This window comes from Humibacillus sp. DSM 29435 (genome assembly GCF_001758225.1).
Lineage (GTDB): Bacteria > Actinomycetota > Actinomycetes > Actinomycetales > Dermatophilaceae > DSM-29435.
On the sequence record NZ_MAST01000052.1, the window covers coordinates 1 to 197,634 of the forward strand.

General features: G+C 69.3%; 171 protein-coding genes, 1 tRNA gene, 3 rRNA genes and 1 riboswitch. Of the genes, 109 read left to right on the top strand and 66 right to left on the bottom strand.

From position 1 onward, the window contains the following. Positions 1-202, bottom strand: a 202-nt coding sequence (locus BA895_RS24255; protein ID WP_217493957.1) for a hypothetical protein, incomplete at its 3' end; no start/stop codon positions are given. Here BA895_RS24255 and BA895_RS20230 point away from each other — a divergent pair. From BA895_RS20230 to BA895_RS20250, 5 genes are all read left to right on the top strand, one after another. After that, a 16S ribosomal RNA gene (locus BA895_RS20230) occupies positions 202-1,732 on the top strand. The two genes, BA895_RS24255 and BA895_RS20230, sit on opposite strands and share 1 nt — an antisense overlap. Before the next feature lie 410 nt (positions 1,733-2,142). Then, positions 2,143-5,295: ribosomal RNA gene (locus BA895_RS20235) — 23S ribosomal RNA — on the top strand. 94 nt (positions 5,296-5,389) lie between these two features. Further along, a 5S ribosomal RNA gene (gene rrf / locus BA895_RS20240) occupies positions 5,390-5,506 on the top strand. Together the 16S, 23S and 5S rRNA genes form the textbook arrangement of a ribosomal RNA operon. Positions 5,507-5,600: 94 nt before the next feature. Next, positions 5,601-5,972, top strand: coding sequence for a cupin domain-containing protein (locus tag BA895_RS20245; protein ID WP_070193705.1), 372 nt, complete (start codon positions 5,601-5,603; stop codon positions 5,970-5,972). After that, complete coding sequence (locus tag BA895_RS20250; RefSeq protein ID WP_070193706.1) at positions 5,972-7,129, top strand: adenosine deaminase; 1,158 nt, start codon at positions 5,972-5,974, stop codon at positions 7,127-7,129. Before BA895_RS20245 ends, BA895_RS20250 begins: the two co-directional genes overlap by 1 nt. An 18-nt stretch (positions 7,130-7,147) precedes the next feature. Here BA895_RS20250 and BA895_RS20255 read toward each other — a convergent pair whose 3' ends face one another. From BA895_RS20255 to deoC, 6 genes are all read right to left on the bottom strand, one after another. Further along, the gene (locus BA895_RS20255) at positions 7,148-7,498 is read right to left on the bottom strand and encodes a hypothetical protein (RefSeq protein ID WP_070193707.1); all 351 of its coding nucleotides are present in this window, start codon (positions 7,496-7,498) and stop codon (positions 7,148-7,150) included. Continuing rightward, entirely contained in the window at positions 7,495-7,944 is a 450-nt protein-coding gene (locus tag BA895_RS20260; RefSeq protein ID WP_070193708.1) for a helix-turn-helix domain-containing protein, read from the bottom strand. The genes BA895_RS20255 and BA895_RS20260 overlap by 4 nt, the downstream gene beginning before the upstream one ends. A 67-nt stretch (positions 7,945-8,011) precedes the next feature. After that, entirely contained in the window at positions 8,012-8,713 is a 702-nt protein-coding gene (locus tag BA895_RS20265) for a uridine kinase (RefSeq protein ID WP_254666585.1), read from the bottom strand. After that, positions 8,714-9,601 carry an aldehyde dehydrogenase family protein gene (locus BA895_RS20270; protein ID WP_070193709.1) on the bottom strand — a complete coding sequence of 296 codons (888 nt, stop codon included), beginning with the start codon at positions 9,599-9,601 and terminating at the stop codon, positions 8,714-8,716. It lies immediately after the preceding gene. After that, positions 9,598-11,079, bottom strand: a complete 1,482-nt coding sequence (locus BA895_RS20275) for an aldehyde dehydrogenase family protein (protein WP_070193710.1) — start codon at positions 11,077-11,079, stop codon at positions 9,598-9,600. Before BA895_RS20275 ends, BA895_RS20270 begins: the two co-directional genes overlap by 4 nt. A gap of 11 nt (positions 11,080-11,090) precedes the next feature. After that, positions 11,091-12,110, bottom strand: coding sequence for a deoxyribose-phosphate aldolase (gene deoC / locus BA895_RS20280; protein ID WP_070193711.1), 1,020 nt, complete (start codon positions 12,108-12,110; stop codon positions 11,091-11,093). Positions 12,111-12,417: 307 nt separating this feature from the next. On the opposite strand from deoC, the gene BA895_RS20285 reads away from it, so the two are divergent. Beyond that, entirely contained in the window at positions 12,418-12,993 is a 576-nt protein-coding gene (locus tag BA895_RS20285; protein ID WP_254666586.1) for a PH domain-containing protein, read from the top strand. 55 nt (positions 12,994-13,048) lie between these two features. Here the strand turns inward: BA895_RS20285 and BA895_RS20290 are convergent, their stop codons facing one another. Both BA895_RS20290 and BA895_RS20295 read right to left on the bottom strand, forming a co-directional pair. After that, positions 13,049-14,779, bottom strand: coding sequence for a phospho-sugar mutase (locus tag BA895_RS20290; RefSeq protein ID WP_070193712.1), 1,731 nt, complete (start codon positions 14,777-14,779; stop codon positions 13,049-13,051). Next, positions 14,776-15,621 carry a purine-nucleoside phosphorylase gene (locus BA895_RS20295; RefSeq protein WP_070193713.1) on the bottom strand — a complete coding sequence of 282 codons (846 nt, stop codon included), beginning with the start codon at positions 15,619-15,621 and terminating at the stop codon, positions 14,776-14,778. Before BA895_RS20295 ends, BA895_RS20290 begins: the two co-directional genes overlap by 4 nt. Before the next feature lie 74 nt (positions 15,622-15,695). Here BA895_RS20295 and BA895_RS20300 point away from each other — a divergent pair, with 74 nt between their 5' ends. Further along, positions 15,696-17,099, top strand: a complete 1,404-nt coding sequence (locus tag BA895_RS20300) for an NAD(P)H-quinone dehydrogenase (protein ID WP_070193714.1) — start codon at positions 15,696-15,698, stop codon at positions 17,097-17,099. Between the two features lie 4 nt (positions 17,100-17,103). Here BA895_RS20300 and BA895_RS20305 read toward each other — a convergent pair whose 3' ends face one another. Together BA895_RS20305 and BA895_RS20310 are read right to left on the bottom strand one after the other, a co-directional pair. Continuing rightward, a complete protein-coding gene (locus BA895_RS20305; protein WP_070193715.1) occupies positions 17,104-17,391 on the bottom strand; it encodes a hypothetical protein in 288 nt (95 codons plus the stop codon). 12 nt (positions 17,392-17,403) lie between these two features. Continuing rightward, positions 17,404-19,209 carry a biotin carboxylase N-terminal domain-containing protein gene (locus BA895_RS20310; protein WP_070193716.1) on the bottom strand — a complete coding sequence of 602 codons (1,806 nt, stop codon included), beginning with the start codon at positions 19,207-19,209 and terminating at the stop codon, positions 17,404-17,406. A 37-nt stretch (positions 19,210-19,246) separates the two neighbouring features. Here BA895_RS20310 and BA895_RS20315 point away from each other — a divergent pair, with 37 nt between their 5' ends. Genes BA895_RS20315 through BA895_RS20325 form a run of 3 tightly spaced genes read left to right on the top strand, consistent with a single transcriptional unit; the run spans position 19,247 to position 21,523 of the window. Then, complete coding sequence (locus BA895_RS20315; protein ID WP_070193717.1) at positions 19,247-20,098, top strand: aldo/keto reductase; 852 nt, start codon at positions 19,247-19,249, stop codon at positions 20,096-20,098. A gap of 18 nt (positions 20,099-20,116) precedes the next feature. Beyond that, positions 20,117-20,620, top strand: a complete 504-nt coding sequence (locus BA895_RS20320) for a DUF3806 domain-containing protein (protein WP_070193718.1) — start codon at positions 20,117-20,119, stop codon at positions 20,618-20,620. 45 nt (positions 20,621-20,665) lie between these two features. Then, positions 20,666-21,523, top strand: a complete 858-nt coding sequence (locus BA895_RS20325) for a tryptophan 2,3-dioxygenase (protein ID WP_070193719.1) — start codon at positions 20,666-20,668, stop codon at positions 21,521-21,523. A gap of 7 nt (positions 21,524-21,530) precedes the next feature. On the opposite strand, the gene BA895_RS20330 is transcribed toward BA895_RS20325, so the two are convergent. The 4 genes from BA895_RS20330 to BA895_RS20345 all read right to left on the bottom strand — a co-directional run bounded on the left by BA895_RS20330 (position 21,531) and on the right by BA895_RS20345 (position 24,218). After that, positions 21,531-22,208, bottom strand: a complete 678-nt coding sequence (locus BA895_RS20330) for a helix-turn-helix domain-containing protein (RefSeq protein WP_070193720.1) — start codon at positions 22,206-22,208, stop codon at positions 21,531-21,533. Between the two features lie 181 nt (positions 22,209-22,389). After that, the gene (locus BA895_RS20335) at positions 22,390-22,866 is read right to left on the bottom strand and encodes a SufE family protein (protein WP_070193721.1); all 477 of its coding nucleotides are present in this window, start codon (positions 22,864-22,866) and stop codon (positions 22,390-22,392) included. Between the two features lies 1 nt (position 22,867). Then, complete coding sequence (locus tag BA895_RS20340; RefSeq protein ID WP_070193722.1) at positions 22,868-23,746, bottom strand: sulfurtransferase; 879 nt, start codon at positions 23,744-23,746, stop codon at positions 22,868-22,870. Positions 23,747-23,780: 34 nt separating this feature from the next. Then, positions 23,781-24,218, bottom strand: a complete 438-nt coding sequence (locus BA895_RS20345; protein WP_070193723.1) for a MerR family DNA-binding transcriptional regulator — start codon at positions 24,216-24,218, stop codon at positions 23,781-23,783. A gap of 76 nt (positions 24,219-24,294) precedes the next feature. Here BA895_RS20345 and BA895_RS20350 point away from each other — a divergent pair, with 76 nt between their 5' ends. Genes BA895_RS20350 through BA895_RS20360 form a run of 3 tightly spaced genes read left to right on the top strand, consistent with a single transcriptional unit; the run spans position 24,295 to position 28,317 of the window. Continuing rightward, positions 24,295-25,479, top strand: coding sequence for an acyl-CoA dehydrogenase family protein (locus BA895_RS20350; protein ID WP_070193724.1), 1,185 nt, complete (start codon positions 24,295-24,297; stop codon positions 25,477-25,479). Then, positions 25,476-27,056 (top strand): acyl-CoA carboxylase subunit beta, encoded by a 1,581-nt coding sequence (locus BA895_RS20355; RefSeq protein ID WP_070193725.1) that lies wholly within the window; start codon positions 25,476-25,478, stop codon positions 27,054-27,056. Before BA895_RS20350 ends, BA895_RS20355 begins: the two co-directional genes overlap by 4 nt. After that, on the top strand, positions 27,010-28,317 hold the full coding sequence (locus BA895_RS20360; RefSeq protein ID WP_254666587.1) for a hypothetical protein: 1,308 nt from the start codon (positions 27,010-27,012) through the stop codon (positions 28,315-28,317). The genes BA895_RS20355 and BA895_RS20360 overlap by 47 nt, the downstream gene beginning before the upstream one ends. Here BA895_RS20360 and BA895_RS20365 read toward each other — a convergent pair. The 4 genes from BA895_RS20365 to BA895_RS20380 are packed head-to-tail and all read right to left on the bottom strand — an operon-like array spanning position 28,308 to position 32,622. Then, positions 28,308-28,976, bottom strand: a complete 669-nt coding sequence (locus BA895_RS20365) for a nucleoside triphosphate pyrophosphatase (RefSeq protein ID WP_371327742.1) — start codon at positions 28,974-28,976, stop codon at positions 28,308-28,310. The two genes, BA895_RS20360 and BA895_RS20365, sit on opposite strands and share 10 nt — an antisense overlap. A 2-nt stretch (positions 28,977-28,978) precedes the next feature. Beyond that, entirely contained in the window at positions 28,979-30,676 is a 1,698-nt protein-coding gene (locus BA895_RS20370; protein WP_070193728.1) for a DUF885 domain-containing protein, read from the bottom strand. Positions 30,677-30,730: 54 nt separating this feature from the next. Then, a complete protein-coding gene (locus BA895_RS20375; RefSeq protein ID WP_070193729.1) occupies positions 30,731-30,964 on the bottom strand; it encodes an acyl-CoA carboxylase epsilon subunit in 234 nt (77 codons plus the stop codon). Then, complete coding sequence (locus BA895_RS20380; protein ID WP_070193730.1) at positions 30,961-32,622, bottom strand: acyl-CoA carboxylase subunit beta; 1,662 nt, start codon at positions 32,620-32,622, stop codon at positions 30,961-30,963. The genes BA895_RS20375 and BA895_RS20380 overlap by 4 nt, the downstream gene beginning before the upstream one ends. A 50-nt stretch (positions 32,623-32,672) precedes the next feature. On the opposite strand from BA895_RS20380, the gene BA895_RS20385 reads away from it, so the two are divergent. The 8 genes from BA895_RS20385 (at position 32,673) to purE (ending at position 40,172) form a co-directional block, all read left to right on the top strand. After that, positions 32,673-33,584, top strand: coding sequence for a biotin--[acetyl-CoA-carboxylase] ligase (locus BA895_RS20385; RefSeq protein ID WP_070193849.1), 912 nt, complete (start codon positions 32,673-32,675; stop codon positions 33,582-33,584). Between the two features lie 7 nt (positions 33,585-33,591). Beyond that, positions 33,592-34,713, top strand: a complete 1,122-nt coding sequence (locus BA895_RS20390) for an adenylate/guanylate cyclase domain-containing protein (RefSeq protein WP_083283606.1) — start codon at positions 33,592-33,594, stop codon at positions 34,711-34,713. Between the two features lie 68 nt (positions 34,714-34,781). Further along, positions 34,782-35,585: an enoyl-CoA hydratase/isomerase family protein gene (locus BA895_RS20395; protein ID WP_070193731.1), complete on the top strand. Its 804-nt coding sequence runs from the start codon at positions 34,782-34,784 to the stop codon at positions 35,583-35,585. A 241-nt stretch (positions 35,586-35,826) separates the two neighbouring features. Next, positions 35,827-36,504, top strand: a complete 678-nt coding sequence (locus BA895_RS20400) for a response regulator transcription factor (RefSeq protein WP_070193732.1) — start codon at positions 35,827-35,829, stop codon at positions 36,502-36,504. A gap of 2 nt (positions 36,505-36,506) precedes the next feature. Further along, a complete protein-coding gene (locus BA895_RS20405) occupies positions 36,507-37,535 on the top strand; it encodes a sensor histidine kinase KdpD (RefSeq protein ID WP_070193733.1) in 1,029 nt (342 codons plus the stop codon). An 87-nt stretch (positions 37,536-37,622) separates the two neighbouring features. Continuing rightward, a complete protein-coding gene (locus BA895_RS20410) occupies positions 37,623-38,276 on the top strand; it encodes a GtrA family protein (RefSeq protein ID WP_083283607.1) in 654 nt (217 codons plus the stop codon). Positions 38,277-38,400: 124 nt separating this feature from the next. Next, positions 38,401-39,597: a 5-(carboxyamino)imidazole ribonucleotide synthase gene (locus tag BA895_RS20415; RefSeq protein ID WP_254666588.1), complete on the top strand. Its 1,197-nt coding sequence runs from the start codon at positions 38,401-38,403 to the stop codon at positions 39,595-39,597. Continuing rightward, entirely contained in the window at positions 39,594-40,172 is a 579-nt protein-coding gene (purE, locus tag BA895_RS20420; RefSeq protein WP_070193735.1) for a 5-(carboxyamino)imidazole ribonucleotide mutase, read from the top strand. Before BA895_RS20415 ends, purE begins: the two co-directional genes overlap by 4 nt. Here purE and BA895_RS20425 read toward each other — a convergent pair. Beyond that, on the bottom strand, positions 40,136-40,615 hold the full coding sequence (locus BA895_RS20425; protein ID WP_070193851.1) for a CoA-binding protein: 480 nt from the start codon (positions 40,613-40,615) through the stop codon (positions 40,136-40,138). The genes purE and BA895_RS20425 overlap by 37 nt on opposite strands. Before the next feature lie 117 nt (positions 40,616-40,732). Between BA895_RS20425 and BA895_RS20430 the strand changes: the two genes are divergently transcribed. The 5 genes from BA895_RS20430 (at position 40,733) to BA895_RS20450 (ending at position 48,170) form a co-directional block, all read left to right on the top strand. Continuing rightward, a complete protein-coding gene (locus tag BA895_RS20430) occupies positions 40,733-41,752 on the top strand; it encodes an LLM class F420-dependent oxidoreductase (protein WP_070193736.1) in 1,020 nt (339 codons plus the stop codon). A 35-nt stretch (positions 41,753-41,787) separates the two neighbouring features. Next, positions 41,788-43,260 (top strand): glycosyltransferase family 39 protein, encoded by a 1,473-nt coding sequence (locus BA895_RS20435; RefSeq protein ID WP_070193737.1) that lies wholly within the window; start codon positions 41,788-41,790, stop codon positions 43,258-43,260. 54 nt (positions 43,261-43,314) lie between these two features. Beyond that, entirely contained in the window at positions 43,315-44,721 is a 1,407-nt protein-coding gene (locus BA895_RS20440; protein WP_070193738.1) for a lipopolysaccharide biosynthesis protein, read from the top strand. Positions 44,722-44,778: 57 nt separating this feature from the next. Then, positions 44,779-46,203, top strand: coding sequence for a hypothetical protein (locus BA895_RS20445; RefSeq protein ID WP_070193739.1), 1,425 nt, complete (start codon positions 44,779-44,781; stop codon positions 46,201-46,203). Between the two features lie 77 nt (positions 46,204-46,280). Next, a complete protein-coding gene (locus BA895_RS20450; RefSeq protein ID WP_070193740.1) occupies positions 46,281-48,170 on the top strand; it encodes a Na+/H+ antiporter in 1,890 nt (629 codons plus the stop codon). 154 nt (positions 48,171-48,324) lie between these two features. Here BA895_RS20450 and BA895_RS20455 read toward each other — a convergent pair whose 3' ends face one another. Then, positions 48,325-49,647: a bifunctional o-acetylhomoserine/o-acetylserine sulfhydrylase gene (locus BA895_RS20455; RefSeq protein ID WP_070193852.1), complete on the bottom strand. Its 1,323-nt coding sequence runs from the start codon at positions 49,645-49,647 to the stop codon at positions 48,325-48,327. Positions 49,648-49,729: 82 nt separating this feature from the next. Then, positions 49,730-49,844: riboswitch (SAM riboswitch) on the bottom strand. A 150-nt stretch (positions 49,845-49,994) separates the two neighbouring features. On the opposite strand from BA895_RS20455, the gene BA895_RS20460 reads away from it, so the two are divergent. The 4 genes from BA895_RS20460 to BA895_RS20475 all read left to right on the top strand — a co-directional run bounded on the left by BA895_RS20460 (position 49,995) and on the right by BA895_RS20475 (position 56,204). After that, positions 49,995-51,254, top strand: coding sequence for an acyltransferase (locus tag BA895_RS20460; RefSeq protein ID WP_083283609.1), 1,260 nt, complete (start codon positions 49,995-49,997; stop codon positions 51,252-51,254). Positions 51,255-51,263: 9 nt separating this feature from the next. Then, the gene (locus tag BA895_RS20465) at positions 51,264-52,430 is read left to right on the top strand and encodes an acyl-CoA dehydrogenase family protein (protein WP_070193742.1); all 1,167 of its coding nucleotides are present in this window, start codon (positions 51,264-51,266) and stop codon (positions 52,428-52,430) included. Positions 52,431-52,575: 145 nt separating this feature from the next. Continuing rightward, entirely contained in the window at positions 52,576-53,562 is a 987-nt protein-coding gene (locus BA895_RS20470) for a glycosyltransferase family 2 protein (RefSeq protein WP_070193743.1), read from the top strand. 74 nt (positions 53,563-53,636) lie between these two features. Next, positions 53,637-56,204, top strand: coding sequence for a glycosyltransferase (locus tag BA895_RS20475; protein ID WP_070193744.1), 2,568 nt, complete (start codon positions 53,637-53,639; stop codon positions 56,202-56,204). A gap of 43 nt (positions 56,205-56,247) precedes the next feature. Here the strand turns inward: BA895_RS20475 and BA895_RS20480 are convergent, their stop codons facing one another. Both BA895_RS20480 and BA895_RS20485 read right to left on the bottom strand, forming a co-directional pair. Beyond that, positions 56,248-57,501: a glycosyltransferase gene (locus BA895_RS20480; protein ID WP_070193745.1), complete on the bottom strand. Its 1,254-nt coding sequence runs from the start codon at positions 57,499-57,501 to the stop codon at positions 56,248-56,250. Next, a complete protein-coding gene (locus tag BA895_RS20485; protein ID WP_070193746.1) occupies positions 57,498-60,317 on the bottom strand; it encodes a CDP-glycerol glycerophosphotransferase family protein in 2,820 nt (939 codons plus the stop codon). Before BA895_RS20485 ends, BA895_RS20480 begins: the two co-directional genes overlap by 4 nt. A gap of 308 nt (positions 60,318-60,625) precedes the next feature. Here BA895_RS20485 and BA895_RS20490 point away from each other — a divergent pair, with 308 nt between their 5' ends. The 5 genes from BA895_RS20490 (at position 60,626) to BA895_RS20510 (ending at position 65,635) form a co-directional block, all read left to right on the top strand. Then, positions 60,626-61,426, top strand: a complete 801-nt coding sequence (locus BA895_RS20490; RefSeq protein ID WP_070193747.1) for an ABC transporter permease — start codon at positions 60,626-60,628, stop codon at positions 61,424-61,426. Further along, positions 61,426-62,169 carry an ABC transporter ATP-binding protein gene (locus BA895_RS20495; protein ID WP_070193748.1) on the top strand — a complete coding sequence of 248 codons (744 nt, stop codon included), beginning with the start codon at positions 61,426-61,428 and terminating at the stop codon, positions 62,167-62,169. Before BA895_RS20490 ends, BA895_RS20495 begins: the two co-directional genes overlap by 1 nt. After that, positions 62,166-64,295, top strand: a complete 2,130-nt coding sequence (locus BA895_RS20500) for a DUF5941 domain-containing protein (RefSeq protein ID WP_070193749.1) — start codon at positions 62,166-62,168, stop codon at positions 64,293-64,295. Before BA895_RS20495 ends, BA895_RS20500 begins: the two co-directional genes overlap by 4 nt. Positions 64,296-64,320: 25 nt before the next feature. Continuing rightward, positions 64,321-65,133, top strand: a complete 813-nt coding sequence (locus tag BA895_RS20505; protein WP_070193750.1) for a CDP-alcohol phosphatidyltransferase family protein — start codon at positions 64,321-64,323, stop codon at positions 65,131-65,133. 100 nt (positions 65,134-65,233) lie between these two features. Then, positions 65,234-65,635, top strand: a complete 402-nt coding sequence (locus BA895_RS20510; protein ID WP_070193853.1) for an adenylyltransferase/cytidyltransferase family protein — start codon at positions 65,234-65,236, stop codon at positions 65,633-65,635. A gap of 42 nt (positions 65,636-65,677) precedes the next feature. Here BA895_RS20510 and BA895_RS20515 read toward each other — a convergent pair whose 3' ends face one another. Further along, positions 65,678-67,126 carry a cytidylyltransferase domain-containing protein gene (locus BA895_RS20515; RefSeq protein WP_070193751.1) on the bottom strand — a complete coding sequence of 483 codons (1,449 nt, stop codon included), beginning with the start codon at positions 67,124-67,126 and terminating at the stop codon, positions 65,678-65,680. Beyond that, positions 67,123-68,199 carry a PseG/SpsG family protein gene (locus BA895_RS20520; protein ID WP_070193752.1) on the bottom strand — a complete coding sequence of 359 codons (1,077 nt, stop codon included), beginning with the start codon at positions 68,197-68,199 and terminating at the stop codon, positions 67,123-67,125. The genes BA895_RS20515 and BA895_RS20520 overlap by 4 nt, the downstream gene beginning before the upstream one ends. 156 nt (positions 68,200-68,355) lie before the next feature. Here BA895_RS20520 and pseB point away from each other — a divergent pair, with 156 nt between their 5' ends. From pseB to BA895_RS20535, 3 genes are read left to right on the top strand one after another with little or no spacing between them, the layout of a single operon-like run. Further along, positions 68,356-69,342: a UDP-N-acetylglucosamine 4,6-dehydratase (inverting) gene (pseB, locus tag BA895_RS20525; protein WP_070193753.1), complete on the top strand. Its 987-nt coding sequence runs from the start codon at positions 68,356-68,358 to the stop codon at positions 69,340-69,342. 20 nt (positions 69,343-69,362) lie between these two features. Further along, complete coding sequence (locus tag BA895_RS20530; protein ID WP_254666589.1) at positions 69,363-70,466, top strand: DegT/DnrJ/EryC1/StrS aminotransferase family protein; 1,104 nt, start codon at positions 69,363-69,365, stop codon at positions 70,464-70,466. A gap of 4 nt (positions 70,467-70,470) precedes the next feature. Next, on the top strand, positions 70,471-71,583 hold the full coding sequence (locus BA895_RS20535; protein ID WP_070193755.1) for a hypothetical protein: 1,113 nt from the start codon (positions 70,471-70,473) through the stop codon (positions 71,581-71,583). Between the two features lie 30 nt (positions 71,584-71,613). On the opposite strand, the gene pseI is transcribed toward BA895_RS20535, so the two are convergent. After that, entirely contained in the window at positions 71,614-72,702 is a 1,089-nt protein-coding gene (pseI, locus tag BA895_RS20540) for a pseudaminic acid synthase (RefSeq protein WP_070193756.1), read from the bottom strand. Continuing rightward, entirely contained in the window at positions 72,699-73,208 is a 510-nt protein-coding gene (gene pseH, locus BA895_RS20545; RefSeq protein WP_070193757.1) for a UDP-4-amino-4,6-dideoxy-N-acetyl-beta-L-altrosamine N-acetyltransferase, read from the bottom strand. The genes pseI and pseH overlap by 4 nt, the downstream gene beginning before the upstream one ends. A 105-nt stretch (positions 73,209-73,313) precedes the next feature. Between pseH and BA895_RS20550 the strand changes: the two genes are divergently transcribed. From BA895_RS20550 to BA895_RS20565, 4 genes are read left to right on the top strand one after another with little or no spacing between them, the layout of a single operon-like run. Next, positions 73,314-73,565 carry an acyl carrier protein gene (locus tag BA895_RS20550; RefSeq protein WP_070193758.1) on the top strand — a complete coding sequence of 84 codons (252 nt, stop codon included), beginning with the start codon at positions 73,314-73,316 and terminating at the stop codon, positions 73,563-73,565. Then, the gene (locus tag BA895_RS20555) at positions 73,562-74,872 is read left to right on the top strand and encodes a class I adenylate-forming enzyme family protein (protein WP_070193759.1); all 1,311 of its coding nucleotides are present in this window, start codon (positions 73,562-73,564) and stop codon (positions 74,870-74,872) included. The genes BA895_RS20550 and BA895_RS20555 overlap by 4 nt, the downstream gene beginning before the upstream one ends. Further along, on the top strand, positions 74,865-75,614 hold the full coding sequence (locus tag BA895_RS20560; protein ID WP_070193760.1) for an SDR family NAD(P)-dependent oxidoreductase: 750 nt from the start codon (positions 74,865-74,867) through the stop codon (positions 75,612-75,614). Before BA895_RS20555 ends, BA895_RS20560 begins: the two co-directional genes overlap by 8 nt. Positions 75,615-75,617: 3 nt before the next feature. Next, a complete protein-coding gene (locus BA895_RS20565; RefSeq protein WP_070193761.1) occupies positions 75,618-76,061 on the top strand; it encodes a hypothetical protein in 444 nt (147 codons plus the stop codon). On the opposite strand, the gene BA895_RS20570 is transcribed toward BA895_RS20565, so the two are convergent. Continuing rightward, complete coding sequence (locus BA895_RS20570; RefSeq protein WP_070193762.1) at positions 76,054-77,913, bottom strand: hypothetical protein; 1,860 nt, start codon at positions 77,911-77,913, stop codon at positions 76,054-76,056. The genes BA895_RS20565 and BA895_RS20570 overlap by 8 nt on opposite strands. A 179-nt stretch (positions 77,914-78,092) precedes the next feature. On the opposite strand from BA895_RS20570, the gene BA895_RS20575 reads away from it, so the two are divergent. The 6 genes from BA895_RS20575 (at position 78,093) to BA895_RS20600 (ending at position 83,558) form a co-directional block, all read left to right on the top strand. Continuing rightward, entirely contained in the window at positions 78,093-78,962 is an 870-nt protein-coding gene (locus BA895_RS20575; RefSeq protein ID WP_070193763.1) for a glycosyltransferase family 2 protein, read from the top strand. A 14-nt stretch (positions 78,963-78,976) separates the two neighbouring features. Next, positions 78,977-79,972 (top strand): hypothetical protein, encoded by a 996-nt coding sequence (locus tag BA895_RS20580; protein WP_139142809.1) that lies wholly within the window; start codon positions 78,977-78,979, stop codon positions 79,970-79,972. 4 nt (positions 79,973-79,976) lie between these two features. Next, positions 79,977-80,609 carry a GtrA family protein gene (locus BA895_RS20585; RefSeq protein WP_254666590.1) on the top strand — a complete coding sequence of 211 codons (633 nt, stop codon included), beginning with the start codon at positions 79,977-79,979 and terminating at the stop codon, positions 80,607-80,609. Between the two features lie 2 nt (positions 80,610-80,611). After that, positions 80,612-81,475 carry a glycosyltransferase family 2 protein gene (locus tag BA895_RS20590; RefSeq protein WP_139142810.1) on the top strand — a complete coding sequence of 288 codons (864 nt, stop codon included), beginning with the start codon at positions 80,612-80,614 and terminating at the stop codon, positions 81,473-81,475. A gap of 77 nt (positions 81,476-81,552) precedes the next feature. Then, the gene (locus tag BA895_RS20595) at positions 81,553-82,557 is read left to right on the top strand and encodes a glycosyltransferase (RefSeq protein WP_217493958.1); all 1,005 of its coding nucleotides are present in this window, start codon (positions 81,553-81,555) and stop codon (positions 82,555-82,557) included. Beyond that, positions 82,554-83,558, top strand: a complete 1,005-nt coding sequence (locus BA895_RS20600; RefSeq protein WP_070193767.1) for an NAD-dependent epimerase/dehydratase family protein — start codon at positions 82,554-82,556, stop codon at positions 83,556-83,558. Before BA895_RS20595 ends, BA895_RS20600 begins: the two co-directional genes overlap by 4 nt. Positions 83,559-83,624: 66 nt before the next feature. Here the strand turns inward: BA895_RS20600 and BA895_RS20605 are convergent, their stop codons facing one another. Next, positions 83,625-85,934 carry a hypothetical protein gene (locus BA895_RS20605; RefSeq protein WP_139142811.1) on the bottom strand — a complete coding sequence of 770 codons (2,310 nt, stop codon included), beginning with the start codon at positions 85,932-85,934 and terminating at the stop codon, positions 83,625-83,627. A gap of 191 nt (positions 85,935-86,125) precedes the next feature. Here BA895_RS20605 and BA895_RS20610 point away from each other — a divergent pair, with 191 nt between their 5' ends. Then, positions 86,126-88,480, top strand: coding sequence for a peptidoglycan recognition protein (locus BA895_RS20610; protein ID WP_070193769.1), 2,355 nt, complete (start codon positions 86,126-86,128; stop codon positions 88,478-88,480). A gap of 84 nt (positions 88,481-88,564) precedes the next feature. Here BA895_RS20610 and lhgO read toward each other — a convergent pair whose 3' ends face one another. Further along, the gene (lhgO, locus tag BA895_RS20615) at positions 88,565-89,764 is read right to left on the bottom strand and encodes an L-2-hydroxyglutarate oxidase (RefSeq protein WP_070193770.1); all 1,200 of its coding nucleotides are present in this window, start codon (positions 89,762-89,764) and stop codon (positions 88,565-88,567) included. Between the two features lie 45 nt (positions 89,765-89,809). Here lhgO and BA895_RS20620 point away from each other — a divergent pair, with 45 nt between their 5' ends. The 4 genes from BA895_RS20620 to BA895_RS20635 are packed head-to-tail and all read left to right on the top strand — an operon-like array spanning position 89,810 to position 93,629. Continuing rightward, positions 89,810-90,952: a DegT/DnrJ/EryC1/StrS aminotransferase family protein gene (locus tag BA895_RS20620; RefSeq protein ID WP_070193771.1), complete on the top strand. Its 1,143-nt coding sequence runs from the start codon at positions 89,810-89,812 to the stop codon at positions 90,950-90,952. Between the two features lie 31 nt (positions 90,953-90,983). After that, positions 90,984-91,925, top strand: coding sequence for an NAD-dependent epimerase/dehydratase family protein (locus BA895_RS20625; RefSeq protein ID WP_070193772.1), 942 nt, complete (start codon positions 90,984-90,986; stop codon positions 91,923-91,925). Beyond that, the gene (locus tag BA895_RS24830) at positions 91,922-92,437 is read left to right on the top strand and encodes a DapH/DapD/GlmU-related protein (protein ID WP_070193773.1); all 516 of its coding nucleotides are present in this window, start codon (positions 91,922-91,924) and stop codon (positions 92,435-92,437) included. The genes BA895_RS20625 and BA895_RS24830 overlap by 4 nt, the downstream gene beginning before the upstream one ends. 4 nt (positions 92,438-92,441) lie before the next feature. Continuing rightward, entirely contained in the window at positions 92,442-93,629 is a 1,188-nt protein-coding gene (locus tag BA895_RS20635) for a glycosyltransferase family 4 protein (protein ID WP_070193774.1), read from the top strand. Between the two features lie 3 nt (positions 93,630-93,632). Here BA895_RS20635 and BA895_RS20640 read toward each other — a convergent pair whose 3' ends face one another. Beyond that, entirely contained in the window at positions 93,633-95,747 is a 2,115-nt protein-coding gene (locus BA895_RS20640) for a DUF6541 family protein (RefSeq protein WP_070193775.1), read from the bottom strand. 7 nt (positions 95,748-95,754) lie between these two features. Continuing rightward, positions 95,755-96,726, bottom strand: a complete 972-nt coding sequence (locus BA895_RS20645; RefSeq protein WP_070193776.1) for a Gfo/Idh/MocA family protein — start codon at positions 96,724-96,726, stop codon at positions 95,755-95,757. 123 nt (positions 96,727-96,849) lie between these two features. On the opposite strand from BA895_RS20645, the gene BA895_RS20650 reads away from it, so the two are divergent. Both BA895_RS20650 and BA895_RS20655 read left to right on the top strand, forming a co-directional pair. Continuing rightward, positions 96,850-97,539 (top strand): hypothetical protein, encoded by a 690-nt coding sequence (locus BA895_RS20650; protein ID WP_070193777.1) that lies wholly within the window; start codon positions 96,850-96,852, stop codon positions 97,537-97,539. Beyond that, complete coding sequence (locus BA895_RS20655; protein WP_175442402.1) at positions 97,536-98,585, top strand: lysylphosphatidylglycerol synthase transmembrane domain-containing protein; 1,050 nt, start codon at positions 97,536-97,538, stop codon at positions 98,583-98,585. Before BA895_RS20650 ends, BA895_RS20655 begins: the two co-directional genes overlap by 4 nt. Here the strand turns inward: BA895_RS20655 and BA895_RS20660 are convergent. Beyond that, a complete protein-coding gene (locus tag BA895_RS20660; protein ID WP_070193779.1) occupies positions 98,573-100,672 on the bottom strand; it encodes a DUF6077 domain-containing protein in 2,100 nt (699 codons plus the stop codon). The genes BA895_RS20655 and BA895_RS20660 overlap by 13 nt on opposite strands. 401 nt (positions 100,673-101,073) lie before the next feature. Here BA895_RS20660 and BA895_RS20665 point away from each other — a divergent pair, with 401 nt between their 5' ends. Beyond that, on the top strand, positions 101,074-102,162 hold the full coding sequence (locus BA895_RS20665; protein ID WP_070193780.1) for a DegT/DnrJ/EryC1/StrS aminotransferase family protein: 1,089 nt from the start codon (positions 101,074-101,076) through the stop codon (positions 102,160-102,162). 39 nt (positions 102,163-102,201) lie between these two features. Here the strand turns inward: BA895_RS20665 and BA895_RS20670 are convergent, their stop codons facing one another. Together BA895_RS20670 and BA895_RS20675 are read right to left on the bottom strand one after the other, a co-directional pair. Next, complete coding sequence (locus tag BA895_RS20670; RefSeq protein ID WP_070193855.1) at positions 102,202-102,840, bottom strand: CoA transferase subunit B; 639 nt, start codon at positions 102,838-102,840, stop codon at positions 102,202-102,204. Between the two features lie 2 nt (positions 102,841-102,842). After that, positions 102,843-103,622, bottom strand: a complete 780-nt coding sequence (locus BA895_RS20675; RefSeq protein ID WP_070193781.1) for a CoA transferase subunit A — start codon at positions 103,620-103,622, stop codon at positions 102,843-102,845. Positions 103,623-103,769: 147 nt separating this feature from the next. Between BA895_RS20675 and BA895_RS20680 the strand changes: the two genes are divergently transcribed. After that, entirely contained in the window at positions 103,770-104,267 is a 498-nt protein-coding gene (locus BA895_RS20680; protein ID WP_083283625.1) for a peptidoglycan-binding protein, read from the top strand. A 55-nt stretch (positions 104,268-104,322) separates the two neighbouring features. Here the strand turns inward: BA895_RS20680 and BA895_RS20685 are convergent, their stop codons facing one another. The 5 genes from BA895_RS20685 to BA895_RS20705 all read right to left on the bottom strand — a co-directional run bounded on the left by BA895_RS20685 (position 104,323) and on the right by BA895_RS20705 (position 107,929). Then, positions 104,323-105,051 (bottom strand): TIGR03089 family protein, encoded by a 729-nt coding sequence (locus BA895_RS20685; RefSeq protein ID WP_070193783.1) that lies wholly within the window; start codon positions 105,049-105,051, stop codon positions 104,323-104,325. After that, positions 105,051-106,361: an LCP family protein gene (locus BA895_RS20690; RefSeq protein ID WP_254666591.1), complete on the bottom strand. Its 1,311-nt coding sequence runs from the start codon at positions 106,359-106,361 to the stop codon at positions 105,051-105,053. Before BA895_RS20690 ends, BA895_RS20685 begins: the two co-directional genes overlap by 1 nt. Continuing rightward, positions 106,351-106,878, bottom strand: coding sequence for a DUF2304 domain-containing protein (locus tag BA895_RS23300; protein WP_083283611.1), 528 nt, complete (start codon positions 106,876-106,878; stop codon positions 106,351-106,353). The genes BA895_RS20690 and BA895_RS23300 overlap by 11 nt, the downstream gene beginning before the upstream one ends. Next, entirely contained in the window at positions 106,875-107,576 is a 702-nt protein-coding gene (locus BA895_RS20700) for a glycosyltransferase family 2 protein (RefSeq protein WP_070193784.1), read from the bottom strand. The genes BA895_RS23300 and BA895_RS20700 overlap by 4 nt, the downstream gene beginning before the upstream one ends. 125 nt (positions 107,577-107,701) lie before the next feature. After that, the gene (locus BA895_RS20705; protein ID WP_070193785.1) at positions 107,702-107,929 is read right to left on the bottom strand and encodes a helix-turn-helix domain-containing protein; all 228 of its coding nucleotides are present in this window, start codon (positions 107,927-107,929) and stop codon (positions 107,702-107,704) included. 170 nt (positions 107,930-108,099) lie between these two features. On the opposite strand from BA895_RS20705, the gene BA895_RS20710 reads away from it, so the two are divergent. The 8 genes from BA895_RS20710 to pruA all read left to right on the top strand — a co-directional run bounded on the left by BA895_RS20710 (position 108,100) and on the right by pruA (position 116,621). Next, on the top strand, positions 108,100-108,795 hold the full coding sequence (locus tag BA895_RS20710; RefSeq protein ID WP_070193786.1) for a hypothetical protein: 696 nt from the start codon (positions 108,100-108,102) through the stop codon (positions 108,793-108,795). Then, positions 108,792-110,321 (top strand): P-loop NTPase, encoded by a 1,530-nt coding sequence (locus tag BA895_RS20715; RefSeq protein ID WP_070193787.1) that lies wholly within the window; start codon positions 108,792-108,794, stop codon positions 110,319-110,321. The genes BA895_RS20710 and BA895_RS20715 overlap by 4 nt, the downstream gene beginning before the upstream one ends. A gap of 29 nt (positions 110,322-110,350) precedes the next feature. Further along, positions 110,351-111,784, top strand: a complete 1,434-nt coding sequence (locus BA895_RS20720) for a wax ester/triacylglycerol synthase family O-acyltransferase (RefSeq protein ID WP_070193788.1) — start codon at positions 110,351-110,353, stop codon at positions 111,782-111,784. Beyond that, complete coding sequence (locus BA895_RS20725) at positions 111,784-112,302, top strand: hypothetical protein (protein ID WP_070193789.1); 519 nt, start codon at positions 111,784-111,786, stop codon at positions 112,300-112,302. The genes BA895_RS20720 and BA895_RS20725 overlap by 1 nt, the downstream gene beginning before the upstream one ends. A 23-nt stretch (positions 112,303-112,325) precedes the next feature. Then, positions 112,326-113,621 carry a phosphotransferase gene (locus tag BA895_RS24060; RefSeq protein WP_175442403.1) on the top strand — a complete coding sequence of 432 codons (1,296 nt, stop codon included), beginning with the start codon at positions 112,326-112,328 and terminating at the stop codon, positions 113,619-113,621. Positions 113,622-113,682: 61 nt separating this feature from the next. After that, complete coding sequence (locus tag BA895_RS20735) at positions 113,683-114,393, top strand: GDSL-type esterase/lipase family protein (protein WP_070193790.1); 711 nt, start codon at positions 113,683-113,685, stop codon at positions 114,391-114,393. Between the two features lie 115 nt (positions 114,394-114,508). Then, the gene (locus BA895_RS20740; protein ID WP_070193791.1) at positions 114,509-114,910 is read left to right on the top strand and encodes a DUF4870 domain-containing protein; all 402 of its coding nucleotides are present in this window, start codon (positions 114,509-114,511) and stop codon (positions 114,908-114,910) included. An 82-nt stretch (positions 114,911-114,992) separates the two neighbouring features. Beyond that, positions 114,993-116,621, top strand: a complete 1,629-nt coding sequence (gene pruA, locus BA895_RS20745) for an L-glutamate gamma-semialdehyde dehydrogenase (protein ID WP_070193858.1) — start codon at positions 114,993-114,995, stop codon at positions 116,619-116,621. Positions 116,622-116,696: 75 nt separating this feature from the next. Here pruA and BA895_RS20750 read toward each other — a convergent pair whose 3' ends face one another. From BA895_RS20750 to BA895_RS20760, 3 genes are all read right to left on the bottom strand, one after another. Beyond that, on the bottom strand, positions 116,697-117,194 hold the full coding sequence (locus tag BA895_RS20750; RefSeq protein ID WP_070193792.1) for a DUF2505 domain-containing protein: 498 nt from the start codon (positions 117,192-117,194) through the stop codon (positions 116,697-116,699). 109 nt (positions 117,195-117,303) lie between these two features. Then, positions 117,304-117,786 carry a hypothetical protein gene (locus BA895_RS20755; RefSeq protein WP_070193793.1) on the bottom strand — a complete coding sequence of 161 codons (483 nt, stop codon included), beginning with the start codon at positions 117,784-117,786 and terminating at the stop codon, positions 117,304-117,306. 7 nt (positions 117,787-117,793) lie between these two features. Continuing rightward, a complete protein-coding gene (locus tag BA895_RS20760; RefSeq protein WP_070193794.1) occupies positions 117,794-118,081 on the bottom strand; it encodes a hypothetical protein in 288 nt (95 codons plus the stop codon). A gap of 200 nt (positions 118,082-118,281) precedes the next feature. Between BA895_RS20760 and BA895_RS20765 the strand changes: the two genes are divergently transcribed. Both BA895_RS20765 and BA895_RS20770 read left to right on the top strand, forming a co-directional pair. Further along, positions 118,282-123,558 carry an NAD-glutamate dehydrogenase gene (locus BA895_RS20765; protein ID WP_083283612.1) on the top strand — a complete coding sequence of 1,759 codons (5,277 nt, stop codon included), beginning with the start codon at positions 118,282-118,284 and terminating at the stop codon, positions 123,556-123,558. Positions 123,559-123,632: 74 nt separating this feature from the next. Next, positions 123,633-125,120 (top strand): sensor histidine kinase, encoded by a 1,488-nt coding sequence (locus BA895_RS20770; protein ID WP_070193795.1) that lies wholly within the window; start codon positions 123,633-123,635, stop codon positions 125,118-125,120. A 97-nt stretch (positions 125,121-125,217) separates the two neighbouring features. On the opposite strand, the gene BA895_RS20775 is transcribed toward BA895_RS20770, so the two are convergent. Next, positions 125,218-125,466: a WhiB family transcriptional regulator gene (locus tag BA895_RS20775; protein ID WP_070193796.1), complete on the bottom strand. Its 249-nt coding sequence runs from the start codon at positions 125,464-125,466 to the stop codon at positions 125,218-125,220. A gap of 340 nt (positions 125,467-125,806) precedes the next feature. Between BA895_RS20775 and BA895_RS20780 the strand changes: the two genes are divergently transcribed. Beyond that, the gene (locus BA895_RS20780) at positions 125,807-126,295 is read left to right on the top strand and encodes a hypothetical protein (RefSeq protein ID WP_070193797.1); all 489 of its coding nucleotides are present in this window, start codon (positions 125,807-125,809) and stop codon (positions 126,293-126,295) included. On the opposite strand, the gene BA895_RS20785 is transcribed toward BA895_RS20780, so the two are convergent. From BA895_RS20785 to BA895_RS20800, 5 genes are all read right to left on the bottom strand, one after another. After that, positions 126,288-127,106: a GDSL-type esterase/lipase family protein gene (locus tag BA895_RS20785; protein ID WP_070193798.1), complete on the bottom strand. Its 819-nt coding sequence runs from the start codon at positions 127,104-127,106 to the stop codon at positions 126,288-126,290. The genes BA895_RS20780 and BA895_RS20785 overlap by 8 nt on opposite strands. 28 nt (positions 127,107-127,134) lie before the next feature. Further along, positions 127,135-127,311: a DUF6104 family protein gene (locus BA895_RS24065; RefSeq protein ID WP_175442404.1), complete on the bottom strand. Its 177-nt coding sequence runs from the start codon at positions 127,309-127,311 to the stop codon at positions 127,135-127,137. 101 nt (positions 127,312-127,412) lie between these two features. Continuing rightward, complete coding sequence (locus BA895_RS20790; protein ID WP_070193799.1) at positions 127,413-131,354, bottom strand: multifunctional oxoglutarate decarboxylase/oxoglutarate dehydrogenase thiamine pyrophosphate-binding subunit/dihydrolipoyllysine-residue succinyltransferase subunit; 3,942 nt, start codon at positions 131,352-131,354, stop codon at positions 127,413-127,415. A 140-nt stretch (positions 131,355-131,494) separates the two neighbouring features. After that, a complete protein-coding gene (locus tag BA895_RS20795; protein ID WP_070193800.1) occupies positions 131,495-132,301 on the bottom strand; it encodes an ABC transporter permease in 807 nt (268 codons plus the stop codon). Next, the gene (locus BA895_RS20800; RefSeq protein ID WP_070193859.1) at positions 132,298-133,335 is read right to left on the bottom strand and encodes an ABC transporter ATP-binding protein; all 1,038 of its coding nucleotides are present in this window, start codon (positions 133,333-133,335) and stop codon (positions 132,298-132,300) included. The genes BA895_RS20795 and BA895_RS20800 overlap by 4 nt, the downstream gene beginning before the upstream one ends. A gap of 236 nt (positions 133,336-133,571) precedes the next feature. On the opposite strand from BA895_RS20800, the gene BA895_RS20805 reads away from it, so the two are divergent. Then, a complete protein-coding gene (locus BA895_RS20805; protein WP_083283613.1) occupies positions 133,572-135,011 on the top strand; it encodes a hemolysin family protein in 1,440 nt (479 codons plus the stop codon). Next, positions 135,008-136,045 (top strand): hemolysin family protein, encoded by a 1,038-nt coding sequence (locus BA895_RS20810; protein ID WP_070193801.1) that lies wholly within the window; start codon positions 135,008-135,010, stop codon positions 136,043-136,045. Before BA895_RS20805 ends, BA895_RS20810 begins: the two co-directional genes overlap by 4 nt. 115 nt (positions 136,046-136,160) lie before the next feature. On the opposite strand, the gene BA895_RS20815 is transcribed toward BA895_RS20810, so the two are convergent. Then, the gene (locus tag BA895_RS20815) at positions 136,161-136,769 is read right to left on the bottom strand and encodes a hypothetical protein (RefSeq protein WP_070193802.1); all 609 of its coding nucleotides are present in this window, start codon (positions 136,767-136,769) and stop codon (positions 136,161-136,163) included. 133 nt (positions 136,770-136,902) lie between these two features. Next, a tRNA-Arg gene (locus tag BA895_RS20820) sits at positions 136,903-136,974 on the bottom strand. A 119-nt stretch (positions 136,975-137,093) separates the two neighbouring features. On the opposite strand from BA895_RS20820, the gene BA895_RS20825 reads away from it, so the two are divergent. The 24 genes from BA895_RS20825 to BA895_RS20940 all read left to right on the top strand — a co-directional run bounded on the left by BA895_RS20825 (position 137,094) and on the right by BA895_RS20940 (position 162,324). Continuing rightward, positions 137,094-137,900 carry a DALR anticodon-binding domain-containing protein gene (locus BA895_RS20825; RefSeq protein ID WP_070193803.1) on the top strand — a complete coding sequence of 269 codons (807 nt, stop codon included), beginning with the start codon at positions 137,094-137,096 and terminating at the stop codon, positions 137,898-137,900. A 2-nt stretch (positions 137,901-137,902) separates the two neighbouring features. Continuing rightward, a complete protein-coding gene (gene lysA, locus BA895_RS20830) occupies positions 137,903-139,318 on the top strand; it encodes a diaminopimelate decarboxylase (protein ID WP_070193804.1) in 1,416 nt (471 codons plus the stop codon). A gap of 78 nt (positions 139,319-139,396) precedes the next feature. Next, positions 139,397-140,713: a homoserine dehydrogenase gene (locus BA895_RS20835; RefSeq protein ID WP_070193805.1), complete on the top strand. Its 1,317-nt coding sequence runs from the start codon at positions 139,397-139,399 to the stop codon at positions 140,711-140,713. Then, the gene (gene thrC, locus BA895_RS20840; protein ID WP_070193806.1) at positions 140,713-141,807 is read left to right on the top strand and encodes a threonine synthase; all 1,095 of its coding nucleotides are present in this window, start codon (positions 140,713-140,715) and stop codon (positions 141,805-141,807) included. Before BA895_RS20835 ends, thrC begins: the two co-directional genes overlap by 1 nt. Before the next feature lie 5 nt (positions 141,808-141,812). Beyond that, positions 141,813-142,784, top strand: coding sequence for a homoserine kinase (gene thrB / locus BA895_RS20845; RefSeq protein WP_254666593.1), 972 nt, complete (start codon positions 141,813-141,815; stop codon positions 142,782-142,784). A gap of 255 nt (positions 142,785-143,039) precedes the next feature. Beyond that, a complete protein-coding gene (rho, locus tag BA895_RS20850; protein WP_256388467.1) occupies positions 143,040-145,391 on the top strand; it encodes a transcription termination factor Rho in 2,352 nt (783 codons plus the stop codon). 257 nt (positions 145,392-145,648) lie between these two features. After that, positions 145,649-145,864: a 50S ribosomal protein L31 gene (rpmE, locus tag BA895_RS20855; protein ID WP_070193808.1), complete on the top strand. Its 216-nt coding sequence runs from the start codon at positions 145,649-145,651 to the stop codon at positions 145,862-145,864. 198 nt (positions 145,865-146,062) lie between these two features. After that, positions 146,063-147,145 (top strand): peptide chain release factor 1, encoded by a 1,083-nt coding sequence (gene prfA, locus BA895_RS20860; protein WP_070193809.1) that lies wholly within the window; start codon positions 146,063-146,065, stop codon positions 147,143-147,145. Beyond that, positions 147,142-148,104, top strand: coding sequence for a peptide chain release factor N(5)-glutamine methyltransferase (prmC, locus tag BA895_RS20865; protein WP_070193810.1), 963 nt, complete (start codon positions 147,142-147,144; stop codon positions 148,102-148,104). The genes prfA and prmC overlap by 4 nt, the downstream gene beginning before the upstream one ends. A gap of 63 nt (positions 148,105-148,167) precedes the next feature. Continuing rightward, positions 148,168-149,220 (top strand): L-threonylcarbamoyladenylate synthase, encoded by a 1,053-nt coding sequence (locus BA895_RS24650; RefSeq protein ID WP_083283614.1) that lies wholly within the window; start codon positions 148,168-148,170, stop codon positions 149,218-149,220. Positions 149,221-149,287: 67 nt separating this feature from the next. Then, positions 149,288-150,568, top strand: coding sequence for a serine hydroxymethyltransferase (gene glyA / locus BA895_RS20875; RefSeq protein ID WP_070193811.1), 1,281 nt, complete (start codon positions 149,288-149,290; stop codon positions 150,566-150,568). Between the two features lie 127 nt (positions 150,569-150,695). Then, positions 150,696-151,796, top strand: a complete 1,101-nt coding sequence (locus BA895_RS20880) for an MraY family glycosyltransferase (RefSeq protein ID WP_070193812.1) — start codon at positions 150,696-150,698, stop codon at positions 151,794-151,796. Positions 151,797-151,917: 121 nt separating this feature from the next. Further along, complete coding sequence (locus BA895_RS20885; RefSeq protein WP_070193813.1) at positions 151,918-152,445, top strand: hypothetical protein; 528 nt, start codon at positions 151,918-151,920, stop codon at positions 152,443-152,445. 14 nt (positions 152,446-152,459) lie between these two features. After that, on the top strand, positions 152,460-152,720 hold the full coding sequence (locus BA895_RS20890; RefSeq protein WP_070193814.1) for an AtpZ/AtpI family protein: 261 nt from the start codon (positions 152,460-152,462) through the stop codon (positions 152,718-152,720). A gap of 148 nt (positions 152,721-152,868) precedes the next feature. Next, positions 152,869-153,663, top strand: coding sequence for a F0F1 ATP synthase subunit A (gene atpB / locus BA895_RS20895; RefSeq protein ID WP_070193815.1), 795 nt, complete (start codon positions 152,869-152,871; stop codon positions 153,661-153,663). 138 nt (positions 153,664-153,801) lie between these two features. Next, positions 153,802-154,014: an ATP synthase F0 subunit C gene (gene atpE / locus BA895_RS20900; RefSeq protein WP_070193816.1), complete on the top strand. Its 213-nt coding sequence runs from the start codon at positions 153,802-153,804 to the stop codon at positions 154,012-154,014. A gap of 50 nt (positions 154,015-154,064) precedes the next feature. Next, a complete protein-coding gene (locus BA895_RS20905) occupies positions 154,065-154,670 on the top strand; it encodes a F0F1 ATP synthase subunit B (RefSeq protein ID WP_070193817.1) in 606 nt (201 codons plus the stop codon). Further along, positions 154,670-155,482, top strand: coding sequence for a F0F1 ATP synthase subunit delta (locus BA895_RS20910; RefSeq protein ID WP_070193818.1), 813 nt, complete (start codon positions 154,670-154,672; stop codon positions 155,480-155,482). The genes BA895_RS20905 and BA895_RS20910 overlap by 1 nt, the downstream gene beginning before the upstream one ends. Before the next feature lie 69 nt (positions 155,483-155,551). Continuing rightward, complete coding sequence (gene atpA / locus BA895_RS20915; protein WP_070193819.1) at positions 155,552-157,183, top strand: F0F1 ATP synthase subunit alpha; 1,632 nt, start codon at positions 155,552-155,554, stop codon at positions 157,181-157,183. A 166-nt stretch (positions 157,184-157,349) separates the two neighbouring features. After that, positions 157,350-158,285 (top strand): F0F1 ATP synthase subunit gamma, encoded by a 936-nt coding sequence (locus BA895_RS20920; protein ID WP_070193820.1) that lies wholly within the window; start codon positions 157,350-157,352, stop codon positions 158,283-158,285. A 30-nt stretch (positions 158,286-158,315) separates the two neighbouring features. After that, positions 158,316-159,773, top strand: coding sequence for a F0F1 ATP synthase subunit beta (gene atpD / locus BA895_RS20925; RefSeq protein WP_070193821.1), 1,458 nt, complete (start codon positions 158,316-158,318; stop codon positions 159,771-159,773). A gap of 253 nt (positions 159,774-160,026) precedes the next feature. Next, a complete protein-coding gene (locus BA895_RS20930) occupies positions 160,027-161,424 on the top strand; it encodes an NAD(P)/FAD-dependent oxidoreductase (protein ID WP_070193822.1) in 1,398 nt (465 codons plus the stop codon). Positions 161,425-161,594: 170 nt separating this feature from the next. Next, complete coding sequence (locus tag BA895_RS20935; RefSeq protein WP_070193823.1) at positions 161,595-161,876, top strand: F0F1 ATP synthase subunit epsilon; 282 nt, start codon at positions 161,595-161,597, stop codon at positions 161,874-161,876. A 10-nt stretch (positions 161,877-161,886) separates the two neighbouring features. Then, positions 161,887-162,324 carry a DUF2550 domain-containing protein gene (locus tag BA895_RS20940; RefSeq protein WP_070193824.1) on the top strand — a complete coding sequence of 146 codons (438 nt, stop codon included), beginning with the start codon at positions 161,887-161,889 and terminating at the stop codon, positions 162,322-162,324. Here BA895_RS20940 and BA895_RS20945 read toward each other — a convergent pair. The 3 genes from BA895_RS20945 to BA895_RS20955 all read right to left on the bottom strand — a co-directional run bounded on the left by BA895_RS20945 (position 162,303) and on the right by BA895_RS20955 (position 164,445). Beyond that, complete coding sequence (locus tag BA895_RS20945; RefSeq protein WP_070193825.1) at positions 162,303-162,623, bottom strand: hypothetical protein; 321 nt, start codon at positions 162,621-162,623, stop codon at positions 162,303-162,305. The genes BA895_RS20940 and BA895_RS20945 overlap by 22 nt on opposite strands. Continuing rightward, on the bottom strand, positions 162,565-163,548 hold the full coding sequence (locus tag BA895_RS20950; RefSeq protein ID WP_070193826.1) for a hypothetical protein: 984 nt from the start codon (positions 163,546-163,548) through the stop codon (positions 162,565-162,567). Before BA895_RS20950 ends, BA895_RS20945 begins: the two co-directional genes overlap by 59 nt. 264 nt (positions 163,549-163,812) lie before the next feature. After that, positions 163,813-164,445 carry a cob(I)yrinic acid a,c-diamide adenosyltransferase gene (locus tag BA895_RS20955; protein ID WP_070193827.1) on the bottom strand — a complete coding sequence of 211 codons (633 nt, stop codon included), beginning with the start codon at positions 164,443-164,445 and terminating at the stop codon, positions 163,813-163,815. Positions 164,446-164,570: 125 nt separating this feature from the next. Here BA895_RS20955 and murA point away from each other — a divergent pair, with 125 nt between their 5' ends. The 4 genes from murA (at position 164,571) to BA895_RS20975 (ending at position 168,909) form a co-directional block, all read left to right on the top strand. Next, positions 164,571-165,854, top strand: coding sequence for a UDP-N-acetylglucosamine 1-carboxyvinyltransferase (murA, locus tag BA895_RS20960; protein WP_070193828.1), 1,284 nt, complete (start codon positions 164,571-164,573; stop codon positions 165,852-165,854). Between the two features lie 200 nt (positions 165,855-166,054). Continuing rightward, positions 166,055-166,423: an STAS domain-containing protein gene (locus BA895_RS20965; RefSeq protein ID WP_083283616.1), complete on the top strand. Its 369-nt coding sequence runs from the start codon at positions 166,055-166,057 to the stop codon at positions 166,421-166,423. A gap of 97 nt (positions 166,424-166,520) precedes the next feature. Then, complete coding sequence (locus BA895_RS20970; protein WP_070193829.1) at positions 166,521-168,539, top strand: protein meaA; 2,019 nt, start codon at positions 166,521-166,523, stop codon at positions 168,537-168,539. 31 nt (positions 168,540-168,570) lie between these two features. Continuing rightward, positions 168,571-168,909 (top strand): hypothetical protein, encoded by a 339-nt coding sequence (locus BA895_RS20975; protein WP_070193830.1) that lies wholly within the window; start codon positions 168,571-168,573, stop codon positions 168,907-168,909. A gap of 90 nt (positions 168,910-168,999) precedes the next feature. Here the strand turns inward: BA895_RS20975 and BA895_RS20980 are convergent, their stop codons facing one another. Together BA895_RS20980 and nucS are read right to left on the bottom strand one after the other, a co-directional pair. Further along, positions 169,000-169,563 (bottom strand): hypothetical protein, encoded by a 564-nt coding sequence (locus BA895_RS20980; RefSeq protein WP_070193831.1) that lies wholly within the window; start codon positions 169,561-169,563, stop codon positions 169,000-169,002. Continuing rightward, positions 169,563-170,258 (bottom strand): endonuclease NucS, encoded by a 696-nt coding sequence (nucS, locus tag BA895_RS20985; protein WP_070193832.1) that lies wholly within the window; start codon positions 170,256-170,258, stop codon positions 169,563-169,565. Before nucS ends, BA895_RS20980 begins: the two co-directional genes overlap by 1 nt. Positions 170,259-170,451: 193 nt before the next feature. Between nucS and BA895_RS20990 the strand changes: the two genes are divergently transcribed. Both BA895_RS20990 and BA895_RS20995 read left to right on the top strand, forming a co-directional pair. After that, positions 170,452-172,230, top strand: a complete 1,779-nt coding sequence (locus BA895_RS20990; RefSeq protein WP_070193862.1) for a 3-hydroxyacyl-CoA dehydrogenase family protein — start codon at positions 170,452-170,454, stop codon at positions 172,228-172,230. Positions 172,231-172,373: 143 nt separating this feature from the next. Further along, entirely contained in the window at positions 172,374-172,682 is a 309-nt protein-coding gene (locus BA895_RS20995; RefSeq protein WP_070193833.1) for a hypothetical protein, read from the top strand. Positions 172,683-172,760: 78 nt separating this feature from the next. Here the strand turns inward: BA895_RS20995 and BA895_RS21000 are convergent, their stop codons facing one another. The 3 genes from BA895_RS21000 to mce form a co-directional block, all read right to left on the bottom strand. Then, positions 172,761-174,086 (bottom strand): AI-2E family transporter, encoded by a 1,326-nt coding sequence (locus tag BA895_RS21000; RefSeq protein WP_254666594.1) that lies wholly within the window; start codon positions 174,084-174,086, stop codon positions 172,761-172,763. 98 nt (positions 174,087-174,184) lie between these two features. Further along, positions 174,185-175,525, bottom strand: a complete 1,341-nt coding sequence (ccrA, locus tag BA895_RS21005; protein ID WP_070193834.1) for a crotonyl-CoA carboxylase/reductase — start codon at positions 175,523-175,525, stop codon at positions 174,185-174,187. A gap of 143 nt (positions 175,526-175,668) precedes the next feature. Continuing rightward, complete coding sequence (mce, locus tag BA895_RS21010; RefSeq protein ID WP_070193835.1) at positions 175,669-176,118, bottom strand: methylmalonyl-CoA epimerase; 450 nt, start codon at positions 176,116-176,118, stop codon at positions 175,669-175,671. Positions 176,119-176,265: 147 nt separating this feature from the next. Here mce and BA895_RS21015 point away from each other — a divergent pair, with 147 nt between their 5' ends. The 7 genes from BA895_RS21015 to BA895_RS21045 all read left to right on the top strand — a co-directional run bounded on the left by BA895_RS21015 (position 176,266) and on the right by BA895_RS21045 (position 182,624). Continuing rightward, complete coding sequence (locus BA895_RS21015) at positions 176,266-177,474, top strand: acetyl-CoA C-acetyltransferase (RefSeq protein WP_070193836.1); 1,209 nt, start codon at positions 176,266-176,268, stop codon at positions 177,472-177,474. Positions 177,475-177,488: 14 nt separating this feature from the next. Further along, positions 177,489-178,538 carry a methylmalonyl Co-A mutase-associated GTPase MeaB gene (gene meaB, locus BA895_RS21020; protein ID WP_083283618.1) on the top strand — a complete coding sequence of 350 codons (1,050 nt, stop codon included), beginning with the start codon at positions 177,489-177,491 and terminating at the stop codon, positions 178,536-178,538. 96 nt (positions 178,539-178,634) lie between these two features. After that, complete coding sequence (locus tag BA895_RS21025; RefSeq protein WP_070193837.1) at positions 178,635-179,639, top strand: GNAT family N-acetyltransferase; 1,005 nt, start codon at positions 178,635-178,637, stop codon at positions 179,637-179,639. Positions 179,640-179,684: 45 nt separating this feature from the next. Continuing rightward, positions 179,685-179,999: a thiamine-binding protein gene (locus BA895_RS21030; protein WP_070193838.1), complete on the top strand. Its 315-nt coding sequence runs from the start codon at positions 179,685-179,687 to the stop codon at positions 179,997-179,999. Next, on the top strand, positions 179,992-180,507 hold the full coding sequence (locus tag BA895_RS21035; RefSeq protein WP_083283619.1) for a GNAT family N-acetyltransferase: 516 nt from the start codon (positions 179,992-179,994) through the stop codon (positions 180,505-180,507). Before BA895_RS21030 ends, BA895_RS21035 begins: the two co-directional genes overlap by 8 nt. A 164-nt stretch (positions 180,508-180,671) precedes the next feature. Beyond that, the gene (locus BA895_RS21040; protein ID WP_070193839.1) at positions 180,672-181,658 is read left to right on the top strand and encodes a hypothetical protein; all 987 of its coding nucleotides are present in this window, start codon (positions 180,672-180,674) and stop codon (positions 181,656-181,658) included. A gap of 15 nt (positions 181,659-181,673) precedes the next feature. Next, complete coding sequence (locus tag BA895_RS21045; protein ID WP_070193840.1) at positions 181,674-182,624, top strand: tetratricopeptide repeat protein; 951 nt, start codon at positions 181,674-181,676, stop codon at positions 182,622-182,624. A 73-nt stretch (positions 182,625-182,697) separates the two neighbouring features. Here BA895_RS21045 and BA895_RS21050 read toward each other — a convergent pair whose 3' ends face one another. The 6 genes from BA895_RS21050 to BA895_RS21075 all read right to left on the bottom strand — a co-directional run bounded on the left by BA895_RS21050 (position 182,698) and on the right by BA895_RS21075 (position 192,426). Next, complete coding sequence (locus BA895_RS21050; RefSeq protein WP_070193841.1) at positions 182,698-183,195, bottom strand: hypothetical protein; 498 nt, start codon at positions 183,193-183,195, stop codon at positions 182,698-182,700. A gap of 8 nt (positions 183,196-183,203) precedes the next feature. Beyond that, positions 183,204-184,850 carry a phosphoglucomutase (alpha-D-glucose-1,6-bisphosphate-dependent) gene (gene pgm / locus BA895_RS21055; protein WP_070193842.1) on the bottom strand — a complete coding sequence of 549 codons (1,647 nt, stop codon included), beginning with the start codon at positions 184,848-184,850 and terminating at the stop codon, positions 183,204-183,206. Continuing rightward, the gene (gene glgB, locus BA895_RS21060; protein WP_254666595.1) at positions 184,847-187,183 is read right to left on the bottom strand and encodes a 1,4-alpha-glucan branching protein GlgB; all 2,337 of its coding nucleotides are present in this window, start codon (positions 187,181-187,183) and stop codon (positions 184,847-184,849) included. The genes pgm and glgB overlap by 4 nt, the downstream gene beginning before the upstream one ends. A gap of 92 nt (positions 187,184-187,275) precedes the next feature. Then, positions 187,276-188,703 (bottom strand): aminoglycoside phosphotransferase, encoded by a 1,428-nt coding sequence (locus BA895_RS21065; RefSeq protein WP_070193843.1) that lies wholly within the window; start codon positions 188,701-188,703, stop codon positions 187,276-187,278. After that, the gene (gene treS, locus BA895_RS21070) at positions 188,703-190,409 is read right to left on the bottom strand and encodes a maltose alpha-D-glucosyltransferase (protein ID WP_070193844.1); all 1,707 of its coding nucleotides are present in this window, start codon (positions 190,407-190,409) and stop codon (positions 188,703-188,705) included. Before treS ends, BA895_RS21065 begins: the two co-directional genes overlap by 1 nt. Positions 190,410-190,413: 4 nt before the next feature. Further along, complete coding sequence (locus BA895_RS21075; protein WP_070193866.1) at positions 190,414-192,426, bottom strand: alpha-1,4-glucan--maltose-1-phosphate maltosyltransferase; 2,013 nt, start codon at positions 192,424-192,426, stop codon at positions 190,414-190,416. Positions 192,427-192,834: 408 nt separating this feature from the next. Between BA895_RS21075 and glgP the strand changes: the two genes are divergently transcribed. Further along, complete coding sequence (gene glgP / locus BA895_RS21080; protein ID WP_070193845.1) at positions 192,835-195,423, top strand: alpha-glucan family phosphorylase; 2,589 nt, start codon at positions 192,835-192,837, stop codon at positions 195,421-195,423. Positions 195,424-195,532: 109 nt separating this feature from the next. Beyond that, a complete protein-coding gene (locus BA895_RS21085; protein ID WP_070193846.1) occupies positions 195,533-195,787 on the top strand; it encodes a hypothetical protein in 255 nt (84 codons plus the stop codon). 210 nt (positions 195,788-195,997) lie between these two features. On the opposite strand, the gene BA895_RS21090 is transcribed toward BA895_RS21085, so the two are convergent. Further along, positions 195,998-197,634: HNH endonuclease signature motif containing protein (locus BA895_RS21090; protein ID WP_070193847.1), on the bottom strand; the 1,637-nt coding region annotated here is incomplete at its 5' end.

A 197,634-nucleotide genomic window follows, 5' to 3' on the forward strand; every position in this document is an offset into this window, starting at 1 on the left:
TGTCCGATTTTTGAGAACTCAACAGCGTGTCAGATAATCGATGCCAATTTTTTGTAATCCTTTGGTTGATTCGGATGATTGACCTGTTTTTGGTCAGTTGTTTGGCTTCTGCTGGGTTTCGGGCCCTTTTTTGGGGTTCAAGTTTTGTCTGCTGGCTGGTTTCGCCTTTTGGGGTGGGGTTGGTTGGTGGGTGTTTGAACATCAACGGAGAGTTTGATCCTGGCTCAGGACGAACGCTGGCGGCGTGCTTAACACATGCAAGTCGAACGGTGATCGAGGGCTTGCTCTTGTGATCAGTGGCGAACGGGTGAGTAACACGTGAGTAACCTGCCCCAGACTCTGGGATAACTCCGGGAAACCGGTGCTAATACTGGATATGACATCAAGCCGCATGGTTATGGTGTGGAAAGTTTTTCGGTCTGGGATGGGCTCGCGGCCTATCAGCTTGTTGGTGAGGTAGTGGCTCACCAAGGCGACGACGGGTAGCCGGCCTGAGAGGGCGATCGGCCACACTGGGACTGAGACACGGCCCAGACTCCTACGGGAGGCAGCAGTGGGGAATATTGCACAATGGGCGCAAGCCTGATGCAGCGACGCCGCGTGAGGGATGACGGCCTTCGGGTTGTAAACCTCTTTCAGCAGGGGAGAAGCCTTTCGGGGTGACGGTACCTGCAGAAGAAGCACCGGCTAACTACGTGCCAGCAGCCGCGGTAATACGTAGGGTGCGAGCGTTGTCCGGAATTATTGGGCGTAAAGAGCTTGTAGGCGGTTTGTCGCGTCTGCTGTGAAAATCCGGGGCTCAACCCCGGACTTGCAGTGGGTACGGGCAGACTAGAGTGTGGTAGGGGAGACTGGAATTCCTGGTGTAGCGGTGGAATGCGCAGATATCAGGAGGAACACCGATGGCGAAGGCAGGTCTCTGGGCCATTACTGACGCTGAGAAGCGAAAGCATGGGGAGCAAACAGGATTAGATACCCTGGTAGTCCATGCCGTAAACGGTGGGAACTAGGTGTGGGTCTCATTCCACGAGATCCGTGCCGCAGCTAACGCATTAAGTTCCCCGCCTGGGGAGTACGGCCGCAAGGCTAAAACTCAAAGGAATTGACGGGGGCCCGCACAAGCGGCGGAGCATGCGGATTAATTCGATGCAACGCGAAGAACCTTACCAAGGCTTGACATACACCGGAATCATTCAGAGATGGGTGAGTCTTCGGACTGGTGTACAGGTGGTGCATGGTTGTCGTCAGCTCGTGTCGTGAGATGTTGGGTTAAGTCCCGCAACGAGCGCAACCCTCGTTCCATGTTGCCAGCAGCGCTTTCGGGTGGCTGGGGACTCATGGGAGACTGCCGGGGTCAACTCGGAGGAAGGTGGGGATGACGTCAAATCATCATGCCCCTTATGTCTTGGGCTTCACGCATGCTACAATGGCCGGTACAAAGGGCTGCGATACCGTAAGGTGGAGCGAATCCCAAAAAACCGGTCTCAGTTCGGATTGGGGTCTGCAACTCGACCCCATGAAGTCGGAGTCGCTAGTAATCGCAGATCAGCATTGCTGCGGTGAATACGTTCCCGGGCCTTGTACACACCGCCCGTCAAGTCACGAAAGTCGGTAACACCCGAAGCCGGTGGCCCAACCCTTGTGGGGGGAGCCGTCGAAGGTGGGACTGGCGATTGGGACTAAGTCGTAACAAGGTAGCCGTACCGGAAGGTGCGGCTGGATCACCTCCTTTCTAAGGAGCTTCTGGCCGGCTCACTGCTTTTGGTGGTGGTTGGTTCAGAGACCCGTTTGTCAGGGCGTATGTTCCTGCGCGGGTGCTCAAGGGTGGAACATCGATTATTGGTTCGTGCATCTTCTGGTGTGCGCTTTAGTACTGGCTGTTGTGCTCCTCTTTTTGGGGGGTGTGGTGGTTGTGGAACGGGGGCTGCTGGTGGGTGTCGGGTCGTGACACGTTGTTGGGTCCTGAGGAATCGGGCTCCTGGTTGGGGTTGGGTGCACTTTTGGTGTGTCTGGCTCTGGGTGGGGGTTGGGTTTTTCTGGTTGGTTGGGCCGTGTTCTGGTTCTGGCGTTTGCTGGGGTTGGGGTGTGGTGCCGGTTGTATTTTGAGAACTTCACAGTGGACGCGAGCATCTTTTTTTGTTGTGTCAAGTTTTTAAGGGCACACGGTGGATGCCTTGGTACCAGGAACCGAAGAAGGACGTAGGAATCTGCGATAAGCCTCGGGTAGTCGATAACCAGACTGTGATCCGAGGATTTCCGAATGGGGAAACCCGGCTGGAGGCAAGTCCAGTCACCCGCACCTGAATATATAGGGTGTGTGGAGGGAACGTGGGGAAGTGAAACATCTCAGTACCCACAGGAAGAGAAAACAACCGTGATTCCGTGAGTAGTGGCGAGCGAAAGCGGAAGAGGCTAAACCGGGCGTGTGTGATAGCTGTCAGGCGTTGCACGTTCGGGGTCGTGGGACCCGCCAACCGGTGCTGACATGCTGGTAGGGAGTAAAAAATCCGTGTCATAGTCGAAGGTTCTTGAATGGGCCGGCGTAGAGGGTGCGACCCCCGTAGACGAAATGGTGCGGACTCCCGGTGGGGATCCCAAGTAGCACGGGGCCCGAGAAATCCCGTGTGAATCTGGCAGGACCACCTGCTAAGCCTAAATATTCCCTGGTGACCGATAGCGGACAAGTACCGTGAGGGAAAGGTGAAAAGTACCCCGGGAGGGGAGTGAAATAGATCCTGAAACCGTGTGCCTACAATCCGTTGGAGCCTCCCGCCGTTGGGCGTGTGGGGTGACAGCGTGCCTTTTGAAGAATGAGCCTGCGAGTTAGTGCTCAGTGGCGAGGTTAACCCGTGTGGGGAAGCCGTAGCGAAAGCGAGTCCGAATAGGGCGTTTGAGTCGCTGGGTCTAGACCCGAAGCGGAGTGATCTACCCATGGCCAGGTTGAAGCGCAGGTAAGACTGCGTGGAGGACCGAACCCACTTAGGTTGAAAACTGAGGGGATGAGCTGTGGGTAGGGGTGAAAGGCCAATCAAACTCCGTGATAGCTGGTTCTCCCCGAAATGCATTTAGGTGCAGCGTCACGTGTTTCTTGCCGGAGGTAGAGCTACTGGATAGCTAATGGGCCTCACCAGGTTACTGACGTTAGCCAAACTCCGAATGCCGGTAAGTTTAAGCGTGGCAGTGAGACTGCGGGGGATAAGCTCCGTAGTCGAGAGGGAAACAGCCCAGATCACCAGCTAAGGTCCCTAAGCGTGTGCTAAGTGGGAAAGGATGTGGAGTTGCTGTGACAACCAGGAGGTTGGCTTAGAAGCAGCCACCCTTTAAAGAGTGCGTAATAGCTCACTGGTCAAGTGATTCCGCGCCGACAATGTAGCGGGGCTCAAGCACACCACCGAAGCTGTGGCATTGACACTTTGCTCGGCATCGATACCTGCGGGTTCGGTGTCCAGGCGTGTTGATGGGTAGGGGAGCGTCGTGTGGCCAGGGAAGCGGCGGTGTGAACCAGCCGTGGAGGCCACACGAGTGAGAATGCAGGCATGAGTAGCGAATGACGGGCGAGAAACCCGTCCGCCGAATAACCAAGGGTTCCAGGGTCAAGCTAATCTGCCCTGGGTAAGTCGGGACCTAAGGCGAGGCCGACAGGCGTAGTCGATGGACATCCGGTTGATATTCCGGAACCGGCGAAGGACCGCCCATGATGAACCTTGTGATGCTAAGTGCCCGAAGCGCCACGTAAGGCGGCTTACCCCTTCGGGGGTGGTTGCTGGTGGCGGTGAGCGCGTGACCCGAACTGGTAGTAGTCAAGCGATGGAGTGACGCAGGAAGGTAGCCTCCGCGTGGCGATGGTTGTCCACGTCCAAGGGTGTAGGGCGCGACCTAGGCAAATCCGGGTCGTAGCATTTGTTTGCAAGCCTGAGACCTGATAGTGACCGCGAATGCGGGAAGAGGGTGATCCTATGCTGCCGAGAAAAACTTCTAGCGAGGTCCGAGCCGCCCGTACCCCAAACCGACTCAGGTGGTTAGGTAGAGAATACCAAGGCGATCGAGTGAATCGTGGTTAAGGAATTCGGCAAAATACCCCCGTAACTTCGGGAGAAGGGGGGCCCTGATCGTGATCCCACTTGCTGGGTGAGCGTGATCGGCCGCAGAGACCAGGGAGAAGCGACTGTTTACTAAAAACACAGGTCCGTGCGAAGTCGCAAGACGATGTATACGGACTGACGCCTGCCCGGTGCTGGAACGTTAAGGGGACCGGTTAGTACGTAAGTGCGAAGCTGAGAACTTAAGCGCCAGTAAACGGCGGTGGTAACTATAACCATCCTAAGGTAGCGAAATTCCTTGTCGGGTAAGTTCCGACCTGCACGAATGGCGTAACGACTTCTCCACTGTCTCAACCACGAACTCGGCGAAATTGCACTACGAGTAAAGATGCTCGTTACGCGCAGCAGGACGGAAAGACCCCGGGACCTTTACTACAGCTTGGTATTGGTGTTCGGTACGGCTTGTGTAGGATAGGTGGGAGACTGTGAAGCGCTCACGTCAGTGGGTGTGGAGTCAACGTTGAAATACCACTCTGGTCGTTCTGGATATCTAACTTCGGTCCGTGATCCGGACCAGGGACAGTGCCTGGTGGGTAGTTTAACTGGGGCGGTTGCCTCCTAAAAAGTAACGGAGGCGCCCAAAGGTTCCCTCAGCCTGGTTGGTAATCAGGTTTTGAGTGTAAGTGCACAAGGGAGCTTGACTGTGAGACAGGCATGTCGAGCAGGGACGAAAGTCGGGACTAGTGATCCGGCGGTGGCTTGTGGAAGCGCCGTCGCTCAACGGATAAAAGGTACCCCGGGGATAACAGGCTGATCTTGCCCAAGAGTCCATATCGACGGCATGGTTTGGCACCTCGATGTCGGCTCGTCGCATCCTGGGGCTGGAGTAGGTCCCAAGGGTTGGGCTGTTCGCCCATTAAAGCGGTACGCGAGCTGGGTTTAGAACGTCGTGAGACAGTTCGGTCCCTATCCGCTGTGCGCGTAGGAAACTTGAGAAAGGCTGTCCCTAGTACGAGAGGACCGGGATGGACGAACCTCTGGTGTGTCAGTTGTTCTGCCAAGGGCACCGCTGATTAGCTACGTTCGGAAGTGATAACCGCTGAAAGCATCTAAGCGGGAAGCACGTTTCAAGATGAGGTTTCCATGCCCGCGAGGGCGAGAGGCTCCCAGCTAGACCACTGGGTTGATAGGCCGGACGTGGAAGCACAGTAATGTGTGGAGCTGACCGGTACTAATAAGCCGATAACTTGACTAACAATCTCAACGAGTTTTGCTCGCGTCCACTGTGTAGTTCCCGGAATACAAACGGGAACCCAACAAAGTTTCTTTGTTTGATATTTCTATAGAGTTACGGCTGTCATAGCGAAGGGGAAACGCCCGGTCCCATTCCGAACCCGGAAGCTAAGCCCTTCAGCGCCGATGGTACTGCACTGGTGACGGTGTGGGAGAGTAGGACGCAGCCGGACATCATTTGAAGAGAACGCCCCGCCCGGGTCAAACCGGGTGGGGCGTTCTTGCGTGCCCGAATGGGAACGGCCCCCGGGGCGTAGGGTTGGGGTCGTGCCTGAACTCATTCCCACGCCCACCACAATCCCGGTGCCCGGCGGCAAGGTCATCAACGAACATGTCGGCGCGGTCACGACCCCGCAGGCCAACCTCTCCGCCTCCGTCTCGGTAGCCCACATGGTGGCTCCTGGCGGGTGGGCGGAGCCCTACCAGACGCCGGAGTTCGACGAGGTCACCCTGGTGTTGTCCGGATCGGTGCTCGTCGACCATGACGGTGGCACGCTAGAGGTTGGTGCCGGGCAGAGTGTCATCACCAGAAGTGGTGAGCGCATCCGCTACTCGTGCGGGTCTGACGGCGCCTCGTACGTCGCTGTGTGTCTGCCGGCCTTCAGCCCCGAGCGGGTTCACCGTGAGGAGGAGTCGTGATGACCCCGGACGAGGTTCGGCAGGCTCCCAAAGTACTGCTGCACGACCACCTCGACGGAGGGTTGCGTCCAGCGACGGTGGTCGAGCTGGCCACCGAGGTCGGGTATCGAGACCTGCCGGTCGGCGACGCCGAAGGGTTGGGTCGGTGGTTTCGCGACAGTGCCGACTCGGGATCTCTGCCTCGCTATCTGGAGACGTTCGACCACACCATCGCGGTCATGCAAACGGTGAACGGTCTGTTCCGGGTGGCCAGTGAGTGCGTGCAGGACCTCGCCTCCGATGGTGTCGTCTACGCCGAGAGCCGGTACGCACCGGAACAGCACCTGGTCGACGGACTGACACTCGAGGACGTGGTGGAGGCGGTCAACGCCGGCTTCCGTGACGGTGAGGCCAAGGCCAGCCGGGCCGGCCACCCGATTCGGGTTACTGCGCTCTTGACGGCGATGCGCCATGCCGCCAAGTCGACCGAGATCGCGCAGCTCGTGGTGCGCTACCGCGATGAAGGAGTCAGTGGCTTCGACATCGCCGGCGCAGAGGCGGGCTTCCCTCCCACGAGGCACCTCGACGCCTTCGAGTATCTGCGGAGGGAGAATGCCCACTTCACCATTCACGCCGGGGAGGCGTTCGGGCTGCCCTCGATCTGGGAGGCCATCCAGTGGTGTGGGGCTGACCGCCTGGGCCACGGTGTGCGCATCGTTGACGACATCACCATCGACGGTCAGGCCTTCGCGCCGTGGCTCGAGGAGCACCGTGACGATCCGCGCGCCCTGGAACAGGTCGAGCTGGAACGGGTGTCGCTCGGCCGGCTGGCGGCCTACGTCAGAGACATGCGCATTCCTCTCGAGATGTGTCCCAGCAGCAACCTGCAGACCTCGGCGGCCTTGTCGATCGCGTTGCACCCGATCACGCTGCTCGGTCGGTTGCGGTTCCGGGTAACCCTGAACACCGACAACCGGCTGATGAGTGGTACCACCATGTCGAACGAGGCCATGCTGCTGATGGATCAGGCCGGTTGGACGGCCGAGAACCTGCGTTGGGTGACCATCAACGCCATGAAGTCAGCCTTCCTCCCGTTCGACGAGCGGCTGGCCCTCATCGACGACGTGATCAAGCCGGGGTACGCCGTGTTGGGTGAGTGGGCGCAACCGGCGGGCTGATCACCAGTCGCCGGCTGCTCAGGAGTCGACGGCGGCGTTGATGTGGTCGACGAGCTGCCGGGGGTCAGGAGCGGTCAGGTAGAGCCGGGTGAAATGCTCGTCGACCAGTTCGATCACGACGGTGTCGGGAGCGTTGCTCACGTTCCAGAAGTGCTTGTCGCCGCCTTGGGTGTAGGTGCCCGACCACTTGCCGGGGAGACCGAGACCGGGTCCCCGTAGGCCCTTGCTGCCATGGTTGGCGCCCGGGTCCCAGGTGGCTCCGCGGACGTGGGCCAGGGGAATCTCGAGTCGCTTCGTGAACGACCACATCTTGTCGAGCCCCTGAGGCTCGATGGTGAGGGTGGTCTCGGAGAGCGTGACGGTGTTCACTGTGACTCCTTGTCGGGTGGACCGCTGTCTGCGGGTGGTGAGACGCCGGCCGGTCGGTCGGTGTCGAGCCCTGCTCGCGTGACCAGGCGTCGCCCGAGCGCGCCGGTGACGTCGGCCACGGGGGCACGGCGCAGCGTCTCGTCGACGAGGTCAGCCACGACTCGGTCGCGCGGCGCCAGCTCGAGCAGAGCGATGAGCAGCAGGTCGAGACGGGCTGACGCCGTCGGTCCCGTCCATGGCTGCAAGTTCAGGTCAGTGCTGACGCGACGGAGGGCGAGCAGGAAGAGCCCCCGCTTGCTGCCGAAGGCCTGGTACAGGCTGCCCCTGTGCAGGCCGGTGCAGCGGACGAGATCATCGATGGACGTGGCTTCGTAGCCTCCCGTGCTGAAGGCCGCGGCGGCCGCAGCCACCACCGCGTCCTCGTCGAAACCCCGGTTCCTGCCCATCCCCTCACGATGGCAGATTTATGACCAGTTAGTCAAGAACGATCGGTCAAGAAAATTGTCGGACCGCTCAACCTGATGCTGCGAGCAGCGGTGCGAGGTCTCGTTCGGCCTGGCGCGGGGTCGTGGGGCGCGCGCCCTGCGCGGAAGCGGCTGCTACCACGGCCGGCTCCTCTCGCAGCAGCGACCAGCCCCGGCGCACGAGGATGTGCGGAGGCTTTCGGCGTTCGGCCAGGTCGCGAACCAGGCGACGGACGGCGGTGACGTAGCGGTTCTGACGGACGCACAGGGCATCGGCCAGCAGTCCTTCCGCCTGCAACGGTGAGGCGAGGCGACCGGCGAAGAGCCCCTCCGCGAGCACGTGGTCACCGGGCCGGGCGGTGAGCCGCTGCCGACCAGTGACCCGGGACGTGGCGATGTCGTACACCGGAACCTCCACCTCTCCGGTCTCGGTGAGGGTCCGCAGGGCCAGCAGAGCGGCGTCGGTGTTCCAGGACTGCAGATGGTCCCAGTCAGGGATGCCGAGACCAGACCGGGGGAGCCGGGGGTCGTCGACCTCTCGGTAGAAGTCGTCCAGTCGCAGGACCGGCCACCCGGTGCGAGCGGCCAGCCGTGCGGCGAGCCGGCTCTTGCCCGCCCCACTCGGCCCGGTGAGCAGCACCACGCGGCGGCGGGCACCGACCACAGCCGCGCCGCCGCAGCCGTCTCCAACCCGGTCGGCGGTCTGGCCGGGACCCGCGGCGTTGGCCGGCTCGTCGGTGCCGGCCGTCACTCAGATGCCCTTGGGGTGCCAGACCGTCTTGGTCTCGAGAAAGGCGCGGAGGCGCCCGAGACCGGGGTCGGCCGACCAGTCGGGCTCGACGGCGACGTTCCCCGCGACGGTCGGGCGCAGCACCCGCTTGAGGTTGTCGGCGGCGGCCGCCTCGAGCTCGCCCCAGACGAGATCGTCGACCCCTGCGGCGCCGGTGAGGTCGATGGCGTTGACGTCACGGTGCGAGGCCAGCCACGGTGCGACCTCGGCGGTGCGTGCGGTGATGATGTTCACGACACCCCCGGGCAGGTCGGAGGTCGCGAAGACCTCGCCGAGGGTGACTGCGGGCAACGGCCGGTCTGCCGACGAGAGCACGACTGCGGTGTTGCCCGTCGCGATCACCGGGGCCACGACCGAGACCAGTCCCAGCAGCGAGGAGCCTTGCGGCGCCAGCACGCCCACCACGCCGGTCGGCTCGGGGACCGAGACGTTGAAGAACGGGCCGGCCACCGGGTTGAGGTTGCCCAGCACCTGCGCCACCTTGTCGGTCCATCCCGCGTACCAGACGAGCCGGTCGATGGCGGCCTCCACCGATGCCGCCGCACCCCGTGGGGTCAGGCCCTCCGCGGCGGCGACCTCGTCGACGAACTGGCCGCGCCGGCCCTCGAGAATCTCGGCCACCCGGTAGAGCACCTGCCCGCGGTTGTAGGCCGTGGCCGCAGCCCAGCCGCGTTGGGCGGACCGTGCCGCCCCGACGGCATCCCGGACGTCCTTGCGCGAGCCCATCGAGACGTTGGCCAGAAACTCGCCTGACGCGGACACCACCTCGTACGAGCGGCCCGACTCACTACGAGGGAAGGCGCCCCCGATGTAGAGCTTGTACGTCTTGCGAACGTCGAGGCGGCTCATCGGGTGTCTCCCGTCGTCGAGGAGGGCGTGCGAGGGCTGGTGGTCACGTAGGCCGCGAGGCCCTGCCGGCCGCCTTCGCGGCCGTAGCCGGACTCCTTGTAGCCGCCGAAGGGCGAGGTCGGGTCGAAGCGGTTGAAGGTGTTGGCCCAGACGACGCCCGCCTTGAGCTGGTCGGCCATCCAGAGGATGCGTGAGCCCTTCTCGGTCCAGACACCGGCCGACAGCCCGTAGGGCGTGTTGTTGGCCTTGGCGACCGCTTCGGCGGGTGTGCGGAAGGTCAGCACCGACAGCACCGGACCGAAGATCTCCTCGGTCGCGACCCGGTGCGTCTGGGCGACGCCGGTGAGCACGGTCGGGGGGAACCAGAAGCCGGTGGCCGGCAGGGAGCACTCGGGGCTCCACCGTTGCGCACCCTGGGCCACCCCGATGTCAACGAGCCTGGTGATGCGCTCGAGCTGAGCCCGGGAGTTGATGGCACCGAGATCGCTGTTCTTGTCGAGCGGGTCACCGACCCGCAGGGTCTCGAGTCGGCGTTTGAGCTTGGCCACGACCTGGTCGTGAACGTTCTCCTGCACCAGCAGCCGCGACCCGGCGCAGCACACCTGGCCCTGGTTGAAGAAGATGCCGTTGACGATGCCCTCGATGGCCTGGTCGATGGGAGCGTCGTCGAACACGACGTTCGCCGCCTTGCCGCCCAGCTCGAGCGTGGCCTTCTTCGTCGTGCCGGCGATGGACCGGGCGATCGCCTTGCCGACCTCGGTGGAGCCGGTGAAGGCGATCTTGTCGACGTCGGGGTGCTCGACGAGGGCCTGGCCGGTGCGGCCGTCTCCGGTGAGGATGTTGACCACCCCGGCCGGTAACCCGGCCTGCTGGCACACCTGCGCGAAGAGCAACGCCGACAGTGGGGTGGTCTCGGCCGGCTTGAGCACCACGGTGTTACCTGTCGCCAGAGCCGGGGCGATCTTCCAGGCGAGCATCAGCAGCGGGAAGTTCCACGGGATCACCTGGGCCACGACACCGTGGGGTCGGGGGAGCGGCCCGCCCGAAGGCGTGAGGCCGGCGTGCTCGAGCTTGTCGGCCCAGCCCGCGTGGTAGAAGAAGTGGGCCGCCGCCACGGGAACGTCGACGTCGCGGGTCTCCTTGATCGGCTTGCCGTTGTCGAGCGTCTCGAGCACCGCGAACTCGCGGGCCCGTTCCTGCAGGATGCGCGCGATGCGGAAGAGGTACTTCCCGCGCTCGGCGCCGCTGAGCGCTCCCCACTCGCCGTCGAACGCGCGACGGGCCGCCGCCACCGCCTTGTCGACGTCACGAGGCCCAGCCTGGGTCACCTGAGCCAGCACGCTCTCGTCGGCGGGGTTGATTGTGTCGAAGAGCGCCTTGGGCCGGGTGAACGTGCCGTCGATGAAGAGCCCGTACGACTTCTCGATCGTGACGACGGCCCGGGACTCGGGGGCCGGGGCGTACTCGAAGGTGGGCATCTGCTCTGCTCTCAGTCGATCGTGACGTAGTCGGGCCCGGAGTAGGCGCCGGTGACGAGCTTCTGTCGTTGCAGCAGAAGGTCGTTCAGCAGGCCGGAGGCTCCGAAGCGGAACCAGTCGGGGGAGAGCCAGGGTTCACCGGCCACCTCGCTGACCATGACGAGGTACTTGATGGCGTCTTTGGTGGTGCGGATGCCGCCGGCCGGTTTGACCCCGACCTGCACCCCGGTGAGCTCGCGCCAGTCACGCACGGCCTCGAGCATCACGAGGGTCACGGGCAGGGTGGCGGCGGGTGCCACCTTTCCGGTGGAGGTCTTGATGAAGTCGCCGCCCGCCAGCATGGCCAGGTGCGCAGCTCGGCGCACGTTGTCGTAGGTGACCAGCTCGCCGGTCTCGAGGATCACCTTGAGGTGGGTGTCGCCGCAGGCTGCCTTGACGTCGGCGATCTGGTTGAAGACCGTCAGATACTCGCCCGACAGGAACGCGCCACGGTCGATGACCATGTCGATCTCGTCGGCGCCGGCCCGCACCGCGTCGCGGGTGTCGGCCAGCTTCACCGCGAGGCTGGCGCGCCCCGAAGGGAAGGCGGTCGCCACGGCCGCGACCCGAACCCCGCTGTCACCCAGCGCTTCCTTGGCCGTGGCCACCATGTCGCCGTACACGCAGACCGCCGCCGGTCGAGGGGTGCTCGGGTCGAGCGGGTCTGGCACGAGGGCCTTGGCGCAGAGGGAGCGCACCTTGCCCACGGTGTCGGCGCCCTCGAGCGTCGTCAGGTCGATCATCCCGATCGCGAGGTCGATGGCCCAGGCCTTGCTCGTCGTCTTGACCGAGCGCGTGCCGAGTGACGCCGCCCGTGCTTCGCAGCCCACCTGGTCGACGCCGGGTAGACCGTGCAACCAACCGGTGAGGGCGTGGTTGGTCAGCCGCGACACCCCGAGCACGTCGCGCGCGTGGGCGACGGTGCCGGCGGTCGTGGCCACAGAGGGGGCGGCCGGGCTGGGCAGGCTGGGTGAGGTGGTGCGGACGGTCACGCCGCGAGTGTATCCACCTCGGCTACGCGGATCCTCCGGTGAGCCGTCCGCCCGATGCTCCGGACCACGGCTTCGTCTGAGACAGTCAGGGCATGGGCAGCACGCGAAACGAGGAGTCGGCGCGGTGAGCGGGGGCGACGAACGACGGCGCGACGAACGACAGGGTCACGAACGACAAGGTCACGAACGACAAGGTCACGAACCAGAGAGCGCTGATCCGCAGCCCGCCCGGGCAAGGGCCGACCGCGAAGGGGCCGGCCTGCGTGGAGCCCGGTCGCTGCGGCCTACCTCGTCGGTGGTCGTGGGCGTGGCCGGAGCCCTCGCCGGGCTGTCGCTGCTTGTGCCCTCCCTGCTGTCGAACGACCGCAGCCCCACACTGATCGCCTCGGTCGTGCTGGCTCTCGTGCTGCTCTGGCTCTTCGTCGCCCGACCCCGTGCCCTCATCCACGCCGAGGGAATCCGGCTCGTCAACCCGCTTCGGGTGGTCGACCTCACCTGGCCGGTCATCACCGAGGTGCGCTCGAAGTGGGCCCTGGAGCTGTTCGTCGGAACCACGCGGTACACCGCTTGGGGCATCCCGGCCGACCCGAAACGGCCACGGCACGGTCGCGGCCTGCTGACCCTCGGGGCCAACAAGGTCGGGAGCGCCCAAGGCTCTCGGGGCTCTCGGGGCGCCCGTGGGTCGGCGGTGCCGCAGGCTGAGCCCAAGGTCAAGGTCGAGGCGCAGACCGTGGCCGTCGAGGTGGAGCAGCGTATCGCCGCCGACCGCCGACGCAAGGACGGGCGCACTCCGCGCATCGCCAGCCAGAGCTGGGACCCGGCGGCGGTCGGGATGCTGCTGGCGGCCCTCGCCCTGTTCGCGCTCGCTCTGCTGTTCGGCTGAGCACAGTCAGCCCCAGCCGGCCGGCTCCCCGGGGCCGGTCGGGGAGAGCGCGCGGTCAGCGCTGGGGTGGCTGGGGGAGCCGGGGGAGCTCAGTCAGACGTTCGAACTCGGAACGGATCGACGTGAGGCGCTGCGTGGCCGCCTCCTGAGCGTGCGCCAACCGCTGCTTGGGACTTTGCTCTGGCGTCTCGATGGTCCCCACGGTCTCGATGACTTCGAGATACACCTTGACCTTCGGCTCGGTGCCGCTCGGGCGGACGATGACGCGCGACCGGTCAGCGAAGCGGTAGCGCAGCCCATCGGTAGGGGGCAGGCCACCGTCACCGCGCGCGAGGTCGTCGATCCCCTCGATGGCGACTCCGGCCAGGCTGCTCGGCTGCTGCGCGCGAAGCCTGCCCATGAGCACCTCGATCTGAGCCAGCTCGGACACCCGCACCGAGAACGAGTCGGTGAGGTGCACGCCGTGCGTGACCGACAGGTCGTCGAGCAGGTCGAGCAGCGTGGCGCCCTCGGCCTTGAGGCCGGCCGCCAGCTCGGCGAGCAGCAGGGCGGCGCTGACGCCGTCCTTGTCGCGCACGATCTCGGGAGCCACGCAGTAGCCGAGCGCCTCCTCGTAGCCGTAGCGCAGCCCGTCGACCCGGGCGATCCACTTGAAGCCGGTAAGGGTCTCCTCGTGCCGGATGCCGGCCGCCCGGGCGATCCCGGCCAGCATTCGGGAGCTGACGATCGAGCAGGCGAAGACGTCGTGCTCGCTCACGCCGCGCGACACGAGGTGAGCCCCCAGCAGGGTGCCCACCTCGTCACCTCGCAGCATCCGCCAGCCGTTCACTGCCGGGTCACGCACCGCCGCAGCGCACCGGTCTGCGTCGGGGTCGTTGGCGATGACGAGGTCGCAACCGACCTCGACGGCCTTGGCGAGCGCCAGGTCGATGGCGCCCGGTTCCTCGGGGTTGGGGAAGGCCACCGTGGGGAAGTCGGGGTCGGGCACCGCCTGCTCGTCGACGACCACCGGCGCGGCAAACCCCGCGCGGACGAAGGCGTCGTGCACGGTCGCGTGGCCCACCCCGTGCAGGCTCGTGTGCACCACCGACAGGTCGCGGGGTGAGTCGGGGTCGACGACGGAGACGACCGCGTCGAGGTAGGCGTCCTGCAGACCCTCGCCGAAGGTCTCCGCGCCATCGGCCGCTCGCGGCACGTCGGCCACCCGGTCGACCGCCGTGATGTGAGCGGCGATCAGGGCGTCGGCGGGAGGAACGATCTGGCTGCCGTCACCGAGGTACACCTTGTAGCCGTTGTCCTGCGGCGGGTTGTGGCTCGCGGTCACCATCACCCCGGCGTCGGCTCCGACGTGACGGATTGCGAAGGCGAGCACGGGCGTCGGCAGCGGCTGGGGCAGCAGCAGTGCCCGACCACCGGCGGCCACGACGACGGCAGCGGTGTCGCGCGCGAAGACGTCGGAGTTGTAGCGGGCGTCGTAGCCGATGACGACGACCGGGTGGGTGACCGCCACCTCGCGCTGCAGGTAGGCGGTCAGCCCGGCCGCCGCGCGGATCACCACGCTTCGGTTCATCCGGTTCGGGCCGGCGCCGATGGCACCACGCAGGCCGGCCGTGCCGAACTCCAGCGTTCCGCAGAACCGGTCGGCCAGGTCGTCGAGGGCCGCGGCGTCGCCCGCTTCCACACGAGCGAGCAGGTCGTCGATCTCGGTGCGCGTCGTCGGGTCGGGGTCGTCGTCACGCCACGCCAGCGCCGCGGCCTTCAGCTCGCCCCCTGCTGCAGTGCTCACCCGATCCTCCGTACGACGTCGGCGAGCAGGCGGCCGCACCGGTCGGCCGCGGCCCGGCCGGCCTCCAGCACCTCCGCGTGGCTGAGTGGCACGTCGGAGATGCCGGCCGCCAGGTTGGTGACGAGCGAGATGCCGAGCACGTCGAGCCCGCACTGCCGGGCGGCGATGGCCTCGAGCGTGGTCGACATGCCGACCAGGTCGCCGCCGAGCACCTTGGCCATGGCGACCTCGGCCGGGGTCTCGTAGTGGGGCCCGCGGAACTGCACGTAGACGCCTTCGTCGAGGTCGGGGTCGACCTCGCGAGCGATGGCGCGCAGGCGGGGGGTGTAGAGGTCGGTGAGGTCGACGAAGTTGGCCCCCTCGATCGGTGAGGTGGCGGTGAGGTTGAGGTGGTCACGGATGAGCACTGGCGTGCCTGGCGCCCACTCGGGGTTGAGGCCGCCGCAACCGTTGGTGAGCACGACCGTCGACACGCCTGCGGCCTTGGCCGTGCGGATGCCGTGCACGACCGCGCGCACGCCGCGACCCTCGTAGAAGTGGGTGCGGGTGCCGAAGACCAGCGCTCGTCGGCCGGTGTCGCCGATCTCGACCGAGCGCATCGTGCCGGAGTGTCCTTCGACCGCGGCCCGGTGGAAGCCGGGCACCTCGTCGTTGTCGATCGTCGCGACGGTCTCACCGATGAGGTCAGCGGCGCTGCCCCAGCCGGAGCCGAGCACGAGCGCGATGTCGTGGCGTTCGGCGCCGGTGCGCTCGGCGATCACGGCGGCGGCCGCGTCGGCCACGGCGAACGGGTCGGTGGACGGGTCGCTGAGGTCGCTGAGGTCACGGGGTGCGGTGGTCACCTCCTGACCCTATCGAGCGGGCGAGGGACCGACCGGAGCGCTACCGGCGGCTCGGTCGGTGGTTGGATGGATCGGTGATCACCCGTGAGACCTCTGTCGTCATCGTCGGTGGCGGCCCGGCCGGCTACGAGGCCGCGCTCGTCGCTGCCCAGCTGGGAGCGCACGTGACGGTCGTCGAGAAGGACGGCCTGGGCGGTGCTGCGGTGCTCACCGACTGCGTCCCGAGCAAGGCCCTCATCGCGACGGCCGACCACATGTCCGACATCGGCGTCGCCGAGCGGCTCGGGGTGCGGCTGCACGACCGTGCGGGCGGCCCGGTCTCGGGGGCCATCGCTTCGCCGCACACCGTGAACGGCCGCATCCTGGCGCTGGCCGCCGCGCAGAGCGCCGACATCCAGGTCGGTCTCGAACGCGCCGGCGTCACCTTCCTCAAGGGTGTCGCACACGTCGTCGACGGACACTGCGTGCGGGCCACGACCGCTGACGGGCAGGCGCACGACCTGCGGGCCGACGTCATGCTCATCGCGACGGGCGCCAGCCCCAGGGTGATGCCCAGCGCGGTGCCCGACGGTGAGCGGATCCTCACCTGGCAGCAGATCTACGACCTCGACGAGCTGCCCGAGCGGATGATCGTGATCGGCTCCGGGGTCACCGGTGCCGAGCTCGCCCAGGCGTTCCTCGGGCTGGGGTCGGAGGTCGTGCTCGTCTCCTCCCGTGACCGGGTGCTGCCGGGGGAGGACGCCGATGCGGCCACCGTGATCGAGGACGTCTTCCGCAAGCGGGGGATGGAGGTGCTCGGCCGGTCGAGGGCCGCAGGGGTGGAGCGCACCGACACCGGGGTGCTGGTCACTCTGGTCGACGGGCGAACCGTCGAGGGCACGCATGCGCTGCTCGCCGTCGGCTCGGTGCCCAACACGTCGGGTCTGGGCCTTGAAGAGGTCGGGGTCGAGCTCTCGGAGTCGGGTCACGTGCAGGTCGACCGGGTTTCGCGCACGAGTGTGACCGGCATCTACGCGGCCGGTGACTGCACCGGCGTGCTGCCGTTGGCCTCGGTGGCCGCGATGCAGGGCCGTATCGCGATGTGGCACGCCCTCGGCGACGCCGTGGCGCCCCTCAACGTCACCGGCGTGGCGGCCAACATCTTCACCGAGCCGGAGATCGCCACGGTCGGGCTCGGGCAGATCGCGGCCGACGAGTCGCCCGAGGTGGAGTCGATCATGCTTCCCCTGGCCCGCAACCCGCGCGCCAAGATGCAGGGCATCACCGACGGCTTCGTCAAGCTCTTCTGCCGCCGGGACTTCGGCACGGTGCTGGGCGGCGTCGTGGTCGCGCCCAAGGCCTCTGAGCTGATCTTTCCGGTGGCGCTGGCGGTGCAGCACCGGCTGAGCGTCGACCAGGTGGCGAGCACCATCACGGTGTATCCGTCGCTCTCGGGCTCTATCGCCGAGGCGGCTCGTCAGCTGCACCAGTCCGAGTAGCCGATCAGGCCGGCCGGTCCTCACCCGGGGGCGCCGGCGGCGGCTGGGTCGGGTTGGCGACGGGGGGAGAGTCTTGCTCCGGCCCACCTGGGCTGAGCTCGTCGTCGCCGTGCAGCTCCTCCTGAGTCAGCAGCCCCTCCTGCGCCCAGCGTTCGCGGCGGCGGCGCCGGGCCACCTCGCGGACCTTCTTCTGCACCGGGTAGAAGATGACCGCCACCACGAGCAGGGTGATCAGCCCCTGAACGGGGAAACCACGTCCTGGCCCGGTCTCGGTGATGAGAGTGATGAACACCGCTGAAGTGTGTCAGAGCCCCGGCTGGCCCGGCTCGTCCGACGCGTCGCTGATCTCGGCGAGCACGGTTCCCGAGGTGACCGTGGCTCCCACGGTCGCGGAGAGCGCAGTGACGACCCCGGCCTTGTGGGCGTTGATCGGCTGCTCCATCTTCATGGCCTCGAGCACGACGACGAGATCGCCGGCAGCCACGGTGGCGCCCTCCTCGACGGCCACCTTGACGATGGTGCCCTGCATCGGGGCCGTGAGGGAGTCGCCGGATGCCGCCGCCCCCCCTCTGCTGCCCGAGCCTCGCTTGGGTGCCTTCTTCCGAGCGCCGTGGCCGGCGGCGGGACCACCCAGGGCCAGGTCGTCGGGGAGGCTGACCTCCATGCGCTTGCCGTCGACCTCCACGACCACCACCCGCCGGGCCGCGCCGTGCTCATCGTCGGACCCGGTCTGGCCGGCGTACGGCTCGATGGTGTTGTCGAACTCGGTCTCGATCCACCGGGTGTGAATCGTGAAGGGGGCATCGCCGTCAGGCGCGAACGCCGGGTCGTTGACGACCGCCCGGTGGAACGGCAGCACCGTCGGCATGCCGTCGACCTCGAACTCGGACAGTGCCCGCCGCGACCGTTCGATGGCCTCCTGGCGGGTGCGGCCGGTGACGATGAGCTTGGCCAGCATCGAGTCGAAGGCCCCGGCGATGACGTCACCCTCGACGACGCCGGAGTCGACACGCACGCCCGGACCCGAGGGTGGGCGGTAGGTCGTGACCGTGCCCGGCGCCGGGAGGAAGCCGCGGCCGGCATCCTCACCGTTGATGCGGAACTCGATGGAGTGGGCGTGCGGCGTCGGGTCGTCGAAGTCGAGGGCCTCGCCGTTCGCGATGCGGAACTGCTCTCGCACGAGGTCGATGCCCGTGACCTCCTCGCTCACCGGGTGCTCCACCTGGAGTCGGGTGTTGACCTCGAGGAAGCTGATGTCGCCGGCCGGGCCGATGAGGAACTCGCAGGTGCCGGCGCTGACGTAGCCGGCCTCCTTCAGGATGGCCTTGCTGGCTCGGAGCAGCTCGGTGTGCTGTTCGTCGGTGAGGAACGGCGCCGGGGCCTCTTCGACGAGCTTCTGGTTGCGGCGCTGCAGCGAGCAGTCGCGGGTCGAGACGACCACGACGTTGCCGTGCTCGTCGGCCAGGCACTGGGTCTCGACGTGGCGCGGGTGGTCGAGAAACCGTTCGACGAAACACTCGCCGCGGCCGAAGGCGGAGACCGCCTCTCGCACGGCCGACTCGAACAGCTCGGGGATCTCCTCCATCGAGCGGGCGACCTTGAGGCCGCGGCCGCCACCTCCGTAGGCCGCCTTGATCGCCACCGGCAGCCCGTGCTCCTCGGCGAAGGCGATGACCTCGTCAGGGCCCTCGACCGGGTTGGCCGTTCCGGGCACCAGCGGTGCGCCCGCCTTGAGGGCGATGTGGCGCGCCTTGACCTTGTCGCCGAGGGTGTCGATGGCGACCGGGCCGGGCCCGATCCAGGTGAGGCCGGCGTCGATGACGGCCTGGGCGAACGCGGCGTTCTCGGCGAGGAAGCCGTAGCCGGGGTGTACCGCGTCGGCGCCTGCCCTGACCGCCACCTCGATGAGCTTGTCGGCGAGCAGGTAGCTGTCGCCCGGAGTGGAACCGCCCAGGGCGTAGGCCTCGTCGGCGACCTTGACGTGCAGGGCGTCACGGTCGGGTTCGGCGTAGACGGCGACCGAGGCGATGGCGCTGTCGCGGCAGGCGCGAGCGATGCGCACCGCGATCTCGCCGCGGTTGGCGATCAGAACCTTGCTGATGGGTGCCATGGATCGGAGCCTAGCGTCAGGTCGATAGCGTTGGAGCATGACCTCGACCACGCCCGACCATCTCCCGTCCGTCTCGCTCGGGCACGCCTCCGAGCCTGGCCTTCGCGTGCCCCAGCTGGGCTTCGGGGTGTGGGAGGTTCCGGACTCCGAGGTCGGAGCGGCGCTGGCCCGTGCCCTCGAGGTGGGGTACCGACACGTCGACACCGCCCGGATCTACGGCAACGAGGCTGGTGTCGGGCGCGTGCTGGCCACCACCGACGTGGCCCGCGACGACCTGTTCGTGACCACCAAGCTGTGGAACGACGACCACGCGAACGCCCGGGAGGCTTTCGACTCGTCGGTCGCGCGGCTCGGCGTCGACGTGCTCGACCTCTATCTCATTCACTGGCCGGCGCCGGGGCAGGACACCTTCGTGCAGGCCTGGACGACCATGCTCGAGCTGCACCGGGAGGGGCGGGTGCGTTCGGTCGGAGTCTGCAACTTCCAGCCGGCACATCTGCAGAGACTTCTCGACGAGACCGGCGTGCTGCCATCGATCAACCAGATCGAGCTGAGCCCCTATCTGCAGCAGCGCGAGCTGCGCGCCTTCCACGCCGAGCACGACATCGTCACCGAGGCCTGGAGCCCGCTCGCCGTTCGCGCCGGCCTGCTCGATGACCCGGTGCTGGCCCAGATCGCTGCCTCGCACGGGGTGAGCCCGGCTCAGGTGGTGCTGCGATGGCACCTCGAGCTGGGCAACGTGGTGCTGACCCGGTCGGTGACGCCGTCGAGGATCAGCGACAACTTCGACATCTTCGGCTTTCAGCTGGCCGCCGGCGACCACGAGGCGCTCGGGTCTCTGGATCGAGGCCGGCGCACCGGGCCCGACCCCGACCGGTTCTGGGCCTGAGCCGATAACCTCTCGGTCATGGCCTGGTTCTCGAAGAAGGGCAAGGACGACGGCGAGCCATCCTCAGACGTCGTGGCGCTGGAGGGCGATGACTCGCTCGTCGCCGAGGGGCACACCGGTCGGCCGGTGTCGAGGCCCCTCGAACCAGCCGAGCGGGCCCGCATCGAGGCGGCATCCGGTCGGCTGGCTGCGCTGGCCGTCGACGTCGACGACCTCCATTCCATCGGCGCCGCCTACGACACTGCGTTCCAGGGCTGGCAGAACGACCCGGGCTCGGTCGACTCTGGTGAGCTCGTAGAGCTGTACGGCGTGGCCATCGGAGAGCACCTGGCGCGTCACAGCGCCCGCCAGTGGGCCGTGGTGACCGATGTGTTCGGCACCGACCTCGGACTGGTGGCGGCGCGAGCAGAGACGGTGATCGTGCCGCACAACATCGTCAGCGCCCGGTGGATGCGTGGTGAACGCGGCTGGATTCCCGGCGTCGTGTCGCACCTGGTGGCGCTGCAGACTCGGGATCGATGACCGAAGCAGCCGAAGGGCGGAGCAACCCGCGCCTAGGATCGCGGGATGGACAGTGACGAGCACCGTAGCCGCCGCGATCTCGAGGAGGGAATCGAGCGCGACTTCACGCGCAAGATGTCCTACGGAGACTACCTTCAGCTCGACCGACTGCTGAGCGCCCAACACCCCCGCAGCAACCCGCCGCAGCACGACGAGCTGCTTTTCATCATCCAGCACCAGACGTCCGAGCTCTGGCTGAAGCTGCTGATCCATGAGCTCCGTTCGGCCCGGAGCCTGCTGGCCAACGACGAGCTGGGCCCGGCGTTGAAGCGGCTGGCCCGCATCAAGCACATCCAGCACAGCCTCACCGACCAGTGGTCGGTGCTGGCCACCCTGACGCCGAGCGAGTACGCGCAGATCCGGCCCTTCCTCGCCGCGAGCTCGGGGTTTCAGTCCGCGCAGTACCGCGAGGTCGAGTTTCTGCTCGGGAACAAGAACGCCGACATGGTCGACGTCTTCACCCACGACGAACAGGCTCGAGGTGAGCTGCAGCAGCTGCTGGTCGAACGCAGCCTCTACGACGAGTTCATCGCCTATCTCTCGCGGCGCGGGTACGCCGTGCCCGCACCGGCTCTCGAGCGTGACTGGAGCCAGCCCTACCGAGCTGTCGACGGCCTCGTCGACGTTTTCGCGGGTGTGTACGCGCAGCCCGCCCAGCACTGGGGCGTCTACGAGGCCTGCGAGGAGCTCGTCGACGTGGAGGACAACTTCCAGCAGTGGCGCTTCCGGCACCTTCAGGTCGTGCAGCGCACCATCGGCCATAAGGTGGGAACGGGCGGGTCGAGCGGCGTCGACTTCCTGCGGCGCGCGCTCGACCTGACGTTCTTCCCCGAGCTGTACGAGGTGCGCACCCGCATCGGATGACGCCCCGTCAGCCGGCTCCGGGCAGGTTGACCGGCCGCCGCTGCCAGCGCAGCGGCTCGCACTGGCACGGGCACGGTCCGAGGCACGGACCGACCTCGTGGCACTCCAGGAGGCACGCGCAGTCGACGAGCAACACCGGCATCGGGTCGACCCGCGGTTGACGGCCGCGCATGAGACGTCGTCGCTGCTGCAGGTCGGCGGTCGTGGGGTGGTCTGTGGTCGCGTCCGGACGTCCGATGGCCAGGGCCTCGCGCTTGGCATCCGGCGCGAGCGCACGGATGCGGTTACGGTGACCACGCAGGTGGTAGGCGGCGGTCGGCTGCTCTCGGTCGTAGCGCGGGCTGTGGAGCCTTTCCTGGGTGAGCACGTCAGGAGGGCCGACGTCGAGGTGGGCCGGAAAGCGGCGCCCCGCGTTGTCGCGCACGGTGTCGACGGAGACCGGTGCCACCATGGCTCCGGACGAGTCGGTCACCGCCAGGCACAGCCCTGCCGCCGCCAGGATCTTCACGAAGGTCGACGCGGTGACCTGCGCCGTGCCGGCCTCGACGCGGCAGACCGTCGACTGGGACAGCCCGACGAGCTGCGCGAGCTCGCGTTGGCTCAGGTCGGCTCGTCGTCGGGCGCGAACGACATACCGCGCCACGAGGGCGGCGGGGTCGGCCTCACTCCCGGGGTGCTTCTTCATGAGGGCACTGTGACAGCAGGGTCTGACAGCCTGGGCGGCCAGAGGTGGCGCGGCCGCTACGTCGCTGATGCGTGAGGCGGGTCAGTGACGTAGCGGGCTGGGGGGTCGGGCTCGGGACCCCCTACGTCACTGATGCGTGGGGCGGGTCAGTGACGTCGCGGGCTGGGGGTGCCCGGTGGCATCAGACGGCGGTCTTGGCCCGCACCTGACGCTTGATGCGCGAGAGCATCGCCACCATGCCGCGCAGGCGCAGGGGGGACACCGCGGCCGCGAGCCCGAACCGCATCGGGGCGTCGTCGGGCACGGCCAGCACCTCAGCGGCCGAGAGCCCGTCGAGACCTTCGTGCAGGATGCCGGCGAACCCGCGCGTGGTGGGCGCCTCAGGCGGGGCGTCGAAAAAGAGGTTGACGACGCGGGCATCGAGCGACGCACCCTCGCCGACCTCGACCGTGAGGAAGAGCGGTGACTGACACTCGTCGACCCGCTCGAGCCGGCTCAGGTCGCCGGCGTACCGCTCGGGCATGGGCGGCAGTCCGTCGCTGAACTCGAGCAGCAGCTGCAGCTTCAGGTCGTTGTTCGCGGAGGTGAAGTCGTCGGCGATCTCGGCCAGGGCGGAGGGCAGCGGAACAGGGGAGGCGGAGGAGTCGCTCACGCGCACCTCACTTCTCGATCGGCACGCGCACGGCGTTGCCCCACTCGGTCCACGATCCGTCGTAGTTGCGTACCTTCTCGAAGCCGAGCAGGTGCGTCAGCACGAACCAGGTGTGCGACGAGCGCTCCCCGATGCGGCAGTAGGCCACCACGTCGTCGTCGGGGCTGAGCCCCTGCTCGGTCAGGTAGATGGCTTCGAGCTCGGCCCGCGACCTGAAGGTGCCGTCGTCGTTCGCCGCCCGTGCCCAGGGCACCGACGCCGCGCCGGGGATGTGCCCTCCCCGCATGGCCCCTTCCTGCGGGTAGTCGGGCATGTGCAGCAGCTCGCCGGAGAACTCTCCCGGGGAGCGGACGTCGACCAGCGGGCTGCCCAGGTGAGCGAGGACATCGTCCTTGAACGCCCGGATGGGTGCGTCGTCGCGCTCCACGACGGGGTAGTCGACCGGCGTCGGAGTGGGCACGTCGCGGGTCAGCTCTCTCCCATCGGCGATCCACTTCGCCCGGCCACCGTCGAGCAGCCTGACGTCCTCGTGACCAAAGAGGCTGAAGACCCAGAGCGCATAGGCCGCCCACCAGTTGCTCTTGTCGCCGTAGATCACGACGGTCGTGTCGCGGGAGATGCCGCGGGCACCGAGGACCGCGGCGAAACCGGCGCCGTCGACGTAGTCGCGCGACACGGGGTCGTTGAGGTCGACGTGCCAGTCGACCTTGAGCGCCCCGGGAATGTGCCCGGTGGAGTAGAGCAGCACGTCCTCGTCAGACTCGAGCAGCGCGATCCCGTCGGGTCCGCCGACGTGACCGGCCTCGATCTGCTCCGCGAGCCAGTCGGTCGTCACGAGCCGGTTCGGGTGGGCGTAGGCCTCGATCTTGGGGTCGGTTTCGCTCATGCGCCCATCGTGTCACGCGGGCCGCTCTGCCCGTTCAGGTGTTCGCGCTCGACGACGTCGATGCCAGTGAGACCCGGGTGAGGTCGGCCCGACAGCGCCGCTCGAACTCACCGAGCTCCTCGATCGTGTCCTGCACGTCGCGCAGTCGCTGCTCGAGGTCGTGACGGCGTTGCTCCACCTGCCCGAGCACGTACTCGAGCTGGGTGCGACGCCCGCGCGGTGCGTCGAAGAGGTCGATGATCGTGCGGATCTCCTCGAGCGGGAAGCCGAGTCGCTTGCCGCGCAGGATCAGTGCGAGCCGGGTGCGGTCGCGGCGATGGTAGAGCCGGTGGGTGCCCCGACGTTCCGGGGCGATCAGGCCCAGGTCCTCGTAGTGGCGCACGGTGCGGTGGGTCACCCCGAACGCGTCGGCCACCTGGGCGATGGTCCACGCACCCTCTCGGTCAGCGGCATCCGACGGCGAACTTGTCATGCCCCCGATCGTGCTTTACCTTTACGTAAACGTCAAGTACGCGCCACAAGCGCAGCGACACGAATTCGAGGACACCATGTTCGAGCTCAGCCAAGACCACGAAGACCTCCGAGCGCTGGTGCGCGACTTCGCCGAGCGGGAGGTGGCTCCGAACATCGCGAAGTGGGACGCGGCCGCGTACTTCCCCACCGACCTCGTGCCCAAGATGGGCGACCTGGGGCTCTTCGGCCTCGTCGTGCCCGAGGAGCTCGGTGGAACCGCGGGGGAGGGCGGCTCCGACTTCACCAGTCTCTGCGTGGCCATCGAGGAGCTGGGCCGGGTCGACCAGTCGATCGGGATCACCCTGTCGGCCGGAGTCGGCCTCGGCATCAACCCGATCCTCACCTACGGCAACGACGAGCAGAAGCAGCGCTTCCTTCCCGACCTGGTCGCCGGCCGCGCGTTGGCCGGTTTCGGCCTCACCGAGCCCGACGGTGGGTCGGATGCCGCTGCCTCGCGCACCCGAGCCACCCTCGAGGGGGATGAGTGGGTCATCAACGGCTCCAAGGCCTTCATCACCAACTCGGGCACCGAGATCACCTCGGTCGTGACCGTCACCGCCCGAACGGGCACGAACGCCGACGGCTCGCCGCAGCTGTCCGCCATCCTCATTCCGGCCGGCACACCGGGGCTCACCGTCGAGCCCGCCTATCACAAGCTCGGTTGGCACGTCTCCGACACCCATGGCCTCTCGTTCGACAACTGTCGTGTCCCCGCCGCAAACCTGCTCGGGGAGCCCGGTCAGGGCTTCAAGCAGTTCCTCAAGACGCTCGACGACGGACGGATCGCTATCTCCGCCCTCGCGCTGGGCTGCGCTCGCGCATGTCTCGAGCTGGCAACCGACCACGCCAAGACCCGGGTGGCGTTCGGGCGACCCATCGGCGCCAACCAGGGAGTCTCGTTCCAGCTCGCCGACGTCGAGGTGATGGTCGAGGCGTCGCGGGCCCTGACCTACAAGGCGGCCTGGCTCAAGGATGAGCACCAGGCGGGCCGGCGCTCCGTCGGTGAGGTCAAGCAGGCCGCCGCGGTGGCCAAGCTGTACTCGACCGAGGCCGCGGTCGCGGCGACCCGCATCGCGACCCAGGTGTTCGGGGGCAACGGCTTCATGGAGGAGTATCCCGTGGCCCGGTTCTACCGCGACGCGAAGATCCTCGAGATCGGGGAGGGCACCTCTGAGATCCAGCGCATGGTCATCGCCCGCGGGCTGGGACTCCCGGCATGAACGAGGCCGACCCGCGAACGGGCCAGAACGGTGATCCCCGGGTCGCCGACGTGCGTGAACGCCTCGAGATGGCACACCGGGCGTCGGGCAGCGCACCCGAGAAGGCCCAGGCCAAGCTCGACCGCCAGGGCAAGATCTACGTGCGCGAGCGCATCGCCCTGCTCTTCGACGAAGGCTCCTTCGTCGAGGACGGCCGCTACGCCAACGCGCTGGCGACCGGTCTGCCCGCCGACGGGGTCGTCACCGGCCGAGGCACGGTCGAGGGGCGACCGGCCATCGTGATCGCGAACGACCCGACCGTCAAAGCGGGCTCATGGGGCGCCCGCACCGTCGAGAAGATCGTGCGAGCCACCGAGATGGCGCTGCGTGAGGAGCTGCCCGTCTTCTGGTTCGTCGACTCGGCCGGGGCCCGGATCACCGACCAGGTGGAGATGTTCCCCGGCCGGCGCGGGGCCGGGCGGATCTTCCACAACCAGGTCGCCTTGTCGGGCAAGGTGCCGCAGATCTGTGCCCTCTTCGGCCCGAGCGCCGCGGGCGGCGCCTACATCCCCAGCTTCTGTGACCTCATCATCATGGTCGAGGGCAACGCCTCGATGTATCTCGGTAGCCCGCGGATGGCCGAGATGGTCGTCGGCGAGAAGGTGTCGCTCGAGGAGATGGGCGGTGCCCGAATGCACTGCACCGTCTCGGGGGTGGGTGACCTGCTGGCGCACGACGACGCCGAGGCGATCGAGCTGGCCAAGCTCTACTTCTCCTACGTGCCGGGCTGCTGGCGAGACCACCCGCCCGTCTACGGCGCCGAGGAGCCGTCCGCGGCACTCACCCGCTTCACGGTGCCCGAGCGTGAGTCGGTGCCGTTCGACGTGCACGAGGTCATCGACGGGCTGGTCGACGACGACTCGTTCTTCGAGCTGAAGCCGCTGTGGGCCGGCGAGCTCGTCATCGGGTTCGGCCGGATGAGCGGCGAGACCGTCGGCATCGTGGCCAACAACTCGATGGTCAAGGGCGGCGTGCTGTTCACCGACAGCGCCGACAAGGCGGCCCGTTTCATCTGGCTCTGCGACGCCTTCAACATCCCGCTCGTCTACCTGGCCGACGTGCCCGGGTTCATGATCGGCTCCGAAGTGGAGCGGGGTGGGATCATCCGGCACGGCGCCAAGATGGTCAGCGCCGTGGCGTCGGCCACCGTGCCGCAGTTCTGCGTCATCGTGCGCAAGGCCTACGGTGCCGGCCTCTACGCCATGGGTGGCCCGGGCTTCGGCCCCGACGCCACCATCGCGCTGCCCACGGCCCGGATCGCCGTGATGGGTCCCGAGGCGGCCGTCAACGCCGTGTACGCCAACAAGATCGCCGAGATCGAGCAGGCCGACGGGCCCGCCGCCCGCGACCGGTTCGTCGCCGAACGACGAGCCGAGTACGAGCAGGACGTCGACATCGAGCGCCTGGCCGCCGACCTGGTGCTCGACTCCATCATCGAGGCCGACGAACTGCGTTCTGACCTGCTCCGCCGTCTGGCCTATGCTTCCCGGCGTGACCGTCACTTCAGCGACCGACGCCGGGCCGTCCCGCCGGTCTGACTCGCGACTCGGTCACCGACTGGAGCATGCCGACCGGGCGGCAGAGACCCGTGCCCCGTTCTACCGGCAGTTCGCGTTCTGGTTCCCGGTAGGCATGTATGCCGTCTCGCGCCTCTACGTGTTCGTGGCCGTGGTCGTGCTGGCGAAGAACCAGATCGCGCTGAGCCCGGGGCTCGAGTCCATCCGCATCGCCTACCCGACCCCAGCCGACCCGGGCTACCTCACCGCGATGACCAACTGGGACGGCCAGTGGTACCGCATCATCGCCGAGAACGGCTACCCGGCCGTGCTGCCGACGCTGCCGTCGGGGCAGATCGACATGAACCCCTGGGCCTTCTTCCCGGTGTTCCCGCTCAGCGTCGGCGCGATCATGTCGCTGACCGGTCTGCCCTTCGTCGTGGTCGCGCCGGTGCTCTCGACGGTCATCGGCTTCCCCGCCGTGTACCTGCTCTTTCGCCTCGTCGACCGGGCGGTGGGCCGTTGGGAAGCCATCGTCGCGGTCACCGCGACGTGCTTCTTCATCGCCTCCTCGATCTTCAACGCCTCGTACACCGAGTCGACCGCCCTGCTGCTCGTCGTCACGGTGCTGCTGCTGCTGCGGGCCCGCCACTACTGGTGGGTGGCGGTGGCTCTCGTGGTGCTGTCGTTGACCCGTAACGTCGTGATGGTCATGGCGCCGGTCATCGTGACGCACGCCATCGTGCGCTGGCGTCAGGGCGATGAGGGACCGCAGCCGGTGCGTTGGCGGTGGGGGATGGCAGCGCTTGCCAGCTTCGCCGCCGCCCTGACGTTCTTGTGGCCGACCATCGTGTCGATGGCCACGAACACCCCCGACGCCTACAACCGCACCATGCAGGCGTGGAACATCCAGACCGAGATCAAGCTCGGGCTCTGGTGGCAGCTGCTCGACGAGTACGCCGGGGTGAGCGCGCAGGTGCTGGGCGTGGCCGGAGTGGCGGCCTTCGCCTGGTGGATGCTCTCGAAGCACTCGTGGCGGTGGGGGCCGGAGATCTGGGCCTGGGCCGGCGCCTACCCCGCCTACATCCTGCTGGTGACCAGCCCGACGGCGAGCCGGGTGCGTTATGCCCTGCTCGCGTTCCCGATGACGCTCATCATCGCCTGGGTGCTGCGGCTGCGGTGGTGGGACCGCTACCGCTACTGGCTGCTCGGCGGCATCCTCGTGCTGGGAGCGGCGCAGATGTGGTGGTGGACCCAGCACTACCTGATCATCGAGACGCTCGGCGACGACCTCTACCCCTGAGAGCTCGACCCGGATACGGTCCCGACCACGTCGAACCAGGCCACCTCCACCTGCCCCAGCAGGTCGCGAAGCAGGGGGAGCGACAGGCCCACGACGTTGTGGTGGTCACCCTCGATCGCGGTGACGAACGGCCCGCCGAAGCCGTCGATGGTGAACCCACCCGCCACCAGCAGAGGCTCGCCGGTGGCGACGTAGGCGTCGATCTCGGCGTCGCTGACCTGCGCGAAGTGCACGGTCGTCGAGGCCGTCGCGCCGAGGGTGGCGCCGGTGCCGTTCGGCCGGTCGTCGACGAGCCAGTGCCCGGTGTGCAGCACACCGGACCGGCCCCGCATCCGCCGCCAACGTCGGGTGGCCTCGCTGACGCTGCCCGGCTTGCCGTGCACCTCACCGTCGATCTCGAGCACCGAGTCGCAGCCGAGCACCAGGGCGGCTCGCTCACCGCGGCCGGCCACGTTCTCGGCCTTGGCGCGGGCCAGCAGCAGGGCGACATCGACCGGCTCGACCTCGCCGTAGCGACTTCTCGCCTCGGCAACCGCCAGATCCTCATCGACGGTGCTGACGACGACCGTCGGCTCGACCCCCGCCCGACGCAACGTCTCCAGGCGAGCCGGTGACGCGGAGGCGAGCACGAGCCGAACGGATGCCGGCTGGTCGGCCACGGTCAGATCTCGCCCAGCACGGCGGCGCGCAGGGTGTCGAGGCCGACCCCACCGATGTCGAGGGCTCGACGGTGGAAGGCCTTGAGGTCGAAGGCGTCGCCCTCGCGCTGCTTGACCTCGTCACGCAGTGAGAGCCAGAGGCGCTCGCCGATCTTGTAGCTGGGGGCCTGACCCGGCCAGCCGAGGTAGCGGTCGAGCTCGAAGTGCAGCACCTTCTCGTCCATGAACCCGTAGCGCGTCAGGTAGGTCCAGGCCTTGTCGTAGGTCCAGGCGCCCCCGCCGACCTCGTCGGGCGCATCGAAGCCGCAGTGCACGCCGATGTCGATGACGACGCGGGCCGCACGCAGCGACTGGCCGCCCAACCAGCCCATCCGGTTGCCGGGGTCGTCCATATAGCCGAGCTCAGCCATCAGCCGCTCGGCGTAGAGGGCCCAGCCCTCACCGTGCCCGGAGGTCCACGCCTCGAGCCGGCGCCACTTGTTCAGCAGACCAGAGCGGTAGACGGTCTGCGCGACCTGGAGGTGATGGCCCGGGACCCCTTCGTGGTAGACGGTCGTCAGCTCGTTCCAGGTGCCGAACTCGGTGTTGCCCTTGGGCACCGACCACCACATCCGCCCGGGGCGGCTGAAGTCGTCGCTGGGGCCGGTGTAGTAGATGCCGCCCGTCTGGGTCGGGGCGATCCTGCACTCGATGGTGCGCACCGGCTCCGGGATGTCGAAGTGCACGTCGGCGAGGTTGCTGATGACCTCGTCGGCGCGCTGCTGCATCCACGCCTTGAGGGCATCGGTGCCGTGCAGCTGGTAGGTCTCGTCGGCGTTGAGGATCTCGACGCCGCGCTCGACCGAGGCTCCGGCCTCCAGGCCGTCGGCGATCTGCTCCATCTGCGCCCGCAGGTCGGCCACCTCCTGCTGACCCCAGCTGTAGGTCTCCTCGAGGTCGACCGCAGCACCGAGGAAGTAGCGCGACTCCAGCTCGTAGCGGCTGCGGCCGCAGGCGTCTTCGGCGGGAGCATGGGGCAACAGGTCGCTCTCGAGGAAGTCGGCGATCTCCCGGTAGGCCGCTGACGCCTCCTCAGCGGAGCGAGCCAGCCGATCGCGCAGCTCACCATCGATGGGCGCGCCGCCGACCGTAGCGTCGGCGACGACCTTCGCGAAGTAGCCGTCGTCGTCGGTGAGCGCACGCGACTGCTCGGCGCAGGCGGTCACCTGCCTGCTCGACGAGACCTGCCCACGCTCTCGCGCCAGCGCCAGCGACTCCTGGTAGCCCTGTAGGGCGGCCGGGATCCTCGAGAGCCGAGCCGCGAAGACGCGCCAGTTCTCCTCGGTCTGCTGCGGCATGAGGTCGAACACGTCGCGGACGCTCTGCAGGGGGGAGGCGATCACGTTGAGCGCCATCTCGTCGAGCCCGGCGGCATACCGCTCCTGCGCGAGCCCGAGCCTCTCGGACATCGCCGCGATGGTCACCCGGTCGACGTCGTCGACCGCGGTCGCGGTCGCCAGCTCGGCCAGGGTCGCCTGTCGCAGCGCGGCCACGGCGGCGTTACCGGCCGGGGAGAGGTCATCGAGCTCGTCGTCGCGACCAGGCACCCCGAGGGAGGTGGCGTTGATCGGGCTGAGATCGACCGCTGCGTCGAAGTAGCGCTCCGCGATGCGGTCGACATCGGTCTGCGGACGTTCGGTCTGAGCGGGAGTCGCGGTCACAGGGCGAAGGTATCCCACAGCCTGGCTGGGGTCAGCGGGTGCGGCGGGCTGGGGTCAGCGGGGCAGGGCTGAGCCGCGCCACCCGGACGGGCCCACCAGTCGCCGCGCCGGGTCGGACCACGGCGAGCGCACCGACAGAGGCGCCGCTGCGTCGGGGGCCTGGCGGGCAGCCAGCACCACCACCAGGGCCGCGAGCTCCTCCGGCGTCGGATGGCCCGCAAGGATGCGAAGCGCCGGGGCCTGCGGATCGGGCTCTGCGGCATCCGACGGGGTGGGTGTGGTGCTCATAGCGGGATGTTCCCGTGCTTCTTCGGGGGCAGGGAGTCGCGCTTGTTCTTCAGCGCGCGTAGGGCGCGCGTGACGTTCATCCGGGTGTTCGACGGGCTGATCACGGTGTCGATGTAGCCACGTTCGGCGGCGATGTACGGGTTGGCCAGGGTCTGCTCGTAGTGGGCGACGAAGTCGGTGCGGATCGCCTCGACGTCACGGCCCTCCGCCACCGCCGCTGCGAGCTCCTTGCGGTAGAGGATGTTGACGGCCCCCTGGGCGCCCATGACCGCGATCTGGGCGGTCGGCCAGGCGAGGTTGATGTCGGCGCCGAGGTGCTTGGAGCCCATCACGTCGTAGGCCCCGCCGTAGGCCTTGCGGGTGATGACGGTGATCTTGGGCACGGTGGCCTCGCCGTAGGCGAAGATGAGCTTCGCGCCGCGCCGGATGATGCCGTCCCACTCCTGGTCGGTGCCGGGCAGGAAGCCCGGCACGTCGACGAGGGTGAGCACCGGCACGTTGAAGCAGTCACAGGTGCGCACGAAGCGGGCGGCCTTCTCGGACGCGTCGATGTCGAGGCAGCCGGCGTACTGCATCGGCTGGTTGGCGACGATGCCGACCGACATGCCGTCGATGCGGGCGAAGCCGGTGAGGATGTTCGGGGCGAAGAGTGGTGACACCTCGAGGAAGTCGGCGCCGTCGATGCCATCACCATCCTCGTCGGCCACGTCGACGAGGTGCGCGATCACCTCACGCATGTCGTAGGGCACGTTGGGCGAGTCCGGGATGCACGTGTCGAGCCACCGGTCGTCGTCGGTCACGGACAGATCGGCCGCGCCTTCGTCGTAGCCCGGTGGGCTCTCGAGGTTGTTGCTCGGCAGGTAGGAGAGCAGCGCCTTGACGTAGTCGATGGCGTCCTGCTCGTCGGAGCCCATGTAGTGCGCGACGCCCGACTTGGTGGTGTGCGTGAGAGCGCCACCGAGCTCTTCGAAGCCGACGTCCTCACCGGTGACGGTCTTGATGACGTCGGGGCCGGTGATGAACATGTGCGAGGTCTGGTCGACCATCACGGTGAAGTCGGTGATGGCGGGGGAGTAGACCGCCCCGCCCGCGCACGGCCCCATGATCAGCGAGACCTGCGGGATGACGCCCGACGCGCGAACGTTGCGCATGAAGATCTCTCCGTAGAGCCCGAGCGAGACCACGCCCTCCTGGATGCGGGCTCCCCCGGAGTCGTTGAGGCCGACCACGGGGCAGCCGATCTTCATCGCGAAGTCGAGCACCTTGACGATCTTCTCGCCGTACACCTCGCCCAGCGAGCCACCGAAGACGGTGAAGTCCTGGGCGAAGAGGGCCACCGTTCGCCCGTCGACCTGCCCGTAGCCGGTGACGACCCCGTCGCCGTAGGGCCGGTTCTTGGTTTGGCCGAAGGCGTTGCTGCGGTGCCGGGCGTACTTGTCCATCTCGATGAAGGTGCCCTCGTCGAGCAGCATGGCGATGCGCTCACGTGCCGTCTTCTTGCCTCGGTCGTGCTGCTTCTCGACCGCGCGGGCCGACCCGGCCTGGGCCACCTCGGCCACCCGTCGCTTGAGGTCGGCGAGCTTGCCGGCCGTCGTGCTGAGGTCGGGGCCCTGCCCTGCGGGCTGTGCCGGCCCGTCCACGCCCTGATCGGATGCCATGGCCGCACTCTAGCCTTGGGGGCGTGCGCCTACCGTTCGAGCCGAGCCTCGTGGATGAGGGTTTGGTCACTCCCGGTCAGCCGTGGCGCGCCGTGCGCTTCCACGCCCAGACGCGTTCGACCAACGATGTGGCCCGCGACCTCGTGACCGCCTACGCCGCCGATCCCGGCCACGCCCCCGATCCCCGCTGGTACGTCGTGGTCACCGACCACCAGACGGGCGGCCGCGGACGGCTGGGGCGGGCCTGGGAGGTGCCTGCCGGTGCCGCGGTCGCCGTGTCGGCGGTCGTGCCCCTCCACGGCGCCGCTCAGGTCGCGTCGGCGGCCTGGTTGCCGCTCTGCGCCGGCCTCGCCCTCGCACGCGCGATCCGCCGGGTGACCCGGGCGGCCGGGCGCGAGCTGACTCCGACCTTGAAGTGGCCCAACGACGTGCTGCTCGTCGACGACGACGACCGCAAGGTCAGCGGCATCCTGTGTGAGCTCGTGTCGTTGGGGTCGCCTCTCGGCAGCACCAGCGGCTCGGAGAGGGAGCCGGCCGCCGCCGTGGTCGTGGGCGTGGGCGTCAACGTCGACCAGATTCGCGCCGAGCTACCCGTCGACACCGCAACCTCTCTCGCCCTCGCGGGGGTGTCGGTGCGGCGCGAGACCCTCGTGGTGGCCTACCTGCGCGAGCTCGGTGCCCTGCTGGGAGCGGCCTCCGGCGAAGCCCCGGTCGAAGAGGGGAGGTGCCGGTACACCGCGTCTTCCGACCTCGAACGGGTCGTGCGAGGGGCCTACGAGGCCGCGTGCTCGACCATCGGGTCGAGGGTGCGGGTACACCTGCCCGGCGGGGCCACGGTCGAAGGGGACGCGGTCGGTCTCGACGGGTCCGGAGCCCTCGTCGTGATGACCTCGACGGGTCGACGCGCGTTCTCGGCCGGCGACGTCGTTCACGTGCGCCGCCCCGACGGAGGGCTGGCATGATCGGCCCATGACGGATTCGGCGTCGCCGCAGTCTCCGACCTCCTCGCAGTCCTCGCAGTCCGCACTGACCGCGCAGTCCTCGCAGTCCGCGCAGACCGCGGCTGGGGAGGACTTCACCGCGCGCCTGCTCGGTCGTCCACTCGCCCTGCGACGCCGCGAGGTCAGTGTGGGCGCGGAGGTCTCGCTCTCCTCGGCACGACGCTTCTGGCACGCTCTCGGCTTTCCCGTGGTCGACACCGACGACGAGCTGTTCACCGCTGCCGACGTCGAGGCGTTGCGGACGGTGGCGGAGATCGTGCGCGAGGGACTGCTCGATGAGACCACGGCGCTGTCGCTCACCCGGGCCTTCGCGCGCTCTGCCGACCGGCTCGCCGGGTGGCAGTCGCAGCTGATCGCTGAGGCCGTCGAGGCCGACATGACCTCGGCCCTCGCGGCAGAGGGTGAGGGCGATTTGTCCGAGTCGAGGGGGGTGCCCAGCCACGAGACGGCGGTCGAGACGGCAAACCGTCTTGCGGTGCTGACCGACCGGCTCGAACCGCTGCTCGTCTACGCCTGGCGTCGACATCTCAGTGCCACGGTGTCCCGCATGCTCGCTGACGCCGATCCCGAGTCGTATGGCCTGACGAAGATGCGCTCTGTCGGCTTCGCCGACCTCGTCAACTTCACCGCCCTCGTGCGCAAGATGTCAGAGCGCGACCTCGCCCGCCTCGTGTCCCGGTTCGAGGCCCTGTCGGCCGACGTCATCACGGCACACGGGGGACGCCTCATCAAGACCGTGGGAGACGAGGTGCTCTTCACGACCGTGACCGCCGCGCCGGCCGCCGCCGTCGCCCTCGACCTGCTCGATGCCATGAGCGACGACGACGTGCTGCCCGAGGCGAGGGTCGGGATGGCCCGTGGCCCGATCCTCTCGAGGCTCGGTGACGTCTTCGGCACCACGGTGAACCGCGCCTCACGCCTGACCGCGGTGGCGCAGGCCGGCACGGTGATGGTCGACGCCACGATGGCCCGTGAGCTCGCCACCCTGTCAGGGTTCGAGCTGACCGGCCAGCGACGCCGCATCCTGCGGGGGGTCGGGCCGGTCTCCCCCTCGGTGCTGCGCCGCGCCCCGACCACGGGTCGTCGGTAGACCAACCCGTTCAGACCACCCCGGTAGACGAATTCACGACGAACACCAACGCCCAAGGAGACCCTCGAATGCCGTCATCGACGCACCTGGTTCGCATCGAGCGATTCGATGAGCCAGGGCTCGAACACGTGGCCGAGATCGTGCTCGACCGACCGGAGGCGCTCAACGCGGTGTCGACCGAGATGGCCCGTTCGATAGCCGAGGCCACCTCGTCGGTCGCGTCGGACGACACCGTGCGTTGTGTCGTGCTGAGCTCGAGCAACGAGCGTGCCTTCTGCGTCGGCGCCGACCTCAAGGAGCGCAGCTCGATGAGCGATGCCGACCTCGTTGCCCAGCGGCCGACGGCGCGCGCGGCGTACGGGGGAGTGTTGCGGCTGCCCATGCCCGCCATCGCGGCCGTCGACGGTCACGCGCTGGGCGGCGGCTTCGAGCTGGCGCTCTCGTGCGACGTGGTCATCGCGGGGGAGGGAGCGCTCGTGGGTCTGCCCGAGGTGGGCGTCGGAGTGATCCCCGGTGGTGGGGGCACGCAGCTGCTCGTGCGCCGAGTGGGGTGGTCACGGGCCTCTCGCGCCATCTTCTCGGCGGCGAGGATGACGACCGCGGAGGCGTTCGCCCTCGGGGCCGTCGACGAGCTGGTGGCCCAGGGCTTCGCCCGCGCTCGCGCCCTCGAGCTGGCCCGCACCATCGCCGCGAACTCGCCGGTCGGGCTGCGCAACGCCAAGCGGGCCATGCGGCTGGGGGCCGACGTGGGCCTGGAGGCCGGGCTCGAGATCGAGGACGCCTGCTGGCGGGCGACGGCGTTCTCGGCCGACCGACGCGAGGGCGTGGCCGCGTTCGCCGAGAAGCGCCGGCCGAACTGGCCCGGGCACTGACCACCACGCCGCCTGACACCCTTTCGGCGCGTCGCGCGGCGCGTCGCGCAGGTGGTGTTGTCAATCCGACACTTTTGGCGCGTCGCGCGGCGCGTCGCGCAGGGTGGGGGGCGCGGTTGGGGGCGAGAGTGGGCCGAATCCGGTGGCGGCTTTGCCCGGAGGGGGCTGGCGGGCATCCGGGAGTCGGTAGGCTGGCGAGGGTCGGCATTGAGCCGGTTCGTGAACAACCAGAACGGATGACATGACCCGCGTGCTCCTCGCCGAGGACGATCCCGCCATCTCCGAGCCACTGGCCCGGGCGCTGCGCCGTGAGGGCTACGACGTTGACGTGCGCGAGGACGGCGTGGCGGCGCTCGAGGGCGCCAAGCAGAGCCCCGACCTGGTGCTGCTCGACCTGGGACTGCCCCGCATCGACGGCCTCGAGGTCTGTCGGCGCATCCGGGCCGAGGGGCTGACCATCCCCGTGCTGATCCTCACGGCTCGCGCCGACGAGGTCGACACCGTCGTCGGCCTTGACGCGGGCGCCGACGACTACGTGACCAAGCCCTTCCGGCTGGCCGAGCTGCTCGCGCGGGTGCGCGCCCTGCTGCGGCGCAAGCCGACCGAGATCGCCGCGGTCGTCGACCTGGTGAGGATCGACTCCGACGGTCGACGAGCCTGGTTCAAGGGCATCGAGCTGCAGCTCACCGCGAAGGAGTTCGACCTGCTCAGGGTCCTCGTGCGCGAACAGGGCAAGGTCGTCTCGCGTGAGCAGCTCATGCGCGAGATCTGGGACACCGCCTGGTTCGGGTCAACCAAGACTCTCGACATGCACATCTCCGTGCTGCGCCGCAAGCTCGGCGACGATGCGACCTCGCCGCAGTACATCGCCACGGTGCGCGGGGTCGGCTTCCGGTTCGAACGTCCTGAGGCTGACTGACCGTGCGGCGCCAGCTCGATCGTCTCGTCCTGGTCGCCGCAGGGGTCACGGCGGCACTGACCGCGGTCGTGGTTGCTGGGGTTGTCTGGTGGATCGTGACCCAGAGGCCCGAGCTCGTCGATGAAGCGGTGACGACCGACCTCCGGCAGGCGGCGGCCCTGCTCGTGGCCCTCGTGCTCGTGTCCGCGCTGGTCGGAGTGCTGGCCGCCGTGGTCAGCACGCTCGGCATGCGCCGTCGAGCCGCTCGCGCGGCAGCCGACCTCGTCGACCTCGCGTCGCGGTTCTCTGCTGGAGAGGCCCGTCTGGCGCCGGTGCGGTCGGGGGTGCGCGAGATCGACCACGTCTCCGACATCATCGCGCGCCGAGCCCACGACATGACCAAGACCCTCGCCGCCGAGCGTGACTTCGCCGCCGATGCCTCCCACCAGCTGCGCACCCCGCTGACGGCACTGCTGATGCGGCTCGAGGAGATCTCGTTCATGGCCGACAAGTCGGCGGTCAAGGAGGAGGCCTCGATCGCCATCGCCCAGGTGGAGCGCCTGACCCGTGTCGTCGACGACCTTCTCGGCCGCGGCCGAGGGGCGGGTGGGCCGACCCCGGTTGTGTCGCTCGACACCACCATCGCCGCCCTGCAGCGCGAGTGGCAACCCGCCTTCGAGCAGGCCCGTCGCTCGGTTCGCGTGCGCGGTGAGCGCGGCCTGTTCGTCCGCTCCACGCCGGTTGCCCTCTCACAGGTGCTCTCGACGCTGCTCGAGAACTCCCTCGTTCACGGTCGCGGCACCGTCGACGTGCACGCTCGGCGCTCCGGCCCCTCCGTCGTGGTCGAGGTCAGTGACGAGGGTGACGGTGTGCCATCCGCGATGGCTCCGCACATCTTCGAACGGTCGGTCAGCAGTGGAACGGCTGGCAGCACCGGGCTCGGCCTGGCCCTCGCCCGCGACCTCGCCGAGTCGAACGGGGGCCGCCTCGACCTCGTGCAGGCCCAACCTGCCCGTTTCGCCCTGTTCCTGTCGGAGTCCGACGACGGCTGAGCCGCTCCGTGCGGTGACCGGCCACGAGCGCGCCGGACGACCGGGTTCGGATGCACCGAATCGACACGCCGCAGGTATCGTCGGCCTGTGAAGCGGTTCGGCACGTTCCTGTTCGTGCGCCACCGGCACAACTGGATGCTATTCCTCCGGTTCGGGCTGGTCGGCGCCTCGGGCGTGCTCGTGAACCTGATGGCCCTCGTGATCGTCAAGCGGCTCGGTCCGCTGCCCGAGGAGGCCATCGTCGGGGTGCCGCTCACGGCCTTCAACGTGCGCTGGTACCACGTGTACTCGACCATCGCCTTCTTCGCGGCGAACCTCTGGAACTTCCAGCTCAACCGCTCCTGGACCTTCCACAGCTCCCGACACGCCGGCTGGTGGCGCGAGTACGGGCCCTTCGTGGCGGTGGGTCTCGTGGGTCAGGCCATCGGGCTGGTGCTGCTGACCGCCCTGATGCACCGAGGCTCCCCGATCGCCCTCTCGCTGTCGGCGCTCGACGACTCGACCGGCCTGCGCACCCGGCTCTACTGGGCGCAGCTGATCGTCATCTGTGTCGTCACCCCGCTCTCGTTCGTGCTGAACAAGATGTGGACGTTCGCCGCCGTTCGCAGCCGGCACCCGGGCCTCGTCGACCCGAGCCGCGCCGCTGCCGCGCTCGGCGTCGCCGACCCTGCCGAACGGGTGGTTCAGGAGCAGCCTGTGCCGACGCCCGATGTGCCCGGACCCGTCGACCGCGCCCGCTGACCCGCCGCTGCCCTTACCGACGCACCCTGCAGACCCCCCTGCCGAACCCCATGCCCTCACCGCCGCACGCTGTCGTCAGGAGCCGCGGTCCGGATGCCGCAGCCGCATCGGTAGGTTGGTCGCCGTGACCGAACAGCCGAAGCGCGCCCCCGGAGGTTTCCCCGTCGTCGGTGTCGTCGGTGGTGGTCAGCTGGCCCGGATGATGCAGGGCCCGGCCATCGAGCTCGGCATCACGCTCTCAGTACTGGCCGAGGCCGATACCGCGTCGGCGGCTCTCGTGGTGCCCAGCGCGCCCGTGGGTGACCACACCGATCTCGAGGCCGTGCGCGCCTTCGCCGCGACCTGTGATGTGGTCACGTTCGACCACGAGCAGGTGCCGCAGGAGGTGTTGGCCGCCCTCGAGGCCGATGGTGTCGTGACCCATCCCAGCCGGTCGGCGCTGGTGTTCGCCCAGGACAAGCTCGCCATGCGCGAACGGCTGACCGAGCTCGGCATCGCGTGCCCGAGGTGGTACCGGGCGCGCACCGTCGATGATGTCGAGCGATGCGGCGAGCAGTGGGGGTGGCCGATCGTGGCGAAGACGCCCACCGGAGGCTACGACGGCAAGGGCGTTGCCGTGGTGGGCTCGAGTGCCGACCTCGGCGAGTGGCTGGCTGCCGTCGGCGAGCCCGGACCGTTCGAACACGGCATCCTGCTCGAGGAGAAGGTCGACTTCGCTCGTGAGCTGGCAGTGCTCGTGGCTCGCAGCCCATCGGGGCAGGCCGCGACGTGGCCGGTGGTCGAGACGGTGCAGGTCGACAGCATCTGCACCGAGGTGCTCGCGCCCGCCCCCAACCTCGACCCCGACCTCGCCTCGGTGGCGACCGAGGCCGCGCTTCGCATCGCGGGCGCTCTCGAGGTGACGGGAGTTCTGGCCGTCGAGATGTTCGAGGTGGCCGACGACACGGGGGCCACCACCTACGTGGTCAACGAGCTGGCGATGCGGCCGCACAACAGTGGGCACTGGTCGATGGACGGCGCCGTGACCGGTCAGTTCGAGCAGCACCTCAGGGCGGTGCTCGACCTGCCCCTGGGCGACCCTCGACCGCGGGCCGCATGGACGGTGATGGCCAACGTTCTCGGCGGCGAGCACGAGGAGCTCTACAGCGCCTACCGTCACGTCATGGCCCGCGATCCCGGCGCCAAGGTGCACCTCTACGGCAAGGGGGTTCGCCCCTCCCGCAAGATCGGGCACGTCAACGTCAGCGGCGACGACCTCGACGACGCCCGGGACCGGGCCGGCCACGCGGCCGACTACCTGAGCGGAGTCGTGACGCAATGACCGCGCAGCACCAGCGCCCGGACCTCTCGCCGGAGCCACCGGTCGTCGGGATCGTGATGGGCAGCGACAGCGACTGGCCGGTCATGAAGGCAGCGGCCACCGCCCTTGACGGGCTCGGGATCGCCTACGAGGTCGACGTCGTGTCGGCTCACCGGATGCCGACGGAGATGATCGAGTACGGCCGGACGGCATCCGAGCGGGGCCTTCGCGTCATCATCGCCGGGGCCGGGGGTGCGGCCCACCTGCCCGGCATGCTGGCGGCTGTGACCCCGCTGCCCGTGGTGGGGGTGCCGGTGCCGCTGAAGTTTCTGGACGGCATGGACTCGCTGCTCTCGATCGTGCAGATGCCCGCCGGTGTGCCCGTGGCGACGGTCTCGATCGGCGGTGCACGCAACGCCGGTCTGCTGGCGGCCCGGATCGTCGGCACGGGAAGCGACGAGCTGTCGATCCGGGTGCGTACGGCGATGGTGGCCTTCCAGGAGGCGTTGCGCGAGGAGGCGCACGCGAAGGGGGCCGCGCTGCGAGCGCAGGTCGGGGGTCAGTCGGTGACGGCCGACGCGCCGTCACCCGGCTGAAGACGCGGGTACTCGATCTTCGGGCAGGTGTCCATCACCACCGACAGACCGGCCTCCTCGGCTCGGGCGGCGGCCGCCTCGTCGACCACTCCCAGCTGCAGCCACAGGGCCTGCACCCCGAGTCGGTCGCGTTGCGCGATGGCCTCGTCGACGAGCCCGCCCACCCGGTCGCTGCGTACGAAGAAGTCGACGACCTTGACGACAACGCCGTCGGGCACATCGGCGAGCGAGGGGTATCCCACGCTCCCGTGCACCCTGGCCGCGCTCGGGTGCACGGGGACCAGGCGCATCCCGAGCTCGCGCTGCAGCCACAGCGAGACGCCCCACGCGGTGCGGTCGGGGTTGTCGCCGAGCCCGACCACCGCCCACGTGGCCGGCGTGACCAGCAGGTCACGGATGACGTTCGGGTCGTTGCGGTGGCGGGTGGGGCTCGCGGGCGTCATGAAGATCATCCTCACACGGCGGCGCGGATGCCGGACAGCGCAACGTCGCTGTGCCGCGCGAGTCCGGGCCGGCCGCGGCGGCGCAGTGGCAGAACGTCGCAGTGACATGATGAGCGCATGAGATTCGGAGTCTTCATTCCCCAGGGCTGGCGCATGGACCTCGTCGGCATCGACCCGAGCCAGCAGTGGGAAGCGATGTCGGACGTGGTCAGCCACGTCGACCAGGGTGAGACCTTCGAGTCGGTCTGGGTGTACGACCACTTCCACACCGTGCCGGAGCCGAGCGGTGAGGCGACCCACGAGGCGTGGACCCTCATGGCGGCGTTCGCGGCCTCCACCTCGCGCGTGCGGCTCGGGCAGATGTGCACGTGCATGAGCTACCGCAACCCGGCCTACCTCGCGAAGGTCGCCGCCACCGTCGATGTCATCTCCGGTGGGCGGGTCGAGATGGGGATCGGGGCCGGGTGGTACGAGCACGAGTGGCGGGCCTTCGGCTACGGTTTTCCGCGAGCCGGTGAACGGCTGGGTGCCCTGCGCGAGGGGGTCGCGGTCTTCCGCGACATGTGGACGAAGGGATCGGCCACGCTCGATGGCGAGCACTACCAGGTCGACGGGGCCATCTGTGCACCCCGACCCCTGCAGGGCACGAGCTCGCCCGGCAGCGCGGCGAACGGCATCCCGATGTGGATCGCCGGCGGTGGTGAGAAGGTCACCCTCAAGATCGCCGCCGAGTACGCCGACTACACGAACTTCGACGGCAGTGCTGACGAGTTCGACCACAAGAGTGAGGTGCTGCGCGGCCACTGCGCGGATGCCGGCCGCGACTTCGACTCCATCGTGCGGTCGGCCAACTACAACGTCGTCATCGGCGAGACCGAAGCCGAGGTCGAGGACCGGCTGGCGTTCTACGGCGACCTGCTGCGCCGTGGTGGAGTGGCGGAGGCGAAGGTCGCCGAGCAGGTCGCGGGCCTGCGTACCCAGCCCGCCGTCGGCACCCCGGAGCAGATCGTCACGACGCTGAAGGGCATGGAGGCGAAGGGAATGACCTACGCCATCACCTACTTCGCCGAGGCGGCCTACGACCGGTCGGGCATCGAGCTCTTCGAGAGCTCCGTCGCGCCGGAGCTGCGTCGTTGACGGACCAACCCGGCCGCCCGGACCGAGCGGCTCCCTTGACGAAGCCTGAGCCGAAGCGAACCACGGCGCGTTCGATCGTGCCGTTCGTGGTGGTCTTCACGCTCACCGTGCTGCTCCCCAGACTCATGATCTTCCCGGTCGTCGGACTGGGCGCCGATGAGGCCGCCTACGGGATCATCGGGCGCGAGGTGCTGGCGGGGCACTGGCCCTACACCACCGCCTTCGACCACAAGCCGGCCGCCCTCTACTACCCCTATGCGCTGTCGCAGGCGGTCTTCGGCGCCTCCACGGCATCGCTCCGGTGTCTGTCGCTGGTCGTGGCCGTGCTCTCGTTCGTACTCGCCTACCTGATCTGCAGACGGCTGGGGCTCGGCGGATGGGGTGCTGCGCTGCTGTCGGGGGTGTACGCCCTCATGTGTGTGGGGAGCGACGGTCTGGCCGCGCTCAGCGAGCCGACTCTCAACCTCTACGTGCTGGGCCTGCTCCTGGTCCTCACGTACCGACCGACCTTCTGGCGCGGAGCCGTGTTCGGCCTGTTGATGGCGGTCGCGATCAACACGAACTACCTGATCGGCCCGGTACTCGTCATTCCGGGCCTCTACTTCCTCGTTGCCGGACGGAAGGCGAAGATGGCGTGGGCCGGCGGGTTCATCGCCTTCCTGGTCGGCTGCCTCGTCATCCTGCTCCCGGTGTTCCTCTTCTCCAACATCACGAACTACTTCGAGCTGCAGCGAACGTTCCTCAGCGTCTACGACAAGGCCCCCGTGTGGTGGCCCAAGACGCTCCGTCGAGTGGAAGGGTTCCTGGCCCCCACGCTGGCCGTCCTGCTCGTGCCGATTACGGCGTTGGTGCTGGGTGCGCCTCGCAGCCGGCAGGTCAAGGTCACCGCCTGGTCAGTGGTGTTTCTCGTCGTCTCGATCGCCACGGCCTGTTACAACCAGTTCTTCTACGCGCACTACGCGATCATCATCGCACCGGCCGCTCTGGTGATCGCCGTGATCGCGGTGCGGCGCTATGACGGAGCGGCTCGCAGTATCACGCTGCCCTCGGTCGTGCTGGCCGTGGCAGTCTGGGCGATGGTGGTTCCGGAGCTGCCCAGGCTGCTGAAGGGGGCGGAGGTCGCAAGGGCGCAGCTCAGTCTGGGCCCCGACCGCAGTGCCCCGGAGATTGAGGTGGCTCAGGCCGTCAGACGAGTGGTCGAACCGGGCGATGTGATCTACACCATGGACGTTCACGACTACTTCCTGACCGGCGCAGGGCTGCCGACGAAGTTCTTCTTCCCCTCCCAACACCTGAAGGAGTCGAACGCAGCGGCCATGAACAGCACGCCTGCGGCCGAGGTGCGAGCCATCCTGGCTCAGCGTCCGCGAGCGATCGTCATGCGGGTGTCACCGGCCTGGCCAGAGTCAGTTTCAGGGCTGGTCGACGAGTACGTTCGGGACCGCTGTCGGCTGTCGGCCCAGGTTCAGGATCAGGAGATCTCCGTCTACGCCTGTCCGTCCCCATGAGCGACGGCCGGCCGGCAGATCACCGCCTCACCGTCTCGAGCCCTACCCCTCGTCGTGGGTGACAGCCGGCTCGGTTCCCAGGGCACCCGCCTTGGGTCGCACTCGGTGGTCTACCTGGTCGGCACGGCGCTGCAGGGTCTCGCAGTGCTGCTCATCCTGCCCTTCGCCACCCGGCTGCTGGGGCTGGTGGAGTTCGGCAAGGTGGCCACCGCCCTGGTGGTGGTGCAGATGGTCGGCACCATTGCGGGAGCCGGCCTGCCACAGGTGATCCTGCGTGAGCATCACCGCGGCGACGACGGCCCCAGGGTGTCCCGAGCCCTCGCCGGCGCCATGATCGCCCTGGCCCTGGGTCTGGGTGTCGTGGGCACGCTGCTCGGACTGGTGCTGTCGAAGCTCGGCTGGGCCGACCTCGACGAGTGGCTGCCCATCGTCGTGGCCTCCGCGAGCCTGACCACCGTGGTGGCGAGCCAGACCCTGATGCGAGCCCGACTTCGCCCCGGCGGCTTTCTGACCCTGGCCGTCGCGGCCACCGTGGTGGCCCAGCTCGCGGGGCTCCTCGCCGCCCGCGCCGAGCCCACGGCCCAGCGCTACCTGCTGGCCTACGCCGCGGTTCTGGCCGTGGTGGCCATCGGCGGCATCGTCCTCACGCGGCCCCTGCCGCCCACCCGGGAGCGAACCAGGGTGCGGGCCGGAGCCCGCCTCGCTGCGCCGCTGCTGCCGCAGGCGGTCGCGATGCTCGGCCTGCTCATGGGCGACGTGCTGTTGACGCGGGCCCTGCTCGGTGAGGCGGCCGCCGGTAGCTACCAGGTGGCCCTCCAGCTCGGGTACGTGCCGTTCGTGCTCGCGGTCGCCTTCTTCAACGCGTGGGCCCCGCTCGTGCTCTCGCACCCGATCGAGCGGCGGTGGCAGTGGACGGCGCGCACGGGCACGGCCCTGACCACCGTGGTGGCGATCGGCGCCGTCGGTGTCGCGCTCCTGGGGCCCTGGTTGGTGACGGTGATGACCCGGCCGGACTTCGACACGGTGGCGATCGTGGCGGCCCTGGGCCTGATCTCGAGCGTGTCGGTGGCCTACATGATCTACCAGGGCAGCTCGCTGGCCGTGCTCGACGCCGAACGAACCGGCCGTCTCGCCTGGGCGTCCGCGGCGGCCCTGGCCGTGCTGGTGCTGATGGCCTGGTGGCTCGCGCCGGCCCACGGCATCGTGGGCATCGCCGTGGCCAAGGCGGTCGCCTACGTCGTGCTGATGGCGCTCACGGTTGCGTTCGCACGTGCTCATTCGCCGCTGCGCTGGCCGCCGCGGCTCGTGGTGGTCTGGCTGGCCTCGGCCGCGCTCGCCGTCGGGGCGTCGCTGCTGCCGATCACCGGAGGGGGGGCAGTCGTACGTCTGCTCACGGCAGCCGTGGTCGCAACGGTCGCGCTGGTGCTCGCGCCACGGGTGCTGCGGGTGCTGCGGGGCTAGGATCGTCGGGCCCGCCTCGAGCACCTCATCTTCCGTGCGATCCCCAGGAGAACGACCGTGGTGACCCCCCTGCTGCACCTGGGCCTCGGGTTCGACGACCTGCTCGTGCCGGCGCTGGTCGAGGCCGGGTTCGCCACGCGCGACATGGTGCTCATCGCGCGCACCGACGCGAACCTCTCGTGGGTGCGTAAGCATGCCCCCGGCGCCACGGTGGTCAGGCTGCCGTACGCCGCCGCCCGCAGGGCCAACGTCGTCAGCGGGCTCGCCCCCCACGCCGCCCTCAAGCGGGCCTGCGGTGGGGTGGGCCTCGACATTCTCGACCTGCTCGTCTCGGAGCGGGCCCTGCGCCGCAACCGGGTCGACACGGCGATGAACTTTCTCAACCTGGCGGCCGAGGAGATCGAGGCCGCAGTCGCCGGCCGTGGCCCGGTGTTCGCCCTCGTCGAGTTCACGGTGACCTCCGAGCTGCTCACCGCCGGCCTCGTCACCCACCACGGCGGCCTCGCGACCTGGCCGCGGGGCCTGCGGCTGCCGTCCGACCGGTTCGGCCTGTTCGGGGCCCCGAAGGGCATCACCCACTGGCAGCGACAGGTCGAGGACCCCGCCGCAGTCACGGCCGGGGAGGCCTTCCTCGAGGCGCGCCGGGCCGGGCCCAGCGGGCGCCCGCCGGGTTACGAACACAACCTCAAGGTCGAGTCGGGCTCCGAGATCCTGCGGCTGGCCACCGACCGCGTGAAGGAGTTCGTGGCCGACCGGGGAGCCAACCTGCAGCTGCCGAAGCCCTCCGACTACGCGCGCCTCCCGTGGCTCAACCCGGCGAAGGCCCGCCTCAACCTCCGCGAGTACCGCGAGCGTCGCTGGGACCCACTGCCCGAGCGCTACGTCTTCCTGCCGCTGCACGTGCAGCCCGAGTCGAGCGCTGACGTGATGGGTCAGGAGTGGCGTGACCAGGCCTACACCGCAAGGGTGCTCGCCGACGCGCTCGCTCCGCTGGACATCGCCGTCGCCGTCAAGGAGCACGCGAACTTCATCTGGCGCCGCGACCCCGACTACTGGCCGCCCTTCGACGCGCACCCCAACATCGCCGCCATCGACCCGCACTCCGACTCCCGCGAGCTGATGCAGCACGCCGTGTTCACCGTCACCGCCACCGGCACCGTCGGTCTGGAGGCGGGGCTGGCTGGGTTGCCCGTCGTCACCGGCGCGCGGATGCCGTGGAGCAGCCTCGCCAACGTCGCCCACCTCTCGGTGCCCGACGACCTCACCGCCTTCGTGGCCGACCGCGGCTGGGAGTCGCTGCGGGCGGACCGCTCTGCGATCGAGGAGTGGTTCGTGCACGACTACGTGCGCCACTCCTGGGAGGGCGTCGTGATCGACCCGCCCCGCGCCCCGCACGTGCTCGAACCGGCCAACATCGCCCGGGTCGGAGCGGCCCTGGCGGAGGCAGCGGCGTCGCTCGAACCGCCGAGCTCGCACCACTGAGCCACGGGCGCCCCCACCCGGCCTGTTGCCGCGGGCGGCGGACGCGATGCTCACCTCGCTTACGGCAGGATGGGCAGGTGGAGATTGCCGTAGTGCTGCTCGCCGTCGCTGCGACCGTTCTCGCCGGTTCATGGTTGGCCGGCCGTCTCGGGCTACCGGCCCCGCTCGTGCTCATCGTGGTCGGTATCGCCGGCTCGTACCTGCCGTTCGTTCCCGAGATCGCGCTGAGCCCCGATCTCGTGCTCTACGGCATCCTGCCCCCGTTGCTCTACGCGGCAGCCATCTCGACCTCGCTCGTCGACTTCCGCACCAACCGGGGCGCCATCCTCAGCCTGTCGGTCGGTCTCGTGCTGTTCACCGCGCTCGGGGTGGGCCTCTTCCTCTGGATGCTGCTCGGCATCCCGTTCGCCGTGGCCTTCGCCCTCGGCGCCGTCGTGGGGCCACCGGATGCCGTGGCGGCCACGGCGATCGGGCGGGCGATCGGGCTGCCGCGCCGGCTCACCACCATCCTCGAGGGGGAGTCGCTGCTCAACGACGCGACGGCGCTGGTGTCGTTGCGCACCGCGCTCGCCGTGGCCGGCCTGGCGGGGGCGGCTGCCTCCCACGTGACCGTGGGCGAGGTGGCGCTCGACTTCGGCTGGGCGCTGGTCGGCGGGGCGGCCATCGGTTACGTGCTGGCTCGGCTCATCGAGGTCGTGCGGCGCAAGCTGAGCAGTGACCCGACCTTCGACACCGTGATCTCGTTCATGATCCCCTTCGCCGCCTACGTGCCGGCCGAGAAGGTCGGGTCGTCGGGGGTCATCGCCGTGGTCACCGCCGGCCTGGTGCTCGGCCACCGCTCACCGCGCTACCAGCCCGGTGCGTCGCGGCTCAGCGAGCGGATCAACTGGAGCTCGATCCAGTTCCTGCTCGAGAACTCGGTGTTCCTGCTCATCGGGCTGCAGGTGTTCTACGTCGTCGACCGGGTCCGGGCCTCCCACCTCGGCGTCGGCACGATCATGCTGGCGGCGGGCGGCACACTCGTGGTCGTGCTGGTGCTGCGACCGCTGTGGGTCTTCCCGTACCGCTGGGTCATGACGACCGTGCTGCGCAAGGAGAGCAAGAAGCCGTGGACCTACCAGGCCGTCGTGTCGTGGGCCGGTATGCGGGGCGTGGTGACGTTGGCGGCCGCTCTGTTGCTCCCGGCCGACACCGAGGAGCGCGACGTGCTCGTGCTCATCGCGGTGACTGTGACCGTCGGCACCCTGCTCATCCAGGGCACCACCCTGCCCTGGCTGGCGAGACGTCTGGGCGTGCGCGGACCCGACGCCCGCGAGGACGCCCTGCAGGCGGCATCCGTCATGCAGCTGGCGTCGCGGGCCGGGCTCGAGCGGCTCGAGCAGCTGGCTGACGAGGAGGGGCTCGCTCAGTCGACCGTCGAGCTGCTGCGCACCCGCTCCGCTGACCGCGTCAACCAGATGTGGGAGCGTCTCGGTCCGAACGAGGGCGGCAACGAGACCCCCAGCGACCAGTACCGGCGCGGCCGTCTCCAGATGCTCGACGCGGAGCGGGAGGTCGTGCTGAAGGTGCGCGACGAGGGCCGGGCCGAGCACGAGGTGCTTCGGGTCGTGCTCAACGCCCTTGATGTGGAGGAGATGGTGCTCGAGCGCATCGAGTACGAGGCGAACCGGCTGGGAGAGGACGACCTGCTGCCCACCGAGACCGTCGAAGAGGAATGCGAGCATCTGAGCGCTGCACCGGGCTTCGTTGCGCCCAACACGCCCGAGGGCTGTGAGGGCTGTCTCCAGGAGGGCCTGGACTGGGTGCACCTTCGACTCTGCCTGACGTGCGGGCACGTCGGCTGCTGCGACTCATCGGTTGGGCTGCACGCCCAGAAGCACTACGAGCAGACCCGCCACCCGGTGATGCGCTCGTTCGAGCCGGGGGAGGCGTGGCGCTGGTGCTATGTCGACGAGGTTCTCGGCTGACGTAGGCCGTGAGGACACGAGCGAGGAACGAGCGAGGCCCGGAGGGGTCGTTGGGTCAGCCGTAGGGGGTGGCTGACGTAGGCCGTGAGGACGTCGAGAGGGCGTGGCGTGCAGCACGAGACGCCCTCTCGACGTCTTCTTTCGGTGGCGAAGGTTAGACCTTGGCGGCGGCGAAGCCCTGTTCGAGGTCGGCGATGATGTCATCGACGTGCTCGATCCCCACCGAGAGCCGCACCAGCCCGGGCGTCACGCCGGCAGCGAGCCGGTCGGCATCCGGGCCCTGGGAGTGCGTGGTCGACGCGGGGTGGATCACGAGCGAGCGCACGTCGCCGATGTTGGCCACGTGGCTGTGCAGCGTCAGCCCCTCGACGAACTTCTTCCCGGCCTCGAGGCCGCCGACGATCTCGAACGACAGCACAGCTCCGGCGCCGCGCGGCACGTACTTCTGGGCCAGCTCGTAGTTGGGGTCGCCGGGCAGCGACGCCCAGACGACCTTCTCGACCTGGGCGTGCCCCTGGAGAAACGCGGCGACTGCGTGCGCGTTCTGCAGGTGGCGTTCGACGCGCAGGCTGAGCGTCTCGATGCCCTGCCCGATGAGAAAGGCGTTGAACGGCGAGATGGCCGGTCCGAGGTCACGCAGCAGCTGCACGCGGGCCTTGAGGATGAACGACAGGTTCACCCCGAAGGCGCCGTCCTTGCCGAGGTCGCGCGCGTAGACCAGGCCGTGATAGCTCGGGTCGGGCTCGTTGAAGCCGGGGAAACGCTCGGGGTCGGCCCCGAAGTCGAAGCGGCCGGAGTCGACGATCACGCCGGCGATGGAGTTGCCGTGGCCGCCGAGGTACTTCGTCGCCGCGTGCACGACGATGTCAGCGCCGTGCTCGAACGGTCGGAGCACGAACGGCGTGGCGACCGTGTTGTCGACGACGAGCGGCACGCCCACGTCGTGCGCCACAGCCGCGACCGTCTCGATGTCGAGGATGTCGGACTTCGGGTTGGCGATGGTCTCGCCGAAGAACAGCTTGGTGTTGGGGCGGGCGGCGGCGCGCCACGACTCGGCATCCGCCGGGGTCTCGACGAAGCTCACGTCGATGCCGAGCTTGGGCAGGGTGTTCTGAAAGAGGTTGTACGTGCCGCCGTAGAGGGCGGGGCTCGCCACGACGTGGTCGCCGGCCTGGGCGATGTTGATGATCGCGAGGAAGGTGGCCGACATGCCCGAGCTGACGAGCAGCGCACCGACCCCACCCTCGAGCGACGCGACGCGCTTCTCGACGGCATCCTGGGTGGGGTTCATGATGCGGGTGTAGATGTTGCCCATCTCCGAGAGCGCGAAGAGGTTCTTCGCGTGGTCGGTGTCGTTGAAGACGTAGGACGTGGTCTGGTAGATGGGCAGCGCGCGGGCTCCGGTGGCGGAGTCGGCCTGCTCCTGCCCGGCGTGGACCTGTCGGGTCTCGAAGGACCAGGTGGGGGAGTCGCTCATGGTGGGTTCCTCGTCTGCTTCGTCGGCAGGTCGGGCACCGAGCGAACCCGGCACGCCGACTACTGGTCGGTGCGGAGATGACTCTCCGCGCTTGCCCGTCGGCGGCGCCCACGGGCCAGGTCTTCACCCGGGGCACCCCACCGCGGGTGGAGGGTTGCCGGCCAGCGAGCCGGGGCTTGTCGCTGACGCTCATGACCTGTTCACAGACTAGATCGACCTGTCCACGGAGTGGGAACCAGTGTTCTCATCGTGGACGTCGGTGCACGGCTGCGCGTTCTCGGTCGGCCTGTCGGGGTGCGGCTTCTCCGCTTTGAGCGGATTCGCCCGTGACTCATTACGATCGGGCTATGCCTCTCGACCAGACGCGCCGGGATGCCCCCTCCAGCTCGCCCGGCCCACCGCCGCCTCGTCCTTCCCGGTTGTCCCTTCTGGACCTGTTGCGGTTCCTCGCCGCCTTTGCGGTGTTGCTCTACCACTTCACGGCACGCGCGAGCCCGGCGTGGTCCGAAGGGGTCACCACGGTCTTCCCGAACGTGCACCAGTTCACCAAGTACGGCTATCTCGGTGTCGAGCTGTTCTTCTTCGTATCGGGTTTCGTCATCCTGATGACGGCATGGGGGCGCGATGTGCCCGGTTACGTGGCCTCGCGCGTGGCCCGGCTCTTTCCGGCGTACTGGGTGGGGGTCGTGCTCACCGGGCTGCTGCTGGTGCTGCTGCCGGCGCCGTGGAAGGACGTGAGCCCTCGCGAGGTCCTGGTGAACCTCACCATGCTGCAGGTGCCCTTCGGGGTGCGCAACGTGGACGGGGTCTACTGGACGCTCTGGGTCGAGCTGCGTTTCTACGCGCTCATCGCCCTCTTCATGGTCGTCGGGATCACCCGCGCGCGAGTGCTGGCCTTCGCCATGGCCTGGCCGGTGGTGGCCGCCATCGCCGCGCGCACCCAGAGCGGGTTCCTCGAGCTGCTGCTCATCTCGGAGTGGGCCCCGTTCTTCAGCGCCGGCATGCTGCTCTACGTCGTGCACCGTGAGGGCTGGAGCCTGCTGCTGGCGGGGATGTGCGCTGTTCAGGTGATCTTCGCGATGACCACGGCCGGCGATGCCTCCACCGAGATCGTGAAGTACGCGGCTGAGGTCGATCCCACGATCGTCTCGCTCGTCGTTGTCGTGAGCTTTCTGGCGGTGGCAGCGGTGACGACCACCAGGCTTCGCCTGGTCAGCTGGCGGGCGGCTGTCTGGTTCGGGGCGCTGACCTACCCGCTCTACCTGGTTCACGAGTACTGGGGATGGTGGGCCATCTCGGTGCTTCGTTCACGTGTCCCAGACCGGCTGGCCCTCGTCATGGCCATGCTGTTCGTGCTGCTGCTGGCCTGGTTGATCCACCGGTTGGTGGAGCGGCCCCTGTCGGGGCCGCTTCGACGGGCTGTCCGTGCCGGCCTGGCATCGAGTCGGGCGGCGACCGAGACGTCAGCGACCGAGACGTCAGCGACCGAGACGTCAGCGACCGAGACGTCAGCGACCGAGGAGCCGGCAACCGGTCGGCCCACGCCCGCTGCAGTCGCGGCGGTGGGCAGTCGTGAGGACGTCCTAGCAACGGCTACCAGCGAGTAGACTCGGTGCGTGAGCACGAATTCCGAGTTCGACCTGTTCCGGATCAACGAAGACCATGAGGCCCTGCGCGAGGCGGTCCGGGCGGTCTCCGAAGACAAGATCGCCCCCTACGCGGCGTCCGTCGACGAAGAGGCCCGCTACCCGCAGGAGGCGCACGACGCACTCGTGGCCTCCGACTTCTTCGCCCCGCACGTGGCAGAGGAGTACGACGGTGTCGGTGCCGATGCCCTCGCGACCTGCATCGTCATCGAGGAGGTCGCCCGGGTCTGCGCCAGCAGCTCCTTGATCCCGGCGGTCAACAAGCTCGGCTCGATGCCGCTCATCCTGGCCGGTTCGGAGCAGATCAAGGCGAAGTACCTGCCGCCGCTCGCCCGCGGCGAGTCGACGTTCTCCTACGGCCTCTCCGAGCGTGAGGCCGGCTCAGACACGGGGGCGATGAAGTGTCGCGCCCGCCGCGAGGGCGACGACTGGGTGCTGAACGGCCAGAAGTCGTGGATCACCAACGCCGGCGTCTCCGAGTTCTACACGGTGCTCGCCGTGACCGACCCCGACGGACAGCGCGGGAGCAACGTCAGCGCGTTCGTCGTCGAGAAGAGCGACGCGGGCTTCACCTTCGGCGAGAAGGAGCGCAAGCTCGGCATCAAGGGCTCGCCGACCCGCGAGCTGATCTTCGAGAACGTGCGCATCCCCGAGGACCGCCTCGTGGGCGCCGAGGGTGAGGGCCTCAAGATCGCCTTGCGCACGCTCGACCACACCCGCGTGACCATCGGCGCGCAGGCGGTCGGCATCGCCCAGGGGGCCCTCGACCAGGCGCTCGCGTACGTGCGGGAGCGCAGGCAGTTCGGCTCGGTGGTGGCCGACTTCCAGGGCATCCAGTTCATGCTCGCCGACATGGCGATGGAGCTCGAGGCCGCCCGGCAGCTGGTCTACGTCGCGGCCGCGAAGTCGGAGCGCAACGACAGCGACCTGACCTTCTTCGGAGCCGCGGCCAAGTGCTACGCCTCCGACGTCGCCATGAAGATCACGACGGATGCCGTGCAGCTGCTGGGGGGCGCCGGCTACACCCGTGACTTCCCGCTCGAGCGGATGATGCGCGACGCGAAGATCACCCAGATCTACGAGGGCACCAACCAGGTACAGCGCATCGTCATGGCCCGCCAGCTGCTCAAGCGCTGATCGCGTGCGGCGCAGCCGCGTCGGCCGGTCGACAGCGGCCATGGCCACGGGCATGGCCAGGGGCATGGCCACGGCCAGCCGATTTTGCGATCACCACGGGGTGCCGCAGGACTCAGCCGTGGATCTACGCAATGATGCGGTCACCATGAGCGAATCCGTCGACCCTGCCGCGCTGCCGGCCGTCAGCGTCATCGTGCCGGTCCTCAACGAGGAGCGGCACCTGCGTGAGGCGGTGCGGATGATCCTGGGGCAGGACTATCGCGGTCACCTCGAGATCGTCCTCGCGATCGGGCCCTCCACCGACCGCACGGCCGAGGTGGCCGCTGACCTCGTGGCCCACGATGCTCGGGTGCACACCGTGCCCAACCCGTCCGGTAGAACGCCCGAGGCACTGAACGCGGCCATCGCGGCCTCGACGGGAGAGATCGTCGTTCGGGTCGATGGCCACGCGGAGATACCGAGCGACTACGTGACGGTGGCGGTCCGTGAGCTGTTACGGGTCGGCGCCGACAACGTGGGCGGCATCATGGACGCCCAGGGCGCCGACGACTTCGGCCGCGCCGTGGCCAGCGCCATGCGCAGCCGGCTTGGTGTCGGTAGCTCTGCCTTCCACGTCGGCGGTGAGGCGGGGGAGGCCGAGACGGTGTATCTGGGGGTGTTCCGCCGTGACGCGCTCGAGCGGGTCGGTGGCTACGACATCCACTTCACGCGGGCTCAGGACTGGGAGATGAACCACCGGATCCGCGAGAGCGGGGGGCGGGTCTGGTTCACTCCCGACCTGCGCGTCACCTACCGACCTCGTGGCTCGTTCAAAGCGCTGGCCAAGCAGTACTTCCAGTACGGCAGGTGGCGACGGGTCGTGGCTCGCCACCACGAGGGCACCATCAACCTGCGCTATCTGGCGCCGCCGGCGATGGTGCTCGGAACGACGGCGGCGGCCCTGGTCGGCTTTGTCTGGCCACCGGCCTGGCTCGTCCCGGTCGCCTACGGCACGAGTGTCGTCGTCGGCGGGGTCGCGATCACGTCGGGGGAGTCCGTGCGCACCCGCCTGGTCGCGCCCCTGGTGCTGGCGACGATGCACTGGTGCTGGGGGTTCGGCTTCCTCACCAGCCCGAGGAGCCTCGCCCGTTGAGTCGCCGCCACCAAGGTGCGCAGTCGTCATAACATGTGAGCCGACATCCGTCCGTCCACACTGATCGGGAGCTCATGCCTGGTGCCGCGGCGCTGATCGCGTCAGTGCGTCGCCTCGCGACCCCGGATCTGCCCCGGTTTCTGGTTCGGAAGATCTCGGAGACCCCGCTCAGCGAATACCGGGCGTGGGTGCGGACGCTGCCGATCGAGCCCGACGACGTGCTCTACGAGTCGTTCGCCGGCAACGGGATGCTCGACAGTCCCGAAGCGCTCTTCCGGGCTCTCCTTGCTGATCCCGAGCAGCAGCACCGCAAGCACGTCTGGGTGCTCGATGAGCCGCGGCGCCACCGAGGCACCACGGATGAGTTCTCCGCAGACCGGCGGGTGCGGTTCGTCAGACGGGGCTCGCGCGCCTACCACCGGGCGTTGGCGACGGCAGGGCTGCTCATCAACAACGCGACGTTCCCGGCCGAGTTCGGCAAACGGCCCGGGCAGACCTACCTCAACACGTGGCACGGCACGCCGCTCAAGCGGATGGGCTACGACGAACGGCAGGGGGCGTCGGGCGCCGGCAACGTGCTGCGCAACTTCATGATGGCCGACTACCTGCTGTCGTCGTCTTCGTTCATGTCGAGAACGATGTACGAGCAGGCCTACCGCCTGGCCAACGTCGCCCCGGGGAAGATCATCGAGGGGGGGTTCCCGCGAACCGACCGCCAGGTGCTCGACGAGGCCGGTCGAGGCGAGGTCACGAGGCGGTTGCAGGCCCGTGGGGTGTCGGTGGAACCGGGGGAACGGGTCGTGCTCTACGCGCCGACCTGGAAGGGCGAGTCCTTCCATCGACCGCTCGATGAGACGAGGGAGCTGGCCGACCGGGTGCGCCGCCTCACGGCGCACCTGCCGGCCGGCCACCGGGTGCTCCTCAAGGTGCACCAGCAGGTGTCAGACCTGGCCGCGACGCAGCCGTCGCTCCTGGGTCTGCTCGTGCCGAACGACGTACCGACCAACGAGGTGCTCGCGATCACCGACGTACTGGTCACCGACTACTCGAGCATCTTCTTCGACTTCCTCGCCACGGGCCGGCCCATCGTGTTCTTCACCCCTGACGCGGCCCGGTACGACGATCACCGTGGTCTGTATCTCGACCAGAAAGAGCTGCCCGGCCCCCAGGTGGTCGACGTCGAAGACCTGTCTGTGGTCATCAACGCCGTGGGTACCGGGCAGCTGCCTGACCCCCAGGTGAGCCACCTAGGGGCGTACGCAGCAGCCCGAAGTCGTTTTGCGGCACACGAGGACGGTGCAGTGACCCAGCGCGTTCTCGATGTCGTGGTGCGGGGACGGTCCGACAGCGTGGAGGTCCGGGCCATCGCCGGCGACGGCCGACCGACCATGCTGATCTACCTCGGGGGCATGATGTCGAACGGCATCACCACCTCAGCCCTCAACCTGCTGCGCAACCTCGACCATGAGGCCTTCGACGTCTCCGTGGTCTACGACGCGAGCATCGTGCCGGAGCGGGTCGCCAACGCTGCGCTCATCGACTCCCGGGTACGGCAGTTCGTGCGAACCAGCGGCTTCAACCCGGCCAAGGTCAACTGGTTGACCCGGCGACGGCTCTTCGCCGGGGAGGCAGACCGCATCCGGCCCTCGCACCGCCTGGCTTTCGAGGGGCTGCTGGCGTCGGAGTGGCAACGAACGGTGGGCGCGGCTCACTTCGACCAGGTCATCGACTTCAGCGGCTACTCCCCGCTCTGGGCGAACCTGGTCGTGGGCGCACCCGCTGGCTCGCGAGCCATCTGGCTGCACAACGACCTGCTGGCCGACCAGCTGCGTGAAGTGGGGGGCCGCCACCCGCATCGGCGCAACCTGGCGGGAGTCTTCGCCACCTATCGACGTTTCGACCGGCTCGTGTCGGTCTCCGCCGCGTTGCGGGACATCAACGCCCGCCACCTCGGGCAGTGGGCTCCCGCAGAGTGTTTCGTCGCCGCTCGCAACACCGTGGACGCCGACCGGGTCCTGACGAGTGCGGCCGCGCCACTACCCGACGAACCCGCTCGGCTGAGGCGGATGCTGCCCACCGCGCCGCCCGACGGGCGGCATGAGCGACGCGGGGAAGGCGAGCAACACGGCTGCGCCCACGGGTTCACGTTCGTCAGCGTGGGGCGGTTGTCACCGGAGAAGAACCACGCGAGGCTCATCGACGCGTTCGCGCCCGTGCATGCCGAACACCCTGAGACCCAGCTCGTGATCATCGGCGACGGCCCGCTGCGCGATGCCCTGCAGCACCAGATCGCCGAACGCGGGCTGGGCGAGTCGGTGCTGCTCGCCGGGATGGTGTCGAACCCGTGGTCGATCATGGCCCGATGTGACTGTTTCGTGCTCTCGAGCGACTACGAAGGGCAACCGATGGTGATCCTGGAAGCACGCACCCTCGGACTACCCGTGCTCACGACGGCGTTCGAGTCGGTGTCCTCGGCGGTCAGCCCGCAGGACGGCCTCATCGTCAGTCGTTCCGTTGCTGCGCTCGCTGACGGGCTTCGTGCGGCTCTCGCGGGTCAAGTGCCCACCCCGCCGTTCGACGCCAACCGCTACAACGCCGAAACCATCGAGGAGCTGGTCGAGGCCCTCGGCTCTCGGGTCTGAGCTGTTGCTCGCGACCGCGGCCGGGCCAGCTGCACGGTCAGCGTCAGCTCAGCGGATCACGCACGGCCGCAGCGTCGCTCGTGCCGGCCAGCAACCGGAACTCGTGCTCCCAGAGATCGAGGATCGTGTCCAGCTTGAAGCGCGCAGACCGTTCCTTGGCCCGGGCGCCCATGCTCGACCTCAGGTCGTCGTCTGACATCAGCGCCCGCAGACCCTTGACCAGGCCCCCCAGCTGGTTTCGCGCGACGACGATCCCGTCGGCCCCGTCGTCGATGAGCGCCCGGATGCCGGGGGAGCAGTCGAAGGCCACGGATGGCACTCCGGCCTGGGCCGCCTCAGCGATGGTCAGGGGCAGGCCCTCGTGCTGACTGGTGAGCGCGTAGACCTTGCTGCCCAGCAGGGCCGTCTCGGGGTCGGAGGTGGTCCCTTCCAGAAAAGCCGTCTCCTCCAGCCCGAGTGACGTGATGAGCGCGGCCAGGTCCTGACGCAGCGGGCCGTCTCCGTAGAGGCGCAGTCTCCAGTCGGGAAACTCTGGAGACAGCACCCCCCAGGCGCGGATCAGCCAGTCCAAGGACTTCTCGGGTGAGTACCGGTTCAGGGAGATGACCTCGTTGCGCCGCTGCGGTGACGTCGTGACGCGAGGCGGGGCGATCGGGTTGGGAACCCAGCCGGTGTTGTTCATCCCGTCGAGCTGCTGGAACTGATGAGCGTCCTTCTCCGTCAGTGCGAGGAGGCGGTCAGCATCCCGGTACCACGTTCGCAGGCGACGGATCGACTTCTGTCTGACCGAGCCATCCCGGGACCCGTGGTACTGCGCGATCACGAAGGGACCGCCCGGTCGCCCCGTCTCGAGGCCCGCCGGCACAAGGTGTTCCATCGCGTAGATCTGGGTGCAGATGACCAGCGTCTCGGGACCCCACTGCGACACGATGGGGCGCAGTCTCTCGATGGCTTGATCATGAGACCGTTGCCACGCCGTGAACGCGGCCACCTTCCTCCGGTTGAGCCGGTCACGTCGGCGCAGCGACACCCAGGCAGGGGGCTCCGTCTCGTAGACGGTGCGCATCGTGATGCGGGGGTCACGTTCGAAGGTGATCTCTTCTTCCGGTGGGGTGGGCTTCATCCCGATGATTCCCACGGTGTAGCCGCGACCCAGGAAGCCGTGCGCCATCGTGTTCATGAAGCCCGCGACGCCGCCCAGGCGCGAGTGTTCGATCCCGGCCAGGATGACCCGGGTGATCGGCGTGGGCAGGGGCCGGTGTGCGGAGGCCACCGCGTCGTCGACTGCGCTGCTCATTGCGACTCCGCCATGACCTCGAGCAGGTAGTCGACCGCCCGCGCCGATGCCTGGCCGTCTTCGGTTCCGCAGTATTTCGCGCGGAACCGATGAAGGTCGTCAAGGTGTGCGGTCGGTTGGTCGGCAATTCTGGCGATGGCCTCGTGCAGGCCGGCCTGTTTCTCGCAGAACGGCCCGGGAGACTCGGCGCGAAGGTCGAAGTAGGTTCCCCTCGTGTCCTGTGCGTACTTCTGGTAGTCGGGGGCGTAGATGACGATCGGCTTGTCGAGCCAGGAGTAGTCGAACATGGCTGAGGAGTAGTCGGTGATCATGACGTCGGCTATCCGGTAGAGGTCGCTGATCTCTTCGACGTGTGAGACGTCCATGACGTGGGGGGCGTACTCCCGCTTGATGTCGAACCGGTTGAGGTAGTGCGGTCGGAGCAGTAGGTAGTGGGAGTGGCCGAACTGCTCGACCCACCGATCGAGGTCCAGCAGCACCGTGGCCGCCTGAGACCGGTTGCGGAGGTTCTCGCGGAACGTCGGCGCGTAGAACACGACGGTCCGGTCGGTCGGCAGGTCGAGACGCGCGGCGAAAGCCGGGTCTGCTGCGGGCTGTTTGATGAGGATGTCGTTGCGAGGTGAGCCCCCACGGATCAGGTGCCCGGTGTAGCGGTAGGCGTCGACGAAGGTTGCTTCGAAGTAGTCGGACGGGCAGACGAGAGCATCCCAGGCTGCCTCTCCCGTGATCCGCGCCACCGTTTCAGGCGTGGGATGCATGTTCTCTAGCTTGTGCAGGGCCATTCTCTTCAGGGGTGTGCCGTGCCAGGTCTGCAGGTGGATCTGCTCGGGGCGCTTGGTCACCCACGAGGGCAGTCCCTGGTTGTCGACGATGTACTTTGAGCGCGCCACCGCGATCGCGTAGGCCAGGGTGTGACGCCGGATGACGGCCAGGTCTCCGGTCTCATGCCGTTGGGGCGAAAGAAAGTCCCAGGTGAGCCTCAGGCCGGTTCCTCGGCGGGCCAGCTCGTCGGAGATGGCCCGTGGGTTGTCGGAGAACTGCTTGCCCATGTGCGAGTCGAACAAGATGGCCTTGGCGTCGACCGGCAGCCGCCGCGCTGCCTTGTAGGCGGCCATCCGGGCGCGAGCCTGGCGCTTCTTGTTGCCGGCGCGGCGCGATGACCTCAGCCGGTCGGCCAGGTGCAGGGCATGGGCGGGTTTGGCGCCCCGCCCGGGCACGCGTGCCCGCCTCAGGGCGGCGTCGCCCTCGCCGGTGGCGTACAGCCGGATCCTGGCCCGCAGCAGCCTCGTGGCGCCGTTGGGCTCCGCGAAGAAGACGGGCGGGAGCTCGTCGTCGAGGCAGAGCAGCGAGTCGTTGACCCTGCCCTGCTGAACCGTTCGCACGGACAACCACCAGCGCGTCCCGTGCTGGTTGTTGCGCTCCGAGAAGTCGAGCAGGTCCAGGGTCCAGCGAATGACCTCCGCGTCGACCGAGGTGACCGTCACCGGGACGACCTGGGTCGTTGTTCCGCCGCGCAGGGCGATGCGCAGATCCATCGTCGGATGCGCCGGCCCCTGGGCGAACTTGCCGAAGGTGTCGTGGGTCTCACCGCAGATGCGGACCCCCTTGGGCAGGGGAGTGGCTGCGGTGATGTTGTGGTAGAGGCGAATCGATGCTGCGGGGGTCTCCAGGATGGGGTTGTCGGTGAGGTCGGTCAAGGACTCCTCGAGCGACCCGGTGGGCGGCGGCGTCCAGTCGCCGACGGGCGACCACAGCACCCGGTCGCCGGACGAGACCAGCCGGCCCGCCTGAGCGCCCTTGTGCCGTGCGAACTTCTTGGCCTGTCGGATCCCTTCGGCGCTGCGGCACAGAGCCATTCCGAGGGCCACCCGCTCCATCGCCTCGAGCCCGTCGAAGTAGTGACGCGGAACGGCGCGCAGCGCCGGGTCCAACAGAGCCAGGATCTGTGCCTGGAACTCCGGTTCGACGCTGTCGCCGACATCTTCGATGCTGATCCGTGCGTCATGGCGCAGAAACTTCACATACAGCTCATGACGCAGCTTCGGCTTGTCGTTCTGGTCGAACACCTTCGCCGCCACCTCGATGGCCTTGAGGCGGTCGCGCAGGTTGTTGACCTCACTGCGCTGGTGAGTGATGGTGGTGCGCATCACGGTGGTGTAGATGCGCCAGTGGTAGACGGTCTCCGGGATCACTGCCAGACGTTCTGCCTTGGCGTAGACGTTGGCCGTGAACTGGAGGTCCTCGTACTTGACGCCCACGGGGAAGCGCAGTTCGTGACGGTCGAGGAACTCACGGCGGTAGAGCTTGTTCGTCGAGATGGAGTCGAAGACGATGCCCGGCATCTCCTCGGCCGAGCCGAGCAGTCTGCGCTCCCGATAGAGGGGCGCGTACCAGGTCGTCCATTTGTCGGTCGCGACATAGTGGCGCTTGCACTTGCCCGACACGACCTCGCTGTCGTGGGCCCGAGCGGTGGTGACCAGGTTGTAGCAGGCGTGCCGCTCCAGCTCGTCGTCGCTGTCGAGGAACATGACGTAGGGCGCCGAGCTCAGACTGATGCCTTCGTTGCGGGGGGCCCCGCAACCTCCCGAGTTCTGAGCCAGCCGGTGATACCTCACCCGGGGGTCGGAGTCGACCAGGGCCTTGGCCACCTCTTGAGTCTCGTCGGTGGAACAGTCGTCAGAGATGATGACTTCGACGTTGCGCAACGACTGCCGCAGCACCGAGGCCACCGCCGTCGGAAGGTTGGCCGCGTCGTTGTAGCAGATGACGATGACGGAGACGTCAGGGAGCTTGACGGTCGGGGAGGTGGTCGTCATTGTCAGGGAAGACTCTTCTGGTGGCGTGGACGTCGATTGTCGATGACCTGGCCACTGGCCTCGGGCAGTGACAAGACACCTCGACGGCCAGTAAGTACCCAGGTACCACAGCGCCGTCAGGGCGAATATAGCCCACGGCACCGGCTGGAGGAGCGCGCGCTCGGCCGACCGACGACACGTCTGGTCGGCTCTCGTGGGCGTGCTTGAGCCGCTGCGGATCAGTGCGTCCTACACTGTCGCTCGGCGTGGGTCTCTTGCGCCCTCGAGCCGCGCCGCGGCTGCGGCACAACCAGAGGTGGGCCCGAAGGATGATCCTGTTACCGCAGGTACGAGGTGTCGTCAGGCATCGACAGGTGCTCGACACGCTGGTGCGTCGTGATCTGCGCGTCCGCTACGCGCGCAGTGCCATCGGCTATCTCTGGACGATCATCGACCCACTGGCCATGGCGCTGATCTACTTCGTCGTCTTCAGCTACATCTTCAAGCGGGGCAGTGTCGGCTACCAGCCTTACGTGCTGTTCATCACGATCGGTGTCCTCGCCTGGCAGTGGTTCAGCTCGTCGGTGAACGAGACCTCGAGGTCCTTGCTCGCCGAGGCGCGGCTGGTGCGGTCGACGAACCTGCCCCGTCCGCTATGGGTGGTGCGGGTGGTCATCGCCAAGGGCATCGAGTTCGTGCTGTCGCTCCCCGTGCTGGCGGCCTTCGCCCTCGTCTTCATCCTGCGTGGTGAGACCACGATCCACTACCGCATCGTGCTGGTGCCCGTAGCCATCATCATGCAGGCCCTGCTGCTGGTGGGTCTCGGGCTGCTCCTCGCGCCGATCACGGTGATCTTCAGCGACATGCCCCGCATCGTCCGGATCCTGCTGCGTATGGGCTTCTACGCCACTCCGATCATCTACGGGGCCCATGCGGCTCCTCCGGTGCTGCAGAAGGTGCTGCTGCTCAACCCCATGGCGGGGATTCTGGAGATGTACAGGGGGGGCTTCTTCCCGCAGGAGCTCAACATCCCCTCCATCGTGTCTGCGGGCATCATCACCGTGATCACCCTCATCTCGGGAACGATCGTCTTCAAGCGCCTCGAACCTGCTGTTCTCAAGGAGATCTGATGCAGCCGGTCATCGAGGCCAAGGGTCTGGGCATCGAGTTCTATCGCAGCCGACGTCGGCAGCTCTCCCTTCGGGAGATCGTCTTCAAGGGCCGCAACACCGCCCCTCGCGACACCTTCTGGGCCCTCAAGGACGTGTCCTTCACGGTCAACAAGGGTGAGGCGGTCGGGCTGGTCGGAGGCAACGGGGGCGGTAAGAGCACCCTGCTGAAGATGATCGCGGGCACGCTCATTCCTGACGAGGGCTCGGTCAAGGTTCGCGGTGGTGTCGCCCCCCTGATCGAGCTGACCGGCGGCTTCCTCAGCGAGCTCTCCGGGCGCGACAACGTCTACCTCGCCGCCGGCCTGCACGGACTGAACAACGAGCAGATCGACGAGCGGTACGACGAGATCGTCGACTTCGCGGGCCCCCAGGTGAGGTCCGCGATGGACCAGTCCTTCCGGCACTACTCGTCGGGTATGAAGGTACGGCTCGCCTTCGGCCTCATCACCACCCTCGACCAGCCGGTGGTGCTCGTCGACGAGGTGCTCGCCGTGGGCGACCGCTCCTTCCGCGAACGCTGCTACGAGCGCATGGAGAACATGCTCGCCGGCGGCAAGACCCTCTTCCTCGTGTCGCACAGCGAGGGTGACCTCAAGCGCTTCGCTGACCGTGGCCTCTACCTCAAGTCGGGTCGGCTGGTCGGTGACGGACCGATCACCGAGGTGCTCGACCAGTACCGGGCCGAAACGGAAGGTCCGTGAGGCTCGACGAGCCACCGGTTGTCGGGAGCGCGCGAGCCCGTGCGCTGCACGATGCCCACCCCGGCTTCGAGGCGGTACTGGTCGGCTCGCGTGATGGCGACGGCCGACTGGCCGCCTCGACGGGGCACCTCGGCTCGTCGTTGCGCGAGCTCGGCGTGGTGGTGCGGGTCGGGCCGAGCAGTGATGGCCCTGAGCCACCTGACCCGCGCACAGCCGTACCGAGCCTCCCGGTCTCCGGGCCGTCGGTTACCGCGGACGCGTTGGCCGACCTGGCGCGCTTGGCGACAGTGGCCGCTGACAACGACGTCGTGCCCTTGCTCGTCGGCGCCGCCGACCTGAGCCTCAGCCCGGTGGCATTGATCGATGTCGTCGACGGGCCGGGAGCCCAGACCGCTGCGGTCACCCTCGAGCCGTCCCAGGTAATGAGCGCCGCGCGCCACGGCACCCTCGCCCCCGTGCGGGTCTCGCGGACCAGGCGCATCGAGTCATCGGCCACCGCTTGCCATTCGGTGAGCCACCCGAGCGGTTACGCGCTGGGGTTGCTTCGTGTCTCCGGGGCCGATCGAGCCCGCGCTGCAGTGCTGTGGGGCGACGCTGCTCGTACGCTGGCGGGCCGTGAGCTGGGTGAGGTGGCACCGATGGACCTCGCCCTGCTGGCCCTGGTTCGCGGGGGCCTGCCCGTCGTCGCCCTCCCTCTCGGGCTGTATGCGGTCGAGAAGGGCGGGCTGGAGGTCACCGCCGCGTCGGGTTCCGGATGGCAGCAGCGGCTGCGCAGCTCGTCTCGAGGCGACGATGGGGCCTTCTCCAGGGCGGTCGTGCGTCCGGTGTCACGTCGGGTGACGGCAGTGGGCCTGCGCCTCGACTGGCGCCCCAACGTCGTCACCTTCGTGAGCTTCGCTCTGGGCCTGATCGCTGCCCTCCTCGTGCTCTTCGACACCCGGTGGGCCTTCGCTGCGGCGGCCGTGCTGCTGCAGCTGTCACTGGTGGTCGACTGCGTCGACGGGGAGGTCGCCCGCTTCACCCGGTCGTACAGCAAGCTGGGAGCCTGGCTCGACGGGGTGAGCGACCGCATCAAGGAGTTCGCGGTCATCGCCACGGTCACGGTGGTCGGTGTGCGTCAGGGCCATGACCTGTGGGGCCTGGCGATCGCCCTCATCACGGTGTTGACGATCCGTCAGGTCGAGGATCACGCCTACCACGCGCGGTTGCGAGCCGCCGCTGCCCGACCGGGTCGCACGACGCCACTCACGCAACGTGACGACGGCGGCCCCGCTGGGGCGTCCGACTCGGTCGCCGAGCCCGTGACGGGCCGGGCGCGCGTGGTGCGCACGGTCAAGCAGGTACTGCACGTGCCGATCGCCGAGCGCTATCTCATCATGTCGGTGGGGTTGCTCACCGGCAGCGCGGTGGTGCTCCTGGTGGCCCTGGCGGTAGCGGTGGGGGTGGCCTTCCTCTGGACGCACATCGGTCGCATCGTGCGCGCACTGGCCGGGTGCGACGGCTTCGACCCGGATCGCCCCGATGCCACGCTGGTCCTCCTGATGGATCTCGGTCCCTTGTCGCAGGGCGTGGCCGCCGCCGTACGGGCTCCGGTGGTGGTGGCCTGGGTCGGGGTGCTGCTCGTGGGGTTCGCGTCCGTCGTCGCAGGCCTGAACGTCGACCCGGTGAGCCTCGCCGCACCCCTTGGCCCCTTCGCCGCGGTGGCGGCAGTGGCGGTGGCCGCGTTTCTGCTCGGCCCGGGGTGCGTGAAGGCTGCCCGCTCCCGACTCGGTTGGCAGCTGCCCGGATGGATCGTGGCCGGCGAAGGCGCCCTGGTGCTGGGCGTCACTGCGGGTCTGCCGCCGGCGCAGCAGTGGGTCGGCTACGCGTGGTTCGGAGCGATCGCCTGGCACCACTACGACGTCACCTACCGAGTGCGCGAGACGGGGCGAGGGCCTGCTGACTGGGTGGCGCGACTGACCCTCGGGGTGGAGGGGCGGATGCTGCTCGTCGTGCTCTGGTGGGCGCTCGGGTGGAACCCGGCGATCCTGTTCGGCGTCGCCACGCCGCTCCTACTGCTCGGCTGGTTCGGGGAGTCACGCTACTCTTGGCGGTCGATGGTGGGACCTCAGGCTGACTCCCATTGATCCGCTACCGGGGGAGAGGGGCACGATGAGCATCACCCACGACCCCACCGACAACCGCCCGTCGATCAGCGAGCTCCGGGCCGTCGCCCAGCCTCCCGAGCACATCGCCCGCTACAACGCCGAGCACTGGGCCGGCTCGCTCTACCTGCGACACCTCTCGATCTACGTGACGAGGTTGTTGCTGCCCACGGGCATCACGGCCAACGGCGTCACCGGGCTGATGATCGCCTGCGGCCTCCTCGGCTCGGTGGCCCTGCTCATACCGGGCCTCACCGGCGCCTTCCTCGCCATGGTCGCGATGCAGCTGCAGATCCTCTTCGACTGCTCCGACGGGGAGGTGGCCCGGTGGCGGCAGCGTTTCTCTCCGGCCGGCATCTGGCTCGACCGGGTGGGGCACTACGTGACCGAGTCGGCGATCCCGATCGCCCTCGGGCTGCGCGCCGGCTCATGGACCTGGTCGGAGCCGTTGGCCGTCGACGGCTGGAGCGTGCTCGGGTTCGTCGTCGCGGTGCTCGTGCTGCTCACCAAGTCGTTCACCGACCTTGTTCATGTGGCCCGGGCGAAGTCGGGGCGCGAGGTGCTGGCCGACGTGAAGGAGACGACTCGGCCCAAGTCCTCGGGCCTGGCCAGCGCCCGTCAGCTGATGTCCTGGGTGCCGTTCTATCGTGCCTTCATCGCCATCGAGGCCAGCATCCTGATCTTTCTCGCGGCGGTCGTCGACACGTGGCGAGATGACCTCGTGGGCACCCAGTGGCTGCTGCTGCTCATGGTTCCCGCGGCTCTGGCGACGGCAGGCGGCCACTTCGTCGGCGTGGTGACGAGCTCACGGCTCGACTGACCGACACGCCCGTTCGAGTCTTCCTCGGGGTGGCTCGGCCGGTAACGTCTGGCACAAACGAGGCCCTGTGTCGTGCGGGGCCCTCCACCGAGGAGCCATCTTGCCCAACCGGACCGTCATCACCTTCGGCACCTTCGACGTGTTCCACGTCGGGCACGTTCGGGTGCTGGCCCGGGCCGCCGAGCTCGGCGACCGTCTCGTCGTCGGGGTCTCGGCTGACGCCCTCAACGTGGCCAAGAAAGGGCGAGCCCCCGTGTTCAACCAGGACGAACGCCTCGAGATCATCTCGAGCCTGGCCGTCGTCGACGAGGTCTTCATCGAGGAGTCGCTCGAGAGGAAGAAGGAGTACATCGTCGACCACGGCGCCGACGTGCTCGTCATGGGTGACGACTGGGCCGGCAAGTTCGACTGGGTCTCAGACGTGTGCGAGGTCGTCTACCTGCCACGGACTCCCTCGGTGTCGACGACGGGACTGATCGAACACATCTCGAGCCTCGGCTGAGGCTCCCCGCGGCGAGTGCGTTCCAGCACGCCGTGGCCACGCTCACCGGCCGAAGAGGGCCATCGCCTGCTCGACGGCATCCGCCTCGGCCTCGGTGACCAGCACGCAGGTCACCCACGCCGCCGGTGGCGGGTCGGTGCGTTGCCAGGGGGTTGCCACCACGACGCCACGCGAGCTCAGGTCGGCCATCTTCTGCTCGTGACGGGCGCTGAGCGGCCCGGCTGCCGGGTCGAGCTCCACCCAACGAACATCGCGGTCGAACAGGTCGCGGTCGAGGTCATCGAGGTCATCGAGGTCACTGCGGCGGGTCACGAGCACGCCCAGGCAGGAGGCCACCCCCTCGCCCAGGTAGGCGCGTGCGCGCTGCCACGTTGCGGGCGTGGAGTCGGCGGGGATCACCAGCACGACCGGGCCGCGACGACCCAGCCCAGCCAACGTGCGTTCCACGACAGCCTCGAGCGCCTGCTGTGCATCGCAGGCGTCACCTGAGCCGGCCGCTGCAGGCACGACGCGACACACCACCGCGAACCGTCTGTTCAGAGCCGGGTCGGTGATGGCGCGCAGCAGGTCGACCGGCTGCCGAACGATGGCGGTGCGAGCGATGGCGGTGGGACTGATGTCGGATGCCGGGCTCAGCCCGGTGTCGACGTGCGTGACCCCCCGGTCGATCGCACCGGCGAGCAGCGCGCGCAGGTGCTCGGCCCAGGCCGCAGACCCCGTGCCCTGGGGCGGGTTCGCGAAGTGACGTGACGACAGCACGACGCGCGACACCAGACCGATCTCGCTGTCGATGAGCGGCACCCGCGGCCCGAGCGCGTCGACCTGCAGGGACAGCTCGCCCATCAGCTGCTGCCACGGAACGGCGACCGGGTCCGCTACGCCGTCGAACAGGGCGGAGACGCGAACGTAGTCGCTGAGGGTGTCGACGGTCGCGCGGTACGCACTCACGTCGGTGGGCGACCCCGGCGGCACGTGCAGCAGCTCGCCCAGGGTCCGGCGCAGCCACGGCGTGACGTGCTCTCGGTCGTAGGCCTCGGTGGCCTCTCGGGTCGCACGGCGCAGGTCGGACACGAGGAAGACCTCGGCGCCGAGCCCCTCCGGCACCTGATCGATGTCGATGCGGCCGTAACGGTGCCCTGACGCCGCCACCGCCGTCAGGAGGTCGTCGACGAGGTCGGCGTCGGCGACCGGGTTGTCGCCGGTCAGCCGCACCACGCGGTCGCTGTCGTCGAGGTCGGCGGTCGCCTGCCCGAAGCGAGCCAGCACGTCGTCGAGTGAACCGCGAACGACGGCGATGCCGACGGAGGCCAGGTGCGCCGCGATGCGGTCGTCGTAACGCTCGGCGCTCGTGGCCACGACGACCTCGTGACCGCTGCGGGCCGCCCGCCGGGCGACCAGCTCGACGAGCGGCATCCCGCCCATCGTCAGCAACGCCTTGCCCGGCAGCCGCGAGCTGTTCAGCCGTGACTGGATGACGACTCGGGTTCTCATCGCACCTCGTTCGTCACAACGTCAGCCGAGTGTCGACGGGCGGCGACCTGGAGCAGGGCGTCGACCACGCGCACCCGCCCGCGCCCGTCGACGAGGCGGCTGCCGTGCAGCGACCGTCGCCGGCCACCGTCAGGATCATCGAGCGCCCGTCGTAGCGCGGTGACCGCGCCGCGCCGGGCTGACGGGTCAGAGCGCAGCCGGTCGAGGTGACCGACCGCCAGGGCGACGTTCCCGCCGACGACGGCGTCGTAGCCCACGCGCTGGTTGTCCGTGACGCACACGAGGGCGGCGGGTACCCCGAGACAGAGCAGCTCCCAGACCGAGGTTCCCGCCGCGGTGACGGCGAGGTCGCAGGTGGCTGCGAGCTCGGCGATCGCAGGCGTGGGGGAGAGAACCTCGATGCGCTGTTGTTCACCGGTGGCAACGGCGGCGAGAGCCTCGGCGATCGCTGGCCGCGCGGCCACCGCGAGCACGTGGACCGGTCGCCCGGTCTCGACGATGAGCGGCACCACGACCGGCGCGGCGCCGGTCGCGTCGGTTCCCCCGAACAGCGCGAGCACGCGCGGCGGGTCGGCCCGCACGACCTCAGCGAAACGGCGGTGTTCCAGGATCTGGTCGCGGAACAAGACGTGGTCGAGGCCGAGCAGGTGGAGGGCATCGCGCGGCACCGCGGGACCCGACACCTGCGAGGCGCCGAGGTTCTGGTCGAGGTAGAGATCGGCTGACTGTGCGGCTCCGAACGGCCCGTCGACGATGGCGAGCACGGTGAGGCCCGCCTGTTGCAGGGTTACGCCGGTGCCCGGGTCGAGGTGGTAGCCGTCGAGCACGGCGGCATCGGCCCCGAGCTCACGGGCCAACGCGGCGAGTCCGTCGGGGCCGGGCGGCGGGACAACCGGCGTCAGGCCGCGCCCGACGAGCTGCTCCTGCACCCAGGGCACTCCGACGACATCACCGACCAGGGTGACTCCGGCCCCCCGCATCAGCAGCTCGTCGGCTAGGGCAAGGCAGCGGATCAGGTGACCCACCCCGAGATCGGGCCGACCGTCACAGCGCAGCACGACGTGGAACGGCATGGGGCCCAGTGTGCCTCACGGGCAGGCCATCTGCCGTCCACGTTCAGGCCACTCACCGGGTGTTGCTCCGGTGTTAATCTCGCGTTGGCGTCGAACCGTCGTCTCATGACTGCTGCCGTCGGCGGCTACCGGCTTGGCTGACCAGGAAGATCTTCAATGAGCATTCTCGAGGGGTCCTCGATCCTCGTGACGGGCGGTACCGGCTCGTTCGGCAAGGCGTTCATCGGCGAGATCCTCGCCCGTCATCAGCCGTCGCGGGTCGTGGTCTTCAGCCGCGACGAGCTCAAGCAGTACGAGGTTCGCCAGCATTTCGACGACGACCCCCGTCTGCGGTGGTTCATCGGCGACATCCGCGACCAGCACCGGCTCGACAGGGCGATGCACGGTGTGGACTATGTCGTGCACGCCGCGGCCCTCAAGCAGGTCGACACGGCCGAGTACAACCCGTGGGAGTTCGTCAAGACGAACATCGTCGGTTCGCAGAACGTGATCGAGGCCGCGATCGACGCCGGCGTGAAGAAGGTCGTCGCGCTGTCCACCGACAAGGCCAGCTCCCCGATCAACCTCTACGGCGCGACCAAGCTGACGGCCGACAAGCTGTTCATCACGGGAAACCACTACGCCGCCGCCTACCCCACCCGCTTCTGCGTCGTGCGGTACGGCAACGTCATGGGTTCACGCGGCTCGGTCATTCCCTTCTTTCGCAAGCTGGCCAAGAAGGGGAAGTCGCTGCCGATCACCGACCTGCGCATGACCCGCTTCTTCATCACCCTGCCCCAGGCCGTGGCCTTCGTCATCGACTCGTTCGAGACTATGCAAGGTGGTGAGCTCTACGTTCCCCGCATCCCTTCCATGAAGATCACCGACCTGGCCCAGGCCGTGGCGCCGGGGGCGGAGATGCACGAGATCGGCCTTCGCCCGGGCGAGAAGCTCCATGAGGAGATGATCTCGGCGGAGGAGGGCCGGCGAGCCCTGCGGCTCGGTAGCCGGTACGTGCTCCAGCCCGACCTGGCCTCGTGGGGCTACCAGCCGCCCGAGGGCGGGGTGCCCGTGCCTTCGGGGTTCCACTACACCTCCGACACGAACGACCAGTGGTTCAGTGGCGAGGAGATGGTCGCGATCCTCGAGAGCGAGAAACAGTGATCCCGTACGGTCGGCAGTCGGTGAACGACGACGACGTCGAGGCGGTGGCCACGGTGCTGCGCGGCGACTGGCTGACCACCGGGCCGACGGTCGCGGCGTTCGAGAGGGCTCTCGAGCAGCTCACCGGCGCCGACCGCTGTGTGACCGTCACGAGCGGTACCGCCGCACTGCACGTCGCCTACGCAGCGGCCGGGGTCGGGCCGGGCGACGAGGTCGTCACCACCCCGATGACGTTCGTCGCCACGGCATCGAGCGCGTTGGCGCTCGGCGCGACCGTGCGGTTCGTCGACGTGGAGGAGGACACGGCGAACATCGACCCCGAGGCCGTGGCGGCCGCGGTCACCGACCGCACGACCGTGATCGCCGGGGTCGACTATGCCGGTCACCCGATCGAGATCGACGCCATCAACGAGATCGCTTCTCGCGCAGGTGCACTGGTCGTCGAAGACGCGGCGCACTCGATCGGCTCGACCTACCGGGGGCGTCCGGTCGGCTCCCTCGCCGACCTGACGACGTTCTCGTTCTTCCCGACCAAGAACCTCACGACGGCGGAGGGCGGGGCGGTCGCGACCCTCGACCCCGACCTGGGTGCTCGCGCCCATCGTTTCCACAACATCGGGCTGGTTCGCGACCCTGACCTGCTGCGTCACCCCGACGAAGGCCCCTGGCACCAGGAGGTGCACGAGTGGGGCCTGAACTACCGGCTCCCCGACGTGCTCGCCGCTCTCGGCCACAGCCAGCTCCGGCGTCTCTCCGCCTTCAAGGCACGGCGGGCCGAGGTGTTCGCCCGGTACCAGCAGGGTCTGGCCGGCGTCGACGGCATCCGGCTGCCGACCCGGCGAGCGCACGTCGACCCGATCTGGCACCTCTACCCCCTGCGGGTGCTCGAGGGCAGACGACGCACGGTGTTCGAGGCGATGCGCGCCGACGGCGTCGGGGTGCAGGTCAACTACCTGCCGGTCTACTGGCACCCCGTTTTCGAGGACCTCGGGATGCGGCGCGGGATGTGCCCCAACGCCGAGGCCTTCTACGCCGAGGAGCTCTCACTGCCCATGCACGTCGAGCTCACCGACGACGACATCGACCGGGTCATCGACTCGGTGACGACCGCCCTGCGAGGCTGAGACCATGCACCACGCGAACCATTTCTACGGCCACGCCCACATCATGGCCAGGTATGTCGGCCTGGCCGAGCCACCCCGCATCTGGGGGTACCTCCAGCACGGGTGGAACATGCACGACGGCTTCGCAGTCGGAACGGTCTTCGCCGAGGGCTATCCGAAGTTCGTCTGGTCGCAGGCCTGCTCACGTCGGGGATGGGCAGCTGGCCTGCGTGACTACATGGTTGTCGGGTCGCCGTGGCTCTATCTGCTCGAGCTCGAGCGGCAGCGGGAGTGGCTGGCTGCCGCGCCTCCGCGACTCGGCACGATCGTCTACCCGTTCCACGGGTGGGAGGGCCAGCAGGTGGTCGGCAGCCATGCGGCCTACGTCGAGCAGGTGCGGGCGACCGAGGGGGACGTGCCCATCACCGTCTGTCTGCACTGGAACGAGTACGACAACCCCAAGGTGCGCCGCGAGTACGAGGACGCCGGGGTTCGGGTGATCACCCACGGTCAGCGCGGCTACCTCTGGCAGGACACCGACGTCGCCTTTCTCTACCGCCAGCTGCACGAGATCCGTTCCCACCGAAGGGTGGTGAGCAACCGGATGAGCAGCGCGATCCTCTACGCGGCGTCGGCGGGCGCCGACGTCGGGATCTACGGCGACCCGATGGAGCTCGAGGCCGACCACGCCGTGCTGGGGGGAGTCGGCAAACCCCGCCGACTGTGGCCCCGACTGCATCAGGTCGAGGCCCCCCGAGACCACGCGAGCGACGTCGCGCTCACCGAGCTCGGTGCGGGCACAGTGCTGCTTCCGGAGGAGGTCATCGACGCCTTCGGGTGGGGCCCCGAGATCGCGGTGCCCGGCCCGCCGCCGCCTGCGCCCTCGCTCGAGCAGCCCTCAGGCCGCGGCCGGCATCCGTCTCGCCCACAGGCCGGGAGTCACCGAGGCCCGGCCGACGCAGAGCCCACCATCGACCTCGGCGTGGTCGTCACGTCAGCGGGTGACGTGGCCCCGCTGGATGCCGCCTCCAGCGACGAACCAGACCGAGCGAGCCGATCGTCCCACGAGCCTTCTCCGGGGAGGGCTCGAGGCGGCTCCAGCGACCCGGCCATGACGGATGCCGTGACGGCCGACTGAACCCACGGATCGCGGCGGCGTGACGTGCGGTCAGACCAGCTCCCACTGCAGGGGGGTGCCTCGGCGGACGTCACGGGTGAAGGCCCGGCCCACCACGAGGTCGAACAGGTCTGGGGCCAGCCCCGTGGAGGGTCGGACGGACCGCACGTTGCGCGAGGTGACCGGCTCGCCCGCTCGGACGTCTTCGACCACGAACAGGGACCGGCGGAACCGGAGCCCTTCGCGTTCGGACTCACGGGCGCCGATGAGGGGTTGGCCCAGCGCCTGCCAGGCCACCTTCGTCTCGGCCACGAGCGAGGCCAGCTCGGGGGGCTCGAGCGAGAAGTCGCTGTCGACCCCGCCGCTCTCGCGCGAGAGGGTCACGTGCTTCTCGACCAACACGGCACCGAAGGCGATCGAGGCCACTGCGGCGCCGATACCCATGGTGTGGTCGGAGAGCCCGATCGGAGCGTCGAAGGCGGCAGCCATCACAGGGATGCCGCGCAGGTTGGAAGCGGACGGGTCGGCCGGGTACGCGGCGGTGCAGGAGAGCACGATGACCTGGTCGTTGCCGGTGCCACGGGCCGCCTGCACGGCCGCGTGGATCTCTCCCACGGACGCCATCCCCGTGGAGATGATGATGGGTTTGCCGGTGCCGGCCGCCAACCGTACGAGCGGGAGGTCGACGATCTCGGACGAGGCGATCTTGTAGGCCGGGACGTCGAGGCCCTCGAGGAACTCGACGGCGGTCGGGTCGAAGGGGCTGGAGAACGCGAGCAACCCGAGCTCTCGGGCCAGCTCGAAGATCGGGGCATGCCACTCCCAGGGGGTATGCGCCTCCTCGTAGAGGTCGTACAGGCGGCGACCGGCCCAGAGCGGGTGGTCGTCACTCAACCGGAACTCGGGGGCGTCGACGTCGAGGGTGATGGTGTCGGCCGTATAGGTCTGCAGCTTGATCGCGTGGGCGCCGGCGGCAGCGGCTGCGCGCACGATCGCGAGGGCGGTGTCTAGGGACCCGTCGTGGTTGCCCGACATCTCGGCGATGATGAACGGTTCGACGTCGGCGCCTACCGGCACACCGCCGATGTGGATGGTGGCCTGCGGGCCGCGGCCCGTCTGGGTGGGTGCCGTCGCGGTCATGTCCTCTTCCTTTCGTTGCCCCTGGTCGCCCGCACGTGCCACACCGCCACCTCACGCCCCCCGACGTCGCGGACCTCCCGGGACATCTCCTCGAAGCCGTTGCGACGGTTGAAGCGTCGCACGGCCTCGTTCTCTTCGAGCACCTCACCCTCGAGGGTCTCGAGGCCCAGCTCGTTGAAGGCGAAACGCTTGGCCTGACGCTGGATCTCGATCCAGGCCGGCAGCAGCTCTCCCCGGGCGCGTAGGCCGTCGTTGTCGAGGTAGTAGCCCCACCACGCCGACCGGGTCGTGGGCTCGATGTCGAAGAAGGTGACCACTCCGGAGGGCACGTCGTGACGCTCGTACACGTAGACCCGTCGGCTGGGGTCGGCCAGGGTGCGCTGCCACCAGGCGTCATGCTCGTCGGCGCCGATCTCGTGCTGGGTGAGCGACACCTCGCGCACCTGTGGGTGGTTGCGCCACAGGCGCAGGCGGTCGCGGTCGTCGTCGGTAGCGGGGCGAAGCATGGGCGGTGGCCTCCGAGGCGGCCGGGAACCCTGACGGCCGAGAGTCGATGGGGCGTTCGCTTGCTAAACTACCCGACGGCACCACCCCCACGACACGAGGGAACGATGAGCACCCTGAGCCGCGACCAGATCCGGGCCATGATGGCGGAAGTCCTTGTGGCGCAAGGAAAGCAGATGCCAGGTGACGACCAGGCAAACCTCGAGGAAATCGGGTTCCGGTCGCTTGACTTCTCTGAGCTCGCCCTGCGCGTCGAAGACGAGATCGACGAGGAGCTGAACTTCGACGCCCCGCAGCTGCGGCAGATCGCCACTGTCTCCGACGTGCTGGACTTTCTCGAGCAGCTGCAGGCCGCGTGACGCCTGCCACTGCCCGGGTCGGTGGCGGGCGAGGCGCCGGTCAGGGATCCAGCCGCGTGGTGGCCCGCGGCTTCGACGGCGCCTGGGAGCAGCTCGCTGACCTGCCGCTTCCGGCCGCGGCAGCGGTAGCGGTGCTCGACAACCTCCAGGCGGTTCGCGCGGTCTGGTCGGCGGCCCGTGACGGCGGTGAGCTGCTCGTCGCGTCGCGCACCCGACTCACCTCAGACCTGCGCGACGAGCTCCGCGCCGCTGGGTTGGCGGTGGTCGACCTCGGGCCTGACGACGATCCGAGCGGCGGGTTGGGCGACAGGGTGGACGAGCGGCTGGGCGACAGGGTGGGCGAGCGGGTCTCCGTGGCGGAGGCGACCGCCCCGCGGCCGCCCTCGTCCGGGCGCGTCTGGCTGCTGACGAGTGGAAGCACGGGTCGGCCCAAGCGGGTGGCCCACACGCTCGACTCCCTGACGACCGTGACCGGTTCCCAGCCGCCCCGTACCTGGCTGTGCCCCTACGCCCACGGTGCCTACGCCTGGTGGCAGGTCGTGACGCTCTCGCTGCGCCACCCCGGCCAGGACGTGCTGTTCATCGAGCCCGACGAGCTCGACAGCTGGCCGGCTCGGGCGCTCGAGGTGGGAGTGACCGCAGTGTCGGGAACCCCGACCTTCTGGCGCCAGGCGCTCTACCGCGACCCCGACGCCGTGGCTGCCCTTCCGCTGGCCCAGATCACTCTCGGCGGTGAGCCCGTCGACCAGGCCATCCTCACGAGGCTCTCCGAGCTGTTCCCCTCCGCCCGGGTCAGCTGGATCTACGCCTCGAGCGAGGCAGGTGCCTCGATCGCCGTCCACGACGGGCGGGCGGGCTTTCCGCAGGAGTGGCTGGGTCGCACCGGGGCGGGCCACGCGACGCTGTCGGTCGTCGACGGCGAGCTGCTCATCGAGTCGGCCCGACGCGGGCAGGGCGTCGACGCGGTGCTGCACACGGGCGACCGTGTCGAGGTGGTCGGCGGGCGAGTGCTCATCACCGGCCGCATCGCCTCCGACGAGATCAACGTCGGCGGGGCCAAGGCGTCCGCTGCCGCGGTTCGCGACGTGCTCCTGGCCCATCCGTCCGTCGTCTGGGCCGCCGTTCGGGGCCGCCGAGCCCCCATCGTCGGCCGCATCGTCACCGCCGACGTCGTGCTCTCGGATGAGACCACGGTTGCCGAGCTCACCGCCTGGTGTTCCGAGCGGCTACCGGAGTACGCCGTGCCGCGTCGCCTCCGCGTTCTCGACCAGATCCCGATCAAGGAGAGCCTGAAGAGCGATGTCTGACACCAACGAACCCATCGGCGCTGCCACCGTCGTCGTCGTCTCCGGAGGCTCTCGCGGTCTGGGGCTGGCCATCGTCAGCGACATCCTCGCGTCGGGGGCGAGCGTGGCCGCCTTCGCGCGAACCCTCACGCCAGAGCTGACAGCCCTCGCGAGCGCCCACCCCGACCGGGTGCACGTGGCCTCCGTCGACGCCACCGACCGACACGCCGTCGCCGCCTTCCTCAAGGCGGCCGAGGCACGGCTGGGCCCGATCGACGCCCTGGTCAACAACGCTGCCGTAGGCCAGGACAGCCTGCACGTGCACACCTCGCCCGATGACATCGCCCGCATCATCGAGACCAACCTCACCGCGCCCCTGCTGTTGGCTCGAGCCGTGCTGCGCCGCATCCTGGCCAAGGGCAACCGGGGCCGCATCGTGATGGTCACCTCCGTGTGTGCCCAGCGCGGCTACTCGGGTCTGGTGGCCTACTCCGCCACCAAGGGCGGGCTCGACAGCGCGATGCGCACGCTGGCCCGCGAGATGCACGGGCGCGCCCTCGTCAACAGTGTCGCCCCCGGCTTCTTCGCCTCGGAGATGAGCTCGGTGCTGGGCCAGACCCAGCTCGACACGATCACGCGCCGCACCCCGTCGGGCCGCCTCGTGGAGCCGGAGAACATCGTTCCGATCGTGCACACGTTGCTCTTCGACGACACCAACCTCAACGGGCAGGTCATCACAGTCGACGGCGGCGCGAGCATCTGACTCGTGACCACCGACCCGCAGAGGCCCGAGCCCTGGCTACCGCGGGAGGTGCGGCGAGCGCCCGCCCACGTCGTGGCGTCGGCCGCACCGCACTCCTGTGCCGAGCGGACCCACAGCCGGCTCGCCGACGGGCGGCTGCTGTGTTGGCGCCCCGTCAGGCCGGCGGGCCTCGTGCTGGCGATCGACGCGGAGCTCGACGGCCAAGCCGTGCCGCGGGCGTTGGCGCGCAGAGCCACGACCGATGATCCCGCCGTGTTCTGGCCGCTGTGGACCCGCGCCGAGGTGCGGGCCAAGCTGCACGGCATCCCGATCGCGGCATGGCTCGCGATGGTCGACTGGCCCGCAGACGCCGACCTCGAAGCAGAGCTCGAGGTCGTCACGCGGGTGAGGGCGGGCGTGGTGGCGTCTTACGGGGTGCGGGCAGAGCTCGAGCCGCCGGTCACTTGAGCATCCGCGCCGCGAGCCGCCTGGCCCGCGTCATGGCCTCGGGAGGGAGAACGTCGCCGGCTGTCGTCTTCGCCACCGACACAGCCTTGGCGGTGGCCGCCCGGCGAGGCAGCCGGATCGCCTGCACGGTGCGGTAGGTCAGCGTGCCCTCGTACGACTCGATGATGCGCTCGAGCCGGCGGATGTAGCGGTCTCGGTGCCGGAGGGTGCCCTCGAGCCACTCGACCTGGCCCTCCTTCTCGCGCAGGCTTCGCGCCTGTGACCGGTCGTGCGCCAACAGCTCGCGGTAGCCGACCGCGTCACGCACCGGCAGGTCACGGGCGAAGCGACCACGATCGTGGTTGAGCTCGGCCAGCTCGTCGGCCTGGTCGGGCCGGCCTCGCAGCAACGCCTCGATCTCACCTTCGATGCGAGCGATCCGACCCACCATCGTGGGAGTGACGCTCACCCCCACCATGGCCGCCAGTGTCACGGTCATCTCGTCGGGAGTGGTGGCCGCGCGCCACGGATGCACGGAGGCGCTCGCCAGGAGCCGCCCCGCGAAGTCGCGAAGGCCGCGCACCAGTGCCTCCTGGCTCGTGATCGTCGACGCCAGCTGCCACGAGGCGTCGGCGAGGTGCAGCTCGCCGACGGAGTCGACGAGCACGTTGGCGGGGGTGGCGAACACGCGGGCGCCCACCGGAGCCTTCCAGTGCGCTTCGCTGCGGATCCAGGAGGCGTAGCGGCTCACCTCGGTGCGGATGGCAGCGTGGTTGCGGGCCGCACAGGCCTCGCGCATGATTCCCTCGAGCGACCGGCCGGGCGAGGCGGCGGGTTCGAGGCGGCGCACCAAGGGCCCCTCGCTGCGCTCGTCATCTTCAGACCCGTCGGCCCACACCCGCTTGCGGCCGCCGTCAGCGTCGACGACACAGAGCCGTTGCCATCGGCTGGCCGGCTCGAGGTCGACCAGGAGCGGAAAGCGGTCGTCGGCGTCGGTCTCGGGTGGGCCCTCGCGGCGGGCGATGACCAGCCAGGCCGGTGCCAGCTCGTCGAGCAGCCCCGCTTCGACGACCCGGCGCACCGTGGTTCGTGGGTCACGCAGCACGGGACCGTCGTCGAGGAGGTGCTCGAGCGCGCTGCCACCCGCGCTGACCGCCAGCTCACGCAGGTCATCGCTCGCGAAGGCAGCCTCGCGCACGAGCACGCGGTGGGTGGCGAGGCCGGGGAGGGCGGCGTAGGTCACCATGGGCACGAGACCGTGCTCAGAAAGAAGGGCTGCTCGTTCGCGCGCGAACAGGTGGCGCCGGTCGAAGCCGTCGGCACCGACGAACCATCCGTGGTCTGAGGCCAGTAGCGGGTCGGGGCGGCCGGAGACGAGGTCGTCGAGCCCGAGCTCGTTCGCGAGGTCGAACGCGAGCACCCCCCCTTCGCGCACCCACCCCGCCAGGCGTCCTACCACCTCGCGGGTGCGCAGCCCCTGCGAGTCGGGCCCGAGCAGGCTCTGCGGCCCGCCGAGGGCGAGCACGAGGTCGTACTCGTGCTCGGCCGGGAAGGCATCCACCCCGCCGCAGTAGAGGCGGACCCCGTCGCGCAGGCCGGCGAGGTCGCCGATGCGCCGCACGTCGGGCAGGGCCCGCACGAGCACGTCGACCCTGGCCGCCGACGGTATCGAGGCGACGAGCAGCGCGGCCCGTGGGCCGGCGAGCAGCACGCGCGCGGGGGAGCGGGCGAGCAGCGGCAGCAGCACCTCGAGCGTCGCGAGGGGTACGGGCGCGTCGTCGAGGTCGGAACCCCCGATCTGGTGCCCCCGGAGAACCCGCGCTCCGGACACCTCATCGTGCGTCTGCTCGTCGCTGGCCTGGTCGGTGCTCACCTGACGTCCTCCCGGGTGTCATCGTGGGTCCACCCGGCCATCGGAACCCGGCCGGTCTCGCAGCAATACAATCATCATGGCCCGCTGGTCCCGGTGGCGCCACGACGGACCGCTCAGGCGCTGATGGCGCTCGCAGTGCTCACAGAGCTCCCAGAGCTCACGGCAAAGAGGAGCAGACCATGTCGCCTCGACCCCAGGTCGCCGCGGTCGTGCTCTCCATGGGCAACCGTCCGGTCGAGCTGGCCCGCGCTATCGACACGTTGCTCGCCCAGGAGGGGGTCGACCTCGACATCGTGGTGGTCGGCAACGGCTGGGAGCCGACCGGCCTGCCGCACGTCGTGCGAACCGTCCATCTGCCCGAGAACGTGGGGATCCCCGAGGGGCGCAACGTCGGTGCGCGTGAGAGCCGGGGCGAGCTGGTCTTCTTCTACGACGACGACGCGGCCCTGCCGACGAGCGACGTGCTGGCTCGCCTGGCGACCGAGTTCGACCGCGACCCCCGCGTCGCTCTGGTCCAGCCCCGCGGCGTCGACCCGACCGGTCTGCCGAGCCCGCGACGCTGGGTGCCGAGGCTGCGCACGGGAGACGGTGGCCGAGACGGCGACGTGGTCGTCTTCTGGGAGGCCGTGTGCGTCATCCGTCGCTCCGCCTTCGACGCGGTCGGCGGCTGGCCCGGCCACTTCTGGTACGGGCACGAGGGGATCGACCTGGCCTTCCGGCTCGTCGACGCGGGCTGGCGCCTGCTCTACCGGCCCGACGTCGTCGTCAACCACCCCGCCACCTCGCCCGCCCGACACGCCGTCTTCTACCGGATGAACGCCCGCAACCGGGTATGGGTGGCCAAGCGCAACCTGCCGCACCCCGTGGCCGAGCTCTATGTCGCCGTGTGGTCCGGTGTCACGCTCGTGCGCGAGCGTGACCGCGAGAACCTCGCGACCTGGTTCCGCGGTCTCGTCGAGGGCGTGCGCACGGATGCCGGAGAGCGACGTCCCATGTCGTGGTCGACCGTCGCACGTCTCACCCGCGCCGGCCGTCCTCCCATCATCTGAGGGCCGCAGCGATCATGCGCAGATACGTCGACGTGGTACTCACCGGGGTCAAGTCTCTGACGCATCTGGTCTACGCGAGCTCCTACCTGCGCCACCGACTGGTCAACGACGGGTCCATCGACGGCGTCCGGCTGCTCGTGATCCCCGGGGCCGAGCTGCTGGTGAAGTTCACGGAGGAGCAGGTGCGCGAGCTGCTTCCCACTGACGAACGACTGACGACGCAGATCGTGACGCCCGGAACGCCCTGGTGGCGAGACGTCGGCCCCGACTGCGTGCTGCTGTCGATCGGAGCGCCCGGCACCCGCGCCCTGGCGAGGCTCCTGCGGACCCGGCGGGGAAGCAAACCGCTCGTCGTGGTGGTCGATGAGGGGATCGGTTCGTACGGCAACTGGCGTAGCCGTCGGGCGGCCTACGTGCGCAAGGGGGGCCGAGAGCCCGAGGTGTCGCTGCGGGCGGCAGCGGTCGCCGGCGCCAACGCCGTCGTTCCCGACGTGCGGTGGTCGCTCTACCAGAAGCTGAACGGCACCTGGCACATCGACCCCGTGGTCGCGGCCGAGTTCCGGCGCCATCTCGACGACCAGCAGCTCGAACGGCCCACTGTCGTCTACCTGACGCAGCCCTGGGTGAAGCTCGGCGCCATGACCGTCGACGAGCATGCACAGCACCTGGCCCTGCTCAGAGACGAGTGCGAGCGGCACGGTCTCGGGTTCGGGGTGCGGCCCCACCCGCTCGACGACGAGCTGCTCTACCCGGACGTGTGGGTCATGACCAACCGCTCAGCGGCGGAGTTCGACCGCCGCATCGCGCAGGCGCATCTGGTGATCGGGGGCAGCAGCACGGCCCTGGTCAACATCCGGGCCATCCACGGCAGCCGCGTCATGCGCATCAGCACTCCAGGCCTGGCGGGCCTCGACCGCACCCTGAGCGGGCGTCAGCGGTCGTTGCTCGACGCCGTGCTGCCGCCCCCTGTCGACGTCGCCGAGGTGCGCTCCGTGCTGACCGTAGACTGAGGTGGTGTCCCGACCCGACGAGCAGCGCGAGCCGGGCAGTGGACGGCTGCGCCTGCCGGTCGGGTCAGACAGCAGTGGAGCGCCGGTGGGCCGGCCGGAGGCCCCGACTCCGACTCCGACGCTGCCGGCCGGTCTCGAGGGGCCGCCCGGGCTGCTCCTGAGGGTCGTGCACGACCGCAGGGTCGCCTTCCTCCTCGTCGGCGGCCTCAACACCGTCATCGGTGCCCTGTGGTTCCTGCTCTTCGACCACCTCATCGGCGCACGCTGGGGCGGTCACGGGCACTACCCGGCCCTGGTGCTCACCTACGTCGCAGCCATCCTCTGCGCGTTCGTGCTGTACCGGCGGCTGGTGTTCCGCGTGCACGGGCACGTGCTGCGCGACCTGGCCCGGTTCAGCACCGTCTACGTCTCTGCCTTCGCCGTCAACATCGTGTTGCTGGGGCTGCTCGTCGACGGACTGGGCTGGCGGCCGTTCCCGTCGCAGTGCCTGATCACCTTCGTGACCACCGTGTTCAGCTGGGTGGGTCACCACCGCTTCTCGTTCAGGCGTCCGGGCGTCAGGTCGGTCGACGGTGAGGCTCGGGGCGCCGCTTCGGACGCGGGCGATCCCATCATCCATGACCATCAGAGAGGATGAGCGTGTCTGCGCGCGTCTCCGTCGTCGTTCCCGCCTACAACAACGCCGAGTTCATCGAGGAGACCATCGACTCGATCCTGGCCCAGACCTACCGAGACTTCGAGCTGGTCGTCGCCGACCACTCGAGCACCGACGAGACCTGGTCGCTGCTCCAGCCCTACGCGACCGACCCACGGGTCACCCTGCTGCAGACCCCCGCCGGAGGGGGCGCCCCGGCGAACTGGTCCCGGGTGACGGCCGCCGCGAGCGGCACCTACCTCAAGCTCGTCTGCGGTGACGACCTCATCGACCCAGAGTGTCTCGCGGCGCAGGTCGCGGTCATGGAGGCGCACCCGGGGGTCGTGCTCTCGTCGTGCCAACGTGACCTCATCGACGCGCACGGCAAGAAGGTGACGAGCGCTCGCGGACTGGCCGGCCTCCAGGGGGTGGTGCCGGGTGGCGCCGCGGCGCGTCGGGCCGTGACCGTCGGGTCGAACATCTTCGGCGAGCCGGCCTGCAACCTGATGCGCCGAGAGGCGCTGGCGAGCATCGGCGGTTGGGCCGACAGCCAGCCGTATGTCATCGACCAGCAGACCTTCTGCAACCTGCTGATGACGGGAGACTTCTACGCTCTGCCGCGGTCGCTGGCGAGCTTTCGTCTCAGCTCGTCCCAGTGGAGCGTCGACCTGGCCAAGCAGCAGTCCGACCAGGTCGTCGCCTTCCACCACCGGCTGGCCGCCGACCACCCCGGACTGCTGTCGAGGCTCGACCTGGTGCGCGGCGACACGCTCGCCCGGGCGATGGCCTACGTGCGCCGAGCGGCCTACCTGTGGTTGGGCCGCAAGATGACCCCGCCCGAGGCGGCATCCGAGACTGCTTCGCGCTGAGGTGGGCACGGGGCCGACAGGTGGCTCCCCGCGACAGCCCGCACGGCCCTCGGTGCGGGAGCGATTAGTCTCATCCCGTGACTGAACCCCAAGCTCTCGTCACCCATCGCATCTCGGTGGTGACCCCCGTCTACCAGGGGGAGCGCACCTTGCCGGCGCTGGCCGCCGAGCTGGACGCCCTGATGGGGGTGCAGCTGACCCCGGAGGGCCATCGCTGGGAGATCGGTGAGTGGTTGCTCGTGCACGACAACGGGCCCGACCGATCGGCCGACACGATCGCCGAGCTCGCCCAGGCCCACGCCTTCGTGCGGCCCATCTGGTTGAGCCGCAACTACGGGCAGCACCCGGCCACGCTGGCCGGGATGGCCTCCAGCAACGGGGACTGGATCGTCACGCTCGACGAGGACGGCCAGCACGACCCGGCCCACATCGGGTTGTTCCTCGACGTCGCCCTGCGCGACAACGCCCAGCTCGTCTACGCCGAGCCCACCAACGAGGCGCCGCACGGTCTGGTTCGCAACGTGCTGTCCAAGAGCGCCAAGTGGATGTTCGCCACCTTTCTCGCGGGCGGCGCCGTGCAGACCTTCCAGAGCTACCGGCTCGTGCTCGGCGAGCTCGGTCGCAGCGTGGCGGCCTACGCCGGCGCCGGCGTGTACCTCGACGTCGCCCTCGGGTGGGTCGTCGGCCGCATCAGCCACGTCGACGTGGCGCTGCGCGACGAGGGCGACCGGGCCTCCGGTTACAACCTGCGCCGCCTCCTCTCGCACTTCTGGCGCCTCGTGCTCTCGAGCGGGACGCGCGGACTGCGCATCGTCAGCGCGCTCGGAGCCGTCTTCGGTGTCGCCGGTGTCGCCTTCGCCGCCTACATCGTGATCTCGAACGTGCTCGGCAGCCGGACCCCCGAGGGGTGGACCTCGAACATGGTGGTCATCCTGCTCAGCACCGGCGCCATCCTCTTCTCGCTCGGGGTGATCGCCGAGTACATCGGGGTCGCCGTGGGCATGGCGATGGGCAAGCCGCCCTATCTCATCATCAGCGACCCGGGTCAGGGGCCACTCGGGCGGCGACCGGGCCACCGGTGACACCCGAGCCGCACAGGCCGCCCCTCACCTGGGTCGTCGGGGGCGGCGGCCTACTCGGGCAGCACGTCGTGACCGGTCTCACCGGCCGGGCCCCGCTCCACCTCGCTCCCACGGTGGCGTGGGGGAGACCCGAGGAGGCGAGACGAGTGCTGGCCGATACGGCCCGCGCCCTCGTCGACGCGGCCGGTGACCGGCCGTGGCAGGTCATCTGGTGCGCCGGGGCGGGGGTGACGGGAACGTCCGAGGCGGCGCTCGAGGCCGAGCACTCGATGATGGAGGCCACCCTGGAGGGGCTGGCGTCGCCGCGGCCTCGTGGCGCCTCCGAGCGCGGAGCCTTCTTCCTCGCCTCGTCGGCCGGAGCGGTCTACGCGGGCGCACGCCCTTCGCCCTTCCACGAGCGGTCACCCGTGGCGCCGCTGGGCGCCTACGGCGTCGCGAAGCTGCGGGCGGAGGCGACCGTTTCGCACTGGTCCCGACAGACCGGCACCCCGGTCGCGATCGGCCGCATCGCCAACCTCTACGGGCCGGGACAGAACCTGAGCAAGGCCCAGGGCCTGATCTCGACCCTCTGCGCCGCGCACCTCGACCGTCGTCCGGCGATGATCTGGGTCTCCCTGGACACCTTGCGCGACTACCTCTTCGCCCCCGACTGCGCCGCCCTGGTGCTCGACCTGATGGACCGGCTTCGCGCCGAGGCGAGCCGGCCCGCCCACGGACCGACGACGGCGCCGATCGTCACGAAGGTCATCGCGACCCAGCGGGCCATCACGATCGGTGCGGTGATCGCCGAGCTGCGCCGCATCTTCCGCCGGCGACCGACGATCGTGCTCGGTGCGTCACCCACCTCGTCGCTCCAGTCCAGAGACCTCAGCCTGGTCTCGCGCGTGTGGCCCGAGCTCGATCGTCGAACGCTGACGACCCTCCCGGCCGGGGTCGCGGCCACCCTGGCTGACCTGCAACGCCGCCAGCAGCGCGGCGAGGCGGCCCCGGCCTCTCGCTGACCGGCGCCGCCGGTGAAGGGTGGTCGGCCTGTTCCGACCGTTCCGGAGCAGGGGCGGGGGGGTGAGTCAGTGCAGCTGCCACACCGTCACGAGGTCGTTGGACCAGCGCCGTGTGGCCAGAACGTCGAGTCGGCCAGAGACCACCTCGCCGGGCAGCCGTTCAGCCACCAGCCACGAGACACCCAGGGCACGCATCCGCGCCAGCACCGCGGGTGAGGGGGCCGCGAAGGCTGACTGGTTGAGCGCATAGAGGGCGGAGTCGTAGTAGCCGACGTGAGCCGCGGCGGGCACGTAGCTCCACGACTCGAGCAGTACGCGGCGGCCGGACAGCCCGGACAGCCACCATCGTCGTGAGTCGCACTCGGGGCCGAGCCCGGTGCCGGCGAGGCAGTGGGTGTTGGTCGCCGTCAGGGCATCGAGGGGCACGTGTGCCCGCACCCAGAGGGCGGCCTCTCCCTGCGCGCGCGTCGCCGGGTCAGAGGCGCCGGCCGTCGGCGCGGCCGACCGCCCGGTGACCGTCGTGGCCACCGCCGACCCGGCCAGTGCCGCGATGAGAGCCACCGAGGCAAGGGGCAACAGCAGCGCATGAGACCGCAGGCCGGCGGGTGCTCCCGGTGGAGGCTGTCCAGACCTCACTCGCCCAGCGGGCGGATGCCGCCTGCGCGACGCCGCGACCACGGCCGCCATCACCAGGCCGGCGACGAGCACCTGAAGCAGGAACGCGCGCACGGTCGACGCCATCGCAGCCGGTGTGTCGGGCAGCGGGCGGGAGAGCGTGACGAGCGCGATGACGGTCGTCGCGGCCCCTGAGGCCGCAGCCGTGATGGCCACCGCTCGGGAACCCACTCGCCGTCCGTCGAGCGAGGTGGCACACGACCAGGCCAGCAGCGCGCTGCCGATCGGGACGGTCGTGTAGACGAAGTAGTACTCGCTGTAGCCCTGGTGCCCCAGCGCGAAGAAGGGGACGAGGGCCGACGCGCACACCCCCGCGAGGAGCCAGGCCGCAAGATCGCCCCGCAGCGGTCGCTGCACCACGACGACGAAGGCGATCGTGCGCAGCGCACCGATGGCCGTTGCGGCGAGCAGCGCGAGCAACAACAACGGCCCGACCGTGCCGTCGACCAGTCCGGCCGGCAGCAGGGTGGCGAAGTCGGGCGCCGCTCGGGCCAGCAGACGGTAGGGCGCCAGTACGGTCAGGCTGGAGAGCAGCTGGATGCCGGTGCCACTGTCGCCACCCGAGACGAGCACGAGGGCGGCCGACGTCATGACCAGGCCGACCAGCGTGAGCAGGAGCACCCGCAGCCGAACGCGGCGCAGCACCAGTGCGGCGAGCAGAGCGAGCGCGAGGCCACCGAGCACCACCGGTAGCGCCGATGCCTTCGCCCCCGAGCAGCCCAGTGCGCCGATGGCCGCCACGGCGAGGGTGCCCCAGTGGAGGCGACGTTCGCGCACGGCGTCGACGAGCGCGTGCAGGGTCAACGCCACCAGGGGATAGGCGAACAGCTGCGACGGGGAGTAGGCGCTCAGGTGGGCGAGGTCGGGCACGACTGCGGGCCAGAAGGGCAGGGTGGTCGTCGGCAGAGCGATCCAGGCGGCGGCCGCCGCGGCCCAGGGCTTGCCCGAGACCCGCTCGGCGAGAGCGGCGGTCAGCACGACGAAGAGCAGCGCCATCGGCAGCACCCAGAGCCGCAGCATGATGGTCTGTACGTCGATGCCGGTCATGAGCGAGGAAGCGGCCACATGCGCGTTGGAGAACCAGTGGTAGTGCAGTGCCCCGGCATCGGCAACCTGTGGTGTCTGGAGCGGGAAGGCGCTCGTCGCCTCTGCCGCCAACCCGAGATGCCAGAGCAGGTCGGGGTAGACGGCCCGGTCGCTGGGCGGCAGGTCTACCTCACCGATGTAGGCGGTGGTCTGCTGCCAGATGACCACGAGCGCGGCGAGCGCGAGCACGACGGTCGGCCAGGGTGGCCAACGCTGCAGGGGCCGCTGCCGTAGACGCCTTCGAGCCGTGGGCGAGAGCAGCACGAGGAGGGTGAGCAACGGCCACGCCCAGAGCAGCCCACGCAGGTCGAGGAGGCTGCTGCCGGCCCAGGCGACGAGCCCGAGCACGAGGCCGGTGGCGGCTCCCAGTCCGAGGTCGGCCAGCCAGCTGTTCTGCGCCCCGCGCAGGCCCTTGTGGACGAGGGTGCCGGGAACGAGTACGCCGAACACCAGGTAGAACCCGTAGCCGACCAGCGCACCGAGGGGAGTCTGTCGCGCGAGCAGCACCGCGACGACCGCCAGCGAGACGGCGGCGGTCGACCACCAGGCCACCGCCCGTGCGCCCGTGGCCCCTCGGAGGGGGGGCCGACCGACCGGCGAGGGGCGTGTGGCCATGTCGCTCAGGGTAGGTGATCTCGGGGGCCGGCTCGGTCGTGGTGGTGCTCCTCGAGCAGGCGACAACCAGGGGGAGGGACGGAAGGTGAGTCAGGTGGATGTGGTCACGAAACGATAACGGGGGTTATGTGACTGATGGGGCGCATGCGAGCCTTGCGACGGTTGCTGCCCCAACGGTCCCAGGAGTTCTTTTGCGCAAGCCCACCACCGCCATCTCCATCCTCGCTGTCGCCCTGGCGACGGTTGGGCCCCTCGCGCCCAGCGCGGTGGCGATGCCGTCGCCCGCCGCGTCGGGCAGGGCGGTCTCCGCGGTCTCGGCGGTCTCCCCTCATCCGGTGGCTCCGACCATCGTGTCGCTGCCGGTGCCCGAGGTCTTGGGGGCGAGCCGCTCGGCAGGTTCGTCCTTGACGGCCCGCGACGGTCGGCTCGTCGGTGCCGCGCTGTCTCGAAGCGCCGTCCACTTCGATGTCGCGGGGGTGGCGTTCACCGGCAAGCCCCCTCCCGGCCTGTTGATCGAGGCACGGACGCACACAGCCGCCGGCTGGGGTGCCTGGCACGAGCTGGACGTCGACGGGGACGGGCCCGACCCGGGCTCGGCGGAGGCCCGACGGTCCACCACCGGCACGGCGCCCCTGCTCGCCGCCGGCTCCGATGCCATCGACGTGCGGGTGTCGTCACCGTCAGGTGCAGTCCCGGCCGGCCTGTCGGCCAGCCTGGTCGACGGCGGCACGTCGAGCGCCGACGGTGGCCTTCCCGCGCCGGGCCCCCTCGCTGCAGCGCCCGTGACCGCAGGCTCGCCGAATGCGGCACCGGGTTCCGCAGCAGCTGCTGCGGCCGCCTCGACCTCGGTCTCGATGCCGACCATCATCACCAGGGCGCAGTGGGGAGCCGACGAGAGCATGCGGCCGTGCACCCCCAACACCCTGAGTGGGTTCAAGGCCGCCGTCGTGCACCACACCGTCAACTCCAACAGCTACACCTCGACGCAGGCCGCGTCGCTCATGCGCGGGATCTACGCGTACCACACCCAGAGCCTGGGGTGGTGCGACATCGGCTACAACTTCGTGGTCGACCGGTTCGGTCGCACCTACGAGGGTCGCAAGGGCGGCATCACCGGGTTCATCCAGGGCGCCCAGGCAGGGGGTTTCAACGCCGAGACCTTCGGGGTCTCGGTCATCGGCGACTACAGCAGCATCCCGTTCGGTGCCGCCACCGTCGAGGCGGTCACCCGCGTCATCGCCTGGCAGGCGGCCAGGTCGAACTTCGACCCGGCGAGCTCGGTGACGTTGACGTCGGAGGGCAGCACCCGTTACCAACCCGGGGTGAAAGTGGTGAAGCCGCGCGTCATCGGACACCGTGACACCAGCCTCACCGAGTGCCCCGGCAACACCGCCTACCCGCAGGTGGCGTCGATCCGATCTCGGGCCGCCTCCTACTGGGCCATCGGACGACCCACGGCCGCGGCGTCGCTCTTCACGGCCGCGAGCCCCCGCAGGGTGCTCGACACCCGAGCCGGAGTGGGAGCGCCACGGCGTGCCGTCGGAGCTCGAGGTGCGGTGACCCTCACCGTGCCCGGACTGCCGGCCGGTACCACCGCCGTGGTTCTCAACGTGACCGCGACATCACCGACCGCCGACACGTACGTCAGCGTCTATCCCAACGGTCGCAGCAGCGGAGGCACCTCCAGCCTCAACCTGAGACGCGGGCAGACCTCGGCCGGCCTCGTCTCCGTGGGAGTGGGCAGCGGCAACACGGTGCGCCTCTACAACTCCGCGGGCAGCGTGCAGCTCATCGCCGACCTCGCGGGCTACTACGCGGCGAGCGGTTCCGGATACTCGAGCGTGACGCCGCGGCGGGTGTTCGACACCCGTTCGGGCACCGGCGGCGTCAAGGGCCGGGTCGGTGCGGGCCGCACCGTGACCATGAAGGTGCCGGGGCTGCCGACGGGCACGCGCGCCGTGACGGTGAACCTGACCGCGACGAACGCGTCCGGCAACGGGTTCGTGACGGCCTACCCCGGCGGAAGCAGCCGGCCGAGCATCTCGAGCGTCAACGCTGTGCGCGGTAGCACGGTGGCCAACCTGGTGACCGTGGCCGTCGGAGCCGGCGGCACCGTGAGCCTCTACTCCGACTCGGCCTCGGTCGACCTGATCGCCGACCTGGCCGGCTACTACGCACCCGGCTCCGGCACCAGGTTCGTTCCCATCAGCCCGCAGCGGATGCTCGACACGAGAACGGGGCGTGGGCCGGTGCTACGGCGGGTCGGCGCCAAGGAGGCACTGGCCGTTCAGGTTCCCGGCCTGCCGACGAGCGCGTCGGCAGTGAGCGTCACGATGACGGCCGTCGGCGCGAGCGCCGCCTCGTACGTCTCCGCCTACCCGAGAGGGGTGTCGCGACCGAACTCCTCCGTGCTGAACGTCGTGCCGGGGGTGACCGTGACCAACTCCGCGACCGTGGGCGTCGACCCGGCGAACTGGATGTGGGTCTACAACAACGCCGGCGCGGTCGACCTCATCGCCGACGTCACCGGGTTCTTCACCGGCTGAACCGAGCCGCGCAGACCGGTTGCCTTTGCCGACCCGCGAGGCGACCGGTCTGCGGGCCGGGCCCATCCTGAGCCCAGAGGCGACTCAGCGCCCTGAGGTGACGAGCGCAGCGATGTGCCTGGCGATCTCCAGCGCCGCGGTCGCGGCGGGCGATGGGGCGTTGAGGACGTGCACGATCGCACCCGTTCGCTCGATGAGGAAGTCGTCGACGAGTGACCCGTCGGGCTTCATGGCCTGGGCTCGCACACCGGCGGTGGCCTTGGTCAGATGTTCGTCACGGATCTCGGGAACGAGCCGCCGAAGGCTGTCACCGAAGAGTCTCCTGGAGGCCGAGCGCGCCATCTCCTTCGAGCCGGCGCGGTAGTTCCTGCGGGCCAGCTTCCAGAAGCCGGGGAAGGTCAGGGCGTCGTAGACCTCGCGTGGCTTGATGGTGCCCCAGGTGTAACCCTCACGCGCGAAGGCCAGCACCGCGTTGGGGCCGGCGTGCACATGACCATCGACCCCGCGAGTGAGGTGGACGCCGAGGAAGGGGAAGTCGGGGTTCGGAACGGGGTAGATCAGCCCCTGGACGAGTGGTGTCGCCTCCGGCGTGAGCTCGTAGTACTCACCGCGGAAGGGGATGATGCGGGCCGAGGGGGAGTGCCCGAGCCGCCGGGCGACGAGGTCGCTGTGCAGCCCGGCGCACGCGACCACGACGTCGGCGGCGATGGTGCCGGTCGAGGTCTGCACGAGCGTCTCGGCGCCCCTGGTCGTCGCACCGAGAACCTCGGTGCCGAGGCGCAGAAGGACACCTCGGCGTTCGAGGCGCCGCACCAGGGCAGCACACACGGCGCCGTAGTCGATGATGCCCGTCGCGGCGACGTGCAACGCGCCCACCGCGCTGATGTGGGGCTCGTACTCCCTGGCCTGCTCGGCGTTCAGCCGGCGCACCTCGAGCCCGTTGGCAAGGCCTCGGTCGTGCAGGCGCTGGAGGCCCGGCAGCTCAGCTCGGTCGGTCGCCACAACGAGCTTGCCGCAGACCTCGTGAGCGATGCCTTCCTCCTCGGCGAAGCGGACCATCGAGGTTGCGCCGGCCTTGCACATCGACGCCTTCTGGGAACCTGGCGGGTAGTACAGCCCGGAGTGGATCACGCCGCTGTTGCGCCCGGTCTGGTGCGACGCCCAGGTCTGCTCCTTCTCCAGCACGCTGACGTGGGCGGTCGGATCATCGACCGAGAGGCGGTCGGCGACGGCCAGACCGACGATGCCACCGCCGATCACCACGTACCGAGGGCCGGAAACCATGGGCCTAGACTAGGACGGCACTCGCCGACCCCGTGAAGGAGCTCGATGACCACCAGTCCGATCGCCCTCGGTGAGCCGACCGTCGGGGCGAGCGAGCTGGCGCAGGTGCAGCGGGTGTTCGAGTCGGGGTGGCTTTCTGGCGCTGGACCCACCTGTGCGAGGTTCGAGAAAGCCTTCTCCCTCATCTCCGGGGTGGCCCACACCGTGGCCACCACCAACTGCGGCTCATCCCTGCACCTGGCCCAACGCGTGTTGGGCACCGAGCCGGGCGATGAGGTCATCGTCGCCGACTACACCTTCCCGGCAACCGGGCACTCGGTGATGTGGTCGGGCGCTCAGCCGGTCTTCGCCGACGTGCGCGCCGACATCTGGAGCATCGACGTCGAGCACGCCGCGTCGCTGGTCACCGACCGCACGGTCGGCATCATCGCGGTCGACCCCTTCGGTCAGCCGGCTGACTACGACGAGCTGCGACAGCTGACCGACCGACACGGGCTGTGGCTCGTCGAGGACGCTGCCTGTGCGGCGGGCGCCAGCTACAAGGGTCGGCCCACCGGCAGCCTCGCCGACATCGCCTCCTTCAGCTTTCACGGGCGCAAAGGCATCACGGCCGGCGAAGGCGGGGCCCTGAGCACCGACGATCCCGAGCTGGCCGGTCATGCCCGCAAGCTGCACACGTACGGCATCGCGCCCGCCCTTAGCCGGGAGGGTGCCGCCACCCTGCCCGTCCCTGCGTTCGACGAGCTCGGCTACAACTACCGCATGTCCGACGTGCAGGCCGGCATCATGCTGGCCCAGCTCGACCGACTGCCGACGCTCGTGGCCCGTCGTCGCGCCGTAGCTGAGCGCTATCGCGAGCTCATGGATGACATCGAGGCGATCTCGCTGCCCGTCGAGCTCGATGACCGCGTGCACCCCTACCAGTCCTACGTCATCACGATCGGCCCTGAGCTCGACCGGGGCGCAGTGGCCCTCGAGCTGCGTGCCCGCGGCATCGGCTGCAACTTCGGCACCTATGCCTCGCACCTGCAGCCCCTCTACGGCGACCAGCCGGCCCTGCCCGTCTCCGCCGGGCTGTTCGCCTCACACCTGGCCATCCCCATGCATGCCAACCTCACCGATGACGAGGTCGCGCGAGTGTCTGCCGTCGTGCGCGAGGTCGTCGGTCTCCCCTCGACCCGCGCCTGAAACCCCCACCCACAAGGAGAGCTGCACCACGATGTCTGAGAACAAGACGGTCTTCTTCACCGGCGGCGCTGGCTGGATCGGCATGAAGACGATCCCGCGCCTGCTCGACCAGGGCTACAAGGTGCGCATCTTCGACAACATGTTCCGAGGTGACCGCGACGCCGTGGCCCAGCTCGTCGAGCGTGGCGACGTCGAGCTCATCGACCAGGACGTGCGCTATGGCGGGTCGGTCCACGCAGCCATGAAGGGCTGCTCGCACGTCATGCACTACGCAGCGGTCTCGATCAACAAGAGCCAGGCCGACCCGTCCGAGTCGATGGACATCAACATGATCGGCAACCACAACGTGTTCGCGGCGGCGGCAGACCACGGCGTCAAGCGCCTCGTGTTCGCTTCGAGCGCGTCGGTCTACGGCCCGCCGCAGCAGCTGCCGATGTACGAGACCGACCGGCTCGACCCGCAGACGCCGTACTGCATCAGCAAGCGAGCCGGTGAGGACCTGCTGGCCTTCTACCAGCGCCGCAGTGGGCTGTCGTGGGTCGCGCTGCGCTTCTTCAACGTCTACGGGCCCGGTCAGAAGACCACGGCGTACTACACGTCGGTCATCAACCATTTCGTCAACCGTCTGCGCAACGGCGAGCCGCCGGTCATCGACGGCCGGGGCGAGCAGTCGATGGACTTCATCCACGTGGAGGACATCGCCCGGGCCGGTGTGCTCGCGCTCGAGTCGGAGACGGCCAACCTCGCCGTCAACATCGGCAGCGGTGTCGACACCACGATCGCCCGGCTCGCCGAGATTCTCATCGAAGCGGTCGGTGTCGACGTCAAGCCGCAGTTCAACCCTCGCGACGTGCTCGTCGACCGCCGGGCGGCTGCGACCGAGCTCGCGAAGCAGAGCATCGGCTTCGAGACGACGATCGACGTCGTTTCAGGAATGACCGATCTCGTCAACGCGTCGCTACCGAGCCGATGAGCGACCCGCAGCCGTCCTCGGCGCGCCCGCCGACGCCGGCTGCGCCGGGGCTGCCGCTCAACCCGTACAACCAGCACGCCTGGGTGGTGGGGGAGCCCGTCATCGGTGAGGGAACCTGGATCGGTGCCTTCACCGTGATCGATGGCAGTGGTGGACTGACCGTGGGGCGCGGCTGCGACATCTCCTCCGGTGTGCACGTCTACACGCACTCCAGCGCGAGGCGCTGCGTCAGCGGTCGCCGGTATCCGACGGTCGACCGCGCACCGGTGAGCATCGGTGACTTCGTGTTCATCGGTGCCAACGCGACGATCAACATGGGTGTCACGATCGGTGACCACGCCATCGTCGGCGCTGGGGCGGTGGTCACCCGTGACGTGCCGTCCCACACGGTCGTCCAGGGTGTGCCGGCACGAGCCACCGCGAGAGTGGTGCTGACGGGCGAAGACGTCACCTTCGCGCCCCTGGCGTCTCAGCCCTCTGACTCCGTCCATCCGAGCACCCGCGAGCCCTGAGAAGATGCGCATCGCGGTCGTCAACAACTTCTTCCCGCCGAGAGTCGGTGGCAGCTCGCACCTGTCCGAGGCGTTGGCCAAGGGGTATGCGGCGGCCGGCCATGAGGTGCTCGTGCTCACCGCTGCGTACGCCGACGCGCCAGATGAGGAAGAGCGCGACGGCCTGCGCATCGTGCGACTGCCGGCCGCGATGATCCCCAAGAGCCGCCTCTCGGTGAGCTTCGACATCGCCTTCACGATGCGCACCGGCGCCTACCGCCAGGTCTCGAAGCTGCTGGGCGGGTTCGGCCCGGATGCGATCCATCAGCACGGCCAGTTCTTCGACCTGACCTGGCTGAGCGGCATCTGGGCCAAGCGGCATCGCGTCCCTGCCCTGCTCTCGATCCATACTCGGCTGGAGAACCCCGCAGCGACCTACCACGGCGTCTTCCGCAGCCTCGACGCGGTCGTCGTCAGGCCGATCCTCAAGCGCTACCGGCCGCGTCTGGTCGTCATGGATGTGCAGATGCAGCAGTACATCGTCGATCGCTACACCGGCGCCTACACGTCACTCGAGAACATCCCCGTCGGCGTCGACACCGGATGGGTCGTTGGCGGTGATGGTGCACGGGTGCGCGAGAAGCACGATCTCGGCGACGCGCCGCTGATCGTCAGCCTCGGCCACGTCATCCCGCTGCGCGACCGCCTCCTGCTGGTGCAGGCCCTGCCGCGGGTGATCGACCGGCACCCGCACGTGCGGCTCCTGGTCGTCGGCAGCGTCTACTTCGACCAGTTTCTCGAGCTGGCCCGTGAGCTCGGCGTGAGTCACGCGGTCCTGGCCGTCGGGCCGGTGCCCAAGTCAGAGGTGCCCGACTACCTGGCGGCCGCCGACGTCGAGACTCACGACCTGCAGGGCTACGGACTCGGTACGGCCAGCCTCGAGAGCATGGCCGCCGGCGTGCCGATGGTCGTTGCGGTGCGACCCGACAACTTTCCCGGCGTCGAGCTGCGCAGTGGTGAGAACGTCATGCTGACGCCCACCGGCGATGCCGCTGCTCTGGGCGCAACGCTCGCCGACCTGCTCGACGACCCACAGTGGCGCAAGCGCATCGGGTCAGCCGAACAGCAGCTCGTTCGCGAACGGTTCTCCATGGAGACGGTGCTGCGCCAGCACCTCGACGTGCTCGAGGACATGGTGGCCCAGGGCCGCTGACGGTCAGCGGCTCGCGCACGGGTCGTGCACGGCGTAGACCCGCACCGGCCCGTCGACCCTTACCAACCTCAGGAACGGGCTTCTGGTGAGCTTGTTGATGTTCCATGTCCGGCGGCCGCCCGGCATCGCCGGCCGGCCCACGACCACCCAGCTGACGTCGTAGTCGTTCACCAGGCACGCGGTGGGGCTCTTCCGGGCGCCGATGAGAGTCTTCCAGAGCTGCACGCGCCGTTGCCACTCTGCTTCTTCGGGACCGCTGAGTGGCTCGATGCCCCGCAGCAGGGGCAACCCGGCATCCACCGTCATCCACGGAACGAAGTCGCGATGGAAGTCCTCGGCGACCGACCCACTACGCCCTCGCAGCCATTCGGTCGTGCGTGCGTAGGCCGGATCGTCCGGCATCGCCCGTGCCGCGAAGCGCTCATGCGCCATGGCGGTCTCGGGCACAGCGAGGACCAGCGCCGAGAGACAGACGGCCGCCGCGACTCCCACCCGGCTCTGCCGACGCCCCTGCGCCCGACTCGCGGCCGCGACGTCGAGCGGCTCAGCCGTCTCAGGGCCAGGTGGCTCCCGCCCAGGGATACGAGGCGGGTTCCCGGTGTCAGGCCTTCGGCCCATCCTGCGCCGGCGCGCCGGGGCGCGAGCCACGAGCAGTGCCATCTGCACGGCCGCCACGGCTCCGGCGAGGGTCAACGCCCCCGGAGCCAGCGCCGACGACCAGAGCACTCGACGGGGATCGTCGTAGAAGAGGCTGGCGACCACCGTATGAACAGGGCCCAGGTCGACGGCGACGAAGACGGCCACCACGAGCATGCCGAGGTGCAATATGGCGAACGGCCGGGCCCAGCGGAAGGCTGGGAGCAGACTCGCGGTCATGCCGACCAGCAGGAGGGCGGTGAGCACCGCGCTGACCGCGACGCCCATGCCACTGAGCTGGATGGGGATGCCGCCAGGCCGCGGAACGGGGTCGAACAGGGTGCCGATGGGGCCACCCTGGGGGAAGGTGGCCTGCGCAACGACCTCCCAGAACGACCGGCCGGGCGCGCCCGTCCGGTCGGCCAACCGCTCGCTCCTGGCGACGAGCAGCAACACCAGGTTCGGAATCATCAGAACCAGGCTGAGCCCACCCGCGACGACGAGCCGGGCCCACCCGCGCCAGGAACGCCAGGACAAGCTCGTCACGAGCAGGCCGAGGAGCAGAAGGGCAGCGCCCAGAGCGTCGTAGGTGTGGGTCACGAACATGCCCGCGAGTGCGATGGCGGCCAGGGCCAGCACCGCCGGGGCCCGGGGGATCCGGGCCGCGAGCCAGAACAGGAGCGCCACCGAGGGGACGAGCGCGGCACCGAGCAGCACCGTGAGCCGACCGGTCGCGAGGCTCGGCCAGAGCGGACCGATGAGCATCGGCAGGAAAGCGGCGGCCCCGGCCACCGCCGGCCGAGCCCCCAGGACTCGCGTGATCCCGAACACCCCCGTCACCGCGGTCAGGGGAGTCACCAGCCAGGTCGAGGCGAGAATCACGGCGGTGGGGCCGGCCCCGGTCAGCTGGCTGGCCTGCGCCCAGAGAACGTGGGGCGCCAGGGGGTAGAAGCCGCACGAGGATGTGAAGGCGATGTCTCCTGTGACACAGACCTGCGAAGCCAGCCCGCTGCCGGAGCTGAGCACCCGGCTCATGAGGAACGCATGGTTCATCGCATCCCAGCCCGGAGCCGATGGCAGCCTTCCGACGAGGAACCACGCGACGACCAGGGCCGCGGCGGCGGCCAGACCCAGCGCGGCGAGGTCTGCGGCGTGAACGCGCAGTCGGTGAACGAGGCGACTCCGGCTTGCGCCCCAGCCCGGTCGGCGTCGCCGATGCCGGAGAACCAGGTTCACCGTCAACGCGGCGGCAGCCACGGACAGCTCGAACCAGAGCACGGTCAAGGGCGACCAGGTCGCACCGGCGTAACCGCTCCAGGCGACGGCGATGCCGATGAGGCCGTAGGTGATGCTCGGCGACGCGATGAGCGCGACCCGACGCAGCCGAGAGTGCCTGGGCGTGACGGCGAAGGCCAGCGCCGCCCCGGGGAGGAAGGCGAGGGCGACGAGGGTGGCCCACTCGAGCAGGAGGCTGATGGTCAAGCTCCGGTCAGCTCACCGCGGTCTGGGCGACACTCTGGCGAACGGCCTCGACCACCCGATGCCCGGGGAGGATCGTGGACCTCTCCTCCTCGAGATCGACGCTGCCGTCGACGAGGTCGACGAACCGGTCGAGCTGGGCAGCCAACGGCTCGCGACTGGTGACGAGCTGGGGGATCTCGATGATGGTCTGTTGCTTGTACGACAGCCCGTCTTCGGTGTTCTCACCCAGCACGTGACGGTAGAGCGTGACAGCGTTGCGCAGCATGTCGACCTCGATGAGCCGGTCGATCTCGTGGATGACGAACCCGCGGACCTTGCGCTGGCTCATGCGGCTGGCCGAGACGTTGGCGACCCCGCCACCCGGGAAGGTCAGCAGGGCTTCGGCCACGTCCTCGGCGGTGGGTTCCGAATCGGGGTGCAGATACCCCATTGACCCCACGACGTGGCTCGGCTCGCCTCCCATCATGCGCACCACGATGTCGGCATCGTGGATCAACAGGTCGGAGGCGACCCCGGTGCGGATGCGGGCGACGTAGGGGGAGTGGCGCTGGGCCGTGATCTGCAGCGGGGTTCTGAGCAGGCTCATCGCCGTGAGGATCCCGGGGTTGTAACGCTCCAGCAGACCGCACATGAGCGGTACGTCGTCGCGGCGGCTGCGCGCCACGAGATCCTCGGCATCGGCCAGGGTGTCGGCCAGCGGCTTCTCCATCAGGAGCGGAAGACGGTGCTCGAGCACGCGCTGCCCGATGGCATGGTGGTGCTGGGTCGCGGCCGCCACGATCACCGCGTCGATGTTCCGGACGTCCTCGAGGGCGGCTGCCCAGGTCGCGCCGAAGCGCTGAGCCGTTGCCTGACCGATCGTGCGGTCCGGGTCGATGACCGCCGCCAGCCGGGTGCGATCGTGCCCCACGACGACCCGCGCGTGAAGAGAGCCCATCGTCCCCGAGCCGACGAGGGCGATGCGGATCCGTGCGGTCATGGGCAGTGCTCCTTGAAGGCTGCTCGAGGGTGAGGTGTGCAGCGCGGCCGATGCTACCTGCCGCGTCCAGGAGACAACCACACCAACGCGTTACCCTGAGCCGCTGCCACAGAAAGGACGGCGATGAACTCGATCCACCCCAGCGCGCTCGTCTCTGCCGAGGTCACGATGGGCTCCGGCAACATCGTCGGTCCCGGAGTCGTGCTGCTCGGGCCGATGACCATCGGCGACGGCAACTGGTTCGGTGTCAACAGCGTGCTGGGAGCGCCGGCGGAGATTCGCGGTGCCGACCACGGCGAGGCTTGGAACGGTAGCCCCGTCGGGGCCGGTGTGGTGATCGGCAGTCGCAACGTGTTCCGCGAGCTCCTCACCATCCACCAGGGGCACGATGACCTCACCTCGGTCGGTGACGACTGCTACCTCATGAACAAGGTGTACATCGGCCACGACGGCCGTATCGAGTCCGGGGTGACCATGGCCTCCTCGGTGACGCTGGGAGGCCATGTCCGCGTGGGGCGCGGTGCCAACCTCGGCATGAACAGCGTGGTGCACCAGCGACGGGTGATCGGTCCGGGCGTCATGCTCGGTATGGGCTCGGTCGTCACGCGAGATATCCCGCCGTACGCCATGGCCTTCGGCAACCCGAGCCGGTTGAGGGGAGCCAACGCGGTGGGCATGCAGCGTGAGGGCCTCTCGCCGGCCGCCATCGAGTTCGTGTCCTGGGCCTACCGCCAGTCAACGGTGCCCCGAAGTGGCGTGCCGGCGGAGCTCGAGCGGGCGTGGGCATGGTGGCTGCAGGAGGTGGGCCGGTGAGAGGGGTGCTGGCTCGGCTGATGCCCGTGGTGCGACCCGTCATCGGGGTGCTGATCGTCGCAGCCGTCGGCTACGCGGTGGCGTCCCAGTGGGCGGAGGTCACCGAGGCCATCGGTGAGATGCACTGGTTGAGCATCGCCCTCGCCTTTCTCATGGTGCTGCTGGGCAGCGCCGCCGCGCTGATGTCGTGGCGCATCCTGCTCGCCGAGGAGGGGCATCCGCTCGGGTTCGTCGACGCTGCCCGCATCTTCTTCGTCGGCCAGCTCGGAAAGTACCTCCCCGGTAGCGTCTGGTCGATCGTGGTTCAGATGGAGCTGGCCACTCGGCTGAAGGTTCCTCGCGCGCGCACGTTCACCGCCACCTTGTGCTGGACCGGGCTCTCCCTGGCCAGCGCCTTGACGGTCGGTGTCATCGGCCTTCCGTTCCTGGGCGCCGACACGGCGATCATCTGGGTCTTGCTGCCGCTGCTGCCGGTCGCGCTCGTGTGCTCGCACCCGGCGGTGCTGACCAAGATCGTCGACCGGCTGCTCGGTCTCATCCGAAAGCCTCCACTGCCGCACGTGTTCACTTGGCGGGGCGTGCGGGGAGCCTTCGGCTGGCTGCTGGTCACCTGGCTCTGCTACGGCACACACCTCTGGCTGCTCGCCAACTCGCTGGGAACGCCCGGTCTGCTCGGCTTCGTGCGATGTCTCAGCGGCTTCGCCCTCGCACTCGGTGCCGGCATCGTCTTCATCGTGGCCCCGAGCGGGGCCGGTGCCCGCGAGGCGCTGATCGTGGGTGCCCTGGCCGGTGTCATGAGCCGTGGCGAGGCGCTCGGTGTCGCCGTCGTCTCACGGATGCTCTTCACGGTGGCCGACATCGCGCTCGCCGGTGTGGCCGCACTCTCGGCCCTTCGTGTGCTGCGCCACGGCGCGTCGCCCACCACCGGTGAGGTGACCGACGATGCGCCGGCCACCCACGCCACCATCACCGGTCCCGGTGACATCCCGGGTGGGCCGACGGCCCCGTCAGAGCACCGTGCGCCGGGTCCGACTCACGGCGTGTAGCAGCTCAGCTCGCGCACCGGCTGAGGTTTCCAGCCGGCCTCGCGCAGCCAGCGAGACAGCTTCTGCTGCGACGGGTAGACGCACGTCATGCTCACCTCGAGAGTGCTCAAGGCCGCCGTGAACTGCTGCTGCGAGTGGGTCCGCCGCGGGCTGGTGACCGTTCCCCCGAATACCTCGGTCAGCGTGATGCGAGCTTCGTGCTCTCGTGGCGGCTCGGTGAGGATCGAGATGTAGGAGGGAAGTGCCGCCACCGCGTGCACCTCACTGGAGACGAGCGAGAGGGCCCGCATGGTGCGCAGTGGTGCGAGCACCGGGCCCGGGCCGGGGTCGAGGCGCCGGATGGCCAGCGCCTGCTGGACCTGCAGCGACGGGTACTTCCACGTGGGTACAGACTTCACTTCGACATCGCGCACCGGTGACCAGAACGGCGTACCCGTCACGACCAGAGCGGCCACCAGTGCGGCCGCGACCGCGAAGGCCGGCATCCGCCTGGCCATCGACCAAGCGCCCGCGACCGGTTCGGCCCTCGCGAGCGGGACCGTCGCCAGCAGGCCCACCATCACGGTGACCGGTGCCACCCACATCAGGCGCCACGCGACGGCACCCGCGCCCGTCGCCGAGCTGAACAGCCCTGCCACCCCGGGGGCGAGCACCACCAGCAGCGACAGGGCCGCCGCGGTGGCCACCACCCGGGTCGCGCCCGAGACGCTCAGCCAGCCGGCCAGCAGGATGCCGGCCCACCCGATCGCGGCCAGCAGCCCGGTGCCCAGCACGAAGTGGAAGGCCACATCGCCCGCTCGGAAGCGGCCGCCGGGGTCACCGGGTACTCCGGCCAGGGCGACCACACCGCCGGTGATCACCGGGTACGCGGCGAGCGCCAGCACGCCCACCCAGCGTCGTCGAGTGACCAGCAGGGCCGTCGCACAGCTGACCGCGATGATCGGCACGATGAAGGTCGCCGACGAGGTGAGCCCGACGGCTGCGATACCGGCCGAGGCCAGCATGAGCTGCTGCCAGCGCGAACCGTTGTGCGCCCAGCGGGTGATGTAGAGATAGATGAGCGGGATCAGGGCGGCGACGAACACGACCTTGCCCTGCCAGATGCGGGCCAGGAAGAAGACGCCCACCCCGGCCGGGGTGTTGGCTGCCATGGCGAGATACACCATCGACACGGCGAAGGCGAGCGTGGCCCGCGCGCGGGACCACTCGCGAACCAGGCGCCAGATCGACCAGGTGGCGAGGAAGGTGAGCAGCGGCGGAAAACCGAGGTAGACCAGGGCCGTCGGGTCCAGCGACAGGAAGCGGGCCAAGGCTCCCTGGAGCACCTCGATCGACTGGAGCGGTGCCGTACCGGCGCCGGGCAGCGCGGGAAGGGTCTGGTCACCGAAGATCGTGTCGCGACCGGGGATCAGCCCGTGTTCGGCGACGAACACCGCCTTGTTGACGTAGAAGACGTCGTCGGGGTCGCGGCGCAGCGTGAACAGCGAGAAGGCGGCCCAGCCGAGGCCTACCACCAGGGCGAGCACATGCGACCGGAGGCGCACCGGCTGCCGCTCCGAGCCCGCCGCCGCCGAGGGTGGGGCCGAGGATGGGGCCGAGGATGGGGCACTGTGCGGGTGAGGGCGGTCGCTGGGTGAGGGGTGACTCGCCCGCACGAGGTGCACGACCGCGATGAGCCCTGAGACGGCCGCGAGCACCCAACCGAGGCGCCAGCTGACGCCGGTCGCGTCACGCACCACCACGGCGGACCCCAGCGCCAGCACAACCGAGATGGCCAACCACGGGCTGCGCCACGACAGCGTGGGAGCGTCGACCGCGGAGGGGGCCGATGGCCTGTTCCGGAACTGGCGCACGACCGCTGCCCCCAGGGCGACGAGCAGCACTGCCCAGGTGATGACGATCGGGTCGGTCGGCCAGCCCAGCAGCTGAGCGGCCTGGTAGAGCAGGGTCCACGCGGCGAAGGCCAGCACCGCCAGGTCGGTGGCTCCGTCGAGCCATCGGGCGAGGGCGCTCTCATGGCGGGGGGAGGGGGTCTGCGCGGTCGAGGCGTTCCGCACAGCGTCCTGGTGAGACGGTCCGGGGTTCATCCTGTTCCTTGGGAGGGTTGGTCACTCGAGTTCGAGCACGACGGGTTCGGCAGCGGCATCCGACCATGCACCTCTTCGGTACCGAGGCGGAACGTCACGGCCGGCCTGCCATCACCGCATCGCAGCGTCAGCTCGCGCCGAGCCGGCGACGACGCCACCGGGCACGGCCAATCCTCATGCTGTCACGACCGAGGGCCGTGACCCAAGGCCGGATGCTCGCGGGGGAGAGATGACGGGTCGGACGTCGCGCGCCTGACGGTGAGCGGGTGCCTGGCCCGTCGGATAAGGTCTGGGTCGAGCGAGAGTGCCTCTGGAGGGGCGGGCAGCGAGAGCCTGCCTGCACGCGAACCGGTGCAACCCACCCCGAGAAGGACGACGCACCGACGGAGGGCACCTGCGACATGGACGACTTCATCCCCCCTGCCAAGCCGTTGATCGGCGCCGAGGAGCGCGCTGCCGTCGACCGGGTGATGCGCAGCGGCATGCTGGCCCAGGGCCCGGAGGTGAAAGCGTTCGAGGAGGAGTTCTCGGAGCATTTCCGGCTCGGCCGGGCTTGCGTAGCCGTCAACTCCGGTACCTCGGGGCTGCACCTTGGGCTCCTGTCGTGCGGGGTCAAAGCCGGTGATGAGGTGATCGTGCCCTCGTTCACGTTCGCCGCTACCGCGAACTCGGTTGCGTTAACCGGTGCCACCCCGGTCTTCGCCGACATCGACGCTGGCGACTTCTGCCTGTCGCCCGCGGCCGTCGAGGCATCGATCACCGAGCGGACGGTGGGGGTGATGCCCGTGCATCTGTACGGACACCCGGCTCAGATGGGCCCCATCATGCAGATCGCCCACGAGCACGGGCTCTCGGTGTTCGAGGACGCCGCCCAGGCGCACGGAGCCGCCCTGAACGGGACCCCGGTCGGCGGGTTCGGCGCGTTCGGGATGTTCTCGCTGTATCCGACGAAGAACATGACCGCGGGCGAGGGTGGGATGGTGTCGGCCGGCACCGCGGAGGTCGAGCGCCTGCTGCGGCTCTATCGCAACCAGGGCATGCAGCAGCAGTACCACAACGAGGTCATCGGGTTCAACGCCAGAATGACCGACATCCACGCAGCCATCGGCCGGGTCCAGCTGACCAAGGTCGACGAGTGGACCACGGCGCGTCAGCGCAATGCCGCGTTCCTGTCGGCCAACCTGCAGGGCGTCACCACACCCCCGGTCGCTGAGGGCGCGGTGCACGTCTTTCACCAGTACACGGTGCGGGTGCCGCAGGACCGCGACGGGCTGGCTGCCGCGCTGCGGGCCGAGTACAACGTCGGCTCGGGACTGTTCTACCCGGTGCCGAACCACCGCCTGGCCCCGTTCCAGGTCGAGGTCGACCTGCCCGAGACCGAGCGGGCCGCGCGCGAGTGCCTCTCCCTCCCGGTGCACCCATCGCTGTCGCAGGGTGACCTGGAGCGGATCGTCACGGCAGTCAACGCCTTGGCCAGGGCCGGCGCCTGAGGGCGGCCCTCTGCGTCGGCACCGGCTTGCCGCCGGGGCTCAGGCCAGGTCGACCGATAGGTCGGGCTCGGTCTTGTCGCGCACCTCGGCCTCGGTGACCCCGGGGGAGAGCTCGCGAAGCACCAGCCCGGATGCCGTGACGTCGAGCACCGCAAGATCGGTGATGATGCGCTGCACCACGCCGCGACCGGTGTAGGGCAGTGAGCACTCCCTGACGATCTTGAACGAGCCGTCCTTGGCGGTGTGCTCCATGAGCACGATCACCCGTTTCGCTCCGTGCACGAGATCCATCGCGCCGCCCATCCCCTTGACCATCTTGCCGGGGATCATCCAGTTGGCGATGTCGCCGCCCTCCGAGACCTGCATGGCGCCGAGGATCGCGGCGTCGACCTTGCCCCCGCGGATCATCCCGAAGCTCATGGCCGAGTCGAAGAACGCCGCCCCCCGGCGCAGCGTCACCGTCTCCTTGCCGGCGTTGATGAGGTCGGGATCCTCCTGCCCCTCGAACGGGTAGGCGCCCACCCCCAGAATGCCGTTCTCGGACTGAAGCACGATCTCGACATCGTCGGGAACGTAGTTGGGCACGAGGGTGGGCAGGCCGATGCCGAGGTTGACGTAGGCGCCGTCGGTCAGCTCGGAGGCCGCCCGGGCGGCCATCTGCTCACGGGTGAGCGCCATGCTCACGCCTCCTGCTTCTGGCGCACGGTGCGCCGCTCGATGTGTTTGTCGGCTGCCTGCTCGGGGGTGAGCGGTAGCACCCGCTGCACGAAGATGCCGGGCAGGTGGATCTCGTCGGGATGCAGCTCACCGGGCTCGACGAGCTGCTCGACCTCCGCCACGGTGACCCGGCCGGCCATGGCGCAGAGGGGGTTGAAGTTGCGCGCCGACTGGTTGAACACGAGGTTTCCGTGCCGGTCGCCCTTGGCGGCGCGAACCAGACCGAAGTCGGTGGTGATGGCCCGCTCGAGCACGAAGGTCTGGTTCTCGCCGTTCACCTCGAACTGCTGGGTCTGCTTGGGCGGCGACTGCAGAACCACTGCGCCGGCGGCGTCGTAGCGCCACGGCAGCCCGCCGTCGGCGATCTGCGTGCCGACCCCGGTTCGGGTGAAGAAGGCGGCGATGCCGGAACCGCCGGCGCGCAGCCGCTCGGCCAGCGTGCCCTGCGGCGTCAGCTCGACCTCCAGCTCGCCGGAGAGGTACTGGCGTTCGAACTCCTTGTTCTCGCCGACGTACGAGCTGATCATGCGGCGGATCCGCTTGTCCTTGAGCAGGATGCCCAAGCCCCAGCCGTCGACCCCACAGTTGTTCGACACCGCCTCGAGGTCTTTCAGGCCGGTTTCGTGGATCGTGGCGATGAGCACGCTCGGGATGCCGCAGAGCCCGAAGCCACCGACCGAGAGCGACATGCCGTCGGTGATGCCGGCGATGGCCTCGACGGGGGAGGAGACGACTTTGTCCATGGGGCCGACTCTAGCCTCGACCGCTCCGACCCTGAATTACAGGCTGGTAGTTCGCCCGGGGGCCTTGTGAAGGGTGTGACAGGAGTGCCTCAATGGTCATGGTGAAGTTCGAGCAACCCGCTGGAGGAGGCAGGAACCGTGACGGTCATGGCGACGAGGTCAGCTCTGGGCGGCGTCGGTCCGACCGGTGCCGGCGTGTCGACGGTCTCCTTCTCGACCTCCTACACCGAGCACAAGCACACCGTCGTCGGCATGGGCGCCCGTGGTTTTGTGGTGCGGCTGCTGCAGCTCGCGCTGGGCGCGGTCGCGGTCGACGGCGTGTTCGGCACGGTGACCCGCGACCGGGTCATGGCGTTGCAGCGGTCGATGGCGCAGCCCGCGACCGGCATCGTCACCCCCGAGCTCTGGGATGTGCTCGAGGCTCGGGACTTCCCGTTCGTGCACCAGCGGGCGTCGGTGCTTCGTGTCGGTGACTCCGGCCCGGAGGTGATCGCGGTGCAGCGTGTGCTGGGAGTGGCGACCACCGGTGTGTACGACCTGGACACTCGAGAGGCGGTCAAGGCCGCTCAGTCCCAGGCCGGACTGGCCAGCACAGGGGTGGTGGCGTCGCGCACCTGGTCGTTGTTCGACCGGCTCTCGGCCTGATCCCGGCTCGGGTCAGGCAGGTCAGGCAGGGTCAGGCAGGGTCAGGCCGGCAGGGTCAGCCGACCTCACCCGGTGTGACCGTGACGCCCTCTGACTCGAGCCGGCGAGCCGCGTTCGGCGCCACCCCCCGCGACAGCACGACCGAGCCCCGGCCCGCCCAGGCGCTGAGCGACTGACGGAGCACCTCGCCGAGCGACCCGTTCAGAGCCACTCGTGGGGCCGCGCCCCACTCCTGCTGCGTCGTGACCAGCGAGCCGTAGGCCGTGTCGTGACCGCTGTCGCTGAGGGCGAGGTCGGCCGCCTCGGGGTCGGCCAGGGAGACGAACTGGTCACCGTGGGTCGACAGCTCGCGGGCCTCGTCGATGGCCCCACCGGCGTCGGCGGCGTCTGGATGCGACCGAGCCAGAGCCGGTAGCGACACGAGCACGGCGTCGCCGGCGTGGGCCCTCGCACGCCCCGGGTCGGCGGTGACGAGCACATCGGCGTCGAGCACATCGCCCCCGATGACCACGCTGGCGCCCACCCCCCACGCCGCGAGCGCCCAGTAGCAGGCGCGCCAGTGGGTGGGCAGGTCGAGACCGACGGTGGTGCCCGGCCCGGCGGCGAGGTCGTCCTGAAGCAGGTTGCCCGCCTTGTTCACCCAGTTGCCGAGCACCTTCGCGCTCAGCTCGATGCGCTCGCCGACCGTGGGGCCGGGCTCGTCGTCGTACCACGTCAGGCGCGGCCGACCGGGGTCGTCGGCGAGCATGGCGGCGAGCAGGTCGGCCGGGTACTGGCGTGCCATCAGCTGTTCCCGACCTCTTTGACGGTGCTCCCGGCGGGCGCGGTGTCGAGTGGGTCGTCGTTCTTGATAGCGCTGAACAGGGCCTTGGCCCGCTCGGTGTCCCACTTGACGGCCAGGCCGTTCGAGGTGCGGTAGGCGAGGTCAGAGGTCGGCACCGAGAGCGAGAGGCCCTGGTCGTTGCTGACCGAACGCATCGCCTGGAGCACCCGGACGGCATCCATGAGCCCCGTCTCGGTGCCCACGGTGAGGCCACCGGCAGCGGCATCCGCGAAGCTCTTGTAGCGCCACGGCAGCAGCACGGTCGAGGGGGTGGCGGCCTGCTTCATCAGGGCGCCGAGGAACTGACGCTGGCGGGCAGCGCGCCCGATGTCGCCGAGCGGGTCCTCGTAGCGCGAGCGCACATAGCCGAGGGCGTCGGGCCCGTCGAGAGTCTGGCAGCCCTTCTGGAGGTCGATGCCGGCCTTCTTGTCGACCATGTGTCGCGGCACGCACAGGTGCACGCCGCCGACACTGTCGACCACGGAGGCGAACCCGCCCAGCCCGATCTCCACGTAGCCGTCGAGGTGGATGCCGGTCACGTTCTCGACCGTCTCGGTGAGCAGCTTCGGGCCCCCGAAGGAGTAGGCGGCGTTGATCTTGTTCGAACGATGGCCGGGGATCGGCACGTAGGAGTCGCGCGGGATCGAGACCATGACCGGCTTGCCGCCGCTCTCGGAGACGTGCACGAGCATGATCGTGTCGGTGCGTTTGCCCTCGGCGGATCCGGTCGCCAGCGCCTTCTTCTGCTCGGCCGTCAGGCCCTCGCGACTGTCTGAACCGACGAGGAGGTAGTTGTGGCCGGTCGTGTCGGCCGGCCGCTCACCCGCGGGGATGTTGTCGACCCGCCCGACCGAGTTCCAGGCGTTGAAGGGCACCCAGACCAGAAAGACGATCCAGCTGAGCAGCACGAGGCCCACCACGAGGGCGATGAGGCGGCCCTTGCGGAGGCGGCGTCTCGGCGCTCCGGCCTCCGTTTCTGCGTCGTTCGAGTGGGGCCGCTGTGCCGGGGCGGGCTGTCGGGGCGGTTGCTTGGGCCGACCTGGCAGCCCTGCGGTCGGCCCGTTGGAGCCGCGGCTGCGAGTGTCGACCGTGTAGGCGTCGTCGGAGGCCGGTTCCGCGCTTCCCTGGCCGGCCCGTCGAGCGGCCGGAGGGGTGGCGCGTGGGGCCGGACTGCCCGAGCGAGACGCAGGGGCTCGACCACGCCGGCGACGGGTGTCGACGGTGTACGCGTCGTCGGGGCGCTCACGAGGGTTCTCTGGTTCAGTCGGCATCTGCTGCCTTCACGATCGGGGTGACGGGCACGGCGCCCTGGCCTCTCGCCGGTGGGCGTGCGTCGCGGGCGGTCGGGGGAGGGCTTGGTGGCAGGCTGGAGGGCAGGTGAGGCGGCGGCTGGGGCGCCCGGGAAGCAGAGGGCGCGGGCCGTGGAGCCGCAGGGTCAACGTCTCGGGGGCCGGTGGGGGTTCCCGCTTCGTCGAGCGCGAGCCGCCTGGCCAGCCGGGTGTAGCGGTTCTCGAGCTCACGGAAGCGACGGAAGGTCGTGACCACGAAGCCGAAGAAGGCCACCACGAGACCGTAGAGGATCAGGTCGGCGCCGCGACCGATTCCTACCAGCTGGGCCAACCGGGTCCATATGCCGGGGTCGAGGATCGACCAGACCGCGAAGGCGGCGAACACGAGCAGGCCCATGCGACGCACCGCCTGGGCTTTCTGGCCGTAGCTCATCAGCAGGCGCCAGGCGATGGCGAGGGTGCCCGCGATGAGCAGGAGCTGGATGGTGAGCTGCCTCATCGCCAGATCAGCTCCGCGAGGATGTTGACCGCGTTCCAGAGCGACTGTCCCTTGGCCCGGGAGTAGTCGGTGTAGAGGATGTGCACCGGCTCCTCGGCGATGGCCACAGCCCGCCCGTCGATGCGCATGGCGCCGATCTGCGAGACGAGCTCGGAGGCGTGCGCCATGCGGTTCTGGGTGATCTGCACCCGGGCGACCACGCTGCGGTCCAGCACCCGCAGGCCGTTGTGGGCGTCGGTGAGGCGGGTGCCGGTGGTGAGGTTGGTGTAGGCCACGGCCGACCGGAGTACGAGCTTCTTCAGGACCCCCGCAGCGCTCGCCTGGCCGGATCGGTCGAGGAAACGGGAGCCGAAGACAACCTGAACGTCACCGCGGCGGATGCGGGTGAGCATCGCCTCCACGTCGGACACCTGGTGCTGCCCGTCGGCGTCGAACGTGACCACATAGCGCATCCCCGGGTCGGAGAGTGCGTAGTCGAAGCCCGTCTGCAGGGCCGCGCCCTGTCCGAGGTTGACCGGATGCCGCACGACGACGGCTCCTGACCGCTCGGCGGTGGCGGCCGACTCGTCGCTCGAGCCGTCATCGACACAGACCACCTGGGGGAACACGGACCGGGACTCGCGCACGACGCCACCGATGACGCTCGCCTCATTGTAGAGCGGCACGACGAGCCACACGTCCGCGTTGTTCATGCCCATCAGGGTAAGGCGCCGACCGGCATCCGCCGTCTTCTGCCACGCAGGAGGCCCGTTCGGGTCGACCGGCATCCGTCACACCTGTCGCCGGCGGGGGGGCTGCGGGAGTCGCGGGGACGGCGGGCAGCTCAGTCGTCGCTGCCGGCGCCGAACGGATGGGACTCGACGAACGACTTCGTCTCGGCGTACATGCGCTGGATGTAGAGCTCGAGCTCGGTCGCCTCGACCCGCCACTGGCCGCGCCCGCCCACCTTGATGGCGGGCAGCTCGCCGGAACGCACGAGAGCGTAGGCCTGAGCCGCGGAGATGTTGAGCACCTCCGACACTTCGGTCAGCTGCAGGAAGCGTTGGGCCACGTCGGCTCCTTCCAGGGGTCGACGACATCCTAGGCAGGCCGGCGGTGGAGGACGACGGCTTGTCCACAGGGGTGGGCAGCTGGCGCGGCGGTGGTCCTCCGTGAGGCAAAATGGCCCACGAAGGTGGCGCCCCGCGTGGCGCGACGAAGAATGTAGACCAGGGGACAACGATGACCGAACTGGCGCAGCCGGTCGCGAAACGACTGCAACGACCCTCGTGGCGCGACAGCCGCCTGCTCGTCGGCGTGCTGCTCGTGCTCGTGGCGGCCACCCTCGGCGCGAAGGCTGTCGCCAGCACCGACGACCGGGTGCCGATGTGGGTGGCGACGGGCGACCTCGTCGCCGGAGACATGGTCACCGCCGACTCGGTGCGCCGGGCCGACGTGCGGCTCGACGACGACATGGTGTCCTACCTCAGCGCGGCGACGCCCCCGGCCGCAGGAACCTATGTGGTGCGCGACGTCCGGGCCGGAGAGCTCGTGCCGCGGTCGGCCTTCGCGGCGGCGAGCCAGGTCGGCCTGCAGCGGGTCACCGTGCGGGCCGACGCGGTGTCGGCGACCGGCCTGGCTCGCGGCAGCAGGGTCGACCTGTTCGTCACCCCGAAGACCTCCCTGGCCTCGACCGAGAAGGCGACGACCACCAAGGTGCTCACGGCCGCAGGGGTCGCCTCGGTTCAGAGCTCGGGTGGCGGCCTCGGGTCGAACGCCACCACCTCGGTTCAGCTCTACGTACCGACCGACCGCGTACAGACCGTGGTCGAGGCGGTCGACGGCGAGGCGAAGCTGACGCTGGTGCCTGTCGTGGGGGGCGGGACCGACCCCCTGACCGAACCGGACGGGTCGACCTCGTCGGCTCCCGGCTCATGACCGACGTCGTCACGGCCCTCGGCCACCGCTGGGAGGCTTCGGTCGCGACGCTGCTCGAGAGAGTTCCCGGTGTCACGATCGCGCGGCGTTGTGCCGACCTGGCCGAGCTGCTGTCGGTCGTGGAGGCCGGGGTCGGTCAGGTGGCCGTCATCGGATCCGACCTGCGCGGGCTCGACCTCGCGACCGTGCGCCGCCTGCGCGCTCGGGGGGTGCAGGTTGTCGGGCTCTTTCCTCCCGACGACGAGCCCAGCGAGCGTCGCCTGAGACAGCTCTCGATCAGCCACGTGCTCTCGGTGGAGACCACCGGCCCCGAGCTCGCGAACGTCATCGCCGATCTCGATCGCGTGCCGGGTGACGATGAGGCGGCAAGCAGCGAGCCAGGCTTCTTCGGCGACGACGGTGCCGACAGTGCCGACAGTGCCGACGGTGCCGACGGTCGGGGGCGAACCGAACGTGGTGCTGACGGTGAACCCGCCACTCCCGACGTCGGCCGGGCGGGCGGCTCGCGGGTCCGTGCCGGTATGGCGGCCCGGCCCGGCCTCGCCTCGTCGGCGCCGCCCGGGTGGAGCCCAGCCGGCTCGGCAGCTGCGGCTGACGTCGGGCCCGATGGGAGCGACCACGACGACCGGTCGGCCGGTTCGCAGGAGCCCGCGCCGGCCCGCGCCCGGGTCATCGCCGTCTGGGGCCCGACCGGCGCACCCGGTCGCACCACTCTCGCCACAGCGCTCGCCGCCGAGCTGGCGGGGCGGGGCGCCGACGTGCTGCTCGTCGACGCCGACACCTACGGCGGGTCGATCGCCCAGACCCTGGGGCTGCTCGACGAGGCGCCGGGCATCGCGGCAGCCTGCCGGGCGGCCGACCACGGCACCCTCGACGTGCCGTCCCTGGCGCGGCTGGCCCCCACCGTCACTCCTCGGCTTCGGGTGTTGACCGGTCTGCCGAAGGCGGAACGCTGGCCGGAGGTTCGCGCTGCCGCCCTCGAGCGGGTCATCGAGCTGAGCCGTGAGCTCGTCAGTGTCGTCGTCGTCGACTGCGGTTTCTGTCTCGAGAACGACGAAGAGCTGAGCTACGACACGGCTGCTCCGCGACGCAACGAGGCGACCCTGACCTCACTGGCCGGCGCCGACATCGTCGTGGCCGTGAGCGGAGCCGACCCGATCGCCTTGCAGCGCTTCGTGCGCGGGCTGCAAGAGCTGGGATCGGTGCCCTCGCCACCCCCGGTCGCGGTGGTCAACCGGGTTCGAGGTGCGGCGGTCGGCTCGAAGCCCGAGGCGCGCATCGCAGAGTCGTTGCTGCGGTTTGCCGGCCTGGACTCGGTGCGGTTCGTTCCCGACGACCCCGCCACGGTCGATGCCGCCGTGCTGGCCGGGCGCTCAGTGGTCGAGCTCGCCCCCGACTCGGCGGTGAGCCGCGCGGTCGCCGATCTCGCCACCGCCCTAGCACCATGGACCCGTTCACGCCAGGTGCAACGCCGTCGCCGCTGGGCCCCCGGTGCGAGGCGGACGACGCGCCCCGCGGAGGCGTGAGCGGTCGGACGGTCTGACAGAGTGGGGTCATGTCTGACCGTCTGACCTCGCTCGACGCCTCCTTCCTGTACCTCGAGCAGGCGACGACCTCGATGCACGTCGGTTCGGTCATGGTCTTCGAGCCGCCCGACCGCAAGGGCGGCAACAGCTTCGACTACGAACGCCTCGTGCGCATCGTCGAGAGCCGCATCGGCGCCATCCCGCGGTTCCGCCAGAAGGTGGTCGACGTGCCGGGCCGTATCGCCAACCCCGTGTGGGTCGACGACGAGAACTTCGACATGGGCTACCACGTGCGTCGAGCCGGGTTGCCCCGCCCGGGGTCGGACGAGCAGCTGCAGGACTTCGTCTCGCGCGTTCAGCCGCGCAAGCTCGACCGCACCCGACCACTCTGGGAGGTGTATCTGGTCGAGGGGCTGAAGGGTGGGCGCTTCGCCGTCGTCACCAAGACGCACTACGCCCTCATCGACGGCGTGAACGCGCTCGACATCGCGCACGTCATCGTCGACTCGATCAAGGGTGACGAGGATCTCGAGGTGGCCCCGCCGTGGGAGCCGCACCGCTCACCCTCTCCTGCCGAGCTCGTCACCGGCGCCGTCGTCGACGCCGTTCGTCGACCGACCCAGGTGGTCGATCTCGTGCGGGGTGGGCTCAACGACGCCGTGAAGCTGGGCCTCGGGGCCCTCGAGTCGGCCGGCGCCGTGATCGGCGCCGTGGCCCGCACGGCCGCCCGCCCGGCTCCGGACTCACCCCTCAACGCCGAGATCGGCTCCGCCCGGAGGTGGGTGATGATCGGCACCGACCTCGATGACTACCGCGCGGTCCGCAAGCGGCTCGCGCGCGGCGCCTACGCCGAGGACGTCACCATCAACGACGTCGTGCTCGCCACCATCGCCGGTGGCTTTCGCACCTGGCTGCTCGGCCGGGGCGAGGCGGTCGGCACGAAGAGCGTGGTCCGGGCCATGGTGCCGGTCAGCATCTACGGCGACGACCCGGCCGGCATGTACGCCAACCAGGTGATGGCCTGCGTGGTGAACCTGCCGGTCGGTGAGCCGGGGGCCTCGATGAGGCTGCACCAGATCGCCTTCTCCATGCGCCAGCAGATGGAGGGTGGGCAGGCCGTGGGGGCGACGTCACTGGCCAACCTCGCAGGCTTCGCGCCGCCGACGCTGCACGCCCTCGGGGCCCGGTTGGGCTCGGCCATGTCACGCCGGGTCTACAACGTCATGATCACCAATGTCCCGGGTCCCCAGTCGCCGCTCTACGCCGGCGACGCGAGGATGCTCTCGACCTACCCCGTCATGCCGCTCGCCAGGGGCCAGGCGCTCGCCATCGGCATCACCTCCTACAACGGCGGGGTCTACTTCGGGCTCAACGCCGACCGCGAGGCCATGCCCGACGTCGACGACCTCGGCAACTCGATCGTCGAGTCGCTCGCCGAGCTGAAGAGCGGACGAGAAGGCTGATGGGGGTTGTTCGCGTCTACCTGCCCGTCGGCCCCGCTGACCTCACCGGGCTCGCCGAGCGCGGCTCGCTCTCGGCCACTCCAGCCACGTCGGCCACGTCGGCCGACCCGGCCGACCTTCGAGTGGCCTACGCCGTCACCCCCGAGCTCGAGCGGTCCATGGGAGGTCACGACGTCGAAGACCTCGAGTACGCGGCCTTCAGCGCCGCGGTGGCCGCGGCCGGCGCAGCCTCCGGTGGCTCCGGTGGCTCCGGTGGCTCCGGTGGTTCGGCCGGGCGCCGGGTGGTGATCGCGGCCGATGTCGACCCCGAGTGGCTGGCGGCGGGCGAGCCGAGGAGCCGGCCCGACTCGATCTGCGCGGTCGAGCTGACGGAGCCCGTGCCGCTGGCCCGGGTGGCCTCCTTCCACGTCGACGAACGGGCCGGCTCGGCGCACGGTGCGGCGGCAGCGGCGGCAGCCGACGCACTGCTCTGGTACGACGCCACCGAGCTCGACGAGGTGCGCGGCTTCTTCGTGTGAGCCGACGTCTGGAGGTGATGAGGATGGCCGCCGAGGAGCAGGTCGGGGTCTACGACGACGCCGGTCGCGAGGTCGCGGCGGTGCCACGATCGCGGATGCGGGCCGAGAACCTGCGCCACGGCGCCACCGCCGTCGTGGTGCGCGACCGTCTCGGCCGGGTCTACGTGCACCGGCGAACCACCACCAAGGACGTCTACCCGGGTCTGCTCGACTTCGCTGCCGGTGGCGTGCTGCAAGCGGGGGAGGACGCGCACGACGGGGCCGTGCGAGAGGCCGCGGAGGAGCTCGGGGTGCACGGGGTGCCCCTCGTGGCCGCGGGTGAGGCCGACTACGCCGATCGGTCCAGCCGGTACCGGGCGTTCTGCTACACCACCACCTACGACGGCCCGATCTGCTGGCAGCCGGAGGAGGTCAGCTGGGGCGACTGGTTCACCGTCGGTGCCCTCTGCAGGTTGCTGGAGCAGGCCCCCGACGACGTCGTGCCCGACTCGCGCGAGCTGTGGGCGGCCCAGCTGACGGCGTGGAACGAGCAGCGGGTCGAGCTCGAGGGCGGATCCGACAACCACACCTGGCTGGTGGAGGGGCGGTGGGTCGACCGCAGCCCACGCCACGACGACCTCGCCCCGGGGCTGCTGGCGCAGACGCGGTTGCTGCCGGCGATCGTCGGCCGGCTTCCCATCGAGGTACCGGTGCCCGTCGTCGTCGAAGCCGATCCGCTCGTGGTTCGCCACCGCTGGGTCGAGGGCGCCGCCTGCGACCCGTCCGCACTGGCGGGTGAAGACGGGCGCGAGGTCGGGCACTTCCTGCGCGCGCTCCACGACGTACCTGGTTCGGTCGTGCGCGCTGCGGCGGTGCGCTCAGCCGTCGACGATCACCGCACCCGAGAAGAGCTCGTGTCCAGGTTGCGTTCGTCGGCGTTGCCGCTGGTGCCCCCCTCGTTGCTCTCGGTGGCCGAACGGCTGCTGGGCGCGGTGGCTGCGGTCGGCGAGCAGACGCTCTGCCACGGAGATCTGACCGGTGACCATCTGCTGGTGCAGGCCGGGAGGGTGAGCGGCGTCATCGACTGGGGCGACGCGCGAGTGACCGACCCGGCGCTCGATCTCGCGTGGCTGCTGCACGACACGAACGAGAGCTTCTCGCGTCAGGTCAGAAGCAGCTATCGCGTGACTCCGGAGCAGTCCACCCGGGCTGCGCAGTGGTTCGCCCTCATGCCGTGGCACGCTCTGGCCCGCGCGGTGGACCAGGGCGACGGTGAGGCCGGGCGCCGCAGCCTGCGCGAGGTGACGAGCGCCCTCGCGCGATGGAACGCCGCGACCTGACCCGTCCCACGGGCTGGGCCGGGGGAGTCAAGAGGGGTCCTGCGCTTGTTACCTTGCGCGTATGGACTTCAGCGCAGCCGAGTACGCCGATCGCGACGCCAGACGGCTCGCAGAGGTGCTGGTGGGTCCACCCGTGACCTGGGTCTTCCTCGGAGACAGCATCACCCAGGCCGTGGTCCACACTCACGGTGCTCGTGGTTTCGTCGAGCACTTCGCCGAGCGGGTGCGGGGGGAGCTCGGCCGACTTCCCGACGCCGTGGTCAACTCCGGCGTCTCAGGCGCCCGGGCCGAAGACGTTCTCGCCGAGTTCGACTGGCGGGCAGGCAGATTCGCCCCGGATGTTGTGCTCGTGATGTTCGGCACGAACGACCGGCAGGCGGGCCCCGACGGCGTGCGTGCGTACCGGTACCGGCTCGACCAGATCGTCCAGCGCACCCGAGACCTCGGAGCCACGGTGGTGTTGCAGACCCCGCCGCCGGTCATGGAGGAGGGCGAGAACCACCACGCCGGTCTCGCGGCCTACGTCGAGGCGGTGCGATCGGTATCGGCCGACCTCGGTGTCGTGCTCGTCGACCACGCCGCACACTGGGCAACGGTGTCAGCGACGGGCGGGGGCGGACCGGCCCCGGCCGGCTGGCTCGACGACCCCTCCCACCCGGGTGCGCGAGGCCATCTGGAGATGGCCCGCACCATCTTCCGGACCCTCGGTATCGACGACGACGACAGTGCGGTGTGCGCGACCCAGGTCGAGGGCGTCTCCGCTCCCGTGTGACTGCGCCCGCGTGTGACTGCGCCCGGCGCCCGGCAAGCTGGTCAGGGTCGGCTCAGGGTCAGGTCAGGGGGAACCTCCATCGCGCGAAGGGCGGCCCAGGCCCGACAATGAAGACATGACCCAACCGATTCCGAACCCCTTTGGCAACAGCCTCTCCCCGGCCTCGAGCGAAGAGCGCACCTGGGCCGTGCTCGGCCATCTGGCGGCCATCATCGCCGCCGTCATCTCGGTCGGCTGGCTCAGCTTCGTCGGCCCACTGGTCATCTGGGTGATCTTCAAGGACAAGAGCGCCTTCGTGCGTCGTGCCGCGGCCGGGGCCTTCAACTTCAACCTGGCCATCTGGGCCCTCATCGTCGTCGGTTGGGTGCTGTTCATCACCGTGATCGGCATCCCGTTCGCGATCATCCTCTGGATCGTGGCCGGCATCGGCGGGCTCTTCTTCCACATCCGGGCGGCGTTGCGAGCCAATCGCGGTGAGTCGTACTCCTACCCCTGGCAGATCCGCGTTCTCAGCTGAACCGGCGCGCCGGGGTGCGCCCGCACCGGTGAGGCTGCTCGAGGCCGCCGTCCGCGCGCCCACCCGTGCGAGGATGACGTCCATGGATGCCGTGACCCACGTTCCCGCCCCGACCAACGAGCCTGTGCTCGACTACGCGCCCGGCTCGCCGGAGCGAGCCGCCCTCGAGGTGGCGCTGTCCGAGCTGGGGGGTGCACCGGTCGAGCTGCCGCACACCATCGCCGGCCGGCGCGTCACTGGCACGGGCCGCAAGCTCGCCGTACGACAGCCGCATGCGCACCGCAAGGTGCTCGGCACGTTGCGCAACGCGACGGTCAAGGAGGGGCAGGCGGCCGTCGACGCGGCGAAGGCCGCCGCCCCCGGCTGGCGCGAGCTGAGCTTCGACGACCGGGCCTCGGTGCTGCTCAAGGCCGCCGACCTGCTCGCCGGCCCGTGGCGCGCACGGCTCAACGCGGCCACCATGCTCGGCCAGAGCAAGACCGCGATCCAGGCCGAGATCGACGCGGCCTGCGAGCTGATCGACTTCTGGCGCCTCAACGTCCACTTCGCCCGCGAGATCCTCGAGCAGCAGCCCCCGCTCAACAGCAAGGGAATCTGGAACCGCTCCGACTACCGCTCGCTTGAAGGCTTCGTCTACGCGATCACCCCCTTCAACTTCACCGCCATCGCCGGCAACCTCCCCACCGCGCCGGCCCTGATGGGCAACACCGTGGTGTGGAAGCCCTCACCGACCCAGCAGTTCGCCGCCCAGCTGATCATGGAGCTGCTTGAAGAGGCCGGGATGCCGCCCGGAGTGGTGAACATGGTGACCGGTGACGGCCTCAACGTCAGCAAGGCGGCTCTGGCCGACCCCGACCTGGCCGGCATCCACTTCACCGGCTCGACGCCGACCTTTCAGCACCTCTGGGCCGAGGTCGGCAAGAACGTCGCTCGCTACCGCACCTACCCACGGCTCGTCGGCGAGACCGGCGGCAAGGACTTCATCCTCGCCCACCCCAGCGCCGATCCCGACGTGCTGCGCACAGCGATGATCCGCGGCGCGTTCGAGTACCAGGGGCAGAAGTGCTCGGCGGCATCGCGCGCCTACGTGCCCGCCTCGATCTGGAAGAAGATCAAGGGCGACCTCGTCGAGCTGACCAACTCGCTCTCGCAGGGTGATGTCACCGACCTGTCCAACTTCATGGGCGCGGTCATCGACGACCGCGCCTTCGCGAAGCACTCCGACGCGATCGACCGGGCGCACGCAAAGCCGGGCATCGACGTCGTTGCCGGTGGCACCTACGACGACTCCGTCGGCTATTTCGTGCGGCCGACCGTGCTCGAGATCAAGGATGCCGCTGACGAGTCGTTCCGCACCGAGTACTTCGGCCCGATCCTCTCGGTGCACGTCTACCCCGACGGGCAGTACGACAAGGTGCTCGACCAGATGGAGAGCTTCTCTCCGTACGCGCTCACCGGCTCCATCATCTCTCAGGACCGGATGGTGATCGCCGACGCGATGAAGCGGCTGCGTTTCGCGGCCGGCAACTTCTACATCAACGACAAGCCGACCGGTGCCGTCGTGGGTCAGCAGCCGTTCGGCGGCGGTCGCGGCTCGGGCACCAACGACAAGGCCGGCGCCGCCCAGAACCTGCTGCGCTGGACCAGCGTGCGCTCCATCAAGGAGACGTTCGTTCCACCGAAGGCGCACGCCTACCCGCACCAGGGCTGAGCACGCAGACCTGATCGGCGAGAGGGGGCTTCGCGTCACGCGAAACCCCCTCTCGCCGGTGAGGGCGAGAAGCGCTCAGGCCCGCGAGCGGATCCAGTGCGAGCCGGTGCGCTGCTCGCTGCGCAGGGCCCCGATGACGGCGGGGGCAGACGCCTTCTCGATCTTCCCTCCGAAGAGCGGGATGGAGGCCTTGAGGTCGCCGTCGATGGTGACGACAGAGCCGGCTCCGTTGCCGGCGAGAACAACGGTCGAGCGCATGGCGATAGGGGTCCCCTTGACCTCGACGGTCAGGGTGGCATGGCGCTCACCGCCGGCCGACGCGTCAGACCACTCCCACGTCTCCGTCGTCGAGAGGGTCTGGCCCACGAGTGACTTCGCGAAGTCAGGCAGCCGGTCGGTCGGCAGGTCGCGGTTCACGACCACGCGGGCGTGGCCGCCGGTGGCAGACACTTCGACGTGGTGGCTCAGGGCGCCGGCGTCGGCGCACTTCTGGGTTTGGAACTCCTCGCTCGTCATCATGGCGAAGACCGCCTCGGGGGCGGCGGCGTAGTCCATCGTCTGCGTGATCCTCATGGCACAACGCTATCCAAGGCCGGACGTCGCTGCTCAGCCGGCGGCGTCGGGGGCGGGTCCGGTCGGTCAGCGCGAACGCTCGCCGACCGCACGAAGCGAACGCGGCTCGCTACCGCCCGGAGCGGGCCACGTCAGACAGGCGCGCCAAGGTGGTGCGAGAGGCGTCGAGCTCGCGCGCCAGCCGGGCCAGCTGCTTGGCCCGGGCCGAGGTCACCCGGTTGAGCAGCTCCTGGAGCAGCTCGCGCGAGCGGAGCCGTTCGTCGGGGTCGACCCGGCTGGGGCCGAGCGACTCGACCACCTTGTTGCCCGACACCTCGAGCCCTGCGGCCGCGAGCTGGTGGTCGAGCTGACGCAGCCGGGCGAGCGAGTCGACGGTCGTTGCGGTCCACTGCTGCAGCAGGGCCCCCACCCGGTCGAGCTCGTCGGCAGTGGAGACGAGCAGGTCGCGCTCGGCGACGGCGTGGTCGACGCGCCCGGCGTGGACGGCGTGCGCGGTCGGGGTCAGCTCGTCGACGAGGTCGGCGAGACGCAGCGCGTGACCGCGCAGCGCACCCCCCAGGGCGCTGGTCGAACCCGGGTCTCCACCGTTCACCGGTCGATCACCGTGGCGCCTCACGCGATGACCGACCCGGCGCGACGACAGGGGCCACCGCCGTGTCGAGGAGGCGCTCCTCGATGGCCTCCGACAGGGCGCGCAAGGTGTCGGCGGCCTGCTCGACCCACGCATCGAGGACCCGACCGGTGGCGAGGTCGCCCAGGTCGGGTACGTGCGTCAGGAGATCGTCGGAGAGGGCTGCCGTCACCGATCGGGCCCGGGCCAGGGCGCGCAGCGTGCGCTGCTCGGCGGCGCCGGTGGAAGGCCGCACAGGGGAGGGCCCGGTGGTCATGCCCCAACTCTAGGCAGGAGTGCCGCGGCACCCGCGAAGTTCTCCACGTCTGCCGCTGACAGTGCTGACTTCTCCAACAGGTCGGAGCGTCGTGGGCGACCCGGCGGTCGATGAGGCGGGGAGGGCGATAGGGTCGTGCGAGAGATGTGCGGCACACCGCCGTGTCGCACTTGGGCCGTACGGTGAGGAAGTCGCTACGCATGTCTGCGTCACTGGAGAAGTCTCGAACCGATGCCCTGTTGTCTGCCGTGGCAACAGCCTCGCCTGTCGCCCCGAAGGGCCGACGGCGCGCTCGTGCCACTGGTGGTGACGACATCAAGGGACTGCTCGAGGCCTACTTCAGACTCGTCGCCACCGAAGACCTCATTGTTCGTGAGCCGGCCGAGCTGGCCGCGATAGCGCTGGGGCACAAGGCGTTCGCGCAACTTCGCCCGGTCGGCACGACCAGTGTGCGCGCCTTCAACCCGAGCGCCGACGTCGATGGCTGGGAGTCGCTCTACACCGTCGTGCAGATCGTCATCGACGACATGCCCTTCCTCGTCGACTCGGTCGTGTCGGCCCTCGGCGGGTTCGACAGCGGCGTACACCTGATCATCCACCCCCAGCTCAACGTGGCGCGGTCGATGACGGGCGACCTCGACTCCGTGCTGACCGACGGTGAGACCACCGTCGACAACGGCGCGGTCGGGTTGGCGCGTGAGTCGTGGATGCACCTCGAGATCGACCGGCTCCCCGACGCCTCCCTGACGGAGGTCGAGTCGCGGCTGCGCCAGGTGCTGGGCGACGTGCGGGCCGCCGTCGAGGACTGGCCGAAGATGCGGGCCCACGCCCTCACCATCGCGAGCGAGCTGAAGTCGGCCACCCCTCCGGGCACCGACCCGCACCAGGCGCGTGAGGTGAGCCGCTTCCTCGAGTGGCTCGCCCACAACAACTTCACCTTCCTCGGCTACCGCGAGTACGCGCTGAAGCACGAGTCGGGGCGTGACATCTCGCGCCAGGTGCCGGGCACCGGTCTCGGTCTGCTGCGAGCCGACCGCAAGGGCGATGCCGCCGGCCTCGTGCTCAGTCCCGCGGCCAGCCGGGCGGCCCGCGACGAGAACATCCTCATCGTCACCAAGGCCAACTCGCGCGCCACGGTGCACCGCGACGTCTACCTCGACTACATCTCCATCAAGCGTTTCGACGCGCGCGGAGAGTGTGTCGGAGAGCAGCGCTTCCTCGGCCTCTACGCCTCCGCTGCGTACAACGACACGATCCACGACATTCCCCTGCTCGACCGGCGCGCCCAGCAGGTGCTGCGCAAGACGGGTCTCGCGCCCGAGAGCCACTCGGGCAAGGACGTCCTCCAGATCCTGGAGACCTACCCCCGCGACGAGCTGTTGCAGACCAATGCAGACCAGCTGGCCGAGGTGGCCACCAGTGTGCTGCACCTGCAGGAGCGCCGGAAGACCAAGCTGTTCCTGCGTCGTGACGAGTTCGGCCGGTTCATGTCGTGCCTCGTCTACCTCCCTCGCGACCGTTACAACACGACGGTCCGGCTGCGCATCGAGGCCATCCTGCTCGAGGCGTTCGGGGGGGCCTCGATCGACAACACGGCCCGGGTCAGCGAGTCGGTGCTGGCCCGGCTGCACTTCGTCGTGCGGATGCCGGCGGGCGTCGACATCCCCGACTTCGACGAAGAGGCCCTGGAGCGCCGTGTCGTCGACGCCACCCGCACGTGGGACGAGGACCTCGCCGAGGTACTGGCAGACGCGCGGGGGGCTGAGGGCGCGGCGCGCGCCATGGCCACCTACGCCAAGGCGCTGCCGGAGGCGTTCAAGGAGGACTTCGACGTCGAACGGGCGGCCGCCGACCTCGAACGCATCGACGCGCTCGACGAAGCGGCGTCGGCGACGTCCCTGCACCTCTATCTCGACCCGAACAGCGAGGATGCCGGCGAGCGCCGGTTCAAGCTGTACCGACGGTCCGAGCTGTCGCTGACCCAGGTGCTGCCGCTCTTCACCCACCTCGGCGTCGAGGTCGCCGACGAACGCCCGTACGAGGTGCCCCAGGTCGACGGCAGCCTGCACATCTACGACTTCGGCCTGCGGGCCCCGGTCGAACGGTGGGGTTCCGGCAACGCCGTCGAGCAGGTGCGAACCCGCTTCGAGGACGCCTTCTCTGCGGTGTGGGAAGGCCGTGCCGAGTCTGACGGCTTCAACGCCCTCGTGCTGGGCGCAGGCCTCAGGTGGCGCCAGGTCGTCATCCTGCGGACCGTCGCCAAGTACCTGCGTCAGACGCGTTCGACCTTCTCGCAGGACTACGTCGAGTCAGCCCTGGTGACCCATTCCGAGATCGCGCGGCGCCTCGTCGAGCTGTTCGAGGTGCGCTTCGACCCCGAGGCGTTCGACGACACCGAAGCCGGCCGGGGCAAGCGGGCCGCCCGACAGAAGACCATCGTCGGTCACATCAAGAGCGACCTCGAGGAGGTGGCCAGCCTCGACCACGACCGCATCGTGCGCGCCCTGCTCGGGGTGATCCTGGCGTGCCTGCGTACAAACTTCTACCAGCGCGACGCCGACGGCAACGACAAGTCGTACGTCTCGCTCAAGCTCAACCCGAAGAAGGTGCTCGACCTGCCGGCTCCCCGGCCGATGTTCGAGGTCTGGGTGTACAGCCCCCGCGTCGAGGGCGTCCACCTGCGCTTCGGCAAGGTGGCGCGCGGCGGGCTGCGCTGGAGCGACCGCCGTGAGGACTTCCGCACCGAGGTGCTGGGCCTGGTCAAGGCTCAGATGGTCAAGAACGCCGTGATCGTGCCGACGGGTAGCAAGGGCGGGTTCTACGCCAAGGCGCTCCCCGACCCGACCGGCGACCGGGGTGCCTGGCTTGAGGAGGGCATCGCCAGCTACCGCACGTTCATCTCCGGAATGCTCGACCTGACCGACAACCTCGTCGAGGGAGCCGTCGTGGCGCCTCCCCGGGTGGTGCGTCACGACGAGGACGACACCTACCTCGTCGTCGCGGCTGACAAGGGCACCGCCAAGTTCTCCGACATCGCCAACGGGATCTCGGCCGACTACGGCTACTGGCTCGATGACGCGTTCGCCTCGGGCGGGTCGGCCGGCTACGACCACAAGGGCATGGGCATCACGGCCCGCGGTGCCTGGGAGTCGGTGAAGCGACACTTCCGAGAGCTCGGGCTCGACACCCAGACGCAGGAGTTCACCACGGTCGGCGTCGGCGACATGAGCGGCGACGTGTTCGGCAACGGGATGCTGCTCTCTGAGCACATCCGGCTCGTGGCCGCCTTCGACCACCGCCACATCTTCATCGACCCCGAGCCGGAAGCCGCCACGTCCTACGCCGAGAGGAAGCGGCTCTTCGAGATGCCCGGGTCGTCGTGGGGAGACTACGACGCCTCACTGCTGTCGACCGGAGGCATGGTCATCGACCGGGCGGCGAAGTCGGTCACGCTCACCCCGGCGATGGTCTCGGCCCTCGGGATGCGGGCCGGCACGAAGACCATGACCCCGGCCGAGCTGATGAAGGCGATCCTGCTCGCGCCGGTCGACCTGCTCTGGAACGGCGGCATCGGCACCTACGTGAAAGCGAAGGCCGAGTCGAACGGCGAGATCGGTGACCGGGCCAACGACGCCATCCGGGTCAACGGCTCCGACCTTCGCTGCCGGGTGATCGGCGAGGGCGGCAACCTCGGCATGAGCCAGCTCGGCCGCATCGAGGCCGCGCTCGCGGGGGTGCGGGTCAACACCGATGCCATCGACAACAGCGCCGGGGTCGACACCTCCGACCACGAGGTGAACATCAAGATCCTGCTGACGCAGCTGACGCGGTCGGGCGAGATGACGATGAAGCGGCGCAACACGCTGCTGGCGTCGATGACCGACGATGTGGCAGACCAGGTGCTGCGTGACAACTATGAGCAGAACGTGCTGCTCGGCAACGCGCGAGCTCAGGAGCACAGCATGCTCGCCGTCCATGAGCGGCTCATCCACTTCCTCGAAGAGCGCGGCGATCTCAACCGCGATCTCGAGTTCCTGCCCTCCGACGCCGAGATCAACCGGCGGCAGAAGGACGGGCTCGGCCTGATGTCTCCCGAGTTCTCGGTGCTGGTGGCCTACGCCAAGCTCTTCCTGAAGAACCAGCTCATCGACACCAGCGTGCCCGACGACCCGTGGTTCGACGCGACCTTGGCCGAGTACTTCCCCCAGGCCCTGCGTACCAAGTTCCCCGAGCAGATCGGGGCCCACCCCCTGCGCCGCGAGATCATCACGAACTCGGTCGTCAACTCGATGATCAACCGTGGCGGCATCACGTTCGCCTTCCGTTCCGGGGAGGAGACCGGAGCCTCACCCGAACAGGTGGCCCGCGCCTACGTCGTGTGTCGGGAGGTGTTCGACCTCTCCGGGTTCGTGCGCCGGGTCGAGGCCACCGACAACGTCATCAGCACCGACGCCCAGACCGTGCTCTACCTCGAGTTCCGCCGACTGCTCGACCGTGCGGTTCGCTGGTTCCTCACCTCCCGGCCCCCGGTGCTCGACATCGCGGCCGAGGTCGCCCGGTTCCGGCCGGGTATCTCCGTCTACGCCGAGCGGATGCCGGAGGTGCTTGTCGGTAGCGAACAGACCCGTCTGACCCGACGCGCGCGAGAGCTGCAGGGTAAGGGCATCCCGGAGGACCTCGCCCTGACGGCCGCCTCACTGCTCGACGCCTACTCGGTGCTCGACTGCATCGAGATCGCCGAGGACACCGGCGAGCGGCTCGCCGACGTGGTGGGTGTCTACTTCAGCACCTCGGAGACGTTCTCGATCGATGCCATGTTGACCCGCGTCTCGGCGTTGCCCCGCGACGACCGGTGGGACGCCCTGGCGCGCGGTGCGCTGCGCGATGACCTCTATGCGGTGCTGGACAACCTCGCCCGGTCGGTGCTGGAGGTCAGTGAGCCCCGACAGTCGCCGCCGGACCGACTGGCGCAGTGGTCGCAACACAACGCGGACGCCCTCAGCCGTGCGCGCAGCGCACTCGGCGGCATCGAGCGTCTGAGCCACGCCGGGATCGCGGCGCTCTCGGTGGCCCTGCGCACCCTACGCACCGTCACCAAGGCCGGTTCCTCTGGAGCCCCCGCGTCGGTGGAGTCGTCGCAGGCCCCTCGCACGTCGGAGTCGCGCACCGCGACCGCGGCGACCAAGAAGATGGCGGCCGCGAAGCGGGCGGCACCGGCCAAGGAGACGACGCCCCCGAAGACGACAGCTCCGAAGACGACGGCTCCGCAGAAGACAACCTCGAAGAAGACCACCACGGCGAAGGCAACCACACGGAAGGCGACCGCCCAGAAGGCGGCGCCGACCAAGAAGGCGGCGCCGGCCAAGAAGGCGGCACCCGCCAAGCAGGCGGCGCCGGCCAAGCAGGCGGCGCCGGCCAAGCAGGCGGCGCCGGCCAAGAAGGCCACCTCCAGGAAGCGCACGACCAAGAGCGTCTGACGCGGTCGAGCGGCCACCCCGCACGGTCGAGTGGCCGCTCGGTGGTGACCGAGCGCGCCGTCTAGGCTCAGGTCGTGGCAACCCTGAGCGAGCTCTTGCGGGCACGAACCAACGTCTCTGCCCACGATGCCGAGTGGCTGCACCTGCTCGTCGGAGACTGGCAGCTGATCGCCGACCTCAGTTTTGCCGACCTCGTGCTCTGGGTGCGTTCGGTGAGCGACCGGTGGGAGGCACTGGCTCACGTGCGCCCGACGACCGGCCAGCTCGTGTTCGTCGAGGACCAGGTGGGCCGCACCGCTCAGGCGGGGCGCATGGGTGACCTGTTGAGCGAGGCCGCCGACGAGCAGCGCATCCTGCGCGTGCGGCAGGTGGTGGTGCACCAGGAGCAGGTCCCGGAGCAGTCGGTGCGCGAGGAGTACATCCCCGTCGTGCGTCAGGGTCGGGTTGTCGCCGTCATGACCAGGCACACCAACCTCTGGACCACTCGTACCCCGAGCCGACTCGAGCTGACCTACCTCGCGACCGCCGACGCACTGTGCCGCATGGTCACCGGCGGCGAGTTCCCCAACACGAGCGCACCTACTGGTCTGCGGCGCGGTGCCCCGCGGGTCGGCGACGGCGTCATCCGGCTCGATGTCGACGGCGTCGTGACCTACGCCAGCCCGAACGCGGTGTCGGCGCTGCACCGCCTGGGGCACCTCGGCGAGGTCGTGGGAGCGAGTCTGGCGCAGATCGTCACCGACAACGTGCGAGAGTTCGACCCGGTCGATGAAGGTCTGGCGCTCGTGGTCACGGGCCGCCAACCGTGGCGCACCGAGATCGTCGCCGGTGGCACCACGGTGTCGATGCGCGCGATCCCCCTCACCGAGGCTGGTCAGCGGTTCGGGGCCATCGTGCTGCTTCGTGACGTGGGCGAGCTGCGCCGTCGTGAGCGGGAGCTGATGACCAAGGACGCGACGATCCGTGAGATCCACCACCGTGTGAAGAACAACCTGCAGTCGGTCGCAGCCCTGCTGCGCCTGCAGGCCCGGCGCGTGCCGGAGGGGGAGGCCCGGGCGGCGCTGGCGGAGGCGGAGCGACGGGTCGGAACGATCGCCCTCGTGCACGACCAGCTGAGTGCGGGGTTCGACGAGACCGTCGACTTCGACGCGATCGCCCAACGAGGGCTCAATGCCGTCGTCGAGGTGTCGGCCAACGGTGCTCCGGTGCGGACGACCACCGAGGGCTCTTTCGGTCGGCTCCGGGCCGAAGACGCTACTTCGCTCGCGATGGTGATGAGCGAGCTGGTGCAGAATGCGATCGAGCACGGACTCGGCGAGAACGGGGGCCAGGTGCACATCACGATCGACCGTCAGGCCGACGAGCGGGGCAACCCGATGGTCGTGGTGTCGGTGGAGGACGACGGCAAGGGCATCGACCCGGCGCGACGACCCGGGTCAGGGCTCGGCACCCAGATCGTGCAGTCTCTGGTGGCAGACCTCTCCGGCCGCATCAGCTGGGAACCGGTGGTGCCCCACGGCACGCGGGCGCGGTTCACCGCCAGCCTGCGCCCCGTCACCTAGGACGGTGCCCGCCTCGAGATCTCACAACGAGACGGGGCGCCTCACAACAGCAATGCCCGGCGACCGGGAGGTCACCGGGCACAGACAGTTCCGGGGCTCAGCTGGCTCGGCGTGCTCTGGCGTTTCGCCGCTTGAGGGCGCGGCGCTCGTCTTCGGAGAGACCGCCCCACACGCCGGCATCCTGCCCGCTCTCCAGGGCCCACTTCAGACACGTCTCGATCACGGGGCAGGTGCGGCACACTGCCTTGGCCTCTTCTATCTGCAAGATGGCCGGCCCGGTGTTCCCGATCGGGAAGAACAGCTCTGGGTCGACCTCTAAGCAGGCAGCGCGGTCGCGCCAATCCATGTGGATCGTGCTCCTTCATCATCTGTCGTACGCACCAAAGGGGCGCCCAAGGGGCACAGTTCGGTACTGGGTTCGGGCACCAGCGTCTTTGTCGGAGCCATACGGGTCGTGCTGGTTCAGCGTCATCAGCGACCTGAGGATCTCCTAAAGGTCGCAACGGAATCGGTATCGAATATGTTCCGAGCGAGTTCCGTCGGTGTTTCGGCGAGGTGGCTGCAGGATCGAGGTGCCCGAAAGGACAGACCGCACCGAAAGGTGACTCTATCGGCTGGGAGGCGATCCGGCTAGGTTAGATAAGTCACGTCCGAGCGTGTCGCACTCGACTGGCTACCCTTGGGCGGTGACCGACCCGAAAGCCCACCTGCCTCGTGACCTGCGCTCCCACCGTGTGTCTGCCGCGCTGGCGGCCTTCGAAGGGGTCGCGCTCCTCGGCTTTGCCGGCTTCTACGGTTACGAGATCGCCTCCGGCGCCACCGACGACGCGACCCGAGGGGTGAGCTCTGGCGTGCTGATCCTGGTCTTCGCCCTCTTCCTGCTCGCGATGGCCCGCGGATGGGCGCGCCTGGCCGACTGGCCGCGCACCCCCACCCTGTTGTGGAACCTGCTGCTGCTGCCCGTGGCCTGGTCGCTGTTCCAGTCCGGTCGCACGCTGGTCGCCCTGGGAGTGGCCGTCGTTGCGGTGGTGAGCGTGGTGGCTGCGCTGGGGGCCCGGCCGAACGACCCGATCCGACGCGGTAATCCCGGTAATCCCGAAAATCCCGGTGACGCCGGTGACGATGATGACGTCGGTGGCCCCGACGATGGTTCGCACCGACGTCGGATCAGCTGATCGAGAGCCAGTCGTTCCAGCCGTTGTGCAGCACCAGCCAGGCGATCAGGCCGTAGCCGGCCTGGCCCGGGTGCACCCGGTCTGGGCTGGCGGCGACGTCGGCCATCCACTGGTCGTGGCTGACCAGCGGCCGGTAGCAGTCGACGTAGGTGATTCCGCGCCGCGCGCACACGTCGGCCTGAGCCTCGGCCAGGCTCTCGATGCGTCGGTTGGTCTCGGGGTCGAGGGTGGGGGTCAGGCCCACGACGAACACTCCGATGCCGGAGTTGGCGGCCTCGTCGAGCACGTTCGCAAGGTTGAGTCGCGAGCGGGCCATCGTCATGCCCGTCATGATGTCGTGGCTGCCCACCGAGAGCACGAGCCGCCGCTCGGCCCGGCCCTGCCAGCGCGGGTGGCACTCGGCGCTCCACCGGGCCACGACGTCGCCCGAGGTGTTGCCTCGCACCCCCAGGTTGTAGGCCGTCAGGTCGAGGTCGGGATGCTGCGTGCGGGCCACGACCCGGCCCACCCAACCCAGCCCCTTCGGGTCGCCGTAGCCGGCCGTGGTGGACGCTCCCATGAAAACCATGCCGACGTCGCGAACACCGTCGGCGATCGAGAAGTCCGGGGTCGGCGAGAAGACCGGCTCCTCGGAGGCGACCGGGCGCGACGCCGCTGACGGGCCGGCCTCCGCCGTGCGCGAGACGGACTGCGGTTGGGGCCCTGCTGAGGACCGGTCATCGGTGAAGCTGATGTGTGAGGTCGGGTAGGCAGGGCCCACACCGAACTCGAGCGGTGCGTCGTCGGTGCCGGCGGGGGTGGGGTCGGTCATGGTGAGTCCTCGTCGTCAGCCCTGGGTGTCAGTCTTCGTCATCATCGAGTCGTGCCAGCCAGGTCGCGAGCCGTTCGACTGCCACCTCGAACTCGGGGTGAACATCAACGAATGCTCGCAGCTGGTCGGCGAGCCAGTCGAGGCTCACCTCTTCCTCGCCCCGGCGGGCCGCCAACTCCTCGATGCCCCGGTCGGTGAAGTACACGTTCGGAGGCTATCGCGTCGGGCCGCCGGTCCAGGGGAGGCACGCGTCGCGGGCTCCCCTGGACTGTGAACAGCAGGCTCGACATCGAGACGCCCGGTCGGTCAGCGCGCGAACGCCCGCTCGATCAGCTCGGCCTGCTGGGCGGCGTGCTTCTTCGAGCTGCCCGTGGCCGGCGACGCCGATGCCTTGCGGGAGACAACCCGGATCGAACGCAGTTCACCCCGCTCGGACAGGTCGTCGTGCAGCCACTGCGCCATCAGCGGCCAGGCCCCCTGGTTTCGCGGCTCGTCCTGGACCCAGACGATCTCGGCTCCGGGGTGCTTGGCCACGGCTGCCGCGATCTCCTGGTCGGGAATCGGGTACAGCCTTTCGACCCTGATGATCGCCGTCTCGCGGTCGCCACGCTTCTCACGTTCGGCGTCGAGCTCGTGAACCACCTTGCCCGACGCGAGCAGCACCCTGGTGACGGTGTCGGTAACGCCGTCATGGTCGGCGAGCACCGGCTGGAAGCCTCCGGTCGTGAACGCCTCGACGGCACTGGCAGCAGCCTTGCTGCGCAGCATCGACTTCGGGGTGAAGACGATCAGCGGGGTGCGCGGGCGCGCGTAGGCCTGTCGACGCAGCAGGTGGAAGTACGACGCGGCGGTCGACGGGTAGGCGACGGTCATGTTGTTCTCGGCGCAGAGCTGCAGGTAGCGCTCGATACGCGCCGAGCTGTGGTCAGGGCCCTGGCCCTCGTAGCCGTGGGGCAGGAGCAGCACGACCGAGCTACGTTGCCCCCACTTCTGCTCCGAGCTGCTGATGAACTCGTCGACGATCGTCTGGGCCCCGTTGCCGAAGTCTCCGAACTGCGCCTCCCACAGCACCAGCGCGTCGGGCCGCTCGACCGAGTAGCCGTACTCGAAGCCCATCGCGGCGTACTCGGAGAGCAGCGAGTCGTAGATCCAGAACCGGGCCTGACCCTCGCCGAGGTAGAGCAGGGGGGTCCATTCCTCCCCGTCGTTCTTGTCGATGAGCACTGCGTGGCGCTGCACGAAGGTGCCGCGACGGGTGTCCTGGCCGGCGATACGAACCGGGGTGCCCTCCTTGAGCAGCGTGCCGAAGGCAAGCAGCTCGGCCATCGGCCAGTCGATGCCGCCGTCGCGCACCATCTGCGCCCGACGCTCCATCAGCTGTCCCAGCTTCGGGTGAATGGTGAAGCCCTCGGGTGGGCTGGTGAAGGTCTCGCCGATGTGCACGAGCTCGCTGAGCTCGACGCCCGTCCTGGTGGCCGAGCGGGTCGGGGCGGAGTCGTCGTCGATCTGGGCCTGGGGCTTCTCGAGACCGCGGTTGTCGGGCGCGTCGGAGTCGGTCGCCGCGTCGCTGCGGGTGGTGTCGGCCTTCTTGGCCGCCTTCGTCTCGATGAAGACCCGCTCGAGCTGCTGCTGGTAGTCGCGCAGCGCCGCCTCGGCGTCCTCCTGAGCCATGTCGCCACGACCGATGAGCGACTCGGTGTAGAGCTTGCGCACCGAGCGCTTGGCCTCGATGAGGTTGTACATCATCGGCTGGGTCATCGAGGGGTCGTCTCCCTCGTTGTGGCCACGCCGGCGGTAGCACACCATGTCGACCACGACGTCCTTGTTGAACTCCTGACGGAACTCGTAGGCCAGCTCGGCGACGCGTACGCAGGCCTCCGGGTCGTCGCCGTTCACGTGGAAGATCGGCGCCTGGATCATCCGGGCCACGTCGGTCGAGTAGACCGACGAGCGCGAGCTGCTCGGCGAGGTGGTGAAGCCGACCTGGTTGTTGACGACGACATGGATGGTGCCGCCGGTGCGGTAGCCGCGCAGCTGCGAGAGGTTGAGGGTCTCGGCCACCACGCCCTGTCCGGCGAAGGCCGCGTCACCGTGCATGAGCAGCGGCAGCACGGTGAAGCTCTCGCCACCGAGGTTGAGCCGGTCCTGCTTCGCGCGCACGATACCTTCGAGCACGGGGTTGACCGCCTCCAGGTGTGAGGGGTTGGCCGCCAGGTAGACCTTCGTCTTCGCGCCGTCCTCGGCCACGAACTCACCCTCGGTACCGAGGTGGTACTTCACGTCACCCGAGCCCTGCACGGAGTTGGGGTCGGACTTGCCCTCGAACTCGCGGAAGATCTGGCCGTAGCTCTTGCCGGCGATGTTGGCCAGCACGTTGAGGCGGCCACGGTGCGGCATCCCGATGCACACCTCGTCGAGCCCGTCGCTGGCGGCCCGGCAGAGGATCCGGTCGAGCAACGCGATGGCCGACTCGCCGCCTTCGAGGGAGAACCGCTTCTGGCCGACGAACTTCGTCTGCAGGAACGTCTCGAACGCCTCGGCGGAGTTGAGCCGGCGCATGATGCGCATCTGCTCGTCCTTCGAGGTCTTGGCGTAGGGCCGCTCGACCTTGTGCTGGATCCAGGCGCGCTGCTCGGGGTCTTGGATGTGCATGTACTCGATGCCGACGGTACGACAGTACGAGTCACGCAGGATGCCGAGGATCTTGCGCAGCTTGAGGAAGGGCACCCCGCCGAAACCGCCGGTGGCGAAGCTGCGGTCGAGGTCCCAGAGGCTGAGGCCGTGGGTCGTGACGTCGAGGTCGGCGTGGCGCCGCTGCTTGTACTCCAGCGGGTCGGTGTCGGCCATCAGGTGGCCGCGCACGCGATAGGCGCGGATCAGCTTCTGCACCCGAGCGACCTTGTTGATGTCGTCGTCGTGCGAGGAGTCGAGGTCCTGGCTCCAGCGGATCGGCTCGTACGGGATGCGAAGCGACTCGAAGAGCTCGTCGTAGAAGCGGTTGTCGCCGAGAAGCAGCTGGTGGATGACCCGGAGGTAGTCGCCGCTCTGCGCACCCTGGATGATGCGGTGGTCGTAGGTCGAGGTCAGCGTGAGGATCTTGCTCACCGCGTTGCGGTTGAGGGTCTCGGTGCTCGCCCCCTGCCACTGCGCCGGGTACTCGAGAGCGCCCACGCCGATGATGGCTCCCTGACCGGCCATGAGGCGCGGCACGGAGTGGACCGTGCCGATGCCGCCCGGGTTGGTCAGCGAGATCGTGGTGCCCTGGAAGTCCTCGACCGTGAGCTTGTTCGTGCGAGCCTTGCGCACCATGTCTTCGTAGGCGGTCCAGAAGTGCACGAAGTCCATCGACTCGGCCGACTTGATCGACGGCACCACGAGGGTGCGGCTGCCGTCAGGCTTCTGCAGGTCGATGGCGAGACCGAAGTTGACGTGGGCGGGCTGCAGGAGCGCCGGCTTGCCGTTCTGCTCGATGAAGCCGTTGTTCATCTCGGGCATCAGCTCGAGGGCCTTGACCATCGCGTAGCCGACGATGTGGGTGAAGCTGACCTTGCCACCTCGTGAGCGGGCCAGGTGGTTGTTGATCACGACCCGGTTGTCGATCAGCAGCTTGGCCGGGACGGCGCGCACGCTCGTGGCGGTGGGTACTCCGAGCGAGCTCTCCATGTTGGTCACGACGCGAGCCGTGGCGCCGCGAAGGGGTTTGACGACGGCGTCGTTCACCGGGCCCGACTCCTTGGGCTGGGGGATGTCGCGCGGCGTCCGAGCCGACTGCTCTGCGCGCGCGGCCGACGTCTCGGCCTTCTCGGCTGTGGCGGTGGTGGCGGCGGTGGGGCTCTTGGCGGCAGGTTCGGCCTTGGGCTGCGGGGCGGGTTCGGGCCGGTTTGCGGGAGGCGAGGACGGTTGGGCGCGCTGGCCGTTGCTCGCCGGCGCCGACGCCTGTCCGTTGGACGAACCGTGGTCGGCGCTCTTCTCGGCAGGGGCCGCGGCCGGCTTCACCACGCTGCCCTTGTCACGCGTGCTGTCCTTGTCGACCGTGCTGTCCTTGTCGACCGTGCTGCCCTTGCCAACCTTGCTCTGGTCGCCGTTCGACTCGCCGCCGTCCTGCGGCTGGTAGTCCTCGAAGAAGGCCCACCAGGCCTTGTCGACCGAGGACTTGTCGGTGAGGAATCGCTGGTAGAGCTCGTCGACGAGCCATTCGTTCGGCCCGAAGGATGCCATCGGGTCGCCGGTGGTGGACTGATCGGACACGGCGAATGCGCCTCTTTCGCTACAGGTGTGAGTTCTTGGCTATCCGAGCAGCCTAGCCCCGAATGCGCGTGTACCCGAGGAGGCCCGCGATGTCGAGTGCTTCTGCTCGTCGAAGGGTGCCGGTCGAGCTCGGACGGCCGTCAGCTGATGTCGGCGCGAAGGGTGCGCCAGGTGCCGAAACCGGCCATCACGGCCGCGTACGCCGTCAGCACGAGAGCGGCGGCCCACCACGAGAGCGTCGACGTGGTCGGTCCGCCGAAACCGCCACCGGACTCGAGCATGGCGCTGGTCGCCTGGCTCGGCAGGTAGGGCGTGATCTTGGCTCCCGTCTCCGTCAGGGAGATCAGGGTCCCGACGATCGGCTCGACGATCCAGGCCACGCCCACGGCGATCAGCAGCGCCGCCACCTGGTTGGGGATGAGGATCGCGACGCCGAGGCCGATGAGGGCCCACAGACCCAGTGCGAGCAACGAGAGCGCCAACGCGCGCCAGATCGAGCTGTCCGCGAACGGGGCGTGGCCCTTGGCGACGAGGATGGCGGTGCCACTGGACACCGACCCCGCCAGCGACAGCACTCCGTAGAAGGCTCCGATGACGAGCAACGCCAACACCTTGGCTCCCATGACGACACCGCGCCGTGGCTGCGCCAGGAAGGTCGACGTGATGGTCTTGTGTCGGTACTCGGAGCCGATCGTCAACACCCCGATCGAGAGGGTGAGCAGATAGCCGATCTGGATCGCACCGGTGAACACCGATTTCGCCAGCTGGGCGTCGTTGAGTGGGGCGCTCGGTGCTCCGCCCGGGCCGCCACGAACTGCGTCGCTGGTGAGCAGGAAGGCGAAGACGGCGGCGAAGGCCGCTCCCACGACGAACACGGCGATGGCCATGCCCCACCAGAGTCGGGTGGTGAAGAACTTGCGCAGCTCGGCGCGGATCGCGGCGGTCATCGCCGGTCCTCCTCGGGGTCGGGCGCGTTCAGCAGGGCCGGGTCGATCGGTGACCCGACGGGGGGTGGGAGGTTCGACGGCGCGCTCGACCCGTTGCCGTCCGCCGCCCCCCGGCCGTGCCCGAGGTCGTCGCCGAGGTTGCGGTTTCGGTTCTCGTCGCTCTCGGTGAGGTTGAAGAACAGCTCCTCGAGGTGGGTCTGCTCCGAGCGCAGCTCGTGGATCGACACGTCACTCGCGTGGGCGATGTCGCCGACCACGGCAAGGTCATCGACCGTCACCCGCAGACCGCCGTCCTTCGGGCGCACCGCGATGCCGCGACCCTCGAGCGCCGCCACGAGACGTTCCGGGTCGGAGGTCCGCACGAACGCGGTCGGCTCGCCGCGCAGCTCGGCCACGGTGCCCTGAGCCACCGCCTTGCCGTTGGCGATGATGACGACGTCGTCGACGGTCTGTTCGACCTCGGAGAGCATGTGGCTGGAGATGAGCAGGGTGCGACCCTCGTCGGCGAGGTGGCGCAGGAACCCGCGTAGCCAGCGGATGCCCTCCGGGTCGAGACCGTTCGCCGGCTCGTCGAGGATGATCACCCTGGGGTCGCCGAGCAGGGCGGCGGCCAGGCCCAGGCGCTGCCGCATACCCATCGAGTAGCCACCGGCTCGCTTGCGGGCTGCAGCCGGGATGCCGACCAGCTCGAGCAGCTCGTCGACGCGCCGGTCGGAGACTCCCGCCACGGCAGCCTGCACCCGGAGGTGGTCGCGTCCGGTACGGCCGGGGTGGAAGTTGGTGGCCTCCAGCGCCGAGCCGACGACCGTGAGCGGGTTGGGGATGTCGGCATAGCGGCGGCCGTCGATGGTGCCGGTTCCGGAGGTGGGTCGAACCAGGCCGAGCAGCATCCGAAGCGTCGTGGTCTTACCGCTGCCGTTCGGGCCGAGGAAGCCGGTCACCCGTCCCGGCTCGACGTCGAAGTTGAGGGCGTCGACGGCTGTGAACGAGCCGAACCTCTTGGTCAGCGCGCGCACCTGGATGAGACCGCTCATCGCCGACGTCGCCGACCCGCTGTCGGATCGCGCACTGGTCACCGTGGCTCCTCTCGACCCTCTCGCAGGGCCCGACTCGCCGACGGACCGCGGTCAACTCAACCACACGTGCCCCGGCAGACCGTGACACCGGCCACCGGTGAGCGACGGCGGCGCCGCTGCGACGTCGCGAGGCTGCCACCCACCGCGGGCACCGGTGCTCGAGGTGGCCGACCCTTGCCTATAGTTGGCGAACTATGACCGAATGGTTGCTGCTGCTCGGAGCGGTGCTCCTGACCGCCGGCACCACTGTCTTCGTGGCCGCCGAGTTCTCACTCGTCGCGCTCGACCGCCCGACCGTGCAGCGGGCCATCGACGAGGGTGACTCCAGGGCTCGAGTGGTGCTCCAGTCGCTGAAGCAGCTCTCCACCCAGCTCTCCGCCGCCCAGGTCGGCATCACGTTGACGACCCTCGTCGTCGGCTACCTGGCCCAACCGTCGATCGGGGCCCTGCTGAAGGCACCGCTGACCTCGCTCGGTCTGGGGGAGGGAGCGGTCGAGGCGGTGGCCAGCACGACCGCTCTGGTGCTCGCCACGATCTTCTCCATGGTGTTCGGCGAGCTGCTCCCGCAGTTCCTGGGCATCTCTGCCCCGCTCGCGACCGCGAAGGTGGTGGCGCTGCCCGTGCGGGTGTTCGCGACGATCGCGAAGCCGCTCATCATCGTGCTGAACGGCTCGGCCAACGCCTTCCTGCGGGCCCTCGGGATCGAGCCCCAGGAGGAGCTGTCCGGCGCCCGCACGCCGCAGGAGCTCGCCAGCCTCGTGCAGCGCTCGGCCGAGGCCGGCACCCTCGACGTGACGACCGCCCGGATGCTGACTCGCTCGCTCGGCTTCGGCGAACGCACCGCCGATGATGTGATGACCCCGCGGGTGCGCTGCACCGGCATCCACCGGGAGGAGTCGGCCGACGACGTGCTCCGCCTCGCGCGGCGCACCGGCCACTCGCGTTTTCCGGTGCTCGGTGACGACTGGGACGACATCGACGGTGTGGTGCACGTCAAGAAGGCCATGGCCGTGCCGCACGAGCGTCGCCGCGACGTGCCGGTGTCGGCGCTGATGTCTGACCGCCTCGTCGTGCCGGAGACGATCCGGCTCGACCCGCTGCTGCGGCAGCTGCGGGAGGGCGGTTTCCAGATGGCGGTCGTCGTCGACGAGTACGGCGGCACCTCCGGCATCGTCACGCTCGAGGACGTCGTCGAGGAGATCGTGGGCGAGGTGGCCGACGAGCACGACCGCACCCGACCGAGCGGCCGGGCCCTCGTCGACGGTTCGTGGACCGTGCCGGGGTTGTGGCGCCCCGACGAGGTGCGCGACGCCTTCGACGCCGACGTGCCCGACGGGTCGCGCTACGAGACGATGGGTGGCTTCGTGATGGAGCACCTCGGTCGGCTCCCGGTCGTGGGCGACGAGGTGAGCGTGCCCGGCTGGAGCATCACCGTGGCGGGGATGGACGGCCGCCGGGTCGAGCGGCTGCGGTTCACGCCGGCCTCCCCACCGCAGCCGCAGACCATCCGACCCGACGGCGGGGCCGACGCTGCTGCCGCGGAGGTCGCCCTCATCGAGGGTGAACCGACGGAACCGGATGCCGCGAAGGGCCCTCCGCGGGCGCGGCGAAGGCGACCTGAGGGCCGGTCATGAGCGGGTCATGGGTCTACTTCGTGTCCATCGTGCTGCTCTTCGGCAACGCGTTCTTCGTCGGCAGCGAGTTCGCCGCCATGGCTGTGCGGCGCTCAGCCCTCGAGCCGCTCGCCGATGCCGGGAGCAAGCGGGCCGGCATCTGTCTCGAGGCTCTTGAGCGGCTGGGTTCGATGCTCGCCACGGCCCAGCTCGGCATCACCGTCTGCTCGGTCGGTCTCGGCGCCCTGGCGGAAGAGGCTCTGCACCACCTGCTCGAGCCGGTCTTCCACTCGGCAGGCCTGCCCGACGCCGCCGCTGGGGCAGTCGCTCTCGTGCTGGCGCTGCTCATCGTCAGCTACCTGCACGTCGTCGTCGGCGAGATGATCCCGAAGAACCTGGCACTGGCGGGGCCCGAACGGGTCGCCCTGTTGCTCGTGCCCGCGCTCTACATGACCTCGCGGGCCCTGCGCCCGATCGTGCACGCGATGGAGGTGATCGCCAAGGGCCTGGTGCGCCGCTTCGGCATCGAACCCAAAGACGAGATCACCTCGGCCTTCACCGCCGAGGAGGTCGCCCAGATCGTGGGGGAGTCGCGCCGGGAAGGTCTCATCGAGGAGGAGCGTCACGGCCTGGTGGCCAAGACTCTGGAGTTCAGTGACAAGCTCGCGAGCGACGTGGCGGTGCCGACCTCCGCTCTGACGACCGTCGCCTTCGGGGCCACGCCGAACGACATCGAGAGGCTCGTGGCCAAGCAGGGCTTCTCGCGGTTCCCCGTGCGAGACGACTCGGGTGAGATCGCCGGCTACCTGCACCTGAAGGACATCCTCTACGCCGACGACGACCGGCACGAGCTACCCGTGCCGGCCAAGCGGATCCGGCGGTTGGCCACGGTTCGCGAGGAGGACGAGGTCGAGGACGTGCTCGCCACGATGCAGCTGACCGGTGCCCACCTCGCCCGGGTCATCGACCGTGCGGCCGTCGTGACCGGTGTCGTCTTTCTCGAGGACGTGCTCGAGGAGCTGGTGGGCGAGGTCACCGACACCACCCAGCGCTGAGCGTTGCCCCTGCGGGTCAGCGGCGCCGGTGCGGGTCAGCGGCGCCGGTGCGGGTCAGCGGGGGCGGAGCGCTGCACCGCCCGTGGCCCGGATGCCGTTCGGTGAGCAGGAGGGATCACATCGGGAGGCTGTCGAGGTAGGCCTGCCCGCGAGGAGCGAGCTCGTAGCCGACCTCGTGGCTGATGGTCAGGCCGAGCGCCTTGAGCTTGCGGATGTCGACCTTCATCGGCAGCAGGTCCACGTCGCGCACGGCGGCGAGCTCCTTCGACACGACGTGGGGGTGGTCGCGGATCCACTCGAGGGTCTGGCGGGTCCAGGGGCCGGTCGGCCGGGCGTCGAGGCGCGCGAGCCGGCTGGTGATGTCGGCCAGCTCGACGGCATCCGGCAGACGTTCTCGCAACGCGAGCCGAGGGTCCTCGCCCACCCAGCGCAGCCGGATGCGGTACACCCGCGTTCCGCCGCGGCCACCTCGTGCCGACGGCTTGCGGTCGGTGGGCGCCAAGAGCTTCTGCAGGGCCGACAGGTTCTTCAGCCCGGCCCGGTGGGCGTCGCGCTCGGTCAGCTTCGAGGGGTCCCGAACCTGGGTGACGGCATCGAAGCGTACGACCCCGGCGGGGGTGAGCTGCTCGCCACCCACCTTGACCCGAGGAGCGTCCCACCGGCGGAACGCCTGGCTCACGGCTCCGGTGCGGATGCCCTCGGCGACCGGTTTCGAGATGAGCACCCGCCCATGGTGGCAGAACGGGGCTCAACGGGCGCAGGCCGCTGGTTCACCGACGCCGCCTGCCGGCCAAGCCGCCTGGTGACCCTCGGTGACCCTCGGGCCAAGACCATTGGTGACCAGCGGTGGAAAACGGTGCCCCCGGCAGGATTCGAACCTGCGCTTCCGCCTCCGGAGGGCGGCGCTCTATCCCCTGAGCTACGGGGGCGGCAGCGCACTTTCGTGCGCCCGGTGAGGTTAGCAGCACTGCGTCGTGTTCGCGGAATGCGCCCGGCGAGAGGTCTGCGGCGCCCGTGCGTCTCCAGCGGCTCGCCGTAGACTCGGCGCATGGGGCCCGACCAGCTACGTCAGATCTTCTCTGACGTGGCCGCCCGTGCCGTCCGCGACGGGCTGCTGCCCGACGGGGCGCAGGCAGGCCCACCGGCCGGCCCCCTCTTTCGACCCGTCGACGCGCGCTCGGCCGGCGTCGTGGCCGACTGGGTCTCGCCGGTGGCCCAGCGGTGGGCTCCGCTGCTCGGGCTGGAGCCTCGACGCCTCGCCCGGGTGCTGGCGCAGGGGCTGACCGAGCAGGGCCCGATCGGGGCCGTCGAGGTGACACCGGCAGGCCTGCTGGCCATCACGCTCACCGATCTGAGCCGGGCCGAGGTCATCGACACCGTTCTCGCCGACGACGGATACGGCCTGGGCGCTGACGCGGCGGTCAGCGCTGCCCAGCTGCCGACCAGCACGGGCGATGACGCTCCGCTGCAGCAGGGCGACCCGCTGCGCTTCGTGCAGGAGGCCCACGCCCGGCTGTGCCGGGTGGTGCGCAACGCACAGGCGCTCGGCGTCAGCGCGCGAGCCGTGGGCCCTCGCGACTCGCTGACCCACGTCTCCGAGCGGCGGCTGCAGGTGGCCCTCGCCGACCTGCCCCAGCGGCTCGCGACCGGCGAGGGCAACCGTGCTCAACAGGTACGCGCCCTCACCGACCTCGCGGAGCTGTGCGACGCCAACCGCCATGCCGTGCGCCCGATGCTCGCCGACGCCGACGTCGAGCCTGTGCACGGCGTGCGTCTGGCCCTCGCGCAGGCCGCGGCCCGCGTCTTGCGCAATGGACTCGCCCGTCTGGGCGCCGCGGCCCCGGAGAGGATGTAGCCATGCACGCACACGAGGCCGGCGCGCTTCACGCGGAGGGCTACCGGGGGCCCGCCTGGCTGGCGTCGCCGGTCGATGTCAACGAGCTGGTGCCGTCGCTGTGGGCCACGTCGGTGCGTCGCAGCAGCGACGGAGTCCTCTCGGTGGGAGGGGTGGCCGCCGACACCATCGCTCGCGACTTCGGCACGCCCTGCTACGTCATCGACGAAGACGACTTCCGTTCTCGGGCAAGGGAGTTCAAGCAGACCTACGCCGAGGTCTTCGAGCCCCTGGGTGGCGCCGACGTGTTCTACGCGGGCAAGGCCTTTCTCTGCACCGAGGTGGCCCGCTGGGTGCACCAGGAGGGTCTGCACCTCGACGTCTGCTCGGGCGGCGAGCTCGCCGTCGCGATCAGGGCCGGGCTGCCCGGTGACCGCATCGGCATGCACGGCAACAACAAGAGCGTCGATGAGATCGAGGCGGCGCTACGTCACGGGGTGGCGCGCGTCGTGGTCGACTCGTTCGACGAGATCGAGCGGGTGTCGACCGTGGCCGCTCGGCTCGGGGTGGTCGCCCCCGTGCTGGTGCGTGTGACCGTCGGGGTGGAAGCGCACACCCACGAGTTCATCGCCACGGCGCACGAGGACCAGAAGTTCGGCTTCTCGCTGTCGAGCGGCGACGCCTTCGAGGCGGTTCGCCGCATCGCGGGCCACGAAGGCACCCTGCGGCTGCTCGGGCTGCACAGCCACATCGGCTCCCAGATCTTCGACGTCGCCGGCTTCGAGGTGTCGGCGCGGCGGGTCATCGGTCTGCACACACGAGTCGCGAACGAGCTGGGTCTCGAGCTGCCTGAGCTCGACCTCGGTGGCGGGTTCGGCATCGCCTACACGACCGAGCACGACCCCCTACCGCCGCGGCGGCTCGCGGCGGGGATGGCCGAGATCGTCGAGCGGGAGTGCCGCGCCGAGAACGTGCGGGTGCCGCGCATCTCGGTCGAGCCCGGCCGGGCCATCGCCGGCCCGAGCACGTTCACGCTCTACGAGGTCGGCACGGTCAAGATGGTCGCCCTCGACGGCGGCGCCTCCCGTGCGTACGTCTCGGTCGACGGCGGCATGAGCGACAACGTGCGCACGGCGCTCTACGACGCCAACTACTCGTGCACCGTCGCCGGCCGCGCCTCGCAGGCGCCTCCGATGCTGGCCCGCGTCGTCGGCAAGCACTGCGAGAGCGGAGACATCGTCGTCAAGGACGAGTTCGTGCCCAGCGACGTGCGGCCCGGCGACCTCATTGCCGTACCCGGAACGGGCGCCTACTGCCGCGCCCTGTCGAGCCAGTACAACCACACCCCCCGCCCGCCGGTGGTGGCGGTTCGAGGTGGCGCGGCGCGGGTCATCGTGCGGCGTGAGACCATCGACGACATCATCGCGCTCGACGTCTGACGACGACTTTTTCGTCGACGCTGTCCGGATCGCGGAACAATCACTGTCCACCACCCGGACACACGTCAGGATTCGTTCGTGGTAACTGAAGTCAGCACGCCCCAACCGCTGCGTGTCGCCCTGCTCGGCGCCGGTGTCGTCGGAGGAGCGGTGGCGCGACTTCTCACCGATCACGCCGACGACATGGCCGCTCGCATCGGGGGCCCGCTCGAGATCGTCGGCATCGCGGTTCGCCGCGACGGGCGTGACCGCAGCGGGCTCGGCGTCGACCCCGCACTGTTCACCACCGATGCCGACGAGCTCGTGACGCGGGCCGATGTCGTGGTCGAGGTGATCGGGGGCATCGAACCCGCCCGGTCGCTCATCCTGCGCGCGATGGCGCACGGTGCCTCGGTCGTGACGGCCAACAAGGCGCTGCTCGCCGACGACGGACCCACTCTGTACGCCGCGGCCGCCGAGCACGGCGTCGACCTCTACTACGAGGCGGCCGTGGCCGGCGCCATTCCGCTGCTCCGTCCCCTTCGCGAGTCCCTCGCGGGCGACGAGGTGCGCAAGGTGCTCGGCATCGTCAACGGCACGACGAACTACGTGCTCGACAAGATGGACACCACCGGGGCCGGTTTCGACGACGCGGTGGAGCAGGCGCAGGCCCTGGGCTACGCCGAGGCCGACCCGACGGCCGACGTCGAGGGGTTCGACGCAGCCGCGAAGGCCGCGATCCTGGCGTCGCTCGCGTTCCACACCCGGGTGTCCGGTACCGATGTCTACCGCGAGGGCATCACCGAGGTGACCGCGGCCGACGTCGCGGCCGCCCGCGAGATGAACTGTGTGGTCAAGCTGCTCGCGATCTGTGAGCACACCGACAAGGGTGTGTCGGTGCGGGTGCACCCGGCGATGATCCCCCGGTCACACCCCCTCGCCGGGGTGCGCGAGGCCTTCAACGCCGTCTTCGTCGAGGCGGATGCCGCCGGCCAGCTGATGTTCTACGGCCGCGGCGCCGGTGGCGACCCCACGGCATCCGCAGTGCTCGGCGACGTCGTCGCGGTTGCGCGGCACCGGGTGGGAGGTGGTCTCGGGCCGGGGGAGTCGACCTATGCCGACCTGCCGGTGCTGCCCATGGGTGAGGCGCTGACGCGCTACCACATCAGCCTCGACGTGGAAGACCGCTCCGGGGTGCTGGCGCAGGTCGCGCTCGCCTTCGCCGACCACGACGTCTCGATCGAGACGGTGCGCCAGCAGCTGGTGGCCCAGACTCGTGACTCGAGCGCCCGGGCCAACCTCATCATCGTCACGCACACGGCCAGCGACGCCGCCCTGTCCGGCACCGTGGATCGCCTGCGCACGCTCGACGTCGTGCGCGGGGTCAACTCGGTCATGCGCGTGGAAGGTTCGTGATGGCCCACCAGTGGCGTGGCGTCATCGCCGAGTACGCCGAGCGTCTGCCGATGCTGGTCGGAGCGCCCGTTGTGACGTTGCATGAGGGGGGCACGCCCCTCATCCTCGCCGAGAAGCTGTCGGCGCTCGTCGGCGCAGAGGTCCATCTCAAGTACGAGGGGCTCAACCCCACGTGCTCGTTCAAGGACCGCGGTATGACCGCGGCCATCAGCCTCGCCGCCAAGCGCGGAGCGAAGGCCGTGATCTGCGCGAGCACCGGTAACACGAGCGCGTCTGCGGCGGCCTACGCGACCAAGGCAGGCATGACGTGCGGCGTGCTCGTGCCCGAGGGAAAGATCGCCATGGGCAAGCTGAGCCAGGCGATCGCCCACGGCGCGACCCTGCTGCAGGTCGACGGCAACTTCGACGACTGCCTGACCCTGGCCCGCAAGCTCGCCGAGGCCTACCCGGTCGAGCTCGTCAACTCGGTCAACCCGGCGCGCATCGAGGGCCAGAAGACGGCGAGCTTCGAGGTGGTCGACGCGCTGGGCGACGCCCCCGACATCCACTGTCTCCCCGTCGGCAACGCCGGCAACATCACGGCCTACTGGCGGGGCTACCGCGAGTACTCGAGCGACCCTCACGTCAGCAACCAGCCCGGCCCGGCCACGCAGCTGCCGGTCATGTGGGGTTTCCAGGCGGCAGGGGCCGCGCCCCTGGTGAAGGGCCACCCGATCGACGACCCCGAGACCATCGCGACGGCGATCCGCATCGGCAACCCCGCTTCGTGGGACCAGGCGATCGCCGCCCGCGACGAGTCGGGCGGACGCATCGACGCCGTCACCGACGAGCAGATCCTGGCGGCTCATCGCTACCTCTCGTCGCAGGAGGGGGTGTTCGTCGAGCCCGGCTCGGCGGCCTCTGTGGCGGGGCTGCTCGCGAGTCACGCCGCCGGTCTGGTGCCCGAGGGTGCCCGCATCGTCTGCACCGTCACGGGTCACGGGCTCAAGGACCCCCAGTGGGCGCTGCGCACGGCCGACGGCTCCGAGATCGTGCCCACCCGCGTCTCGGTCGACGCAGTCTCGACCGCTCACGCGCTCGGGCTCGAAGGCTGAGGCGCGTGCAGCACGCCGCGGTGGTGGGTCGTTCGGTGCACGTTCGAGTACCGGCGAGCACGGCCAACCTGGGCCCCGGGTTCGACTCCATCGGGCTGGCCCTCGGGCTGTGGGACGAGTATGTCGCCACGACCTCCGAGGTCCCTGGGCTGCAGATCGAGGTGACGGGGGAGGGCCGCGCTGACGTGCCGACCGACGAGCGTCATCTTGTGGTCGCCACGATGCGGCACACGTGGTCGGCGCTCGGGGTGGCGCCACCTGCCGGGCTTCGGCTCGAGGCCGTCAACGGGGTTCCGCACGGCCGGGGGCTTGGTTCTTCGGCCACGGCCATCGTGGCCGGGGTCATGGCGGCACAAGCGCTTTCGAGCGATCTTGACACGATGGCGGGTGAGCCCGTGGTGGTCGAGCGCGAGGTCACCAACCACCTCGCCAGCGCTCAGGAAGGACACCCCGACAACGCATCGGCAAGCGTCTACGGCGGTCTGACCGTCAGCTGGATGCCGGACGGTACCGGCCTCGACCTCGGGGAGCGCACCGTCACAGCCCGACCTCAGCTGCTAGCGCAGGTCGACGTCGTGGGGTTCGTGCCCGACCGGCAGCTGGCCACCCGCACGGCCCGTGCCGTGCTGCCCGACACCGTGCCGCTGCGGTCGGCAGCGAGCGGAGCCGGTCGCGCCGCGCTGCTCGTGCACGCCCTGACCGCCGACCTGTCCCACCTGCACGCCGCCACACGCGACTGGTTGCATCAGGAGCCGCGCCGCGCCTCCTATCCCGACTCGATGGCGCTCGTCGACGCGCTCCGAGCGCAGGGGTGGGCAGCCTTCGTCTCCGGCGCCGGCCCCACCGTGCTGGTTCTGACCACCACCTCGCAGGCCCACGAGGTGGTGCTTCCCGAGCGGCTCGGCTTCGAGAGCGCAGGTTGGCACCGCATCACACCGGGTGTGGCCCACGTCGGGGCCACGGTCACAGCGCGCTGAGCCGTGGACGGGTCGCGGATGCCGAGTGACCGGTCTGACCGCTGCCGTCGGCTGCCATGCGACGCAGCCGGTGATAGCGTGGGAGCCGCACCGCAGACCGCGTCAGCGCAGGCGGGTGCACCACCCCCACATCGTGACGGCGCTCGCCGTCGCTTGGCGCGTTCCGCCGACGTGGTTCTCACTCGGCCAGAGTCACTGGCCCCAGTCCGGCATCAGGGAGCATCCCGGGCCGCAAACGAGGGGGAAGGATCCTTCGTGTCAGAAACAACTTCGCGCCCGGTCTCCGGCCTGTCGGCCATGAGGCTGGACGAGCTCAAGGGCGTTGCCACGTCGATGGGCATCACCGGTACGGCCAAGATGCGCAAGAGCGACCTCGTCGCGGCCATCAAGGCCCGGCAGTCGGGTGGCGCCACCGCGGCAGTCGCAGCCCCCACCTCTGCCCCCACAGGGTCCTCGACCCCTGCGGTGGCGTCGACGCCTACCGTGACCGCCGCCCCTGCTGTTGAAGCGGCCTCGGGCTCGACCGATGCGCCGTCGGCCCGCGGCAGTCGCCGGGTCAGCCGTGCGGCGGGTGCGGCGGCCACCGCCGCACCGGTGACCGAACGAACATCCACCGGCACGCGTCCGCGCCGGGTCGACGACGCACCAGGCGCCCCCGGCGCCCCCGAAGCCGGCTCCGATCGGACGGCGACCACGTCGGTCACGTCGGCCACCAGCGCGGCCGGCCGGGACAGGAACGGTGCCCGCAGCGACCAGAGCAGGCAGTCGCCCGGGGCCGACCGGCAGACCGGCGGCGACCGCACCAGCGAGACCGGCGACGAGCGCAGAGCACCGACCGGCTCCCAGACCCCCGTTGTCGACGAGCAGGCACCTTCGGTCGACCAGGGTGACGCGGCCGGCGAGGCGCGTCGTCAGCGTCGGCGGGATCGACAGGACGGTGCCGGTCAGCGCGACGAGGGCCAGACGGGTCGGGCCGATCGTCGAGACCGCCAGGAGCGCCAGGCGGAAGCACTACGGGCAGTGCGTGAGACGGCCGGTCGCCAGAGCGACCGTGACGAGGAGCCCGAGGGTTCCGGCGCCGGCGATGTCTCCGACCGTCAGACCAGGTCGGGCCGCCAGGATCGCAGCGACCAGCAGGACCGCACGGACCGGCAGGACCGGCAGGACCGGCAGGACCGGCAGGCGGGCACAGACCGGCAGGACCGCCAGGCGGGCACAGACCGACCAGACGAGGCGGGTCAGCCTGACGACCACCAGCAGGGTCGAGGCAGCCAAGGCAGCCAAGGCGGGCAGCAGAGCCAGCAGGGTCAGCAGGGACAGCAGGGGCGCTACGACGACGACGAGCGCGGCAGCCGCCGCAGCCGCAACCGCCAGCGCAGCCGCGACCGCAAGCGTGGTCGCGGCACGGGCAGCGGCCAGGAGTGGAACGACTCGGAGGAACAGGTCAACGACGACGACGTGCTCGTGCCCGTCGGCGGCATCCTCGACGTGCTCGACAACTACGCGTTCGTGCGCACCTCCGGCTACCTGCCCGGGGCGAACGACGTCTACCTCCCGCTGGGAATGGTCAAGAAGCACAGCCTGCGCAAGGGCGATGCCGTCACCGGCGCCGTCAAGGCGCTGCGCGAGGGTGAGCAGCCGTCCGGCAACGTGGGGCGGCAGAAGTTCAACGCTCTCGTGCGTCTCGACTCGGTTAACGGCGCGACGCCCGAGGAGTCGACCAAACGGGTCGAGTTCCAGACGCTCACTCCGATCTACCCGCAGCAGCGGCTCCGCCTCGAGACCGAGTCGAGCCTCATGACGACCAGGATCATCGACCTGGTCGCCCCGATCGGCAAGGGGCAGCGCGGCCTCATCGTCGCCCCGGCGAAGGCCGGCAAGACGATGATCCTGCAGGCCCTGGCCAACGCGATCACGACCAACAACCCCGAGTGCCACCTCATGGTGGTGCTCATCGACGAGCGGCCCGAAGAGGTCACCGACATGCAGCGCGCGGTCAAGGGCGAGGTCATCTCCTCGACCTTCGACCGTCCTGCCGAAGACCACACGACGGTTGCCGAGCTGGCCATCGAACGCGCCAAGCGGCTCGTCGAGCTCGGTCACGACGTCGTCGTGCTGCTCGACTCGATCACCAAGCTCGGGCGCGCCTACAACCTGGCGGCGCCGGCCAGCGGACGCATCCTCTCCGGCGGCGTCGACTCGGCCGCGCTGTACCCGCCGAAGAAGTTCTTCGGCGCGGCGCGCAACATCGAGAACGGCGGATCGCTCACCATCGTGGCCACGGCCCTGGTGGAGACCGGCTCGAAGATGGACGAGGTGATCTTCGAGGAGTTCAAGGGCACCGGCAACATGGAGCTGCGTCTCAGTCGTGACCTGGCCAACCGTCGGATCTTCCCGGCCGTCGACATCAACAGCTCGGGCACCCGCCGCGAGGAGATCCTGCTCGCGAGCGAGGAGCTGAAGATCATGTGGAAGCTGCGTCGTGTTCTCGCCGCCCTCGACAACCAGCAGGGCATGGAGCTGCTCGTCGACCGGCTGCGCAAGACCCGGACGAACTACGAGTTCCTCACCCAGGTGCAGGCGACCACCAGCAACCGTCTCGACTAGCCGGTCAAGCGCCACGTCCTGCTGAACGCGGTGTTCGTTCTCGAACTCGTTGTTCCAACAGCGCATTCGTCCACGAACGCTGCGTTCAGCCGGCTGGGGAGGCCTGCGAGGGCGGGAATTCGCGGGCGGGATCCCGTGTTTTGATCATCGTGCGCCACCTCTGGCACACTCTTCCTCTGGACCGGTTCACGGACGAGCAGCAGGCGATACGCCGCTGCACCGACTCCGACCCGGCCGAACCACTCTAGGAGACCGCTGTGAAGAACGACCTGCACCCCGCCTACGCGGAGACCATCGTGACCTGCACCTGTGGCAGCACGTTCACCACCCGCAGCACCGAGACGTCGGGCAAGATCTCGGCCGACGTCTGCTCGCAGTGTCACCCCTTCTACACCGGCAAGCAGAAGATCCTCGACACCGGTGGCCGCGTGGCCCGGTTCAACGCCCGCTACGGCAAGAAGGACGCCAAGTAGGTCTCCCGCACGCCGGCTCCCACGACTTCGGTCGTCGGGGGCCGGCGTTGCTCGTTCCCGGGCCGAACCAGCCCGATCCCGTCCGTCAGCGGCCTGCGCCGAAGCGCGCAGACCAGACCTCGACCCAGACCTCGAACAGACCGCGACCAGACCGCGACCAGACCGCGACCAGACCTCGACCCAGGAGTAGGAGAGCTCATGCTCGATTCCGTGCAGTCGATCCTCGATGAGTACGCCGACCTCGAGCTGCGCCTGGCCGACCCCGAGATCCACACCGACCAGAACGCCGTGCGCACCCTCAACAAGCGGTACGCCGCCCTGGCCCCGACGGTGGCAGCGGCCCGGGCCTGGCGATCGGCCAGTGACGACCTCGACACGGCCCGCGAGCTGGCTGCCGACGACGACGGGTTTGCGGCCGAGGTGCCCGGCCTCGAGGCGGCCCACGCGGAGGCGGAGGAACATCTTCGCCGGATGCTGATCCCGCGCGACCCCGACGACGACCGCGACATCATCCTCGAGGTCAAGGCGGGGGAGGGCGGCGAGGAGTCGGCCCTGTTCGCCGGAGACCTGCTGCGGATGTACCTGCGCTACGCCGAGAGCCGCGGCTGGAGGACGGTCGTCGAGGAGGCCACCGAGAGCGACCTCGGCGGCTACAAGGACGTGCGTGTCTCGGTGCGGGCCAAGGGCACGCCCGGGCCGGGGGAGGGCCCGTGGGCGCGCCTCAAGTACGAGGGCGGGGTGCACCGGGTGCAGCGGGTTCCGGTCACCGAGAGCCAGGGTCGCATCCACACCTCTGCTGCCGGGGTGCTGGTCATGCCCGAGGCCGAAGAGGTCGAGGTGACGATCGACCCACACGACCTGCGTATTGACGTCTACCGCAGCTCGGGCCCCGGCGGGCAGAGCGTCAACACCACCGACTCCGCGGTGCGCATCACCCACGTGCCGTCGGGGCTCGTGGTCTCGTGTCAGAACGAGAAGTCGCAGCTGCAGAACAAGGAGGCGGCGATGCGGGTGCTGCGAGCCCGCCTGCACCAGCTCGCGCAGGACGAGGCGAACGCCGAGGCCTCGGCCGTGCGACGGTCGCAGGTGCGCACCGTCGACCGCAGCGAACGGATCCGCACCTACAACTTCGCCGAGAACCGCATCAGCGACCACCGAACGGGTTTCAAGGCCTACAACCTCGACACGGTGCTCGGTGGTGAGCTCGACGCCGTGGTGCAGTCGGCGATCGACGCCGACGAGGCCGCGCAGCTCGCCGCCCTCGCCGACGGGCCGGCGTGACCGGAGCGACCGACCTGGCCACCGGCGTCCGGGCCGCGGTCGAGCGGTTGACGCGGGCCGGCATCCGATCGGCTGAGGTCGACGCGGTCGAGCTCGCTGCCCACACCCTGGGGGTCGAGGCCGCCGAGCTGCGCCGCCTGATGGTGCTCGGCGGCCGCACGCTGCCCGAGTCGTTCGCTGCGCTCGTCGACGACCGTGCCAGGCGGATCCCTCTGCAGCACCTCACCGGCCGGGCCTACTTCCGCTACCTCACGCTCGCGGTGGGCCCCGGTGTGTTCGTCCCGCGGCCCGAGACCGAGGTGCTCGTCGACCTCGCCCTCGCCGAGATCGACCACCTGATCTCGGCGAACGACGCGTTCGAGGTTGAACGCGGTGGTCTACCCCGTCGTTCGACCTCGAACGAGTCGTTCGCGGGTAAGGGTGGGGCGTCGGTGCGGGTGGTCGACCTGTGCTCGGGCTCGGGAGCCATCGCGCTCGCGATCAAGGCGGAGCGGCCGGATGCCGTCGTGCGCGGTGTCGAAGTCTCCGCGGAGGCGTGTGCGTGGGCGGTGTCGAACCGCGACCGGCTCGGCCTCGACGTCGAGATCGTGCACGGCGACGCGACGAAGCCGTGCCTGCTCGACTGGGCCGGGATGGTCGACGTCGTGACCGTCAACCCGCCCTACATCCCGCTCGGCGCGGTGCCGAACGACCCCGAGGTGCGCGACCACGACCCGCAGATCGCCCTCTACGGCGGCAGCGACGACGGGCTGGCCATCCCGCTGCAGACCGTCGCGGTGGCGGTCGGGCTGTTGCGGGCGGGTGGCCTGCTGCTCGTCGAGCACGCCGACGTGCAGGGCGAGAGCCTGCCCCGGCGAATGCGCCAGTCGGGCGCCTGGTCTGCGGTCGCCGACCACGACGACCTCACCGGACGGCCACGGGTGACCTCGGCCCGTCGGGCAGACACCCCAACGCCCTGACGGCAGCCGGCGAGAAGTGGCCTTTCGCCGGTGCTACCGCAGCGTCGAAGTAGGCTCGCCCCCGTGACCGAACGCTACGACTGCTCCGACCCCGACGAGCGAGTGAAGGGCGTCGATGCCGCAGCGTCGGCCGTTCGCCGCGGAGACCTCGTCGTGCTGCCCACCGACACGGTCTACGGGATCGGCTGCGATGCCTTCGACGCGGGGGCGGTCGCTTCGGTACTCGCCGCGAAGGGCCGTGGCCGCGACATGCCGCCTCCGGTGCTCATCCCGACGGCGCGCACGGCACAGGGCCTGGCCACCCAGGTGCCCGACTACGCGCAGACCCTGATGGAGCGGTTCTGGCCCGGGCCGCTGACCCTCGTGCTCAGGGCGCAGACCTCCCTGCACTGGGACCTCGGCGACACCAACGGCACCGTGGCGCTTCGGGTACCGGCCAACGAGGTGGCGCTCGAGCTGCTCGGCGAGATCGGGCCGATGGCGGTGACAAGCGCCAACACGACCGGCGACCCCGCATCGCGCACGGTCGACGACGCCCTCGCGATGCTGGGGGAGTCGGTGGCGGTCTACCTCGACGCCGGGCCGTCCTCCGACGGCGAGGCCTCCACGATCATCGACTGCACCGGGGAGTCGCCGGTCACCTTGCGCCTCGGTGCCATCGCGCAGGAGGTCATCGAGGCTGCGCTCCTCGAGGCAGAAGAGGCCCGCGAGGCCGAAGCGGCGGCGGCGGCGGCCGACGACGAGGACCACGCCGACACCGACGACGCCGACACCGACACCGGCGACGGCGACACCGGCGACGGCGACACCGGCGACGGCGACCAGACCGACGACGAGAACCACGCCGACCCCGACGAGGTCATCGACGATGCTGCTCACGATGCCCCTGATGATGCCCCTGAGGCCGCCCACGAGGGTGTCGCACAGGCTGGGCCGGAGGCGGCCGAGGCCGAGCCTGACGATGCGCAGCCACCGCTCGACGACCCCGTCGAGAACGCTGAGCCGGTGGTGGCTGAGGTCGGGTCTGATGACGCCGCGCCAGCGCGGCCGAGCGGGGCGGCATCCGGGCCGGCGCAGGTCAGCGAGCCTGAACGACCACCGAGCCAGTCGGACTAGAGTTGGCCTGCTCCCGGCCCACCCCTCGAGGTTCCCCCACCCTTCCGCGACCACCCGGAGATCTCTCATGGTGCACGACCAGACCTTCTACGGCTCAGACTTCGACGCCCTGAACGCGTTCGACCCAGACATCGCCGACGTGCTGCTCTCCGAGCTGGGGCGCATCCGCAGCGGGCTGCAGCTGATCGCGAGCGAGAACCTCAGCAGCCCGGCCGTGCTCACGGCGCTCGGCTCGACGCTGTCGAACAAGTACGCCGAGGGCTACCCCGGCCGGCGCTACTACGGCGGCTGCAGCGAGGTCGACAAGGCCGAGACCCTGGCGATCGACCGGGCCAAGGAGCTCTTCGGCGCCGAGCACGCCAACGTGCAGGCACACTCGGGAGCGAGCGCCAACCAGGCGGTCTACGGCGCCTTCATGAAGCCGGGCGAGAAGATCCTCGCGATGAGCCTGCCGATGGGCGGCCACCTGACGCACGGCACCAAGGTCTCCTTCTCGGGCAAGTGGTTCGACGCCGTGCACTACGGCGTGGTCAAGGAGACCGAGAACATCGACTACGACGAGGTCGAGGCCCTGGCGCGGGAGCACCGGCCCAAGGTGATCTGTGCGGGTGGCTCGGCCATCCCGCGGCTCATCGACTTCGAGCGCTTCCGCGCCATCGCCGACGAGGTGGGCGCCATCTTCTGGGTCGACGCGGCGCACTTCATCGGGTTGGTGGCCGGCAAGGCGATCCCCTCGCCCGTGCCCCACGCCGATGTGGTCACCTTCACCACCCACAAGGTGCTGCGGGGCCCGCGCTCCGGCGCGCTGGTCTGCAAGCAGGAGCACGCCGCGGCACTCGACAAGGCGATCTTCCCGATGATGCAGGGCGGTCCGCAGATGCACACGATCGCGGCCAAGGCGGTCAACTTCAAGGAGGCGATGACCCCCGAGTACGCCCAGTACGCCAAGGACGTCATCGCCAACAGCCAGCAGCTCGCGGCCAGCCTGCTCGAGCTGGGTATCCGGCCGACCACCGGGGGCACCGACACCCACCTCGCGCTGCTCGACCTGCAGGGCATCGGCGTGACCGGCCGCGACGCCGAGGCCCGCGCCGACGCCGCCGGCATCGTGCTCAACAAGAACGCCATCCCGTTCGACCCGCAGAAGGCCAACATCGCCTCCGGCATCCGGGTCGGTACCCCGTCGGTGACGACGCAGGGGATGGGCATCGAGCAGATGAAGACGATCGCCTCCCTCATCCACCGCGCCGTCACCGAGGGCGACGCCGACCCTGACCACCCGGTCAGCCAGGAGGTCCGGGCCGGTGTGACCGAGCTGGTTGACCGCTTCCCGGCCTACCCCCGCTGATCGCCCGCCCGTGCCCATCTCCGCGTCGAGGCCGGATGCCGCTGGGCCGGCCCGGCGGCATCCGGCCAGCAGCGCCCGTGCGACCGTGCGCGCGACGCTGGCTGCGGGTGTTCGGGTCGGGGCCTGAGTGCACGAGTACGTACTGGTTCTCATCGTGGCGGCTGTGGTCACCTACATCGTCACGCCGTTGGTGCGCAGCTTTGCCGTGGCGACCGGAGCCTTCACGGCGGTTCGCGAGCGCGACGTGCACACCACCCCCATCCCGCGCCTGGGGGGAGTGGGCATCTACCTCGGCTTCGTCGCCGCCGCGCTGGTGGCCCGCTCGCTGCCCTACCTCGGCACGCTGTTCTCCACCAAGCAGATCCTCGGGGTGGTGGCGGCCGGCGGGGTCGTCTGCCTCGTCGGGGCCTTCGACGACATCCGCGAGCTCGACTGGCTGACCAAGCTGGCCGGGCAGATGCTGGCTGCCGGGCTGATGGCCTACACCGGGGTGCAGCTGCTGTCGTTGCCGATCTTCGGCACCACGTTTCTCCCGACGCCGCTGCTCGTGCTGCTCACGGTGCTCGTAGTGATCGCCTCGACCAACGCCGTCAACTTCATCGACGGCCTTGACGGGCTCGCCGCCGGGGTCGTCGGCATCGCCGCGCTCGCTTTCTTCATCTACGGCTACATCGTCTCGCGATCGTTCGTGCCGGCGAACGTGTTCTCGACGGCGACCTTCATCTCGGCGGCGCTGGTCGGATGCTGCGCGGGGTTTCTGCCGCACAACTTCCACCCCGCCCGCCTGTTCATGGGTGACTCGGGGGCGCTGACGCTCGGGCTGTTGCTCTCGGCCGCGACGATCACGCTGACGGGCAACGTCAACCCCGGTTCTGACGTCAGCGCCAACCAGGTGACCGCCGCGTTCCTGCCCGTCATCGTGCCGTTGGCGGTGATGCTGCTGCCATTGGTCGACATGGCCCTGGCCGTGGTGCGTCGTACCCTCAAGGGGCAGAAACCGTGGCAGCCCGACGCCTTGCACCTGCACCACCGCATGCTGAAGTTCGGCCATACCCACCGGCGGGCGGTGCTCATCCTCTACCTGTGGGCGGCCATCGTGGCCCTGGGCTCGGTCTCGTTCGTGATCTGGGACGGCTGGTGGCCGCTCGTGGTGGTGCTCGCTGCGGCGGTCGTCGGTGCCGGCCTGACCGTCCTGCTGCCGAGGTGGAGGGCCTCCGAACGCTTGTGATAGGATTCACAAGCACCTGAAGGGAGTCTGGGAACCGGAGTCCACCGGCAGCCGATCCTTTTGCACCGCAAGCACATCCAGCCCGAGCACAACGCCGACCGACGCAGCCAGGCAGGTTTTCTTGAGCGACATCACGGCCCCGAAGGCATCATCTGCTGACGCCTTCGCGCAGCTGCTGCGCGGCTCGCTGGTGCCAACCACCGCGGCAGCCCTCGTCTGCGTCGTGGTCGCTCTCTTCTCGAGCGGGAAGGCCGCCTACTCTGCCGCCTTCGGAGCCGCACTGGTCATCTTCTTCTTCAGCGCCACCCTGATCGTGATGAAGCGCACCGCCGACCTGGCCCCCACGACGGTCATGATGATCGTGATGGCCACCTACACCTTCAAGGTGGTCGTCCTCGGTGTCGCCATGTTCGCCCTGCGAGACGCGAGCTGGGTGTCGGGATACGCCGTCGGTGTGTCGATCACGGTGTGTGCGCTCGTGTGGCTCTTCTTCGAGATGCGGGCCTACAAGCGGCTACGCATCTTCGTCTACGACGTCGATACTGCCAACAGTGGCAACACCGCCGACAGCGGTATCGCCGGTATCGCCGGCACTGACGCCGCTGCCCTCACGACCGACCCCTCGAAGGAGCCGCGCCGTGATCCCTGAGACCGGAGAGCACCATGGCCGAGGCCACCGAACCGACACCGTCCCCTCGTCCCGACGAGCCGTCGGAGGCAGAGAAGCTGCGGCGGTTCAACACCAGCGAGCAGGACTCCGCCTGGCGGGCCATCGCCTACCTGCTGAGCGGTCCGCTGATCTACGGCGGCCTCGGAGCCCTCGCCGACCACTGGCTCGGAACGTCCTGGCTGGTGGGGGTGGGCATCGTCGGAGGCATGGCGTTGTCGCTCTACCTGATCTGGTTCCGGTACGGTACGCACTGAACTCGGTGGTCGCCGGGGTGCCGCTTCGCCTCTGCGTCATCTCGACCGTCGGCAGCGTCGAGCCACTGCCGCACACGTTGCCCACCGACAGCAGCAACAGCACGCCCCGTGACACCAGTACTGCCCAGCGCCTTCGAAGGAGTTACCTGTGAGCATCGTGGCCACTGCGGTCGGTGCCGTGAGCGCCGACTTCACCCCCCCGGGCGTGGAGGAGTTCTGGCAGCCGCTCTTCGGCACCGACGGGGCCTGGGCCATCACCCGGCCGATTCTGCTCAGCGTGCTCTCGGTCGCCCTGATCAGCTGGTGGCTGCTCGCCACCACGAAGAAGAAGGCCGTCGTGCCGAGCAAGGGCCAGATGGGCACCGAGGCGGTCTACGGCCTCGTGCGCAACGGGGTCGCGAAAGACCTGATCGGCAGCAAGGAGTTCATGCGGTTCGTACCGCTGCTCTTCACGATGTTCGTGCTGATCCTCACGAACAACCTGTTCGGTGTCGTGCCGCCGATGAGCTACCCGACGATGGGGCGCATCGGCTTCCCGGTGGCGCTGGCCCTGATCGTCTGGATCGTCTTCCACGTCGTCGGCATGCGCAAGCACGGCTTCTTCGGCTACTGGGCCTCGCTCGTGCCGAGCGGTCTGCCCAAGGCCATGGTGCCGTTCATCTTCGTCCTCGAGCTGATCACCGACCTGTTCACGCGGCCGGTCACCTTGGCCCTGCGACTCTTCGGCAACATGTTCGCCGGCCACATCCTGCTCGTGCTGTTCGTCACCGGTGGCTGGTACATGCTAACCAACGGCGGCATCCTCGTGGTCGCCGGTGGCGTCACCTGGGTCTTCGCCATCATCATGTTCCTCTTCGAGATCCTCGTGGAGTTCCTCCAGGCCTACGTCTTCACGCTCCTGGCGGCTCTCTACATCGCCGGTGCGGTGGCCGACGAGCACTGAACCGACCCACTGCGTCCGTCAGCAGCACCCGGGCGCACCCGACGTTCCACCAGCAGCACTCACGTTGAACCCATCGCTTGAACCCCAGCCCCGCTGACAACCCGTCTGCGGGACCGACCAGAAGGAAATGGACACATCATGACTGGCAACATCGCCATCCTCGGTTACGGCCTGTCCGCCATCGGCCCCGGCATCGGTGTCGGCCTCATCTTCGCCGCCTACATCAACGGCGTCGCCCGTCAGCCCGAGGCCCGCGGCATGCTCCAGCCGATCGCCTTCCTCGGCATGGCCATCACCGAGGCGCTCGCCATCTTCGGTATCGCGCTCGCCTTCGTCTTCAAGGCCGGCTGAAGCCCGCTCGGGCGATCGACCTCCACCCGCATCTCTTTCAGGAGACCCGCATGCACGCAGTGCTCGTGACCGCCGAGGGCGGCGACGAAGGATTCTGGGCCACCGCGGCCCCGATCATTCCGCACCCGCTCGAGTTCTTCTTCGGGCTGGCGACCTTTGCGATCCTCTACTACGTCGTGGCCAAGAAGGTCGTGCCGCGGCTGGAGCAGATCTACGCTGACCGCACCGCGGCCATCGAGGGCGGCATGAACAAGGCCGAGGAGGCCCAGGCCCAGGCCCAGGCCGCCCTCGAGCAGTACCAGGCCCAGCTCAGCGACGCCCGAGCGGAGGCGTCGCGCATCCGCGAGGACGCCAAGGCCCAGGGCAGCGCGATCATCGCCGAGATGCGAGAGCAAGCCGCCTCCGAAGCCAGCCGGATCACCGAGACCGCCAAGAAGCAGATCGATGCCGAGCGCCAGCAGGCGGTCGTGTCGCTGCGTCATGACGTCGGGCGCATCTCCACCGAGCTGGCCAGCCGCATCGTCGGCGAGTCGCTCGAGGACGAGACCCGCCAGAAGGGCATCGTCGAGCGGTTCCTGGCCGAGCTCGAGGCGGGCGAGGTCGTGCGCGAGAAGGTGGGCACCGCGCCCACCACGGGTGAGGGCGGCGACGCCTGATGCAGGGTTCCTCACGGGCCGCGGCGACTCAGAGCCGCGAGGCCTTCACGGCCGCTCTGACCGCGGGCGTCGACCTGCCCCGGCTGGCCGGCGAGCTGTTCTCGGTGGTGACGCTGCTCGACTCGAACTCTCACCTGCGTCGCGCCGTGGCCGACCCGGCCCGCGAGGAGAGCGACAAGGTGGCGCTGACGCAACGGCTCTTCGCGGGCAAGGTCAGCGACGCCGCGCTCACCGTGCTCGGGGGTGTCATCGGTCAGCGCTGGAGCACCGACCGTGACCTCACCGACAGCCTCGAGTCGTACGCCGTCGAGACCGTCGTCGCAGCGGCCGAGAGCAACGAGCGGGTCGACCGGGTCGAGGACGAGCTCTTCCGGTTCGAGCGCATCGTCGCGGCCGACCCTGGCCTGTCCGCCGCTCTCGGAGACACGGCGGTGCCCGCCGACAAGCGGCTGGCCCTCGTCGACGACCTGCTGCGCGACAAGGTGGCCGACGAGACCGCGCTGCTGGTCCGCCAGGCCGTGTCGGCTCCTCGCGGTCGGCGGTTCGGCCGCGTCGTCGAGGGGTTCCTCGACGCCGCTTCGCGTCGCCGTGACCAGCAGACCGCGACGGTCACCTCCGCCGTCACCCTCACCGACGGAGACCGGGAGCGTCTCGTCTCGGGTCTCTCCGCTCTCTACGGCGGCAAGGTCCACCTCAACACCCTCATCGACCCCCGAGTTCTCGGCGGGGTGAAGGTCGAGATCGGTGACGAGGTCATCGACGGCACCGTGATCCGCAAGCTCGACGGCGCCCGCCGTGCCATGGGCGCCTGAGCACCACTCCATCAGCTGTGAACAACCACCGACCCGCCAAGCCGGGTCATACCGAGGAGAAGATCTGACATGACGGAGCTTTCGATCCGTCCGGAGGAGATCCGCGACGCCCTGGACTCGTTCGTCCAGTCCTACGAGCCCGGTGCGGCCTCGCGCGAAGAGGTCGGCCACGTCATCGACGCCGGTGACGGCATCGCTCACGTCGAGGGCCTTCCTTCGGCCATGACCAACGAGCTGCTGCAGTTCGAGGACGGCACGCTGGGACTCGCGCTCAACCTCGACGTGCACGACATCGGCGTCGTCGTGCTCGGCGACTTCTCCGGTATCGAGGAGGGCCAGCCGGTCAAGCGCACCGGCGAGGTGCTCTCGGTGCCCGTCGGCGACGCGTTCCTCGGCCGAGTGGTCGACCCGCTCGGCAACCCGATCGACGGACTCGGCGAGATCAAGACCACCGAGCGACGTGCGCTCGAGCTGCAGGCCCCGAACGTCATGCAGCGCAAGTCGGTGCACGAGCCGCTCCAGACCGGAATCAAGGCCGTCGACGCCATGACCCCGATCGGGCGCGGTCAGCGTCAGCTCATCATCGGTGACCGTCAGACCGGCAAGACCACGGTCGCGATCGACACGATCATCAACCAGAAGCGCAACTGGGAGTCGGGCGACGAGGACCAGCAGGTGCGCTGCATCTACGTCGCCATCGGCCAGAAGGGCTCGACCATCGCGTCGGTGCGCGGCACGCTGGAGGAGTCGGGCGCGCTCGAGTACACGACGATCGTCGCCGCCCCGGCCTCTGACTCCGCCGGCTTCAAGTACCTCGCCCCCTACACCGGCTCGGCCATCGGCCAGCACTGGATGTACCAGGGCAAGCACGTGCTCATCGTGTTCGACGACCTGAGCAAGCAGGCCGAGGCCTATCGCGCTGTGTCGCTGCTGCTGCGTCGCCCGCCGGGCCGCGAGGCCTACCCCGGTGACGTGTTCTACCTGCACAGCCGCCTTCTCGAGCGCTGCGCCAAGCTGTCTGACGACCTCGGTCACGGCTCGATGACCGGCCTGCCCGTCATCGAGACCAAGGCCGGTGACGTCTCGGCGTACATCCCGACCAACGTCATCTCGATCACCGACGGTCAGATCTACCTGCAGGCCGACCTGTTCAACGCCAACGTCCGGCCCGCGATCGACGTGGGTGTGTCGGTCTCCCGTGTCGGCGGCGCGGCCCAGATCAAGGCCATGAAGTCGGTGGCCGGCCAGCTGCGTCTCGACCTGGCCCAGTTCCGCGCCATGGAGGCGTTCGCCATGTTCGCCTCCGACCTCGACCCGGCCTCCCGGGCCCAGCTCGCCCGTGGCGCGCGTCTGGTCGAGCTGCTCAAGCAGCCGCAGAGCAACCCCTACCCGGTCGAGGAGCAGGTCGTCTCGATCTGGGCCGGCACCGCCGGCAAGCTCGATGAGGTCGCTGTCGAAGACGTGCGCACCTTCGAGTCGGAGCTGCTCGACACGCTTCGGCGTGACGGCAGCATCCTGGCGACGATCCGTGAGACGAAGAAGCTCGACGACGACACGATCAACGCGCTCGACAAGGTCATCGCCGACGTCAAGGAGTACTTCCGTGGCACCGGGCGTGACGGCCTGCAGGCCGGCACCGAAGGGGTCGAAGAGCTCGACGACGACGCCATCAACCAGGCGAAGATCGTCAAGAACAAGTAGCTCCCGCCCGGATGCCGCTGGGCTGAGCGCGAACCCGCCCAGCGGCATCCGGCAGGGCTGAGGTTGACCCCGACCGCCAGCAGACCAGCTCGAACGAACGACATCTCGAACAGCATCCCCGAACAACGGCACGACCCAGACACTCAGACACAGAGAGGCGGAGCACATGGGAGCGCAGATGCGGATCTACCGCCAGCGCATCAAGTCCGTCAGCTCCATCAAGAAGATCACCAACGCGATGGAGCTGATCGCGGCCGCCCGTGTCGTCAAGGCGCGCCAGCGGGCCACTGAGGCCATGCCCTACACGACCGCCCTGACCCGTGCGGTGAGTGCGGTGGCGAGCAACACCAACGAGGACCACCCGCTCACCACCTCGAGCTCTGACGCCAAGCGAGCCGGCGTCGTGATCATCGCGGCCGACCGCGGACTCGCCGGTGCCTACTCCGTCTCGGCCATCAAGCGGGCCGTCGAGCTGATGAACCACCTGCAGGGTGAGGGCATGGAGGTGGTGCCCTACCTCGTGGGTCGCAAGGCGGTCGCCTACTTCAAGTTCCGCAAGCGCGAGTATGCGCAGGAGTGGACCGGCTTCTCCGACGCCCCGACCTTCGAGAACGCCAAGGAGATCGCCGACCGCATCACCGCCGACTTCCTCAAGGACTGGGACGAGGGCGGTCACGACGAGATCCATGTCGTCTTCACCCGGTTCCGCTCGATGGTCCGTCAAGACCCCCACGTGCTGCGCCTGCTGCCCCTCGAGGTCGTCGACGCGAGCGACGAGGGCGAGGAGGGGCTCGACCTCAGCGTGAACCAGTACGAGAAGGGCGAGATTCCGCCCGAGTACGACTTCGAGCCCGGTGCGGCCGAGGTGCTCGACCAGCTGCTGCCGAAGTACGTCCGCAACCGCATCTACACCGCCCTGCTCAGCTCATCGGCATCCGAGCTGGCTGCCCGGCAGCGGGCGATGAAGTCGGCTACCGACAACGCGGGAGACCTCATCAAGCGCTACGAGCGTCTCGCCAACCAGGCCCGTCAGGCCGGCATCACCCAAGAGATCAGTGAAATCGTGGGCGGCGCAGACGCCCTCGCCGACGCCAAGAAGTAACGCCCACAGGTAAGGAAGCGTGAACACACCATGACCGCAACGCTCAGCGACAACGCGGTGTCGTCCGAACAGGGCGGCGTCGGGCGCATCTCGCGCATCATCGGCCCGGTCGTCGACGTCGAGTTCCCCGGCGACGCGATGCCCCAGCAGTACAACCTGCTCACCACCGAGGTCACCCTTCTCGGCGAGACGAAGAACATCAACCTCGAGGTCGCCCAGCACATCGGCGACAACATGGTGAGGGCCATCTCGCTCCAGCCGACCGACGGTCTGGTGCGCGGCTCTGCCGTTCAGGACACCGGCGGCCCGATCACCGTGCCCGTGGGGGATGTGACCCTCGGCAAGGTCTTCAACGCCACCGGTGTCGTCATGAACCTGGCCGAGGGCGAGACCTTCGAGGTCAAGGAGCGGTGGGGCATCCACCGCAAGGCGCCGGCCTTCGACCAGCTCGAGAGCAAGACCACGATGTTCGAGACGGGCATCAAGGTCATCGACCTGATGACCCCCTACGTGCAGGGCGGCAAGATCGGCCTGTTCGGTGGCGCCGGTGTGGGCAAGACCGTGCTCATCCAGGAGATGATCGCCCGCGTGGCCCGCGACCACGGTGGTGTGTCGGTGTTCGCCGGTGTGGGTGAACGCACCCGTGAGGGCAACGACCTCATGGTCGAGATGGAGGAGGCCGGGGTTCTCGGTCAGACCGCCCTCGTCTTCGGCCAGATGGACGAGCCGCCGGGCACGCGTCTTCGCGTCGCGCTGTCGGCCCTGACGATGGCCGAGTACTTCCGTGACGTGCAGGGGCAGGACGTGTTGTTGTTCATCGACAACATCTTCCGCTTCACGCAGGCCGGTTCGGAGGTCTCCACCCTGCTCGGCCGCATGCCGTCCGCGGTGGGCTACCAGCCCACCCTCGCTGACGAGATGGGCACGCTCCAGGAGCGGATCACCTCCACGCGTGGTCACTCGATCACCTCGATGCAGGCGATCTACGTGCCGGCCGACGACTACACCGACCCGGCGCCGGCCACGACCTTCGCCCACCTCGACGCGACCACCGAGCTCTCGCGTGACATCGCCTCGATGGGGATCTACCCGGCCGTCGACCCGCTCAGCTCGACCTCGCGCATCCTCGACCCGCGCTACATCGCGGCCGACCACTACAACACCGCGGTGCGCATCAAGTCGATCCTGCAGCGCAACAAGGAGCTGCAGGACATCATCGCGATCCTCGGCATCGACGAGCTGTCCGAAGAGGACAAGATCCTCGTCAACCGCGCCCGGCGCATCCAGCGCTTCCTGTCGCAGAACACCTACGTCGCGAAGCAGTTCACCGGTCTCGAGGGGTCGACCGTGTCACTGGCCGACTCGATCGAGGGCTTCACGAAGATCGCCGACGGTGAGTACGACCACGTCGCCGAGCAGGCCTTCTACATGTGCGGTGGGCTCGACGACGTCGAGCGCCAGTGGGCCGACATCCAGAAGAACCTCTGACCACGTGTGACTGACCTCCCTGGCCCACCAGGGAGGTCGTGCATGAAGCCGGCGCCGGTGCCCCCGAGGGGCACCGGCGCCGTTCGTCGTTGCGGGCCGATGGCCCGGCAGGGGTGGCCCGGCACCGGGGTCCGCTCTGTGTGACGACCGTCGCGACGGGGCATTACCTGAGCGGATGCGGTGTTGTACGAGGCACAGGAAACATCCAGATCAGCCCGAGTCGGGTCGCTCGACCCCAAGGAGAGAAATCATCGTGACCATCCCCAGCAACAGTTCCGACCGCCACCAGGTCGTGGTCATCGGATCGGGGTTCGGCGGGCTCTTCAGCACCCAGAAGCTGAAGCGGGCGGACGTCGACGTCACCCTCATCGCGAAGACCACCCACCACCTGTTCCAGCCGCTGCTCTACCAGCTGGCGACCGGCATCCTGTCCGAGGGCGAGATCGCTCCCGCTACCCGTGAGGTGCTGCACGCCCAGCGCAACGCCACCGTGCTGTTGGGCGACGTGACCGCCATCGACCTGGCGGGCAAGACCGTAACCCACCGCAGCGTGGGCGGCGAGAGCGTCACCCGCTACGACTCGCTGATCGTGTCTGCCGGGGCGGGCCAGTCGTACTTCGGCAACGACGAGTTCGCCCGACACGCACCCGGGATGAAGTCGATCGACGACGCGCTCGAGCTGCGTGGGCGAATCTTCGGCTCCTTCGAGCTGGCCGAGCTCGCCACGAACCCCGACGAGATCGAACGACTCATGACGTTCGTCGTCGTCGGCGCCGGGCCCACCGGAGTCGAGATGGCGGGCCAGATCGCCGAGCTCGCGCACCGCACCCTCAGGCGCGACTTCCGGCGCATCGACCCCAAGAACGCCCGAGTGATCCTGCTCGACTTCGCGCCGGCGGTGCTCGGCTCGTTCGGTGAGAAGCTGGGGGAGCGGGCGCAGAACCGGCTCGAGAAGATGGGCGTGGAGGTGCGTCTCGGGGCCAAGGTGGTCGGGGTCGACGCGACCGGCATCGACGTGCAGCACCACGACGGCAGCCAGGAACGCATCGAGTCGGTGTGCAAGGTGTGGGCTGCCGGTGTGAGCGCCTCGCCGCTCGGCCGGATGCTGGCCGAGCAGTCCGGAGCCGGGCTCGACCGCGCCGGACGGGTCGAGGTGAACGACGACCTGACCCTCCCTGGCCATCCGGAGGTGTTCGTGGTGGGCGACATGATGGCGTTGAAACAGCTGCCCGGCGTCGCGCAGGTGGCGATCCAGGGCGGTCGTTACGCGGCCGAGCAGATCATCCGACGGCTGACCGGGCGCGAGCCGAAGGGCGCCTTCGAGTACTTCGACAAGGGCTCGATGGCCACCATCTCTCGTTTCTCGGCTGTGGCATCGGTGGGCAAGGCGCAGTTCAGCGGCTTCCTCGCCTGGGTGATGTGGCTCGCGGTTCACCTCGTCTACATCATCGGGTTCAAGCACCGGATCACGACGTTGCTGCACTGGGCCATCAGCTTCCTCGGCCGAGGTAGAGCTGAACGGGTGGTCACGGAGCAGCAGGTGTTCGCCCGTACTGCCATCGAAGACCTCGGTGACGAGTTCAACCCCGAGCTCCCGGGTATCGCGGCCGACCGCCAGCCCGAGCTCGTCACGGCTCACCAGCGCAACTGATCGCAGGCAGCGGCTCCGGGCGGCATGACGACTCCTCTTGTCGTGAAGGAGGATTCGAGGGGTAATGCGCGAACCGTGAAGGTCTGCCTCAGGGCCGCTCGCCGGCCGTCCTGAGCATGCCGCTGGAGGCACTAAACTCAGGACCACCACCCCACGATCCGGAGGAACACGTGAGTTCGCTCAAGGTTGAGATGGTCGCCGCCGACCGCAAGGTCTGGGAAGGCGAAGCCAAGTTCGTTCGCGCCCGGTCGATCGCTGGTGAGCTCGGCATCATGCCCGGGCACTCGCCGTTGCTGGGCATCCTCGTCGAGGGCGAGGTGACGATCGAGTCGGTCGACGGTCAGCGCCAGACGGTCACGGTCGACGGAGGGTTCCTCTCCGTCGACTCCGACGTGGTCACCATCGTCGCCGAACACGTCGACGCCTCGTCGATGCACACGTCCGGCCGCTGAGGACCCGCCCGTGCCGACCGCGCTGTTCTCTACCGAGATCGTGGTCGGAACGCTGCTCCTGGTGATCGCCGTCGTGCTGGCCACCACGTTCCTACGGCGGCGCTACATCGCCCGCGGACTGCCCTTGACCCTCTGCGGACTGCGTGACGCTCGGGGTCGGCGCTGGCGCCTCGGTCACATCCGGTTCGGCGAGAACGCCCTCGAGTGGTACTCCCTCGGGGGCGTGTCGCTGCGCCCGCGTCACCGGTGGGACCGCCAGTCGCTGATGTTGAACGTTCCGCAGCCGCTGGCCGACGACGACGCCATCGCGGTGCTGCCCGGGGCCAGCGGCGTCTCGGCCAGCGACGGCACGAACGACTTCGAGCTGGCCCTCCAGAGCCCTGACTACACCGCTCTGCGGTCGTGGCAGGAAGCGTCGCCTCCGGGCTACAACGTCAACGTCGCCTGACCCGCCCCCCTCCGACCCTGCTTGCGCGTCGCGCGGTTGGTGTCGGTATCGCGACCCTGCTTGCGCGTCGCGCCGCGCGTCGCGCGGTTGGTGTCGATATCGCGACCCTGCTTGCGCGTCGCGCCGCGCGTCGCGCGGTTGGTGTCGGTATCGCGACCCTGCTTGCGCGTCGCGCGGTTGGTGTCGATGGGCGCTCGTTTCAGGCCGGACGACCGCCACAGGTTCTGGCGTCGAACGAGCTCAGCCTCCGGCGGCGGCGTGAGGAACCCAGAGCCCAGCTCGCGGCGTTGCTGTGACATTCGCGCGGCATCCCGAACTGCGCGCCGTGAGGTAGGCGTGCTCGACCCTGGCCAGCACCCGAGCCGGCTCCCGTGAGATGGACCTCGGCGTAACCCCCACCACGACCACCCTGCAGGCAGCCAGGTCGGTGTCGGTCTCGACAGTGTTCTCCCAGTCGAGCTCTCCACCATGGAAACGTCGACTGTGCACCATAACTGCCATGGCCACGTCGTCAATCCAGGCGTCAGGCGTCGTCAGCCTGCTTCCGGCGGCATCCTTCAGCTCGGGGTTGCCCATGATCGGGGGCAGCACCCTCGAACTGCTCAGCAGGTGCAGCAGGTCTGCCTCCGGAAGCGACCAGGCCCCCGACGCTGCCTCGGCGAGCGCTCGTCGCAGCCGGGCGCCGTTCTGGGTTCCACGGATGTGGACCCAGTGCTTGAGGTCCTCGACCCGTGCGATTCGCTGCTGCGCCGCCTCGATCATGATCGACCGGGCGTCATCCTCCGTGGGAGCAGCCGCTGCCGCATCGACCACCGCGCGAGCCACGCATGAGATGCGGAGCAGGCCACGGTCGACCAGACGTTCGTCGACCAGCGTGGTGTTCTTGACGGAGACCCATCCACTGGAGCGGCTGCGCCGCGGAACCGGAACCCGCACGTGGATCGGATTGGCGACGCAACACGATGTGAGCCCGTGGAGGGCTGCTGCAGTCGGGCCCGCCAGCCACGAGCTCGGGCCACCGAACAACAGGGCGGCCAAGAGTCGTTGCTCGGTGTTCGGCAACCCCCGGTCGAGCATCACGACGCCGGGCAGCAGCACTCGCCAGCTCGCTCCTAGCCGTGACCGCAGCTCCGCTTTGGTCACGCCGGCGTCGAGCAACTGCTGACGGGTGAGGATCCCTTGCTGCGCCTCGACCAGCGCACGACTTCGCGATGACATCTCCATGAGCGCATCGTCTCGAGGGAGAGGTGCCGTAGGAACGGGCCGGGGCGTAGCTGGGGACAGGGCCCAGTGATGTAGACAGGTGTGGATAAGCGAGTCAGCCGACACCCGGGCGGCACGTCGCGCAGGTGGTGTCGTGAATCCGACTCTTTTGGCGCGTCGCGCCGCGCGTCGCGCAGGTGGTGTCGTGAATCTGACACTTTTGGCGCGTCGCGCCGCGCGTCGCGCAAAAAGTGCTGGACGCGCGGGACGTGGCGTCGAGAGGGGTCAGGGTTTCGGATGCCGCTCCGGCTGGGCCACCCGTCCTCCGCCCGGCTGCCACAGCACGTCGCCACCGATCGAGAGGTTGGCCACACGGGCGAGGATGAACAGCAGGTCGGAGAGGCGGTTGAGGTAGGTCGCGGTGAGCGGGTTGACCCCACCGATCTCGGCGTCGTCGCCAGGTTCGGTGCCGTAGGTCTGGATGGCGGCCCAGGCGGCGCGCTCGGAGCGCCGGACCACGGTGGTGGCCACGTGCAGGTAGGCCGACCCGGGCGTGCCGCCGGGAAGAATGAACGACCTCAGCTTCTCGACCCGGGTGAGGTAGTGGTCGCAGTCGGTCTCAAGGTCGTCGATCCAGGGCTGCTCGACCCGCAGGGGCGGGTACTGGTAGCTCTGGCGCAGGGGCGTGCAGAGGTCGGCCCCGACGTCGAAGAGCTCGTTCTGAACGCGCAACAGGGTCGCGCGAAGCTCGTCGGGCAGCTCGCCGCAGGCGATCGCGACGCCGATGGCAGCGTTGGCCTCGTTGGTGTCGGCGTAGGCGTGCAGCCTCGGGTCGTTCTTGCTGGTGCGCGAGAAGTCACCCAGGCTGGTGGTCCCGTCGTCGCCGGTCCGGGTGTAGATCTTCGTCAGGTTGACCATGGCGCCATGCTCTCACCCACCGCCACCGCCCCGTGACCGACCCGTCCGCTCTGCCGACCGACAGGCCCACAGGTACGGCGTTCTGGCGGTGCCCGGCTCGGTTGGGCGCCGGATAGGGTCTCAGGGTGAGAGAGCGCTTCAGGGTCGTCGGGGGCGGCCGCCTGACGGGTGAGGCCCGCGTCGTCGGTGCCAAGAACAGCGCCCTGAAGCTGATGGCCGTGGCTCTGCTGGCCCCCGGGGTGACCACGCTGACGAACGTGCCCGAGATCGCCGACGTGGTGATCATGGCCGAGCTGCTGCGACGCCTGGGTGTCGCGGTCGAGCACGACCCCGTGCACGGTGTGGTTCGTCTCGACGTGCCGCAGACGCTGGGCCACCGGGCCGACTACGAGCTCGTGCGGGCGCTGCGTGCCTCGATCTCCGTGCTGGGGCCCCTCGTGGCCCGGGTCGGAGAGGCCGACGTGGCCGTGCCCGGAGGGGACGCCATCGGCTCCCGCGGCCTCGACCTGCACGCCGCGGGCCTGGAGGCACTGGGGGCCACGGTGCACGTGACGCACGGATACCTGGTGGCCAAGGCGCCGCAGGGGCTCTCGGGAGCCGACATCCGTCTCGACTTCCCGAGCGTCGGAGCGACCGAGAACGTGCTCACGGCCTCGGTGCTCGCATCTGGGCGCACGACGATCGAGAACGTGGCGCGCGAGCCTGAGATCGTCGACATCGCCGAGATGCTCGTCGAGATGGGGGCGCGCGTCCAGGGCGCCGGCACGTCGCGCCTCGTCGTCGACGGCGTCGACGCCCTCACGCCGACGACCCACCGGGTGGTCCCTGACCGCATCGCGGCAGGCACGTGGGCCTTCGTGGCGGCCACCACGCGCGGTTCGATCGAGGTGGTGGGCGGGGTGGCCGAGCACCTGGGCGCCCCGCTCGCCGCACTGCGGGCCGCCGGATGCCGGGTCGAACCGACCGAGCGCGGCTTCCGGGTCTCGGCGGGACCGCACCGGCCTCGAGCCTTCGACGTGGCGACCCTGCCCTACCCCGGGTTCCCGACCGACCTGCAGCCCTTCGCCCTGACGTACAACGCGGTGGCGCAGGGCAGCGCGATGGTGACCGAGAACCTCTTCGAGGCCAGGTTCCGCACGGTGCAGGAGCTTGCGCGGCTCGGCGCCGACGCCCAGATCGACGGGCACCATGTGATGACCCATGGCGTGCCGTTGCTCTCCGGGGCGCCGGTCGAGTCGAGCGACATCCGTTCCGGGGCGGCGCTGGTGCTGGCCGGGCTGGTGGCCGAGGGTGAGACGCTGGTGAGCGGGGTGCACCACATCGACCGTGGGTACCCCCGCTTCGAGCAGGCTCTGTGCGCGCTCGGTGCCGACGTGCAGCGCGAGCCCGACGACGACTGGTTCGACTGACCCGAAAACCCTTGCTGTTATTGGGAACACGCTGAATCGGCCAGGCGGTGGCATCCCGATGCGTGAGTCAAGGCCACCCTGGTTGAGAAGTGAACTTCACCGGTGGTATTTTCTTGACCCTTTCTTGACTCCGATGAGCACCACTTTCCTCTGCTGGCGGGTCATCATGTGTGACAACAGCAGCATTAAGAGGGGTCACGATGACGCTGAACGTTCAGTCCTCCCAACGCCCGGGTGCCATTCACATCACCAGCGGGCCCGACGGCCACGACATCTACATCGACGGGCGCCTCGACGTCCACACCGTTCCTGACATCCGCGATGCCATCCACGCGGTCATCAACCAGGGAACAGGCGACCTGCGCCTGCACCTGCGTGAGGCCGAGATCGGCGACGCCACCGGTCTCGGGGTGCTGGTGCACCTGCACCGTCGGGCCACCAGAGCAGACCGTCGGCTGCTGCTCGTCGACCCCAGCGACCGCACGTCGCGACTTTTGCGAGGATGCCGGCTCGACCGCATCCTCGCTCGTCGTGCCAGCGGCTCGACTGTGGCGCCTCTCACCGCCTGAGCCACTGCCACCCTCGCCCTGGCGCCGCTACCGTCAGGGCATGCCCGAGGTCGAACCCACGCAGCGTACGGATCGTCCACGCGACCGTCCTTGGGTGATGCGCACCTACGCCGGCCATTCCAGTGCTGCGGCGAGCAACGCGCTGTACCGCCGCAACCTCGACAAGGGCCAGACGGGTCTGTCGGTCGCCTTCGACCTGCCCACCCAGACGGGCTATGACCCCGATCATCCGCTGGCTCGGGGTGAGGTCGGCAAGGTGGGGGTGCCGGTCAGCCACATCGGCGACATGATGGCGCTCTTCGACGGCATCCCGCTGGCCGAGATGAACACCTCGATGACGATCAACGCGACCGCCATGTGGCTGCTCGCGCTCTACCAGGTCACGGCCGAGCGCCAGGCGGTGCAGGCCGGCAGGGACCCGGTCGAGGCGGTCCGCCGACTCTCCGGCACGACGCAGAACGACATCATCAAGGAGTACCTCTCGCGCGGCACGTACGTCTTCGCGCCCACTCCCTCAATGCGACTGATCACCGACCTGGTGGCCCACACCGTGCGCGAGATCCCGAGCTGGAACCCGATCAACATCTGCAGCTACCACCTCCAGGAGGCCGGGGCGACGCCCGTGCAGGAGCTCGCCTTCTCGCTGTCGACGGCGATCGCGGTGCTGGATGCCGTACGCGACTCGGGGCAGGTGCCACCCGAGGAGTTCGGCGAGGTGGTCGCCCGGATCTCGTTCTTCGTCAACGCGGGGGTGCGGTTCGTCGAGGAGATGTGCAAGATGCGGGCGTTCGTCGTGCTCTGGGACGAGCTGACCGTGCAGCGTTACGGGGTCACCGACGCGAAGTCGAGACGGTTCCGGTACGGGGTACAGGTCAACAGCCTCGGCCTCACCGAGGCGCAACCCGAGAACAACGTGCAGCGGATCGTGCTCGAGATGCTGGCGGTCACCCTGTCCAAGGACGCTCGGGCCAGAGCCGTGCAGCTGCCGGCATGGAACGAGGCCCTGGGGCTGCCGCGGCCGTGGGACCAGCAGTGGAGCCTGCGGATCCAGCAGGTGCTCGCCTACGAGTCCGACCTCCTCGAGTACGACGACCTGTTCGACGGCTCGGTCGTGGTGGAAGCCAAGGTGGCCGAGCTGGTCGCCGGCGCCCGGGCCGAGATGGCCCGGGTCGAGCAGCTCGGCGGCGCCGTGGCCGCGGTCGAGTCGGGCTACATGAAGTCGGCGCTGGTCTCCTCGCACGCGCAGCGACGGCGCCGCATCGAGTCCGGTGATGACGTCATCGTCGGCCTCAACCGGTTCGAGAGCACCGAGCCCAGTCCGCTGACGGCCGACCTCGCGTCGGTGACCCAGAGCGTCGAGGTCGACGCCGAGGGCGCAGCGGTGCGGGCCGTGCAGTGCTGGCGCAACGCTCGCGACGCCGACCCCGCGAAGTCCGCCCGAGCCGCCGCCGCTCTGCAGCAACTGGCCGCCGACGCGGCATCCGGGGCGAACCTGATGGCCGCCTCGATCGAGTGCGCGCGAGCGGAGGTCACCACCGGCGAGTGGACGGCCACGTTGCGGGACCAGTTCGGTGAGTACCGTGCCCCGACGGGGGTGTCGGGCTCGGTCGGGCTCGGGCCCTCCGAGCCCGGTGACGCACTGGCCCGGGTGCGCGACGCGGTGCGACGGACCGAGCACGAGCTCGGTGAGCGTCTTCGCCTGCTGGTGGGCAAACCCGGTCTCGACGGCCATAGCAACGGGGCGGAGCAGGTGGCCGTGCGGGCGCGCGACGCCGGCTTCGAGGTCATCTACCAGGGCATCCGGCTCACGCCCGAGCAGATCGTGGCGGCCGCCGTTGCCGAGGACGTGCATCTCGTGGGGCTCTCGATCCTCTCCGGGTCGCATCTAGAGCTGGTGCCGGCGGTGCTGCGTGGGCTGGCCGAGGCCGGTGCGGCCGACGTGCCCGTGGTCGTGGGCGGCATCATTCCCGAGCCGGATGCCGCTGCCCTCCGCGCTGCCGGGGTCGCGATGGTGTTCACGCCCAAGCACTTCGGCCTCACCGAGATCATGGGGCAGCTGGTGGAGGTCGTCCGGGCCTCCCGTGGGCTTGACCCGCTCGAGGTCGGGAACGACTGACGGGTAGGGGCCGTGGCGCTACGGTCGCTTCATGAGTGACCTGCAGTGTGCGGCCCGGCTCATCGTGGTGAACCCGCCCGGGCTCGTCGACATCGAGTCGTTGGTGTCTTCACTGGCGCACGAGAAGGTAGCCGCCGTGTACGCCGCTGATGATGTTCCCGACCCCAGCCGTGCCGAGCTTTTGGCCGAGCGGCTCAGTGCCTCGGCGGAGCTCGTGCGCGACTCTCTGCTCGACGGGGCGGGCGGCTTCGAGGAGATCGTCGACCGCCACCGCGGCGAGACCGTGGTGGTCGTGCGTCGAGGTGAGCAGTCCGCACCTGAGCTGCTGCTCGTGGATGCCGACGGGATCACGAGCCGACCCCTCGGTTGAGGTGTCCCGACGCTCGCCCAGGGGCGCCGGCGACGCCGAGACCGTCGCGGCACTACGCGCCTGATGATGGGCGCCGGGGTGGGTTGACGGTCAGCCGAACCCGATGGTCAGGGCCACGACCATCACCGCGATGGTCGCCGCGAGAGCCAGCGCCCCGAGGCTCATCAGGGCGAGGTTGCGGGCAGCGCGCCACGAGGAGTACGGCTGATCGGAGACGACCTGAGCCCCGAGCGACTCGAGGGTGTACGCCACTCGGCGGGCCCACTCGGAGGACAGGGTCGACCACGTCATCGACTGCTCGCTCGCCCGACGCCACACGACCACGAGGTGCCCCTGCACGGCATCCGGCACATGGCGCACGAGCGAGGCACCCCAAAGGGTGCCGTTGCGGTGGTTCAGGGCGCTGAGCAGCCAGGTTCGGCCCCCACCCGCCTCCAACCGAAGGTGCCCGAGCCGGGTGACCGAGAGGCGCAACGACGAGAGGGGCTCGCGCAGCACCACCGTGCCGTCAGGCTTCACCGCCATGAGATTCTGGTCTTCGACCCAGTAGACCCGGCGTGGCCCGAGGGGCCACCAGGCTCGAACGATCGGGCTGCACACCCAGTAGCACGGCTGCTCGGTGCGCACCCGAACCTCGTTCGCTGGTGCGCTCATCAGAAGAGGCGGGAGTCGGCGTTGTCGACTCCCTTGAGGGCGTCGTAGTCGAGCACGACACAGCGGATGCCGCGGTCCTCGGCCAGGGTGCGGGCCTGCGGCTTGATCTCCTGCGCTGCGAACACGCCGCTGACCGGGGTCAGGTGTGGGTCGCGGTTCATCAGCTCGAGGTAGCGCGTGAGCTGCTCGACCCCGTCGATGTCTCCGCGGCGCTTGATCTCGACGGCGACACTGCCACCCGCGTCGTTGCGCGCCAGGATGTCGACCGGGCCGATGGCCGTCATGTACTCACGCCGAACGAGGGACCACCCCGGGCCAAGGGTGTGGATGTGCTCGGCCAGCAGCCTCTGCAGGTGTGCCTCCACACCGTCCTTCACCAGGCCGGGGTCGATGCCCAGCTCGTGTCTGCTGTCGTGGAGCACCTCGTGGATCAGCACGGTGAGCCGGTCGTCGGTCTTGGAGTGCCGCACGTGCCATACGGCCACGACGCCCGCCTGCGCCTGATCGTCGTCAGGGGCGGCCTCGGCCAAGGCGCAGGGTGGCGACATCCAGTTGAGCGGCTTGTAGGAGCCACCGTCACTGTGCACGAGCACGGAGCCGTCGGCCTTGACCACGAGCAGCCGGGTCGCGAGGGGGAGATGAGCGGTGAGCCGACCGTCGTAGTCGACGCTGCAGCGGGCAATGACGAGACGCACCGCACCACCCTAGATGACGCTGGGAACGGGCTCGCCAGCATCCGATTGACGACCGAACGCGCCGGTGGTGGTCGAACGAGTCGCTGTACCGGCGCGTTCGACCTCGAACGAGTCGTTCGCGGAGAAAGGGGGGGTGGGCAGCGTCACGCCCGGCACGGCAGAAGCGGCAGCCGGGCTCTGCCAGACTGCGGGCATGGCTCGTGACTTCACCCAGGTGGGCGTGATCGGACTCGGCACGATGGGCGCCGGCATCGTGGAGGTGTTCGCCCGCAACGGCATCGACGTCATCGCCGTCGAGGTGAGCGACGAGGCGGTGGAGAAGGGCCGGGGGGTGCTGGCCCACTCGACCGACCGGGCGGTGGCTCGCGGCAAGCTGAGCGCCGACGACCAGTTGGCGCTGCACGCCCGGGTGCGGTTCTCCGCCGAGATGACCGACCTGGCGCAGTGCCAGCTCGTCATCGAGGCGGTGCCCGAGCAGCTGGCCCTCAAGAAGGCGATCTTCGCCCGGCTCGACACCATCGTCGGTGACGACGCCATCCTGGCCACGAACACCTCGAGCCTGCCGGTCACCGAGATCGCCGTGGCCACGGTCAACCCCAAGCGGGTCGTCGGCATGCACTTCTTCAACCCGGCGCCGGTGCTGCAGTTCGTCGAGGTGATCAAGACGGTCATCACGAGCGACGAGGTCTTCGAGGAGGTCAAGGCGCTCGCCGAACGGCTCGGCAAGAAGCCGGTGATCGTGGGCGACAAGGCGGGTTTCATCGCCAACGCCCTGCTCTTCGGCTACCTCAACCACGCCGTGTCGATGTACGAGAGCAAGTACGCGACTCGTGAGGACATCGACGCCGCCATGAAGCTCGGCTGCGGCTACCCCATGGGCCCCCTTGCGCTCATGGACCTCATCGGCCTCGACACGGCCTACGAGATCCTCGACACGATGTACAAGCAGGGCCGCGACCGGCTGCACGCGCCGAGCCCCATCATCAAGCAGATGGTGAGCGCCGGGATGCGCGGCCGCAAGAGCGGCCGCGGCTTCTACACCTACGCCGAGCCCGGCGCCTCGCAGGTGGTCCCCGACGCGTTGACGCCCGAGCCGGCAGGGCAGGCGCAGGCCGTGACGCAGCCCGTCCGCTCGGTCGGGGTGGTGGGGTCGGGAACCATGGCCGTCGGAATCGTGCAGGTCCTGGCGCAGGCGGGCCTGGACGTCGTGTTCGTCGCACGCTCTGACGCGAAGGTCGCCGCGGTGAGCGCCAAGGTCGCCCAGGGCCTCGAGAAGGCGGTGCAGCGCGGTCGCATGACCGAGCAGGAACGCGACGTTGCCCTGAGCCTGGTGACGGGAACCTCGCAGCTCGACGACCTCGCCGGCGTCGACCTCGTCGTCGAGGCCGTGGTCGAAGACCTCACGGTCAAGCGCGCGCTCTTCGAGAACCTCGACGAGATCTGCAGGCCGGGAGCCATTCTGGCGACCACCACGAGCTCGCTGCCGGTCGTGGAGTGCGCGGCGGCCACCAGCAGGCCCGGTGATGTGGTGGGCCTGCACTTCTTCAACCCGGCCCAGGTGATGCGCCTGGTCGAGGTGGTGCACACGGTCGCCACGGCCGACGACGTTGTGGCCACGGCGGTGGCGCTGTGCGAGCAGATCGGCAAGCAGGCCGTCACCTGTGGCGACCGGGCCGGGTTCATCGTCAACGCGCTGCTCTTCCCCTACCTCAACGACGCCATCAAGATGCTCGAGGCCAACTACTCGACGGCCGACGACATCGACACCGCCATGAAGACCGGTTGCGGCCTGCCGATGGGCCCGTTCGAGCTGCTCGACGCGGTGGGACTCGACGTCTCGCTCGCGATCGAACGAGAGCTCTACCTCGAGTTCCGTGAGCGCGGTTACGCCCCGGCCCCGTTGCTCGAGCACCTGGTCAGGGCCGGCTACCTCGGTCGCAAGACCGGCCGTGGGTTTCGCACCCACGCCTGACCGCGCGCCGTCCGGCCCGTCGACCTGACGGCATCCGTGCGCTTGCTGGTCTGGCGCAGACCCACCGAGAAACCGACAAGGCCCGGTGACTGCAGTCAGAGGTCGTTGTCGGTTTCCCGGTGGGTTGCCGTCAGACTGGGGGTATGCCGTCACGTCGTCGCCCGAGCAAGCACGCCCGGACGCACGTGCCGCTCGACGTCACCCGCATCCAGGGCGGAGCGACCCACGAGGAGTCGTACGCCGGCAGCCGATGGACCGTGCGCTCGGTGACCGGCGCATCGGCAACGCGGCCCTACCTGTGCCCCGGCTGCCAGCAGGACATCGCGCCCGGGCTCGCGCATGTCGTGACCTGGCCGGCTGATGGGGTCGGCGGCCTCGGTGACCGTCGACACTGGCACACCGGATGCTGGCAGCGACGCGACGCCCGGCCCCCCGGAAACGCCTACCGCTGAGACTCACCCCGGCTCACTGAACGCTGAGTTCGGTCACAGGTTGGGGCTGGGCTGGGGTTGGACCGAGCCGGGCGGCGATCAGTGCTGTCGCTGGCGGGGGACGAGCACCTCGTCGTAGAGCAGCAGCAGACCGGCGGCCACCGGGATGGCCAGCAGGGCGCCCACGATACCGCCGAGCGTGCCACCGATCAGGGCGGCCACGACCGTCAGCACTCCGGGAACCGACACGGTGCGCTGCATGATGCGCGGCATCACGGCGTAGTTCTCGATCTGCTGGTAGATCACGAAGTAGACGATCACGATGAGGGCCTTCTTCGGTTCGTCGAAGAAGGCCACCAGGGCCACGACCGAGGCGCCCAGCGTGGCACCGACCATCGGAATGAGGCCGAGCAGACCGACGGCCACCGCCAGCACGGCGGCGAAGCGCAGGTCGATGAGGGTCATCATGATCCAGGCGAAGAAGGCGTTGATCGCGGCCACGCACACCTGCCCGATGGCGTACGAACCGACCCGGCGCATGATCTCCTCCGACAGAGACATGAACCGGGGCCGGCGGCTGGCCGGAACGAGCGAGTAGGCCCCGTGCTTGATCGAGGGCAGCGAGGCCAGGAAGTAGAGCGTCAGCACGAAGACGGTCAGCACGCCGAACACTCCGGAGAGGATCACCTTGCCGATGTCGAGCACCCCACCGAAGACCCCGACCCAGAGGTTGCCGTCGGCCACCCGCTTGTCGACCTCCTCCTGGATCTTCGCGATGACCTGGTAACGGTGGTCCATGTCCTGCACCCACGGGTTCTTCAGCAGGTCGCTGAGAAAGCCGGGCGCGTTGTTGGCCAGCTCGGTGGACTGCACAGCCACGGGTGGGATCACGACCCACAGGATGAGGGCCAACACCCCCAGCGCACCGAGGGAGACGATCGCGACCGACCAGCCCCGGGCCAGGCGCCGACGGGTCAGGGCCTCGACGAGGGGGTTGAGCGAGAGGGTCAGGAAGAACGAGATGACGAGCAGCGTGATGACGGTGCCGAGCTGGCCGATCGCCTGCACGGCGGCGTAGGCCACGAGCACGCCGAGCGCCCCGACGAAGCCCACGAAGAAGGGTGACTGACGGTTGAGGGGGTTGCCGGCGGTACCGAAGTCGCGCCTACTGCCGGTTCGCGACCTGACGCCCTGGCGAGGGTCGGTCTCGGCTGCCGGTGACTCCCCGTCCGGCGCGTCTTCCTCGGGCACCGAAGGCATTGGGGTGGACCCGTCGAGGGGCAGCGTGCTCTCGAGCAGGTTGTGGGCCAGCTGCTCGTCATCAGACAGGATCTGCTCGACGTCTCCGAGGTCGCGAGAGCGCAGCTGCCGCATTCTCTCGCGCTGCGCTCGCCGGTAGTCGAGCAGGCGTCCCCAGATGGCCACCGGGCGAGCCTACGCGAGAGCAGGGACCGGCATCCGGTACCGACACCTGGCCGCGATCGGCGTCGCCCTCGCACCCCACCGGCCAGAGGCCGCTCCGGTCAGGCGTCGCAGAACCGGTTGATGGCCACTTCGATCGTCGCCCGCTTCTCGGGGTCGGTGACACCGAGCCCCGGCTCGGGTGCGAGCACGAGCACGCCGACCTTGCCCTGGTGGGCGTTGCGGTGCACGTCGAGCGCCGCCTGCCCGACCAGCTCGAGCGGGTAGGTCTTCGACAGCGTGGGGTGGATCAGGCCCCGTCTGACCAGCTCGTTTGCCTCCCACGCCTCGCGGTAGTTGGCGAAGTGCGAGCCGACGATCCGTTTGAGGTTCATCCAGAGGTAACGGTTGTCGTACTCGTGCATGTATCCCGACGTCGAGGCGCAGGTGACGATGGTGCCGCCCTTGCGTGCGACGTAGACGCTGGCGCCGAAGGTCTCACGGCCCGGGTGCTCGAAGACGATGTCGACGTCGTAGCCCCCGGTGAGCTCGCGGATGCGCCGGCCCAGGCGCTTCCACTCGCCGACGTCCTGCGTGGTGCCCTCGGCGTTCCAGAACCGGTAGCCCTCGGTGCTGCGGTCGATGATGAGCTCGGCTCCCATCGTCCGGCAGATCCGGGCCTTCTCGGGCGAGGAGACGACACACACCGGCGTGGCGCCACTGGCGAGGGCCATCTGGGTGGCGTAGGAGCCGAGGCCGCCGGAGGCGCCCCAGATGAGCACCCGGTCGCCGAGCTTCATGGCGGCGCCGTTGCGTGAGACGAGCTGTCGGTAGGCCGTCGAGTTCACGAGACCGGGCGCCGCGGCCTCCTCCCACGTCAGGTGGGCCGCCTTGGGCATCAGCTGGTTGCTCTTGACGATGGCCAGCTCGGCCAGGCCGCCGAAGTTGGTCTCGAAGCCCCAGATGCGTTGCTGCGGGTCGAGCATCGTGTCGTTGTGGCCCTCGGCGTCTTCGAGCTCGACCGAGAGACAGTGCGCGACCACCTCGGTGCCGGGCTTCCACTTCGTCACGCCGGGACCGGTGCGCAGCACGACACCCGCGAGGTCCGAGCCGATCACGTGGTAAGGCAGGTCGTGGCGCTTGGCGAAGGTGGAGGTGCGGCCATAGCGCTCGAGGAAGCCGAAGGTGGGCATCGGCTCGAAGATCGAGGTCCAGACGGTGTTGTAGTTGATCGCACTGGCCATCACGGCGACGAGGGCCTCACCCGGAGCGAGCTCGGGCACCGGGACGTCGTCGATGTGCAGCGACCGGCGTGGGTCCTTCTCGCAGGTCGCCATCCCCTCGAACAGGCCGACCTCGCTCTTGTGGACGGTCACACCCCGATAGGTCGCAGGGATCGGCAGTGCGGCGTAGGTCTCGGGGGAGCGGTCGCCGCTGAGGATGGCATCGCGGATGGCCTGCATGGCGGTCCTTACGGTTGCACGGTGATCGGACGTGTCCCACCGAAGGTAGTGACTCCGCGGTAGGTCGCGGCGGCCGGTGTTAGCCGCCCCACACGGTGACCTGGGTCACGAACCGATCGCGCGCTCCGAGCCCTCAGCGGTGCTCAGCCGAGCTGCGGTGCAGGCGCGGCCGGTTCGACCAGCTCGACCAGCACGCCACCGGCATCCTTGGGGTGGATGAAGTTGACCCGGCTGTCGCTGGTGCCCCGCCTGGGCTCGTCGTAGAGCAGGCGCAGGCCCCGGTCGCGCAGCGTGGCGCAGACTGCGTCGAGGTCGACCACCCGGTAGGCCAGCTGCTGCAGCCCAGGGCCGGAGCGGCCGATGAACTTCGCGATCGTCGAGTCGGGGCGCAGTGGGGCGAGCAGCTGGATGCACGGCCCGCCCGCGGCCGGGTCGCCCACGCCCATCATGGCCTCGCGCACCCCCTGCTCCTCGTTCGTCTCCTCGTGCAGCAACGTCAGGCCGAAAGCGTTCTCGTAGAACGCGATCGCCGTGTCGAGATCGGCGACTGCGATGCCCACGTGGTCGATGTGCGTGAAGAGTGTTTCGCTCATGGGGCGAGCCTACGGACCATGGAGGGGTCGAACCAGACCCCACCGTCTGGATGCCGTGTGCGCTTGGTCATGCGCTGATCGGATGCCCTCTCGGCCACGATTAGAGTGGAGGCACACCCTTTCCGAGCACGTTGGAGGCCTGCCACCATGACCACTGCTGACCGACCGGTATCGGTGATCGTCGCCGGTGCACGCACCCCGATGGGTCGTCTGCTCGGGTCGCTCAAAGACTTCTCGGGCTCTGACCTCGGCGGCTTCGCCATCAAGGGCGCCCTCGAGAAGGCGGGAGTCACCCCCGACCAGGTCGAGTACGTGATCATGGGTCAGGTGCTCACCGCGGGCGCGGGCCAGATCCCGGCCCGACAGGCAGCGCACGCGGCCGGCATCCCGATGACGGTCCCGGCCATCACCATCAACAAGGTGTGCCTCTCGGGTCTCAACGCGATCGCCATGGCCGACCAGCTCATCCGCGCCGGCGAGTTCGACGTGGTGGTGGCCGGCGGTCAGGAGTCGATGACCAACGCCCCGCACCTGCTGGAGAAGTCACGCCAGGGCTTCAAGTACGGCGACGTGACGATGCACGACCACATGGCCTTCGACGGCTTGTGGGACGCCTTCACCGATGAGGCGATGGGGCTGCTCACCGAGCGCGCCAACCAGGGCGATCAGGCCTTCACCCGGGAGGAGCAGGACGAGTTCTCGGCCCGCAGCCACCAGCTGGCCGCGAAGGCCTGGAAGGACGGTCTCTTCGACGACGAGGTCGTAGCGGTGTCGATCCCGCAGCGCCGCGGTGAGCCGGTCATCTTCAAGAGCGACGAGGGAATCCGCGCTGACACCACGGCGGCCACGCTTGCCGGTCTCCGCCCGGCCTTCTCCACGGACGGCACCATCACGGCCGGGTCTGCCTCGCAGATCTCCGACGGGGCGGCTGCGGTCGTCGTGATGAGCAAGGCGAAGGCGCAGCAGCTGGGCCTGACGTGGCTGGCCGAGATCGGGTCGCACGGTGTGGTCGCCGGCCCTGACTCCAGCCTTCAGCAGCAGCCTGCGCACGCCATTGCCAGGGCGTGCGAACGGGAGGGCATCGTGCCTGCCGACCTGGACCTCGTCGAGATCAACGAGGCCTTTGCGGCCGTCGGCCTCGCCTCCACCAAGAGCCTGGGTATCGACCCTGAGCGCGTCAACGTCAACGGCGGCGCCATCGCACTCGGTCACCCGATCGGCATGTCGGGTGCCCGGCTCGCCCTGCACCTGGCGCTGGAGCTGAAGCGTCGTGGTGGGGGCGTCGGAGCGGCCGCGCTCTGCGGTGGTGGCGGTCAGGGCGATGCCCTGATCGTTCGGGTCCCGAAGACCGACTGACCGTCTCGTCTGTCGTGTCCCATCCCGACCACCGTGCCGAGGGCGTCACCGGCGGGCACCGCGCCGTCGACGTGGTCACGTTGGTGGCCCGGGTCACGGAAGGTTCGCCCCGCGCTGTGGCCCGGCTCATCTCCCTGGTCGAGGATGCCCACCCGGCGCTGCGCGAGGTGATGGCCGGGCTGACGCCGCACGCCGGCTCGGCCTGGGTCATCGGCCTGACCGGGCCACCGGGGGTGGGCAAGTCGACGATGGCCTCAGCTCTGGTGACCGCTCTCCGTCGGCGTGGGCTGCGGGTGGGGGTGCTGGCCGTCGACCCCTCCTCGCCCTTCTCCGGGGGCGCACTGCTCGGCGACCGGGTGCGGATGGAGACACACACCCTCGACCCTGGTGTCTACATCCGGTCGATGGCCACGCGCGGTCGGCTCGGCGGCCTGGCGTGGGCGACCCCTCAGGCGGTCAGGGTGCTAGATGCGGCCGGCTGCGACGTGGTGCTCGTCGAGACCGTCGGGGTGGGCCAGAGCGAGGTCGAGGTCGCGGGGTTGGCCGACACCACCGTGGTGCTGCTCGCACCGGGCATGGGCGACGGCATCCAGGCGGCCAAGGCCGGCGTCCTCGAGATCGCCGACGTGTTCGTCGTGAACAAGGCCGACCACGACGGTGTCGACGCCACGGTGCGCAACCTGCGGCACCTGGTCTCGCTGGGGGAACGCGCCACGGGCGAGCGCTGGCTTCCGCCGGTGTGCCGAACCACGGCAACCCTCGGCACGGGTGTCGACGAGCTCGTCGCTGCCCTCGACGCGCACCGGGCGTTTCTCGAGACCGACGGTGCCCTGCGCCGCGGTCGTGAACGCCGGGTGGCCGACGAGATCGAGCAGATCGCGATGGCGTCGGTGCGTGCCCGGTTCGCCGAGGCCGGCGGCCGGGCCGCTCTGCCCGCCCTCGCGGCCGAGGTCGTCGAGGGTCGAACCGATCCGTACACTGCCGCCGATCTGCTTCTCTCACAAGTGAATTCCGGCATGGAAGACTCGGTCGGCCGGGCTGAGGGTGCGACCTCCGGTCGGTGACGCTCACGACAAGAGGCGCCGGCACGTCACCGAGAGCGGTGGCGTAAGCCGGTAAACCTGTTGTGGGCAGACCGGGCGCGGTGTCACCGTCAGGAGATGGAGATCATCTCGCTAGACCGCGGCGACGACGTCATGATCAAGGCTGTGTTCGGGGTTGTCACGCGCAGCGAAGCCGCCTCGCGTGTGCAACCGATCGAGCGGACGCTCGAGGCGTACACGTCGATGATCCGCTTCCAGTTTCCTGGCGAGCACGACGAGTCTGCCGTCGCCGTCGTCGACGGCACCCCGGTAGGTCTGGCGCAAGCCTTTTTCCCTGACCGCGAGAACCAGGACAAGTGCTGGGTCGAGCTCGAGGTCGACCCGCAGCACCGCGGCAGGGGAGTCGGTTCGGGGCTGCTCGAGTGGCTCGAGGAGCGCGGTCGGGGCGGCGGACGTTCGATGGTGCTCGGTGAGGTGTATGTGCCCGTTGGAGCACGGGAGAGCCACGCCGACCGCGAGTTCGCGCTGAACCGCGGCTACGCCGTCTCGAGCGTCGAGATCGTGCGCTCCCTGCCCCTCCCGGTACACCCGGACCTGCTCGCGCGAGAGAGGGGACGGGTCGCCGCGACGACAGACGGCTACACCCTCTCGGTGCACGTGGGCGGTGTGCCGCACGAGCTGCGTCAGGGTGTCTGCGACTGTGCGAACCGGCTCATGCTCGATGCCCCGACCGGGGACGTCGAGTTCGAGCCCGACTCGCAGACGGTCGACGACTACCAGACCATGCTCGACCACCTCACCGACGTTGGGCGCACGCTGGTGACGACGGTCGCCGTGCACCGCGAGTCGGGGGTCGTCGCCGCCTACACCGATCTTGTCCTTGATGGGAGCGACCCGAACTTCGTCTTCCAGTGGGGCACTCTCGTGCTGCCTGAGCACCGTGGCCACCACCTCGGAATGGCGGTCAAGGTCGAGAACCTGACAGCGCTCTCGCGCATCGACAGCGCCCGCACGTCGGTGCAGACGACGAACGCCGAGCAGAACCCCTGGATGGTCCAGATCAACCGGAGCCTCGGGTTCGAGATCATCGAGGAGGCACTCTCGGTGCGGAAGGACCTGTGAGCGGGGTCGGCCGGGCGCAGCCGATCTGATGGCTACGGTGTAACCATGCTCATTGCCTTCTCTGTCGCCCCCACCGTGGCCGCCGACGACACCGGTTCGGTGTCGGATGCCGTCGCCCGCGCCATCCGCATCGTGCGCGACTCGGGCCTGCCGCACCGCACCGATGCGATGTTCACGACCATCGAGGGGGAGTGGGATCAGTGCATGGCGGTCGTCAAGGCCTGCTGCGACGTGCTCGCCGAGACCTCACCGCGCATCGGGCTCGTGCTCAAGGCCGACATCCGGGCCGGTTTCTCCGGTGAGCTCGACGGCAAGCTGGAACGTCTCGAGGACGCTCTGGCACGACAGGCGGATGCCTGAGTCCGAATGGCGGATCACCTCGCTCGTCGTCGCGGACTGCGACGAGCTCGGCCGGGTGCACACCCGTATCTGGCGGGAGACGTACGCCGGGCTGATGCCAGCCGGCTACCTCGCCGACCTGTCCGAGACTCGCTCTGCCGAAAACTGGCGGCGACGGATCGTGCAGCCTGAGGGGGTCGACGCCGGATCGCTGACCCTGGTGGCCCGTCGCGATGGGCACATCGTCGGCTTCGCGAGCGCCGGCCCGAGCCGCGACGCCGACGCGCCCACCGAGTGGGAGCTGCACGTCATCAACCTGCTGCAGACCGTTCAAGGCAGCGGACTCGCCGAGCTGCTGCTCGACCGGGTGCTCGGCGAGCGCGACGCCACCCTGTGGGTGGTCGAAGGCAATGCTCGGGCCCGAGCCTTCTACACCCGCCGCGGCTTCACCGACGAGGGTGGGCGCAGCGCCCACGAGCCGACGGACGCCCTTGAGATGCGGATGGTTCGTCGGGGAACACCCGACTGACGGCCAGCCCGACGACGAGGCCGGCCGCCACGGAGTTCTCGGCGGATTGCCGTCATCGGGGCAGTGATGCGTATCGTGGAGCCGCGTCGGCGTGCCCTGCCGCGAACCGTGCCGCCAACCCTGCCGCGAACCCTGACGCTGCCGTCCACCCGAAAGGCCAGATCATGCCCCGCCACGTCCACCGTCGACGCGGAGCCGCTTCGGCAGCCCTCGTGGCGGTCGCGATGCTGTCCGCCTGCACCAGTGACAGCGGCGACACCGCTGCCCCGCAGCCCACGCCCGCCGTGGCGCAGTCAGCGGCCACGGGTGCGGCATCCAGCGTCGTGGCAGCCGCGGTCGCCGCCCGCTCGAACGTCACCGCCACCGGTGTGGCGGCCCGCGAGAAGACCTTCACGGGAGCGGCGCTCGACTCGGCCAACGCCTTCGCGAAGACCCTGCCGGCCCGTACCGCGGCCGAGAAGGCCGGGTTCGAGCTGGCCACCACGGGGGTCAAGGTTCTCGGGGTGTCGAGGGCCGGTGACAGCCCCCGTCAGATGCTCGTCCAGACCACCCTGGTCAAGAGCGAGGCGGCCGTGCTGGTACTGCTCGCCTCACCCGACGCCACGGCCGACTTCAAGGTGGCCGCGATCACCCCGATGCTGAAGGGCTCGACCCTGGAGGCACTCGACCCGATCACGATGGGCTCCGCCGCCGTCGGCACGGGCGATGGCCTGGCCGCGAAGCCGGCGGACGTGCTGACGGCTTTTGCGGCGTCGGTGAAGTTCCCATCGCCCACGACGACGAAGCTGCTCGCCGCAGACCCGATCTCCGACCAGCTGCGGGCCTCCGCCGCGGCTCAGTCGAAGGCGATCTCGGCCCAGGGAAGCTTCAGCCAGATGCACGACCCGAAGGGCGTGGTCGGCGGGCTGCGTCTCAAGGGCGGCTCGGGCGCCGTTGTCTTCGCCGACCTGGTGCGCAACGACTCGATCGCCCTGCGTCAGGCCGCCAAGCTCACCCCGGCCAAGGACGTCACCCTGCTCTCGGGTCTGAAGCTGATCACAACCGAGGCCAAGCTGACCACGAACGAGACCGTAGCCATGGTGATCCCGGCAACCGGCGCAGCCCGCATCGTCGGCTACTCCGACCAGCTCGTCAACGCCACGGGCCGTTGAGGCAGGATTGACCCCATGAGCCAACAGCCCTTCACCGCGTCGACACTGCGCGGTGCCGTCGACCTCTCCTCCCTCAAGAAGCCCCCGCCATCGGCGTCGTCGCCGACAGGCGCCGCCGCCGATGCCACCACGTCAGGCGGCGCCGGCCTGGTCGTCGCCGGCACCGACGAGTCCATTCGCGATGTGCTCGCGGCGAGCTCGCACCACCCCGTCGTCATGGTCATCTGGTCGTCGCGACTGGCTGAGTCTGCCGACTTCGTCGCCACCTTCGAGACCGTCGCGCGCCGATACGCCGGCCGCTTCCAGCTCGTCACGGTCGACGCAGACAACAACCCGACGATCCTGCAGGCCTTCCAGGTGCGGGCCGTGCCGGTGAGCTTCGCTTTCCTCCAGGGCCAGCCGGTGCCGCTCTTCGAGGGGGCCCAGCCGGAGGCGCAGGTGACGGGGGTCGTCGACCAGGTGCTGGCCCTCGCGCAGCAGCACGGTGTCACTGGAACCGTGTCGGTCGACGAGCTGGCCCCGGCGGAGGTCGAAGAGCCGGAGGAGCCGCCGTTGCCGCCGCTGCACCAGAAGGCCTTCGACGCCATCGAGGCAGACGATCTCGTGGGGGCCGCAGACGCCTATCGAGAGGCGCTGGCCGAGAACCCGGCCGACGCCGACGCGAGAGTGGGTCTGGCCCAGGTGGGTCTCATGCAGCGCACCGCCGACGCCGACCCGGCCGCCGCCCGCGCCGCCGCGGCCGCGGCGCCCAACGATGTCGACGCCCAGATTCTGGTGGCCGACCTCGACCTGCTCGGGGGGCACATCGAAGACGCCTTCAACCGACTCATCGACACCGTGCGCATCACGGCCGACGCCGACCGCAACACGGTTCGCGAACACCTCGTCGAGCTGTTCGAGGTGGTCGGCACGGGCGACGAGCGGGTCAAGCGTGCCCGCAAGGCTTTGATGAGCGCGTTGTTCTGAGCCGGCCCGCCCGGAGCCCTGCGCTCCGGTCAGGGGGCTCGGACAGGGGCTCGGACAGGGGCTCGGACAGAGACTAGGTGGCGACGACGGACTCGGCCAGCCGAGCCAGCACCGTGGCGGCCGTCTGCTCGGCGGTCTGCCCACCGGTGCCGACCCACAGGCCCCATCGGGGGATGGCAGGGGCCATCTGGTCGGGCACCAGCACGACCAGATGGATGGTTTCGGGCGAGGCCAGGTCGAGGAAGTCCTCGAGGTACTCGCCCAGCACGGAGTCGCTGACCACCGCGTCGAAGCCTTCGAGCTGGTAGGTCTCGGCGGTGGCGATCGACGCCGACCACCGCAGGAACAGCTGTCGCAGCTGCTCGTGCCCAGGGGGCTCGGCGTAGGGGGCGCGACCGGCGGCGACCATGCGGTCGAACACGGCGCCATCGATCGCCACGGCGCGGTCGAAGCTGCGGGCCAGCGCGGCACCCACCGCGCTCGGGCTCGAGTCGTCGCCACCGGTGACCACGAACAGACGCCCGCGCCCGGTCTCTTCCTGCCCGGCTCCGTCGTGCAGGGGGGTGCCCATGTTCTCGTTCAACCGCCGAGAGCGGCGGTGACGACCTCCTTGGCCTCGGCCTGCACCTGGGCCAGATGCTCAGCCCCCCGGAACGACTCGGCGTAGATCTTGTAGACGTCTTCCGTTCCTGAGGGGCGAGCGGCGAACCAGGCGCTCTCGGTGGTCACCTTGAGCCCACCGATCTTGGCCCCGTTTCCGGGGGCAGCCGTCAGCTTGCCCGTGATGGCCTCCCCCGCCAGCGTCTCGGCGACAACGTCATCGGGTGAGAGGGCCGCCAGCTTGGCCTTCTGCTCACGGTCTGCGGCAGCGTCGATGCGGGCGTAGGCCGGGCTGCCGTGGCGCTCGGTGAGCTCGGCATAGTGCTGGCTCGGTGTCTTGCCGGTCGCGGCGAGGATCTCCGAGGCCAGCAACGCCAGCAGGATGCCGTCCTTGTCGGTCGACCAGACCGTGCCGTCGAACCGCAGGAAGCTGGCGCCGGCCGACTCCTCGCCGCCGAAGCCCACCGAGCCGTCGAGCAGCCCCGGCACGAACCACTTGAAGCCGACCGGAACCTCGATGAGCGTGCGCTGAAGGTCGCCCGCCACCCGGTCGATCATCGAGGAGGAGACGAGCGTCTTGCCGATCGCGGTGGACCCGGGCCACCCGGGCCGGGCGCCGCCGTAGAGGTACCCGATGGCGACCGCCAGGTAGTGGTTGGGGTTCATCAGCCCCCCGTCGGGGGTGACGATGCCGTGCCGGTCGGCGTCGGCGTCGTTGCCGGTGGACAGGTCGAAGTCGTCCTTGGCGTGGATGAGCGAGGCCATCGCGAACGGCGAGCTGCAGTCCATCCGGATCTTGCCGTCCCAGTCGAGCGTCATGAAGGCCCACTGCGGGTCGACCCGCGGGTTCACGACGGTGAGGTCGAGGTCGTGCCGGCGCGCGATCTCGCCCCAGTACTCGACCGAGGCGCCGCCCAGGGGGTCGGCTCCGATGCGCACCCCCGCCTCCCGGATACGGGAGAGGTCGACGACGTTGGGCAGGTCGTCGATGTAGGTGCCCATGAAGTCGTAGGAGCCGGCGTCCCCGCGGGAGGCCTCGAAGGGCGTGCGGCGCACGGCCGAGAGCCCGCCGCGGATGAGCTCGTTGGCGCGGTCGGCGATGACCGACGTGGCGTCGGTGTCGGCCGGCCCGCCGTGCGGTGGGTTGTACTTGAAGCCGCCGTCGGACGGGGGGTTGTGCGACGGCGTGACGACGATCCCGTCGGCGAGACCGCCTGCCCCTTCGTGCTTTCCGCGGTTGGCTCGCAGGATGGCGTGAGAGACGGCCGGGGTCGGTGTGTACCCGTCGTGGTCGTCGACGAGCACCTGCACCCCGTTGGCGACGAGCACCTCCAGCGCGGTCTTCCACGCCGGTTCCGACAGCCCGTGGGTATCGCGGCCGATGAAGAGCGGCCCGTCGTAGCCCTGCGAGGCCCGGTACTCGCAGATCGCCTGGGTGGTGGCGAGGATGTGGTCTTCGTTGAACGCCGTCCTCAGGCTGGAGCCACGGTGGCCGGACGTGCCGAAGGCCACCTGTTCGTCGGGGTTGCTGACATCGGGGTGACGGTCGTAGTAGGCCCCCACGAGGGCGTCGATGTCGACGAGATCGTCGGCCGTGGCCGGCAGACCTGCTCGAGGGTGGTTCATGACGACGCTCCTGTCGGGTGGGTGGGATCGGTGTCGACGACGGTGTCGGGTGCACTGCTGCCGGTTGCGCCCTCCGGCCCCGAGACGTCAGCGGCCGAGTCGATGGCCGATACGCCGTGCTCGTCGACGGGAACGACCCAGACGCTGGAGAAGCGCGGCACCGTGATGTCGACGGAGTACGGCTGGCGGTGCCACGACTCCTCGCGTGCCTCGAGCACCACTCCGGTCGAGCTCGGGGCGTCGGGGTGGTAGCCGGCGGTGTCGAGCACGACGGTCCATCGACCACCGCGCGGCACTCCGATGCGGTAGCTCTGCCGGGTCTCGCCACCGAAGTTCATGACGCAGGCCACGACGGGGGCATCCACAGCCCGGTCGCCGCGTCCGAACCGGAGCCAGGAGACGGTGTTGTGGGCGGCGTCGTCGGCCTCCAGCCACTCGAAGCCGGCCCGGTCGTTGTCGAGCGCCCAAAGCGCCTCGTTGCCGCGGTAGATGGCGTTGAGGTCTTTGACGAGGTTGTGCACCCGGAAGTGGAGCGGCTGGTCGAGCAGCCACCAGTCGAGGCTGCGACCCTCAGACCACTCAGCCTCCTGACCGAACTCGCAGCCCATGAACAGCAGCGGTTTGCCCGGGTGGCACCACAGGTAGGCCAGGAAGACGCGCAACGTCGCGATCTGGTCTTCTCGCGACCCGCGCGACTTGCGCAGCAGCGAACCCTTGCCGTGCACGACCTCGTCATGGCTGATCGGCAGCACGAAGTTCTCGTCGAAGGCGTACATCAGCGAGAAGGTGAGGGCCCCGTGGTGGTGCTGGCGGTAGATGGGGTCCTGGCCGAGGTACTTCAGGGAGTCGTTCATCCAGCCCATGTTCCACTTGAAACCGAAGCCGAGCCCACCCTGGTCGGTCGGCTTCGTGACCCCAGGCCACGAGGTGGACTCCTCTGCCACGGTGACGATTCCGGGCACCCGCTTGTACGCGGTGGCGTTGGTCTCCTTGAGCAGCTCGACGGCCTGGTAGTTCTCGCGGCCGCCGTCCTTGTTGGGCACCCACTCACCGGGCTGGCGGGCGTAGTCGAGGTAGAGCATCGAGGCCACTCCGTCGACCCGCACCCCGTCGGCGTGGAACTCCTCCAGCCAGTAGAGCGAGTTCGCCACCAGGAAGTTGCGCACCTCGGGCCGGCCGTAGTCGAAGATGTTCGAGCCCCACTCGGGGTGCCAGCCCAGCCGGCGGTCGGGGTGTTCGTAGAGGGGTTCACCGTCGAAGCGCGCCAGCGCCCACTCGTCGGTGGCGAAGTGACCGGGCACCCAGTCGAGGATGACGCCGATGCCCGCCTGGTGCAGCCGGTCGACGAGGTAGCGGAACTCGTCGGGGGTGCCCCAGCGCGCGCTCGGGGCGTAGTAGCCGGTCACGTGGTAGCCCCACGAGGGCACGTACGGGTGCTCCATCACCGGGAGGAACTCGACGTGGGTGAAGCCGAGGTCGGCGACGTAGTTGACCAGGTGCTCGGCGAGCCCGGCGTAGCCCAGACCCTGACGCCACGAACCGATGTGGACCTCGTAGGTGCTCATCGGTCCGGTGTGCACGTTGGAGGTGCTGCGCTGCTGCATCCAGTCGCTGTCGTTCCACTCGTAGTGCGACTCGGTCACGATCGCAGCCTGCTTGGGGGCGACCTCGGTCATCCGGGCCATCGGGTCGCTCTTGAGGCGCACGATGTCATCGGATCCGCGGACCGCGAACTGGTAGTTCATCCCCTCCGCTGCTCCGGGCAGGAACAGCTCCCAGAGGCCGGTCGTGCCGAGAGCGCGCATCGGGTGCGAGATCCGGTCCCAGCCGTTGAAGTCACCGATGACGTGCACCGCTTTGGCGCGAGGGGCCCACAGCGCGAACGATGCTCCCCTGACCTCTCCGAGCGGCCCCGGGTAGCGGCGGACGTGTGACCCGAGCACGGTCCACAGCTGCTCGTGGCGGCCCTCGTTGATCAAGTGCATGTCGATCTCGCCGAGGGTCGGAGCGAACCGGTAGGGGTCGTCCTGCTCGTGCTCGACGCCGTCGGCGTACTCGACGAGCAGACGGTAGTCGTGAGTGTGGTCGAAGTCGGGCGAGGTCATCGTGAAGATGCCGTCGCGCACGTGCCGCAGCTCGACCGTTCTGATGCCGTCTGCGGTGTCGAGCCGCGCCGAGACCTTCGAGGCCAGCGGTCGGAACGCGGTGATGGTCAGGCCGCCCGGGCCCTGGTGGTGGCCGAGCAGATCGTGCGGCTGACCGTTGCGACCCTGCAGGAACGCGGTGATGGCGCCGTCGTCGAGGGTCGGCCCCGCCGCGGGTGGGGGCGTCACGGGTTCTGGTGTGACGGGTTCTGGTGTGACGGGTTCGGACTTCGTGGTGGCGGGCGTAGAGGGCCGGGGGCCGGGGGGCGGGGGCGTGGTGGTCATGGAGCGCCTTCCTCGTCGAGCAGTCGATCGATCGCTCCGAGGGGGATGGGCAACCAGGTCGGCCGGTTGCGCGCCTCGTAGACGACTTCGTACAGGGCCTTGTCGAGCTCGAGAACCTTGGTCAGGGTGGTGGAGTCGGGATCGGGCTCTCCGGCCACGGCTGCGTAGCCATCGAGGAAGGCGCGCCGGCTGTCGACGGCCCAGGCCGTGGCGTCGATCGTGGGGTCGGCCAGGTGCACCGACCCAGCGGCGTAGTCGAAGGAACGCAGCATCCCGGCGATGTCGCGCTGGGTGAGGTCGGGAAGCACCCGCTCGGCGAGGGGACGCAGGGGTTCGCCCTCGAAGTCGAGGGCGACCCAGCCCCGCTCCGGCACGTCGAGCACCTGACCGAGGTGGTAGTCGCCATGGATGCGCTGCAGGGCCGGAAGCCGAACGTGGCCGACCGACTCGAGCAGCCGCGTCACGTCGGCCTCATGGGCGGCCAGGGCGGGAGCGGCCGCCACCGCAGCGGCATACCGTTCGCGCATCGAAGCGACGAGGCGACCGCGGGTCTCGGACGTGGCGTCCTCACTACCGAGCGCCTCGAGAAGCGTTGCGTGGATCTGGGCGGTGACCGAGCCGAGCTCACGGGCCCGGTCGGTGAAGTCGGTGCCCGTCGCCGCGGCCACCAGAGCGACCCGCCAGGCGTCCTCGACTCCGGGGATGAACTCCTGAGCGAAGGCGAAGTGCCCGTACTCGCTGCCGCGTCCGCCGGGCGCGTCCCACGAGCCCGCGAGGTGCCCGAGCACTGCCGGCACGCGGTCGGAGCCGGCGCGGGTGAGGGCCGCTTGCACGATGACGTCGGGGTTGTCGCCGTGCTGGAGGGTACGGAACACCTTGACGATGATCGGCGGCGCCGGATTGCCTTCGCCGTCGTCCAGGTGGCAGATGATCGAGGTGTTCGACTGCTCGCCGCTCAGCACCGCTGAGGACGAGACCGTGCTCCGCTCGACTCCCGTGGGGGTTCCCACTGCCCGCGCGTTGCTGCCGCTGCCCGCTTGCGCGTCCTCGGACGCCTCTCCAGCGAGGATCGTACGCACCAGAACGGCGGGGTAGACCGGGTCGTGAGGCGCGTCGTAGACCCAGCGGGTGCCGAGCACGCTGTGTTCCATGGTGCCCAGCAGGGCACCTTCGCCGCCCTCGAGCGGCGCGGACCGGTAGGTGAGGGGCACCTGGTAGACCACTGGTGGTGACGTCGCGGTGTCGGCGAGCAGCAGGGTCTCGAGTCCGACCTCGCCTGCGGGGTCGTCGAAACGGTAGCCGCCGACGCGATGGAGCGTCGGCACGTGACCCTTGCCGGCGTACCAGCGCTGGTGCTGGATCCACCCGGTGACCATGTCGATCTTTCCGGGCGAGAGGGTGGCGTTCTTGTAGACGATCGACATCAGCGGTTGTCCTCCCCGCCGCGCAGCTGGAACCAGAAGAAGTCGCGCGAACCCAGGGTGATCGTGACCCGCCCGTCGTTCGCCACCCAGGGGAAGCCGCTGCCTCCGAAGAGGTCGATCAGCTGGCGGCCCGCGAAGTGCTCGGGCAGGGTCAACGTGGCGGCCTGCGGCCGGCTCGACAGGTTGTTGATGCACAGCACCGCCTCGGCGGGTTCGTTGCCGTCGGCCGGCATCGAGCGGGTGTAGGAGAGGATCGCCTCGTTGTCGGCGGGCACGATGTCGAAGTCGCCGAGGCCGAACACCGGATGCCGCCCGCGGATCTGGAGCATGCCCCTGACCCAGTGCAGCAGCGACGCCGACGACGCCATCTGCGCCTCGACGTTGATGTTGTTGTAGTGGTAGACGAGGCTCGAGATGACCGGCAGGTAGAGCTTGCCGGGGTCGGTGCTCGAGAACCCCGCGTTGCGGTCGGGGGTCCACTGCATCGGCGTGCGCACCCCGTCGCGGTCGGGCAGCCAGATGTTGTCGCCCATGCCGATCTCGTCGCCGTAGTACAGACACGGCGAACCGGGCAGCGACAGGATGAGCGCGTTGATCAGCTCGATCTCGGGCCTGGAGTTGTCGAGCAGGGGAGCCAGGCGGCGCCGGATGCCGACGTTGGCCCGCATGCGGGGGTCGGGGGCGTACCACCCGTACATCGCGACCCGTTCCTCGGGCGTGACCATCTCGAGCGTGAGCTCGTCGTGGTTGCGCAGGAAGGTGCCCCACTGGGTGCCGGCGGGAATCGCGGGGGTGTCGGCCAGCACGTCGATGATGGGTGCCGCCTTCTCCTCGCGCAGCGAGTAGTAGAGGCGGGGCATCACCGGGAAGTGGAAGCACATCTGGCACTCCGGTGCCTCCTCGGTGCCGAAGTAGTCGACGACCTCGGCCGGCGGCTGGTTCGCCTCGGCGAGCAGGATGCGACCGGGGAACTCCTCGTCGACCATGGCCCGCAGCCGCGCGAGGAACTCGTGGGTGCGAGGAAGGTTCTCGCAGTTGGTGCCCTCCTCCTCGAACAGGTAGGGCACGGCATCCAGCCGGAAGCCGTCGATGCCGAGGTCCATCCAGAACCGGACGATGTCGAACATCGCCTCCTGCACGTCGGGGTTCTCGAAGTTGAGGTCGGGCTGGTGGGAGAAGAAGCGGTGCCAGAAGAACTGTCGCCGCACCGGGTCGAAGGTCCAGTTCGAGACCTCTGTGTCGACGAAGATGATGCGCGCGTCGGAGTAGGCGTCGTCGGTGTCGGACCACACGTAGAAGTCGCCGTAGGGGCCGTCGGGCTCGGCCCGGCTCGCCTGGAACCAGGGGTGCTGGTCGCTGGTGTGGTTCATCACGAAGTCGGTGACGATGCGGATGCCGCGGGCGTGGGCCTGCGAGACGAGCTCGGTGAACTCCGGCAGGGTGCCGAACTCGGGCAGCACCGCCTTGTAGTCGGCGATGTCGTACCCACCGTCACGGAGCGGGGAGGCGTAGAAGGGTGGGAGCCAGAGGCAGTCGACGCCGAGCCACTGGAGGTAGTCGAGCCGCTGGATCAGTCCGGTGAAGTCGCCGGCGCCGACCCCCTTCGAGTCGCCGAACGCGCGGACGAGCACCTCGTAGAAGACGGCCTTCTTGAACCACTGCGGGTCGTGGCGTAGGCCCGGTTGGGCCAGGTTGAGTCCCTGCATGCGGTCAGTGGCTCCTCACGTGGATGATGTGCACGGGCTCGTTGTCGGGGCCGAGGCGCACGAAGTTGTCGGCCCGCCACTGCCAGGTCTGGTTGGTCATGTGGTCGTGGGCCTCGAAGGTCGACCAGGTGGCCATACCCATTGCCTCGAGGTCGAGGTGCACCGTGGTCTCGCGGGTGGCGTGCGGGTCGAGGTTGGCTACGACGAGCACGGTGTCACGCTCTCCGGTGTCGCGGTCGATCACGCGCGATTTCGAGAACACCATGACGTTCTCGTCGTCGGCCGAGTGGAAGGTCAGGTTGCGCATCCAGTGCAGCGCCGGGTGCCAGCGTCGGATGTCGTTGATCCTGCGCAGGTACCAGGCGAGGGACTGCCCCTCGAGTGGGCCGCCGGGCTCGTAGAGGTACCACTGCCGGTCCTTGTACTCGTACTTCTCGTTGTCGATCTGCTCCTCGGCGCCGGGCCGGGCGACGTTCTCCATCAGCTCGTAGCCGGCGTAGATGCCGTAGGTCGGCACCATCGTGGCGGCGAGCGCGGCACGCAGCTTCCACGCGGTCGGGCCGCCGTACTGCATGTAGGGGGTGAGGATGTCGTGCGTGGTCGGCCAGAACGACGGACGCATGTAGGTGGCGCTCTCGTCGGCGAGCTCGCGGCCGTACTCCTCGAGCTCCCAGCGGGCGTTCCGCCACGCGTAGTAGGTGTAGCTCTGCTGGAAGCCGGCCATGGCCAGGGCGTGCATCATCGCCGGCTTGGTGAAGGCCTCGGCCAGCCAGATGACCTCCGGGTGGTCGAGTGCCACATCGGCAATCAGCCACTGCCAGAACGCAACCGGCTTAGTGTGGGGGTTGTCGACCCGGAAGATCTTGACGCCGTGATCGATCCAGACCTGCACGACCCGACGAACCTCGGCGTAGGCACCGGCCGGGTCGTTGTCGAAGTTGAGCGGGTAGATGTCCTGGTACTTCTTGGGCGGGTTCTCGGCGTAGGCGATGGTGCCGTCGGCCCGCGTGGTGAACAGCTCGGGATGGGTCTGCACCCAGGGATGGTCGGGGGAGGCCTGGAGGGCGATGTCGAGTGCGACCTCCAGGCCGTGACGGGTGGCCTCGGCCACGAAGTGGTCGAAGTCGTCGAAGGTGCCCAGGTCGGGGTGGATGGCGTCGTGGCCCCCGTCGGGCGAGCCGATGGCGTAAGGCGATCCGGGGTCATCGGGCGCCGCGGTGAGCGTGTTGTTGCGGCCCTTGCGCGCCGTCGTGCCGATGGGGTGGATGGGTGTGAGGTAGACGACGTCGAAGCCCATGTCGGCGATCGCGGGCAGTCGCTTGGCGGCGGTGCGGAAGGTGCCGGAGGTCCAGAGGCCAGTCTTCTCGTCGCGGAAACATCCCTCCGACCTCGGGAAGATCTCGTACCACGCGCCGAACAGGGCGCGCTCGCGCTCGACGAGGAGGTTGTGGGCCCTGGTGGGGGAGACGAACTCGCGCAACGGAACCACCCCCGCGAGGCCGTGGACCTCGGGTGACGTGGCCACGGCCAGTCGGGCCGCGGCCGGGCGCGAGGTGTCGCGCAGGGCGTCGAGAGCGCTGTCGAGGTCGGTCGTCGGCAGGCCCTGCCCGGCGACCGCGGCGGAGAAGCGCTCGAGCACGAGCACGCCCTCGGCGCACATGAGCTCCTCGTCGATGCCCGCCTCGATCTTGATCGTGGCGTCGTGCACCCAGGTGGCGTACGGGTCTGACCAGCCCTCGACCCGGTAGGTCCATCGCCCGGGCTGATTCGCCACGACGGTGGCGCTCCATTCGCTCAGGCCGGGGTTGTCGCAGCGCATCGCGAAGTGATGGTCACGACCCTCGGGGTCGGTGAGCACCGCGGTCGCGTTGACGGCGTCGTGGCCCTCGCGAAAGACGCGGGCCCGCACGACGAACTCCTCGTGCTCCACCGACTTGACCGGCAGGGCGCCGCCCTCGAGCAGCGGTCGCACGTCGGTGACCGGGATGCGTCCGAAGGCGACCGCGCCGCCCGGCATCCCCTCGACGTTCGGCGGTTCGCTGACCGGGTGGTCCGGGGCAAGGTGGACCGCTCCGGACTCCCCTTCGTCGATCACGCCATCGCCGGCGGTGTCGACCCCGTCGTACGAGCTCTTCGCGGATGCCGGCTGCGCGCGACCTGTCGACACGGGGGTCGATGCGGGGGGCGATGTGGGGGTCGATGCGCCGGATGCCGTCGCGGCGGTGGGCGAGACCGGGTGCGCAGGTTCCGGGGTCGGGCTGGAACCAGCCGGGGGAGTAGGGGGCGTCGGCTCTGATCCAGTCACGCGACGAACCTATCGAAAAGAGAGCCGAAGTATCGTGCGGAGAGGCTGCGCCGTCCGGTAGGTGGAACTTTCTGCAAGCGTTGCAAGAACCACGCACCAAGAGCCCTATGCTTTCCCATCGTGAAGGCCATCAGACGCTTCAGCGTCCGCACCGTCCTGCCCGCCCGCATCGAGGGGCTCGGCGAGCTCGCCAGCAACCTGCGCTGGTCGTGGCATCCACCGACCCGCGACCTCTTCGAGAGCATCGACCCGACCAAGTGGGCCGGTGCGAGCGAGGACCCCGTCAAGCTGCTCTCGCGACTCTCTGCCGACGAGCTCGCCGCGCTCGCAGACGACGACGACTTCGTGGCCAGGGTCGAGGCCGCCGGGGTGGAGCTGCGCGCCTATCTGACCGACGAGCGCTGGTACCAGTCGTGGAGCCGCGAGCAGGAAGCCGCCGGCAGCGCAGCCCCTGCCGCCATCGCCTACTTCAGCCCCGAGTTCGGCATCACTTCGGTGCTTCCGCAGTACTCCGGCGGGCTCGGCATCCTCGCTGGTGACCACCTGAAGTCGGCCTCCGACCTCGGTGTCCCGATCGTCGGAGTGGGCCTGTTCTACAAGACGGGCTACTTCAAGCAGGCCCTCAGCCGAGACGGCTGGCAGCTCGAGACCTATCCGGTGCTCGATCCCGACGGCCTGCCCCTCGCACTGCTGCGAGAGGCCGATGACACGCCGGCCGTCGTCTCGGTCGCCCTGCCGGGCGGTCGCACCCTCCACGCCCACGTGTGGCGGGCGCAGGTCGGCCGGGTGCCCCTGCTGCTGCTCGACTCAGACGTGGCCGACAATGACGCTGCCACCCGCAAGGTCACCGAGACCCTCTACGGCGGCGGCGGCGACACCCGCCTTGAGCAGGAGCTGCTGCTCGGCGTGGGAGGCGTGCGCGCTCTGCGGCTCTGGTCGCGGCTGTCCGGCTCGCCGACGCCCGAGGTCTACCACACCAACGAGGGCCACGCCGGCTTCCTCGGCGTCGAGCGGATCACCGAGCTCGTGCGCGACCACGGGCTGACCTTCGACGAGGCGCTGGAGGCGGTGCGGGCGGCCACCGTGTTCACCACGCACACCCCGGTGCCGGCCGGTATCGACCGGTTCTCGGCCGAGAAGATCCATCTGTTCTTCGGTGGGGCGAACGAGATCCCCGGGGTGCCGGTCGACCGGCTCTTGTCCCTGGGCGCTGAGGACTACGCCGGTGGTGAGGCCGGCATCTTCAACATGGCTGTCATGGGCCTGCGTCTCGCACAGCGGGCGAACGGCGTGTCGAAGCTGCACGGCCACGTCAGCCGCGAGATGTTCGACGGTCTGTGGCCGGGCTTCGACGACGAAGAGGTGCCGATCACCAGCATCACCAATGGTGTCCACGCCCCGACGTGGGTCGACCGCACCGTCTACGACGTCGCACGCGAGCACCTCGGCACCGCCGACATCGCCGGAGCCGACCTGTGGCACCGCATCGACGAGGTGCCTGCCGCCGCCATCTGGGCGGCCAAGCGCGAGATGCGCCAGAAGCTCGTCGACGACGCGCAGCGGCGGGTGCGTTCGTCGTGGCGCAAGCGCGGAGCCACCAAGGCCGAGCTCGGCTGGGTCGACGACGTGCTCGACCCTGATGTGCTGACGATCGGCTTCGCCCGCCGGGTGCCGACGTACAAGCGCCTGACCCTGATGCTGAGCGACAAGGTGCGCCTCAAGAGCCTGTTGCTGCACCCCGAGCGGCCCATGCAGCTCGTCATCGCGGGCAAGTCCCACCCCGCCGATGAGACCGGCAAGCGCCTCATCCAGGAGATGGTGCAGTTCGCCGACGACCCCGAGGTGCGTCACCGCATCGTCTTCCTGCCCAACTACGACATCGCGATGGCGCAGCGCCTCTACCCCGGTTGCGACGTCTGGCTGAACAACCCGCTGCGCCCGCTCGAGGCGTGCGGCACCTCGGGGATGAAGGCGGCTCTCAACGGTGGCCTCAATCTCTCGATCCTCGACGGTTGGTGGGACGAGTGGTTCGACGGTCGCAACGGCTGGGCCATTCCCACCGCTGACGGTGTCGATGACCCTGACCGCCGCGACGACATCGAGGCGACGGCCCTCTACGACCTCATCGAGAACAGCGTCGCGGCGACGTTCTACGACGTCGACGACGCCGGTCTGCCACAGGGGTGGATCTCGATGATGAGCCACACGCTGAAGACTCTCGGGCCGAAGGTGCTCGCCAGCCGCATGGTGCAGGACTACACCGAGAAGCTCTACTGCCCTGCCACCGCCGCGGGTCGGGCGATGGACGAGTCCGACTTCGCCGGTGCCAAGGCGATGGCGTCCTACAAGGCCCGGGTCCGTTCGGCCTGGCCGCGGGTGCGCGTCGAGCACGTAGAGCCCTCCGGCCTCTCCGACTCGCCGCAGATCGGAGACACCCTTCAGCTTCGGGCTTTCGTCGACCTCGGGGGTCTGACCCCCGACGACATCGAGGTGCAGCTGGTGCACGGGCACGTGAGTGACACCGACGACCTTCGTGACATGGAGGTCGCAACCCTCGAGGTGGCCGAGAACTATGAGGGGGGCCGCTACCAGTTCGCCGGGGCCCAGAAACTGCGGCGCACCGGGTCGTTCGGCTACAGCGTGCGCGTCGTGCCGAAGAACACCGCCCTGGCGGGCCCGGCGGAGATGGGCCTCGCCCGCAACGCCTGACCTGCTGCTCCGCCGTCGAGAGCACAGCTCGTCGCGTGCCTCGACGGTGGAGCGCCCCTGGGGCGTTGAGCACCCGGTTGGCGCCCGGCGCGCTGTGCTTGGATTCCCCATGACGAGTTTCGTCGATCCGAGGCGCACGGCCCCGCCCTCGCGGGGTCCGTGGTCGTTTCTGGCCTGGCTGGTGCTGCAGCAGCGCCGCAGGGTTGCTCTGGGGGCCGTGCTGGGCAGCGCCTGGATGGCGGGGTTGGCGTTGCCGCCGTATCTGCTCTCGCAAGCCGTCGACGGGCTGGCCGCGGGCGAGCGTGATGCGGTCATTGGGTGGTCGGTGGCTTTGGTGGTCGCGGGTGCCGCCCTGGCCGGGTAGGCATCTGGCGCCACCGGACGATGACGCAGGTACGCATGGATGCCGCTTTCCGTACGGTCGGGGCGGTGACCGACCAGGCCCTCCGTCAGCGCTCTACCCGGGCTCGGTGGCTGCCGCCCCACGGTCGGGCGGCTAGCGCTGCGAGTACCGGCCGGCCTCGCACGTCTGATCGGTTGGTCAGGTGCCTCTGACCGATCGGTTGGGTCGGTGTCAGCATCGGACCTGGAAGCTGGTGCGCCAGTGTTGCCAGGTGTGCCAGGTGACGCCGGTGTCGGTGATGGTGGCGGTGAGGTTCTTGTCGTGGACGTAGATGTGGTGTCGTCGGCACAGCAGGGCGAGGTTGCCCAGGCATGTGGTGCCGCCGTCGATCCAATGCCGCACGTGGTGGGCGTCGGTCCATTGAGCGGGGGTGGAGCAGCCCGGGAAGGAGCAGCCCTTGTCTCGGAGCCAGAGGGCGGTGCGCATGGCCCGGGTGACGAGGCGTTCCTCCCGGCCCACGTCCAACGGTTGGGAGTCGGAGCCGAGCACGACGGGGATGATCGTGGCGTCGCACGCCAGCCGGCGCACGATGGCCGCGCTGAGCACGTCCCCACTCAGACACGACCCGCTCCCGCCCTTGCCCGCCGCACCGTGTTTACCCGCCGCGCCGCTCTGGCGATCCGCGCCGTTCTGGCCGCCGCGGGTGGCCCAGTCGGGTGGGCAACCGTGTCGCATCCAGTCGCGCAGGGCCTCGAAGTTGATGGTGACGACGATCTTGGCCTTGTCCGTGCTCGGCGCCTCACCGGGCGCCGTGACACCGCGGCCAACAATGTCGAGCAGGGCGTCCATCCGGCGCTGGTGCGGGGGTCGGGGGTCGTCCTCAATCTTGACCCCGTCTTCATCGGTGAGGGGGCACGGCGCGGCGAGGGGGTCGATGGCGGCTTTGAGGGTTGCGGCGCCTTCGGGGTCGAGAGTGCCGCTCATCCCGACCATCCCGGCCGCGTTCGGGCTGGTGAACCACAGGCCGCGCGCGTCTCGACGTTTCTGGTCGTGCTCGTCCGCGTCCTTCGGGGGCCGGACCTGGTCAGACAGCTCACGGGCCAGCTTCGCGAGCTGTTCCCACCGCAGCCCGGGTGCTTCCTCGGTCAGGTGGGTGACGGCCTGCTCCAGGTCGTCGGGGTCAGCGACCGGCTTGAGGCGGTGGAAGAAGTCGATGACCTGCGCCGCCTTACCCACCGTGACCCGCCCGCCCGTGCTGGTGGTGTCGCCGGCGGTTCCGCCGGTGACGGCGTCACGCAACTGGGCCCAGCGGGGCTCGTTGAACGCGGCCCCACAGGTCACGACGGCCTTCGCGGCGCTGGCGGTCAGGGTGGGGTCGACGGTGCGCAACCAGTCGACCCGACACAACCCGCCCGGAGAGGCGACGCCGCGGGCCTCGAGCTGAGTGACCAGGCGCACGAGGTTGACCTCCTTGTGGTGTTCCACGGCGCCGAGCTGGGTCACCGACTCGAGCAGGTCGGCCTCGGTCATCCGGTCCGGTTCCATCTGGGGACGGTCCAGGCTCGCGGCCGCGAACGCGAACCCCGACGCGTACGCCCCACTCACGTTCGACCAGTTCGCCCAATGGACCGTCAACGGCGCCGGAAACTCCCGCACCGGCCGCCCCTCGCCGGCCGAACCCGACGAGGCAGCCTCCGGCGAGGTCGCGTCGGCGGCACCGGGTGCGGGCTCAGCGGCATCCGATGCAGCCGCCTCTGCGGCATCCGGGATGGGGGTCGACCAGACCCCGGCCGCCGCGGTGCCACCGGTGGCACGCTGGCTCGACTCGAGGTCGGCCAGCTGCTGCCGGAGCCTCTCGAGAAGCGAAC

Bases quoted from the DNA above. Each gene is read 5' to 3' on its own strand.
- BA895_RS20490 (WP_070193747.1), top strand. From the start codon at position 60,626: ATGATCCTGTTACCGCAGGTACGAGGTGTCGTCAGGCATCGACAGGTG.
- BA895_RS20345 (WP_070193723.1), bottom strand. From the start codon at position 24,218: ATGACAAGTTCGCCGTCGGATGCCGCTGACCGAGAGGGTGCGTGGACC.
- lhgO (WP_070193770.1), bottom strand. From the start codon at position 89,764: ATGGTTTCCGGCCCTCGGTACGTGGTGATCGGCGGTGGCATCGTCGGT.
- BA895_RS20955 (WP_070193827.1), bottom strand. From the start codon at position 164,445: ATGGTCAACCTGACGAAGATCTACACCCGGACCGGCGACGACGGGACC.
- BA895_RS20910 (WP_070193818.1), top strand. From the start codon at position 154,670: ATGCAGGGTTCCTCACGGGCCGCGGCGACTCAGAGCCGCGAGGCCTTC.
- BA895_RS20735 (WP_070193790.1), top strand. From the start codon at position 113,683: ATGGACTTCAGCGCAGCCGAGTACGCCGATCGCGACGCCAGACGGCTC.
- BA895_RS24830 (WP_070193773.1), top strand. From the start codon at position 91,922: ATGAGCGACCCGCAGCCGTCCTCGGCGCGCCCGCCGACGCCGGCTGCG.
- BA895_RS20520 (WP_070193752.1), bottom strand. From the start codon at position 68,199: ATGCCGTTCCACGTCGTGCTGCGCTGTGACGGTCGGCCCGATCTCGGG.
- BA895_RS20455 (WP_070193852.1), bottom strand. From the start codon at position 49,647: ATGAGCGACTCCCCCACCTGGTCCTTCGAGACCCGACAGGTCCACGCC.
- BA895_RS20675 (WP_070193781.1), bottom strand. From the start codon at position 103,622: ATGGACAAAGTCGTCTCCTCCCCCGTCGAGGCCATCGCCGGCATCACC.
- BA895_RS20750 (WP_070193792.1), bottom strand. From the start codon at position 117,194: ATGAGGATCACGCAGACGATGGACTACGCCGCCGCCCCCGAGGCGGTC.
- pseI (WP_070193756.1), bottom strand. From the start codon at position 72,702: ATGACCGCGACGGCACCCACCCAGACGGGCCGCGGCCCGCAGGCCACC.
- BA895_RS20480 (WP_070193745.1), bottom strand. From the start codon at position 57,501: ATGAGCAGCGCAGTCGACGACGCGGTGGCCTCCGCACACCGGCCCCTG.
- BA895_RS20980 (WP_070193831.1), bottom strand. From the start codon at position 169,563: ATGAGCGCACCAGCGAACGAGGTTCGGGTGCGCACCGAGCAGCCGTGC.
- BA895_RS20395 (WP_070193731.1), top strand. From the start codon at position 34,782: ATGCCGTCATCGACGCACCTGGTTCGCATCGAGCGATTCGATGAGCCA.
- pruA (WP_070193858.1), top strand. From the start codon at position 114,993: ATGGATGCCGTGACCCACGTTCCCGCCCCGACCAACGAGCCTGTGCTC.
- BA895_RS20375 (WP_070193729.1), bottom strand. From the start codon at position 30,964: ATGAGCACCACACCCACCCCGTCGGATGCCGCAGAGCCCGATCCGCAG.
- BA895_RS20605 (WP_139142811.1), bottom strand. From the start codon at position 85,934: ATGGCCACACGCCCCTCGCCGGTCGGTCGGCCCCCCCTCCGAGGGGCC.
- BA895_RS20645 (WP_070193776.1), bottom strand. From the start codon at position 96,726: ATGACCGCACGGATCCGCATCGCCCTCGTCGGCTCGGGGACGATGGGC.
- BA895_RS21035 (WP_083283619.1), top strand. From the start codon at position 179,992: ATGCCTGAGTCCGAATGGCGGATCACCTCGCTCGTCGTCGCGGACTGC.
- treS (WP_070193844.1), bottom strand. From the start codon at position 190,409: ATGCAGGGACTCAACCTGGCCCAACCGGGCCTACGCCACGACCCGCAG.
- BA895_RS20945 (WP_070193825.1), bottom strand. From the start codon at position 162,623: ATGTCACAGCAACGCCGCGAGCTGGGCTCTGGGTTCCTCACGCCGCCG.
- BA895_RS20740 (WP_070193791.1), top strand. From the start codon at position 114,509: ATGACCCAACCGATTCCGAACCCCTTTGGCAACAGCCTCTCCCCGGCC.
- BA895_RS20460 (WP_083283609.1), top strand. From the start codon at position 49,995: ATGCCTCTCGACCAGACGCGCCGGGATGCCCCCTCCAGCTCGCCCGGC.
- BA895_RS20700 (WP_070193784.1), bottom strand. From the start codon at position 107,576: ATGGGCATGAACAACGCGGACGTGTGGCTCGTCGTGCCGCTCTACAAT.
- BA895_RS20390 (WP_083283606.1), top strand. From the start codon at position 33,592: ATGACGGATTCGGCGTCGCCGCAGTCTCCGACCTCCTCGCAGTCCTCG.
- BA895_RS21050 (WP_070193841.1), bottom strand. From the start codon at position 183,195: ATGGGCACCCCCCTGCACGACGGAGCCGGGCAGGAAGAGACCGGGCGC.
- BA895_RS20725 (WP_070193789.1), top strand. From the start codon at position 111,784: ATGGGGGTTGTTCGCGTCTACCTGCCCGTCGGCCCCGCTGACCTCACC.
- BA895_RS20970 (WP_070193829.1), top strand. From the start codon at position 166,521: ATGCGCACCTACGCCGGCCATTCCAGTGCTGCGGCGAGCAACGCGCTG.
- BA895_RS20660 (WP_070193779.1), bottom strand. From the start codon at position 100,672: ATGAACCCCGGACCGTCTCACCAGGACGCTGTGCGGAACGCCTCGACC.
- BA895_RS21065 (WP_070193843.1), bottom strand. From the start codon at position 188,703: ATGTCGATCGTCTACAAGAACGCCACCCTCTCGCCCGGAAAGATCGAC.
- BA895_RS20890 (WP_070193814.1), top strand. From the start codon at position 152,460: ATGGCCGAGGCCACCGAACCGACACCGTCCCCTCGTCCCGACGAGCCG.
- BA895_RS20310 (WP_070193716.1), bottom strand. From the start codon at position 19,209: ATGGCACCCATCAGCAAGGTTCTGATCGCCAACCGCGGCGAGATCGCG.
- BA895_RS20575 (WP_070193763.1), top strand. From the start codon at position 78,093: ATGTCGCCTCGACCCCAGGTCGCCGCGGTCGTGCTCTCCATGGGCAAC.
- BA895_RS20475 (WP_070193744.1), top strand. From the start codon at position 53,637: ATGCCTGGTGCCGCGGCGCTGATCGCGTCAGTGCGTCGCCTCGCGACC.
- BA895_RS20315 (WP_070193717.1), top strand. From the start codon at position 19,247: ATGACCTCGACCACGCCCGACCATCTCCCGTCCGTCTCGCTCGGGCAC.
- BA895_RS20550 (WP_070193758.1), top strand. From the start codon at position 73,314: ATGAGCACCCTGAGCCGCGACCAGATCCGGGCCATGATGGCGGAAGTC.
- BA895_RS20400 (WP_070193732.1), top strand. From the start codon at position 35,827: ATGACCCGCGTGCTCCTCGCCGAGGACGATCCCGCCATCTCCGAGCCA.
- BA895_RS21045 (WP_070193840.1), top strand. From the start codon at position 181,674: ATGAGCCAACAGCCCTTCACCGCGTCGACACTGCGCGGTGCCGTCGAC.
- atpD (WP_070193821.1), top strand. From the start codon at position 158,316: ATGACCGCAACGCTCAGCGACAACGCGGTGTCGTCCGAACAGGGCGGC.
- prfA (WP_070193809.1), top strand. From the start codon at position 146,063: ATGCTCGATTCCGTGCAGTCGATCCTCGATGAGTACGCCGACCTCGAG.
- BA895_RS20355 (WP_070193725.1), top strand. From the start codon at position 25,476: ATGAACGAGGCCGACCCGCGAACGGGCCAGAACGGTGATCCCCGGGTC.
- BA895_RS20470 (WP_070193743.1), top strand. From the start codon at position 52,576: ATGAGCGAATCCGTCGACCCTGCCGCGCTGCCGGCCGTCAGCGTCATC.
- BA895_RS20825 (WP_070193803.1), top strand. From the start codon at position 137,094: ATGGGGCCCGACCAGCTACGTCAGATCTTCTCTGACGTGGCCGCCCGT.
- BA895_RS20905 (WP_070193817.1), top strand. From the start codon at position 154,065: ATGCACGCAGTGCTCGTGACCGCCGAGGGCGGCGACGAAGGATTCTGG.
- thrC (WP_070193806.1), top strand. From the start codon at position 140,713: ATGGCCCACCAGTGGCGTGGCGTCATCGCCGAGTACGCCGAGCGTCTG.
- BA895_RS20650 (WP_070193777.1), top strand. From the start codon at position 96,850: ATGAACTCGATCCACCCCAGCGCGCTCGTCTCTGCCGAGGTCACGATG.
- BA895_RS20965 (WP_083283616.1), top strand. From the start codon at position 166,055: ATGACGCTGAACGTTCAGTCCTCCCAACGCCCGGGTGCCATTCACATC.
- atpA (WP_070193819.1), top strand. From the start codon at position 155,552: ATGACGGAGCTTTCGATCCGTCCGGAGGAGATCCGCGACGCCCTGGAC.
- BA895_RS20505 (WP_070193750.1), top strand. From the start codon at position 64,321: ATGAGCATCACCCACGACCCCACCGACAACCGCCCGTCGATCAGCGAG.
- mce (WP_070193835.1), bottom strand. From the start codon at position 176,118: ATGAGCGAAACACTCTTCACGCACATCGACCACGTGGGCATCGCAGTC.
- BA895_RS24060 (WP_175442403.1), top strand. From the start codon at position 112,326: ATGGCCGCCGAGGAGCAGGTCGGGGTCTACGACGACGCCGGTCGCGAG.
- BA895_RS20950 (WP_070193826.1), bottom strand. From the start codon at position 163,548: ATGGAGATGTCATCGCGAAGTCGTGCGCTGGTCGAGGCGCAGCAAGGG.
- pseB (WP_070193753.1), top strand. From the start codon at position 68,356: ATGAGCATTCTCGAGGGGTCCTCGATCCTCGTGACGGGCGGTACCGGC.
- BA895_RS20260 (WP_070193708.1), bottom strand. From the start codon at position 7,944: ATGGGCAGGAACCGGGGTTTCGACGAGGACGCGGTGGTGGCTGCGGCC.
- BA895_RS20620 (WP_070193771.1), top strand. From the start codon at position 89,810: ATGACCACCAGTCCGATCGCCCTCGGTGAGCCGACCGTCGGGGCGAGC.
- BA895_RS20775 (WP_070193796.1), bottom strand. From the start codon at position 125,466: ATGGATTGGCGCGACCGCGCTGCCTGCTTAGAGGTCGACCCAGAGCTG.
- BA895_RS21015 (WP_070193836.1), top strand. From the start codon at position 176,266: ATGACCACTGCTGACCGACCGGTATCGGTGATCGTCGCCGGTGCACGC.
- BA895_RS20535 (WP_070193755.1), top strand. From the start codon at position 70,471: ATGCACCACGCGAACCATTTCTACGGCCACGCCCACATCATGGCCAGG.
- BA895_RS20485 (WP_070193746.1), bottom strand. From the start codon at position 60,317: ATGACGACCACCTCCCCGACCGTCAAGCTCCCTGACGTCTCCGTCATC.
- BA895_RS20795 (WP_070193800.1), bottom strand. From the start codon at position 132,301: ATGACCGCCGCGATCCGCGCCGAGCTGCGCAAGTTCTTCACCACCCGA.
- BA895_RS20340 (WP_070193722.1), bottom strand. From the start codon at position 23,746: ATGAGCGAAACCGACCCCAAGATCGAGGCCTACGCCCACCCGAACCGG.
- BA895_RS20760 (WP_070193794.1), bottom strand. From the start codon at position 118,081: ATGACCACCGGGCCCTCCCCTGTGCGGCCTTCCACCGGCGCCGCCGAG.
- BA895_RS20495 (WP_070193748.1), top strand. From the start codon at position 61,426: ATGCAGCCGGTCATCGAGGCCAAGGGTCTGGGCATCGAGTTCTATCGC.
- BA895_RS20320 (WP_070193718.1), top strand. From the start codon at position 20,117: ATGGCCTGGTTCTCGAAGAAGGGCAAGGACGACGGCGAGCCATCCTCA.
- purE (WP_070193735.1), top strand. From the start codon at position 39,594: ATGACCGCGCAGCACCAGCGCCCGGACCTCTCGCCGGAGCCACCGGTC.
- BA895_RS20685 (WP_070193783.1), bottom strand. From the start codon at position 105,051: ATGGCACGCCAGTACCCGGCCGACCTGCTCGCCGCCATGCTCGCCGAC.
- BA895_RS20275 (WP_070193710.1), bottom strand. From the start codon at position 11,079: ATGCCCACCTTCGAGTACGCCCCGGCCCCCGAGTCCCGGGCCGTCGTC.
- BA895_RS20920 (WP_070193820.1), top strand. From the start codon at position 157,350: ATGGGAGCGCAGATGCGGATCTACCGCCAGCGCATCAAGTCCGTCAGC.
- BA895_RS20800 (WP_070193859.1), bottom strand. From the start codon at position 133,335: ATGAGCGGTCTCATCCAGGTGCGCGCGCTGACCAAGAGGTTCGGCTCG.
- BA895_RS20625 (WP_070193772.1), top strand. From the start codon at position 90,984: ATGTCTGAGAACAAGACGGTCTTCTTCACCGGCGGCGCTGGCTGGATC.
- BA895_RS20425 (WP_070193851.1), bottom strand. From the start codon at position 40,615: ATGACGCCCGCGAGCCCCACCCGCCACCGCAACGACCCGAACGTCATC.
- BA895_RS21040 (WP_070193839.1), top strand. From the start codon at position 180,672: ATGCCCCGCCACGTCCACCGTCGACGCGGAGCCGCTTCGGCAGCCCTC.
- BA895_RS20715 (WP_070193787.1), top strand. From the start codon at position 108,792: ATGACCGACGTCGTCACGGCCCTCGGCCACCGCTGGGAGGCTTCGGTC.
- BA895_RS23300 (WP_083283611.1), bottom strand. From the start codon at position 106,878: ATGAGGCAGCTCACCATCCAGCTCCTGCTCATCGCGGGCACCCTCGCC.
- lysA (WP_070193804.1), top strand. From the start codon at position 137,903: ATGCACGCACACGAGGCCGGCGCGCTTCACGCGGAGGGCTACCGGGGG.
- BA895_RS20560 (WP_070193760.1), top strand. From the start codon at position 74,865: ATGTCTGACACCAACGAACCCATCGGCGCTGCCACCGTCGTCGTCGTC.
- BA895_RS20720 (WP_070193788.1), top strand. From the start codon at position 110,351: ATGTCTGACCGTCTGACCTCGCTCGACGCCTCCTTCCTGTACCTCGAG.
- BA895_RS20785 (WP_070193798.1), bottom strand. From the start codon at position 127,106: ATGACCGACCCCACCCCCGCCGGCACCGACGACGCACCGCTCGAGTTC.
- BA895_RS20350 (WP_070193724.1), top strand. From the start codon at position 24,295: ATGTTCGAGCTCAGCCAAGACCACGAAGACCTCCGAGCGCTGGTGCGC.
- pgm (WP_070193842.1), bottom strand. From the start codon at position 184,850: ATGAACCACCCTCGAGCAGGTCTGCCGGCCACGGCCGACGATCTCGTC.
- BA895_RS20995 (WP_070193833.1), top strand. From the start codon at position 172,374: ATGCCGTCACGTCGTCGCCCGAGCAAGCACGCCCGGACGCACGTGCCG.
- BA895_RS20710 (WP_070193786.1), top strand. From the start codon at position 108,100: ATGACCGAACTGGCGCAGCCGGTCGCGAAACGACTGCAACGACCCTCG.
- BA895_RS20325 (WP_070193719.1), top strand. From the start codon at position 20,666: ATGGACAGTGACGAGCACCGTAGCCGCCGCGATCTCGAGGAGGGAATC.
- glyA (WP_070193811.1), top strand. From the start codon at position 149,288: ATGGTGCACGACCAGACCTTCTACGGCTCAGACTTCGACGCCCTGAAC.
- ccrA (WP_070193834.1), bottom strand. From the start codon at position 175,525: ATGCAGGCCATCCGCGATGCCATCCTCAGCGGCGACCGCTCCCCCGAG.
- BA895_RS20665 (WP_070193780.1), top strand. From the start codon at position 101,074: ATGGACGACTTCATCCCCCCTGCCAAGCCGTTGATCGGCGCCGAGGAG.
- BA895_RS20765 (WP_083283612.1), top strand. From the start codon at position 118,282: ATGTCTGCGTCACTGGAGAAGTCTCGAACCGATGCCCTGTTGTCTGCC.
- BA895_RS21025 (WP_070193837.1), top strand. From the start codon at position 178,635: ATGGAGATCATCTCGCTAGACCGCGGCGACGACGTCATGATCAAGGCT.
- BA895_RS20670 (WP_070193855.1), bottom strand. From the start codon at position 102,840: ATGGCGCTCACCCGTGAGCAGATGGCCGCCCGGGCGGCCTCCGAGCTG.
- BA895_RS20580 (WP_139142809.1), top strand. From the start codon at position 78,977: ATGCGCAGATACGTCGACGTGGTACTCACCGGGGTCAAGTCTCTGACG.
- BA895_RS20380 (WP_070193730.1), bottom strand. From the start codon at position 32,622: ATGGCATCCGATCAGGGCGTGGACGGGCCGGCACAGCCCGCAGGGCAG.
- pseH (WP_070193757.1), bottom strand. From the start codon at position 73,208: ATGCTTCGCCCCGCTACCGACGACGACCGCGACCGCCTGCGCCTGTGG.
- BA895_RS20430 (WP_070193736.1), top strand. From the start codon at position 40,733: ATGAGATTCGGAGTCTTCATTCCCCAGGGCTGGCGCATGGACCTCGTC.
- BA895_RS20330 (WP_070193720.1), bottom strand. From the start codon at position 22,208: ATGAAGAAGCACCCCGGGAGTGAGGCCGACCCCGCCGCCCTCGTGGCG.
- BA895_RS21085 (WP_070193846.1), top strand. From the start codon at position 195,533: ATGACGAGTTTCGTCGATCCGAGGCGCACGGCCCCGCCCTCGCGGGGT.
- BA895_RS20635 (WP_070193774.1), top strand. From the start codon at position 92,442: ATGCGCATCGCGGTCGTCAACAACTTCTTCCCGCCGAGAGTCGGTGGC.
- BA895_RS20975 (WP_070193830.1), top strand. From the start codon at position 168,571: ATGAGTGACCTGCAGTGTGCGGCCCGGCTCATCGTGGTGAACCCGCCC.
- BA895_RS20805 (WP_083283613.1), top strand. From the start codon at position 133,572: ATGACCGAATGGTTGCTGCTGCTCGGAGCGGTGCTCCTGACCGCCGGC.
- BA895_RS20990 (WP_070193862.1), top strand. From the start codon at position 170,452: ATGGCTCGTGACTTCACCCAGGTGGGCGTGATCGGACTCGGCACGATG.
- BA895_RS21030 (WP_070193838.1), top strand. From the start codon at position 179,685: ATGCTCATTGCCTTCTCTGTCGCCCCCACCGTGGCCGCCGACGACACC.
- BA895_RS20515 (WP_070193751.1), bottom strand. From the start codon at position 67,126: ATGAGAACCCGAGTCGTCATCCAGTCACGGCTGAACAGCTCGCGGCTG.
- BA895_RS20810 (WP_070193801.1), top strand. From the start codon at position 135,008: ATGAGCGGGTCATGGGTCTACTTCGTGTCCATCGTGCTGCTCTTCGGC.
- atpE (WP_070193816.1), top strand. From the start codon at position 153,802: ATGACTGGCAACATCGCCATCCTCGGTTACGGCCTGTCCGCCATCGGC.
- BA895_RS20250 (WP_070193706.1), top strand. From the start codon at position 5,972: ATGACCCCGGACGAGGTTCGGCAGGCTCCCAAAGTACTGCTGCACGAC.
- BA895_RS21075 (WP_070193866.1), bottom strand. From the start codon at position 192,426: ATGCCGGGCGGCGCGGTCGCCTTCGGACGCATCCCGGTCACCGACGTG.
- BA895_RS20680 (WP_083283625.1), top strand. From the start codon at position 103,770: ATGGCGACGAGGTCAGCTCTGGGCGGCGTCGGTCCGACCGGTGCCGGC.
- BA895_RS20270 (WP_070193709.1), bottom strand. From the start codon at position 9,601: ATGAGCCGCCTCGACGTTCGCAAGACGTACAAGCTCTACATCGGGGGC.
- BA895_RS20690 (WP_254666591.1), bottom strand. From the start codon at position 106,361: ATGCCGACTGAACCAGAGAACCCTCGTGAGCGCCCCGACGACGCGTAC.